Source organism: Mycobacterium sp. NPDC006124 (assembly GCF_040614235.1).
Lineage (GTDB): Bacteria > Actinomycetota > Actinomycetes > Mycobacteriales > Mycobacteriaceae > Mycobacterium.
On sequence record NZ_JBEXUA010000003.1, the window covers coordinates 341,180 to 565,949 of the forward strand.

At 67.6% G+C, this 224,770-nt stretch carries 208 protein-coding genes, 1 tRNA gene and 7 pseudogenes (1 of these 216 only partly in view); 123 read left to right on the forward strand and 93 right to left on the reverse strand.

Translation table 11 applies throughout. The annotated features are described in order from the left end of the window. Positions 1-436 carry the 3' portion of an FAD-dependent oxidoreductase gene (locus ABZ195_RS08555; protein WP_355216664.1) on the forward strand. 704 nt of this gene lie to the left of the window's left edge, so the window shows 436 of its 1,140 coding nt (coding positions 705-1,140); its start codon lies off the left edge, out of view; it ends in the stop codon at positions 434-436. A gap of 2 nt (positions 437-438) precedes the next feature. Here the strand turns inward: ABZ195_RS08555 and ABZ195_RS08560 are convergent, their stop codons facing one another. From ABZ195_RS08560 to sdhC, 9 genes and pseudogenes are all read right to left on the reverse strand, one after another. Next, a complete protein-coding gene (locus ABZ195_RS08560; RefSeq protein WP_355216666.1) occupies positions 439-1,299 on the reverse strand; it encodes a universal stress protein in 861 nt (286 codons plus the stop codon). 26 nt (positions 1,300-1,325) lie between these two features. Continuing rightward, positions 1,326-2,837, reverse strand: a complete 1,512-nt coding sequence (locus ABZ195_RS08565) for an APC family permease (RefSeq protein ID WP_355216667.1) — start codon at positions 2,835-2,837, stop codon at positions 1,326-1,328. Positions 2,838-2,898: 61 nt separating this feature from the next. Further along, positions 2,899-4,605: an APC family permease gene (locus ABZ195_RS08570; RefSeq protein ID WP_355216669.1), complete on the reverse strand. Its 1,707-nt coding sequence runs from the start codon at positions 4,603-4,605 to the stop codon at positions 2,899-2,901. Positions 4,606-4,916: 311 nt separating this feature from the next. Then, a complete protein-coding gene (locus ABZ195_RS08575) occupies positions 4,917-5,111 on the reverse strand; it encodes a hypothetical protein (protein ID WP_355216670.1) in 195 nt (64 codons plus the stop codon). 161 nt (positions 5,112-5,272) lie between these two features. Further along, positions 5,273-5,576, reverse strand: a pseudogene (locus ABZ195_RS08580) (carboxymuconolactone decarboxylase family protein); the annotation flags it as partial. Further along, positions 5,577-6,362, reverse strand: a complete 786-nt coding sequence (locus tag ABZ195_RS08585) for a succinate dehydrogenase iron-sulfur subunit (RefSeq protein ID WP_355216671.1) — start codon at positions 6,360-6,362, stop codon at positions 5,577-5,579. Positions 6,363-6,457: 95 nt separating this feature from the next. Beyond that, a complete protein-coding gene (gene sdhA / locus ABZ195_RS08590; RefSeq protein WP_355216673.1) occupies positions 6,458-8,212 on the reverse strand; it encodes a succinate dehydrogenase flavoprotein subunit in 1,755 nt (584 codons plus the stop codon). Positions 8,213-8,230: 18 nt separating this feature from the next. Further along, positions 8,231-8,713, reverse strand: a complete 483-nt coding sequence (locus tag ABZ195_RS08595; RefSeq protein WP_355216675.1) for a succinate dehydrogenase hydrophobic membrane anchor subunit — start codon at positions 8,711-8,713, stop codon at positions 8,231-8,233. Continuing rightward, positions 8,710-9,135: a succinate dehydrogenase, cytochrome b556 subunit gene (sdhC, locus tag ABZ195_RS08600; protein ID WP_355216677.1), complete on the reverse strand. Its 426-nt coding sequence runs from the start codon at positions 9,133-9,135 to the stop codon at positions 8,710-8,712. Before sdhC ends, ABZ195_RS08595 begins: the two co-directional genes overlap by 4 nt. Before the next feature lie 245 nt (positions 9,136-9,380). Here sdhC and ABZ195_RS08605 point away from each other — a divergent pair, with 245 nt between their 5' ends. The 3 genes from ABZ195_RS08605 to ABZ195_RS08615 are packed head-to-tail and all read left to right on the forward strand — an operon-like array spanning position 9,381 to position 12,180. Continuing rightward, the gene (locus tag ABZ195_RS08605) at positions 9,381-9,785 is read left to right on the forward strand and encodes a cytidine deaminase (RefSeq protein ID WP_355216679.1); all 405 of its coding nucleotides are present in this window, start codon (positions 9,381-9,383) and stop codon (positions 9,783-9,785) included. Beyond that, complete coding sequence (locus ABZ195_RS08610) at positions 9,782-11,095, forward strand: thymidine phosphorylase (protein ID WP_355216681.1); 1,314 nt, start codon at positions 9,782-9,784, stop codon at positions 11,093-11,095. Before ABZ195_RS08605 ends, ABZ195_RS08610 begins: the two co-directional genes overlap by 4 nt. Further along, positions 11,092-12,180: an adenosine deaminase gene (locus tag ABZ195_RS08615; protein ID WP_355216683.1), complete on the forward strand. Its 1,089-nt coding sequence runs from the start codon at positions 11,092-11,094 to the stop codon at positions 12,178-12,180. Before ABZ195_RS08610 ends, ABZ195_RS08615 begins: the two co-directional genes overlap by 4 nt. 53 nt (positions 12,181-12,233) lie before the next feature. Here ABZ195_RS08615 and ABZ195_RS08620 read toward each other — a convergent pair whose 3' ends face one another. After that, positions 12,234-13,055, reverse strand: coding sequence for an alpha/beta hydrolase (locus tag ABZ195_RS08620; RefSeq protein WP_355216685.1), 822 nt, complete (start codon positions 13,053-13,055; stop codon positions 12,234-12,236). A gap of 30 nt (positions 13,056-13,085) precedes the next feature. Continuing rightward, the gene (locus ABZ195_RS08625) at positions 13,086-14,597 is read right to left on the reverse strand and encodes a PucR family transcriptional regulator (protein ID WP_355216687.1); all 1,512 of its coding nucleotides are present in this window, start codon (positions 14,595-14,597) and stop codon (positions 13,086-13,088) included. 140 nt (positions 14,598-14,737) lie between these two features. On the opposite strand from ABZ195_RS08625, the gene ABZ195_RS08630 reads away from it, so the two are divergent. From ABZ195_RS08630 to ABZ195_RS08650, 5 genes are read left to right on the forward strand one after another with little or no spacing between them, the layout of a single operon-like run. Then, positions 14,738-16,216: an amino acid permease gene (locus ABZ195_RS08630; RefSeq protein ID WP_355216689.1), complete on the forward strand. Its 1,479-nt coding sequence runs from the start codon at positions 14,738-14,740 to the stop codon at positions 16,214-16,216. Then, entirely contained in the window at positions 16,216-16,899 is a 684-nt protein-coding gene (locus tag ABZ195_RS08635; protein ID WP_355216691.1) for an SDR family oxidoreductase, read from the forward strand. The genes ABZ195_RS08630 and ABZ195_RS08635 overlap by 1 nt, the downstream gene beginning before the upstream one ends. After that, positions 16,899-17,663 (forward strand): SDR family oxidoreductase, encoded by a 765-nt coding sequence (locus ABZ195_RS08640; RefSeq protein WP_355216692.1) that lies wholly within the window; start codon positions 16,899-16,901, stop codon positions 17,661-17,663. The genes ABZ195_RS08635 and ABZ195_RS08640 overlap by 1 nt, the downstream gene beginning before the upstream one ends. Continuing rightward, complete coding sequence (gene speB / locus ABZ195_RS08645) at positions 17,660-18,610, forward strand: agmatinase (RefSeq protein ID WP_355216694.1); 951 nt, start codon at positions 17,660-17,662, stop codon at positions 18,608-18,610. The genes ABZ195_RS08640 and speB overlap by 4 nt, the downstream gene beginning before the upstream one ends. Next, complete coding sequence (locus tag ABZ195_RS08650) at positions 18,607-19,476, forward strand: polysaccharide deacetylase (RefSeq protein WP_355216696.1); 870 nt, start codon at positions 18,607-18,609, stop codon at positions 19,474-19,476. Before speB ends, ABZ195_RS08650 begins: the two co-directional genes overlap by 4 nt. Positions 19,477-19,483: 7 nt before the next feature. On the opposite strand, the gene ABZ195_RS08655 is transcribed toward ABZ195_RS08650, so the two are convergent. Both ABZ195_RS08655 and ABZ195_RS08660 read right to left on the reverse strand, forming a co-directional pair. Further along, entirely contained in the window at positions 19,484-20,752 is a 1,269-nt protein-coding gene (locus ABZ195_RS08655; RefSeq protein WP_355216698.1) for a primosomal protein, read from the reverse strand. A gap of 39 nt (positions 20,753-20,791) precedes the next feature. Further along, on the reverse strand, positions 20,792-21,298 hold the full coding sequence (locus ABZ195_RS08660; RefSeq protein ID WP_355216700.1) for an SRPBCC family protein: 507 nt from the start codon (positions 21,296-21,298) through the stop codon (positions 20,792-20,794). Positions 21,299-21,363: 65 nt separating this feature from the next. On the opposite strand from ABZ195_RS08660, the gene ABZ195_RS08665 reads away from it, so the two are divergent. After that, positions 21,364-22,374, forward strand: coding sequence for a zinc-binding dehydrogenase (locus ABZ195_RS08665; protein ID WP_355217041.1), 1,011 nt, complete (start codon positions 21,364-21,366; stop codon positions 22,372-22,374). 10 nt (positions 22,375-22,384) lie between these two features. Here ABZ195_RS08665 and ABZ195_RS08670 read toward each other — a convergent pair whose 3' ends face one another. After that, positions 22,385-22,768, reverse strand: coding sequence for a helix-turn-helix domain-containing protein (locus tag ABZ195_RS08670; protein ID WP_355216702.1), 384 nt, complete (start codon positions 22,766-22,768; stop codon positions 22,385-22,387). A 207-nt stretch (positions 22,769-22,975) separates the two neighbouring features. Between ABZ195_RS08670 and ABZ195_RS08675 the strand changes: the two genes are divergently transcribed. After that, the gene (locus ABZ195_RS08675) at positions 22,976-23,974 is read left to right on the forward strand and encodes a zinc-binding alcohol dehydrogenase family protein (RefSeq protein ID WP_355216704.1); all 999 of its coding nucleotides are present in this window, start codon (positions 22,976-22,978) and stop codon (positions 23,972-23,974) included. Between the two features lie 9 nt (positions 23,975-23,983). Here ABZ195_RS08675 and ABZ195_RS08680 read toward each other — a convergent pair whose 3' ends face one another. Together ABZ195_RS08680 and ABZ195_RS08685 are read right to left on the reverse strand one after the other, a co-directional pair. Beyond that, positions 23,984-25,084, reverse strand: a complete 1,101-nt coding sequence (locus tag ABZ195_RS08680) for an NlpC/P60 family protein (protein WP_355216706.1) — start codon at positions 25,082-25,084, stop codon at positions 23,984-23,986. Between the two features lie 3 nt (positions 25,085-25,087). Further along, a complete protein-coding gene (locus ABZ195_RS08685; protein WP_355216708.1) occupies positions 25,088-25,384 on the reverse strand; it encodes a type VII secretion target in 297 nt (98 codons plus the stop codon). A 50-nt stretch (positions 25,385-25,434) separates the two neighbouring features. Between ABZ195_RS08685 and upp the strand changes: the two genes are divergently transcribed. Next, positions 25,435-26,058: a uracil phosphoribosyltransferase gene (upp, locus tag ABZ195_RS08690; RefSeq protein ID WP_355216710.1), complete on the forward strand. Its 624-nt coding sequence runs from the start codon at positions 25,435-25,437 to the stop codon at positions 26,056-26,058. Here upp and ABZ195_RS08695 read toward each other — a convergent pair. Further along, positions 26,040-27,539: pseudogene (locus tag ABZ195_RS08695) on the reverse strand (phospho-sugar mutase); the annotation flags it as partial. The gene upp and the pseudogene ABZ195_RS08695 sit on opposite strands and share 19 nt — an antisense overlap. Positions 27,540-27,594: 55 nt before the next feature. Continuing rightward, positions 27,595-28,056, reverse strand: a complete 462-nt coding sequence (locus tag ABZ195_RS08700; RefSeq protein ID WP_355216712.1) for a MarR family transcriptional regulator — start codon at positions 28,054-28,056, stop codon at positions 27,595-27,597. 76 nt (positions 28,057-28,132) lie between these two features. Here ABZ195_RS08700 and ABZ195_RS08705 point away from each other — a divergent pair, with 76 nt between their 5' ends. Beyond that, complete coding sequence (locus ABZ195_RS08705) at positions 28,133-29,230, forward strand: AbrB family transcriptional regulator (RefSeq protein ID WP_355216714.1); 1,098 nt, start codon at positions 28,133-28,135, stop codon at positions 29,228-29,230. Here the strand turns inward: ABZ195_RS08705 and ABZ195_RS08710 are convergent. Continuing rightward, positions 29,176-29,952 carry a purine-nucleoside phosphorylase gene (locus ABZ195_RS08710; protein ID WP_355217042.1) on the reverse strand — a complete coding sequence of 259 codons (777 nt, stop codon included), beginning with the start codon at positions 29,950-29,952 and terminating at the stop codon, positions 29,176-29,178. The two genes, ABZ195_RS08705 and ABZ195_RS08710, sit on opposite strands and share 55 nt — an antisense overlap. Positions 29,953-30,137: 185 nt before the next feature. Between ABZ195_RS08710 and ABZ195_RS08715 the strand changes: the two genes are divergently transcribed. Beyond that, the gene (locus ABZ195_RS08715; RefSeq protein WP_355216716.1) at positions 30,138-31,322 is read left to right on the forward strand and encodes a M20 family metallopeptidase; all 1,185 of its coding nucleotides are present in this window, start codon (positions 30,138-30,140) and stop codon (positions 31,320-31,322) included. Then, positions 31,319-32,488, forward strand: coding sequence for an amidohydrolase (locus ABZ195_RS08720; RefSeq protein ID WP_355216718.1), 1,170 nt, complete (start codon positions 31,319-31,321; stop codon positions 32,486-32,488). The genes ABZ195_RS08715 and ABZ195_RS08720 overlap by 4 nt, the downstream gene beginning before the upstream one ends. 25 nt (positions 32,489-32,513) lie before the next feature. Here the strand turns inward: ABZ195_RS08720 and ABZ195_RS08725 are convergent, their stop codons facing one another. Then, the gene (locus ABZ195_RS08725; RefSeq protein WP_355216720.1) at positions 32,514-32,987 is read right to left on the reverse strand and encodes a gamma-glutamylcyclotransferase; all 474 of its coding nucleotides are present in this window, start codon (positions 32,985-32,987) and stop codon (positions 32,514-32,516) included. Positions 32,988-33,091: 104 nt separating this feature from the next. On the opposite strand from ABZ195_RS08725, the gene ABZ195_RS08730 reads away from it, so the two are divergent. From ABZ195_RS08730 to ABZ195_RS08750, 5 genes are all read left to right on the forward strand, one after another. Next, entirely contained in the window at positions 33,092-34,507 is a 1,416-nt protein-coding gene (locus tag ABZ195_RS08730) for an NAD(P)H-quinone dehydrogenase (RefSeq protein ID WP_355216722.1), read from the forward strand. A gap of 81 nt (positions 34,508-34,588) precedes the next feature. Next, positions 34,589-36,340 carry a glycerol-3-phosphate dehydrogenase/oxidase gene (locus ABZ195_RS08735; protein ID WP_355217044.1) on the forward strand — a complete coding sequence of 584 codons (1,752 nt, stop codon included), beginning with the start codon at positions 34,589-34,591 and terminating at the stop codon, positions 36,338-36,340. Continuing rightward, on the forward strand, positions 36,337-37,212 hold the full coding sequence (locus ABZ195_RS08740) for a pseudouridine synthase (RefSeq protein WP_355216723.1): 876 nt from the start codon (positions 36,337-36,339) through the stop codon (positions 37,210-37,212). Before ABZ195_RS08735 ends, ABZ195_RS08740 begins: the two co-directional genes overlap by 4 nt. 5 nt (positions 37,213-37,217) lie before the next feature. Next, positions 37,218-37,988, forward strand: a complete 771-nt coding sequence (locus ABZ195_RS08745; RefSeq protein WP_355216725.1) for an SDR family oxidoreductase — start codon at positions 37,218-37,220, stop codon at positions 37,986-37,988. Positions 37,989-38,101: 113 nt separating this feature from the next. Beyond that, a complete protein-coding gene (locus ABZ195_RS08750; RefSeq protein WP_355216727.1) occupies positions 38,102-39,454 on the forward strand; it encodes an HNH endonuclease signature motif containing protein in 1,353 nt (450 codons plus the stop codon). On the opposite strand, the gene pip is transcribed toward ABZ195_RS08750, so the two are convergent. The 3 genes from pip to ABZ195_RS08765 are packed head-to-tail and all read right to left on the reverse strand — an operon-like array spanning position 39,438 to position 41,887. Continuing rightward, positions 39,438-40,394, reverse strand: coding sequence for a prolyl aminopeptidase (gene pip, locus ABZ195_RS08755; protein ID WP_355216729.1), 957 nt, complete (start codon positions 40,392-40,394; stop codon positions 39,438-39,440). The two genes, ABZ195_RS08750 and pip, sit on opposite strands and share 17 nt — an antisense overlap. Next, a complete protein-coding gene (locus ABZ195_RS08760) occupies positions 40,394-41,176 on the reverse strand; it encodes an enoyl-CoA hydratase-related protein (protein ID WP_355216730.1) in 783 nt (260 codons plus the stop codon). The genes pip and ABZ195_RS08760 overlap by 1 nt, the downstream gene beginning before the upstream one ends. 24 nt (positions 41,177-41,200) lie before the next feature. Further along, positions 41,201-41,887: a TetR family transcriptional regulator gene (locus ABZ195_RS08765; RefSeq protein WP_355216731.1), complete on the reverse strand. Its 687-nt coding sequence runs from the start codon at positions 41,885-41,887 to the stop codon at positions 41,201-41,203. Between the two features lie 70 nt (positions 41,888-41,957). On the opposite strand from ABZ195_RS08765, the gene ABZ195_RS08770 reads away from it, so the two are divergent. Together ABZ195_RS08770 and ABZ195_RS08775 are read left to right on the forward strand one after the other, a co-directional pair. Further along, entirely contained in the window at positions 41,958-43,031 is a 1,074-nt protein-coding gene (locus ABZ195_RS08770) for a ferredoxin reductase (RefSeq protein WP_355216733.1), read from the forward strand. A 36-nt stretch (positions 43,032-43,067) separates the two neighbouring features. Continuing rightward, the gene (locus ABZ195_RS08775; protein ID WP_355217046.1) at positions 43,068-44,213 is read left to right on the forward strand and encodes an acyl-CoA desaturase; all 1,146 of its coding nucleotides are present in this window, start codon (positions 43,068-43,070) and stop codon (positions 44,211-44,213) included. An 82-nt stretch (positions 44,214-44,295) separates the two neighbouring features. On the opposite strand, the gene nei2 is transcribed toward ABZ195_RS08775, so the two are convergent. Next, complete coding sequence (gene nei2 / locus ABZ195_RS08780) at positions 44,296-45,066, reverse strand: endonuclease VIII Nei2 (RefSeq protein ID WP_355216734.1); 771 nt, start codon at positions 45,064-45,066, stop codon at positions 44,296-44,298. A 194-nt stretch (positions 45,067-45,260) separates the two neighbouring features. Between nei2 and ABZ195_RS08785 the strand changes: the two genes are divergently transcribed. Genes ABZ195_RS08785 through ABZ195_RS08820 form a run of 8 tightly spaced genes read left to right on the forward strand, consistent with a single transcriptional unit; the run spans position 45,261 to position 52,677 of the window. Then, a complete protein-coding gene (locus ABZ195_RS08785; RefSeq protein WP_142553523.1) occupies positions 45,261-45,782 on the forward strand; it encodes an MSMEG_0572/Sll0783 family nitrogen starvation response protein in 522 nt (173 codons plus the stop codon). A gap of 10 nt (positions 45,783-45,792) precedes the next feature. Next, a complete protein-coding gene (locus tag ABZ195_RS08790; RefSeq protein ID WP_355216737.1) occupies positions 45,793-46,680 on the forward strand; it encodes a carbon-nitrogen hydrolase family protein in 888 nt (295 codons plus the stop codon). Continuing rightward, positions 46,673-46,972, forward strand: coding sequence for an MSMEG_0570 family nitrogen starvation response protein (locus ABZ195_RS08795; protein WP_355216739.1), 300 nt, complete (start codon positions 46,673-46,675; stop codon positions 46,970-46,972). The genes ABZ195_RS08790 and ABZ195_RS08795 overlap by 8 nt, the downstream gene beginning before the upstream one ends. Then, entirely contained in the window at positions 46,969-48,258 is a 1,290-nt protein-coding gene (locus ABZ195_RS08800) for an MSMEG_0569 family flavin-dependent oxidoreductase (protein WP_355216741.1), read from the forward strand. The genes ABZ195_RS08795 and ABZ195_RS08800 overlap by 4 nt, the downstream gene beginning before the upstream one ends. Positions 48,259-48,272: 14 nt before the next feature. Then, positions 48,273-49,328: an MSMEG_0568 family radical SAM protein gene (locus ABZ195_RS08805; RefSeq protein WP_355216743.1), complete on the forward strand. Its 1,056-nt coding sequence runs from the start codon at positions 48,273-48,275 to the stop codon at positions 49,326-49,328. A gap of 5 nt (positions 49,329-49,333) precedes the next feature. Continuing rightward, on the forward strand, positions 49,334-50,737 hold the full coding sequence (locus tag ABZ195_RS08810) for an MSMEG_0567/sll0787 family protein (protein ID WP_355217047.1): 1,404 nt from the start codon (positions 49,334-49,336) through the stop codon (positions 50,735-50,737). A gap of 10 nt (positions 50,738-50,747) precedes the next feature. After that, positions 50,748-51,578, forward strand: a complete 831-nt coding sequence (locus ABZ195_RS08815) for a carbon-nitrogen hydrolase family protein (RefSeq protein ID WP_355216745.1) — start codon at positions 50,748-50,750, stop codon at positions 51,576-51,578. Positions 51,579-51,582: 4 nt separating this feature from the next. Further along, the gene (locus ABZ195_RS08820) at positions 51,583-52,677 is read left to right on the forward strand and encodes an MSMEG_0565 family glycosyltransferase (RefSeq protein WP_355216747.1); all 1,095 of its coding nucleotides are present in this window, start codon (positions 51,583-51,585) and stop codon (positions 52,675-52,677) included. A gap of 32 nt (positions 52,678-52,709) precedes the next feature. Here the strand turns inward: ABZ195_RS08820 and ABZ195_RS08825 are convergent, their stop codons facing one another. Then, a complete protein-coding gene (locus ABZ195_RS08825) occupies positions 52,710-53,432 on the reverse strand; it encodes a TetR/AcrR family transcriptional regulator (protein ID WP_355216749.1) in 723 nt (240 codons plus the stop codon). An 80-nt stretch (positions 53,433-53,512) separates the two neighbouring features. Here ABZ195_RS08825 and ABZ195_RS08830 point away from each other — a divergent pair, with 80 nt between their 5' ends. Then, positions 53,513-54,958, forward strand: coding sequence for an FAD-dependent monooxygenase (locus ABZ195_RS08830; RefSeq protein WP_355216751.1), 1,446 nt, complete (start codon positions 53,513-53,515; stop codon positions 54,956-54,958). Next, complete coding sequence (locus ABZ195_RS08835) at positions 54,955-56,394, forward strand: MFS transporter (RefSeq protein WP_355216753.1); 1,440 nt, start codon at positions 54,955-54,957, stop codon at positions 56,392-56,394. Before ABZ195_RS08830 ends, ABZ195_RS08835 begins: the two co-directional genes overlap by 4 nt. Here ABZ195_RS08835 and hadC read toward each other — a convergent pair. The 3 genes from hadC to ABZ195_RS08850 form a co-directional block, all read right to left on the reverse strand. Beyond that, positions 56,381-56,851 carry a (3R)-hydroxyacyl-ACP dehydratase subunit HadC gene (gene hadC / locus ABZ195_RS08840; protein ID WP_355216755.1) on the reverse strand — a complete coding sequence of 157 codons (471 nt, stop codon included), beginning with the start codon at positions 56,849-56,851 and terminating at the stop codon, positions 56,381-56,383. The genes ABZ195_RS08835 and hadC overlap by 14 nt on opposite strands. Before the next feature lie 184 nt (positions 56,852-57,035). Continuing rightward, entirely contained in the window at positions 57,036-61,577 is a 4,542-nt protein-coding gene (locus ABZ195_RS08845; protein ID WP_355216757.1) for an ATP-dependent helicase, read from the reverse strand. A 45-nt stretch (positions 61,578-61,622) separates the two neighbouring features. After that, positions 61,623-62,783, reverse strand: a complete 1,161-nt coding sequence (locus ABZ195_RS08850; protein ID WP_355216759.1) for an SRPBCC family protein — start codon at positions 62,781-62,783, stop codon at positions 61,623-61,625. A 68-nt stretch (positions 62,784-62,851) separates the two neighbouring features. Here ABZ195_RS08850 and ABZ195_RS08855 point away from each other — a divergent pair, with 68 nt between their 5' ends. Continuing rightward, entirely contained in the window at positions 62,852-63,454 is a 603-nt protein-coding gene (locus tag ABZ195_RS08855) for a TetR/AcrR family transcriptional regulator (protein WP_355216760.1), read from the forward strand. Between the two features lie 30 nt (positions 63,455-63,484). Here ABZ195_RS08855 and ABZ195_RS08860 read toward each other — a convergent pair whose 3' ends face one another. From ABZ195_RS08860 to ABZ195_RS08870, 3 genes are all read right to left on the reverse strand, one after another. After that, positions 63,485-64,081, reverse strand: a complete 597-nt coding sequence (locus ABZ195_RS08860; RefSeq protein WP_355216761.1) for a TetR/AcrR family transcriptional regulator — start codon at positions 64,079-64,081, stop codon at positions 63,485-63,487. Positions 64,082-64,311: 230 nt separating this feature from the next. Beyond that, a complete protein-coding gene (locus tag ABZ195_RS08865) occupies positions 64,312-65,289 on the reverse strand; it encodes a D-glycerate dehydrogenase (protein ID WP_355216762.1) in 978 nt (325 codons plus the stop codon). Between the two features lie 89 nt (positions 65,290-65,378). Continuing rightward, a complete protein-coding gene (locus ABZ195_RS08870) occupies positions 65,379-66,263 on the reverse strand; it encodes a LysR substrate-binding domain-containing protein (protein ID WP_355216764.1) in 885 nt (294 codons plus the stop codon). Between the two features lie 75 nt (positions 66,264-66,338). Here ABZ195_RS08870 and ABZ195_RS08875 point away from each other — a divergent pair, with 75 nt between their 5' ends. Next, positions 66,339-67,034, forward strand: a complete 696-nt coding sequence (locus ABZ195_RS08875; protein WP_355216766.1) for a 3-oxoacid CoA-transferase subunit A — start codon at positions 66,339-66,341, stop codon at positions 67,032-67,034. Beyond that, positions 67,031-67,711 (forward strand): 3-oxoacid CoA-transferase subunit B, encoded by a 681-nt coding sequence (locus tag ABZ195_RS08880; RefSeq protein WP_355216768.1) that lies wholly within the window; start codon positions 67,031-67,033, stop codon positions 67,709-67,711. Before ABZ195_RS08875 ends, ABZ195_RS08880 begins: the two co-directional genes overlap by 4 nt. A 13-nt stretch (positions 67,712-67,724) precedes the next feature. On the opposite strand, the gene ABZ195_RS08885 is transcribed toward ABZ195_RS08880, so the two are convergent. The 4 genes from ABZ195_RS08885 to ABZ195_RS08900 are packed head-to-tail and all read right to left on the reverse strand — an operon-like array spanning position 67,725 to position 73,295. Then, on the reverse strand, positions 67,725-68,531 hold the full coding sequence (locus ABZ195_RS08885) for an SDR family oxidoreductase (RefSeq protein ID WP_355216770.1): 807 nt from the start codon (positions 68,529-68,531) through the stop codon (positions 67,725-67,727). Between the two features lie 8 nt (positions 68,532-68,539). Continuing rightward, entirely contained in the window at positions 68,540-70,486 is a 1,947-nt protein-coding gene (gene htpG / locus ABZ195_RS08890) for a molecular chaperone HtpG (protein ID WP_355216772.1), read from the reverse strand. Positions 70,487-70,515: 29 nt separating this feature from the next. Then, a complete protein-coding gene (locus tag ABZ195_RS08895) occupies positions 70,516-72,072 on the reverse strand; it encodes an aldehyde dehydrogenase family protein (protein WP_355216774.1) in 1,557 nt (518 codons plus the stop codon). Then, positions 72,069-73,295 (reverse strand): VOC family protein, encoded by a 1,227-nt coding sequence (locus ABZ195_RS08900; protein WP_355216776.1) that lies wholly within the window; start codon positions 73,293-73,295, stop codon positions 72,069-72,071. Before ABZ195_RS08900 ends, ABZ195_RS08895 begins: the two co-directional genes overlap by 4 nt. Positions 73,296-73,325: 30 nt before the next feature. Here ABZ195_RS08900 and ABZ195_RS08905 point away from each other — a divergent pair, with 30 nt between their 5' ends. Together ABZ195_RS08905 and lat are read left to right on the forward strand one after the other, a co-directional pair. Beyond that, positions 73,326-73,784, forward strand: a complete 459-nt coding sequence (locus tag ABZ195_RS08905) for an Lrp/AsnC family transcriptional regulator (RefSeq protein ID WP_355216777.1) — start codon at positions 73,326-73,328, stop codon at positions 73,782-73,784. A 52-nt stretch (positions 73,785-73,836) separates the two neighbouring features. Continuing rightward, positions 73,837-75,189 carry an L-lysine 6-transaminase gene (gene lat, locus ABZ195_RS08910; RefSeq protein ID WP_355216779.1) on the forward strand — a complete coding sequence of 451 codons (1,353 nt, stop codon included), beginning with the start codon at positions 73,837-73,839 and terminating at the stop codon, positions 75,187-75,189. 7 nt (positions 75,190-75,196) lie between these two features. On the opposite strand, the gene ABZ195_RS08915 is transcribed toward lat, so the two are convergent. The 4 genes from ABZ195_RS08915 to ABZ195_RS08930 form a co-directional block, all read right to left on the reverse strand. After that, complete coding sequence (locus ABZ195_RS08915) at positions 75,197-75,760, reverse strand: restriction endonuclease (RefSeq protein WP_355216780.1); 564 nt, start codon at positions 75,758-75,760, stop codon at positions 75,197-75,199. Between the two features lie 60 nt (positions 75,761-75,820). After that, complete coding sequence (locus ABZ195_RS08920) at positions 75,821-78,424, reverse strand: molybdopterin cofactor-binding domain-containing protein (RefSeq protein WP_355216782.1); 2,604 nt, start codon at positions 78,422-78,424, stop codon at positions 75,821-75,823. Next, the gene (locus tag ABZ195_RS08925) at positions 78,421-79,254 is read right to left on the reverse strand and encodes an FAD binding domain-containing protein (RefSeq protein WP_355216784.1); all 834 of its coding nucleotides are present in this window, start codon (positions 79,252-79,254) and stop codon (positions 78,421-78,423) included. Before ABZ195_RS08925 ends, ABZ195_RS08920 begins: the two co-directional genes overlap by 4 nt. Before the next feature lie 139 nt (positions 79,255-79,393). Then, entirely contained in the window at positions 79,394-79,624 is a 231-nt protein-coding gene (locus tag ABZ195_RS08930) for a CsbD family protein (protein WP_355216786.1), read from the reverse strand. A gap of 412 nt (positions 79,625-80,036) precedes the next feature. On the opposite strand from ABZ195_RS08930, the gene ABZ195_RS08935 reads away from it, so the two are divergent. Together ABZ195_RS08935 and ABZ195_RS08940 are read left to right on the forward strand one after the other, a co-directional pair. Next, complete coding sequence (locus ABZ195_RS08935) at positions 80,037-80,471, forward strand: ATP-binding protein (RefSeq protein ID WP_355216787.1); 435 nt, start codon at positions 80,037-80,039, stop codon at positions 80,469-80,471. Next, positions 80,468-81,256 carry an RNA polymerase sigma factor SigF gene (locus ABZ195_RS08940; protein WP_355216789.1) on the forward strand — a complete coding sequence of 263 codons (789 nt, stop codon included), beginning with the start codon at positions 80,468-80,470 and terminating at the stop codon, positions 81,254-81,256. Before ABZ195_RS08935 ends, ABZ195_RS08940 begins: the two co-directional genes overlap by 4 nt. Positions 81,257-81,259: 3 nt before the next feature. Here the strand turns inward: ABZ195_RS08940 and pucL are convergent, their stop codons facing one another. Genes pucL through ABZ195_RS08960 form a run of 4 tightly spaced genes read right to left on the reverse strand, consistent with a single transcriptional unit; the run spans position 81,260 to position 84,938 of the window. Beyond that, entirely contained in the window at positions 81,260-82,159 is a 900-nt protein-coding gene (pucL, locus tag ABZ195_RS08945; protein ID WP_355216791.1) for a factor-independent urate hydroxylase, read from the reverse strand. 3 nt (positions 82,160-82,162) lie between these two features. Then, on the reverse strand, positions 82,163-82,483 hold the full coding sequence (uraH, locus tag ABZ195_RS08950) for a hydroxyisourate hydrolase (protein WP_355216793.1): 321 nt from the start codon (positions 82,481-82,483) through the stop codon (positions 82,163-82,165). 4 nt (positions 82,484-82,487) lie between these two features. Continuing rightward, complete coding sequence (uraD, locus tag ABZ195_RS08955; protein ID WP_355216795.1) at positions 82,488-83,024, reverse strand: 2-oxo-4-hydroxy-4-carboxy-5-ureidoimidazoline decarboxylase; 537 nt, start codon at positions 83,022-83,024, stop codon at positions 82,488-82,490. Beyond that, positions 83,025-84,938 (reverse strand): solute carrier family 23 protein, encoded by a 1,914-nt coding sequence (locus ABZ195_RS08960; protein WP_355216797.1) that lies wholly within the window; start codon positions 84,936-84,938, stop codon positions 83,025-83,027. A 33-nt stretch (positions 84,939-84,971) separates the two neighbouring features. On the opposite strand from ABZ195_RS08960, the gene ABZ195_RS08965 reads away from it, so the two are divergent. Continuing rightward, the gene (locus ABZ195_RS08965) at positions 84,972-85,514 is read left to right on the forward strand and encodes a nucleotidyltransferase family protein (RefSeq protein WP_355216799.1); all 543 of its coding nucleotides are present in this window, start codon (positions 84,972-84,974) and stop codon (positions 85,512-85,514) included. 125 nt (positions 85,515-85,639) lie between these two features. Next, positions 85,640-85,987, forward strand: a complete 348-nt coding sequence (locus ABZ195_RS08970) for an Lsr2 family protein (RefSeq protein ID WP_355216801.1) — start codon at positions 85,640-85,642, stop codon at positions 85,985-85,987. On the opposite strand, the gene ABZ195_RS08975 is transcribed toward ABZ195_RS08970, so the two are convergent. From ABZ195_RS08975 to ABZ195_RS09015, 9 genes and pseudogenes are all read right to left on the reverse strand, one after another. Next, positions 85,984-87,000 carry a malate dehydrogenase gene (locus ABZ195_RS08975; RefSeq protein WP_355216803.1) on the reverse strand — a complete coding sequence of 339 codons (1,017 nt, stop codon included), beginning with the start codon at positions 86,998-87,000 and terminating at the stop codon, positions 85,984-85,986. The genes ABZ195_RS08970 and ABZ195_RS08975 overlap by 4 nt on opposite strands. Further along, the gene (locus ABZ195_RS08980; RefSeq protein WP_355216805.1) at positions 86,997-87,329 is read right to left on the reverse strand and encodes a hypothetical protein; all 333 of its coding nucleotides are present in this window, start codon (positions 87,327-87,329) and stop codon (positions 86,997-86,999) included. The genes ABZ195_RS08975 and ABZ195_RS08980 overlap by 4 nt, the downstream gene beginning before the upstream one ends. 78 nt (positions 87,330-87,407) lie before the next feature. After that, positions 87,408-89,210 carry an acetyl/propionyl/methylcrotonyl-CoA carboxylase subunit alpha gene (locus ABZ195_RS08985; RefSeq protein ID WP_355216807.1) on the reverse strand — a complete coding sequence of 601 codons (1,803 nt, stop codon included), beginning with the start codon at positions 89,208-89,210 and terminating at the stop codon, positions 87,408-87,410. A gap of 147 nt (positions 89,211-89,357) precedes the next feature. Beyond that, positions 89,358-89,777 carry a SufE family protein gene (locus ABZ195_RS08990; RefSeq protein WP_355216809.1) on the reverse strand — a complete coding sequence of 140 codons (420 nt, stop codon included), beginning with the start codon at positions 89,775-89,777 and terminating at the stop codon, positions 89,358-89,360. Beyond that, positions 89,774-90,670, reverse strand: coding sequence for a sulfurtransferase (locus ABZ195_RS08995; protein WP_355216811.1), 897 nt, complete (start codon positions 90,668-90,670; stop codon positions 89,774-89,776). The genes ABZ195_RS08990 and ABZ195_RS08995 overlap by 4 nt, the downstream gene beginning before the upstream one ends. Before the next feature lie 31 nt (positions 90,671-90,701). After that, a pseudogene (locus tag ABZ195_RS09000) lies at positions 90,702-90,941 on the reverse strand (GDP-L-fucose synthase); the annotation flags it as partial. A gap of 4 nt (positions 90,942-90,945) precedes the next feature. Continuing rightward, on the reverse strand, positions 90,946-91,590 hold the full coding sequence (locus ABZ195_RS09005; protein ID WP_355216812.1) for a nucleoside triphosphate pyrophosphatase: 645 nt from the start codon (positions 91,588-91,590) through the stop codon (positions 90,946-90,948). A gap of 7 nt (positions 91,591-91,597) precedes the next feature. Then, positions 91,598-91,879, reverse strand: coding sequence for an acyl-CoA carboxylase subunit epsilon (locus ABZ195_RS09010; protein WP_355216814.1), 282 nt, complete (start codon positions 91,877-91,879; stop codon positions 91,598-91,600). A gap of 32 nt (positions 91,880-91,911) precedes the next feature. Beyond that, positions 91,912-93,537, reverse strand: a complete 1,626-nt coding sequence (locus ABZ195_RS09015) for an acyl-CoA carboxylase subunit beta (protein ID WP_355216816.1) — start codon at positions 93,535-93,537, stop codon at positions 91,912-91,914. Between the two features lie 434 nt (positions 93,538-93,971). Between ABZ195_RS09015 and ABZ195_RS09020 the strand changes: the two genes are divergently transcribed. The 5 genes from ABZ195_RS09020 to ABZ195_RS09040 all read left to right on the forward strand — a co-directional run bounded on the left by ABZ195_RS09020 (position 93,972) and on the right by ABZ195_RS09040 (position 99,262). Further along, positions 93,972-95,150, forward strand: a complete 1,179-nt coding sequence (locus tag ABZ195_RS09020) for a glycosyltransferase (protein WP_355216818.1) — start codon at positions 93,972-93,974, stop codon at positions 95,148-95,150. Between the two features lie 27 nt (positions 95,151-95,177). Beyond that, entirely contained in the window at positions 95,178-95,846 is a 669-nt protein-coding gene (locus ABZ195_RS09025; protein ID WP_355216819.1) for an acyltransferase, read from the forward strand. After that, on the forward strand, positions 95,846-96,973 hold the full coding sequence (locus ABZ195_RS09030; RefSeq protein ID WP_355216821.1) for a glycosyltransferase: 1,128 nt from the start codon (positions 95,846-95,848) through the stop codon (positions 96,971-96,973). Before ABZ195_RS09025 ends, ABZ195_RS09030 begins: the two co-directional genes overlap by 1 nt. Then, positions 96,966-98,117, forward strand: coding sequence for a hypothetical protein (locus ABZ195_RS09035; RefSeq protein WP_355216823.1), 1,152 nt, complete (start codon positions 96,966-96,968; stop codon positions 98,115-98,117). Before ABZ195_RS09030 ends, ABZ195_RS09035 begins: the two co-directional genes overlap by 8 nt. A gap of 266 nt (positions 98,118-98,383) precedes the next feature. Further along, on the forward strand, positions 98,384-99,262 hold the full coding sequence (locus ABZ195_RS09040; RefSeq protein WP_355216824.1) for a glycosyltransferase family 4 protein: 879 nt from the start codon (positions 98,384-98,386) through the stop codon (positions 99,260-99,262). Between the two features lie 22 nt (positions 99,263-99,284). Here ABZ195_RS09040 and ABZ195_RS09045 read toward each other — a convergent pair whose 3' ends face one another. Next, the gene (locus ABZ195_RS09045; protein WP_355216826.1) at positions 99,285-100,718 is read right to left on the reverse strand and encodes an O-antigen ligase domain-containing protein; all 1,434 of its coding nucleotides are present in this window, start codon (positions 100,716-100,718) and stop codon (positions 99,285-99,287) included. 145 nt (positions 100,719-100,863) lie between these two features. On the opposite strand from ABZ195_RS09045, the gene ABZ195_RS09050 reads away from it, so the two are divergent. The 12 genes from ABZ195_RS09050 to ABZ195_RS09105 all read left to right on the forward strand — a co-directional run bounded on the left by ABZ195_RS09050 (position 100,864) and on the right by ABZ195_RS09105 (position 116,357). Next, the gene (locus tag ABZ195_RS09050; RefSeq protein ID WP_355216828.1) at positions 100,864-102,432 is read left to right on the forward strand and encodes an AAA family ATPase; all 1,569 of its coding nucleotides are present in this window, start codon (positions 100,864-100,866) and stop codon (positions 102,430-102,432) included. Between the two features lie 35 nt (positions 102,433-102,467). Then, positions 102,468-103,679, forward strand: a complete 1,212-nt coding sequence (locus ABZ195_RS09055) for an alpha/beta fold hydrolase (RefSeq protein ID WP_355216830.1) — start codon at positions 102,468-102,470, stop codon at positions 103,677-103,679. 41 nt (positions 103,680-103,720) lie between these two features. Further along, on the forward strand, positions 103,721-104,365 hold the full coding sequence (locus tag ABZ195_RS09060; protein ID WP_355216832.1) for a hypothetical protein: 645 nt from the start codon (positions 103,721-103,723) through the stop codon (positions 104,363-104,365). Positions 104,366-104,763: 398 nt separating this feature from the next. Beyond that, complete coding sequence (locus ABZ195_RS09065) at positions 104,764-105,621, forward strand: lipase family protein (RefSeq protein ID WP_355216833.1); 858 nt, start codon at positions 104,764-104,766, stop codon at positions 105,619-105,621. 145 nt (positions 105,622-105,766) lie between these two features. After that, positions 105,767-106,891 carry a lipase family protein gene (locus tag ABZ195_RS09070; protein ID WP_355216835.1) on the forward strand — a complete coding sequence of 375 codons (1,125 nt, stop codon included), beginning with the start codon at positions 105,767-105,769 and terminating at the stop codon, positions 106,889-106,891. Positions 106,892-107,379: 488 nt separating this feature from the next. Beyond that, the gene (locus ABZ195_RS09075; RefSeq protein WP_355216837.1) at positions 107,380-108,144 is read left to right on the forward strand and encodes a lipase family protein; all 765 of its coding nucleotides are present in this window, start codon (positions 107,380-107,382) and stop codon (positions 108,142-108,144) included. 22 nt (positions 108,145-108,166) lie between these two features. Further along, positions 108,167-109,021 (forward strand): sialate O-acetylesterase, encoded by an 855-nt coding sequence (locus ABZ195_RS09080; protein WP_355216839.1) that lies wholly within the window; start codon positions 108,167-108,169, stop codon positions 109,019-109,021. A 99-nt stretch (positions 109,022-109,120) separates the two neighbouring features. Then, the gene (locus ABZ195_RS09085) at positions 109,121-109,618 is read left to right on the forward strand and encodes a YdcF family protein (RefSeq protein ID WP_355217049.1); all 498 of its coding nucleotides are present in this window, start codon (positions 109,121-109,123) and stop codon (positions 109,616-109,618) included. A gap of 105 nt (positions 109,619-109,723) precedes the next feature. Beyond that, positions 109,724-110,566 (forward strand): biotin--[acetyl-CoA-carboxylase] ligase, encoded by an 843-nt coding sequence (locus ABZ195_RS09090; protein ID WP_355217051.1) that lies wholly within the window; start codon positions 109,724-109,726, stop codon positions 110,564-110,566. An 808-nt stretch (positions 110,567-111,374) separates the two neighbouring features. Continuing rightward, a complete protein-coding gene (locus ABZ195_RS09095) occupies positions 111,375-113,387 on the forward strand; it encodes a cellulase family glycosylhydrolase (protein WP_355216841.1) in 2,013 nt (670 codons plus the stop codon). Between the two features lie 780 nt (positions 113,388-114,167). Continuing rightward, positions 114,168-115,541, forward strand: coding sequence for a sugar transferase (locus ABZ195_RS09100; RefSeq protein ID WP_355217053.1), 1,374 nt, complete (start codon positions 114,168-114,170; stop codon positions 115,539-115,541). A 297-nt stretch (positions 115,542-115,838) separates the two neighbouring features. Continuing rightward, on the forward strand, positions 115,839-116,357 hold the full coding sequence (locus ABZ195_RS09105) for a PH domain-containing protein (protein ID WP_355216843.1): 519 nt from the start codon (positions 115,839-115,841) through the stop codon (positions 116,355-116,357). Here ABZ195_RS09105 and ABZ195_RS09110 read toward each other — a convergent pair. Further along, positions 116,312-116,977, reverse strand: coding sequence for a GtrA family protein (locus tag ABZ195_RS09110; protein ID WP_355216844.1), 666 nt, complete (start codon positions 116,975-116,977; stop codon positions 116,312-116,314). The two genes, ABZ195_RS09105 and ABZ195_RS09110, sit on opposite strands and share 46 nt — an antisense overlap. Before the next feature lie 95 nt (positions 116,978-117,072). Between ABZ195_RS09110 and ABZ195_RS09115 the strand changes: the two genes are divergently transcribed. The 4 genes from ABZ195_RS09115 (at position 117,073) to ABZ195_RS09130 (ending at position 120,850) form a co-directional block, all read left to right on the forward strand. Further along, complete coding sequence (locus ABZ195_RS09115; RefSeq protein ID WP_355216846.1) at positions 117,073-118,284, forward strand: 5-(carboxyamino)imidazole ribonucleotide synthase; 1,212 nt, start codon at positions 117,073-117,075, stop codon at positions 118,282-118,284. Then, positions 118,274-118,786, forward strand: coding sequence for a 5-(carboxyamino)imidazole ribonucleotide mutase (purE, locus tag ABZ195_RS09120; RefSeq protein WP_355216848.1), 513 nt, complete (start codon positions 118,274-118,276; stop codon positions 118,784-118,786). Before ABZ195_RS09115 ends, purE begins: the two co-directional genes overlap by 11 nt. 11 nt (positions 118,787-118,797) lie before the next feature. Further along, positions 118,798-119,622, forward strand: coding sequence for a class I SAM-dependent methyltransferase (locus ABZ195_RS09125; RefSeq protein WP_355216849.1), 825 nt, complete (start codon positions 118,798-118,800; stop codon positions 119,620-119,622). 64 nt (positions 119,623-119,686) lie between these two features. Further along, positions 119,687-120,850: an acyl-CoA dehydrogenase gene (locus ABZ195_RS09130; protein WP_263996738.1), complete on the forward strand. Its 1,164-nt coding sequence runs from the start codon at positions 119,687-119,689 to the stop codon at positions 120,848-120,850. Positions 120,851-120,892: 42 nt separating this feature from the next. Here the strand turns inward: ABZ195_RS09130 and ABZ195_RS09135 are convergent, their stop codons facing one another. Then, positions 120,893-121,615 (reverse strand): TIGR03089 family protein, encoded by a 723-nt coding sequence (locus ABZ195_RS09135; RefSeq protein WP_355216851.1) that lies wholly within the window; start codon positions 121,613-121,615, stop codon positions 120,893-120,895. Then, a complete protein-coding gene (locus ABZ195_RS09140) occupies positions 121,603-123,084 on the reverse strand; it encodes an LCP family protein (RefSeq protein WP_355216853.1) in 1,482 nt (493 codons plus the stop codon). Before ABZ195_RS09140 ends, ABZ195_RS09135 begins: the two co-directional genes overlap by 13 nt. Before the next feature lie 68 nt (positions 123,085-123,152). Here ABZ195_RS09140 and rfbD point away from each other — a divergent pair, with 68 nt between their 5' ends. From rfbD to ABZ195_RS09160, 4 genes are all read left to right on the forward strand, one after another. Then, positions 123,153-124,010, forward strand: a complete 858-nt coding sequence (rfbD, locus tag ABZ195_RS09145) for a dTDP-4-dehydrorhamnose reductase (protein ID WP_355216855.1) — start codon at positions 123,153-123,155, stop codon at positions 124,008-124,010. 186 nt (positions 124,011-124,196) lie between these two features. Continuing rightward, on the forward strand, positions 124,197-125,237 hold the full coding sequence (locus ABZ195_RS09150) for a cellulase family glycosylhydrolase (protein WP_355216857.1): 1,041 nt from the start codon (positions 124,197-124,199) through the stop codon (positions 125,235-125,237). Between the two features lie 42 nt (positions 125,238-125,279). Continuing rightward, a complete protein-coding gene (locus ABZ195_RS09155) occupies positions 125,280-126,200 on the forward strand; it encodes a glycosyltransferase family 2 protein (RefSeq protein ID WP_355216858.1) in 921 nt (306 codons plus the stop codon). Positions 126,201-126,216: 16 nt separating this feature from the next. Continuing rightward, positions 126,217-127,305, forward strand: coding sequence for an NDP-sugar synthase (locus ABZ195_RS09160; protein WP_355216860.1), 1,089 nt, complete (start codon positions 126,217-126,219; stop codon positions 127,303-127,305). Here the strand turns inward: ABZ195_RS09160 and ABZ195_RS09165 are convergent. Genes ABZ195_RS09165 through cofD form a run of 3 tightly spaced genes read right to left on the reverse strand, consistent with a single transcriptional unit; the run spans position 127,287 to position 130,194 of the window. Further along, positions 127,287-127,829 (reverse strand): NUDIX domain-containing protein, encoded by a 543-nt coding sequence (locus ABZ195_RS09165; RefSeq protein WP_355216862.1) that lies wholly within the window; start codon positions 127,827-127,829, stop codon positions 127,287-127,289. The two genes, ABZ195_RS09160 and ABZ195_RS09165, sit on opposite strands and share 19 nt — an antisense overlap. Then, positions 127,826-129,184 carry a coenzyme F420-0:L-glutamate ligase gene (locus ABZ195_RS09170; protein ID WP_355216863.1) on the reverse strand — a complete coding sequence of 453 codons (1,359 nt, stop codon included), beginning with the start codon at positions 129,182-129,184 and terminating at the stop codon, positions 127,826-127,828. The genes ABZ195_RS09165 and ABZ195_RS09170 overlap by 4 nt, the downstream gene beginning before the upstream one ends. Beyond that, a complete protein-coding gene (gene cofD / locus ABZ195_RS09175; protein ID WP_355216865.1) occupies positions 129,181-130,194 on the reverse strand; it encodes a 2-phospho-L-lactate transferase in 1,014 nt (337 codons plus the stop codon). Before cofD ends, ABZ195_RS09170 begins: the two co-directional genes overlap by 4 nt. A 427-nt stretch (positions 130,195-130,621) precedes the next feature. Between cofD and ABZ195_RS09180 the strand changes: the two genes are divergently transcribed. Then, positions 130,622-130,891, forward strand: a complete 270-nt coding sequence (locus ABZ195_RS09180) for a WhiB family transcriptional regulator (protein WP_263997035.1) — start codon at positions 130,622-130,624, stop codon at positions 130,889-130,891. Positions 130,892-130,913: 22 nt separating this feature from the next. Here ABZ195_RS09180 and ABZ195_RS09185 read toward each other — a convergent pair whose 3' ends face one another. After that, positions 130,914-131,336, reverse strand: coding sequence for a metallopeptidase family protein (locus ABZ195_RS09185; RefSeq protein ID WP_355217056.1), 423 nt, complete (start codon positions 131,334-131,336; stop codon positions 130,914-130,916). 132 nt (positions 131,337-131,468) lie between these two features. Here ABZ195_RS09185 and ABZ195_RS09190 point away from each other — a divergent pair, with 132 nt between their 5' ends. The 5 genes from ABZ195_RS09190 to ABZ195_RS09210 all read left to right on the forward strand — a co-directional run bounded on the left by ABZ195_RS09190 (position 131,469) and on the right by ABZ195_RS09210 (position 136,633). Continuing rightward, positions 131,469-131,882 (forward strand): DUF3499 domain-containing protein, encoded by a 414-nt coding sequence (locus ABZ195_RS09190; protein ID WP_355216867.1) that lies wholly within the window; start codon positions 131,469-131,471, stop codon positions 131,880-131,882. A gap of 131 nt (positions 131,883-132,013) precedes the next feature. Beyond that, on the forward strand, positions 132,014-133,411 hold the full coding sequence (locus tag ABZ195_RS09195; protein ID WP_355216869.1) for a phosphomannomutase/phosphoglucomutase: 1,398 nt from the start codon (positions 132,014-132,016) through the stop codon (positions 133,409-133,411). Further along, positions 133,408-134,481: a TobH protein gene (locus ABZ195_RS09200; RefSeq protein ID WP_355216871.1), complete on the forward strand. Its 1,074-nt coding sequence runs from the start codon at positions 133,408-133,410 to the stop codon at positions 134,479-134,481. Before ABZ195_RS09195 ends, ABZ195_RS09200 begins: the two co-directional genes overlap by 4 nt. A 3-nt stretch (positions 134,482-134,484) precedes the next feature. Then, a complete protein-coding gene (gene manA / locus ABZ195_RS09205) occupies positions 134,485-135,711 on the forward strand; it encodes a mannose-6-phosphate isomerase, class I (protein ID WP_355216873.1) in 1,227 nt (408 codons plus the stop codon). Between the two features lies 1 nt (position 135,712). Further along, complete coding sequence (locus ABZ195_RS09210; RefSeq protein WP_355216875.1) at positions 135,713-136,633, forward strand: cation diffusion facilitator family transporter; 921 nt, start codon at positions 135,713-135,715, stop codon at positions 136,631-136,633. Here ABZ195_RS09210 and ABZ195_RS09215 read toward each other — a convergent pair. Then, positions 136,590-138,002: an oxidoreductase gene (locus ABZ195_RS09215; protein WP_355216877.1), complete on the reverse strand. Its 1,413-nt coding sequence runs from the start codon at positions 138,000-138,002 to the stop codon at positions 136,590-136,592. The two genes, ABZ195_RS09210 and ABZ195_RS09215, sit on opposite strands and share 44 nt — an antisense overlap. Before the next feature lie 235 nt (positions 138,003-138,237). Between ABZ195_RS09215 and ABZ195_RS09220 the strand changes: the two genes are divergently transcribed. From ABZ195_RS09220 to ABZ195_RS09240, 5 genes are read left to right on the forward strand one after another with little or no spacing between them, the layout of a single operon-like run. Then, on the forward strand, positions 138,238-139,464 hold the full coding sequence (locus ABZ195_RS09220; RefSeq protein WP_355216878.1) for an alkane 1-monooxygenase: 1,227 nt from the start codon (positions 138,238-138,240) through the stop codon (positions 139,462-139,464). Beyond that, positions 139,461-139,637 carry a rubredoxin gene (locus ABZ195_RS09225; RefSeq protein ID WP_355216880.1) on the forward strand — a complete coding sequence of 59 codons (177 nt, stop codon included), beginning with the start codon at positions 139,461-139,463 and terminating at the stop codon, positions 139,635-139,637. Before ABZ195_RS09220 ends, ABZ195_RS09225 begins: the two co-directional genes overlap by 4 nt. Positions 139,638-139,641: 4 nt before the next feature. Continuing rightward, on the forward strand, positions 139,642-139,821 hold the full coding sequence (locus ABZ195_RS09230; RefSeq protein ID WP_056556065.1) for a rubredoxin: 180 nt from the start codon (positions 139,642-139,644) through the stop codon (positions 139,819-139,821). Between the two features lie 29 nt (positions 139,822-139,850). Further along, entirely contained in the window at positions 139,851-140,492 is a 642-nt protein-coding gene (locus ABZ195_RS09235) for a TetR family transcriptional regulator (protein ID WP_355216882.1), read from the forward strand. A gap of 27 nt (positions 140,493-140,519) precedes the next feature. Beyond that, a complete protein-coding gene (locus ABZ195_RS09240; RefSeq protein ID WP_355216884.1) occupies positions 140,520-141,635 on the forward strand; it encodes an acyl-CoA dehydrogenase family protein in 1,116 nt (371 codons plus the stop codon). A gap of 17 nt (positions 141,636-141,652) precedes the next feature. Here ABZ195_RS09240 and ABZ195_RS09245 read toward each other — a convergent pair whose 3' ends face one another. Then, entirely contained in the window at positions 141,653-142,594 is a 942-nt protein-coding gene (locus tag ABZ195_RS09245; protein WP_355216886.1) for a sigma-70 family RNA polymerase sigma factor, read from the reverse strand. A 265-nt stretch (positions 142,595-142,859) separates the two neighbouring features. On the opposite strand from ABZ195_RS09245, the gene ahcY reads away from it, so the two are divergent. The 12 genes from ahcY to secA all read left to right on the forward strand — a co-directional run bounded on the left by ahcY (position 142,860) and on the right by secA (position 157,495). Beyond that, on the forward strand, positions 142,860-144,326 hold the full coding sequence (gene ahcY / locus ABZ195_RS09250; protein WP_355216887.1) for an adenosylhomocysteinase: 1,467 nt from the start codon (positions 142,860-142,862) through the stop codon (positions 144,324-144,326). 90 nt (positions 144,327-144,416) lie between these two features. Further along, positions 144,417-145,046, forward strand: coding sequence for a dTMP kinase (locus ABZ195_RS09255; protein ID WP_355216889.1), 630 nt, complete (start codon positions 144,417-144,419; stop codon positions 145,044-145,046). 56 nt (positions 145,047-145,102) lie between these two features. Further along, a complete protein-coding gene (gene mtrA, locus ABZ195_RS09260; protein WP_149480903.1) occupies positions 145,103-145,789 on the forward strand; it encodes a two-component system response regulator MtrA in 687 nt (228 codons plus the stop codon). Beyond that, positions 145,786-147,435: an MtrAB system histidine kinase MtrB gene (gene mtrB, locus ABZ195_RS09265; protein ID WP_355216890.1), complete on the forward strand. Its 1,650-nt coding sequence runs from the start codon at positions 145,786-145,788 to the stop codon at positions 147,433-147,435. The genes mtrA and mtrB overlap by 4 nt, the downstream gene beginning before the upstream one ends. Next, complete coding sequence (gene lpqB / locus ABZ195_RS09270; protein ID WP_355216892.1) at positions 147,432-149,201, forward strand: MtrAB system accessory lipoprotein LpqB; 1,770 nt, start codon at positions 147,432-147,434, stop codon at positions 149,199-149,201. Before mtrB ends, lpqB begins: the two co-directional genes overlap by 4 nt. 119 nt (positions 149,202-149,320) lie before the next feature. Beyond that, complete coding sequence (locus tag ABZ195_RS09275) at positions 149,321-149,623, forward strand: WXG100 family type VII secretion target (RefSeq protein WP_355216894.1); 303 nt, start codon at positions 149,321-149,323, stop codon at positions 149,621-149,623. Further along, positions 149,620-149,907, forward strand: a complete 288-nt coding sequence (locus tag ABZ195_RS09280; RefSeq protein WP_355216896.1) for a WXG100 family type VII secretion target — start codon at positions 149,620-149,622, stop codon at positions 149,905-149,907. Before ABZ195_RS09275 ends, ABZ195_RS09280 begins: the two co-directional genes overlap by 4 nt. A 3-nt stretch (positions 149,908-149,910) precedes the next feature. After that, the gene (locus tag ABZ195_RS09285; protein WP_355216897.1) at positions 149,911-152,415 is read left to right on the forward strand and encodes a hypothetical protein; all 2,505 of its coding nucleotides are present in this window, start codon (positions 149,911-149,913) and stop codon (positions 152,413-152,415) included. Next, positions 152,412-152,810, forward strand: a complete 399-nt coding sequence (locus tag ABZ195_RS09290) for a hypothetical protein (protein WP_355216899.1) — start codon at positions 152,412-152,414, stop codon at positions 152,808-152,810. Before ABZ195_RS09285 ends, ABZ195_RS09290 begins: the two co-directional genes overlap by 4 nt. A 96-nt stretch (positions 152,811-152,906) precedes the next feature. Then, positions 152,907-153,530: a ComF family protein gene (locus tag ABZ195_RS09295; RefSeq protein ID WP_355217058.1), complete on the forward strand. Its 624-nt coding sequence runs from the start codon at positions 152,907-152,909 to the stop codon at positions 153,528-153,530. Between the two features lie 330 nt (positions 153,531-153,860). Continuing rightward, a complete protein-coding gene (raiA, locus tag ABZ195_RS09300; protein ID WP_355217060.1) occupies positions 153,861-154,493 on the forward strand; it encodes a ribosome-associated translation inhibitor RaiA in 633 nt (210 codons plus the stop codon). A 137-nt stretch (positions 154,494-154,630) separates the two neighbouring features. Continuing rightward, entirely contained in the window at positions 154,631-157,495 is a 2,865-nt protein-coding gene (gene secA, locus ABZ195_RS09305; RefSeq protein WP_355216901.1) for a preprotein translocase subunit SecA, read from the forward strand. A gap of 1 nt (position 157,496) precedes the next feature. Here the strand turns inward: secA and ABZ195_RS09310 are convergent, their stop codons facing one another. Continuing rightward, positions 157,497-157,994, reverse strand: coding sequence for an Rv3235 family protein (locus ABZ195_RS09310; RefSeq protein WP_355216903.1), 498 nt, complete (start codon positions 157,992-157,994; stop codon positions 157,497-157,499). 167 nt (positions 157,995-158,161) lie between these two features. Here ABZ195_RS09310 and ABZ195_RS09315 point away from each other — a divergent pair, with 167 nt between their 5' ends. The 4 genes from ABZ195_RS09315 (at position 158,162) to ABZ195_RS09330 (ending at position 162,656) form a co-directional block, all read left to right on the forward strand. Continuing rightward, positions 158,162-159,571, forward strand: a complete 1,410-nt coding sequence (locus ABZ195_RS09315; protein ID WP_355216905.1) for a wax ester/triacylglycerol synthase family O-acyltransferase — start codon at positions 158,162-158,164, stop codon at positions 159,569-159,571. A gap of 18 nt (positions 159,572-159,589) precedes the next feature. Beyond that, positions 159,590-160,096, forward strand: coding sequence for a hypothetical protein (locus ABZ195_RS09320; protein ID WP_355217062.1), 507 nt, complete (start codon positions 159,590-159,592; stop codon positions 160,094-160,096). Positions 160,097-160,188: 92 nt separating this feature from the next. Next, positions 160,189-161,325, forward strand: coding sequence for a ferredoxin reductase (locus tag ABZ195_RS09325; RefSeq protein WP_355216906.1), 1,137 nt, complete (start codon positions 160,189-160,191; stop codon positions 161,323-161,325). A 68-nt stretch (positions 161,326-161,393) separates the two neighbouring features. Beyond that, positions 161,394-162,656, forward strand: coding sequence for a fatty acid desaturase (locus ABZ195_RS09330; RefSeq protein ID WP_355216908.1), 1,263 nt, complete (start codon positions 161,394-161,396; stop codon positions 162,654-162,656). 70 nt (positions 162,657-162,726) lie between these two features. Here the strand turns inward: ABZ195_RS09330 and ABZ195_RS09335 are convergent, their stop codons facing one another. The 4 genes from ABZ195_RS09335 to aroA form a co-directional block, all read right to left on the reverse strand. Further along, a complete protein-coding gene (locus ABZ195_RS09335; RefSeq protein WP_355216909.1) occupies positions 162,727-163,575 on the reverse strand; it encodes an aldo/keto reductase in 849 nt (282 codons plus the stop codon). A gap of 85 nt (positions 163,576-163,660) precedes the next feature. Further along, a complete protein-coding gene (locus ABZ195_RS09340; protein WP_355216910.1) occupies positions 163,661-164,509 on the reverse strand; it encodes an aldo/keto reductase in 849 nt (282 codons plus the stop codon). Positions 164,510-164,524: 15 nt separating this feature from the next. Beyond that, a complete protein-coding gene (rsgA, locus tag ABZ195_RS09345) occupies positions 164,525-165,505 on the reverse strand; it encodes a ribosome small subunit-dependent GTPase A (protein ID WP_355216912.1) in 981 nt (326 codons plus the stop codon). Then, on the reverse strand, positions 165,502-166,815 hold the full coding sequence (gene aroA / locus ABZ195_RS09350; RefSeq protein ID WP_355216914.1) for a 3-phosphoshikimate 1-carboxyvinyltransferase: 1,314 nt from the start codon (positions 166,813-166,815) through the stop codon (positions 165,502-165,504). The genes rsgA and aroA overlap by 4 nt, the downstream gene beginning before the upstream one ends. 36 nt (positions 166,816-166,851) lie before the next feature. On the opposite strand from aroA, the gene ABZ195_RS09355 reads away from it, so the two are divergent. Both ABZ195_RS09355 and ABZ195_RS09360 read left to right on the forward strand, forming a co-directional pair. After that, positions 166,852-167,610 carry an SOS response-associated peptidase gene (locus tag ABZ195_RS09355; RefSeq protein WP_355216916.1) on the forward strand — a complete coding sequence of 253 codons (759 nt, stop codon included), beginning with the start codon at positions 166,852-166,854 and terminating at the stop codon, positions 167,608-167,610. Further along, on the forward strand, positions 167,607-169,115 hold the full coding sequence (locus tag ABZ195_RS09360; RefSeq protein WP_355216918.1) for a methyltransferase: 1,509 nt from the start codon (positions 167,607-167,609) through the stop codon (positions 169,113-169,115). The genes ABZ195_RS09355 and ABZ195_RS09360 overlap by 4 nt, the downstream gene beginning before the upstream one ends. An 18-nt stretch (positions 169,116-169,133) precedes the next feature. Here ABZ195_RS09360 and ABZ195_RS09365 read toward each other — a convergent pair whose 3' ends face one another. Together ABZ195_RS09365 and ABZ195_RS09370 are read right to left on the reverse strand one after the other, a co-directional pair. Further along, complete coding sequence (locus ABZ195_RS09365) at positions 169,134-169,982, reverse strand: NAD(P)-dependent oxidoreductase (RefSeq protein ID WP_355216920.1); 849 nt, start codon at positions 169,980-169,982, stop codon at positions 169,134-169,136. A gap of 18 nt (positions 169,983-170,000) precedes the next feature. Beyond that, positions 170,001-170,495: a YbaK/EbsC family protein gene (locus tag ABZ195_RS09370; protein ID WP_355216922.1), complete on the reverse strand. Its 495-nt coding sequence runs from the start codon at positions 170,493-170,495 to the stop codon at positions 170,001-170,003. Between the two features lie 227 nt (positions 170,496-170,722). Between ABZ195_RS09370 and ABZ195_RS09375 the strand changes: the two genes are divergently transcribed. From ABZ195_RS09375 to ABZ195_RS09390, 4 genes are all read left to right on the forward strand, one after another. Further along, positions 170,723-171,370 carry a sigma-70 family RNA polymerase sigma factor gene (locus ABZ195_RS09375; protein ID WP_355217063.1) on the forward strand — a complete coding sequence of 216 codons (648 nt, stop codon included), beginning with the start codon at positions 170,723-170,725 and terminating at the stop codon, positions 171,368-171,370. Further along, positions 171,367-171,678 (forward strand): mycothiol system anti-sigma-R factor, encoded by a 312-nt coding sequence (gene rsrA / locus ABZ195_RS09380; RefSeq protein WP_355216924.1) that lies wholly within the window; start codon positions 171,367-171,369, stop codon positions 171,676-171,678. Before ABZ195_RS09375 ends, rsrA begins: the two co-directional genes overlap by 4 nt. 224 nt (positions 171,679-171,902) lie before the next feature. Beyond that, on the forward strand, positions 171,903-172,118 hold the full coding sequence (locus ABZ195_RS09385; RefSeq protein WP_355217065.1) for a biotin/lipoyl-binding carrier protein: 216 nt from the start codon (positions 171,903-171,905) through the stop codon (positions 172,116-172,118). A gap of 26 nt (positions 172,119-172,144) precedes the next feature. Next, on the forward strand, positions 172,145-173,644 hold the full coding sequence (locus ABZ195_RS09390; protein ID WP_355216926.1) for a sensor histidine kinase: 1,500 nt from the start codon (positions 172,145-172,147) through the stop codon (positions 173,642-173,644). 100 nt (positions 173,645-173,744) lie between these two features. Here the strand turns inward: ABZ195_RS09390 and whiB1 are convergent, their stop codons facing one another. Continuing rightward, on the reverse strand, positions 173,745-173,999 hold the full coding sequence (whiB1, locus tag ABZ195_RS09395; protein WP_079923542.1) for a transcriptional regulator WhiB1: 255 nt from the start codon (positions 173,997-173,999) through the stop codon (positions 173,745-173,747). Positions 174,000-174,256: 257 nt separating this feature from the next. Next, positions 174,257-175,216, reverse strand: a complete 960-nt coding sequence (locus ABZ195_RS09400) for a diacylglycerol kinase family protein (RefSeq protein WP_355216928.1) — start codon at positions 175,214-175,216, stop codon at positions 174,257-174,259. Between the two features lie 51 nt (positions 175,217-175,267). Between ABZ195_RS09400 and ABZ195_RS09405 the strand changes: the two genes are divergently transcribed. After that, positions 175,268-175,663 (forward strand): hypothetical protein, encoded by a 396-nt coding sequence (locus ABZ195_RS09405; RefSeq protein WP_355216930.1) that lies wholly within the window; start codon positions 175,268-175,270, stop codon positions 175,661-175,663. Here ABZ195_RS09405 and ABZ195_RS09410 read toward each other — a convergent pair. Genes ABZ195_RS09410 through ABZ195_RS09420 form a run of 3 tightly spaced genes read right to left on the reverse strand, consistent with a single transcriptional unit; the run spans position 175,642 to position 177,847 of the window. Further along, positions 175,642-176,157 carry a GNAT family N-acetyltransferase gene (locus ABZ195_RS09410; protein ID WP_355216932.1) on the reverse strand — a complete coding sequence of 172 codons (516 nt, stop codon included), beginning with the start codon at positions 176,155-176,157 and terminating at the stop codon, positions 175,642-175,644. The genes ABZ195_RS09405 and ABZ195_RS09410 overlap by 22 nt on opposite strands. Then, positions 176,154-177,185 carry an isochorismate synthase gene (locus ABZ195_RS09415; RefSeq protein ID WP_355217067.1) on the reverse strand — a complete coding sequence of 344 codons (1,032 nt, stop codon included), beginning with the start codon at positions 177,183-177,185 and terminating at the stop codon, positions 176,154-176,156. Before ABZ195_RS09415 ends, ABZ195_RS09410 begins: the two co-directional genes overlap by 4 nt. 56 nt (positions 177,186-177,241) lie before the next feature. Beyond that, the gene (locus tag ABZ195_RS09420; protein ID WP_355216934.1) at positions 177,242-177,847 is read right to left on the reverse strand and encodes an acid phosphatase; all 606 of its coding nucleotides are present in this window, start codon (positions 177,845-177,847) and stop codon (positions 177,242-177,244) included. A gap of 204 nt (positions 177,848-178,051) precedes the next feature. Here ABZ195_RS09420 and ABZ195_RS09425 point away from each other — a divergent pair, with 204 nt between their 5' ends. Then, on the forward strand, positions 178,052-178,846 hold the full coding sequence (locus ABZ195_RS09425; protein WP_355216936.1) for a ParA family protein: 795 nt from the start codon (positions 178,052-178,054) through the stop codon (positions 178,844-178,846). Here ABZ195_RS09425 and ABZ195_RS09430 read toward each other — a convergent pair whose 3' ends face one another. Then, positions 178,847-180,082, reverse strand: a complete 1,236-nt coding sequence (locus ABZ195_RS09430) for a PQQ-binding-like beta-propeller repeat protein (protein WP_355216938.1) — start codon at positions 180,080-180,082, stop codon at positions 178,847-178,849. Positions 180,083-180,113: 31 nt separating this feature from the next. Continuing rightward, complete coding sequence (locus tag ABZ195_RS09435) at positions 180,114-181,709, reverse strand: DEAD/DEAH box helicase (RefSeq protein WP_355216940.1); 1,596 nt, start codon at positions 181,707-181,709, stop codon at positions 180,114-180,116. A 236-nt stretch (positions 181,710-181,945) separates the two neighbouring features. Here ABZ195_RS09435 and ABZ195_RS09440 point away from each other — a divergent pair, with 236 nt between their 5' ends. Next, a complete protein-coding gene (locus ABZ195_RS09440) occupies positions 181,946-182,638 on the forward strand; it encodes a ferritin-like fold-containing protein (RefSeq protein ID WP_355216942.1) in 693 nt (230 codons plus the stop codon). Between the two features lie 2 nt (positions 182,639-182,640). Here the strand turns inward: ABZ195_RS09440 and ABZ195_RS09445 are convergent, their stop codons facing one another. Next, positions 182,641-183,603 (reverse strand): hypothetical protein, encoded by a 963-nt coding sequence (locus tag ABZ195_RS09445; protein ID WP_355216944.1) that lies wholly within the window; start codon positions 183,601-183,603, stop codon positions 182,641-182,643. Positions 183,604-183,844: 241 nt separating this feature from the next. On the opposite strand from ABZ195_RS09445, the gene ABZ195_RS09450 reads away from it, so the two are divergent. Beyond that, positions 183,845-184,105, forward strand: a complete 261-nt coding sequence (locus ABZ195_RS09450) for a DUF3107 domain-containing protein (RefSeq protein WP_355216945.1) — start codon at positions 183,845-183,847, stop codon at positions 184,103-184,105. On the opposite strand, the gene ABZ195_RS09455 is transcribed toward ABZ195_RS09450, so the two are convergent. Beyond that, on the reverse strand, positions 184,102-184,779 hold the full coding sequence (locus ABZ195_RS09455; RefSeq protein ID WP_355216946.1) for a TetR/AcrR family transcriptional regulator: 678 nt from the start codon (positions 184,777-184,779) through the stop codon (positions 184,102-184,104). The genes ABZ195_RS09450 and ABZ195_RS09455 overlap by 4 nt on opposite strands. A gap of 275 nt (positions 184,780-185,054) precedes the next feature. Between ABZ195_RS09455 and ABZ195_RS09460 the strand changes: the two genes are divergently transcribed. The 3 genes from ABZ195_RS09460 to ABZ195_RS09470 are packed head-to-tail and all read left to right on the forward strand — an operon-like array spanning position 185,055 to position 188,125. After that, entirely contained in the window at positions 185,055-186,041 is a 987-nt protein-coding gene (locus ABZ195_RS09460; RefSeq protein ID WP_355217069.1) for a DUF3152 domain-containing protein, read from the forward strand. A 5-nt stretch (positions 186,042-186,046) separates the two neighbouring features. Next, positions 186,047-187,234: an adenylyltransferase/sulfurtransferase MoeZ gene (gene moeZ, locus ABZ195_RS09465; protein WP_355217070.1), complete on the forward strand. Its 1,188-nt coding sequence runs from the start codon at positions 186,047-186,049 to the stop codon at positions 187,232-187,234. 36 nt (positions 187,235-187,270) lie between these two features. After that, positions 187,271-188,125 (forward strand): TIGR02569 family protein, encoded by an 855-nt coding sequence (locus ABZ195_RS09470; RefSeq protein ID WP_355216948.1) that lies wholly within the window; start codon positions 187,271-187,273, stop codon positions 188,123-188,125. A gap of 7 nt (positions 188,126-188,132) precedes the next feature. On the opposite strand, the gene ABZ195_RS09475 is transcribed toward ABZ195_RS09470, so the two are convergent. Further along, positions 188,133-188,429: an MGMT family protein gene (locus ABZ195_RS09475; RefSeq protein ID WP_355217072.1), complete on the reverse strand. Its 297-nt coding sequence runs from the start codon at positions 188,427-188,429 to the stop codon at positions 188,133-188,135. Positions 188,430-188,432: 3 nt separating this feature from the next. Then, complete coding sequence (locus ABZ195_RS09480) at positions 188,433-189,212, reverse strand: alpha/beta hydrolase (protein WP_355216950.1); 780 nt, start codon at positions 189,210-189,212, stop codon at positions 188,433-188,435. A 63-nt stretch (positions 189,213-189,275) separates the two neighbouring features. On the opposite strand from ABZ195_RS09480, the gene ABZ195_RS09485 reads away from it, so the two are divergent. Next, the gene (locus ABZ195_RS09485; protein WP_355216952.1) at positions 189,276-192,404 is read left to right on the forward strand and encodes an ATP-dependent DNA helicase; all 3,129 of its coding nucleotides are present in this window, start codon (positions 189,276-189,278) and stop codon (positions 192,402-192,404) included. Further along, complete coding sequence (locus ABZ195_RS09490; RefSeq protein ID WP_355216954.1) at positions 192,401-195,676, forward strand: ATP-dependent DNA helicase; 3,276 nt, start codon at positions 192,401-192,403, stop codon at positions 195,674-195,676. Before ABZ195_RS09485 ends, ABZ195_RS09490 begins: the two co-directional genes overlap by 4 nt. Here the strand turns inward: ABZ195_RS09490 and ABZ195_RS09495 are convergent. Continuing rightward, on the reverse strand, positions 195,648-196,049 hold the full coding sequence (locus tag ABZ195_RS09495; RefSeq protein WP_355216956.1) for a hypothetical protein: 402 nt from the start codon (positions 196,047-196,049) through the stop codon (positions 195,648-195,650). The genes ABZ195_RS09490 and ABZ195_RS09495 overlap by 29 nt on opposite strands. 45 nt (positions 196,050-196,094) lie before the next feature. Between ABZ195_RS09495 and ABZ195_RS09500 the strand changes: the two genes are divergently transcribed. Both ABZ195_RS09500 and nudC read left to right on the forward strand, forming a co-directional pair. After that, positions 196,095-197,174, forward strand: a complete 1,080-nt coding sequence (locus tag ABZ195_RS09500; RefSeq protein ID WP_355216958.1) for a potassium channel family protein — start codon at positions 196,095-196,097, stop codon at positions 197,172-197,174. Positions 197,175-197,275: 101 nt separating this feature from the next. Further along, positions 197,276-198,223: an NAD(+) diphosphatase gene (nudC, locus tag ABZ195_RS09505; protein WP_355217074.1), complete on the forward strand. Its 948-nt coding sequence runs from the start codon at positions 197,276-197,278 to the stop codon at positions 198,221-198,223. Between the two features lie 43 nt (positions 198,224-198,266). Here the strand turns inward: nudC and ABZ195_RS09510 are convergent, their stop codons facing one another. Continuing rightward, a complete protein-coding gene (locus ABZ195_RS09510) occupies positions 198,267-198,518 on the reverse strand; it encodes a mycoredoxin (protein WP_355216960.1) in 252 nt (83 codons plus the stop codon). Between the two features lie 106 nt (positions 198,519-198,624). Between ABZ195_RS09510 and ABZ195_RS09515 the strand changes: the two genes are divergently transcribed. From ABZ195_RS09515 to ABZ195_RS09525, 3 genes are all read left to right on the forward strand, one after another. Continuing rightward, entirely contained in the window at positions 198,625-200,757 is a 2,133-nt protein-coding gene (locus ABZ195_RS09515; protein ID WP_355216962.1) for an ATP-dependent DNA helicase UvrD2, read from the forward strand. A 101-nt stretch (positions 200,758-200,858) separates the two neighbouring features. Further along, a complete protein-coding gene (locus tag ABZ195_RS09520) occupies positions 200,859-201,047 on the forward strand; it encodes a hypothetical protein (protein WP_355216964.1) in 189 nt (62 codons plus the stop codon). Between the two features lie 145 nt (positions 201,048-201,192). Beyond that, complete coding sequence (locus tag ABZ195_RS09525) at positions 201,193-201,483, forward strand: WhiB family transcriptional regulator (protein WP_355216966.1); 291 nt, start codon at positions 201,193-201,195, stop codon at positions 201,481-201,483. Between the two features lie 37 nt (positions 201,484-201,520). On the opposite strand, the gene ABZ195_RS09530 is transcribed toward ABZ195_RS09525, so the two are convergent. Both ABZ195_RS09530 and ABZ195_RS09535 read right to left on the reverse strand, forming a co-directional pair. Continuing rightward, positions 201,521-202,864: an AarF/UbiB family protein gene (locus tag ABZ195_RS09530; RefSeq protein WP_355216968.1), complete on the reverse strand. Its 1,344-nt coding sequence runs from the start codon at positions 202,862-202,864 to the stop codon at positions 201,521-201,523. Between the two features lie 39 nt (positions 202,865-202,903). Beyond that, positions 202,904-204,103 (reverse strand): GTP-binding protein, encoded by a 1,200-nt coding sequence (locus ABZ195_RS09535; protein WP_355216970.1) that lies wholly within the window; start codon positions 204,101-204,103, stop codon positions 202,904-202,906. A 95-nt stretch (positions 204,104-204,198) separates the two neighbouring features. Here ABZ195_RS09535 and rpmB point away from each other — a divergent pair, with 95 nt between their 5' ends. Genes rpmB through ABZ195_RS09550 form a run of 3 tightly spaced genes read left to right on the forward strand, consistent with a single transcriptional unit; the run spans position 204,199 to position 205,167 of the window. Further along, on the forward strand, positions 204,199-204,438 hold the full coding sequence (gene rpmB, locus ABZ195_RS09540) for a 50S ribosomal protein L28 (RefSeq protein ID WP_355216971.1): 240 nt from the start codon (positions 204,199-204,201) through the stop codon (positions 204,436-204,438). Then, positions 204,435-204,779 (forward strand): hypothetical protein, encoded by a 345-nt coding sequence (locus ABZ195_RS09545; protein ID WP_355216972.1) that lies wholly within the window; start codon positions 204,435-204,437, stop codon positions 204,777-204,779. The genes rpmB and ABZ195_RS09545 overlap by 4 nt, the downstream gene beginning before the upstream one ends. Beyond that, positions 204,760-205,167, forward strand: a complete 408-nt coding sequence (locus ABZ195_RS09550) for a hypothetical protein (protein ID WP_355216973.1) — start codon at positions 204,760-204,762, stop codon at positions 205,165-205,167. Before ABZ195_RS09545 ends, ABZ195_RS09550 begins: the two co-directional genes overlap by 20 nt. On the opposite strand, the gene ABZ195_RS09555 is transcribed toward ABZ195_RS09550, so the two are convergent. Continuing rightward, entirely contained in the window at positions 205,146-205,997 is an 852-nt protein-coding gene (locus ABZ195_RS09555) for a cyclodehydratase (protein ID WP_355216975.1), read from the reverse strand. The genes ABZ195_RS09550 and ABZ195_RS09555 overlap by 22 nt on opposite strands. 35 nt (positions 205,998-206,032) lie before the next feature. Continuing rightward, entirely contained in the window at positions 206,033-207,403 is a 1,371-nt protein-coding gene (locus tag ABZ195_RS09560; protein ID WP_355216977.1) for a zinc-dependent metalloprotease, read from the reverse strand. 103 nt (positions 207,404-207,506) lie between these two features. Between ABZ195_RS09560 and ABZ195_RS09565 the strand changes: the two genes are divergently transcribed. The 5 genes from ABZ195_RS09565 to ABZ195_RS09585 all read left to right on the forward strand — a co-directional run bounded on the left by ABZ195_RS09565 (position 207,507) and on the right by ABZ195_RS09585 (position 216,696). Beyond that, a complete protein-coding gene (locus ABZ195_RS09565; RefSeq protein WP_355217076.1) occupies positions 207,507-208,529 on the forward strand; it encodes a PDZ domain-containing protein in 1,023 nt (340 codons plus the stop codon). 109 nt (positions 208,530-208,638) lie between these two features. Further along, positions 208,639-211,644, forward strand: coding sequence for a UPF0182 family protein (locus tag ABZ195_RS09570; RefSeq protein ID WP_355216979.1), 3,006 nt, complete (start codon positions 208,639-208,641; stop codon positions 211,642-211,644). Positions 211,645-211,662: 18 nt separating this feature from the next. Next, on the forward strand, positions 211,663-215,115 hold the full coding sequence (locus tag ABZ195_RS09575) for a BTAD domain-containing putative transcriptional regulator (protein WP_355216981.1): 3,453 nt from the start codon (positions 211,663-211,665) through the stop codon (positions 215,113-215,115). Between the two features lie 97 nt (positions 215,116-215,212). Continuing rightward, the gene (locus tag ABZ195_RS09580; protein ID WP_355216983.1) at positions 215,213-216,571 is read left to right on the forward strand and encodes an FAD-binding oxidoreductase; all 1,359 of its coding nucleotides are present in this window, start codon (positions 215,213-215,215) and stop codon (positions 216,569-216,571) included. A gap of 51 nt (positions 216,572-216,622) precedes the next feature. Beyond that, a tRNA-Met gene (locus tag ABZ195_RS09585) sits at positions 216,623-216,696 on the forward strand. Positions 216,697-217,603: 907 nt separating this feature from the next. Here ABZ195_RS09585 and ABZ195_RS09590 read toward each other — a convergent pair. After that, positions 217,604-217,864: pseudogene (locus ABZ195_RS09590) on the reverse strand (transposase); the annotation flags it as partial. A 132-nt stretch (positions 217,865-217,996) separates the two neighbouring features. Then, on the reverse strand, positions 217,997-218,671 hold the full coding sequence (locus tag ABZ195_RS09595; protein WP_355216985.1) for a TetR/AcrR family transcriptional regulator: 675 nt from the start codon (positions 218,669-218,671) through the stop codon (positions 217,997-217,999). A gap of 171 nt (positions 218,672-218,842) precedes the next feature. On the opposite strand from ABZ195_RS09595, the gene ABZ195_RS09600 reads away from it, so the two are divergent. Both ABZ195_RS09600 and ABZ195_RS09605 read left to right on the forward strand, forming a co-directional pair. Next, complete coding sequence (locus ABZ195_RS09600) at positions 218,843-219,172, forward strand: transposase (protein ID WP_355216987.1); 330 nt, start codon at positions 218,843-218,845, stop codon at positions 219,170-219,172. Positions 219,173-219,174: 2 nt separating this feature from the next. Next, positions 219,175-220,566: a helix-turn-helix domain-containing protein gene (locus ABZ195_RS09605; RefSeq protein WP_355216989.1), complete on the forward strand. Its 1,392-nt coding sequence runs from the start codon at positions 219,175-219,177 to the stop codon at positions 220,564-220,566. A 25-nt stretch (positions 220,567-220,591) separates the two neighbouring features. Here ABZ195_RS09605 and ABZ195_RS09610 read toward each other — a convergent pair whose 3' ends face one another. From ABZ195_RS09610 to ABZ195_RS09630, 5 genes and pseudogenes are all read right to left on the reverse strand, one after another. Next, a complete protein-coding gene (locus ABZ195_RS09610) occupies positions 220,592-221,359 on the reverse strand; it encodes an ATP-binding protein (protein ID WP_355216991.1) in 768 nt (255 codons plus the stop codon). 79 nt (positions 221,360-221,438) lie between these two features. Continuing rightward, positions 221,439-221,826: pseudogene (locus ABZ195_RS09615) on the reverse strand (IS21 family transposase); the annotation flags it as partial. Between the two features lie 53 nt (positions 221,827-221,879). Further along, a pseudogene (gene istB / locus ABZ195_RS09620) lies at positions 221,880-222,677 on the reverse strand (IS21-like element helper ATPase IstB). Next, on the reverse strand, positions 222,674-223,219 hold the full coding sequence (locus ABZ195_RS09625) for a hypothetical protein (protein WP_355216993.1): 546 nt from the start codon (positions 223,217-223,219) through the stop codon (positions 222,674-222,676). The pseudogene istB and the gene ABZ195_RS09625 overlap by 4 nt, the downstream one beginning before the upstream one ends. A gap of 84 nt (positions 223,220-223,303) precedes the next feature. Next, a pseudogene (locus ABZ195_RS09630) lies at positions 223,304-224,532 on the reverse strand (IS256 family transposase). Between the last annotated feature and the right edge of the window lie 238 nt (positions 224,533-224,770).

Consider the following 224,770-nt stretch of genomic DNA (forward strand, 5'->3'; position numbering starts at 1 on the left):
GCCGACGGCCTCTCGGCCCGGTGTCTACGGCATGCCGACGCCGGGCCGCGGCTACAAGATCGGTCTCGACACTCCGCTTCGGGACTATCGACGATCCGACGAGAACCGGACGCCAGACCCCGGTCGTACCAATGCCATTCGTGACTACGTACGAGACGGGCTGTCGTCGGTCCCGACGGTGGTGCTCGACGAGCAGGTGTGCGTCTGGACCGACTCACCCGACGGCAGCTTCGTGGTCGACAGGCTGCCCGGTGGGGTGGTGTTCGCGTGCGGCGACTCCGGCGAGGGTTTCAAGTACTCGGCGTTGATGGGCGAGATCCTCGCCGACCTGGCGGAGGGCCGCACCCCCGACGACGACGTGGCGGCGTTGTCGATGGCGCGTTTCGCGGACGGAACACCGCAGCGGTCTGGTCCCCACGTGCTGGGCAGGCACTAGACCTAATCCTCGCGCGGAACCACCACCACCGGCACGTCCACGCCCGCCAAGATCCGCGCCGCCGTCGACCCGAGGAACAACCTCTTGGGGGCGGCGAACCGGCTCGACCCGATGACCAAGACGTCGGAGTCGTCCCAGTTGAGCTTCTTGAGTGCCGACTCGAGCGTCGCGCCGTCGGCAACCAGGGATTCGATCTCGGGTGCGTCGGGCAATGCGCGCGCGGCGAGGACGAGATTCGACTCGGCGGCCGTGACTTGGGCTTGCCGAACGTCTTTCGGGCTGTCCAGGTGGGCCATGTTCTCGCCGGACACCAGCGACAGCATGCGGATCGACACCCCGGCCGCGCTGGCGAGCGTGATGGCGAACGGCAGGGGGTTGTCGTCGCCGGCCTTCGTCGGGACCGCCGCGGTGATCGACGTGACGGCCGGCGGTGGGTCCTCGTGGTAGCCGCGCGGGGCGAGCGCGACCGGGATGGGGGAGCAGTGCAGCAGGGCGCCGGCCACGGAACCGATCACGTGCCCACCGAAGATGCCGTCCCGCGCGCCGCCGATCACGATGAGGTCGGAGTGCTTCTCCTCGGCGAAGGCGATCAATGTCTCCGAGTAGGACTCGCCCACCAGCACGTGCGCGGCAGCGGTCACGCCGACCTTGGCGAGGGCCGACACGGCCGAACCGATCCACTCCTCGCCCTTGCGCACGAGTAATTGCTGGTACTCGGCTCGGCCGGGGTGGCCGTCGGGGTACTCCTCGCGCACCACGAGCACGACGTCGACCGTCGCGTCGAACGTGTTGGCCAGTGCACCGGCCAACGCGATGCCGTCGTCGCCGGTCGGCGTTGCCAGGTAGCCCACGGTCAAGTGCATTGACGTTCACGGCCTTTCGAAGTACGTCAGAAGGTGTCGGGGACCTTGACCTCGGTGGAGGCGTTGAGCGTCTCCCCGCGGAAGAAGCGCTTGGTGCCAAACGCGAAGCACGCCAGCATCAGCGGAATGCCGAGCACCAGCATGCCGACGCCGAGCACGAAGACCCCGCCCAGTGGCCCGAAGGCGGTGTAGCCGTAGTCCGGGGCCATCATCTCGATTGCGCTGTAGACGAATGCCCACGTCATCGACAGAGCGCCCAGCAAGGGGAAGATGCCGCGAAAGAACAGGTTTCGCGCCGACGAGAAGAGCGTGCGGCGGAAGTACCACACACAGCTGTAGGCGGTGACGCCGTAGTAGAACGCGACGGCCAGGCCCAGTGAGGCCACCGAGTCGGCGAGGGCGTTCTCCGAGAGGAACGTCAGCACCAGGTAGAAGAACAGTGCCGCGCAACCCATCACGATGGTGCCGAACGCCGGGGTCATGTACTTGGGGTGCACGCTGGCGAAGCGCTTCGGGATGGCTTCGTAGACCGCCATCGACAGCGTTCCCCGCGCCGTCGGCAGGATCGTGGTCTGGGTGGAGGACAGCGCCGACACGGCGACGGTGAGCAGCAGCAGTGACGCGACGACGCTGCCGGCCACCGGCTCGCCGAGCACGGTCAGGACGTCGTCGGTGTTGTTGGGGTTGTTGAGTCCGATTCCGACGTCACTGAACCCGGCGAAGGACTGGATCGCGTAGGCCACCAGGACGTAGGTGCACACCAGGATCAGCGTCGTGATGACGGCCGCGATGCCCGGCGTCTTACCGGGGTCCTTGGTCTCCTCGCCGACCGCGAGGCAGGCGTCCCAGCCCCAGTAGATGAAGATGCACAGGATGATCGCGGCCGCGATCGACGACAGGTCCAGACCGCCAGGCCAGAGCCAGGACAGCTGCGGTGTGATCGCCTGGGCCCCGGCGTTTCCGGCGAACACCCGGACCAACGCAAAGATGCTGACGATGATCAGCACTCCGAACTGCACGGCGATGAGGACGTTCTGCATGCGCTCCGACACGGCGACGCCGCGGGCGCTGACCAACGTCATCGCGACGATGAAGAACGAGCCGAGAAGCACCTTGGACCACAGGTTGTCGGCGAGCTCGTCGAGCCCGAGGAACCGGTACAGGTAGATCGCGGCCACCTCGGCGACGTTGGCCAGCACGATGATCGCCGACACGGCCAGGCCCCAGCCGCCGATCCAACCGATCCACGGGCCGAAGGCCTTGGTGCCCCAGGTGAACGTCGTGCCGCAGTCGGGGGTGTCCTGGGACAGTTCCTTGTAACCGAACGCGACCAACAGCATCGGGATGAACGCCAGCACGAACATCGCGGGCGCCTTCTCCCCGACGGCGAGCACGACGTATCCCAGCGTCGCGGCCAGGCTGTAGGCCGGCGCCACCGCGGCCAGTCCGATGACGACGTTTCCGACCAGACCGAGCGCCCCGGACTGCAGGCCCTTGCTCCCCGTGACCGGACCTGCCGTGGGTTCCGCGATAGCCATGTGAGGCAATATACGGTTCTGCGAACCGCCTGGCTGACTACTGCGAAATTCCTGTGAGCGATCAGTTCGTGCTGGTGAACTCCTCGCCCGTGGACGGGTCGACGGCACGCTCGCCCCGGGGCAGGTTCGACAAGTCGGGTGAGATGACCGTCGGCATGTCGCCGGAGTCGGGCAGGCCGAAGCGCGCCACCGACCCGACGGCGGGCTCGAGCAGCAGATCCGCACGGCGGGGCAGGGTTTGCCCCTTGAAGAAGCTCGGCGACAGCGCCCACCACACGAACATCATCACGACCCCGAGCACGAGCGCGCCGATGCCGACCACGGCCACTGCGCCGAAGCCCAGGATCGTCACGTTGTTCCCGTCGTCGTCGACGAGGTAGTCGGCCTTGGAGTAGGAGATCAAGCCGTAGGCGAAGACGACCGTCAGCATGATGGCCCCCAGGAGGGGGACCACGCCGCGCATCATGAAGTCACGCGCCGAGGTGGTCAACGTCTTGCGGTAGTACCAGACGCACGCGTAGCCGGTCATCCCGTAGTAGAACGCGATCATCAGGCCGACCGATCCGATGAGGGCCAGCAGCAGGCTGCTGCTGATGAGGGTGAAGAGCACGTAGAAGAATATCGACACCGCACCCATCACGATCGTGGAGACCGTCGGGGTCAGGTACTTGCGGTGAATCTTGGCGAACGACGTCGGCAGGGCCTTGTAGACGCCCATCGAGAGCGTGGTCCTGGCGGTCGGCAGGATCGTCGTCTGGGTCGAGGCCGAGGCCGAGGTCAGGATCGTCGCCGACAGGGCGAGCAGTCCGATGTGGCCGATGACGCTGTCGCCGAACAGGGCGGGGCCGATGGCGGCGAACACGTCGGCCGAGTTGTCCGGATTGCCTAGTCCCGCATCGGTTTCCCCGACCCCGGCGAAGGCGACCGCGGCCACGGTCACGATGGCGTAGGTGGCCAGCAGCAGGAACGTCGAGAGCACCGCGGCCCTGCCCGGGGTGGTGCCGGGGTCGTCGGACTCCTCGTTGCAGGCCACGGCGGTGTCCCAGCCCCAGTAGATGAAGATCGCGATCAGGATGGCGGGGGCGATGACGGTGCCGAAGTCCAGGCCGCCGGGCCAGAACCACGACAGCGACGGGTGGATCGACTCGGGCAGCGCGTGGCTCGTGTAGACCTTCACCAGGGCGTAGATGGAGATGACGACCAGGATGATGACTTCGAAGCCCAGCAGGAAGTACTGCAGGCGCGCCGACACCTCGATACCGCGATAGCAGATGTAGGTCATGACGGCGATCCAGATGACGCCGGCCACGGTCGACCACAGGGTGCTGTTGGCGAGGTCGGCTGCGGCCGACCAGCCGAGGTCTCCGACGAAGGTGAACGAGTAGGCCCCGGCGATCTGCGCCAGGTTGGCCATCACGATGACGTCGGCGGCGATGATGCCCCAGCCACCCATCCAGCCGATGAGCGGACCGAAGGCCCGCGACGCCCAGGTAAACGTCGTCCCGCAGTCGGGTTCGGCCTTGTTGAGTTCCTGGTAGGCCACCGCGATCAGGTAGATCGGCACGAAGGCCAGCAGGACGATCGACGCCGCCTTGACCCCTGCGCCGCTGGCGACGATCAGACCCAGGACGGCCGCGAGACTGTAGGCGGGGGCCGTCGACGCCATGCCGACCACGACGCTGGAGAGGAGCCCGAGCGAGCCCCCCTTGAGACCCTTGCTGTCGACCGTCCCGGCGGTCCCCGAACTACCCGTGTCGACCGCGGTCATCTCGCATCTCCCTCGTTCTAGCCATGACGAACTGTTGGAGAATACGGTTTCAGTCGTCAAACCGCTCGATGACGACGAAATTAGTACTCACAGGTACCTCACAGACACGGATTCGTGTGTGCGCCGGCAACGCGCAACGGTTTGCTGGTCGTCGTCGCGGTTCGCGGTCACTCTGCTGACCTGGTGAGCATCGCCGCGCGGAGCGAGGAGTTCGAGGCCTTGCGGACGGCCACCCCGCCACCTCATCGCGTGTGCTGTGGGATCCGACGATTCACGTCGATCGCGATCTCACAGCACACGCGATGAGTGAGTCAGAGGGCCAGTACGCCGAGGACGGCGCCGAGTGCCCCGCCCGCGACGAGCAGGATCGGCAGGCACGCCAGCACCTTCATCCACGTGGGCGCCTCGGGACCCGTCGTATGGGTGACGTCGCCGAATTCGAGCTTCGGATACGTCTCCCAAATCCTCATCGGCTTGATGCGTCCCGGGATGAGCTGCCCGTCCATTCGTTCACGTCGGCGGTCACGGGTCCGGGCAGCCCGGGAATCGCCAGCGGTGCGGTCTGCATGCGATGGTTGTATCACGCCGCCCGTGGGGCTGGATCACCGCAATCACGTTGCGCGACGTGGGCTTTGAGCATGGTGCCGGTGGCGATTCGGCCCATGACTCCGGCGTCGCCCAACCGCCGGCGCAGATCGGCGAACTGTTCGTCGGTGACGAGATGCGGGTCGGTGAACAGCAGTGAGGTGGCGTCGAGCCCGTCCATCCGGATCGGCTATCGCGCCGAAGTCGACGCACCAGGAGCAGCCGACCGCGAGGGCGGTCCGGTAGACCGCGACCTGGACGTTGGCGGGCAGGGTGGTCGAGCCGCGCTCCAGCAGTGTCTCGTGCACGGCCTTGGCGACGAGCAGTCTCGTGTGGTGGGCGCCGACGGCGAACGGCACGGGCACTCCAGCGAAGCGGCGCTTGGACTAGCGGGCGAACATCAACGCGCGCTTGACCTCTTGGATCGCCTTGGTGACCTGGATGCCGCGGGGGCACGACTCGGTGCAGTTGAAGGTGGTCCGGCAGCGCCACACCCCGTCGACCTCGTTGAGGATGTCTAGCCGTTCGGCGGCCGCCTCGTCGCGGCTGTCGAAGATGAACCGGTGGGCGTTGACGATGGCGGCGGGCCCGAAGTAGGAGCCCTCGTTCCAGAACACCGGGCAACTCGTCGTGCAGCAGGCACACAGGATGCACTTGGTGGTGTCGTCGTAGCGGGCGCGGTCGGTCTGGCTCTGAATCCGTTCGCGCGTGGGCTCGTTGCCGCTGGTGATGAGAAACGGCTTGACCGCACGGAACGCGTCGAAGAACGGCTCCATGTCGACGACGAGGTCCTTCTCCACGGGCAGTCCGCGAATGGGCTCGATCGTGATGGTCAGCTGCTTGCCGGGCTTCTTCGGCAGCATGTCGCGCATCAGCACCTTGCATGCCAGGCGGTTGACGCCGTTGATGCGCATGGCGTCGGAGCCGCACACCCCGTGCGCGCACGACCGGCGGAAGGTCAGCGTGCCGTCGAGGTACCACTTCGCGTAGTGCAGCAGGTTGAGCAAACGGTCGGTCGGCAGGCACGGAACGCGGAAGCTCTGAAAGCCTGCGCCGTCGGGATCGTCGGGGTTGAACCGGGCGATCTTCAGGGTGACCATGACGGCACCCTCGGGGACCGGCGGCGTCTCGGAGTCGCCGGTGTCGGGCTTGTCGAGAGTCGGTGCGCTCATCAGTGTCCTCGCTTCTTCGCGCAAGCGCTCATCAGTGTCCTCGCTTCTTCGCGCAAGCGCTCATCAGCGTCCTCGCTTCTTCGCGCAAGCGCTCATCAGTACTTCCGTTCCATCGGCTCGTAGCGCGTCTGCACGACCGGCTTGTAGTCCAACCGGATCTCGCTCAGCAGGTCGGTGCCCTGCTTGTAGGCCATGGTGTGACGCATGTAGTTGGTGTCGTCGCGGTTCGGGTAGTCCTCGCGGGCGTGGCCGCCGCGGGACTCCTTGCGATTCAGCGCGCCCACCACGGTGACCTCGGCCAGCTCCAGCAGGAAGCCGAGTTCGATGGCTTCGAGCAGGTCGCTGTTGTAGCGCTTGCCCTTGTCCTGCACGGTGATTCGGGCGTACCGCTCCTTGAAGCCGTGGATGTCGGTCAGCGCCTGCTTGAGGGTCTCCTCGGTGCGGAACACCGCGGCGTTGTTGTCCATCGACTGCTGCAGGGCGCCGCGGATGTCGGCGACGCGCTCGTTGCCGTGCTCGGAGAGGATGTCTCCGACCCATTCGGTGACCATGTTCGCCGGGGTCTCCGGCATGTCGACGAAGTCGTGGCCCAGCGCGTAGCTGGCCGCGGCGATGCCGGCCCGGCGACCGAAGACGTTGATGTCCAGCAGCGAGTTGGTGCCCAGGCGGTTCGAGCCGTGCACCGAGACGCACGCGCACTCGCCGGCGGCGTAGAGGCCGGGCACGATCGAGTCGTTGTCGCGCAGCACCTGTCCGTTGACCGTGGTCGGAATGCCGCCCATCACGTAGTGGCACGTCGGGTAGACCGGCACCAGTTCGGTGACGGGGTCGACGCCCAGGTAGGTCCGGGCGAACTCGGTGATGTCGGGGAGCTTCGCCTCCAGGACGTCGGCGCCCAGGTGGCGGACGTCGATGTAGACGTAGTCCTTGTTGGGGCCGGCGCCGCGGCCCTCGAGCACCTCGAGCACCATCGACCGCGCCACGATGTCGCGGGGGGCGAGGTCGACGATGGTCGGGGCGTAGCGCTCCATGAAGCGTTCGCCGTCGGCGTTGAGCAGCCGGCCGCCCTCGCCGCGCACCGCCTCGGAGATCAGGATTCCGAGCCCGGCCAGTCCGGTCGGGTGGAACTGGTGAAACTCCATGTCCTCCAAGGGGAGTCCCTTGCGGAAGACGATGCCGAGCCCGTCACCGGTCAGGGTGTGGGCGTTGGAGGTGGTCTTGTACATCCGGCCCGAGCCACCGGTGGCGAACACGATCGCCTTGGCGTGGAAGACGTGGATGTCGCCGCTGGACAGTTCGTAGGCCACGATGCCGGTGGCCACGGGTCCGCCGGGGGTGTCGGACATGATGAGGTCCAGCGCGTAGAACTCGTTGAAGAATTCGACGTCGTGCTTGACGCAGTTTTGGTACAGCGTCTGAAGGATCATGTGGCCGGTGCGGTCGGCGGCGTAACAGGCGCGGCGGACCGGGGCCTTGCCGTGGTCACGGGTATGCCCGCCGAACCGGCGCTGGTCGATGCGGCCCTCGGGCGTGCGGTTGAACGGCATGCCCATCTTCTCGAGGTCGTAGACCGCGTCGATGGCCTCCTTGCACATGATCTCCACGGCGTCCTGGTCGGCGAGGTAGTCGCCGCCCTTGACGGTGTCGAAGGTGTGCCACTCCCAGTTGTCTTCCTCGACGTTGGCCAGCGCGGCGCACATGCCGCCCTGGGCCGCGCCGGTATGGCTGCGGGTCGGGTACAGCTTGGTCAGCACGGCGGTCCGCACGCGCGGTCCCGCCTCGACCGCTGCGCGCATCCCCGCGCCGCCCGCACCCACGATGACGACGTCGTATCGGTGTTCGATCAGCATTGCGTGAACCCCTCTAACTCAGGAAATGTTTGCGTCGAAGGTCAACAGCACGTAAGTGCCGAGCACGATCGTGAAGAGCATCGACAGGCCGAGCAGGGTGTTCAGCCAGAACTTGGTCGTGTCCTTGCGGGCGTAGTCGTTGATGATCGTCCGCATGCCGTTGCCGCCGTGCAGCTGCGCCAGCCACAGCAACAACAGGTCCCAGGTCTGCCAGAACGGTGAGGCCCAGCGCTGTGCGACGTAGTTGAAGTCGATCCGGTAGACGCCGCCGTCCCAGAGCAGGCCGATGAAGAGGTGGCCAAGGGCCAGCACCACGAGGACGACGCCGGAGAAGCGCATGAAGAGCCAGGCGTACTTCTCGAAGTTCGGCATCGCGCTGCGGCCCCGTGGCGAGCGGGGGTTGTCCAGGCCGGCGGGCCGGTCGTAGCTGCGCTGCATGACCGGCGCCGGGCCGCCGCGCTCGCTGACGTGGTCGTACGGGTTCTCGCGTGAGGGGCTCATAGGAAACGCTCCGCCATGTGCATGCCCATCACTCCGAGGGCGACGATGAAGACGCTGATCCACACGCCGAGGACTATCCAGAGCATCAGGCGCTGGTACTTCGGGCCGTTCTGCCAGAAGTCGATGAGGATGATCCGGATGCCGTTGAGTGCGTGGAAGAGCACCGCGACGACCAGACCCATCTCCATGAGGCCGATGATCGGCGTCTTGTAGGTGTCGATGATCGCGTTGTAGGCCTCGGGGCTGACGCGCACGAGCGCCGTGTCGAGCACGTGGACGAAGAGGAAGAAGAAGATCGTCGCGCCCGTCACGCGGTGCAGCACCCACGACCACATGCCGGGGTCCCCGCGATAGAGGGTGCGGCGTTTCGTCGGCGACGACCGCGGGGCGGGTGTCGCGGAATCCGCTGTTGTCTGCGTCACGTTCGAGTACTCACTTCCGCGCCTCCAACACCTTCGGTGGACGGTCGGGGAGACGGCGGGTCGATGCTGCCAATTCGTGCCCCATACCTGCTTGTGACTCTAATGCCAGTAAGTGCATGTAAAGAACCGGCGTGAGACCGTTGATTGCCCTGATACCACGGAAATTAGGGTGACCTAATCGGATTCGCGACGACGGGACTGGAGCTTCTAGATGCGTTCAGAAATGCGGCATTGGCCTGGGTGCGATGCCTGATTTCGATTGGAAGACGTTGCGCGACAAGGCAATCGACGTCTCAAGGGAGGCGTATGCACCCTATTCCGGCTTCCCGGTCGGGGCCGCGGCGGTGACGACCGATGGCCGACTCTTGGCCGGATGCAATGTGGAAAATGTCTCATATGGGTTAGGACTTTGCGCCGAGTGTTCGGTGGTCTGCGCGCTGCACTCCACCGGCGGCGGACGGTTGGCCGCTCTCGTCTGCGTCGACGCCGACGGCAATCTGCTCATGCCCTGTGGCCGGTGCCGACAACTCCTGCTCGAACATGGCGGACCCGACATGCTCGTCGACCACCCCTCGGGCCCCCGGCCGCTGCGCGATCTGCTGCCCGATGCCTTCGGTCCCGACGACCTCGCGAGGGTCGGATCACGATGACGGGGTTCGACTTCGACGCCCCGACCGTGATCCGCACCAAACGAGACGGCGGCGTGCTCTCCGACGCGGCGATCGACTGGGTGATCGCGAACTACACCAGCGGGGTGGTGCACGACGAGCAGATGTCCGCACTGCTCATGGCGATCTTCCTGCGCGGGATGAGCGCGGGTGAGATCGCCCGCTGGACCGCGGCGATGATCGATTCCGGCGAGCGTTTCGACTTCGGCGACCTCCGGCACGACGGCAAGCCGCTGAGGTTGGTCGACAAGCACTCCACCGGAGGGGTCGGCGACAAGATCACCATCCCGTTGGTGCCGGTCGTCATGGCCTGCGGGGCGGCGGTGCCGCAGGCGGCGGGGCGGGGGCTCGGCCACACCGGCGGCACCCTGGACAAGCTGGAGGCGATCGCGGGCTTCACCGCCGAACTGTCCAAAGACCGGATCCGCCAACAGCTTCAGGACCTCGGTGCGGCGATCTTCGCGGCGGGGGACCTGGCGCCCGCCGACCGCAAGATCTACGCCCTGCGCGACGTGACGGCGACCACCGAGTCGTTGCCGCTGATCGCCAGTTCGGTGATGAGCAAGAAGCTCGCCGAGGGCGCTGACGCGCTCGTGTTGGACACCAAGGTCGGCCGGGGTGCCTTCCTCACCTCCGAGGACGAGGCCCGGCAGCTGGCCGCGACGATGGTCGAACTCGGCCGGGCCAGCGGAGTCGACACCCGCGCACTGCTGACCGACATGGACCGGCCGCTGGGCCTGACGGTCGGCAACGCCGTCGAGGTCGCCGAATCCCTCGACGTGCTGGCCGGCGGCGGCCCCTCCGACGTCGTCGAGCTCACCGTGACCCTGGCCCGCGAGATGCTCGACGCGGCTGGCGTCGACGGCGTCGACCCTGCGCAGACCCTGCGCGACGGCACGGCCATGGACTGCTTCCGCGCGCTCGTCGAGGCCCAGGGCGGCGATCTCTCGCAGCCGCTGCCGGTCGGCGCGCACGCGGAGACGGTGACCGCACCCCGGGGTGGCACGATGGGCGACATCGACGCGATGGCGGTGGGTCTGGCGGTGTGGCGGCTCGGTGCGGGCCGTTCGACACCTGGTGGTCGGGTTCAGTTCGGCGCGGGCGTGCGGATGCACCGCAGGCCCGGTGATCCCGTCTCCGCCGGCGAGACGCTCTTCACTCTCTACACCGACACCCCGGAGCGCTTCGCCGGCGCGCTGGCCGAACTCGACGGCGGCTGGACCGTCGCAGACGAGGCTCCCGAGGTGCGCCCCCTGATCATCGACCGCATCACCCGAGGAGGGAATTCATGACGACGCCGTTGACGCTCGAGAACATCCAGCGCGCCCCCAAGGCCCTGCTGCACGACCACCTCGACGGTGGCCTGCGGCCGGCGACGGTGGTGGAACTGGCCGACGAGTTCGGGTACGACGGGTTGCCCACCACCGACGTCGGCGAGCTCGCCACCTTCTTCCGAACCGCCGCCCACAGTGGCTCGTTGGTCCGGTACCTGGAGCCGTTCGCCCACACGGTCGGGGTGATGCAGACCCCGGAGGCGTTGCACCGCGTGGCCTTCGAGTGCGTCGAGGACCTCGCGGCCGACTCGGTGGTCTACGCCGAGGTGCGCTTCGCCCCCGAACTGCACATCGACGGCGGGCTCTCGCTCGACGCGGTCGTCGACGCGGTGCTGGCCGGTTTCGCCGACGGGGAGAAGGCGGCGGCTGCGGCCGGCAAGACGATCACGGTGCGCTGCCTGGTGACCGCGATGAGGCACGCGGCCCGCTCGCGAGAGATCGCCGAGCTCGCCATCCGGTTCCGCGACCAGGGCGTCGTCGGGTTCGACATCGCCGGCGCCGAAGCGGGGTACCCGCCCACGCGGCACCTGGATGCCTTCGAGTACATGCGGAACAACAACGCCCGCTTCACCATTCACGCTGGCGAGGCCTTCGGGCTGCCCTCCATCCAGGAGGCGATCGCGTTCTGCGGCGCCGACCGGCTGGGCCACGGCGTGCGCATCGTCGACGACATCACCGTCCACGACGACAGCGACGCCACCCTGGGCAGGCTGGCGTCGCTTTTGCGGGACAAGCGGATTCCCCTCGAGCTGTGCCCGTCGTCGAACGTGCAGACCGGAGCCGTCGCGAGCATCGCCGAGCACCCGTTCGCCCTGCTGGCCAGGCTGCGCTTCAGGGTGACGGTCAACACCGACAACCGGTTGATGAGCGACACCACGATGAGCCAGGAGATGCTGCGCCTCGTCGAGGCGTTCGGCTACGGCTGGAGCGACCTCGAGCGGTTCACCATCAACGCGATGAAGTCGTCGTTCATCCCGTTCCGGGAACGGCTGACGCTCATCGACGACGTCATCAAACCGCGGTACGCCGTCCTGATCGGCTAGAGCGATTCGTGGAGTTTCACCGGCGCCGACCGCCGGTGAAACTCCACGAATCGTTACAGGACCTCGCGCAGCCGGGCGGCGAATTCGGCGGGTGCGCCCATGAATCCGCCGTGGTCGCCGGGGAACTCGGTGGTGTCCACGCCCAACGACCGCGCCACGGCCACCGAGGTCCGATGGGTCAGCAGATGGCCGGATTCGGCGCCGAGGCCGATGACGATGCGGGTCGACGAGGCCTTCAACGTGTCGGCGTCCGGGAGGTACTGCGTGGTCGGCACCAGGTCGTGAACGAAGAAGCGGGCGCCCTCGGCCAGCGCCTTCTCCGGATTCACCGGTTCGCCCTGCGGCTCGGGCGGGCCGTCCTGGCCCACGTCGAAGCCGGCGTTGACCATGAACTTCAACCACGCGGCGTGCAGACCCTCGGTGCGGAAGGTCGCCACGATGTCGGCGGTGGCCGCCCGCTGCGCCTCGGCGTCGGGCAGCAGTTCCAGCAGGGGTGGTTCGTGTGCCACCAGGGTGCGCACGCGGCCGGGGTGCCGGGTGACCAACGCCAGCCCGGTCACCGCGCCGCCGCTGGAGCCGAACACGTCGGCCGACTGTTCACCCATGTCGTCGAGGATCGCCGCCACGTCGTCGGCGCGCAGATCGGGATTCGACGGTCCGTCGGGATCGTCGACGGGACTGCCCGCGAAGCCGCGGGGGTCGTAGGTGACGACGGTGTGATCGCTCGCCAGGGCATCGGCCAGCGGGGCGAACTCCGAGGCGGCCATGGGGGAGCCGATGACGAGAAGCAGGGGACCACGCCCTCGCACCTCGTAGTGCAGGTGGGCGCCGGGGACGCCGAGCGAGCGGGAGACGAAGCCGTCAGTGAGGGTCATGCCGATGCTGACCCGACGCCGACGGAGAACTCATCGGTCCCGATGCGGCAGGGCGAGTAGATCCTTGGCCCGCAGGGCCAACCAGAACTCGGCGATGGTCGCGGTGTCGGTGATTCGTCGGCCCGTGATGTCCTCCACACGCTGGATCCGGTAAACCACCGTCTGGCGGTGCAGCCCCGTCGCGGTAGCCGTCTTGACCCACGACCGGTCGCACCGCAAGTAGGCATCCAGCGTCGCCACCATCTCGCTCGAATGCGCGGCGTCGTAGGCGACGAGCGCGCCGAGCACGCGCTCGACCACGACCTGGGCCTCCTCGGTGTCGCGCAGCACCGACAGCATCGTCGCGTCGCCGTAGTGCGCGGTCGCGTCGGCAGAACCCTCGGCGGCGCGCATCGCCCAGGCGGCCTCCCGGGCGGCGGCAGGTCCTCGGCGCGGATGGCCCAGGACGTCGCTGACGCCGATCGACGCCGCTTCGCCCACGCGGTGCCGCAGCGCGCCCAGCGGCCCGTCGCCTGCGGGCACCAGCGCGTAGAGAACGGCGCCGCGGCGCAGGAGGAGATGGGGTACCTGGCGCCGGGCGAGGCTCACGTGCAGATGCCGCTCCGCGGCGGGTGAGCCACCCGAGACGGCCGCCAGGACCGAGCCCGCGGGCTGCAGACCCCGGTCGGCGAGCAGGCGCGCGGACTCCGCTCCGGTGAACCGCCCGTCGCACAACGACGCCAGCACCTCGGCGCCGACGCGACGGTCGTGCTCGCGTCGCACGTTCTGCTGGGCGAGCAGCACGGCCATCGCCGAGGCCAGGTGCTGCAGCTGGACCACGTCGGGCGGTGACGCGCGGAAGCCGTAGGCCACCAACACCGTCGGCTCCTCGTCGGGCACCTCGACGGCGAGCGCACGTTCGTCGTCGGTGAGGACGTGAAGCACCCCGGGCACGGCACCGCGTCGCGAGGTGATCTCCTCGGTGAGGGCCAGTCGAAGCCCCTCGGGCACGGGATCCGAGGAGTCGAGGGCGATCTCACCGGTGGCGGCGTCGAGCACGGCCAGGCGGCACGCGACCTCACGCCCGAGCTGGCGCAGCGCGTTCTCGGCACCGGCGCGGCCGACCGACTGGCGGATCACCTGGTACACCCGTTCGGTGACGGCGATCCTTCTGCTGTCGTCGCTCTCCGCGCCACCGGCGACGGCCCGTCCGATGGCCGCGAAGCCGACCGAGTACGGCACCAGCAGAACGGGGAAGCCCAGTTCGTCGGCGAGGGTTACGGCCGCCGGGCTCAGTGCGGGGCTGGTGGCATCCAGCCCGATGACGACGCCGCACATGCCGTTCTCGGCCAGGCCGCGGATCAACGCCGCTTGTCCCTCCTGCGAGTCGGGCAGCGTGCGGCCGTTCTTCATGAGTAATTCGCCGCCGGCCAACCACGACCAGGGTTCGTCGAGATCGGAGGTCTGTGCCCAGAACACCGGCCGGTCCAAGCCGCGGGCGCCGGCCCGGACCGTCAGGCGCAGGTGTGGGGTGTCGACGAGGTCGGTCAGCAGGTAAGCCACGAGCTGTTCCCTCCCACGTTGCCAAACGTTGACGTGAACTTAGACGATCGTCGAAAGATCGGCAGCGATCTCAGACGATCGGCTGGTTCACATTCGGCGCGATCAGGTGCAGGGTCGCTGCAACCCCTGGAGGAGAAGCGATGTCAGATCCGACACCCCAGTCCACGGCCCGACCCGCCGCCGAGTCGCCCGCGACGTTGAGCCGCGGCTTCAGCTTCCGCTCGGCGTTGGCGCTGGCCTTCGCCGACGTGTCACCCATCGCGGCGGTGTACGCGATCTTCACCCTCGGACTCTTCGCGGCCGGCCCGAAGTTCTTCTGGGCGTTCCCGATCGTGCTGATCGGCCAACTCCTCGTCGCCGGGGTGTTCGGCGAACTGGCCTCGCGCTGGCCGTACGCCGGCAGTGTCTATCAGTGGTCGCGGCACGTGCGCGGCACGACGTGGGGGTGGGTCGCGGCGTGGGCCTACATGTGGGGGCTGACCATCGCGCTCGGCACGCTGTCGTATGCCGCCAGCGGATTCCTGCTGCAGATCTTCGGCGTCACCGAGCCGTCGCGGTGGGCGACCGCGACGGTGGCCGTCGTCATCATCCTGCTCGGTACCGGGGTGAACATCGTGGGTCGCCAGGTGCTGAAGGTGATGGTGGTCGCCAGCATCACGTGCGAGGTCATCGGCTCGGTCGGATTGGGCATCGTGCTGCTCGTGTTCTACCGCGAGAACCCGTTCTCGGCGCTGTTCTCCAGCGCGGGCATCCCGGACGCCGCGACGTGGACGTCCGGACCGATGCTGCTCGCGATCGCCTTCGTCGGGTGGTCCTTCCTCGGCTTCGAAGCCGCCGGATCGGTGGCCGAGGAGGTCGACGATCCCGAGCGCAACGTCCCCAAGGCCATCATCTTCGGTCTGCTCCTGGTCGGGCTGGTGGTCATGTTCTCCAGCGCCGCACTCATTCTCGCCATTCCGAACCTCGACGAGGTGGTGGCCTCCCAGGCTGGCGACGTGGTCGCCGAGACGCTGACCAACCACCTGGGCGCCGGTGTCACCAAGCCCCTGCTCGCCATGTTCGTCATCGGCTTCATCTCGAGTTTCCTGGCGGTGCAGGCCGCCGTGTCGCGCTGCATCTGGGGTGCCGCCCGCGACCGGAGCCTGCCGGGGTCCAAGGTGCTCGGCAAGCTGGCGGGCCCGGAACGCTTGCCGGTCAACGCGATTGCGCTGACCGCGATCGTGGCCATCGTGTTCATCCTGTTGGCGGGTTCGCAGTTCTACAACATCCTGGTCAACTTCAACATCATTGGCTTCTACATCGCCTTCGGGGTGCCGGTGGTCGGGGCGGCCATCGCCCGGCTGACCGGGAAGTGGCGCCCAGGGCCCTTCAACCTCGGCAGGTGGGGCGCTCCGGTGACCTACCTGGCGTCGCTGTGGATCATCTTCGAGACCGTCAACGTGGCGTGGCCGCGCACTCAGCCCGGCCAGCCGTGGTTCATCAACTGGGCCAGCGTGCTGACCACCGCGGTACTGGCCGTCGTCGGCGCCGCGATCTACCTCACCGTCCGACGCGACATCGCCGCGCCGATCGGCGAGCGGCTTGGCCGCGACGCCGAACCGGTGGTGACGGAGAACTGATGTCGCGCACCGCGATCGTCACCGGTTCGGCCTCGGGCATCGGCGCCGCCGTCACCGACCTGCTCCGTGCCACGGGGTGGGACGTTGCGGGGGTCGACCGTTCGTCGAGCGCCGACCACGTCGCCGACGTGGCCGATCCCGCCGAGGTACGAGCCGTCGTCGAACGAATCGTTCAGGACGTCGGCGAGGTCGACGCCCTGGTGACGGCGGCCGGGCACTACGAGATCACCCCGATGTCGGAGATCTCCGCCGAGGCGTTGCACCGGATGCTCCGCGTCCACCTCGGCGGCCTACGCAACACCGCGCGGGCGGTTTTGCCGTCGATGGCACGACGCGGTAGCGGTGCGATCGTCGCGGTCACCTCCGAACTCGCCATCGGAGGCGGTGACGGCGACGCGCACTACGCAGCGGCCAAAGGCGCCGTCATCGGATTGGTGCGCAGTCTGGCCGCCGAATTCGCCGGCCGCGGCGTCCGAGTCAACGCGGTGGCGCCCGGCCCGACCGACACTCCGCTCTTGTCGGCCGACTCGCCCTGGCGGGCGCCCGACTACCTCGCGACCCTGCCCAACCGACGCTTGACCACGCCCGGGGAGGTCGCGCGCATCGTCGGGTTCCTGGTGAGCGACGACGCCGCCTACTGCACCGGCGAGGTCGTCTCGCCCAACGGCGGGGCGGTGATCTGATGGCCGACGAGCCCCTGGAAGGACGGCTGGCCCTGGTTACCGGTGCCGCCCAAGGCATTGGCGCGGCCGTCGCCCACAGGCTTGCCGCCGACGGAGCACGCGTCGCCGTCAACGACCTCGCGCCGACCCCGGCGCTGACCGAGGTGGTCGAGGCCACCGGCGGCTTCCCTGCGGTCGGCGACATCAGCGGGCCCGGTGTCACCACGTTGGTCGACGGCATCGAGGAGGATCACGGCCCGGTCGAGATCCTGGTCTGCAACGCGGCCTACATGTCGATGGCCCCGTTCTTGGACGACGACGAGGACGACTGGTGGCGGGTGATCGAGGTCAACCTCGCGGGCACCTTCCGGCTGATCCAGGCCATCCTGCCGGGGATGAGACGCGCCGGCGGCGGCAACGTCGTCGTGATCGCCTCCGAGTGGGGAGTCGTCGGATGGCCGGAGGCCAGTGCGTACTCGGCGTCCAAGGCGGGACTCATCGCACTGGTCAAGACGCTCGGACGGGAACTGGCCCGCGAGAACATCACCGTCAACGCCATCGCCCCGGGGGTCGTCGACACCCCGCAACTGCTCGTCGACGCCGAATCGGCCGGGACGTCACTCGACGAGATGCACCGCCGTTACGGGGCTGCCATCCCGATGGGGCGCATCGGGCGTGCCGAGGAGATCGCCGGCACGGTGTCGCTGCTGGCCCGCCGCGACGTCGGCGCGATGGTCGGCCAAACGCTACAGATCAACGGAGGGTCGACACGGTGCCGAGTATGAGCGAGGACGTCACGGGTCAGTTGGACGGCCAGGTCGTCCCGCGGTACGCCGGGCTGACTACCTTCGCGCGACTGCCGCGCCGAGAGGACGTGCCCCGGTGCGACGTGGCGGTGCTCGGCGTACCGTTCGACTCCGGTGTGACCTATCGGCCCGGCGCGCGCTTCGGTCCCTCTCACATCCGGCAGGCGTCACGCCTGCTCAAGCCGTACAACCCGCAACTCGACGTGTCGCCCTTCGCGGGGCAGCAGGTGGTCGACGCGGGCGACGTCGCGGCCAACCCGTTCGACATCGCCGCCGCGGTTCGCGAGATCGAATCCGCCGCAAGCGAACTCGTGGACGGCGGGGCCAAGTTGATCACCCTGGGCGGTGACCACACCATCGCCTACCCGCTGCTTCGGGCCCACCATCGCCGGTACGGCCCGGTGGCGCTGCTGCACTTCGACGCCCACCTCGACACCTGGGACACCTACTTCGACGCGCCGATGACCCACGGGACGCCGTTCCGCCGTGCCGCGGAGGAGGGCCTCTTCGTGCCGGGACACAGTGCGCACGTAGGCATCCGGGGGTCGCTCTACAGCCCGAACGACCTCGTCGAGGACGAGGGCTTCGGCTTCACCGTGGTGCACTGCGCGGAATTCGAGCGTCGGTCCACCGACGACGTCGTCGAGCAATTGCGCGCCGCAATCGGCGATCGACCGCTCTACGTCTCGATCGACGTCGACGTACTCGACCCCGCCCACGCACCGGCGACGGGTACGCCCGAGGCCGGGGGCATGACCAGTCGGGAACTGCTCGCCGTCATCCGCGGTCTCGACGGAGCCAACCTCGTCGGCGCTGACATCGTGGAGGTCTCGCCGGCCTACGACCACGCCGAGATCACCGGTGTCGCCGCAGCCAACCTGGCCTACGAACTGATCTCGCTGCTCGCGAAGAATCAGCAGTCGTGAGCGTGCCCGCCGCCCCCGTCTCCTGGCCCGGTGCCGCCCGGTCCGCGGCGTCGTTCAGCTTCGACGTCGACGCGGAATCGGCGATGCTGGCCGTCGACCACGGCCACGCCAACCGGATGTCGGCCATCAGTCACCAGGCCTACGGACCGCTCGTCGGCGTCCCACGCATCTTGGCGATCCTGGCTCGCCACGGCATCACCTCCACCTTCTTCGTGCCCGGCTACACCGCACTGCGCTACCCCGACGTCGTCCGAGCCATCGTCGACGGCGGACACGAGATCGCGCACCACGGTTACCTGCACGAAGCGATGGCGGGACTGTCCGTCGACGAGGAGGCCGCGATCCTCGACCGCGGCCTCGAGGTGCTCGAGAGGGTGGCGGGAGTCCGGCCGGTCGGCTATCGGGCGCCCATGTGGGAACTCAACTGGCATTCGCCGAAGCTGTTGTCCGACAGGGGCTTCCTCTATGACAGCTCGCTGATGGACGCTGACCACCCCTACGAGCTGGCGGTCGACGGTGGCTCACTGGTGGAGATTCCGATCCAGTGGGCGCTCGACGACTGGGAGCAATACTGCTTCATCCCAGACTTCTCGGGAACCGGGCTCATCGAGAGCCCGGCCAAGGTCGAGGAGATGTGGCGCCTCGAGTTCGACGCCCAACGTCCCGACGGCGGGTGCTTCGTGCTGACCAACCACCCGTTCCTGACGGGGAGGCCGTCGCGGGCGGCGGCGCTGGAGAACCTGATCTCCTACGTCTGCTCGCAGGACGACGTCTGGGTGACCCACCTCGGCGCCATCGCCGAGCACGTCCGCGGGCTCGGGTTGACGCCGCGCTCAATTGGACGGCCCGATCCGGCTGACTTCTAGGTCGCGCTCACTCCTCGCGAAGCCGCGACTCCACGAAGTTCTCGATCTTCTCCCACTGCGCGACGGCCGAGGCGTAGGGCGCAGGCGGCTTGGCGACCTCGTCGGGATTCAACACGTGCCCGACGAAGCGCCCGAAGGGCTGGTCGGTGTCGAGGGCGTCCTCGACGGTGCTGTCCTCCGAGTAGTCGCCGACGTCGCGGATCAACTCCACCGCGAGTTCGAGTTGCTCGGCGTCCACGGCATCCGGGCCGTCGGCGATGTCGTCCGACAGCGTCCGCAGCACGTAGACGTTGTCGTCGGTGACCCGGATCTGCAGCGAGCCGTCGGTGGCGGCGGTCTTGATGTCGTCGAACGTCGCGAGGTCGGACAGGTCGCTCTCGTGTTCGTCGGCGAGGTAGCGCGCCAAGGCCCGCTCCGAGCCGAAGACGCTGATGCGGCCGTTGCGGCCCAGGAAGATCGGCTGATCGTCGAGATAGCAGCGCAGGGTGTAGAACGTGCCACCGCGGGTGAGCAGACGGACGGGGTCGATGCCGACGTGCGCCCAGAAGTCCTCGTCGCTGCCGAGGACCTGTTGGGTGGCCTGCGCGGCGAGCGCGGTCTCCTCGTCATCGACGTCGGCGTCGTCGGTGTCCTCGACGGCATCGTCGAGCGCATCCTCCTCGACCTCCTCCACGGGAGCTGGCTCGGCGAGTTCGGCGGCGGCCTTCTCCGAGGCCGCGGCGTCGACCTCGGGGATGGTGACGATCTCGTCGATCGCGTCGATGACGCCGTCCCATCCGCGGGCGATCACGCCCTCGATCTCGGTCCACCGCTTGCGGCCGCCGCGACCCTCGAACGCCTCGAGACCGCCGCCCAGGGACCCCAGGACGGGGTTGCCGTTGAAGAACTTGGACACGACCGGCAGGTCGCAGACCGAACCGATTGCCTGCACCACGGCGAGCGCGCCGAGCAGCGTCGCGACGGACTCCTCGCTCGGCTTCTCCGCAGCCACCTCCGGGACGCCGATCAGATCGTGCTGCCGCTCCTCGCCTGGATCCAGCCGGTGGGCGGAGGACTCCGTCAACGCGGCGTACGCGGGGTGATCGGTCAGGTCGTTGTCGGTGTTGGTCCTGATGAAGGCCGCCAGGTCAGCCACGCTTTCGAAGCCGTAGAGATCGTCGTCCCTACCGAGGAACGCCTGCCACTCGTCGTCGGCGTCCCGCCACGACGGGGCCCACAGCGTGTACAGATCACCCTTGGTCAGGCCGAGCCTCACGGGCACGATGTCAGCAGCCATGCGGCACAGCGTAGGCGACGCCCCCTGGGAGAGTCTCCGTCACCCGGTGCGGGCGAAGTGACGCTCCCCGTCGGCGGCCATCCGGCCGAACGCGAGCTCGAGCACCGGGGCCAATGCCTTGAACGGCAACGCGAACGCACCCTTCGGTTCGATCGCCACGGTCCAGGTGAACGTCGTCGTGGCGCCGTCGGCTCCGTGCGGCTCGACGACGTAATCCTCGGCGAAGGTCCTGAACACCGGGAGATTGGCCTCGACCGCGGTGAACGAGTAGCCGTGCCCCTCGTCCCACCGGAAGAAGCGTTCGCGGACGCGGGCCAACCCGGGCGCGAGGACCACCTCACGCGTGGTGCCGACGCCGAACGGGCGGGGGCTGGTCCACGTGAGCTTGCTGACCAACGAACTCCAGGCGGACAGCGACTCGTCGGAGGCCAGCGAGTCCCACACCGTCGCGGGCGGCGCGGCGAGTGTCTTGACGTATCGGAACACATGCGGCGCCGAGGTGAAGGTGCGTGCGTCGGCGGATTCGACCGGATACCAGCGTGCCATGACCACAGCATGCACGGCACGATGGCTTCGTGCGCGCAATGGTCTTCGAGGAGTTCGGCGGTTCGGTGGACGTCCGGTCGGTGCCCGACCCGACTCCGTCGCCGGGCGGCGTGGTCGTGGAGGTGCACGCCACGGGGCTGTGTCGCAGCGACTGGCACGCCTGGGCAGGTCACGACGACGGGGTGGCGCTCCCGCACGTGCCCGGACACGAACTCGTCGGTGTAATCGTCGAGGTCGGCGCCGACGTGCGGCGGTGGACGGCGGGCGACCGCGTCACGACGCCGTTCGTCTGCGGTTGCGGCTCGTGCGAGTGGTGTCGCAGCGGGCAGGCCCAGGTGTGTCCCGATCAGACCCAACCCGGTTTCACCCACTGGGGGTCCTTCGCCGAACGCGTGGCCCTGCACGGGGCCGACACCAACCTGGTGGCGGTCGGCGACCGGGTGGGCGACGCGGCAGCGGCAGCGCTGGGCTGCCGGTTCGCGACCGCCTACCGGGCGCTGCACGCCCGCGCCGGTCTGCGCCGCGGCGAGTGGGTGACCGTCGTCGGGGCGGGCGGCGTCGGTCTGAGCGCGGTGCAGATCGCCGTGGCGGCGGGCGCCAGGGCCATCGCCGTCGATCGCACACCAGCGGCGCTGGAGTTGGCGCGCAGCCTCGGCGCCACCCACACGGTGCTCGCCGACGGCACGTCCGACGTCTCCGCGCACGTGCACGACCTCACCGAGGGTGGCAGCCACGTCGCCGTCGACGCGGTCGGGTCCCCGGACACCTGCGCCGACGCCATTCACAGCCTGCGACGCCGCGGCCGGCACGTCCAGGTCGGTTTGCTGCCCGGCGTCGACGGCCACCCCGCGGTCCCGATGGATCGCGTAATCGGTTGGGAGTTGGACGTTCTGGGCAGTCACGGGATGGCGAGCGTGGACTATCCCGACATGCTCCGGCTAGTGCAGGCGGGCACGCTGCGACCGCAGGACCTCGTCGAGCGCGTGGTCGGCCTGAGCGAGGGCGCCCGGCTGCTGCCAGGTCTGGACACCGCATCTCCGGTCGGGGTGACCCTCATCGACCCGCGCTTGCCCTGAGGCCGCGCGGTCACACCGCCCAGTCGCCGTTGAGGGACTCGATGCGGTCGACGTTGTCCTCCGCCCAGGAACGAAGCGCGGCAAGCGGTTCGGCGACACCGTGCCCCAACTCGGTGAGTTCGTACTCCACTCGGGGCGGCACCTCGGCGTAGATGGTCCGGGTCACCAACGACGCGGCCTCGAGCCGGCGCAGGGTTTGGGTGAGCATCTTCGCCCCAATCCCCGGCAGGGCGGCTTGCACCGCGGTGAACCGCAGCGGGCCCTGCTCGTCGAGCAGGCCGATGATCAAGGCCGACCACTTGTTGGCCAGCAGGTCGAGCAGCGTGCGACACGGGCAGGTCGCCGAATAGACGTCGTGATGATCGTGGCGACCGCTCGGGCATGGCCGTGCCATCTGGTCCTCCTGAGGCCCGCTGTGCGTTGTCTCGGATGGTAACGGCTCCACGCCCGCACGGCGCGCACACACAGACCCGGTGCCCTCGACCAGCGTTGCTTCCCCTGGGGGAAGTAGGCGTCCTTGCGTGACAGTGGCGTCTCGGCGATAGCCTCAAATTCGTTACTCTTCAGCTAGTTTCGCACCACGACGGAGGACGGTACGACGATGGCCACGATGACCGCGATTGGCTCCTACGCCAGCTTGCCGACCGACTCACCCGAGTCGCTGCAGGACGTGGAGGTGCCGGTGCCCGAAGTCGGACCCCGGGATCTCCTGGTCCGGGTGGAGGCCGTCTCGGTCAATCCGGTGGACGTCAAGCAGCGGTCGAGCCTGAGCCCGTCGTCCGGGCCCACGATCCTCGGGTTCGATGCCGCGGGTGTGGTGCAGACCGTCGGGTCGGAGGTCACGTCGTTCGTCGAGGGTGACGAGGTCTGGTACGCCGGCGACATCACCCGGCAGGGCAGCAACGCCGAATTCCAGGCCGTCGACGAACGCATCGTCTCGCGCAAGCCGGCGTCACTGGGATTCGCCGACGCCGCGGCGCTTCCGCTCACCACCATCACGGCGTGGGAGACGCTGTTCGAGCGGTTTCGGATGGACGCGGACACCACCGGGGACCTGTTGGTGCTGGGTGCCGCCGGCGGGGTGGGGTCGGTGCTGATCCAGTTGGCGAAGACGCGCACCGGCGTACGGGTGATCGGCACGGCCAGCCGGGAGGACTCCCGACGGTGGGCCCAGAGCATGGGGGCCGACGCCGTCGTCGACCACCACCACCTTCGCGAGCAGGTGCTCGACATTGCTCCCGACGGCGTCGACTTCGTCTTCTCACCCCACTCGGCGGGCAACGTCGAGACCTACGCAGAGATCACGCGGCCGTTCGGTCAGGTCACCGCGATCGACGAACCCGAGGGGCTCGAGCTGGTGGTCCTCAAGGCCAAGAGCATCGCGTGGCACTGGGAGTTGATGTTCACCCGGGCGATGTTCGGCTACGACATGGAGTTTCAGGGTGCTCTGCTCGCCGAGGCGGCGGCGATGGTCGACGCCGGCGAGCTCAGGACGACGGTGACCACCGCGATCGAGGGCTTCGACGCCGCGGGGCTTCGGGAGGCGCACCGGTTGGTGGAGTCGGGTCGGATGGTCGGCAAGGTCGTCGTCCACCGCTGACCGCGGCACTCACGCCGTGGGTCGCCAGAAGCCCTGAAAACCCTGGCCCGCGTTGGTCGTCCGGATCGTCGAGAGCTGAACGGGGTCACCCGCCTCGACCATCAGTCCGTTGCCGACCACCATCGCGACGTGGCCGTCCCACACCGCCAGATCACCCGGGCGCAGTGTGTCCTGGGTGACGGCGGAACCGACGTCCTGCTCCTGGGCCAGCCGCGGAAGGTCCAGCCCGGCTTCGTGATACGCCCACTGAGTCAAACCGCTGCAGTCCAAGCCGACCCCGGGGGTGGTGCCGCCCCAGTCGTAGGGCACCCCGAGCTGAGTCAGGGCGTGCCGCACCGCGCTGGCGGCGGTCTCGTTGGGTGCGGTGGCCGTGCTGCCGTCGGGAAGCCGAACGCCCACACCGCTGCCGAACATGCCGGGATCGGCGAGCGGCCGCGCGTCGCGGAGTTTCTCCGGATCCGAGATGCCCACCTGGCGGCCACCGGATCGCGGCGCACCCGACCCGGCGCCGGCCGCCGACCCCATGCCCATACCCGACCCGGCTCCGAGACCGCCGAGGCTCGGCACGGCCCCCATCGGGACCGTCGGAAGCCTCGGCGTCGACGACGTCGTCGACGAGAGAGCGGGATCCGGCGCCTCGACCGTCGCCCGCTGCCCGTCGAGTTCGGCGCGCAGATCCTCGATCACCCCTTCGGCGTCAGCCCGAGCCCGGCCTGCCTCGGCGAGGAGTTCGTCGGCGACCCCGGGCTCGTCGAGCCGGGCCTCCAACTGCTCGGCACGGGCCTCGAACTCCGAGATGATCCCCTGTAACCGTGTCCGTGCGCGTGAGACGGCGTCGTTGGCGTTCGCGCACGCCGCTCCGAGCCGGTCGGCCCGCGTCACCATGGCGTCGACGGCGGCGACGGTCGAGTCGGCGAAGGACGCCGCCGCGGCGCCGGCGTCGCCCTCCCAGCGGGTCGCCTGCCACGACCGGGAGGTTGCGGCCGACACGTCGGCCAGCGCGCTGCCGACTTCGGCCAGCGCCGCCGCAGTGTCCGGCGTGCCAGTGCCGAGCGCCGCCTGTAGCTCGCGCAGCGGTGCGGTCAGACCGTCCACCAGGGCGCCCGCCACCGCTCACGCTCCGAGTCGCGAGATGGACTGTCCGGCATGGTGATCGGTGGCGAGGTACGCGTCGGCCGCGGCGCCGGCGACGTGCGTGGCCGCGGTCAGCCGCTCGGCGAGCTGCGAGGCCAGGCGAGCCTCCCGAAGCAGCGCGTCGTTGAGTGCGTCGAGGAAGTCGGCCCCGACCGTGCCGAATGCGTCGGAGGCCACCCGGGTGGCGTGCAGGTCGGCCGCCACCGCGGTCAGCTCGTCGGCTCGAGCGCGGTGGGCGGTGCTGAGCCCGTGAATGTCGGAGATGTCGGCGATCACGGGAGGTATGACGTCGGCCAGAGCGGCCGGGTTCCATTAGGGTTCGCCGAATGGACGTCCGCGTTGTCGATCACCCCCTCGCCGCTGCCCGGTTGACCACGCTGCGCGACGAGCGCACCGACAACGCCGGTTTCCGCTCCGCGCTGTGCGACCTCGCCTTGATGCTGGTCTACGAGGCGACCCGCGACGCCGCCTCGACGCCCGTGCCGATCCGCACGCCGATGGCCGACACCGTCGGCTCACGCCTCGCGTCGCCGCCGCTGCTGGTGCCGGTCCTGCGCGCCGGACTCGGGATGGTCGAGAAGGCGCATCAGCTGATTCCGGAGGCCAAGGTCGGGTTCGTCGGCATGGCCCGCGACGAGGAGACCGCCCTGCCCACGCCCTACCTGGAGTCGCTGCCCGACGATCTCAGCACGACGCCGGTGCTGGTCCTCGACCCGATGCTCGCCACCGGAGGGTCGATGGCGCACACCCTTCGTCTGCTGCGTGACCGCAACGCCGTCGACGTCACCGCAGTCTGCGTGGTGTGCGCGCCGGAGGGCATCGCGGCGCTGGAGAAGGTGTCGCCGAACCTCAAGCTCTACACCGCGGCCGTCGACGACGGCCTCAACGAGGTGTCCTACATCATGCCGGGGCTCGGCGACGCGGGCGACCGTCAGTTCGGGCCGCGCTGAAGCAGCGCGACCACGTCGTCGCGCAGGACGTCGAGACGGCTCGTGGCCTCCGTGCGCGCGGCGGCGACGTCGTCGCGAGGTGGTAGTCGAATCTCCATGTACGCCTTGACCTTCGGCTCGGTACCCGACGGACGGACCGCGACGCGTACCGACTCGCCGGTGTAGATCAGCGCGTCCGTGCGCTCGCGTCCGCTGCGGTCGAGCAGGTCGGTGACGTCCACCCCTTCACCCGCCAGATGGGTGGGGGGATGCGCGCGGACGTGGTCGACGAGGGCGGCCTCGGCGGGCACCGACACCGCCGCGGTGACGTGCACGCCGTGGAGGCGGGCCAATGCGTCCAACGCGTCGGGCACCGTGCGGCCCTCGTCGCGCAGGACCGCAACCAGGTCGCACGCGAGCACGGCCGCGCTGATGCCGTCCTTGTCGCGGACGGCGCCGGGGTCCACGCAGTGACCGATCGCCTCCTCGTAGGCGTAGACCAGCGTGCAGCCCGGGACGTCCTCGTCGGCACGTGCGAGCCACTTGAACCCGGTGAGGGTCTCGGCGTGGCGGGCGCCGTGGTGCGCGGCGATCGCAGCCAGCATGCGCGAGGAGACCACGGTGCTGCCGACCATGCTGGCGGCGGCGACCTCGCCCGGATCGGTCTGCGACAGGATGTAATCGCCCAGGAGCCAACCCGTTTCGTCACCCGAGAGCATCCGCCAGCCGGTCGGCGTCGGGATGCCGACGGCGCATCTGTCGGCATCGGGGTCCAGGGCGATCGCCACGTCGGCGTCGACCTCGGCGGCAAGGGCCAGCAGCAGATCGGTCGCGCCCGGTTCCTCGGGGTTGGGAAACCGCACGGTCGGGAAGTCGGGATCGGGGGAGTACTGCTCGGCGACGACGTGGACGTCGTCGAACCCGGCGTCCCGCAGCGTCGCGAGGGCGGGTTCGCCGCCGACGCCGTGCATCGGCGTCAACGCGATCCGGATGCTGCCGCTGCCTCGGCGTACGCTCGCCGCCCGGCGCACGTAGTCCGCGATCAGGTCGGTGCTCGCCGGGGTGACCTCGGTGCGCGCGACGTCGGACGGGGCATCGGCCATCGCCGCCTCGATCTCGCGGTCGGTCGGCGGGACGATCTGCAGCCCGCCGTCGAGGAAGACCTTGTACCCGTTGTCCGACGGTGGATTGTGCGACGCCGTGATCTGCACGCCTGCCACGGCCGAGAAGCGCCGTACGCCGAATGCGACCACCGGCGTCGGCGCGGGGTCGGGCAGCAACACCACGGAGAACCCAGCGGCGGCAAGCACTTCCGCGGTCGCCAGGGCGAAGTGGTCGGACTCGTGACGGGCGTCGCGACCCACCACGACCGTCGAGCCGCCGAGGCCACGGCCGTCGAGGACGGTCGCCAGCGCCCACGTCGCCGCCGTCACCGTCGCCACGTTCATCGCGCCCGGCCCCGGCCCCATCGGCCCGCGCAGGCCGGCCGTGCCGAACACGAGACGCGCAGGGCCGGGGGGCTGCGCGGTGGGTGGAGCCATGGCGCTCATTGTGCCGCTACCGCGTCTCGCCGCCGTCGGCGAGCTTGCGCAGCACCGGTGCCACCAGCATCAGCAGGTTGAACTCCAACTCGGTCAGCGTCTCGCGCATCGCCGAGTTGAGCCACTCGTCACGCTCGGCCCGATCGTGTTCGAGCAGGTGCATGCCGTCGGGGGTCACCTCGATCAGCTGACGGCGCCGATCGTCGTCGTCGGTGCGACGGGCCACCAGGCCGCTGGCCTCCAGATGGTTGATGCCGTCGGTCAGCGACTGCACGCGGACGTGCATGCGCACGGCGAGTTCGGCCGGGGTGGTGACGCCCGCCCGGCTGACCTCTCCGAGTATCTGCTGCTGGCTCAGGGTCAGGCCGTTGTCGCTGCGGTGCCGGCGTAGCTGGCGGGTCAGCGCCATGATCGATTCCCGCAGCTCAGTCGCGTTGGCGATCGCGTCGTTCCGGTCGGACAGGGTCGTGGCGCTCATTACCAAGTCATACCTTGGTATCAGCTGCACTTCTACCAGTTTGAGATCATGAAAAGACAAGCGCATACTTGTGTTCATGTGGAAGTGGGTGCTGCTGGTAGCGGTCACGGTCGCGGTCACGGTGCCGCTGGACCTGATCGGCGTTCCCTCGGCGGCGCTGTTCGCCGCGCTGATCGTCGGCATCGTGCTGGCGCTGGTCTCCCTCGCCCCGAAGGGTGTTCCCCGCAGGGCGGGCATCGCCGCCCAGGGGGTGCTCGGCGTCTACATCGGCACGATGGTCCACCGCGACGCGCTCACCGCCCTGGGTTCGGACTGGCCCGTCGTCCTCGGCGTCGCCGTGTGCACGCTGGTGCTCAGCATCGGCGCGGGTGCCCTCCTGGGCTTGCATCGCGACATGAGTCCGCTCACCGGATCCCTGGCCCTGGTGGCCGGCGGCGCCTCAGGTCTGGTCGCGATCGCCCGCGAACTCGGTGGTGACGACCGGGTCGTCGCCGTGGTGCAGTACCTGCGCGTGGCGTTGATCACCTCGTCCATGCCGATCGTCGTCACCGTCGTCTACCACGCGGAGAAGACCGGGCACGCCGCCGCACCGACCCAAGGCAGCTCTGCGCCTTGGTATACGAGCATCGCCATGTTGATTGTCATCGTGCTCGTCGGCGCCACCGCGGGCCGGCTTGCCCGGATGCCCGGATCGGGACTGCTCGGCCCGATGGCCGTCACCATCGCCCTGGAGCTGACCGGCACCTCGTTCGGATTGTCGGTTCCGATGGCCCTGGTGCAACTCGGCTACGCGGTGATCGGATGGCAAGCGGGTGTGGCGTTCACGCGTGAGTCCATGCGTGCGATCGGTCGCGCCCTTCCGGCGGCGCTGGGACTCATCGTGGTGCTCAACGTGGCGTGTGCCGGCCTCGGCGTCCTGCTTGCGCACGCCACGGGCATCAGCATGCTGGAGGGGTACCTGTCGACCAGCCCGGGCGGCATCTACGCCGTGCTGGCCACGGCGGTGGAGACCGGCTCCAACGTCACGTTCATCGTGGCTGCACAGGTCATGCGAGTGCTGTTGATGCTGTTCGCCGCACCGCTGATAGCCCGCGGGCTGGCCAAGCTGACGCGACGCCCTCAGACCAGCGCCAGCACCTCGGCGAGCAGGGAACCCATCCGCGTCGCGGACTGACGCCCCGCCTCGAGCACCTCGGCGTGACTCAACGGCGCACCGGTCATGCCGGCCGCCAGATTCGTCACCAGCGAGACGCCGAGCACCTCGGCACCGCAAGCGCGCGCCGCGATCGTCTCGTGCACCGTCGACATGCCCACCAGGTCGGCGCCCAGCGTACGAAGCATCCGAATCTCGGCCGGCGTCTCGTAGTGCGGGCCGGGCAGTCCGGCGTAGACCCCCTCGGCCAGCGACGAATCCGTCTCGCGGGCGAGGGCCCGCAGGCGCGGCGAGTACGCGTCGACCAGGTCGACGAACTGCGCACCCACCAGGGGGGAGCGCGCCGTCAGGTTGAGGTGATCGCTGATGAGTACCGGCTGCCCCACCGCGTAGTCCTCGCGCAGGCCGCCCGCGGCGTTGGTCAGTACCACGCTGCGCGCACCCGCCGCGCAGGCCGTCCGCACCGGATGCACGACGTGGCGTAGGTCGTGACCCTCGTAGGCGTGAATCCGGCCGAGCAGCACCAGGACTCGCGTGTCTCCGACCGTCACGACCTGCGCCTGGCCGCCGTGGCCCGCAGCCGATGGTGGAGTGAAGCCGGGCAACTCGGCCATCGGCACGACGGCCGACGGTTCGCCGAGCTCCGCGGCGGCCGGCGCCCAACCCGAACCGAGCACGACCGCGACGTCGACCGAGTCGACGCCGAGCCGACTCAAGAGTGCGGCCGCGGCCTCGTCGGCCATGGACTGCGGGTCGATCGATGCGGGGCTCACGGCGGGAAAGCGTACCGGCGACCCACGAGATTGCACTCAGTCCGAGGAAGTGCGAGTGGCGGCCCGCGTGAGCGCAATCTCGGGATGCGGGAGCTCCGATTAGCGCCTGCTTAGCGCCTGCGCGGAGCGAAGGGGGTCGGTGAGATACTGCTCCGATGCCCACCGCCACAGCGTCGACGATCGTCGAGGACGTCGTCCGACGACGTCGTGGCGACCTCGTCGAGCTGTCCCACTCGATCCATGCCGAGCCGGAACTGGCATTCGACGAGCACCGCAGCTGCGCCAAGACCCAGGCGCTGGCCGCCGAGCGGGGCTTCGAGGTCACCGCGGCGGTCGGGGGACTCGACACCGCGTTTCGCGCGGTCTTCGGCTCCGGCTCGCTGGTGGTCGGCATCTGCGCCGAGTACGACGCGCTCCCGGGCATCGGCCACGCCTGCGGGCACAACATCATCGCGGCCTCCGCGGTGGGCACCGCGTTGGCCCTGGCCGAGGTGGCCGACCAGCTGGACCTGACGGTGGTCCTGCTCGGCACCCCCGCGGAGGAGGCCGGCGGTGGCAAGGCGCTGATGCTCGAGGCCGGCGTGTTCGACGACGTCGCGGCGACGGTGATGCTGCACGCCGGGCCGATCGACATCGCCCGCGCCCGGTCCCTGGCCCTGTCCCAGGTGGCGGTGGAGTACGTCGGCCGCGAAGCCCACGCCGCCGTCGCCCCCTATCTCGGACTGAACGCCGCCGACGCCATCACGGTGTCCCAGGTGGCGATCGGACTGCTGCGCCAGCAGTTCGCGCCGGGCCAGATGGCGCACGGCATCGTCACCGACGGCGGCCAAGCCACCAACGTGATCCCCGCCCGCACCGAGATGCAGTACACGATGCGCGCCAACGACTCCGGGTCGTTGCGCGAGCTGGAGGCCAGGATGGCCGACTGCTTCCTGGCCGGGGCGGTGGCCACGGGCTGCAGCCACGAGGTCCAGGCGACCGAGCCGTCGTACCTGGAACTGACACCGGACAGGTGGCTCGCCGACGTGTTCCGCGCCGAGATGGTGCGGCTCGGTCGGACACCCGTCGCCGCGGAGATCGAGGCGGCACTGCCGCTGGGCAGCACCGACATGGGCAACGTCACGCAGGTCATGCCCGGCATCCATCCGATCGTCGGCATCGACGCCGACGGCGCATCCATCCATCAGCAGGCGTTCGCGGCGGCCGCCGCCGGACCGAGCGCCGACGAGGCCGTCATCGAGGGAGCCGTCATGCTGGCCCGCACCGTCGTGGAGCTCGCCGAAACACCTGCCCAGCGCGACAGGGTGACCGAGCTCAAGGTGAGGCGCGATCGCCCGTGAGCATCCAGGATTCGACCAACGCCTGGCTCGATGCCAACTACGACGAGCTCGTCGCCTGGCGCCGACACGTTCACCAGCACCCCGAGCTGGGACGCCAGGAGTTCGACACCACCCAGTTCGTCGCATCGCGGCTGGCCGACGCCGGCCTCAACCCCAAGGTGCTGCCGGGTGGCACCGGCCTGACGTGTGACTTCGGGCCCGAGCACGAGCCGAGGATTGCGCTGCGCGCCGACATGGACGCGCTCCCGATGGCCGAACGGACGGGGTTGCCGTTCGCGTCCTCGACGCCGGGCGTCGCGCACGCCTGCGGTCACGACGGTCACACGGCCGTCCTGCTCGGGGCGGGGCTGGCACTGGCATCGGTGCCCGAACTGCCCGTCGGAGTGCGCCTGGTCTTCCAGCCCGCCGAGGAGCTGATGCCCGGCGGTGCCATCGACGCGATCGCCGCCGGCGCCCTGAACGGGGTGTCGCGAATCTTCGCGCTGCACTGCGACCCCCGGCTGGAGGTCGGCAAGGTCGCGATCCGACCGGGACCGATCACCTCGGCGGCCGACCAGGTCGAGATCACGTTGCACTCACCGGGCGGGCACACCTCGCGCCCGCACCTGACCGGCGATCTGGTGTACGCACTGGGCACCCTGATCACCGGCGTGCCCGGCGTCCTGTCGCGTCGGGTGGACCCACGCAACAGCACCGTCATGGTGTGGGGCGCGGTCAACGCGGGCGTCGCGGCCAACGCCATCCCGCAGACCGGGAGCATCGCCGGCACCATTCGGACCGCGAGCCGCGAGGCGTGGGTGGCGATGGAGGAACTGGTCCGCGAGATCGTGTCGTCGCTCCTGGCTCCGCTGCAGGTGCAGTACAGCGTGCACTACCGCCGCGGCGTGCCGCCGGTGGTCAACGAGTCGGTCTCCACCCGCATCTTCACCCATGCCATCGAGGCCATCGGCCCCGACGTCCTCACCGACACCCGGCAGTCCGGCGGTGGAGAGGACTTCTCCTGGTACCTCGAGGACGTTCCCGGCGCGATGGCGCGCCTGGGCGTCTGGCCGGGAACCGGTCCGCAGCTCGACCTGCACCAGCCGACCTTCGACCTCGACGAGAGGGCGCTGGGCGTGGGTGTTCGGGTGTTCACCAACATCATCGAGCAGAGCGCCGGGTTGTAGGCACCGCGCGCCGTACGGCGCCGGGTCAGGTACCAGGCCCGATGTTGCGCGCCGGCCGGGTGCGGAGGTCGTGCACGTATTCCGCTGGGGCGCCGGCGATCTCGGCGGCCTCGGCCATCACACCGAGGTAGCGCGCCGAGGGGATCCCACCTTCCCAGGCATCGACGACGTACAACCACGCCAGCACCGGATCGGTGCTGGTGTCGGAGGACTCGCGATGTACCCGGCACCGGATCTTCTTGTGGAAGCCGAGTTCGGAGCCCTCCCAGCGGTCGAGGTTCTCCTCGTCCTCCTTGGTCATGTCGTAGAGGACGACGAACACCTTCGACAGGGGATCCTCGACGAGGGTTGCGAGCGCACCCTCCCAGCTGAGGTCCTCGCCGCCAAAGGTCAGTCGCCACCCATGCAGCCACCCCGTGCCCGCCATCGGCGAGTGGGGTGCGCGCTGCAACATCTGCTCCGGATGCATGTTCGATCCGTAGGCGGCGTAGATCGGCACGGCGGTAAGCCTAAGGGGTGCCGGCTGGATCAGACAGCTCAGCGTCGCCGAGCGCGCGCCTCACTTGCTCGGAGGACGCGGCGGTCAGGGACTAGGTTGTGTCCGTGGCTACCCGAATCGTGATCATCGGCGGCGGTCCCGCCGGGTATGAGGCTGCACTCGTCGCCGCGGGACGCGGGCCAGACGTCGCGCAGGTGACCATCGTCGACTCCGACGGCATCGGTGGCGCGTGCGTGTTGTGGGACTGCGTGCCCTCGAAGACGTTCATCGCCTCGACCGGCGTGCGCACCGAGCTCCGGCGTGCCGACGGACTCGGCTTCGACATCAAGATCGAGGACGCCAAGATCTCGCTGCCGCAGATCCACAACCGGGTGAAGACGTTGGCCCGCTCACAGTCCGCCGACATCGGCTCCAACCTGCTCCGTGAAGGCGTGACGATCGTGCACGGCCGCGGCGAACTCGTCGACGACCTTCCCGGCATGGCACACCACCGGGTGAAGGTCACCACCCCCGACGGAAAGATCGGCGTGCTCAAGGCCGACGTCGTGTTGATCGCCACCGGCGCCCGGCCCCGGGTGCTGCCCAACGCCGCGCCCGACGGCGAACGCATCCTGAACTGGCGCCAGCTCTACGATCTCTCCGAGCTGCCCGAACACCTGGTCATCGTCGGATCGGGCGTCACCGGCGCCGAATTCTGCAGTGCCTATACCGAGTTGGGCGTCAAGGTCACCGTGGTGGCCAGCCGCGACCAGATCCTGCCGCACGAGGACTCCGACGCCGCCGCGGTGCTCGAGGAGGCGTTCAACGAACGCGGCGTGAAGCTGGTCAAGAACGCCCGCGCGGACTCGGTCACGCGCACCGCGACGGGCGTCGTGGTGGCGATGGCCGACGGCCGCAAGGTCGAGGGCAGCCACGCTCTGATGACGGTCGGCTCGGTGCCCAACACCGAGGGCCTCGGCCTCGAGAGGGTCGGAATCGAGCTCAGCCGGGGCAATTACCTTTCGGTGGACCGGGTCTCGCGGACGTCGGCGGCCGGAATCTACGCCGCCGGTGACTGCACCGGGCTCCTGCCGCTGGCCTCGGTGGCCGCGATGCAGGGCCGCATCGCGATGTATCACGCACTCGGCGAAGGAGTCTCGCCGATCCGGTTGCGCACCGTCGCCGCCGCGGTGTTCACCAGGCCGGAGATCGCCGCGGTCGGCGTGCCGCAGACCGCCATCGACAACGGGACGGTTCCGGCCCGCACCCTGATGTTGCCGCTGACCACCAACGCCAGGGCGAAGATGTCGCTGCTGCGCCGCGGCTTCGTGAAGATCTTCTGCCGGCCGGCGACCGGCGTCGTCATAGGCGGCGTCGTGGTCGCGCCCATCGCCTCGGAGCTGATCCTGCCGATCGCCCTGGCGGTGCAGAACCGGATCTCGGTGACCGACCTCGCCCAGACGCTGTCGGTGTATCCGTCGCTGTCCGGCTCGACCGTCGAGGCGGCACGTCGCCTGATGGCTCACGACGATCTGGACTGAAGCCACGTAGGCTCGCAGGCGTACGCCTACCGACGAGTAACGAGAAGGTGCATGGCCGTGAGCGACGCTCGTGAGCGAACCATCGGCGCAGTCGACCCCATCCCCGGCCCGGGCAACGGCCAGACCCTCCTCGGCCCCGAATGGCGAGCTCAGGCCTGGGATCGTCTCGGCAGCGAGCAGTTCGACGTCGTCGTCATCGGGGGTGGCGTCGTGGGCGCCGGGGCGGCCCTGGACGCCGCCACCCGCGGGCTCAAGGTGGCGCTGGTCGAGGCGCGTGACTTCGCCTCCGGCACGTCGAGCCGCTCCTCGAAGATGTTCCACGGCGGCCTTCGCTACCTCGAACAACTGGAGTTCGGTCTGGTCAGGGAGGCGTTGCACGAACGTGAGTTGTCGCTGACCACGCTGGCCCCGCACCTCGTCAAGCCGCTGCCGTTCCTGTTCCCCCTCACCAAGCGGCTCTGGGAGCGGCCCTACGTCGCGGCGGGCATCTTCCTCTACGACCAACTCGGCGGCGCGAAGTCGGTGCCCGCACAGAAGCATCTGCTCAAGGCGGGTGCGCTGCGTCTCGCGCCCGGGCTCAAGCGCAGTTCCCTGATCGGCGGGATCCGCTACTACGACACCGTGGTCGACGACGCCCGCCACACCATGATGGTGGCCCGCACGGCCGCGCACTACGGTGCGGTGGTCCGGACGTCGACGCAGGTGGTGTCGCTTCTCCGTGAGGGTGACCGGGTGACCGGGGTACGCGTGCGCGACTCCGAGGACGGGGCGTCGACGGAGGTCCGCGGGCACGTCGTCGTCAACGCCACCGGCGTCTGGACCGACGAGATCCAGGCCCTGTCCAAGCAGCGCGGCCGCTTTCGGGTGCGTGCCTCGAAGGGCGTGCACGTCGTGGTTCCCCGCGACCGCATCGTCAGCGAGGTCGCGATCATCCTGCGGACCGAGAAGTCGGTCCTGTTCGTCATCCCGTGGGGGGCGCACTGGATCATCGGCACCACCGACACCGATTGGAATCTCGACCTCGCGCACCCCGCCGCGACCAAGGCCGACATCGACTACATCCTCACGACGGTCAACACCGTGCTGGCGACCCCGCTGAACCACGACGACATCGACGGCGTCTACGCCGGGTTGCGTCCGTTGTTGGCGGGTGAGAGCGAGGAGACCTCCAAGCTGTCCCGGGAGCACGCCGTGGCCACGCCGTCGCCGGGCCTCGTCGCGATCGCCGGTGGCAAGTACACGACCTACCGGGTGATGGGTGAGGACGCGATCGACGCCGCAGCCGAATTCGTCCCCACGCGGGTGGCGCCGTCCATCACCGAGAAGGTGCCGCTGATGGGTGCCGACGGCTACTTCGCCCTCATCAACCAAACCGAACACGTCGGCGCGCACTACGACCTCCACCCGTACCGGGTGCGGCATCTGCTGGATCGCTACGGGTCGCTGATCGGCGAGGTGCTGGCGATGGCCGAGGGCCGGCCGGAGCTGTTGACGCCCATCACCGAGGCGCCCGTCTACCTCAAGGTCGAGGCGTATTACGCCGCCGCGGCCGAGGGTGCCCTGCACCTCGAGGACATCCTGGCGCGCCGGATGCGGATCTCCATCGAGTATCCGCACCGTGGGGTCGACTGCGCCCGCGAGGTCGCCGAAGTCGTTGCCCCCGTGCTGGGTTGGAGCGCCGAGGACGTCGACCGCGAGGTGAACACCTACACCGCCCGCGTCGAGGCCGAGGTCGTGTCGCAGACTCAGCCGGACGACGAGTCGGCCGACGCCCTGCGCGCCGCCGCCCCCGAGGCGCGGGCCGAGATCCTCGAGCCGGTGCCCTTGACGTGAGGCGTCCCGCGCCTCTTCCGGTCCGGGACGGTCTCGGGCCGGTGCGGGTGCGGTTGCGCGGCGGTGCCGTGCTCGTCGAACTCGCCAATCGGTTCGGCGAGGCCGCGGCGGCGAAAGTGCTTGCCGGAGAAGTGGTCTGCGCCGATGGAACCGTCGTCGGCGCGGCGACGGTCCTGCCGCCGAATGCGGACGTCTACCTGTACCGCGACCTGCCCGACGAGGTCGCCGTCCCGTTCGAGGTGCCGGTGCTGTACCGCGACGACAACGTGCTCGTCGTGGACAAGCCGCACTTCCTGGCGACGATGCCACGCGGCGGTCACGTCGCAGAGACCGCGTTGGTCCGGCTGCGCCGCTCGCTGGACCTGCCGGACCTCGCACCGGCGCACCGGCTGGACAGGCTGACCGCCGGGGTGCTGCTCTTCACGGTGCGACGGGAGGTTCGCGGGGCCTATCAGACGATGTTCGCCCGCGGCGAGGTGAGCAAGACCTATTTGGCGCGTGCGCCGATCGATCCGGCGCTGACGTTGCCGAGGGTGGTCCGCAGCCGAATCATCAAGGAGCGCAGTCGGTTGCAGGCCTTCGAGCAGCACGGCGAACCGAACGCCGAGACGGTGGTCGAGCACCTTGGCGACGGGCTCTACCGGCTTACTCCGCGCACCGGGCGGACGCATCAGCTACGGGTGCACATGGCCTCGCTCAGGGTGCCGATCCTCGGTGACTCCCTGTATCCCGAGGTGGTCGACGTGGCGGCGCACGATTTCACGCGGCCGTTGCAGCTGCTGGCTCAGCGGCTGGAGTTCGACGATCCGGTCACGAAGGTGGGCCGTTCGTTCGAGAGTGCCCGGACGCTTCGGGGCGACGTGGTCTACTGACCGTCGTGGATCGCACAGCATTCGACACACTATTCGACATGACCGGCCGCACGGTCGTCGTGACGGGCGGCACCAGGGGCATCGGCCTCGCGCTGGCGGAGGGCTTCGTGCTCGCCGGTGCGAACGTCGTGGTGGCCAGCCGCAAGGCCGATGCGTGCGAGGAGACCGCTGCCCATCTCCGTCGCCTGGGCGGTCACGCCATCGGCATCCCCGTCCACGCCGGGGACATCGACGGTTTCGACGTTCTGGTGGAGGGCACGCTCTCGGAGTTCGGCGGTCTCGACGTGCTCGTGAACAACGCCGCCAACGCATTGGCCCAGCCGCTCGGGGAGATGACGCCCGAGGCGTGGGCCAAGTCCAACGACGTCAATGTCCGCGGCCCGGTCTTCCTGACGCAGAAGGCGTTGCCGCACTTGAAGAAGAGCGATCATGCGGCGGTGCTACACATCGTGTCGGTCGGCGCGTTCGGGTTCGCCGCCGACCTGTCGATGTACGCGGCGGGCAAGGCGGCACTGATGTCGTATACGCGCTCGATGGCGGCGGCCTTCGTCGCAGATGGCATCAGGGTCAACGCGATCGCGCCGGGGCCCGTCGACACCGACATGATGCGCAACAATCCCCAAGAGGCGATCGACGCCATGACCCGTGGAACATTGATGAAGCGGTTGGGCACACCCGACGAGTTGGTGGGTGCCGCGCTGTTGTTGTGCTCGGACGCAGGCAGTTTCATCACCGGAACGATGATCATCGTCGATGGCGGCGGCACCCCGCGCTAGGTAGGCTTACCCGCCTCTGAGCGAACCGTCTTCGGGTAAATCCCTTGTGTCACAGTGGTTTCAGATGTCACAGGGTAGCCTTTCTTGTCGGTGGGTCGTACTAGTGTTCGAGTATGAGTTCGGCTCGGGTCACCGCAGTAGTCGCGGGAATCCGCGCTGCGCTCGGCGATCTCCTCGAGCTGGATTGCGACCAGTTCACTCACCGCGAATTGGTGGAACTGCTCGGTGAACTCGAGAGCGTGACGTGGCAGCTGCCTGCGGTCGGGCATCGGGTGATCGCCCGGCTGCAACGCGAAGCCTCGCCGGCGGAACTGGGCGCGAAGTCGTTGGGCTCGGTGCTCACCCAACGGTTGCGGATCTCCGGCAAGGAAGCCCGCCGCCGGTTACGCGAGGCCGAGGACCTCGGACCCCGCACCACTTTCACCGGAGCACCCCTGGAACCGACGTTGGCACCTACCGCCGACGCCCAAGCCCGCGGAGCGGTGGGACCCGAACACATCACCGTCATCACGGGGTTCCTGGACCGGCTGCCCGGCTGGGTGGACCCCGAGGTGCGAGACCTCTCGGAGAAGACGTTGGTGACGATCGGATCGTCCACCGGCCCCGAGGAGTTGCGCCGCGCTGCGGACAAGCTCGCCGTCGCCATCGACCAGGACGGCCCCGAGCCCGACGACTCCGACCGCGCCCGGAAACGATTCCTGCGATTGGGGCCGCAGCAGGCCGACGGGATGAGCCGGCTCACCGGGCTCCTGGGCCCCGAAGCCCGGGCGGTCGTCGAGCCGATCCTCGCCAAACTGGCCGCACCCGGAATGTGCAACCCGGCCGATCACGAACCTCGCACCTCCGGCACCCCGTCGGCAGAGCAGATCGACGGCGATGACCGCAGCGTCGGGCAGCGCAACCACGACGCGCTCGTCGCCATCGGACGCTCTGTTCTGTCATCGGGGGAACTCGGTCAGCACAACGGCTTACCCGTCACCGTCATCGTGTCCACCACCCTGCAAGACCTCGAAGCCGGAGCCGGGTCCGGGGTCACCGGCGGCGGGTCACTGCTGCCGATGGCGGACCTGATCCGGATGGCCGCCCACGCCCACCACTACCTGGCGGTGTTCGACGAGCACACCAATCAAGCCCTCTACCTCGGCCGCACCAAACGCCTCGCCTCAGCAGCCCAACGAATCGTGCTGCACGCCCGCGATCGCGGGTGCACCAAGCCCGGCTGCACCGTCCCCGGGTACGGCACCCAGGTGCACCACATGACCGGCTGGGCCCACAACGGGCAGACCGACATCGACGACGTCACCTTCACCTGCGGCGGGGACAACCGGCTCGCCGAAACCGGCTGGACCGTCGCACTCGTCGACGGGGTGGTGCAGTGGATCCCACCCCCGCAACTCGACGTCGGCCAAGCCCGAATCAACTACCTCCACCACCCCGAACGACTGCTGGTCACACCTGACGGCTGACGTCGTCGAGGAAGTCGACGAGATGTTCGGCCATCACGCCACCGGAGCTGTGTCCCACCCCCGGCACCAAGTGCAGGCGGGCGGCTGGCCACCTCTGCGCAAGCTGCCACGGAGTCTCGGAGGGGCAGCTCAGGTCGAGGCGACCGTGGATCAACACCGCCGGCAGGTGGGCGATGCGCCCGACGTCGCGCAGCAGTTCCCCGGCGGGAAGCCAGGCGGCGTGCCGCCAATAATGGGTGACCAAGCGCGCAAAGCACATTCGGTACACGGGGTCGCCATAGCGCGCCGGCGGCGGTCGGGTTCCGTCGACGTCGACGTGGCTGGCCTCCCAATCGCACCAGTCCCGGGCAGCCTTCTCGCGCACCCGCGCATCCGGGTCGGCCAGCAATCGGGCGTAACCGTCGGCGAGGTTGCCGTCGCGGTCCGCCTCGGGCAGCTGGTCACGGAAGCGAGACCATGCCTCGGGGAACAGTCGGCCGACGTCGCGGGTGATCCAATCGACGTCGGCTGGACCGGTGGTGGTGACGGCGGTCAGCGCGAGGGCGGTGACGCGGTCGGGATGCCGCTCGGCGTAGGCCAGCGACAGGGTCGTGCCCCAGGACCAGCCCGCGAGCAACCAACGTTCCACCCCAAGGTGCTCTCTGAGCTGCTCCATGTCTGCAATTAGGTGATGAGTCGTGTTGGTGGCCAGGTCCACTGCGGCGTCGGCGGCATGGGGCGTGCTGCGGCCGCATCCACGTTGGTCGAAGGCGATGATGCGGTATCGCTCGGGGTCGAAGGATCGCCGCATTCCCGGTACGCACCCCGACCCGGGACCGCCGTGCACGAGGACGGCAGGTGCGCCGCCGGGGTTCCCGGATGCCTCCCAATGGATCTGGTGGCCGTCGCCCACGTCGAGTAGGCCGGAGGCATACGGTTCGATCTCAGGGTAGGCGGCCATCACTGCTTCTTGCGGGTGGCGAACGCGGCCGTCGCCTCCTCGAGTTCACCCGTCGTGGTCGACAGCACCTGGCTGCGGTTCTCCAGGTGCAACGCCGCCTGCAGGCTGGGTGCCTCCAGATTGGCCCACAGCACCTGCTTGGTCGACTCGAGACCGAACGTGCCGTAACCGCAGAGTGTTTCGGCGACGGTCATGGCCTCGTCCAGAACCGGGCCCGTGGCGATGCGTGAGACCAGGCCGATGCGCAGGGCTTCGTCGGACTCGACCGTGCGCGCGGTGAGGATCAGGTCGAAGGCCTGTCCCGCTCCCACGATGCGGGGCAGCGTGTAGCTCACGCCGATGTCGCACCCGCCGAGCCCCAGTTTGATGAACTGGGTGCAGAATCGCGCCGAAGTGGACGCGATGCGGATGTCGGACGCCATGGCCAATGCGAACCCACCGCCGTAGGCGGGGCCGTTGACCGCGGCGATCACGGGCTGTCGCAGCGTGCTCAGCTTGACGGTCAGTTCGGCGATGCGCTCCTGCCACCGCATGCTCGAGCGCGGGAACGGCAGTCGCTTGGCGGCGTCGGGGAAGGGATCGGTCAGGTCCAGGCCCGAGCAGAATCCACGCCCCGCCCCCGTCAGGACGACGACGCGGCAGGAATCGTCGCGGTCGAGGTCGTCGAGGACGTGGTGTAGCTCCTCGACGAGGTCATGGTTGAGCGCATTGAGCTTGTCGGGCCGGTTGAGCGTCAGGACGACGACGTCGGGGCGTGGGCGGCTCGACTCGAGATGCGACATGGCGACTCAGCCTATGGGCGGGTCTCAGTCCTTACTGTGCCATCCGCTGATTCCCACGATGATCAACCGGAGTTGCTTGACGGCCGTGTGACGAATCTCGTCCAACGCCGCGGCGTCCGCGGCGTCCTCGATGGCCTCGGCGATCGAGATCATCGCGTTGACGAACAGGCTGGCGAGCATGTTCAGATCCTCGGAGCTCCACGAGTTGAGACCGGGGAAGCGGGTGAGGTCGATGGCCAGCTCGGAGGTGATCAGGCGGATCTCGGTGCGGATCGCGTAGCGCAGCACGGTCACCCCGCTGTTGCGTTCGCGTCCGATGAAGCGCCAGTGCTCGCGGCGCTCGTTGACCCCGGCGATGAGGATGTCCACCGTCGACTCGATGACCCGACTCGGATCGAGCTTGCCCGCTCTCGCGCCGCGCAACATGTCGCGCAGGGCGCGGAACGACTCGTCGATCAAGACGAGGCCGAGAGAATCCATCGAATCGAAGTGTCGATAGAAGGCGGCGGGCACGATGCCGGCCTCGCGGGTCACTTCGCGCAGGCTCAACGCGCTGAAGCTGCGTTCCTCGAGAAGTCGCAGGGCGCCGGCCACGATCGCCCGCCGGGTCTCCTCCTTGCGCTCCTCGCGAGACCGCGGGTCGCGGGAGGAACGCGAGGATCCCGACCGTCCCGAACGGGATGATCGTGAACTGGGCGTACGTTCGTTCACCGTTGTGAAACCTACCACAACCTGGTCAAAAGGCATTGACTGTTCGGGTTCGTGGACGCACGGTATACACATGTTCACTCAAACCAAGACGCTGAGCCTGCGGGACAGAGTGCTGCGGTCGCCTCTGCTGGACTTGCTGACTGGACCGCACGGCGTCGATCGCTACGCGGAGCTCGTCGAGCCGACGTGGACGGTGGGCGAGAGCCGAGCCAAGGTGGTCGCGGTTCGCCGTCAGACGCCACGCAGCGTCACCCTCGTCCTGGAACCGAACTCGGCCTTCGCGGCCGGGCCGGCCCTTCGGGCCGGGCAGCACGTCAACCTCACCGTCGAGGTCGACGGGCGTCGGCAGACGCGCTGCTACTCGCCGGCCAACGCCGAGGGCGATCGCTTGGTCGAACTCACCATCGGCGTGCACGACGACGGCGTGGTGTCGACGCACCTCTTCCGCAACGCCCGGCCCGGCATGGTCGTCGGCCTCGACGTCGTCGGCGGCGACTTCACCCTGCCCGCGACGCCTCCGCGCAACGTGCTGTTCGTCTCCGGCGGCAGTGGCATCACCCCGGTGCTGTCCATGGCGCGGACCCTGGCACGCCAGGAGGGGGACCGCGACGTCACCTTCGTCCATTACGCGCGCACTCCGGAGGAGGCGTGCTACCGGGCCGAACTCGCGACCTTGTCCGGCGTCCGCGTTCGCCACGGCTTCTCGCGTACCTCCGAGGGAGGTGACCTGACGGGATACTTCGGACCGGAGCATCTCGTCGACGTGCCCACTCCCGACGCGGTGTACGTGTGCGGGCCGCCCGCCCTCGTCGACGCCGTCCGTGCGCAGTTCCCGCAGGCCCGCTTCGAGAGCTTCGTCCCCCCGGTGTTCGAGGTCCCGGCCGACGGATCCGGCGGCATCGTTGCATTCGCCGAGAGCGGCGTCGAGGTCACCGACGACGGTCGCTCGCTGCTCGAGCAGGCCGAGGCCGCCGGCCTCTCGCCGCAGAGTGGATGCCGAATGGGCATCTGCCACACCTGTACGCGTCGCAAGACCAGCGGCGCGGTCAAGAACCGCATCACCGGTGCCGTCTCGGCAGCCGACGAGGAAGACGTTCAGATCTGCGTCTCCGTGCCCGTCGGTGACGTCGAACTCGCCCTGTAGACCCAACCAACCGAGAAGGAGTTCGCCATGACCGCCATGCTCGAGAAGCCCACCGCCGACATCGAAGACGACGTCGCCGAGGTCCTGCCCAAGCCCATCCGACAGGCGATCACCAAGATCGTCGGCGGCAAGCCCGTCACGATGACCCCCGAGATGGCCGACGCCTTCGGCGCCGAACTCGACGCCCTGCGAGAGCGCGTCGTCGCCGATCTCGGCGAGCGCGACGCCACCTACATCCGCCGAGTAATCAAGGCGCAGCGCGCACTCGAGGTCGGCGGCCGAGCCATGCTGTTCGCCGGCATCCTCCCACCGGCGTGGATCGCGGGCACCGCGATGCTGGCCGCGTCGAAGATCCTCGACAACATGGAGATTGGCCACAACGTCATGCACGGCCAGTACGACTGGATGGGCGACCCCGCCCTCACCAGCCGCAACTTCGAGTGGGACACGGCCTGCCCCGGCGACCAGTGGCGGCACTCCCACAACTACATGCACCACACCTACACCAACATCGTGGACATGGACCGCGACATCGGCTACGGCATCCTGCGCATGAGCGAAGACCAGCGGTGGACGCCCTACTACTACGGCAACCCCGTCTACGCGTTCCTGCTGATGATCCTGTTCCAGTACGGCGTCGCACTGCACGAGCTGGAGACCGAGCGCATCCGTGCCGGCGAGATCAGCATCGCCGACAAGCGCGAGACGCTGAAGGGCATCTGGAGCAAGGTCAAGCGGCAGACCCTGAAGGACTACGTGGCCTTCCCGCTGCTCGCCGGTCCGTTCGCCCCGTGGGTGTTCACCGGCAACCTGACGGCCAACCTGATCCGCAACATTTGGTCCTACGCGATCATCTTCTGCGGCCACTTCCCGGATGGCACACAGGAATTCACCAAGGAGGAGACCGCGAACGAGACTCGCGGCATGTGGTACTTCCGCCAGATCCTCGGCTCGGCCAACCTGACGGGCGGCAAGCTGTTCCACGTGATGAGCGGCAACCTGTCCTTCCAGATCGAGCACCACCTGTTCCCGGACATCCCGGCCTTCCGGCATGCCGAGATCGCGCCCGAGGTGCAGGAGATCTGTGAGCGCTACGGCATTCCCTACAACAAGGGGCCGCTGCCGCAACAGTTCGCCACGGTCGTGCGCAAGATCTGCAAGCTGGCGCTGCCCTGGAACTGATTCCATCCCGACGCTCGCGCCGAGACTACGGTTGCCGCACGATTCCACCGAGAATCGCGCACCAACGTAGTCTCGGCGCGTTCTACGTTTGGCACACCGGGCACCAGAACGAGATCCGCTCGGTGCCGGTGACCTGTGCCCGGTCGGATTCGATCGTCGTCCCGCAGCGGCGGCAGGGCCGTCCGACGCGGCCGTACACCCACAGATCGGCACCGGAGCGGGTGTTTCCGGTGGTAGTGCGGTTGACGCGGGACCGGTTCAGCCACAACATGTCCCGAGCCCGCTGCACGATCCGCAACGGATCCTTGACCGCGCTGACCGGCGAACTGGGCAGGCGCCCCGACACGAAGCACAGTTCATTGGCGTAGACGTTGCCGACGCCGGCCATCACCCGTTGGTCCAGCAGTGTCTCGGCCAGCGGGCGATCCGGATCCGCCGTCAGGTTGGCCGCGGCGACCCTGGGCTCCCAATCGTCGCCGAGCAGATCCGGACCCAGATGGGCCACGGCCTCCATGTCCATCTCGCGCTGCAGGATCTCCAGGACGCCGAGGTCGACGCCGGCCGCCCGAGAGTCCGCGGTCTCCAGCAGGATCCGCACCTTGTGCTGTGGCACGCGGCGGATCTGACCGTCGACGAGCCACGCGCCGTCCATCTTCAGGTGCGAGTGGATGCTCGCGTCCCCGACTCGGATGAACAGGTGCTTGCCGCGGCTGAGCACTTCGTCGACCACCTCGCCGGTCAGATCCACGGTGGCGAACTTCGGCACACGCACGTCGCACCGTGTCAGCGCCTTGCCCACCAATGCGGTCCGCAACTTGTCCGCAGCACGGAAGACGGTGTCACCTTCGGGCATGGGGTGAACCTACCCGCATCCTCGATTGTTACGCGCGCGTGTCGACGGTGAGGTGCCGATAACCGAAACGTATTCCTGCGATGACCATTCGGAAACGTGCGGCTTCTCTAATTGGGCCAAGCCTTGATCACCTGGCCCGCCGGCAGCGCCGCCGAGTTCGAAGAAACCTCACTACGAAGATCCTGGAGTCCGCCATGTCGTTCGACGATTCGATCGCCGAGAAGATCAAGACCTCCCTCGCGGAGATCCCGCACCCGTCGTTGCCCAAGGGGTCCAACATCTACGGCGGCACCAAGATCTTCCCCGACTACCAGGCCGAGGAAGGTGAAAGCTACTTCACGCTGGTGCACGGGATCGCCCACGAATCGTCGGTCAGCTTCGTCGCGGTGCTGCAGGCCACCAGGGCGCTGCGCAAGGGCTTCGAGTCCGCCCTCTACTTCTATGGGCCGGGCTCGATCAACTGCCTGGCCACCCGCGGCTTCCCGAAGACCGGCGACTCGGGCTTCCCCGGCGAGCAGAACATCAACGACTCCCTGGCCACCTTCATCGCCGAGGGCGGCACGGTGTTCTGCTGCCGATTCGGTCTCGCGCTGCACGGCGGTCGCGAAGAAGACCTGATCGAGGGTGTCATCCCGGCCCATCCGCTCGACGTGCAGGACGCGCTCATCTACTACGCGCGCAAGGGCGCAATCGTCAATTCCACCTACATGGTCTAGGCGACTCCACATGACGAAACTCGCAGCGGTGGCGGCGAACTTCACTCGCGACCTCGAACAGAATTACGCGTTGATCGACGCCCTGGCCCGGCAGGCCCGGGACGCGGACGTCGACTTCATGGTGTTGCCGGAGGCTGCCATCGGCGGGTACCTCTCGTCGCTGGGCAACCACGGCGACACGGTGAAGACGACGACCCGGTCACTGCCGCCGGCAATTCGCATCGACGGGCCCGAGATCGCCAGGGTGCAGCAGATCGTCGGTGATTTGGTGGTCGCCATCGGTTTCTGCGAACTGGACGCTGACGGCGAAACCCGTTACAACGCAGCGGCAGTCCTCGACGGCACCCGGGTGTACGGCACCTACCGCAAGGTTCACCAACCCCTCGGTGAGGGCATGTCCTATTCGGCGGGCTCGGACTACGACGTCTTCGACACGCCCGTCGGTCGAGTCGGGCTGCAGATCTGCTACGACAAGGCCTTTCCGGAGGCCGCTCGCATCATGGCGCTCAAGGGTGCGCAGATCATCGCGAGCCTCTCGGCGTGGCCGGCGGCTCGGACGGCGACTGCGGAGAACCTTCAGGACGACCGTTGGACGTACCGGTTCAACCTGTTCGACGCGGCTCGGGCGCTGGACAACCAGGTGTTCTGGATCGCGTCCAATCAAAGCGGCACCTTCGGCTCGCTGCGGTACGTCGGCAACGCCAAGGTCGTGGACCCCGGTGGAAACGTACTCGCCACAACGCTTCTGGGGAGTGGCATGGCGGTCGCCGAGGTCGACGTCGACGGTACGTTCCGCGCCATGCGTGCGGGCATGTTCCATCTGCGCGACCGCCGGCCCGACGTCTACGGCCCGGTGACCGAGGATGCCGGCCAGTGGCAGGAACTCGCCCATGCCTGAGATGACCTTCGACGTGCAGTGGCCCGACGGCCGGGTGCAGCGCTGCTACTCGCCCAGCCTGGTGATGCACGACTACCTGACCTCCGGGTCTGACTACACCGTGGCGGAGTTCGTCGACCGATCCGCGACGGCGTTGCAGGAGGCCAGTGAACGCGTGAGCGTCAAGTTCGGCTTCGCGTGCACCTCGGCCGCTGCCACCACGGAGCAAATCAGCGCCACGGCAACCGAATTCCCCGGTGACGCCACGATTCGCATCGTCGCCATGCGCCCGGGGCTGGAGAAGACGTCATGAGCCCCGACCACGTCTCCGTCGCCGTCATCGGTGGCGGACAGGCTGGCCTCTCGGTGAGTTGGTACCTGCTTCGGGGCGGCGTCGACCACGTCGTGCTGGAGGCCAAGACCCCGGTGCACGCCTGGTCGGACACCCGCTGGGACAACTTCACCCTGGTGACGCCGAACTGGCATTGCAAGCTGCCCGGCTACGCCTACGACGGGGCCGACCCGGACGGCTTCATGACCCGCGACGAGGTCGTGCGGTGGCTTGACGGATGGTTGCAGACCTTCGAGCCGCCGCTGCGCACGCACACCCGCGTGACGACGTTGCGTCGCCGTGCCGCAGGAGGATTCGAGCTGACGCTGGCCACCGAGGCGGGCCAGGAGACGTTGACGTGTGACCACGCGGTGGTGGCCACCGGCGGCTATCCCATCCCCGTGCTTCCCGCGTTCGCGGCGTCGCTGGACGCGTCGATCACCCAGATTCACTCGGAGCAGTACCGCAACGCCGATCAGCTGCCCGAGGGCGCGGTGCTGGTCGTCGGCACCGGCCAGTCCGGTGCCCAGATCGCCGAGGACCTGCATCTCGAGGGCAGGCAGGTGCACCTCGCGGTCGGCAGCGCACCGCGGGTGGCCCGGTTCTACCGCGGCCGCGATTGCATGACCTGGCTGGCGGACATGGGGCTCTACGACAAGCCCGCGCCCGAGTATCCCGGCGGCAAGGCGGCCATCGAGAAGACGAACCACTACGTCACCGGTCGCGACGGAGGGCGCGACATCGACCTGCGTCGGTTCGCCGCCGAGGGCATGCGGTTGTACGGCACCCTCGGTGACGGCAGGGACACTCAGCTGACCTTCGAGCCGACGCTGCGAAGCGCGCTCGACAGGGCCGACGGGACCTACAACTCGATCTGCGCCGACATCGACGCCTACGTCGAGCGGGAGGAGATCACGGCGCCGCCGGCCACCCGCTACACGCCGGTCTGGGAACCCGAGGCCGAGGTCACCGAACTCGACCTGGCCGCCGCGGGCGTCACCAGCATCGTCTGGGCGATCGGCTACCGGCCGGACTACCGGTGGATCGAGGCCAGCGCCTTCGACGGCGGTGGACGGCCGATGCAGAACCGTGGTGTCACCGAAGTGGAGGGTCTGTCCTTCATCGGGTTGCCGTGGATGCACACATGGGGTTCCGGTCGGTTCCTCGGCGTCGACCGCGACGCCAAGCACATTGCGACGACGATCATCGACGATCTCCGACGTCAGTCCGCGACTAGCGCTCATCGCCGCCTCGCCGTGGCCCGCTGAGAACGAGGGAAGTCATGTCCGTCTCCACCCGCGTCGACCTGACCCTGCTTGGGATTCGGGGTCGCCCACCCGTCAGCCGCACCGCCGGTGCCGGCCCCAGCGCCGACGGCCACCTGATGATCGACGGTCACGCCGCCGCACTCCCGCTGAATGCCAACAGCCCCTTCGTCTTCGATGGCAGCCGTGTGTTGCTCGACGGGGAGGACTCGGGCCTGGAGGTGGGTGTGATCGATCGTCCCGCCTTCTACGATCTTCGGACGGCCGAGGGCATCTCGTACGAGGCGATCGCACGACTGCACGGCCGAGACGTACTGGCCACCACGGTCGTACAGACGTGCGTGCGCTACGGCGTCGACGACCGATGCCGGTTCTGCTCCATCGAGGAGTCCCTGCGCACGGGTGCCACGACGGCGGTGAAGCGGCCGCACGAGCTTGCCGAGGTCGCCGAGGCCGCGTTGCGCATGGACGGCGTCCGCCAGATGGTGATGACGACGGGTACGTCAGCAGGTGCCGACCGCGGGGCTCGGCATCTGGCCCGGTGCGTGCGGGCGGTGAAGGCCGTTGTACCGGGCCTACCCATCCAGGTGCAGTGCGAGCCGCCGGCGGACGTGGCGGTGCTGACCGAGTTGCGCGAGGCCGGCGCGGACGCGATCGGCATCCACGTCGAGTCGCTGGACGACGAGGTGCGCCGCCGATGGATGCCGGGCAAGGCGACGGTGCCGCTGGCTCAGTACCGCGACGCGTGGCGCGAGGCCGTCCGCATCTTCGGCCGCAACCAGGTGTCGACGTATCTCATCGTCGGTTTGGGGGAGGACCCCGACGAATTGGTCGCCGGGGCAGCAGAACTCGTCGAGATGGGCGTCTACCCCTTCGTGGTGCCGTTCCGGCCGCACCCCGGCACGCTGGCCACCGACGTCGACGGTGCCGTGGCGCCCGACGCGGCCACGGTGGAGAAGGTGTCGAGGGAGGTCGCCAACGTGCTTCGACTGGCGGGGATGGCCGGGGCCGACCAGAAGGCCGGCTGCGCCGCGTGCGGGGCGTGCGGCGTGTTGCAGAGCGTCGGCGGGTGAGGGCGGTGGAGACGCTGTCGATTCTCGCCGGTACCCGCACCCACGCCGTCTCGGCGGCGGGCTTCCTCATCCGCCGGGCGGACGACGGTGCCGACCTGGCGGCGTACCGCAGGCTGCGTCACGACGCCTTCGTCGTCGACCAACACCTCTTCGCCGGGAGCGACGCCGATGACGTCGACGACGACCCGCGCGCGGTGGTCCTGGTGGCGGTCGCCCCGGATGCAACCGTGGTGGGCGGGGTGCGGTTGGCCCCGCGGTGCGAGCCGGATCTGGGCTGGTGGACCGGGAGCCGGCTCGTCACCAGCTCGGCGGCTCGGTCCTCGGGAGTCGGCCCGGCCCTGGTCCGCGCGGCGTGCGCGCACGCCGAGTCGGCGGGCGTGTTGCGCTTCGACGCCACCGTGCAGCGGCGGTACGCGGCGATGTTCGGCGCGCTCGGCTGGGAGGACCACGGCGACTGTGTGGTGGCGGGTCGACCGCACGCGCTGATGCGGTGGCCACTGCACCGGATGCAGCGTCTCGCCGACGCCACCAAGTCGTTTCTCGGCGACGCCCTGGCTCCGTTGCGCGCGGTGCCAGGCGGTCTGGGTCCCGACGGTTTCGTCGGCGACGACGGCGTGCCGCTGCCCGGCAGTGATCTGGTGGCGGCGTGTGATGCAATCATCCCGTCCATGGTGGAACGCGATCCGGAGTGGGCGGGGTGGTGCTCGGTGCTGGTCAACGTCAACGACCTGACCGCGATGGGCGCTGCGCCGACCGGGTTGCTCGACGCGGTTGGGGCGCCCACCCGGTCGCTGTTGACCCGCATCGTGCGCGGCGTCGCGAAGGCCTCGCAGGCGTGGCGGGTGCCCGTGCTCGGCGGTCACACCCAGCTCGGGGTCCCGGCCTCGTTGGCGGTGACGGCCTTCGGTCGGACGTCGAGTCCGATTCGCGCCGGCGGCGGTTCCGCTGGTGACACCGTGCGCCTCACCGCGGATCTCGCGGGCGGCTGGCGTTCGGGTCAGCATGGAAGGCAATGGGATTCGAGTAGCACCCGCAGTGCCGACGATCTCGCCGAGTTGGCCACGCTGGTCGCGCGGATGGCGCCGCGGGCGGCCAAGGACGTCAGCATGGCTGGCGTCGTCGGCACGATGGGAATGCTGGCCGAGGCCAGCGGGACGGGCGCCGAACTGGACGTGACTCGGATACCCCGGCCCGCGGACGCCGACATGGGTGCGTGGCTGACGTGCTTTCCCGGGTACGCCATGCTCACCGCGAACCAGACCGGATCGTCGGCGCCACGAGTGCCGTCCGGCGTGGTCACCGCCGCCTGTGGTGAGCTGACGGCTCGCCGCGGCGTTCGGCTGAGGTGGCCCGACGGCGTCATCACGACCGCGGTGGGTGCGGACGTCACGGGGCTGGGAAGGGCCTGACGTCGTGCTCGTGACGATCGGTGCGGTCGCGGCGCACTTCGGCCGCGATCTGGATCGTGGCGTCAGCAAGGTCGTCGGCATCGTCGACGCCGCCGCGCGAGACGGTGTGGAACTACTGGTGTTCCCCGATGCCTGCCTCGGCGGGTACATCGGTGATCTGAATGCACCCGATCTGAACGACCAGCCCCCCGCGTTGGACCCCGACGGGCCGGAGATCGCGGCGGTGATCGCTGCGGCGGGTCCGATGACAGTCTGCGTCGGCTACGCCGAGCAGGCGCTCGGTGGACGCTACAACGCGGCGATCTGCGTCTCGGGTGACGGCGTGCTCGGACACCACCGCAAGGTGCACCAGCCCGCGGGCGAGTCGCTTGCCTACCTCGCGGGCAACTCGTTCGCGGCGTTCGACACCCCGGTCGGGCGGCTCGGGATGCTCATCGACTACGACAAGACGTTTCCCGAATCCGCGCGAGCATTGGCGCTCGACGGCGCCCACGTCATCGCCGCGCTGTCGGCCTGGCCGGCCAGTGTCACCGACCGGGCGTCTCGGCTGCCCGCCGACCGGCAGGCACGGTTGTTCGACCTCTACGACTGTGCCCGGGCGGCGGAGAACCAGGTCGTCGTCGTCTCGTCGAATCAGACGGGCGTCATGGGCGCGCTTCGCTTCCTCGGCCAGGCGAAGGTCGTCGGTCCCGGTGGCGACGTGTTGGCCAACACCGGTTCCAAGGGCGGGTTGGCCAAGGTCACCGTCGATGTCGAGGCCGAGATCACCCGCGCTCGAAAGGTGTTGAACCACATCGCCGAACGTCGGGTGGATGCCTACGGCGTCGGCGCCGGAAGCTGATCCGATGCGCGTGGCACTGCTGACCTATTCCACCAAGCCCCGTGGCGGCGTGGTGCACACGCTGCACCTGGCCGAAGCGTTGGCCGCGGCGGGCGCGGACGTCACGGTGTGGTCGTTGGCCCGTCACGGCGATAGCGGCTTCTTCCGTGCCGTGGACCCGCGGGTCCGAATGCGGCTGGTCGACTTCCCGGACGGAGGCGAGGAGTCGGTCACGGCACGCATCGTCCGGTCGATCGCGTTGCTGCGAGAGGCGTTCACCCCCGAGGACTTCGACATCGTGCATGCGCAGGACTGCATCAGTGCCAACGCGGTGGGGCACTGCATTCGGACGATCCACCACCTCGACGAGTTCACGACGCCCGTGCTGGTGCAGTGCCACGAGAAGGCCGTCGTCGACCCGTACGCCCGCATCTGTGTCTCAGCGGCGGTTGCCGCGGAGGTGCGGGCCGGATGGGGGCTGTCGCCGACGGTGATTCCGAACGGTGTTGCAGCGCAACGGTTCGACGATGCGGCCGCCGACGATCCGGTCGCCGAGACGCAACGCGCGCAATGGCGGCGACGGCTCGGGCGCTACGTCCTGGCGGTCGGCGGCATCGAACCGCGCAAGGGCACCGTCGACTTGGTGCAGGCGTATGACCTTCTTCGGCGCCGCGTTCCCGACGTCGGGCTGGTCATTGCCGGCGGTGAGACGCTGTTCGACTACCGCGAGTACCGGGCCGAGTTCGACCGACGGTGCGCGAACCTCGGCGTCGAACCGCTCATCCTCGGGGCGGTCACCGACGACGACCTGCCGAGCTTGGTCGCCGCGTCGTCGGTGTTCGCCTTTCCGTCGACCAAGGAGGGCTTCGGGCTGGCGGCGATGGAGGCGCTCGCGGCCGGGCGGCCCGTCGTCGTCCGGGATTTGCCGGTGCTGCGCGAGGTCTTCGGTGACACCGTCCGCTACGGCTCGACGCCGACCGAGCTGGCTGACCTGATGGCAGATGCCATCGAGCATCCGCTGGATCCGGCACCGGGACGCGCGTTGGCGGCGTCGCTGACCTGGCAGACCGCCGCGGCCCGGCACTTGGAGTTCTATGCAGCCCACCCGATGCCCCGCTAGCGGTCACCACCGGCGGGCGGCGACTCAGGGGGTCAGCAGTCTTCGAGCCCGTCGATCATCAAGGTGAGCGTGAAGTCGAATCTGTCGTGACCTTCGCCGGAGGTGAGTTCGGCGGCGTATCGAGAGGTGTGGGGGAAGGTCGCGGCCGGCAGGGTGGCGAACCGGCGACGCAGTTCGTCGCGATCGAGAACCCACGCGGTGTCGTCGTCGCTGGCGCGCTGGCGCGCGATGGACGCCTCCAGGCAATACGAGGCCACATACAGGAAGAGGGCGTCGATGGCCCAGGCGGCGGCTTGGGGCGCGATGCCGCCGGCAAGCAGAATGGCCAGCATTCCCTCGTTGACGCGCACGATCTCGAGGTCGGTGGGCGCCATGGCCAGCGCGGCGCGGGAGATGCCCGGGTATCGGAGGTACTGGTCGCGCATCTGCGTACACACACTGCGAATCTGATCCCGCCAGGTCGCGGGGTCGGGATCGGGTAGGTCGAGCTTGGCGCACAATCGCCCCATGAGCAGCTCGTCGAGGTCGGCCTTGTTGACCACGTGGGCGTAAAGCGACGCGGGTCCGGTGTCGAGTGCGTCTGCCAGTCGGCGCATCGTCAGGGCTTCGAAGCCCTCTGCCGCAACGACTTTCAGGGCGGTGTCGACGACGTGCCCGGGGGTCAGCGGAGTCTTACGGCGCCGCGGTCGGGCAACGTCGGATGCCTCAATACGGGGCGGCTGATGGCGCGCCGCGCGTCGCTCCTTGGGGTTCACCCCTGGAGCCTAACTTGACACGAACACTGTTCGCTAATAGAACAGTGTTCGTGAATGGCAAATCGCAGAATGAGTCCGCCGTGACCGTCGTAGGCGCCGGTCCCGTCGGCCTGATGCTCGCCGCCGAATTGGCACTCGCCGGTGCGGACGTCCACGTCCTCGAACGGCGAACCGAGCCAGATCGGGAGGCGAAGGCACAGTCGGTCAACGTTGCGACCGCCGAGGCGCTGGACCGCCGCGGATTGCTGCCCGACGCCCAGGAATCCGCTCCGCGCGTCACCGGCCACTTCGCCGGGATGGTCCTCGACCCCGACCTCGTCGACTGGTCCGATCCCGACTTCGTGGCGCACACCGCCGCCGACCGATGCCGCATGCTCGCGCAACCCCGACTCGAGGCGCTCCTCGCCGACCACGTCGCACGTCTCGGCGTACCGGTGCATCGCGGCGTCGAGGTCACCGGGCTCGACGACGTCGGCGACGGCGTGCGCGTGCGCACTTCGGCGGGTCCGATGCGCACCGGATGGCTGGTGGGCTGCGACGGCGGGCACAGCGCCGTGCGACGACTCGCCGGGATCGAATTCCCCGGCAACGAAACGGAATTCATCGGTTACCAGGCAGTCGTCGACCTCGACGACCGCGCGAAGCTCGCGAACGGCTGGGTGTGGTCGGCGCACGGGGTGTACCGCTGCGGGCCGCAGCCGGGCCGGGTGGTCACCCTCGAGTTCGGTCCCGTCGGTGCGCGATTCGCGCGTGCCGACCGCACGACTCCGGTCACCCTCGAAGAGGTGCAGGCCAGCCTGCGCCGGACCTCGGGTACCGACGTCACGGTGACCGGACTGCGTGCGACGCCGACCCGCTGGACCGACAACACCCGTCAAGCCGCGGACTACCGGTCGGGACGGGTGCTGCTGGCCGGTGACGCCGCCCACGTGCATCCACCGTTCGGCGGGCAGGGCCTCAATCTGGGCATCGGGGACGCGATGAACCTCGGGTGGAAGCTGGGCGCCGTGGCGGCGGGGCGCGCGCCCGAGTCGCTCCTCGACACCTACGACACCGAGCGTCGGCCGGTCGGCGCCGGGGTGATGGACTGGACGCGGGCCCAGACGGGCCTGATGCGGGGTGACGCCTCGTCGGCCGCTCTGCGCGGGGTCCTCGCCGACCTGCTGGGCACCCCGGCGGGTACGACCTACGCGGTCAAGAGGATCGCGGGGGTCACCCAGCGTGTCGACCTCGCCGGCGGCCACCCCCTGGCCGGCGCAATGGTGCCAGATCTGTGGTTGCGCGACGGATCGCGTGTGGTCGACCACGGTCACGGGGGCGGCTTCCTGTTGCTCGACCGGGTGCGTGACGGCACGTTCGCGCGACTGGCCGCGCCGTGGGCCACCGAGGTCACGATCGTCGCGGACGGCGACGGCACCCCCACCGGAGTCCTGGTCCGGCCCGACGGCGTGATCGCCTGGGCGTCCGACACGGATGACGCTGCGGGACTGGACGACGCGCTGCGGCGATGGGCGGGCGGGCGATGACCGCCACGACCACGCTGCCGCTGCGGCGCGCGGTGCCGGTGCTCGTCGTGGTGTTGATCGCCGACCTGATGGACCTTCTGGACACCACGATCGCCAACCTCGCGGGCCCGTCGATCCGCGCGGATCTCGGTGGCGACGAGACGACCCTGCAGTGGGTGCTCGCCGCGTACACCACCACCCTGGCGATCGGGCTGGTGACGTCGGGCCGCCTCGGGGACATCCTCGGCCGGCGACGGCTGTTCCTGGCCGGGATGACCGGCTTCACCGTCGCCTCGCTTGCCTGCGGGCTCGCGCCAGGTGTGGGGTCACTGATCGCCGCCCGTGCAGTGCAGGGCCTCGCCGGGGCGGTGATGATTCCGCAGGGCTTCGCGCTCGTGAAGGTCGTGTTCCCGCCGGATCGGTTACGCGCGGCGTTGATTCCCTTCGGGCCGATCATGGGCCTCGGCACCGTCGCCGGGCCGATCCTGGCCGGCTGGTTGCTACACCTGGACCTGTTCGGCAGCCAGTGGCGGGCCATCTTCCTGGTCAACGTGCCGATCGGCATCCTGACCGTGGTCCTCGGATGGTTCCTCTTGCCCAGGAACGCCGGTGAGGACCCAGACCTGCGCGTCGACCTCGGCGGGGTGGCATTGCTCACCCTGGCCTCGCTCCTGCTAATCGTGCCCCTGGTCGAGGGCCGCGAGTTCGGTTGGCCCGCATGGTCATTCGGCATGATGGCGGTAGCGCTCGTGGCGGCGGCACTGTTCGCGTCGTGGGAACGACGCAGCGCCCATCCGGTGCTGCCGCCGTCGCTCTTCGCTCGGCGCAGCTTCGTGGTCGGACTGGTGATCACCGGCGCCTTCTTCGCCTCCTTCACCGGCTTTCAGCTCGCGGTGAACCTGCTGTTCCAACTGGGCCTGGGCTGGAGCCCGTTGAACACCGGATTCGCCCTCATCCCATGGGCGTTGGGCACCGCGGTGGCCATCGGCCTCAGCGGCGCCGTCCTCGCAGACAGGTTCGGCCGCAGCTCGATGCAGGCGGGCCTGGGGGTCGCGGCGGCGGGCCTGCTGGGCCTGTGGTGGATCCTCGGCCATGCCGATGGGCCATTGACGGCGTGGACGGTCGCGCCCGCTCTGTTCGTCATCGGGTTCGGCTCGGGCCTGGTGTTCGTCCCGAGCTTCGACTACATCCTCGGCGACGCGACCGTCGAGGAGGCGGGGGCGGGCTCCGGAATGCTCAACGCGGTGCAGCAGTTCGCCAACGCCATCGGCTTCGCGGCCCTCGGCACCGTGTTCTTCGCCCGCGCGGACGAAGGCGGCGTGGACGCGATCTCGTCGGCGACCCAACTCGTCATCCTGGTCGCCGCGGCGCTGTACGTGGTCACTGCACTGTTGGTGGGGTTGCTGCCCAAGCACATTGGGGTGTCCGAGCCGTCCGCGGACGCTACATCCCGGTGATCTTGACGCTGTGCTCGGCCTGCTGGCCCATCAGCGTCGTGAATGCCTCGAGCACGACCTCGCCGTCGTCGTTCGTGCAGACGTTCCTGGTCACCACGATGTCGGCGCCGAACCGCTCGTCGACGGAGGCGATCTCCAACCGCGCGCGCAGTCGGTCACCGGCGTAGATCGGGCGGTGGTAGACGAATCGCTGGTCGACTTGGACGATGTTCATCGTCTCGATGCCGACGTCGACGTTGCGGAAGAAGTCCTGCTGGACCAGCAGGGCGTACACCGCGGTGAACGTCAGCGGAGCCATCAGCGCGCGGTGGCCGAGTTCGGCGGCGGCGGCCTCGTCGAAGTTGACGCCGTCGGTGGACTGGACGGCCTTCGCGTACTCGCGGATCTTCTCCCGGCCGACGACGAAGTAATCGGGGTAGTGGTGCACCATGCCGCGTATGTCGGTCTTCAGAGCCACGATGCACCTCCGGGGAGGTGCCTCGAGGCGAAGTGGCGGCGACGGGTTTCAGGGTCAACGAACTTCACGACATTCCATTCAAGCAAATCTCGTAGCCGAGCTCATCTTCAGACACTCGCAGGGCTGTTCACCTGCGGTGACGCGGGCGGGCGAGTGGTCGGGTCGACGGATTGACCGACGGTTCTCAGCGCAGTCGCAGTCCTCGGGGAGTTCGGGAGAAGCCGCTGGCGGTCAAGGCTTCCTGCACGGCGACGTGCTCCGGGCCCGCCCCCGGCTCCAGGATGGGTACGCCGTTGATCCGTTCGACGAGAAGAGACCGCAGCCGGCCGGCGCCGACCAGCTCGACCAGTGCCGTCGCCGCGGCGGCGTGGGCCTCGGGATCCGGGGTGAAGGCCAACAGGGAGCGACCACCGCGCTCGAGGAACCAGGTCAACTCCCCGTCGACGACGACCACCAGTGCGCCGGCCTTGCGGCCCGGGCGGTGTCCGACGTCGGCGTCTGCTGGCCAGGGCAGAGCTGCGCCGTACGGGTTCGCCGGATCGGCGGCCGCGAGTACGACGGCGTGGTACTCCCGATGCTGACGGTCCACGTCGTCGAGGTAGGTGCGCAGTCGGTCGACCGTCGATGCGACGGCGAACTGGGCGCCGCCGAGTGACTCGACGAAGTAGCCGCGTTGGCAGCGACCCACGTCCTCCAAGGCGGTGAGCACCTTGTACAACATGGCAAACCCGCCGGGGACGCCCTCGGAGGCGCCCTTGGTGAGCACCCCGTACCGGTTGAGGAGCAGTTCGGCGGTGAAGTGCGCCCGGATGGTCGAATCGGGTTCCGGCTCGGGGAGAACCGACCAGCGCCCCGCCACGGTCGCGTCGGTGGTGCGCGTCTGGGCGTGCGCGACGCTGTAGCGGCTCAACCGGGGCGGTCGCTGTCGTTGTCGGTGGGCGCCGCCGCGCTTTCCGGTGCCCGACAGCAGGGCGCGCACCGGGGCGAAGGTGTCACCGGTGATGCGGCCCGCCCAAATCAGTTCCCACAGGGCATCCTTGACCGCCGAGGTGGGATCTCCTGCCGAGGCGCCGGTCGTGAGTTGCCGAAAGAAGTAGGCGCCCCCGTGTTCCAGGGTGTCGAGGATTTCGCGGTGAACCTCGGTGAGGTCGAACTCCGAGGGCGCTGCAAGCGTCAGCGGCGCCGTGTCGGTGCTGTGGAAGGCGATCCAGCCGTCGCCGCTGCCGATCGCGCCGGCGCCGGACCACGTCACCTCCCCGGCGGCGAGCAATTCGTCGAGCATCGCGGGCTGATAGTTGCGCACCCGTTGGCCGAACACCAACGGCTCGATCGCCGAGGCGGGGATGGGCACGCCCGACAGCTGCTCGATCACCGACGCCAAACCGTCGACGCCCATGCTCTTCTCGACGCCGACCTGCTGCCAGGCCGGCAGGAACCGGGCGTATGCGGCGGTGCTGACCGGCTCGACCTGGGCGCGCAGCGCGGCCAGCGACCGTCGCCGAAGGATCTTGAGAACGTCGGCGTCACACCACTGTTCGGTGTCGGCGGGGGCGGCGGTGGTGAACTCCCCACGCACCAGCCGCCGGTCGGCCGACATCCGGCCCAGCACATCGGCCGTCACCCGTACGCCCAGCCCGAAGCGCTGAGCGGCGTCCGTGGTGGTGAACGGTCCGCGGGTACGGGCGTAGCGGCCGAGGAGCTCGCCGAGGGGATCGGCGACGGTTTCGGTGAAACTCGCCGGAATGCCCACGGGGACGGCGATTCCGATCCCGTCGCGCAACAACCCGATGTCCTCCACGGCGACCCACCACGTCTGACCGGCGAACGAGACCGTCAATGCGCGCCGGGCGGCCCGCAGTCCCTCCAGCCACCCGCCGACGTCGTCGACGGTGGAGCGGTCCGCCACCTCGGCCTCGGTGAGGGGGCCGAGCAGTCGTAGGAGATCGGCCACGCCCTCGGCGTCGCGCACCCGTCGGTCCTCGGCGAGGCGTTGCAGCTGCGCGACGGTCGACTCGATGACCTTCTGGTCGAGTAGCTCGCGGAGTTCGACGCGACCGAGCAGTTCGGCGAGCAGCGTGCTGTCCAGGGACAGGGCTGCCGCCCGCCGCTCCGCCAGCGGACTGTCGCCCTCGTACATGAAGGCCCCGACGTAACCGAACAGCAGTGACGCGGCGAACGGCGACGGCGTGACGGTCTCGACCTCGAGGATGCGAATGCTCCGCTGGGCGACGCGACTCATCAACTCGCGCAACGTCGGAACGTCGTACACGTCTTGCAGGCATTCCCGGACCGTCTCGAGGACGATCGGAAAGTCCGGGTACTTGCGGGCGATGTCGAGCAGCTGTGCGGCGCGCTGGCGCTGATGCCACAGCGGTGACCGCTTGCCGGGGTGGCGCCGCGGCAGCAACAGGGCGCGGGCGGCGCATTCCCGGAACCGCGACGCAAAGAGGGCCGAGCCGCCCACCTCGTCGGTCACGATCGGGTCGATCTCGTCGGCGTCGAAGACGAAGAGTTCGGCACCGGGTGGGGTGTCGTCGGTGTCGGGGAGGCGCACGACGATACCGTCGTCGGACGCCGTCGGCTTCTCGTCGATGCCGTAGCGCTCCCGCAACCGCCATGCCACCGCCAGCGCGAGCGGCCCGTGCACCCGTAAGCCATAGGGGGAGTGCAGGATCACCCGCCAGTCGCCGAGTTCGTCGCGGAAGCGTTCGACGACGAACGTGGTGTCGGTGGGAACGGTGCCCGTGGCCTCCTTCTGGTCGAAGATCAGCTGCCAGAGGTTGTTGGTGGCGAAGTCGTTGAAACCCATCGTGGCGCAGCGTGCGTCGAACTTCTCGCGGTTCATGCTCGCCAGGTCGCCGGTGAACGCGCCGATGGCGGCCCCCAACTCGGCGGGTCGGCCCACCCCGTCGCCGCGCCAGAACGGTAGCCGGGCTGGCTGCCCAGGCGCGGGCAGCACCAGCACGCGGTCGTGGGTGATCTCGGTGATACGCCAGCTGGTGGCTCCGAGGGAGATGACGTCGCCGGGTCGCGACTCGTAGACCATCTCCTCGTCGAGTTCGCCCACCCGTGACGGCTTGTCGGTGTCGGCCGAGGACGCCAGGTACACGGTGAACATCCCGCGGTCCGGGATGGCGCCGCCGGAGGTCACGGCCAGCCGCTGGGCACCCGGTCGTGCGGTCAGGGTGCCGGCGTCGCGGTCGTAGACCAACCGGGGCCGCAGCTCGGCGAACTCCGTGGAGGGGTACTTGCCGCTCAGCAGGTCCAGCGTCGCCTCGAACGCGCTGCGCGGCAGCGTGGCGAACGGAGCGCTGCGCCGCACGGCGTCGAACCATCGGTCGGCGTCGAGTGGCTCGAGCGCCGACGCCGCGACGGTGTGTTGGGCCAGGATGTCCAGCGGGTTGGTCGGCACCCGCATGGTCTCGATCTGACCGGCGAGCATGCGCTGGACCGTCACCGCGCAGTCGATGAGGTCGGTGCGGTGCTTCGGGAACAGCACGCCCTCGGAGATCTCGCCGACCTGGTGGCCCGCGCGGCCGATGCGTTGCAGCCCGCTGGCCACCGAGGGTGGAGACTCCACTTGGATGACGAGGTCGACGGCCCCCATGTCGATGCCGAGTTCGAGGCTGGAGGTGGCCACCACGGCCTTGAGCCGACCGGTCTTGAGATCGTCCTCGACGATCGCCCGCTGCTCCTTGCTGATGGATCCGTGGTGGGCCTTGGCCAGCAGCGGCTCGGCACCAAGGGCCACGCCGCTGCCCATCACCTGCGCCGGTGCGCCACCGCCGACCTTCGGGTTGCGGGTCTCGACCACCTCGCCGCCCTGCCGTTCGGCGTGAATCTCGTTGAGCCGCGCCGTGAGTCGCTCGGCGAGCCGCCGGGAGTTGGCGAACACGATCGAGGACCGATGCGACTCGATGAGGTCGACGATGCGTTCCTCGACGTCGGGCCAGATGCTGTTGTTCTCCAGGTTGGCCATGTCGGGCACCGGCACCTGGACCGACAGGTCGAAGGTCTTGGCGGCCATCGGCGCGACGATGGTCGTGGGGGCGTGGCCGGACAGGAAGCGCGCCACCTCCTCGGGTGGCCGAACCGTCGCCGAGAGCCCGATTCGCTGGGCCGGCTTCTCCGTCAACTGGTCCAGACGCTCCAGCGACAGGGCCAGGTGGGCGCCGCGCTTGGTGGCCGCGACGGCGTGCACCTCGTCGACGATGACCGTCTCGACCTCGGTGAGTGTCTCCCGTGCGGCCGAGGTCAGCATCAGGAAGAGGGATTCGGGCGTAGTGATGAGGATGTCGGGTGGCCTGGCGATCATCTCGCGGCGGCGGTTGGGCGGGGTGTCGCCGGAGCGAACTCCCACGGTGATGCTCGGGGCGACTTCGCCCCGGCGTTCGGCGACGCGAGCGATGCCGGTCAGCGGGGTGCTGAGGTTGCGCTCGACGTCGACGGCGAGTGCCTTGAGCGGCGAGATGTAGAGCACCCGGGTGCCTGCCTTGGCGTCCCGTGGTTCGCCGGAGGCCAACCGGTCGACGGCCCAGAGGAACGCCGCGAGTGTCTTGCCCGACCCCGTGGGGGCGATGACCAGCGTGTTGTCACCGTTGGCGATGGCATCCCACGCCTCGGTTTGGGCAGCCGTCGGTGCCGCGAAGGTGCCGGTGAACCACTCCCGCGTCAGGTCGCTGAAGCGGGCCAGCGGTGCTGCCGGTGCAGCGGACGTGCGGGCCATCTAGCCATAGTGCCCGCACCCACCGACAACACACGTCCGGTGTCGCTACCCGAGGGCCACACCGAGCTCTTGGGCGAACACCTTGATCATGTGTTGGACGGCGATTTCGTTGCGTCCGATGATCATGTGGTCGTGCTGGCCGTGCCGCACGCCCTCGCCGCATTGGGGCAGCATGGCGAAGTCCTCGTCGCGCACGGCAGCGTGCACGGCTTCGTAGATGGCGTCGTAACCGGCGCGCATCTCGTCGTTGGTAGCCGGAATGCGGCCCATCCAGCTGTGCCGGACGGTGCACCGCGTCGGCTGCCCCTCGGGAAGCATGTCGATGATCTCCACGCCCACCGGGCTGTTGGCGAGGATCAGGTTGGGGTAGATCCAGTAGATCACCCCCATGTTGGCCGACGGTTCGCGTGACGCGGCGGGGTCCTCGGTCAGATTCTTGATCCAGGTGAACGGAAACCCGATGCGGTGGTGCCTGCCGAACTCGTCGTAGACGGCGGTGTTGGGCAGGGTGTTCTGGCCGATCACGCTCTGGCCGTGAACGAAGGGGAAGTGATAGCCCTCGGCGAAGGCCTCCAACGCACCCTTCCACGACACGTCGGAGGAGAACTCGCGTTCCGTGTGATAGCCGTAGGTGCCGTAATCCCATTGCGCCAGCTCGTGTCCGACGGGTCCGAGGTGCGCGTCGACGTCGATGGTCGAGTCCGCGCTCAACACCGCCCAGACGAAGCCATGGCGTTCCTGGGAGGGCAACTCGACGAGCCCGTAGTCGGCGGTGTTCATCGAGTCGAAGCCTGCCTTGCCGGGCACCATGAACAGCTCGCCCGTGTTGCGGTAGGTCCAGGCGTGATATGGACACACGAAACGTGAGGCGTTACCGGATCCGCACGCTGGCATCGCCCCGCGGTGTCGGCAGTAGTTGAGGAAGACGTGACTGGTGCCGGCGCGGTCGCGGGTGACCAGCAGTGAGTCGCCGAGTACCGACCGCACCACGAAGTCGTTCTTGGCTGCGATCTGGGCCGACGGCACGATCGCCAACGGCACGCGGCGCAGGATCTGAGACTCCTCGATCTCGGTGATCTTGGGGTCGCGGTAGTAGTGCAGCGGGACCTTCAGTTCGCGGTCGGCGAGGTCGGTGGTCCCGGCCACGGCATGCCGCAGAGCGCGGTCGGTCAGGGTTTCGTCGATGCTGCTGGCGGTGACGGACATGACCAGACCATACAATCAGCGACGGTTGTATTGTCAAGAGTGACTACAAATCGTGCGACGATCCTGTGATGCGAAGGCATGGCTGGGCCGGAGACATCCCCGTCGACGACGCCGACGCCATACGCCGCATCATCGACGTGGCCCGGCGCAGTATCGACGAGAGGGGCGCGGTGAGCGTGTCCGAAGTTGCTCAGAGCCTGGGCGTCACGCGTCAGACCGTGTATCGCTACTTTCCCACTCACGAAGGGCTTCTGGCGGCCACGGCCCTGTCCGCCGTGGACGACTTCCTGGATCGCCTCGCCGCACGGCTGGGGTGGATCACCGATCCCACGGACGCGGTGGTCGAGGGCATCGCCTACACGCTCGAAGAACTGCCCAACGACCGATATCTGAGCTTGGTGATGCAACCCGGCAAGGCCAGTGCGTTCACTGCCGGCGTGACGTCCGACCTGGCGATCGGATTCGGCCGATCCATCCTGGAACGCTTCCACGTCGACTGGGCCGCAGCGGGATTCGCCGGACCGATGCTCGACGAGCTGGTGGAACTGATGTTGCGCACCCTGCAGTCGTTCATCGTCGACCCCGGTGGCGACACGCGCCGGGGTGACGGCCTGCGAGAGTTCCTGCGACGGTGGATCGCACCCGCCGTGCGCGAGTACGCAGCGAGGTAGGCCGCCGGAGGCCGCCCGCGATGTGCCGAACTAGCGCTGCGGCACGCCCTCGAGGATGAGGCCGACGGCGGTCTGGACGCGGTCCGCTGCTCGCTGAAACGTCATCGTGCCGGCCGCGGCCTGAATCAGGGCTCCGGAGAACACCAACTCGAGCGTGGCGATGACCTCGGGCCACGAGCCCGGGCCGACCGCGGAGGCGATGAGCCGGTGGATCTCCTGGCCGATCTGTTCGCGGGCCCGATCGGCGGTCGGTCCACCCTCGAGGAAGACCGCCGCGCACGCCGAGGCGATCGCCGGCACCTCGGCGACGACGAGCATCATGTGGCTGAGTTGTTCGGCGACGCGGCTGAGTGAACCGTGGCTGGCGGTGGTGCTCATCTCGCACGCGCGGATCCGCCTCAGGCACGTCTCGACGATCAGCTCGTCCGTCGAGGGGAACAGGAGATCCGCAGTGGCGGGAGGCACGCCGGCCTTGGCCGCCACCTCGCTGACCGCGACGTCGTCCACGGGGGAGTCGCGGAGCAGGTCGACCGTCGCGTCGATCAACTTCTTCGACGCCTCGGCGTTCGACCGTTGGCGCCGCCGTACCTCCAGCTCGTCGATATCGGACGAGCCTTCGCTGGACATGTGTCCAGACTAGCCACGGCCAGCTGGCCTCGGCAAGCTGGATCGGAAGCCTGCTTCCAGCAACTGTTTCGTCGATCGGTCATTGCCGACCGGCGGGTCGCGTCGGATCCGGGCGACGTCGCAGCGTCGGCTGTACTGGACAGATGTCCAGGCAGCGGACCGGGGGAATGCGCCTGACGCGACCCCGCGGGCAGCACCACCCCGGGCGACGTCGCCGACGCTGACGGCCGTCAGCGCACCGGAGTCAGAGGCGCATTCCCCGACAGCACCGCCGCGACGTTGTCGATCGCAAGGATGCCCATGGTGTCGCGGGTTGCCTCGCCGGCGCTGGCCGTGTGGGGAGTCAGGACGAGGCCGGGGGTGTCCAACAGCGCCGGGTCGACCCGTGGTTCGCCTTCGAAGACGTCCAGTGCGGCGCCGCGAATCTCGCCTCCGTGCAAGGCGGCCATCAACGCAGTCTCGTCGACTACGCCGCCGCGAGCGGTGTTGACCAGGTAGGCAGTGGGTTTCATGGCCTCGAGTGCCGACGCGTCGATCAGGTGCCGGGTCTCGGGAGTCAGCGGCGTGTGAACGCTCACCACGTCGCTCTCGGATAACAATGTCTCGCGGTCGACGAACGTCACGCCGTCCTCGACCGTGCCAGGGGTGCGGCGGCGCGAGGACGCGATGACCGTCATGTCGAACGCCTGCGCGCGCCGAGCCACGGCCTGGCCGATGCGTCCGTAGCCGAGGATTCCGAGGGTGGCCCCGGCGCTGATGTCCAGGCCCACCAGCATGCGTGGACCCCAGACCCACGGCTCTTGGCTGCGAATCAACCGGTCGCCCTCCGAGATTCGTCGTGTGACGTCGAGGATCAGGGCGAAGGCGTGGTCCGCGGTGGCCCGGTCGAGGACGCCGGGGGTGTTGGTCACGGTGACCCCGGCGGCATCGGTTGCCGACAGGTCGACGTTGTCGAACCCGACCGCGACGTTGGCGATGACCTTCAACTGGGGACCTGCGGCGGCGAGCAGGCCGGCGTCCACCCGCTCTGTCAGGGTGATGACTGCGGCGCTCGCCCCGGCGAACCCCGCCTCCAGCTCCGAACGCGTGGGCGGTGCCTCCGAGCCGACGCGCAGCGGGACGCCGAGCGAGTGCAGGTGGCGCATTGCGCGGTCGGTGAGGAGCCTGGACACGTAGACGATCTCGGATGCTGCCGACGGGACGGTCACGTGATCATTATCCCGGCGTCGACCCGTCGACCAGTCTGGCCGACGCGGTGTAAGCGTGTGTACGAGGCGCCGCGGCCCACGTTCTTCCGCTACAACGCCAGGCTGCGGAGTACGACCAGTGCGCGTTCGACGGCGGGCGGCGCCGCGTCCCCAAGGTGGGCGGCGACGAGGTCCACGCCCAGCGTCGCCGGCTCGAGTGGCCGATAGGTGACCCCGGCGACGTCCAAGTCGGCGGTCGGAGCCGGCACGACCGCGACCCCGAGGCCCGCGGCCACCAGCGTGACGAGCGTCGATGTCTCCGAGACCTCCTGCCGGATCCGGGGAGCGAAACCGGCGTCGGCGCAGATCGACGTCAGCACGCGACCCATCACCGAGCGATCCTGTCCGGCGTGGGCGATGACGTCCTCGTCGCGCAGGTCGTCGACCACGAGTGTGCTTCGCGCGGCGAGCCGGTGTGCCGAGGGCAACGCGGCCATCAAGCGGTCGCGACGGACGAGCTCGGTGTGTACCTCGGGGTCGTCGACGGGTGGGCGCAGCAGGGCGATGTCGACGTCGCGGTTGCGCAGCGCGTCGAGCTGGGCGGGGGCGAGCATCTCCCCGCGAATGCTGATCTCCACGCCGGGCAGCTGGTCACGCAGGGCCCGGACTAGGCGGGGCAGCACCGAATACGTCGCCGAACCGACGCACCCGATCGACAGATGGCCCTCCAAGCCCTGCGCGATGCGGCGTGCCTGGTGGCCCGCGTCGTCGACGGCGTCGAGGACGGCGATCGTCCGACGCAGATACGCCTCACCCGCAGCGGTCAGTTCGACCCGACGCGTGCTTCGGGTGAGAAGGCTGACGCCCAGCTCGCGTTCCAGTTGGCGGATCTGCTGCGATAGCGGGGGCTGGGCGATGTGCAGCCGTTCCGCGGCGCGTCCGAAGTGCAGCTCCTCGGCGACGGCCCGGAAGTAGCGGAGGTGACGCAGCTCCATATTGAAACGTCCTGCCTATCAATGATCAGGATATGGGTATTTCAGAATACCTATGGCCACACCTATGGTCGAAGCATGAGTCGAACGACGATCCACTCCGACCCCGCCGACGCCGTTGCCGGCATCGCCGACGGAGCCACGATCCTGGTGGGCGGGTTCGGCATGGCGGGGATGCCGACCGTTCTGGTGGATGCCGTGATCGAGCAGGGGGCCACCGGCCTGACCATCGTGAGCAACAACGCCGGCAACGGTGACACCGGATTGGCGGCCCTGCTGTCCGCCGGTCGGGTTGCCAAGGTGATCTGTTCGTTTCCGCGGCAGGCGGATTCCTACGTCTTCGACGAGTTGTACCGCGCCGGCAAGGTCGACCTCGAAGTGGTGCCGCAGGGCAACCTCGCCGAGCGCATGCGCGCCGCCGGCGCGGGTATCGGGGCCTTCTTCTGCCCGACCGCGGTGGGCACCCCACTGGCCGAGCGCAAGGAGACCCGCACCATCGACGGCCGGGACTACGTGCTGGAATACCCGATCCGCGGCGACGTCGCCCTGATCGGTGCCTGGAAGGCCGACACCGTTGGAAACCTGCTGTACCGCAAGACCGCTCGCAACTTCGGGCCCGTGATGGCAACCGCCGCGGCGGTGACGATCGTCCAGGTCGCCAGCGTCGTCGACGCCGGCCAGATCGATCCGGAGACCGTCGTGACCCCCGGCATCTACGTCGACCGGGTCTTGAATCTGTCCGCCATGTCGGACGCCACGCAGGAGGCATCGTGACCACCGCAGTCGACGCGACCGTCGAACACCTCGACCGCGGACCGCTGGACCGCGACGAACTGGCGGCCAGGGTGGCGGGCGGCATCCCACCCGGCTCCTACGTCAACCTGGGAATCGGTCAACCGACCACGGTGGCCGATCACCTCGACCCCGACGCCGGCATCGTGCTGCACACCGAGAACGGCATGCTGGGCATGGGCGGGCGGGCCTTCGGCGACGACATCGACGGCGACCTGACCAATGCCGGCAAGATCCCCGTCACCGAAACCGCCGGCGCCTCCTACTTCCACCACGCGGACTCGTTCGCGATGATGCGCGGGGGCCACCTCGACGTCTGCGTGCTCGGGGCGTTCCAGGTCAGCAGACACGGCGACCTCGCGAACTGGCACACCGGAGCACCGGACGCCATTCCGGCCGTCGGAGGTGCCATGGATCTGGCGATCGGCGCGAAGCGCGTCTACGTCATGATGAACCTGTTCGCCAAGGACGGCACGGCCAAACTCGTCCCGCAGTGCACCTACCCGTTGACCGGACTCCGGTGCGTCAGCCGGGTCTACACCGAGGTTGCCATCTTCGACATCGACTCCGCCGCAGGTGAAGTGGTCGTGGTGGAGACCTTCGGCATCGACGTCGCAACCCTGTCCACCCGGGTCGAGATCGAGCTGACCACCAGATGACCGCGAGCGAGGCTCAGCCCAGCGTGCCCTGGTAGCGCCGCATGCCCGCAAGCCAGCGCTCGTAGTCCTCACCCTTGCGCCGATACATGCCCAACACGTCCGCGTGGGGCAACACCAGGAAGCGACCGTCGCGGACCGCGTCCACCGTCATCGCCGCCACCCGATCGGCGCCGATGACGTCGCCTGCGGTGGCGACGGCGGCGCCGGCCATCCGGGCCAGCGGATCGGGGGACTGCAGGATGCCGCTCAACAGGGGAGTGTCCACCCCCATCGGGCACACGCACGACACCCCGATTCCCTTGTCGCCATAGGTGATCGACAGCCACTCGGCGAAGCCGACCGCCGCATGCTTGGTGACCGAATACCCCGCCGCGCCCAACTGCGTCAGCAGGCCCGCCGCCGAGGCGACGCCGACGAAGTGGCCCTCGCCGCGTTCGAGCCAGCCGGGCACCAGGGCCTTCGCCGCCCGCACGTGCGCACGCACGTTTACGTCGACGACGGTGTCCCACGCGGCTTCGTCGTCTCCCAGCCCGGGCGGACCCATGATCCCGGCGTTGGCGACGAACACGTCGACGGGTCCAAATGCGTCCTGGGCACGGTCGATCAGGGCACCGACACCGTCGACGGACGCCGCGTCACCGACCACCGCGACCGCCGACCCGCCCGCTGCCTCGACCAGGGCGACCGTCTCGTGAGCGCCGTCGCGGGCCAGGTCACCGACCACCACGGCGGCGCCCGCCGCGGCGAAGGCGACGGCAAGCTCGCGCCCGATTCCCGAACCGGCACCCGTGACGACGGCGACCTTCTCCTCGATCTGCACGACGGTGGCTATACCGTCCGCGCCAGTCGGTCGGCCAGCAGTGCCGCGAACCGGGCCGGATCATTCAGCACGCCACCCTCGGCCAGAAGTGCCGTGCCGTAGAGCAATTCAGCGGTCTCGGCCAAGCCGTCGGACTCGGCGGAGGCAGCATGCGCATCCCGCAGACCGGTGACCAGGGGGTGCTCTGGATTGAGTTCGAGGATCCGCTTGCCGACCGGCACTTCCTGCCCCGAGGCGCGGTACATCCGCGCCAACTGGGGGGTGATGCCAAACGCGTCGGTGATCAAGCAGGCCGGTGACGAGGTCAGACGCGTCGAGAGCCGCACCTCCTTGACGTGATCGGTCAGCGTCTCCTGCAACCAGGTCAACAGGTCTGCGAAGTCGGCGTTCTGGGTGTCGTCGGTCCCGTCGTCGGAGGCCCCGAGGTCCACCTCGCCCTTGGCCACCGACTGCAGTGCCTTGCCGTCGAACTCCGGCACCGACCCCACCCACACCTCGTCGACGGGATCGGTCAGCAGCAGCACCTCGTAGCCCTTGGCCTTGAACGCCTCCAGGTGCGGCGACCGCTCGAGCAGTTGCCGGGATTCACCGGTGGCGTAGTAGATCTGGTCCTGGCCGTCCTTCATCCGCGCGACGTAGTCGGCCAGCGTCGTCGCCCCGCCGACATTCCCCGTCGCTTCGCTCGCCCCACCGTCGCTGAAGGTCGACGCGAATGACGACAGCCGCAGGAGGGCATCGCGGTTGTCGGCGTCGGAGATCAAGCCCTCCTTGACCACTCGACCGAACTGCGTCCAGAAGGTCTGGTAGTCCTCGGGACGGTTGGCCTGCATCTCCTTGATCGTCGAGAGCACCTTGCGGGTGAGGCTGCGGCGGATCACCTTGATCTGGCGGTCCTGCTGCAGGATCTCCCGAGACACGTTGAGCGACATGTCCTGAGCGTCGACGACGCCCTTGAGGAAGCGCAGGTACTCAGGCACCAGCTCCTCGCAGTCGCCCATGATGAACACCCGCTTGACGTACAGCTGGACGCCGGTCTGACCGTCGCGGTTGAACACGTCGAAGGGCGCCATCGACGGAATGAACAGCAGCGCCTGGTATTCGAAGGTGCCCTCTGCCTTCATCGCAATGACCTCGAGGGGCTCGTCCCAGGCGTGGGCGACGTGCTTGTAGAACTGGGCGTATTCCTCGTCGGAGACCTCGCTCTTGGGCTTGGCCCACAGCGCGGTGCGCGAGTTGATCGTCTCGGTCTCGACGACGCGGGACGGCTCGCCACCCTCTTCGGCCGGCGGGACGGTCTTCTCGACCTCCATCCGGATGGGCCACGAGATGAAGTCGGAGTACTTCTTGACGAGTTCGCGGATCTTCCACGGCGAGGTGTAGTCGTGCAGTTCGTCGTCGGCGTCGGCGGGTTTGAGGTGCAGCGTCACCGAAGTGCCCTGGGGCGCGTCGTCGACGTCGGCGATGGTGTAGGTGCCGTCACCGCTGGATTGCCAACGGGTGGCCGTGGTCTCGCCCGCCTTGCGGGTCAGCAGCTCGACGGCGTCGGCCACCATGAACGTGGAGTAGAACCCGATGCCGAACTGACCGATCAGCTGTTCGGCATCGGTGGCCTTGTTGGCCTCGCCGAGCTTCTTGCGAAGCTCGCCGGTTCCGGACTTGGCCAGGGTGCCGATCAGGTCGACGACCTCGTCGCGGGTCATCCCGATGCCGTTGTCGCGGACGGTCAGCGTGCGCGCGTTCGCGTTCACGTCTAGTTCGACGTGCAGATCCGAGACGTCGACGTCGAGGTCCTTGTCGCGGAACGCCTCGAGCCGGAGCTTGTCCAGCGCATCGGATGCGTTGGAGATCAGCTCCCGCAGGAACGAGTCCTTGTTGGAGTAGATGGAGTGCACCATCAACTGCAGCAGTTGACGGGCCTCAGCCTGGAATTCCCTCTGTTCGACGTGCTCGCTCACGTCGCGATGATAATCCCCGGCGATTTCGGCTAGCCGAAGTGCACGCCCTGGGCCAGCGGCAGCTTGGAGCTGTAGTTGACGGTGTTGGTGGCCCGCCGCATGTAGGCCTTCCAGGAGTCAGACCCAGATTCGCGGCCGCCGCCGGTCTGCTTCTCACCGCCGAACGCACCGCCGATCTCGGCGCCGGAGGTGCCGATGTTGACGTTGGCGATGCCGCAGTCCGAACCGTCGGCGGCCATGAAGCGCTCGGCCTCTCGCATGTCGGTGGTGAAGATGGCCGACGAAAGACCCTGTGGGACGGCGTTGTTGAGCTCGATGGCCTCGTCGAGGGTGTCATAGGTCAGCACGTAGAGGATCGGCGCAAAGGTCTCGTCGTGCACGACGGCGGTCTGCGACGGCATCCGCACGACGGCGGGTTCGACATAGAAGGAGCCCTCGCCCAGGTCACGCCGGCCACCACCGGTGACCACGCCGCCGTCGGCCTTGGCCTTCTCCAGGGCGCCGACCATGTCTCGGTAGGAGCGTTCGTGGATCAGCGGTCCGACGAGGGTGCCGTCGGAGGAGGGGTCGCCGATCGGCAGGCTGCGGTACGCCGCGGTGATCCGCTCGACCAGGGCGTCGACGACCGAGTGGTGGGCGATCACGCGGCGCAGCGTCGTGCACCGCTGTCCCGCGGTGCCCGCCGCGGAGAACACGATGCCGCGAACGGCCAGGTCGAGATCCGCCGACGGGGTGACGACGGCCGCGTTGTTGCCGCCGAGTTCCAGCAGCGACTTGCCGAAGCGCTGGGCGACCCGCGGGCCGACCTGCTGACCCATCCGCACCGAACCGGTCGCGCTGACCAACGCGACCCGGGGATCGTCGACCAGCTGTTCGCCGATCTCCCTGCCGCCCTGGATCAGTCGGGCCACGTCCGCCGGCGCGCCCACATCAGCGGCGGCCCGCTCGATCAGCGCCTGGCAGGCGATGGCCGTCAACGGAGTCAGCTCCGACGGCTTCCACACCACGGTGTCACCGCACACCAGGGCCACTGCGGTGTTCCATGCCCAGACCGCGACCGGGAAGTTGAAGGCGGTGATGACGCCGACGACGCCGAGCGGGTGCCACGTCTCCATCAAGCGGTGGCCCGGCCGTTCCGAGGCGATGGTGCGCCCGTACAGCTGCCGGGACAGGCCTACGGCGAACTGGCAGATGTCGATCATCTCCTGCACCTCGCCGAGGGCCTCTGAGGTGATCTTGCCCGCCTCGATTGTCACCAGGGCGCCGACGTCGGCCTTGTGCTCGACGAGGAGCTCGCCGAGACGGGCGACCAGGGCGCCGCGCACGGGGGCGGGGGTCGTCCGCCACGTCGCGAAGGCGGCCGCGGCGTCGCCGATGGCGGCGTCGGTCTCCTCGGAGGTGGTCTCGGTGACGGTGAACAGGACGTCGCCCGTGACCGGGGTGCTGGCCTGCAGGCCGGTGCCGCCGGGCTCGCCGAGCTCGACGGCCGAGCCCACCGCCTTCAGCGCAGCCCGGGCTCGGTCGCGGAGCTCGTCGGCGGTGGGGAGTGCGTTCGTCTGCGGGTTGAGCGTCGGGTTGAGCGTCACTGTGCTGCTGCTTTCTCGTAGAGGTCGTACGGGTCGTGAACGTGCTGGCCGAGAGCGTCGGCCAACCAGGCTGCGTCGTAGCGGACGGCGTCGGTGGCGTCTGCCGGCGGCCGGCCCGGGGTGGGCTCGGCGTCGAGGTTGGATCGGAAGATGCCCGCCGCCGAGACGGGCAGGAAGTCCTCGTAGACAACGGGTTTGGAGGGGTCTCCGCCCTGGTAGTAGGCCAGGCCCTGGGCGGCCAGTCCGGCATGAGTCGAGGGGAAGTAGTCGGCCCAGGTCGACGCGGGGTCGGCCTGGCTCATCGCCGCGTCGTATCGCTCGCGACCGGTGCGGGTCAGCGCTACGCCGCGGGCCTCGACCTCGCCGAAGCGCACCCGCAGGGTGCCCTCGGTCACGATGCCCTCGGCGTCGCGGAACCGGCGGGGTTCTGCGAGCGCACGAAACGACGTCTGGCGCAACAGCACCTCGGGCCCGTCGGTGCGCGGTGGACCCTGAATGGCGCGCGTCATCGCCACGCCCCTGACGACCATGCGGCGGTAGAGCTCGTCGATGTCGAGCACGCGGGGCGTCAGATGGTTGACGTGGGTGGTCCGCACGCCGGCGATGTCGGCGGCCACGGCAGAAACCCGGGACAGTTCGTCGTACCACCCGGCGTCGATGGGCTCGCGGGACAGGGCGAACGCCGACACCGCTCGTGCCACGAAGTCGTCGGCCACCCCGGGTCCGCAGCCACCGTCGGCGGCGATCGTGCGCGCCGTGGCGATCAGCGCCGGGTCGAACAGCTCACGCGCGCCGAGGAATCGGTCGACGCGGGCGCGCAGCTCCGGGTCGAAGAACCGGGTGTCGGCGGTGGCCAGCATCGAGGTGAACACGCGAAAGGGGTTGTGCGCCAACTCGTCGGCCTCGATCGGCCGGAAGGCGGTGGAGACGACGGGAACCGGGTGGGAAGCCCCCCGGAGGTCGTAGAAGCCGACCGGATGCATCCCGAAGGCGGCGAACAGCGATGCGACGTCGGCGAGCTCTCGCGGGCTGCCGACGCGGATCGCACCGTGGCGTTCTGCGGTGACGCGCTCGAGCGAACCGAGGCCGTCGTCGCGCCGGTGGTCGCGGTTGACCGCGGTGCTGACCTCGACCAACGTCGTGTAGGCAGGCACCTCGGCGCCGTACATGTCCGAGAGCGCCGCCGCGAAACGGCTCCTCAGGTCCGCGGTCATGACGCTCATCCTTGGGGCACCCTGGGATAGTCTCCGGCCATGGATGCGTCCGACGAGCTCGACGACATCGACCGGACGTTGGTTCGCGAGCTGGTGGCCGACGGCCGGGCCACGCTGGCGCACCTGGCGACGAGCGCGGGCCTGTCGGTGTCGGCCGTGCAGTCCCGCGTGCGGCGGTTGGAGACGCGCGGTGTCGTGACGGGATACCACGCCCGGATCGACCCCGAAGCCGTCGGAAACATGCTGTCGGCGTTCGTGTCCATCACCCCAATCGACCCCTCTCAACCCGATGACGCGCCCGCGCGGCTCGAACACATCGAGGCCGTCGAGTCGTGTCACTCGGTGGCCGGGGACGAAAGCTACGTCCTCCTGGTGCGTGTCCGGTCGGCGCGGGCGCTCGAAGACTTGCTGCAACAGATCCGCACGGCAGCCAACGTCCGCACCCGAAGCACCATCATCTTACAGACTTTTTACGAGGGTCGCGACGTACTGCCGTAGAAAATCCTGCTAGATGTCGAGCAGGCCGTAAAAGTTCCGTTAGGATGCCGGTATGACCGCCGTCCTGCCTTCCCGTGTCTCTGCCCGCGTCGCCACGCCCGGCCACTCCGTGGCACCCGACGACGTCCGCGAGGTGCTCAGTCGCAGCATCCTCGCCGACGGCCTCGACTTCGTGCTCGACGTCGACCGATCGACCGGTTCGCACCTCGTCGACTCCCGTACCGGCGAGAGCTTCCTGGACATGTTCACCTTCTTCGCCTCCTCGGCGCTCGGCATGAACCATCCGTCGATCGCCGACGACCAGGCCTTCCGCGCCGAGCTTGCCGCGGCGGCGGTCAACAAGCCGAGCAACTCCGACGTGTACAGCGTTCCGATGGCGCGGTTCGTCGAGACGTTCGCCCGCGTTCTCGGCGATCCGGCGCTGCCGCATCTGTTCTTCGTCGACGGCGGCGCGCTCGCCGTCGAGAACGCGCTGAAGGTCGCCTTCGACTGGAAGAGTCGGCTCAACGAGGGCAAGGGCGTCGACCCGGCGCTGGGGACCAAGGTGCTTCACCTGCAGGGCGCGTTCCACGGCCGCAGTGGATACACGTTGTCGCTGACCAACACCGACCCCAACAAGGTGGCCAGGTTCCCCAAGTTCGACTGGCCTCGCATCGACGCGCCGTACCTGCGTCCCGGCGCCGACGTCATCGAGCTCGAGGCCGAATCCCTGCGGCAGGCCCGCGCGGCCTTCGAAGCCAACCCGCACGACGTCGCGTGCTTCATCGCCGAACCCATCCAGGGTGAGGGCGGCGACCGTCACATCCGCCCCGAGTTCTTCGCCGCGATGCGTGACCTGTGCGACGAGTTCGACGCCCTGTTGATCTTCGACGAGGTGCAGACGGGTTGCGGGATGACTGGAACCGCCTGGGCCTACCAGCAATTGGGCGTCATGCCCGACGTCGTCGCCTTCGGCAAGAAGACGCAGGTGTGCGGCGTGATGGCCGGTGGGCGGGTCGACGACGTCGCCGACAACGTGTTCGCCGTCAGCTCGCGGATCAACTCCACCTGGGGCGGCAACCTCACCGACATGGTCAGGTCTCGTCGCATTCTGGAGACCATCGAGAACGAGCACCTGATGGCACGCGCCGCCGAGCTCGGACGTCACCTGCTGGACCGGCTGCGGGACCTCGCCGCCGAGTTCCCCGGCCTCGTCGTCGACCCCCGCGGTCGCGGGCTGATGTGCGCGTTCAGCATGCCCACCGCGGCGCAACGGGACACGCTCATCGCCAGGCTGTGGGACCGGCGGGTGATCATGCTGGCGAGCGGTCCCGACAGTGTGCGCTTCCGTCCCGCCCTGACCGTCACGAAGGACGACCTCGACGCCGCGGTCGACGCCGTTCGGTCGGTGCTGGCCGAGCTTTGACCGATGTCTACCGGGCCGGATCGGGCGTCACCAGACGGCCGATCGTCGACCCGAGGCGTGTGAGCTGGTCCCCGCCGACGAGCACGCAGCCGTGCCGTTCGGCGAGCCGCCGGGCGGCGGGGGTGAAGTCGTGATTGGTGACGACCATGGTGTGCGCACAGTCGTGCATCGCGGCACCGGCCACGACTTCCTGCACGGCACCCGAACCGACTGGACGTGACTGTCGCTTGCATTGGATCGCAAGGCGATTGGGTCGCCGCCCTACGACCAGGTCCACGCCAAAGTCTCCGCTCGCCGCGGTCATGATGACCGAGGCGCCACTGGACCTCGCGATGCGCGCCACGTGGTCCTCGAACTCGGTACCGGTCATCGACTGCTTGGCGACGGCAGGATCCTCTCGGGCGGCCGGGGTGCGCGCACCTCGAAGCACGCCCACCAGGAAGGCCGGCAGGGCGGGCGTCAGGATGGCGACGGCCCCGCTCCACCGAAGATCGAACCCGGCCACGTACGCGGCGATCCCCGCTACGAGCGCGACGACGCCGTAGATCTTCCACGCGTAGGCCTTCGACACGGTGCGATGGTAGGCCGCCCACCCGACACCTCGAGGGGCGGCGCGTGCGCGAACTCCCGGTCAGGTGGTGAGTGCGCGCCACACTCTCGCGGGCGTCATCGGCAGCCGGTGCAGACGGGCGCCGCAGGCTCGGGCGATCGCGTTCGCGAGTGCCGGCGCGACCGGATTGTAGGGCGACTCGCTCATCGACTTCGCTCCGAACGGCCCGAGCGCGTCGTAGGTGTCGGCAAAGTACACCTCCGTCACGGGGAGGTCGGCGAGCTGCGGGATGTGATAGTTGCGAAGCACATTCGTCGTGACGGCACCGTCGGGTCCAGTGCGCATCTCCTCATAGAGAGCGCTGCCGATGCCCTGCGCGACACCGCCCTCGATCTGACCACGGCACTGCTCGGGATTCATCACCACGCCCGCGTCGGCGGCGTGCGCGGACTGCAGGATTCGCACCTCACCGGTGCTGACGTCGACTGCGACGCGGAACCCCTGCACGTTGAATGCCACCGAACGCGGCGTGCCGTCGTGTCGACCGTGTCCGGTGAGGGGCCGGACCTGCGGGCTGGCGGCGAGCGCGGCCCGCAGGTCTCGGCAGGCCCCCTGGACCGCGAGCCCGGCCACCACGGTGCCCGCCGAGCCGAACGCGCCGGTGTCGTATCGGGTTGTGTCGGTGTCGGATTGGCGGACGTGGATGCGACCGACGTCGACGCCCAGTTCGGAGGCCACGATCTGGCAGTGCACGGTGGAGGTGCCATTGCCGAATTCGGCGGTGCCGACCGAGAGGGTGACGTCGCCGTCGACCTCGAGGGTGACGGACGCGTCGGCGAAGTGACCGCGCGGCGGGATGGTGGCAATCATCGCCAGGGCCATGCCCTCGCCGATCTGCCACTGATCACCCTCGGGCGCGGGTGCCGCCCGGCCCGCGGCCAGCGCATCCTGCACGAGGTCGAGGCATTGGTCGAGTCCGTAGCTGCCGTAGGTCAGGTCCTCGTCGGCGACATGGGCGTCGGTGAACGGGTCACCGGGGACGACGACGTTGCGACGCCGAAGGTCGAACGGGTCCATGCCGAGACGCTCGGCGAGCTGATCCAGCGCCGACTCGACGGCGAAGATGACCTGACCGAGCCCATATCCACGGAACGCGCCGGAGGGAATGTTGTTGGTGTACACCGCCTGCGCGTCGATGCGCTTGTTCGGGCAGCGATACACCGAGACCGACTCGCTGCACCCGTGGAACATCACGCCCGGGCTGTGGTTTCCGTAGGCGCCGGCGTCGACCAGGACGTCGACCGACAGGGCGGTCAGCACCCCGTCCGGTCGCGCTGCGACGGTGGCGTCCACGCGGAAGGGATGGCGGCAGGGGGCCGAGGTGAACTCGTCGCTGCGGCTGAACTCGTAGCGCACGGGTCTGTTCAGTCTCAGCACCGCCAAGGTGACCAGGTCCTCGGCCAGCATTTCCTGCTTGCCGCCGAAACCTCCTCCGAGTCGGCGGGTGAACACGTGCACGTCGCCGTGATTCAGCCCGAAGACGTGACACAACTCGTCGCGGACGAGGAACGGCACCTGGGAGCTCGTGCGGATCACCAAGCGTCCGTCGTCGTCTCGCCATCCCGTGCAGCCGTGGGTCTCGAGGTGGGCGTGCTGGACGCGCTGAGTGTGCCAGCGTCCCCGGACGACTGCCCCTCCAGACCGTTCGGCGTCCGCCACCCCGGCCCCGACGTCACCGACGCCCCCGTGCACTTCGGCGACGAGGTTGCGCGTCGCGTCGGCGATGCGCGCGTCGGCGGGCTTGTCGGCGTGCAGAAGCGGGGCTCCGTCGGCTGCGGCCTCCTCGGGGTCGAACACCGCGGGCAGTTGCTCGTACTCGACGTGGATGGCGCGACAGGCACTCTCGGCGACGGCGAGGGTGTCGGCGACGACGGCGGCGACCCGCTGGCCGACGAACCGAACGGTGTCGTCGAGCACGACGGTGTCGTCGGGGTCGTCCCGGCGGTCCTCGTGGCGGGCGGTGGAGAACGTGACGGCCGGACTGTCGCGATGGGTCAGCACCAGGTGCACGCCGGGAATCCGTTGCGCCTCAGTCGTGTCGAGAGAGGTGATCCTGGCGTGTGCCACGGGGCTACGCAGCACCGCGAGGTGGAGCAACCCCGCGACGTCGTGGTCCATCGTGTACTGCTCGGTCCCCGTGACCACTCGCAGTCCTGCCGGTGCGGCGACGGAATCCCCGGTGCCACCAGCTTTCTTGGTGTTCACCGTGCCCACCAAGGCATCGGTGATCGCGCGGTATCCCGTGCACCGGCACAGGTTGCCCTTGAGGCTCTGCGGCAGATCGGCCAATTGGTCCTTGGTCAGCGCCGAGGCCGTGGTGATCATCCCGGCCGTGCAGAATCCGCATTGGAACCCGGCGGCATCGACGAACTGGCGCTGCAGAGAATGTGGTCGATCCGTGGTGCCGAGACCCGCGACCGTCGTCACCGTGCGACCAGCGGCCCGAAACGCGGGATAGATGCAGGAATGGACCGGCGCCCCGTCGACGAGTACCGAGCATGCCCCGCAGTCGCCTCCGTCGCACCCCTTCTTGACCTCGAAGTGGCCGTGCTCGCGAAGATAGGTGCGCAGACATTGTCCCGGCGTCGGATCACCCTGCAGCACTTCACCGTTGACGGTGGTCATGGGTGGCTCCCGCCCAGTTCCGCGCAGATCTGCTCGGCGAGCACCAGCGAGACACCGCGGCGCCAATCCGGGTCGCCGTGTGGGTCGTCGGTCCATGCGTCGTCGGGGATGCCCGCGTGGGCTCGTCGCACGGCGTCGACGTCGACCGACGGCAGCGTGACGACGAAGGGCCGCACCGTTGCCGCGGTGATCGACAGGGTGAACGCGCCGTCGTCGTCGACTCGGCCGATGACGACGATGCCCGACCGACCCAGTGGCGAGGGCGCCAGCTTGCGGAAGGCCGTTCGCCCTCTCAGCGCCGCGGCCGGCAGATGGACCGAACGCACGACCTCGCCGACGGACAGCACGTTGGCAGAATCCCCGGTCACGAACTGGGCGACCGGTAGTCGGTAGTCTTCACCGTCGGCGCGCCACACCAGCACCTCGCCGTCGAGGGCCGAACACAGCGAGATCATCGACCCCGCCGGAAACGACAGGCAGAGGTTGCCACCGACGGTCGCCTCGCCCCACACCTTGAACGAGGCCAGCAAGGCAGTGCAGCAGTGGTGCAGCAGCGGGGCCGCCGACCAGTGCGGGTGGGTCTGCACGAGCTCGGCCGACAAGGTCGACACTCGGGCCACGGTGCAGGTAGCGGCGAGTTCGATGCCGTCGCCGGTCACCAGGACGGGCTCCCAGCCCAACGCGGAGAGGTCGACGAGCCGTCGAGTGCTCAGCTGCGGCTCGGAGAACAGCCAGGTGCCCCCGGCCAAGACGGCGTCCGACGGCCCGATCGGCCACAGCTCGTCGCGACGCCGGGGCATGCTGATCGCGTCGACGGTGCTCAGGTCCACTCTTCGACGGTAGTCATGCCGCGCGGTGGCCGCACGTCCTGAACGCGGCGGGGTCGTCCACATACGGCGACGGGCCCGACCGGGAAGTCCGGTCGGGCCCGTTGCGGTCGAGACAGAGCTACTCCGCGGCTACTTCGCGTTACTCCGCAGCCTTCTGGCGCGCCTCGGCGGCCTCGGCGGCGGCGCGCGCAGCCTCGGCCTCGCCCTCCTTCTTCGCCACGTTCCGCTCGGCTTCGGCCTTGTCCTGCTGCGCCTCGCCTTCGCGGGAGAGGTCGTCGTTGCCGGTCACGGTGCCGACCGCTTCCTTGGCCTTGCCCTTGACGTCCTCGACGACGCCCTTGATGCCTGCTTCGGGTCCACTGTCGCTCATGGTTGCCTTTCGTTCGTGGGTGCCACGGCGGTGACGACGGTCACGCCGCTGGTGCAGGACGCACGATCGACGTGCGTCCCGCATGGTGACCTCTGCCCGGCGCGCCGGAGAGCTAAACGAAAGTGGCGTCGATTGCGCCGCCCCGACGCCAATTGCGTTGTTTTCCGCACCATTTGAGACTTCGCCGTCGGTGGGTCCGGAGTCGCCGGTGGTTTAGCCGCAGGCCCGCTGGGCACTCCCATCCGGAATGAGTCGTATCAATCGAGCGGGAAGCGGGTCGTCATCGTGACCACGAGTCCGGTGGCCCCTCGCACCCGTGGCTTCCGTCGGTTCGCATTCGACGATGGGAGTGCTGGTGGTTAGCCAAGAGCCAGCTCGGGGTAATCTCGCGGGGAGATCACATGGAGGGCGCGTGTCAGACGGTGAATACGGTCACGACAGTGGGCATCGAAGCCCGCGATCAGTCGAGGTCCGAGTCGCGGCGAAGCTAGAGAACCTGGCGGTGTTGCGGACCGTGGTCGGTGCCGTGGGCACCTATGAGGACTTGGACTTCGACAGCGTGGCGGACCTCCGCCTGGCGGTGGACGAGGCGTGCACCCGACTCATCCGTTCGGCGACACCGGATGCCACCCTAGTGCTCGTGGTGCATCCGCTCGACGAGCAACTGGTGGTCGACGTGTCGACCGCATGCTCGTCGCCCGACATCGTCGTGCCCGGCAGCTTCAGCTGGCATGTGTTGAGCTCCCTGACCGATGAGGTCACCACCTTCCACGACGGTCATGGTCCCGAGGATTCGCACATCTTCGGCATCTCCATGACGACGAGACGAGCGAGCTCGCTGAGGTGACGACGTCGTCCTCCCGGGGTTCGGCGTCACGCTCGAATTCTGAATATGCGGACGTGGTCGACATGTTCCGCACCCTGCAGGGGCTCGAAGAGGGCTCGGCGAAGTTCCTCCGCCAACGCGACTCGATCGTGGAGAGGTGCCTGCCGCTCGCCGACCACATCGCTCGGCGCTTCGACGGTCGCGGTGAGCCGCGCGACGACCTGGTCCAGGTGGCGCGTGTCGGGTTGGTGAACGCGGTCATCCGCTTCGACGTGGACGCAGGTTCGGACTTCGTGTCCTTCGCGGTGCCCACCATCATGGGTGAGGTCCGCCGCCACTTTCGCGACAACAGCTGGTCGGTCAAGGTGCCACGGCGGCTCAAGGAACTGCACCTTCGCCTTGGTGCCGCGACCGCCGAGTTGTCCCAAAAGCTCGGGCGTGCCCCCACTCCGTCGGAGCTAGCGGCCGAACTGGAGATGGATCGCGACGAGATCGTCGAGGGCCTCGTGGCTGGCAGCTCCTACAACACGCTGTCGATCGACGGTGCCGGCGGCGGCACCGAGGAGGCACCCGCGATCGCCGACACTCTCGGCGACGTCGACCTCAACCTCGACCAGATCGAGAACCGGGAGTCGTTGCGGCCCTTGCTCGCCAGCCTCCCGGAACGGGAGCGTCAAGTGCTGTTGCTGCGTTTCTTCGAGTCGATGACACAGACGCAGATCGCCGAGCGGGTCGGGATATCGCAGATGCACGTGTCACGTCTACTCGCCAAATCGCTTGCGCGCCTGCGGGATCAGCTCGAGTAGTGGCTAGGTCAGCCACCCGCGGTAAGCGTCCCACGCCGCGCCGGCGGGGGGTGCGTCGTCCCGGGTGACCGTGGCCTGGATGAGTCCGTAGGGTCGGTCGTCGGCGTTGAAGACCTCGTTGTCATTGGTCAGGCCGAATAGCGACAGGTCGTAGACGAAGTGGTGCTTGTTGGGCGCCGACAGCCTTATCTCGGCGATGAACGGGTAGGTCTCGAGCACTGCCTTGCCCATCTCGAACAGCGTCTGCTGCAACGCGCGTGACTGCACCACCGCGAACTGCTTCACCAGCGCAGCCTTGACGCCGGCGAACGTGGGCTCCCACTCGACGTCGGTGGTGGTGAACCTCCACTGGGCGACCAGCGACGTCGCCATCACGCGGTCGTGCGTCGGCTCCAGCACGGTGTACGGATCGGTCAGGAACCCGGCGAACTCAGAACCCGTCGACTTCAGGATCACCATGTCCTTGAGTCCGCCGACGACGGTCTCGCCATGCGCGTCGACGGTGACCGCGGCGGTACGGACCTCCTGGCCCTTGCGGACCCAGGTGTGGTCGTGCTCCGCTCCGTCGACGACCGCGCGCTCCCAGGCGTATTCCTCGAGTTCCACCCGAGCGCCGTCCACCGGGCCGACGTCGTGCACGAAGTGCCGGGCCAGGGCCAGCCCGTAGTCCTCGACCGACAGCAGCCCCTTCTCCTTGGCGTAGGCGTACGCGGTCTGCTTCTGGGTGTCGGTGGGCAGCACCGACGACTGATCGCCGACCAGGTGGGCGGCGCTGAAATCGCCACGCAGACAGGTGGTTACGTTCACGTCGTGAATCTGGTGACGGGGCGTGTCGCGGTAGATCCTGACCACTCGGGTCTCGGCCTTGCCGTACTGGTTGCCGCCCAGGATGATCTCGGACATCGCTCAGCTCCCTCGGTAGGTGGAATATGCGAACGGCGAGAGCAACACCGGCACGTGGTATTTGGCACCGGCGTCGGTGAGGTCGAACGCGACGATCACCTCGGGGTAGAACGTCGGGACGCCGAGTGCCGCGAAGTAGGCCCCGGTGTCGAAGTGCAGTCGGTACACCCCGGCCGGGAGGTCGACGTCGAATCGGGCTATGCGGCCGTCGTCGTCGGTGACCGCGCGGGTCAACTCCTCACCGGCGCGGTCGGAGAGCGTGACGGCGACCCCGGCCGCGGGTCTGCCGGCCGTCGCGTCGAGGACGTGGGTGGACAGGCTCATGTGGTCATCTTGCCCCGGATTCGGGCGGCGGCTCGCTCAACAGCCGCTCCAACCGCAAGCGGTTGATCTTCGCCAACTCACTGCGCATCACCCGACGTTCGGTGTCGGGGTCGTTGTGAAGGCGGTCGGTGAGGATGGCGAGTAGCTCCTCGGCCGAGCGTCCGCTGGCGCACACCAGGTACACGTAGCCGAACTTGTCGTCGTACTCGGCGTTCTTGACGGCCAACTCGGCCTTCACGGCGTCCGCGGCGGTCGTGACGGCGGCTTGTTCGCGGGCCGAGGACGCGTTGTCGACCTTGGCGCCGATCCGCGGATGACCGTCGAGCGCGGCGTCGATCTCCGGGTCGGGGAGCTCGGCCAGCACCCGGTCGGCGCGGTCGAGTAGGGCGTCGGCGTCGCGAAACGGGCCGCCCGCCAGCACTCGTCGCGCCCAGATGGGAGACGAGCACACGCCGAACAGCACGTTCATCTGCTGGCGTGTGCTGAGCCGATTGAAGCCGTCCAGACCCAGGCGTTCTCGGGGCAACCCCTTGCCAGGCATCTACTGCAATTCGTTGAGCCGGCCGAATCGCGCTGCGGCAATCGGATTGGCGTCGGCCACGAGGTCGTCGAAGCGGTAGTTCGCAATCTTGGCGATCTCGATGAGCGCGAACGCGCGCTCGGCGGCGGGTGAATTGTCGATCCGCGACCAGCCGTTCTTGAGGACCCGGTCGAAGCGTTCCGTCTCACGCGCACAGATGATCAGCGGAAAGCCAAAGTGCTCGCGGTACGCGCCGGCCAGTTCCACGACGTCGTCGTGGTCGGTGTCGTCCAGATTGGACAAGGCCACGTGGTCGACGGCCAGTGCGCGACCCGTCTCGTCCTCGGCGCCGAGGTCGTGGAAGGCGTTGAGCAGTTCGTCCTGTTGTGCGGACGTGCCCGTCAGGACGGCATCCTGGAAGGCCTCCCGAAGGGCGTGGGTGTCGGTGTAGGGGCGCTGCTCGAAGGCGCGGTCCACCGCCCACGGCACGTTCTGCACCACGTCGCCGAACACCTCGGTGAAGCGCTCCCTGGTCATCGCGTTGACCTCGTCGAGGGTGATCGACCCGCCGCCGGCCACCCGCGGGCCGCGCGACCCCGTGTGGAAGAAGACGATGTTGAGCACGATCGCGGCCACGGCACCGATGCTGATACCGCTGCCGAAGATCAGGTTCAGGCCGGTGGGCATCGCCTTGGCGAGGTCCGGGTAGGACGTAACCCACAGTGCGAGAGCAAGACTCGTGGTGACGATGATCAAATTGCGGTGATCGGTGAAGTCGACCTTGCCGAGGGTCTGGATGCCCACCACCGCGACGGTGGCGAACAAGGTGAGTGCGGCGCCGCCCAGCACGGGGTTCGGGATCGACGCGACGACCGCCGCCACCTTGGGAAGGAACCCCAGGACGATCATGATGACGCCGGCCGCGGCCACCACCCACCGGCTCTTCACGCCGGTGAGGCGCACCAGGCCGACGTTCTCGGAGAAGGCGGTGTAGGGGAAGGAGTTGAAGACGCCGCCGATCGTGGTCGCCAGGCCGTCGGCCCGGAGTACGTTGCCGATGTCGGAGGCCTTGACGCGCTTGCCCACGATCTCGCCGGTCGCAATCGTGCTGCCCGTCGACTCGACGGCCGTGATGAGAAGCACGATGATCATCGTCAGACACGCGACGAAGTCGAACTTGGGCAGGCCGAACAGGAACGGTGGCGTGAAGCCGACGGCGGACGCCTCGGCGACCTTGGCGAAGTTCATGTCGCCCAGCGCATAGGCCACCACGCAGCCGACGACGAGACCCAGCAGCACCGCGATGGTGGCCATGAAGCCGCGAAACAGGCGCTGGATGCCGACGATGATGGCGATGGTGCCCAGCGCGTACAGGAACCAGCGAATGTTGGTCGGATCAGGCTGGTGCGTGGCGGGATTGGTGACCGCGTCCAGCGCGCCGACGGGCACGAGGCACAACCCGATGATCGTGATGAGGGTGCCGGTGACCACTGGCGGGAAGTACCGCAGCAGCTTGATGAAGACGGGTGCGATCAGGAACGTGAACACACCCGCGACGATCACCGCGCCGTAGACGTACAGCAGGCTGGGAGCGCCGCCGCCGTTGGCCAGTCCGATCGCGATGATCGGGGAGACGCCGGCGAAGGTGACGCCCTGCAGCAGCGGCAACCGCACGCCGACCTTCCAGAACCCGACGGCCTGGATGATCGACGCGATACCGCAGGTGAACAGGTCGGCGGTGATCAGCTTGACGAGTTGATCGGCGGGCAGGTCGATGGCGCCCGCGATGATGATCGGCACCAGCACTGCGCCCGCGTAGAACGCGACGACGTGCTGGAACCCGTAGGTCGCGAGTTTCGGTAGCGGGAGCACCTCGTCGACCGGGTGCACGCGCTTCTTGTCGGTGAGTGGCGGGGCCGACCGTGGGGTGGACACGACTCAAGAATCGACCAGGATGAGAATGTTCGCATGTCGAGAGCTCGCTTCGTCGTCGGCGTCCTGTTGGCCGCCGGGGCCGGAACGCGCTACGGCATGCCCAAAGTGCTTGCTCGACAAGGTGAGTGGCTACGCGCCGCGGTCGCAGCCTTGGCCGACGGCGGATGTGACGACGTGGTGGTCGTGCTGGGTGCCGCGATGGTCGACGTGCCCCCGCCCGCCCGCGCGGTGGTGGCGCCGGACTGGGCGGTCGGGATGAGCGCGTCGATACGCAGCGGCCTGGCGGCGGCGACTGCGGCAGATCTCGTCGTCCTGCACCTGGTCGACACTCCCGACGTCGGCGCCGACGTGGTCAGCCGCGTGCTGGCCGCGACAGTGGACTCCGACTCGGGCCTGGCGCGTGCGACGTTCGGCGGGCGTCCGGGTCACCCCGTGGTGATCGCTCATAGGCACCGGGCGGCGCTGTCGGCGGCGCTGGACGGTGACGAGGGTGCGCGGACCTTCATCCGGAGCACGCCGGGCGTGGTCCTCGTCGAGTGCGGCGATCTCGCGACGGGGGCCGACGTCGACGAGTAGTGAGGAGACGGAAGGTGGTATACACCTCACTACGCAGGGATGGGGAGTTTCTGCCGACGGCGGCCGACATCGGCCGCCGGGGGATTGGCGCCTACGGGCGTGAGGGGCAAGGGGGGCAATCGACCATGGGAAAGAAGACGAACGACGACTTCGTCGACGCCTTGGACGGCACGGCGGCAGCCGAAACCGTCCAGTTCGGCCTCGACGGTCAGCTGTACTCGATCGACCTGTCTCCGGAGCACGCCGAGGAGCTTCGTCGCGTCCTGGGCGAGTGGGCGGCATGTGGGCGCCGGGTGAGGGCGGCGCAGCGACGGCACCTGGCTCGCGTCGACCCGTGGCGCAAGCAGGTCACCGGTCAGGAGCGCGTCCAGATCCGAGAGTGGTGTCAGGACAACGGCTATCGCGTCGGCAGCCGGGGGCCGCTGCCGTTCGAAGCGGTGGACGCCTTCCGGACCGCGACCTCGGCACGCTAGAGCAGGCCGAGCGCGGCGACCGCCGCGCGTTCGGATTTCAGCTCGGCGACCGACGCGTCGATGCGCTGCCGGGAGAACTCGTTGATCTCGAGGCCCTCGACCACCTGCCACGAGCCGTCGACCGCGCGCACGGGAAGTGACGCCACGATGCCCTCGGGGATGCCGTACACGCCCGGCGAGGCCACGGCGACCGACGTCCAGTCGTCGGCGTCGGTGCCGTCCACCCAGTCGCGCACGTGATCGATGGCGGCGTTGGCAGCCGAGGCCGCCGAGGAGGTGCCGCGGGCTTCGATGATCGCGGTGCCGCGGGTGGCGACGGTGGGGATGAAGTGGTTCGTCAGCCAATCGGTGTCGGCGGCGAACTCGGCACCCGGCCGACCTCCGACGACGGCGTGGAAGACGTCGGGGTACATGGTCGGGGAGTGGTTGCCCCACACCGTCACCCGGGAGACGTCGGTGACGTGGACGCCCGCGTGGGCGGCGAGCGCGGCCAGAGCGCGATTGTGGTCGAGACGGGTCAGCGCGGTGAACCGTTGCGACGGGACGTCCGGTGCGTGGGCGGCGGCGACGAGGGCGTTGGTGTTCGCGGGGTTTCCGACCACCACGACCCGGACGTCGGAGGACGCACCGGCGTTGATGGCTCGCCCGGCGTCGGCGAAGATCGCGGCGTTGGCGGCCAGCAGATCGGCGCGTTCCATGCCCTTGCCACGGGGCTTGGCGCCCACCAGCAGTGCGACGTCGACGCCGTCGAACGCGCGCACCGGGTCGTCGTGGATCTCGACGTCGGCGAGCAGGTCGAAGGCGCTGTCGACGAGTTCCATCACCACCCCCTCGGCCGCCCGGATCGCCGACGGCAACTCCAGCAGTCGCAGCGTCACCGGGACGCCACGGCCGAGCAGTGCGCCGGCGCCGATGCGGAACAGCGCGGCGTAGCCGATCTGACCGGCGGCGCCGGTGACGGTGACGACTTTCGGGCGGGCGGAGCTGGGTGGGCTGGGAACCGACGAGGTCATGTGTTGACCCGGATGTTGAGGATCTCCGAGGCGTACCGGCGCACGGTGTCCTCCGACATGGCAGCGGCGTCCTCGTGCCCCGGCCGCGCCCTGCTCTGCATGAATCCCGTCGTCGGGTTCAGGGTGATCTCGGCGAGCAGTTCACCGGTCGACGGTTCGCACACGGCCCATGTGTAGAGGGTGTCGTCGGCCCAGCCGTCCTCGGCGTCGTGGACGTGGTCGAGGTCGGTCTCGCCCAGGTCGGCCAGTGCGGGCCGGTCGTCGACGCGGTCGTCGTAGCGCAGTCCGCGCAGGTACCACGTGCCGTTGTTGATCTCGACGGGTTCCATGATGCCAACCTACCGAGTGGCCACTTGCGACACGCCAATGGCGAAGAGGCGTGTGCTAACTGGCCACCCGGCCGGCTTTCAGTCCTTGATCTCGGCGAGCACGGTGCCCTGGGTGACCGCGGCGCCAGCCGCGACGGACAGCCCGGTGACGGTGCCGTCCTTGTGGGCCGTGACCGGGTTCTCCATCTTCATGGCCTCCAGCACCGCGATGAGGTCACCCGCGGCGACCTGCTGGCCCTCTTCGACGGCCACCTTGACCACGGTGCCCTGCATGGGCGCGGTAACCGAGTCGCCAGAGGCGGCGGCACCACCGGACGCGCCACGCTTGCGCGGCTTGGGCTTCTTGCGAATCACGCCGGACGCCGCGGCACCGCCACCGTTGCCGCCGATGGCGAGGTCGCCGGGCAGCGACACCTCGACGCGACGACCGCCGATCTCCACCACGACCTTCTGGCGGGGGAGGGCGTCCTCTTCGTCGAGCGGTGCGCCGGCGGTGAACGGTTCGACCGTGTTGTCCCACTCGGTCTCGATCCAGCGGGTGTGGACGCTGAAGCCGTCGTCGTCACCGATGAAGGCGGGATCGGACACGACGGCGCGGTGGAACGGGATGACCGTCGCCAAGCCCTCGACGGTGAACTCGGCCAGTGCGCGGCGCGAGCGGTCCAGTGCCTCCTGGCGGGTGGCGCCGGTGACGATCAGCTTGGCGAGCATCGAGTCGAACTGGCCCCCGATGACCGACCCGGTCTCGACGCCCGAGTCCAGGCGCACGCCCGGACCGGTGGGCGGCTCGAAGAGGGTGACGGGTCCCGGTGCGGGGAGGAAGCCGCGGCCGGCGTCCTCGCCGTTGATGCGGAACTCGAAGGAGTGGCCCCGGGGGGTGGGGTCTTCGGTGATGTCGAGGGCCTCGCCGTTGGCGATCCGGAACTGCTGGCGCACCAGGTCGATGCCCGAGGTCTCCTCGGTCACCGGGTGTTCGACCTGCAGCCGTGTGTTGACCTCGAGGAACGAGATCAGTCCGTCTTGGCCGACCAGGTACTCGACGGTGCCTGCGCCGTAGTACCCGGCTTCCTTGCAGATGCGCTTGGCGGACTCGTGGATCTCCTTGCGCTGCGCGTCGGTCAAGAAGGGGGCCGGGGCTTCTTCCACCAGCTTCTGGAACCGGCGCTGCAGGGAGCAGTCACGGGTGCCCGCGACGACGACGTTGCCGTGGGTGTCGGCGATGACCTGCGCCTCGACGTGGCGCGGCTTGTCGAGGTAGCGCTCGACGAAGCACTCACCGCGACCGAAGGCGGCCACGGCCTCACGGGTGGCGGAGTCGAACAGCTCGGGGATCTCTTCGATGGTGCGGGCGACCTTCATGCCTCGACCGCCGCCGCCGAAGGCAGCCTTGATGGCGATCGGAACGCCGAATTCCTTTGCGAAGGCCACGATTTCGTCGGCGTCCTTCACCGGCTCCGGGGTGCCGGGGACGAGCGGTGCGTTGGCCTTGGCGGCGATGTGGCGGGCCGTGACCTTGTCACCGAGGTCGCGGATGGACTGCGGGCTGGGCCCGATCCAGATCAGCCCGGCGTCGAGGACTGCCTGCGCGAAGTCGGCGTTCTCCGACAGGAAGCCGTAGCCGGGGTGAATGGCATTCGCGCCGGACTTCTGCGCGGCGTCGAGGAGCTTGCCGAAGTCGAGGTAGGACTCCGCCGAGGTCTGTCCGCCAAGGCCGAAGGCCTCGTCGGCGAGCCGGACGTGCGGTGCGTCGGCGTCGGGCTCGGCGTACACGGCCACGCTGGCCAGCCCGGCGTCCTTGGCCGCCCGGATCACCCGGACGGCGATTTCGCCCCGGTTGGCGACGAGCACCTTGGAGATCTTCGAGCTGGCGTGACTTGGCACTGCGCCTCCTGATGGCATGTTCTCTAAGAAACCTCTTTAAGAATGTATCGGAGGCAGTTTAAGGGGCGCGTTAGGGCCGTCGGCGCGCCGGTCCCTTACCGGTGAGTAGCTATGTTCGCGCCGACGGCGATCACGGTCGCCGTTCGACTACGGCGCGGCGAGGCGGCGTTTGATGCGCGTCAGCATCGCCGACATGCCGCGCAGTCGCAGCGGGCTGATCAACTTGCCGAGACCCAGCTCGGCGTAGAAGTCGTCCGGGACGGCCAGGATCTCGTCGGCGGAGTGCTCGTCGAGGCCCGCGGCCAGGATCGCCGCGAAGCCGCGCGTCGTCGGCGCCTCGGCGGGTGCACTGAAGTACAGCCGTACGCGTGCCCGGTTGGAGGCGTCGACGTGAAGGAACAACGGGGACTGACACTCCGGCACCGGCTCCATGGCCGCCTCTTCGAGATCGGCGGGAATCGGCGGCAGGTCGTTGGCGAACTCCAGCAGCAGTTGCAGCTTGTCCTGGCCCTGCATGTCGGCGAAGTCGGACACCACCTCGGCCAGGGCATCCGGCATGCCACTCATGCCCGGCCGGGCTCCTCGCCCGGTTCAGTTCCGATCGCCACCGGCACCCGCACGGCGTTGCCCCACTCGGTCCACGAGCCGTCGTAGTTGCGCACGCCTTCCTTGCCAAGCAGGTGGGTCAGCACGAACCAGGTGTGACTGGATCGTTCGCCGATGCGGCAATACACGATGGTCTGGTCCTCGGGCTGCAAGAAGCCGTACAGCTCGTCGAGCTCGGCCCGGCTGCGGAACTGTCCGTTGTCCTTGGCCGCCTTGGCCCACGGGATCGACGTCGCAGTCGGAATGTGGCCGCCACGGAGGGCGCCCTCCTCCGGATAGTCCGGCATGTGGGTGCGCTCGCCGGTGTATTCCATGGGTGAGCGGACGTCGATCAGCGGCTGGCGGCCAAGGGTCGTGAGCACGTCGTCCTTGAACGCCCGAATCTCGGCGTCGTTGCGCTCGACGACGGGGTAGCCCGACGCCGTCTTGGTCGGTACGTCGAGCGTGGTGTCGCGGCCGTTGGAGACCCACAGATCGCGGCCGCCGTCGAGCAACCGCACGTCTGGATGGCCGAAGAGGGTGAACACCCACAGCGCGTAGGCGGCCCACCAGTTGCTCTTATCGCCGTAGATGACGACGGTGTCGTCACGGCTGATGCCCTTGCGGTCCATGAGGGCGGCGAATTGGGCACCGTCGATGTAGTCGCGGACGCGTTCGTCGTTGAGGTCGGTATGCCAGTCGATCTTGACGGCGCCGGGGATGTGCCCGGTGTCGTACAACAGGACGTCCTCGTCGGATTCGACGATGGCGAGTCCAGGGCGGCCGATGTTGCCGGCCAGCCAGTCGGCGGTCACCAGCCGTTCCGGATGGGCGTAGGCGGCAAGGGAGGGATGCGGGTCTGCGGGCAGCGACACCCCTAGAGACTACTTGCTCGTCACACCCGGGTCAGACCCTCAGGGCCTGCTGGTTGGACCGGTACCACGACACCGTGTCGGCGATGCCGTCGCGCAGCGAGATGGTCGGCTGCCAGCCGCTCCCGCGCAGCGTGCTGACGTCGAGGAGTTTGTGTGGTGTGCCGTCGGGCTTGGAGGCGTCCCACTCGGTGTCTCCGGTGAAACCGGTTGCGTCGGAGACCATTTTGGCGATCTCGGCAATGGTCTGATCCTCGCCGGTGCCGACGTTGACTGCGTCAGTCTGTGACGGGGTTGGCGAGCCACAGCTGCGTTACCGACACGCCGACCCGTTCCAGAAGGCTTCGGGTGAGCGGCAGCCCGAGCCCGATGACCGCGGACGGATCGCCGTCGACCCCGTCGACGAACCAGCCTCCAAGGCCGTCGAGCGTGAATCCGCCGGCGACCTGGACCGGTTCTCCGGTGCCCGCGTACGCGGCGAGTTCAGCCGCCGACGGCCGACCAAAACGAACGGTGGTGACCGCGTGGGCCGCCGCCCGTCGTTCGATCCGGTTGGCGAGCACGCGGAGCACGCAGTGCCCTGTAATCAGATCGCTCGAGCGGCCAGCCATGGCCTGCCAGCCTCTGATCGCGTCGGCTTCCGTGGCCGGCTTACCCCACAACCGACCGTCGCGAAAGAGCATCGAATCACAGCCGATCACAACGCAATCAGCTCCGACCGCGGTGTCCAGCGTGCGTGCGACGGCTTCGGCCTTGGCGGTCGCCAACGCGGTGGTCACCACGTCCGGTCCGGCGTCGGTGGGCAGGGTCGCCGTCAGCGCGTCTTCGTCGACCCCGGAGACCAAGACGACCGGATCGATGCCCGCCCCACGAAGGATCCTCCGTCGACCAGGCGACGCCGACGCCAGGACGACGCGTGTCACGAGCGTCTCAGCGCCGCATGTGGGCGCGTTCGTACTCCGTCACCCGCTGCCAGCTGATGAGCGAGTAGCGCAGATGATCCACGGGCAGGCCCCACCGGTTGAGCTCCTGAGGGCCGGGCGCCGAGGAACCCCCGCCACTGCCCGCGAACACCGTCACGAGGGCCGCCAGCTCCTCGTCGGAGGGATTGCCCTTGAGGATCTTGATCTCGGGAACCGCTGACGCCACGGGGGCGTCGATCGTCAGATCGTCGGGGTCGGAGACTTCGGTGATGTCGACGTCTTGTGACATGAGTGGTCCGTTCGTCGGAGAAGGAGAGCGGATCAGAGCGGGATGTTGCCGTGCTTCTTGGGTGGCAACTGCACGATCTTGCGTTCCAGGAGGCGCAGCGCTGCGGAGATGTACCCGCGGGTGTGCGACGGCGGGATGACCGCGTCGACGTACCCACGCTCGGCGGCGACGTACGGGTTGACGAGGGTGTCCTCGTAGTCCTGCTGGAGTTCCAGACGGAGGGAATCGACGTCCTTGCCCTCGTTGGCCGCCTCCTTGAGCTGGGACCGGTAGACGAAACCGACGGCGCCCGAGGCGCCCATCACGGCGATCTGCGCGGTCGGCCATGCGACGTTCACGTCGCAGCCCATGTCCTTGGATCCCATGACGCAGTAAGCACCGCCGTAGGCCTTGCGGGTGATTACCGTGATCTTGGCGACGGTGGCCTCGCCGTAGGCGTAGAGGAGCTTGGCGCCGCGCCGGATGATGCCGTTGTATTCCTGCTCAGTGCCCGGTAGGAAGCCGGGGACGTCGACCAGCATGATGATGGGGATGTTGAAGCAGTCGCAGGTGCGGACGAAGCGGGCCGCCTTCTCGGAGGCGTTGATGTCCAAGCAGCCGGCGAACACGGTGGGCTGATTGGCCACGATCCCGACGGTGCGTCCGTCGATGCGCCCGAAGCCGACGACGATGTTGCCCGCGTAACCGGCCTGAACCTCGAGGAACTCGTCGTCGTCGAGGATGCGCGTGATGACCTCGTGCATGTCGTACGGCTGGTTGGGCGAGTCCGGAATCAACGTGTCGAGTTCGAGGTCCTCCTCGCTGAGGTTGTCCTCGATGGCGCCGGGATGCGGCGGCGCGGGGTAGCGCGGCGGCTCGGAGGCGCTGTTGGGCGGCAGATAGCTGAGAAGATCGCGGACGTAGTCGAAGGCGTCCTGCTCGCCGGAAGCCACGTAGTGCGCGGTGCCGGACTTGGCCATGTGGGTGTGGGCGCCGCCCAACTCCTCCATGGTCACTTCCTCACCGGTGACGGTCTTGATGACGTCGGGACCGGTGATGAACATCTGGCTGGTCTGGTCGACCATGACGACGAAGTCGGTGAGCGCGGGGGAGTAGACGTGCCCGCCGGCGGCGGCGCCCATGATCAAAGAGATCTGGGGGATGACGCCCGAGGCCAGGATGTTGTTGCGAAAGATCTTGCTGTACAGGCCAAGTGAGACCACGCCCTCTTGGATGCGCGCCCCGGCGCCGTCGTTGATTCCGATCAGCGGACGGCCGGTCTTGAGCGCCAGTTCCTGGACCTTGACGATCTTCTCGCCGTACACCTCGCCAAGGCTGCCGCCGAAGACGGTGGCGTCCTGGCTGAAGATGCAGACTTCGCGACCGTCGATGGTGCCGTAGCCGGTCACCACCCCGTCGCCGACGGGTCGGTTGGCCTCGAGCCCGAAGTTGGTGCTGCGGTGCTTGGCGAGGGCGTCGAGTTCGACGAAGGTGCCCTCGTCGAGGAGTGCGTAGATGCGCTCGCGAGCGGTGAGCTTGCCCTTGGCGTGGACCTTGTCGACGGCCGCTTCGCCCACCGGGTGCAGTGTCTCCTCGGTACGCCTGCGGAGGTCGGCCAACTTGCCTGCGGAGGTATGGATGTCGATCTCGGGTGCAGAAGGATCCGAAACGCTCGTCATGGGGGTCGATGGTAGCGGCTGAGCCAGGCGATCTCTTAAGCAGCCCTTAGACACGCTGGCGGGGGATTAATCGATCGTGTACTGACCGGCGGTGTGGGGCCTGCTTGCCTGCGCGGGTCGGCCCCCACCAAAGGTTCGAGGGTGCTCTCTGCACGTTGGCTCACGGCTACTCATTTGTAACTGGATGGCTTGTTGATGGCGGTCACGCGAAGACCATCGGACGCAGGGTTCGAGCGGGGGAGAAGATTCGACGGCTGGTGTGAGAGGCTCAATGTGCCGCTTCAAGGCCTGATCACCCACGTCGCAGCGACCGGCGATATGCGGCGCGAGATTGGACCGACACTCGTCGAGTTGCCCTGAGCAATGTTGTTTAATGTCGTTGACGGTTAGCTAGGCGTCAGGAAGGCGCCCGCGAACTTCGGTAGGCTGACCACATGGCGAAGGGCATCGACGGCAAGGAGAAGTCCGTTACGACTCCGCGAGTAGCGATAGCTCACGACTACCTCACTCAGCGCGGCGGTGCTGAGAAGGTCGTTCTCGCAATGAGCCATGCCTTTCCCGAGGCGCCCATCTACACCACGCTCTATGATCCTGCCTCCACTTACCCAGAGTTCGCCGACCTCGACGTACGCGTCTCCCGCCTGAACAAGGTGGGTTTCCTTCGATCACGACATCGCGCGGCACTCCCGTTGCTGCCCTTCGCTTCTAGTTCGATTTACATAGACGCGGACGTAGTGTTGTCTAGCACGAGTGGCTGGGCGCACGGTTTCCGCGCAAGTGGCCACAAACTGGCGTTTTGCCACTCGCCCGCCCGTTGGTTGTACATGCCGGATGTGTACCTTGGGCAAGGCAGCTTGTTAAAACGAGCGGCTTTGAGGGCGGCGTCTCCGCTCCTCAAGGCGTGGGACCGAAGGGCGGCTGCGTCATGCGATCAATACGTAGCGATCTCGAAGGTCGTGCAGCGACGGATTTCGGACGTCTATGGCATCGACGCGCCCATCGTGTATCCGCCTGTCGCCATGTCACGCAGCGACGCAGTCGAGCCAATTTGCGAGGTAAGGCGGTGGGCAGATTCTTTGGGCGACGACGGCTCTTTCTACCTATGCGTCTCGCGCCTGCTTCCGTACAAGAATGTTGATGCGGTAGTCAAAGCGTTTGCAGGTGGAGCGAGGAAATTGGTGGTCGTCGGGCGTGGGCCCGAGGCGGCGCGGATTCGTGACCTGAAAACCGCCAATGTGCTGCTACTGTCCGACCTGTCGAATAACAATCTGGCCTGGCTGTACGACAACTGCCGGGCCGTGATTGCAGCTAGCTACGAGGATTACGGACTCACGCCGATAGAGGCCGGCATCTGGGGCAAACCCACCGTCGCGCTGAGGTGGGGCGGGTTCTTGGACACGGTGGCCGAGGGAGTCACAGGCGTCTTCTTCGACCAGCCAGATCCAAGTTCGATCGAAAGTGCGCTGGATAGGCTTGAAGCTTCATCATTCGTTGCAGACCATATTAGGCGCCACGTCGAGCAATTCAGCGAAGAGCGGTTCATAGACGCCCTAGACGCGCTCGTCGCCGATTCAATGAACGCTTCCGAACGCGATAAGCAACGCTTAGGCTGAAAATGCTACAAAAGGGGAGATGAGTACGTGACCGCATTACCAAAGGCCGCTCCGGGTGAGCTGGCACGCAAATCCGGCCGAGTCAAGCTTCCACCGCCGCCGAGGGAGGGCACGACAACCGAGGACGGCAAAGAAATTGCCTACCGCATGCAGGACATGGGCCTGCTTCGGAAAATCAGAAACCGCCTCGGCTTTCTACTATTCAACATGCTGGTGACTCACATTCCTTCGCACCTCATTCGGCAAACCTTTCTGCGCCTTTGCGGCGCGACAATAGGTCCCGGCGTCTGCATCTGCCGAGGCACCAACATCATCGACCCTGAATTCCTCACCATCGAGGGCGACAGCTCCATTGGCGCCCGATGTCTACTCGATGCCCGTGCCGGACTGACAATCGGGAAGAACGTGGTTATAGCCAGTGACGTACACATTCTGGGCGGAGGACACGACGTCAACCACCCTGATTTTTTGCCGGTGCCAATACCCAGTCTCATTGATGACTATGCCTGGATTGCAAGCCGCGCAATGATTTTGCCCTCGCACATAGGCAGAGGCGCCGTCGTCGCGGCGCAGGCAGTTGTGAATAAGGATGTGGCACCACTCGAGATCGTAGGCGGGGTGCCGGCGAAACATATCGGCGAACGAAACGCCGACGCCTTGCAGTACACCGGTAGATACCGTCCGCTCTTCTACTGATGGGCGCGAACCTCGCGGAATACCGCCTCGTTTATGTCGCGAATGCAAACGGCGTTACTGCTGTAGGCGATTACGCCGAGAACCTCGTCAGAGCAGTTCGACCGCATTTTGGCGAAGTGGTCGAGTGCCGCACCGGCGGCCCGGGCGATGATACGGTGCGCGGCCTTTGGCAACTTAGAAAACAAGTTGTCGCCGCTGTGGCCGAAGGACCTCCGGGGCGGGTGCTCGTGCACGCCGAACTGAGCGCAGGGGCGTTGGCTCCGTTTTGGTCTACAGCGGGTCTGAACGCCATTCCGACCACCGCGACGATTCACGACCCACCCCAGGGAGTTTGGTGGCCTGCGCGTACGGCCTTCTTAGCACGCCATCGCCTTTTGATGCACGGCCTTCATTATCCGCTTCGCCCGTTGTCTCGTGCCATCGAAGGCGCCGTCAGTGGTCGACGAACGCTGTTCGCGCTGACTGAGACTGGGCGCCGCTCAATCCAAGAGATGTACCCTCACACCCAAACGCATCACATAACTCACCTAGTCGCTGAGCGCCCAAGAATCAGACCCGCACAGGAGCGGCCAAAGGCGGTCGGTTTTTTCGGAATGGTCTATCGCGGCAAGGGGTTTGAGCAGATCGCGCGGATTCGCGCGCAACTCCCCAGCGACGTCGTGATTCGCATAGCGGGCCGCGGCACCGAATCGCTCCCTCGCGCCGAGGGCATCGAAATTGTGGGAGGCGTGGATGGACCTGACGAAGATGCGTTCTTCGAATCCATTAGGGCCGTCGTAGTGCCATACGGCAAGCGACATTTTTACGCAGACACCTATCCTGCGTCAGGCGTCGTAGCTCATGCCACGGCATATCGAACACCAGTCGTGTGCACCGCATACGGTTCCCTGGCTGAGCTCGATGAGACGCGCGGTGCCTTGGTGGTCAAGCCAGACGGCGTCGAAACGTTTGGTTTACCTAGTAATTTCGCGTCGGAGCTAAACCTGTTGATCAGTGACTCCGCGCGGCTGACGGCACTGGCCGAGAATTCGGATAGGGAGCGGGAAGCCAACTTGGCTCCTCGAGCGGCGGACGCCTTCGCGGCGGCATGGTCTCGGATGCTTGGTCGAAGCCTCGTCGATGGCTGACACGTCCGCCACCGCCCCGCGGAATCTGATGAAGACCGCCCTAGCGGTGCTCTGGATGTACGGTGGCCGAGGCGTTGGACTGCTGTGGACGCTGGCGCTAATCTCCCGGCTTAACGTGGGTGAGTACGGCAACTACGGGATGGCATTTGCTCTCATGGCGGTCATCGGTCCGCCGCTCGACAACCCGTTCACCGTACGCGCAATGCGCGAGTCGGAGCAACGCTTCGTAGCGGAGCGCAGCGGGCGCTTCCTGGTAGGGGTGGGACTGATCGCGGCGGGCACGGCCCTATTCGCCGTGAACTACATCGCTTGGTTCGGGCTTACAGTGGCAGGGTGCGAAATGGCTTTTAAGGCCTATCAGAGCGAATTCGCCCGTAATGGCCACGCCGATCGCGTATGGCGGCTCGACACCATCCGACAGGTGGCAAGCGTGGCTTTGGCTGCGGCATACCTGTTCGGCGTCGACCACCCGACGCTGGTCACGGCGAGTTTGTTTTACGTATCCCCGTATGTGGTCGTGGTTGTACTGGCGGCCTTCGCGGTTAGAGGACATCGACCAGCCATGCCGGGGCCCCCACGACTCATCGCCGCTCTCATCGGCGAGATGTTCGGCACGGCGCTTTACTTGCAGGGAGATGTACTTCTGCTGGGCTTCCTTACCAACAGCACCGTTGTGGGCTATTACACAATCTGTTGGACCGTTGCAGCCGCCGTCACCGCGGTGGGTCAGTCCTTCGGTATGACCTACCACGAGCAGCTTCGTATAGGCGGTGGCTCACTCTCAAGTGGGCCACCGCTCAGGACCACGCTGCTCATCGGCACCGGGTCGTTCATGCTAGTGCTCGTGATCGGCGTCGGTCTACTGCTGTCGCCAGCCCCCAGCGAACTCGCCGTAGCCATGCTCATCATGGCGGCGTTCTGCGGAATGAGGACAATAATTTCCGTCTTCCAAGTAATTCTTTACGCGCAGCGGCGCGATTTGACGCGCCTCGCGACTGCAGTCGGTCTCGTACCCGTCAAACTCGCTGCGGTCGCGCTGCTTGCTCGATTCGGAGCAATAGGTGCGGCCCTGGCGTCGGTCGCTGCCGACACGTTGCTGCTGGTGGTTTATTCCCTAGTGCTCTATCGACGGCCGAGGTCATGACATCAACACGTAAGCCTCGAGTGACATTCTTGATGTCGAAGGACCCAGTACTCGAGCGTGGCGGCGACGTCGCTCTGAGCCGACTCGCGATCAGGCTTGCGTCCGCAGACTTCGACACGTCCGGGATCTGTCTCTCGGCAGTCGCAGGGCACACCGTATCCAATTTGGCTCCGGGAGGCTTCCCCCTGACCCGAATAGCGAAGCCTGACATAAATCCAGCGGACCTCTTGCAACACTCACTCCGGCTACGACGAAGCATGGTTCACGTGCGCTTCGACACAAAAGCGCTTCGGGCTGCCATCGAACGATGTGATGCCGACATCTTCGTTGCCGAGCACGCGTATATGGCGGAGTCCTTCTTGGAGAGTGCCCACGCTGGGAACCGGCGACTTGTGGTCAATACACATGTTTCGGAGGCCCTGGTCTGGCGCGCCACCCGAGGAGCCCTGGGTCTGATAGAGGCGCCACGACTGCGCAGAGACGAACTGCGGGTGGCCAGGGCAGCGGACGCCGTCGGAGCCCTCGACGCCGACGAGGCTGAGTACTACCGCAGCCGCGGCGTAGCGAACGCACGTTGGCTGGACCTTACGATGCCGCCGGGCGAGCAGGTTGACCTGTCAGCGTCCTCGCCGCGTCTAGTCTTCTTGGGCACTCGTTCATGGCCTCCGAATCAGGAAGCTTTTGAGCGAGCACTCGACTTGTGGCCGAGGATCGCCGAGGGGATAGCCGATGCCGAATTGGTCGTAGTCGGGCCAAAGGCGGGTGGGGCCAAAGATGTTGCCTATCCTCATGGCGTTCGTGATCTCGGTTTCGTCGAGGACCTTGACGGTTTGCTAAGCACCTGCCGAGCGATGATGGCCCCGATCTTGACTGGCGGAGGGGTTCGAGTGAAGCTCCTGGAGGCGGCAAGCGTCGGCCTGCCATTCATCGGATCGAGCCTTGCCGTGGGATCGCTTGGATCGGTCTTCGCCATGCAGACGTTCGATGGTGACGGAGCGTTCATTGCCGAGTGCCGCCGATTACTAAAGGATCGAGCGGCAGCAGTGGCGGCGGGAAACCATCTTTATGAGTCGAATCGCGATCATTGGCTCGCTCACCGGCCTCTGATGGCCCTTGAATCGCTCATCCGGCCGCCAGCGACCTAAATGTACTATCGGGCGCGACAATCTATTGTTGGGCGCGACCGTTGACCGCGGGTGAGCCAACATTGGCGGGGATGCAGGGACCGGGCGACGATGTCGCGATGGCGACCCTCTCTCTGTCCAAATAGATTAAAAACGCAAGAAACACCGAAAACACCATGACCAGTTGTGGAATGTGCACGATCGGGTGGTCCAGTTGCAACCCCACCAGACAATAGCCGATGAATACTCCCCCGAACATGGCCGCGGGTAGAGAGTCGGACCGAAGAGCGCGATAACCAACGACACAACCAATGATGAGCACTGCCACGAAAATGATGCCGACGATCATTCCGCCGCGATATGCGGCAATCAGTGGGGCATTCGCCACAATGTTGAACTTGAACGAATAATCTCCATCCAAAAATTCGCGCCGTGCCCATCCCAGGCCAAATAACCAATGCCCTGACATATAATGCGGCCAAGCCGCTAGCGCTTTCCCGCGATCAGCCGCGCCAAAGTCGTTGCTGCCGAAAGAGGACAGTATTCGAGTACGAATGAACGGTGTGCTCACGGCGATGACGGCGACCAGCACGATGCTACCCAGGATGGTCTGCCGGGTGCGTCGCCCCATGCTGTGAAACAGCAGTACCAGCACGATACCCGCAAGCACGCTAAAAATTGCTGCGCGACTGAGCGTCAAGACGAGGGCTACGGCTAACAACGATGACGCTGCAGCGCGCAGCTTTCCCCTGAGCAGCAGGATGCTGAGCACTAGTGCCACCCCTATGGAAATGCCGGCGCCGTTCGGGTCTACCCAGGTTCCGCCTAGGCGCAGCGTCCTGCTACGTCCTTCATCGCCGATCGCGTACCTCGCTGTTTCGACTCTGTCGTAGTCGAAGATGTGAAAGATGCGCATGAATTTCTGGCCAGGATCCGCCGTCACCATGAGAATGCCGAACAGCGCGTTCAATGTTGCCGCGTAAACGAACACGCGACCAAATCTCGCTAAGTCTGCCTGCGACAAACGGGCCAGTGCGACCACGACGATCGTCGCCATGGTCCATCGAATGAAGACACTCCAGTCAGTCAAGCCATTGGCGGTAACTACGACCGACATCGCGGACGCTACAACTAGCGCCAAGAGTGCGATTTCGAGTGGATGGACGCCTCGCTGGGACGTTGGATGCACAACAGCTGCAACGATTGTGCCAGCCAGGAACGGTAGGAATAGCGGCACATGCACGCCCGGAAAGTAGCCGAAAGGCAAGAGCCCAAGCATCACGGCCCATCCCCAAAAGAGCCACAGCGGATGACGGAAACCGACATAGACTGCCAGTACGAGCGCGAGCAAGCCGACCGCAGCCAAGGTGATCAGTTTGCTACTCGCAAATGTCAAGCCTCCAACTGCGGCCGGAATGCCCACGATCAGCACTGCCGTCAGAACAACTCCGTTGGGCGTCCACTTAGCCAGCGTCACGCTACCAATGGTCTCACGCAAGTCCCCGAATGCAAGTTACCTATCGTCGACCACGCGTGCTAGCGAAGCGTTGGAGGGCTATGGTGATGAGGTCGGCAAACTGGAAGTCGTAACGATCGATGAGCAATGAAGCGAGGCTTTTCCGTTGGAAATAGGGGACTACTTACGCGTTCTTCAGCGGCTTTGGTGGTTGCTGCTGGTTACCGTCGCAGTCGGTGCAGGCATTGGCTACGTGAGTTACTTGGTGAAGACTCCGGAGTACGACTCCAGTGCGCAGCTATTCGTCACGACGCAAAGCGGCTCGTCAGTCGGCGACGCGTACCAGAATAATCTTTTTTCCCAGCAGAGAGCGGTCTCCTACGCTGGGCTGGCGACGAGCGAGCAGGTGGCTGCGAGAGCAGTAGACCAGCTGAGAGCGTCGGTGTCGGCTGCGGATCTCCGGTCCAAGATCACTGCTGCCGCGGTCGAGAACACCGTGCTCCTGAACGTCACCGCGCGGGACCGGGATCCCGCGCTAGCTCAAACCTACGCCAACGCGGTGTCCGTCCAGCTCGTCCAATTGGTCAGCGAACTCGAGACGTCTCGACGTGGCGGCACACCCGCTGCCGGTGCCATCATCGTCGACGACGCAAGCTATCCGACCAAGGCAGTCGGTTTGAGTTTGCTGACTCGTATCGGGCTCGGCGCGGCCGCGGGTCTTTTCGTTGGTTTGCTGCTTCTAGTGTTGGCGGCATTCTCCGACACCAGGCTCCGTCGGCACGCCAACGTCGAGGCCGTTGCAGGGTCACCACTACTTGGCTCGCTGATCGACGACCCGGAGCGATCAAAGGTCGGTGTAATCGACTTGGGCTCCGGTCTGTTGAGCGCCGAACGCCTACGAGAATTGCGAACCAACCTCTTGTTCAGTCGAACCCCCGATGGAGATCGAGTGCGGGTCATCGCTGTAAACAGCCCGGCGCGCGGGGAAGGACGCTCTACCGTCGCTGTTGATCTGGCTGCCGCCTTCGCCGAGTCGGAGTATTCAGTTCTGCTGGTCGACGGCGATTTCATCAACCCCACGCTCGACAGTCTGGTCGGCTTGACCGCTGGGCAGAGGGCGCAAGCCGAGCGGCGCGGGCTGAGCACGGCGCTCGACGACACGAGTCAGTTAAGCGAGGCTGTCATCGAGCGCGCTGGCAATGCGGGTTTCGCACTACTACCGGCCGGGCCGGTGCCAGCATCGCGAAGGCAGCTGTGGGCCAGCGAGTCCGCACCGGACATAATCGAGGAACTCCGGCGCCGCTTCGACTATGTGATCATTGACACGCCAGCGTCCGAACAATGCGCTGACGGGTCGCTAGTTTCTGCTCTTGGCGATGGCGGCATTGTGATCGCACGGGTGGGGCGGACAAAGAATGCCTCCCTGCGAAAAGCCATTGAGGCCTTGGCCTCAGCGCATGCCGTGTTTCTTGGCGCCGTCGCCACGTTCGATCATGTCGGTCGCCGTGAACTCGCGAAACAGCGCAAGAGTGTCGAAAGCCGCGGGCGAAGCTCCAGCGCCAATGACGAGACTGAGGTCGTGTCATCGCAAACAGCCGCGTCGCCTGGCGGAAAGCGTCGCGCGCCGGCAAAGACGGCTGCCGGACGGTCTGACGACGACCCCGCACGTCTTCGCGGTTCCATCGACGAGGCCCGGGGCTCCGGTGGCACGCGGTCTAAGCCCGGAGCTCGGTAGACATGTCCGCGTTGCGCACAATGTGTGTCGTCCTCATGACGCTTCAGATCGTCTCGGCCTGCGCGTCGGGCCATGGCGGGCCCTCACCCGCAGGTGAGAAAGAACCAGTCGTTCACGATATCGCACCACCCTTTCAAGGAGCGGTGGGCAACTTGTCTCCGGACTTCCGCGATGACGGCCCCGGGTCACTGGTGTCAGTCACCCCGATGGCGGGGGCGACCGAGCTTGAAGACATCGATGCCACGTACATGCGAGTGGTTTACCGTTCCACCTACGGAATGGATGACAGTCCAACCGAAGTGTCGGGTGTCGTAGCCATTCCAGCAGGTCAGGCGCCAAAGGGGGGCTGGCCGGTCATATCTTTCGGCCACGGCACAACAGGCGTGCTGAACAAGTGCGCACCAAGTAACTTTGGCACACTCCCCGGTAACAGCGCGATGATGGCCGCAATGATCTCGAACGGCTTCGCCGTCACGTCTACGGACTATCAAGGGCTCGGCGTTCCCGGCTACTATCATCCATTTCTTGATGCCAAGACTTTTGGCAACAACATGATCGACGCGGTCCGCGCCGCGGAACGGGTCGGCGCGGACGTCAGCAATAAGTGGATCGCATTTGGACACTCGCTCGGAGGAATGGCCGCGTGGGCGGCCGCCGACAGGGCTGGTGTCTATGGCAAGGGTTTGAATCTGCTCGGTACGCTGTCGATGGCTCCTGCGGCGGACATGGCAGGCCTTGCGGATAAGGCGCAAGACGGAACACTCACCGAAGAACAGCGAGTCGCAATGGTGTTCGTGTTGCAGAGTCTTTCCTGGTCACATCCCGACCTCGATCTTAATCGTTACCGCTCCGGGTACACGGCCGAGCACTGGGACGAGATCTTGGATTGCCTGCCGGCCAACCTCGACGACATCGGGCAGACCCGATCGGGAATGCTGGCCTCCGATCTCAAGCCGGCGACGCAGGCAGATACCGATCGATTACGCGCACTGTTGGCAGCGTATGCATTGCCGCAGAATCGGCCCACCGGTCCAATGCGGGTGGTGTACGGAACTGAGGACACACTTGTGGATGCAGCCTGGACGGAAGGCGCGCTGAAGAAGGTGTGCGAATTGGGGGCCGACGTCGAGATCGATAAACGCATCGGGCAGGGTCACGGCGATCTCGACAGCGCCTTCGGTCTTCCGTGGATGCGCGACGTCCTCGGTGGACAGACTGTCGTAAGTTCCTGCCTCGGATCGTCGTGATTCCCCCAAGAGGCGTACCACGGCCTCGCGACTACATTCGAATGCTGGTCATCGGATGGCCCATCATCCTGGTGGTCACCGTACTGTCCGCAGGCGCGGCAGAGGTCGGGGAAACGCTGCGAAAGCCCGAATACACCGCGTCGGCCCGGCTTTTTGCAGTCGTGGCGGGTGATGCCGGAGTACCCGCAGCATTCCAGGGTGACCGAGGCGCAGTCAGCCGTATTCCGACTTACGGGAAGCTTGCATTGTCAGACCTCGTGGCGGTTCGAACCATTGATCAGTTGGGACTAGACGAAAGTCCCGCGGAGTTGCGAGAGAGGGTATCGGTGCTATTTGCGCCACAATCGGCGGTGATGACAGTCTCGACAACTGCCGATGACGAGGAAACAGCCATTCGCGAATCGACCGCGGTTGCTCAGAATTTGGTCCAGGTTTCAACGGAGCTGCAATGGGCTGACGGCGGGCCTACGGCGAACTTAGTTCCAGTCGACTACCCGACCATGGCTGTCCTGGCGCGAGCCTCTCGCCTTCGAGCCCTTGCCGTCGGCGCAAGCCTCGGTCTTCTGCTTAGTTGTCTTGCGCTTTGGCTATGTGGTGCCGCGCGGGACACCGTATTGGATAAGCGCCGGCTCGCCGCCACGGTCGGCGAGACGGACGTCGAGGCACGCTCGTTGAAAGGCCGCTGATGGCAAGGCGCATTTGGGTGCGGACCCTACTAGCCGTATTCGCCGTTGTGCTGACGGCTGGCTGCGAGAAGGGTCCCCCCCCGCCGCCGAGGGAGGCGGGTTTTAGCCTAAACGGCGACTTCTCGGGGGCAGGCCCGGGAACGTTGCGCAGCGCTGAAACCCTCTCGACCATTGACAGGCGCATCATCAAGGTGTCGTCCATCGCAGCTCGTGTCACGTACGACTCCACCTCGGGGGTCGATGGTAGCCTCCAACGCGTATCGGGCACGGTTTTCTCTCCGATTGGAGTCCCCCCCTCTGGAGGATGGCCCATCGTCGCGTTCGGCCACGGCACGACTGGCATTCAGACTCCTTGCGCCCCGTCGTTGTCGAATTCCCTTCTTGGGTCAGCGGACGCAGTGGCCACATTGCTCACAAAGGGGTACGTCGTCGCCGTACCGGATTATCAAGGTCTGGGACTTGGCGGTTCGTACCACCCCTACCTTGATGCGACTACGGCTGGCAACAACATGATTGATGCCGTCAGAGTCGCGCGTAAACTTGTTCCGGACACGTCGACTCGGTGGCTGGCGTATGGCGCCTCTCAGGGTGGACAGGCCTCTTGGGCGGCGAATGAACTCGCGGACAGCTATGGCAGTGGTCTGAATTTGATCGGCTCGGTGAGTCTCGCGCCGGCGGCAGACGTCGAGGGGTTGGCGGACGCCGCCGCGGCGGGAAAGTTGACGCTGGAGCAAGCAGTCGTCGTTCCGTGGCTACTTTGGGCGCTGAAGAAGGAACATCCAGAATTGAACTTGGATGATTACCGGCGGGGAATCGTCGAACAGCGGTGGGATGTATTTACGGCTTGCGACGGGCCGCTGGCAGGGGAACGGTCCGAACTGGCGAAGCAGATTACGCCTGACGATTTGCGGCCCGTCTCAACCCAGGCAACCGATCTTCTTCGGCAATACCTTCAAAAGATGAGCGTGCCGAAAACCCGCAGCAGTGCGCCGATGTTAATCGTCTTTGGCCTAGAGGATCGGCTCATTGCGGCTCAGTGGACCGCGGACGCTGTCAAGCGCGCATGTGACATGGGAGCCGTCGCCGAGTCATACGCGGCGCCCGGCAGAGGGCACACTGACATCGACCCGTTGATTGCCCTTGCCTGGCTGGGCGACAGATTCTCCGGTTCCGTCCCCGTCGATATGTGCGGGTCCTTGGATGGTCCCGTGGCCACTCTGAGCGACAAGCCGTGGTACGTCGGTGGGGGCAGCTGAGATGGTCTGCGATGTGGCGTTTGGCCAGAGATTCGGGCTGACGACGAGACGAGTTCTCGTCATGGCGTTAATAATCTCGACAGCTGTCCTCGGATCGGGTTGCGGCCGTGACGAGGGCTCGGCAACCAGGCCCCGGGACAGTGCGATGAAGTTGAGCGGCGACTTCTCCAGTGATGGGCCGGGTTCGCTGATCTCCGCCGTCACACTGCCGGCCGTCGACCGACGCGTTCGTTCGACGGCGTCACTGGCAGCACGGATCACATACCTGTCGACGGCTGCGAACGGGCGCGATCGAACGACTGTCTCTGGAACCGTCGTTGTGCCGCAAGGGAAACCTCCCGAGGGCGGTTGGCGGATTATCGCTTACGGACACTCCACTAGCGGTATCCAGACCGAATGCGCCCCGTCCCTGGACCCCGCACTCTCCGGTGCCGCGACTGAGGTGATGGCGATGGTGAGGGCGAGATACATTGTCGTCGTTCCCGATTTCGAGGGGCTTGGCGTCGGCGGCTTCACGCATCCATATCTCGATCCAACAGTCGAGGGCTTCAACCTCATCGACTCGGTCCGTGCTACGAAGAAGCTTGTGCCGAACACGTCTCAAGTCTGGGCTGCGCTTGGCGTCTCACAAGGTGGGCAGGCGGCATGGGCAGCGAACGAATTGGCCAGGACCTATGGTGATGCAGGCAAGCTGGTCGGCGTCGCCAGTCTGTCACCGCCGGCCGACTTCGAGGGGCTAGCCGATGCGGCCGCCGCAGGCACATTGACGGACGAGCAAAGGCCCGCCTATCAATGGCTAATAGTTTCGTTGGCTCGCCGGTATGCGGACATCAACGTCGATGACTACCGTAGCGGGTATGTCCGGGACAACTGGGATGTTTTGTCGCAATGCTCGGCGAGCGGGGCCGAACGGCGGGCTACGACTCTGCAATCGGTAACAGCCGACGATCTTCGTCCGGCTAGTCCTGCGGCGGTAGACGTACTTCGAGATCATCTCCGCGCAATGTCGCTGCCGCAGAGTGTCACTGTCGCACCAATGTTGGTGACTTACGGTGGCGCCGATCAGTTGGTGCTGCCTGCGTGGACACAGGCGGCCCTCGAACGGGGTTGCGAAATGGGTGATGTCATCGATGTCCGCCTGCGGCCCGGCAAGAGCCACGGCGACGTCGATGTCGGTGCTGCGTTCGGGTGGCTTACTGATCGCTTCAACGATCGCCCCGTCCAGAACACATGTTCGCCATCAACAGAACCCGCGCAAGACGGCCAATGAGGAGGTCCATGCGTACCCGCGGCTCGGCGTGGAAGGCCGTGCTTTGTCTCGCCGGCGTCGTTGTCGTGCTAACGATTGCGATTGTCACTCTCCCGTGGACGATGGCGATTGGATCGCGTGCGCTAGACGCCGTTCTCAGCCGCGGCGGTGGTGATTCCGCGCCGGTCGCTTCCGCGGATCTATCGCGGTCTGGTCCAGGCTCCTTAGTGAGCGCGACCACGATGCCGCGATTTGCGAACAGCTTCAAGCACAGAGGTTTGTTGGCTGCACGGGTGGTCTACCGTTCGACATCTGGCGACACCGGCCAGCCGACGACTGTGTCGGGAGCTGTCTTCGTCCCGGCCGGGGCGGCTCCGGCCGGAGGCTGGCCGGTCATTTCATTCGGTCACGGCACCACAGGAATTCAGGAACCGTGCGCACCCTCGCTTTCCGACTCACTCCTTGGTATCGAGGATTCAGTGGTTAGTCTGACAGGTGCTGGGTACGCTGTGGCGCTCACTGACTACCAGGGCCTGGGGTCAGAAGGTGTGCATCCCTACACAGATGCGAAAACGGCCGGCTTGAACATGATCGACGCCGTGAGGGCCCTGAGGTGGACGTTCGGCGACGTATCAAACAGATGGGCGGCCATTGGGGCTTCGCAAGGTGGAGGCGCAGCGTGGGCCGCGGACGAACAAGCGAGCGCCTATGCGCCGGACATGGAGCTCGTTGGCGCTTTGGCCATTTCGCCCGCCGCAGATGTGAGTCGGTTGGTCGAGAAGGCGCAGGCTGGTACTTTGACACCTGACCAGCGCCCTGCATTTCAAGCGATCATCGAATCCCTGGCTAAGCTGCACCTCGACATCAATCGCGACGATTTCCGCAGCGGGTCGGCGGCTCGAAATTGGGACATTCTTTCGGCTTGTTCCGGTCCAGATGTGCTCAAGCGAAACGCAGCGGCAGAGGCCCTTGGTCCATCTGACCTCAAGCCTCGTTCGTCCAAGGCAGCCCAGCAGATTCAGAACTATCTATCCAAGTGGGCCCTGCCCCAACAACGGCTATCGGCGCCGCTTTTTGTTTGGTACAGCGGCATGGACACGCTGATCGATGCCGAATGGACTCGGGCGTCTATCGAGAAGGCGTGCCAGCTCGGGGGTGACGTGCAGTGGAAGTTCGAGGCAGACAAGGGGCATGGGGAAACGGACGTCGGCGGCCTACTGCCCTGGGTCGTCGACCGATTCGCCGGGAAACCCGCTGGCGATGACTGCGCGTAGGAACCCCGATGGGGACGGTCCGATGTGGCACCAGATGCTCGTCGCGCTCAAGTGTTTCGTAAAGCGGAGAATCGCTCCGCGCGGGATCGTCGTAGAGGCTCCCACCAACGGCTATCTCATCGTGCCCATCTTGGGTCAATCGAATGCGTTCGGGATGGGTGTCGGATTGGATCTCGGAAAGGAAGACTGTCCGCATCCCGATGTGCATCAATGGGCGATGTGCGGCCCCTCCAAGGGATCGGCGGTCTTGGCAGTAGATCCGCTGCTGCACGAAATTCCCGGTAAGGGAGTCGGTTTCGGCGTGACATTTGGCCGATCTTTAGCTGTTGAGACCGGGCGGCGCATCCTTTTAATGCCGTGCGCGCGCGGCGATACTTCATTCACGCCCAAGAACGGTTACACCTGGGATCCGGTCGACATCCGGACGCGCCATAACCTATACCGAGACGCTGTTAGCGCCATTGACGCAGCGCTCGATCGGTTCCCCGGCAGCTGTGTGGCCGCCATTCTGTGGCACCAGGGAGAGACTGACGTGCCGCTGACGCCCGGTCCGGTCTACCGGGAGAAGCTTGATTCCGTCATCCACGATATGCGTGCGCGCTATGGAAAGGACGTGCCCTTCATCATGGGTCAGATGGTGCCAGAAGAAATGGAAAGTGGTCACGCGGCTTATCCAGTAATCGACGCGGTGCATGCAGATTCGCCAAATCGCCACGATAGAGTCTTCTTTGCACTCGGTCCGCATTCAGCAATCAACGGTGGATTTGTCAAGGGGCGATTGGATACCCACTACAACGCTGCCGGCCAGCGTGAACTCGGCCGCCGAATGTGGGCGGGCTACAAGTCACTGTGCACCGATGCCCCCGGGGAGGTGTGAACGTCCGTGAGGAAGCACCCAATCTTGGGTGCGTGTGCAGCCATACTCATGGTTTTAGTCACGCTCCTGGGACTGGTGGGAATAACCGGCTTCGTGTTCATGACCGAAGCGCCGACGGATCGACTGCGGTCTGCCGATGCGATAGTGGTCCTCGGTGGCGAGCACGACGGGCGTGAAGATTTCGGTTTACGACTTGCGCACGACGGGTGGGCGAACACCGTGGTCCTGTCGAATCCATATTTTCCCGACGATCCAATCATGCGGCGCGTGTGTAGCTCGTCAAACCGCACGGTCGAAGTGCTGTGTCCACGACCCACGCCCATGACGACGCGCGGCGAAGCGAGAGCGGTACGTGACTTGGCCGTGAAACGATCGTGGCAGAAGATCATCGTCGTCACATGGAGATTCCACATCCCTCGGGCACGGCTAATCTTTCGGCAGTGTTCTTCAATAGACTCCCGGGATATCGTCATGGAGTCTGTACAGCGAAACTACGACCGCTCCGTTGTGCAGTGGGAAATCGACTACCTATACCAATACGCAGGGTTCGCGAAGGCGCTCATCCAGGGAGACTGCGACGGGGCGACGACCAACTAGCGTACTGACCAGCGGCGCATGCGTTTTCAAGACCCGACGCGCCACGGTTTGGCTCAAAAGCAGGGCTCTGGCCCAGATACGCTCGGCGAGGTGCCTTACCATTTCCTGGTGGCTGACGACGCCGTTCGCGAACCGTACGACGAAGATCGATTAAGGGCGGCTGTTACGGGCGGGCATGGCGGCTGGCGCAAGTTGACCGTAGTCGCGGAAACCCCATCGACGAACGCCGACCTCGTTCGTCGCGCAACCGACGGAGAGGACGTCGCGGGTGTCGTCCTCGTCGCGGAGCATCAGATCGCCGGAGTGGGGCGCCATGGGCGTGCGTGGCTGAGTGCGCCGATGGCGCAGATCCTCGTCTCCGTGGGCGTAGACGCGACGCATGTGCCCGTGGAATCTTGGGGTTGGCTATCATTAGCCTGCGGAACCGCCGTCGTCGATGCCCTGTCGTCCGTAACCGGCATAGTTGCAGGCCTCAAATGGCCGAACGACGTCTTGGCGGGCGGCGGCAAGATTGCCGGAATCCTGTCAACGGTCGCAAAGCCAACCTCGCGAATCGTAGTGGGGATAGGGCTCAACGTGTCGTTGCAGCTCGACGAAATCGCGGATGTGGGGGCCACGTCAGTCCACCTGCTCTCCGACGGAAAGCCTGACCGGCAAGTACTGCTGATCGCGATGCTTGAGAAACTCAGGATGCGCATCGACCATTGGCAGACGGCCCGCGGCGCCGACGAGACGCTTGAATCGGACTATCGCGCACGCAGCTTGACGTTGGGGCAGCGTGTACGTGTCTCACTCCCCGGTGGTCGCGACATTTTCGGGACTGCGTCGACCCTCGACCACCAAGGCCGCCTGGGTATTATGACCGCTCGTGGAACAGTCTTCATAGCCGCAGCCGACATTGTGCATCTGCGACCCACGGGGACCGAATATTTTCCACGGCGCATCTAGATGTGACGCTGGATGTACCTTCTCCCGAGCGGCGCGCTGCACGTAGCCTTCGGATTAAACGGGCACCGTCTGGGAAGGCCTACCAAGTCATTGGTTGTGGCCACAACCGAGCTGGGACGGTACGTCGATTTTGCCCGACTAGCCCTCGACCTGGGGTCGGCATGAGGCGCCGTCGGCACCCACCGGTCTTCGGCCTTGGCTTAGCCAATCCGAATGTGACTTCCGCGGCTAACGAAGATTAGTAGCCACCCACCGCCTAGATTTTGGTGCGTATGCCAGGCTTGCAGCTATGTGATTTTGCGGAGTCAATACTTGCAATGTTGATCGTGGCACCGGTAAATACGTGCTTGGTGATGGTTGAGGCGGACCTCTCCCACCGAGCGGTTAATTAGCTACTCTGTTTACATGCTGTGAGCTGCCATTTCGTGACCTAAGGCCACAAAATCATTCCATATGACTCTTTTGCGAATCGGTGTGCCTGTCGGGAGCGCAAATTTCTAGCCATTTGCTAGAACGGTGTCATAAGCTTTGCCGTGAAGTGGTGTTCGCTTGCAGTGCCAGTCTCTTCAAGATCGTTTCTCAGCAATCTGCGCGGACTAGTCAGCAATGAGCTACTTTGAGCGCGAGACGTGGCCATAACGCTCGAATCATCGACAGCTGATTAGGAGTAGGCGTGAGTAACTGGATGAAATCGCGTGTCCAACGATGCGCTACTCAGGTAGGTATTGCAGTGGTGTCAACTGCAATGGTCTCCGTGACGGCAAGCTATGCCGCTCCGGCAAGGCCTGGACCTAGGACGTACGACGTAATGGAGACAGCGGCTATCGCGGCGTCCTCGAGCACGATTGGCCTGGCGGACTCGCAGCTCTACTTCCTCTCGGCGGCAGACATCAATACCCAATTGGACAAGATGCTCGCACTCGGCGTCACCAACGTACGGATACAGATGCCATGGGCCGGTATCGAGCCAAATCCCAACCAATTCGACTGGGCCCAGACGGATTTGATCGTCAACGCCGCGACTCAGCGAAATATGGGGGTGCTAGGCGTGCTAAATTCGACGCCAGCATGGGCTGCGGCGCCGGGCACGCCGCCGTACGCAGGCGCTCCGGTGTCCAATTCTGACTACGCAGACTTCGCGGCAGCGGTGGCGAGCCGTTATGCAGGCAAGGTCTCCGCTTACGAAGTGTGGAACGAGCCCAACATTCAGACGTTCTGGGCTCCCCAGCCGGATGCCAACGCGTATACGGCGCTGCTAAAGGCTGCATACGGCGCAATCAAAGCGGCCGATCCTAGCGCTACCGTGATCGGCGGCGTTCTCACTTCTACGCTGGATTTCGGTTCACTGGCCACTAATCCAGTTCGGTTCATTCAAGAGATGTACGCGGCAGGAGCGCAGGGGTACTTCGATGCTTTGTCTTTCCACCCGTACCAGTATTCGACTAAATTCTCCGACGGGCTGAATTTACCCGAGTCGCCGTTGAACCAGCTCAATGCGATTCGTGCGCTGATGGCGGCCAACGGGGATGCGGCCAAGCAAGTGTGGGCTACCGAGTACGGGTTGCCTACCAGCGTCGTGACACAGGAACAGCAGGCCGCGTACATCGCCGACATCCTCAGCGCGTGGAAGAGCGCCGCCGGGGGAGGCCCGATCTTCATTTACACGACACGTGACGCCGCTACCGGGAGTGTCAACCCAGAGGACAACTTCGGTTTGTACACGACGGATTGGATCGCAAAACTGGCTGCAAACGTAGTCAAGCAGGCGATACAGGCGACGCTGCCGCCGGTTCAGCCACCGGTCGTTGACCCTGTTGGCGCCGCTATCGCTGCGTTCGTTCGTCAAGCTGCTCAAGCATTGGCAACGTTGACTCAAAACTTCGCGAACGCCTTCATAAGTTCCGTTGCCAATGCTCTTGCAACTGCTGTGGCGAACTTCTTTAGCGCACTGGCACCGCCACAGGCTGCGCCCACGGCGCGGCTGGCTGCCGTACCAGACGATCAAGGCGGAGAGGACCTCCAGCTGAAGTCTGTAAAGTCCGGCAGCGGGAATGGAGCGCTTGGAAGTACAGGCGATGTCGATAAGGCATCGCAACTAACAGGCGCCGCGGGCTCGGGTACCGTCGGCGGGCGCGAGTCGGAGTCAGTCGAGGCCGGAGGAGGATCTAAGGGTGACCCAATGGGTGCAGGCGAGTCCGACGAGGCAGATGCGCAATCGAACCAGCTGCCTGCTGATGACTTCGACGGTCATTCAAATAGTGGCGCACCAGTTCCCGGCACCAATGGCGACTTAGCAAGCGCTGAACCCGCAAATCTCCCTAAAAGCGAGGCGGATAAAACGCCGGCCGCGATTCAAGGGGCCCCCGATTCAACCGATCTAAATAATTCTGTTGGTACGCTGACAAACGTTGGAACCCCTGGTTCAGGTTTGGTCTCGGGTACGCGAGGGGGTGGCTCCGAGGGTGCGGCCCCCGGAACAGGCACCGCGAGTGGAAGCGTTTCATCGGCCGCCACCCCCAAGGCCAGCGGCGCGAAAACCGCAGAGGCAAGCGCACCGTCACCGGGGGGCGCGACGAGTGCTGCGAACTCATCGTCGGGTGCTGACTCGAAGGGCCCCCGGCTGAGGCTGCGAGTAGATGGTGGAGCGGGTGTGGCCCGGCCGCGTCCGGAATTCGGCGGCGGAAGAACACGAACTCCTGAAGGCCGACCGGCCGACCAACAGGATCTCGGGACGCCGAACAGCGCTGCGTCGTCGAATCAGGACGCGTCGACGTCGAGCAGGGCTGACATCGCGGGAACAAGCTCCGTCCCCGCCCAGTGACCGCTGTAAGCGCAGGCTATTGACGTAGTCGGCCGGCCCGGTTATTTCCGGGCCGGCTCCTGCACGGAGAAAGCGCTGTGGACGCCAGTGTCACCCACGGCCGGCGTGGTCCCGAGTGGAGAGGTCCAGCACGCATATGACGAACGTTCGTCGCACTAAGTAAGTTTAAGCCGCTCCAAACGACATGGAGGTGGCGGCCGAGACGTGCATCGACTCCTGCCAGGGCCCGTTCTAAGCGCGTTTGCTGAGGTTCAAACGCGCTTTGCTCGGGCATGCACCAGCCTTGCGGCTCCCTTCAGCGATTCAGCGACACTGCAAACAGCACCGGAGCCTTCGTTGCGCCCCCCGGCGTATCAATCACCGTACGCTCCTGCAATGACACGCAGTGCCATCAAAATCAGAATACACCGATCGGTTCGCTCGTTTCGGGCATCGTTTTCGGCCCCCACTACGCTCCCGTTCGAGATGCCCCGTCGATTCAGCTAGCTTCGAAGCGGCTGGCAACCAGCGTCGCGACCTTCTCTAGCGAGGTATCCGCCCAGGCGGAAGGAAAGCGGCCGTGTTCATCTGGCGAACGACGCAATATGCTGTAACAGTGGTCTTGAACAGCACGCTTCGCGCGCAAAGCGTTGCTACCGGCAAATCGCTTAGGGAGTTTAGAACGTGACAGTTGCAGGTGAGCTGGCAACTTTCGCCCAAACCGTCACTCGAGGTGCCTACCAGAAAGACGGTCCGCGCTGGCAGCGCCGGTACATCAAAGCGTTGGTCTTGTCCGACGTGGTGGTGGTCGGTTTGGCTATGGCCTGCGCACAGACTGTACGGGTTGGTCGCCCTGTGACGGCAGTGGATCCTCTCTCAGTCTATTTCTCGATTCTGTCCTTGTGCGTTGCAGCCATCTGGCTTGCGTTGCTGGCGGCGTACCGGTCTCGGTCGCCTAGGATCGTTGGAGCGGGTGTCGAAGAATACCGAAGAGTGGTCTCCGCTACTCTGGCGACCATCGGGGTCGTCGCTGTCGCTCTGATGATCTTCCGACCGGAATATGCCCGTGGGTACTTGGCGGTGGCATTTCCGCTAGGGTTTTTTGCTCTGGTGCTTGGCCGTCACATTTGTCGACTATTCCTTATGCGGCAACGCCGAAAGGGCCGTTGTGTAGTGACAGTGCTCGCCGTGGGGGATAAGCGGGCGGTTCAGAGCCTTGTCCAGTCGCTGGGCCGCGGTTGGGGATACGGTTACGCAGTAGTCGGAGTGTGCTTGACACGACACACCTCCACGGGTTCGATGCACATTGCAAGGGTTGGCAAATTGCCGGTGCTCGGCGACGAGACCGCAGTGCACGACGCAATCCTGAAGACCGGTGCGGACACTGTCGCGTTGACGACTACTGACCACCTTGGTCCTGATGGAGTCCGTGAACTGTCGTGGGACTTGGACAAACTGGGCGTGGATCTAGTGGTCACACCTGGCGTGGTGGACGTGGCTGGGCCTCGTCTCACGATGCGCCCGGTCGCGGGGCTTCCCCTGATCCACGTCGAGAAGCCACAGTATTCCGGCACGAAGAAGCTACAGAAACTTGCGTTCGACTACTTCGTCGCAGTTACTGCGCTCATATTGATGACGCCCGTAATGGCCATCGCGGCCTTTGCGATCAAGCTGACCTCTGCGGGGCCAGTCTTGTACCGCTCGGAGCGTATCGGAAGAGAAGGATTGCCCTTCCAGATGATTAAATTTCGCACCATGGTCGTCGGTGCCGACGAGCAGGTCGACAGCTTGGCTGCCTCGAACGACAGCATCGGGGGAGTTTTGTTCAAAATGAAAGACGATCCCCGAGTCACGGCCGTCGGCAGAATTCTTCGGAAGTACAGCATCGACGAACTGCCTCAATTCGTCAACGTCTTGAAGCGCGACATGAGTGTGGTAGGGCCACGCCCGCCGCTTCGCCGTGAAGCTGACACCTACAGCGAACAGATCCGCCGGCGGCTTCTGGTCCTACCGGGGATCACGGGTTTATGGCAGGTAAGCGGACGGTCTGATCTGTCGTGGGAGGATTCCGTCCGTCTCGACCTGTCGTACGTCGAAAACTGGTCGATTGCTAACGACGCTCTGATTGCGCTGAAGACAATCCGAAGCGTACTGCAGGGGTCGGGCGCGTACTAGGCGGTAGGATGTGCTGACGTTTTGCTGCTTGTGGCAGAACGGCGCAAGCCTACGTCAATTTCATTTGCTCCCAACAGCTGCCTCCTACCCGACCATGACGCCGACCGCGAAGACCTACGTCGGTGCGACGGCGGACGATGGTCGACGCAGCGCGATCAAATCATCTCGTTCGCAATCGCGACACGAAAGCGGTACCGCGTCGCAACTGGAGAAGCGGAACGCAACTCGTCGTTGACAAACGGCTGCAGTACCGACATCGTGCATCTTCGGCCCGTCTAGCTGGGTAGAGTCCTGGCCGTGGGATATCCCGACAACGTGCTGGCCGGCGACGAACGCGTCGTGCTACACCGTCATCCGCACTGGAAGCGGTTGATCGGGCCGGTGTTCGTGCTGCTGCTGGCGACCGCGGTCGCGGCTTTCGGTCTCGGCGTGGTCAACCACATGGCGTGGGAACAGATGGCGAAGAACATCGTCATGATCGTCATCGCCGTGATCTGGCTCATCCTGGTTGGATGGCTGGTGCTGTGGCCCGTGTTCAGTTGGCGCGCAACGCATTTCGTCATCACCGACCGCCGGGTGATGTTTCGCCACGGCGTCATGACCCGCTCTGGTATCGATATCCCGCTCGCCCGGATCAACAGCGTCGAGTTTCGTCATGGCCTCGTCGACCGAATGCTGCGCACGGGAACGCTGATCATCGAGTCGGCGTCACAGGATCCGCTGCAATTTCACGACATTCCGCGCGTGGAGCAGGTGCACTCACTGCTGTATCACGAAGTCTTCGACACCCTTGGTTCGGAGGAGTCCCCGAGCTGACCGGCTCGGCGCGCGCGACGGCCGCGAAGCGGAGTGACCGTACTGCGGGTGTGAGCCTGCTCGGCTTCGTCCTCCAGCGCCTCGGCGATGCCGCCCGCGGTGATGGCCGCCTCGACGGCCTTGTCCGGGTTGCGACCGAACTCGTCGGGGAACACCCAGCGCCGAAAAGCCCAGAACCGGAACGCCATTTGCAACAAATTGCCGATGACGTACGCGGAGACGAAGTCGGCGACGTTCTCGACGGTCAAACTGACCGTGGGAACGCGCAACTCCAGCACGTAGCTGCTCACCCACAGCGGCGCCATACTCAGCAGCACGCCGACGGCGCTGACCCCGAAGAACAGCAGGGCCTCGTGGTGCCGTTCCCGCCCACCGCGGTCGCGGAAACTCCATTCCCGATTGAGGATGTAGGACGCGATCACCGCCACGACGCCCGAGATGATCTTGGCGGTGACGGGTTTCGGCTCCAGGATCGTCAGCTTGAGCGTGAAGAAGATCGCCGAGTCGATGATGAAGGTGGTTCCGCCCACGATGGCGAACTTGATGAGCTCGTGATGCCGCTCCGCAAAGGGCCGAATCGCTCGCGGTAGGCGCGCAATGGTGGCGTCGGTGAAGGGCACGGTAGGGGAGTCTACGGAAGCTGGACATAGTACGCGTAGCCGTGCAGGTCGCGACGGGTGCGGTTGGTCGTGAGGACCGTGACAACATAGGGGCCGTGAGTGCACCCCCCGTCGTAGCCATGATCGGTGGCGGACAGCTGGCCAGGATGACCCACCAGGCCGCGATTGCCCTGGGTCAGACCTTGCGGGTGTTGGCCGCGTCACCGGAGGATCCCGCGGCACAGGTGAGTCCGGACGTCGTGATCGGCGCCCACACCGACGCTGACGCGCTGGCCCGAGTAGCCGAGGGCGCCGCGGCGCTGACCTTCGACCACGAACACGTCCCGACCGAGCTCCTGTCGGCCCTGGTGGACTCCGGAGTGAACGTTGCGCCGCCCCCGCAGGCGTTGATCCACGCGCAGGACAAGCTGGTGATGCGCCGCCGCCTGGAGGAACTTGGAGCGCCGATCCCGCGTTTCGCCGAGGTCGCCGAACCGTCCGATGTCGACGCCTTCGCAGCGCGGATCGACGGACCCATCGTTGTGAAGACCGCGCGAGGCGGGTACGACGGACGCGGGGTCACGCTGGCCGCCGACCTGGCCGAGGCTCGCGCGGTGACGGAGCGTTACCTGGCCGACGGCACGGCGGTGCTGCTCGAGGAGCGGGTCGACATGCGCCGCGAGCTGTCGGCGCTGGTGGCTCGCTCGCCCTTCGGACAGGGTGCAGCGTGGCCGGTCGTCCAGTCGGTGCAGCGCGACGGCATCTGCGTCGAGGTGATCGCCCCGGCGCCCAACCTGGACGACGACCTACGCGGCGCCGCCGAGCAGCTCGGCTTGCGGCTGGCCGGCGAACTTGGGGTGGTGGGCGTGCTGGCGGTCGAACTCTTCGAGACCGCCGACCGCACGCTGCTGGTGAACGAGTTGGCGATGCGGCCACACAACACCGGCCACTGGACGATGAACGGTGCCGTCACCAGCCAGTTCGAGCAGCACCTTCGGGCGGTTCTCGACTACCCCCTCGGTGCCACCGCCCCGATCGCACCGGTCACCGTGATGGCCAACGTGCTGGGTGCGGCCCACGCGCCTCAGATGGGCATGGATGAGCGCCTCCACCACCTCTTCGCGCGGCTGCCAGAGGCCAAGGTGCACCTGTACGGCAAGTCGGAGCGGCCGGGGCGCAAGATCGGCCACGTCAACGTGCTGGGTGCCGCGGGTGGTTCGGTCGACGACGCGGCCTACGTGGCGGAGGTTCGGGAGCGGGCGGTGCGAGCGGCGCACTGGCTTTCGCATGGCGAGTGGACGGACGGATGGGATGAGCATGGCGCATAGCAACTCGCCACGGGTCGGCGTCATCATGGGCAGCGACAGCGACTGGACGGTGATGGAGGACGCCGTCACCGCCCTGGTCGAGTTCGAGGTGCCCTTCGAGGTCGGCGTGGTGTCGGCGCACCGCACGCCCGGCCGGATGCTCGACTACGCCAAGGGCGCCGCCGGCCGGGGGATCCAGGTCGTCATCGCCGGGGCCGGCGGGGCGGCCCACCTGCCCGGCATGGTGGCCGCGGCGACTCCGCTGCCGGTGATCGGCGTTCCCGTGCCATTGGCCCGCCTCGACGGTCTGGACTCGCTGTTGTCGATCGTGCAGATGCCGGCCGGCGTGCCAGTGGCGACGGTGTCGATCGGCGGTGCCCGAAACGCCGGTCTGCTGGCGGTACGCATCCTCGGCGCGGCTGATCAGCGCTTGCGCGAGGGTATGGAAGCCTACCAGGTGAGCCTGGAGCAGATGGTGTTAACGAAGGATGCAAATCTTCGAGAACACTTGCTCGGCCCGTAGTATTGCTCTCGATGAAGCACTCATTTTCGCGGTATCAGACCGTCGGCTATCGATTCGTGACGGGCTTCCTGGAGGCTGGGAACCTGCCGGTGCTCGCCGCGCTCGATGACATGCAGCGCGAGCGCGAGGTGAAGGGGGCGATCGCCGAGATCGGCGTGCATCACGGTCGTCTCTTCATCGCGTTGCACTTGCTGCAACGCGGAAGTGGAACATCGGTGGCGATCGACCTGTTCGGTGACCAGGAGCTCAACACTGACAATTCTGGAAAAGGTGACTTAGGCAAGTTCGCAGACAACGTGGCGCTTTGGTCAACGATGGATGGCTTGGTTCTGCATCAGGGCGATTCGACGAAGTTGACCTCGGATGTATTGCGGGAGAAAGCCGGTGGCCCCGTCCGCCTCTTCAGCGTGGATGGCGGGCATACCGAGGAAGTTGTCTATAGCGACATGCGGTTGGCCGAGGAAACGTTGGCCGACGGCGGCATTTTGATCGCAGATGACATCTTCAACCAGCAGTGGCCGGGCGTTGCGGTGGGCACAATGAAATATATGGCCGATGGGGCCAAGCTGGCGCCGTTTGCGATCGGCTTCAATAAGGTGTTCTTCAGCCAACCTGAGCATTGTGACGTTTATCGCAAAGAGCTCGAGTCGACCGTCGCGGGGGGTTGGCGGTTTCAGTCGGAGTCGACTGTATTTCACGGACATCCGGTGCTGTACGTCGCGCCTACTCGGCCGGTGGACATCCTCAGGCGCAGTAGGACCGCGCGATCTCTTTACCACCGAAGCTACCGAGGGCTGGTGCGAAGCTTGAAGATTGCCGCCGGCAAGGGCGACTAGGCCCCACTAGCAAGGGGCCGCGTATTCGACGGTAAAGTTACCGACGAGTAGCGAGGAGTGGCACATGTCCGTTGGTAACCCGTCCTTCGACGTCTTCCAGTTGTCCGATGAGCACGTCGAGATGCGCAAGATCTTGCGGGACCTGTGCGACAAGGAGATTGCGCCGTACGCGGCCGACGTCGACGAGAAAGCTCGCTACACCGACGAGGCGCTCAAGGCGCTGAACTCGTCGGGGTTCTCGGCGATCCACATTCCCGAGGAGTACGGCGGCCAGGGCGGCGACTCCGTCGCGGCGTGCATCGTCATCGAGGAAGTCGCCAGGGTATGTGCCTCGTCGTCGCTGATCCCGATCTGCAACAAACTCGGCACCATGGGCATGCTGTTGAAGGGCTCGGAGGAGCTGAAGCAGAAGGTCCTGCCCTCGATCGGCTCGGGTGAGGCCACCGCCTCCTACGCGCTGTCCGAGCGCGAGGCCGGCAGCGACGCCGCGGCGATGCGGACCCGGGCCAAGGCCGACGGGGACGACTGGGTGCTCAACGGGTCGAAGTGTTGGATCTCCAACGGCGGCAAGTCGACCTGGTACACCGTGATGGCGGTGACCGACCCGGACAAGGGTGCCAACGGCATCTCCGCGTTCGTGGTGCACGCCGACGACCCCGGTTTCACCGTCGGCGCCAAGGAACGCAAGATGGGCATCAAGGGTTCGCCGACGACGGACCTGTACTTCGAGGACTGCCGGATTCCTGGCGATCGGATCATCGGTGAACCCGGCACCGGTTTCAAGACCGCGTTGGCGACGCTGGACCACACCCGTCCGACCATCGGTGCGCAGGCCGTCGGCATCGCGCAGGGCGCGTTGGAGGCGTCGATCGCCTACACCAAGGAGCGCAAGCAGTTCGGGAAGTCCATCAGCGACTTCCAGAACACCCAGTTCATGCTGGCCGACATGGCGATGAAGATCGAAGCCGCCCGGCTGATGGTGTACACCGCAGCAGCCCGCGCCGAGCGAGGCGAGCCCAACCTGGGCTTCATCTCCTCGGCCGCCAAGTGCTACGCCTCCGACGTGGCGATGGAGGTCACCACCAACGCGGTCCAGCTGTTCGGCGGGTATGGCTACACCGTCGACTTCCCGGTGGAGCGGTACATGCGCGATGCCAAGATCACCCAGATCTACGAGGGCACCAATCAGATCCAGCGCGTGGTGATGTCGCGCGCCCTGCTGCGCTGAGACGTCCCACTTCGGCATGCGAGGCGCGGCCACTCGGCGGAGCTAGTCCAGCTCCACGGTGACCTTCTCGGCTTCCCGGCGACGAGCCTGCGAGTCGACGTCGGGATGGGCGACCTGAACCAGGGATCCACCGGCGACCAGCACCGCCAGCACGCGGTCGACCACGGCCTCTGCGGTGTCCCAGGGCGCCGACGACAGCGCCCGGTTCGCCGCGCCGAGCCCACGTGCGCTGGCTGAAGCGGTTGCGGCAGAGAGTGTTTCGGCGACCGAACGCCCGTCGAGCGCCGGGCCGGGCTGGCGTTCGGGGACGATCTGGTCACCGTGAGCGCGGACCGAGGTGGCGTAGTCGGTGATGCCGAACGGCAGGTCGTCGACCGGCCGGCCGAAGGCGTCGAGGGAGAACGCGACCACGTCGCCGGACGGCGCGACGGCGGCGTCGGCGTCGTCGATCCGGTCGACGGTACAGCAGGCGACATCGCAATCACCGCCTCCGAGAACCACTTCCGCGCCGATGAACCAGATACCCAACATCACGCCAAGGGTCTGCCAGTGGGCGGGTAGCAGTACCGCCACCCGGCTGCCCGCGCCGACGCCGAGCTCGTCGCGCAACAGGTTGCCGGTCTTGGCCGCCCAGTTGGCCAGGGTCACCGTCGAGAGCTCGATGCGCTCGCCGGTGGCGTCGTCGTAGTAGGTGATGCGGGGTGCGGAGGGGAGGGCCAGGAGCGGATCGAGCACCGCTGAGCCAAGATTGGTCAGCTCACGCACTCCGGTCCGTCGGAGCCCGCGGTGATGATGGGCGGTGCGGGCAAGGGTGCGTCGGTGGACGACGCGGCGGCCTGGTCGACGGTCGAGGCCGTGGCGTCGCCGCTGGCGACCTCGTTGCCGAGCCCCGAACCGGGGCCGGTGTAATCGCCGGCCAACACCACCTTGACCGTGCCAGCAGCCATCGACGGGTCTTCGACGACGGGCAGGTTGCCCAGTTCCTTGGACACCGCCTGGGCACCGAGGTCGTCGACCTTGGCGGCGCGAATCTGGCTACTGGCCACGCGATCGGACTCGTTGTTGCCCACGTTGCCCGCGGCGAACCCCTTGCCGGTGAGCACTTCGGAGACCGAGGCGGCCAGGCCGTTGATGTCGGAGTCGTTCACCACGTCCGCGGTGGTCTTGCTCGGTGAGTAGGCGAGTTCCTCGGTCTTGCCCTCGGCTTGGTCGTGCAGCAGACCGGTGACGAAGTCTTGTACCTGAGCGGGGTCCACGCGCACGACGCTCTGCATGCCGTCGTCACTCCAACCGTCCTCTTGCAGTACGGGAATGGTGGCGAATGCGACATTGCCGCCGGCCAGCTTCTGCATCTGGGTGACGAAGTCCATGATGTCCCATCCCTCGGAGAGCACCACGGAGCGCTGCACGGCGTCCTGCAGCCGGTTGAGGGTGGCCGGACTCGACAGCGTCTTGCTCGAGATGACCTGGTGGGCAAGGGCTGCCATCACGGCCTGCTGACGCGTCACCCGGTCGAGGTCACCTCGGGGCAGGTCGTGGCGTTGGCGGACGAAGCTCAACGCCTGCGGTCCGTCGAGCTTCTGCTGGCCCGCGGGGAAGTCGGCACCTGAAAGTGGTTCGTACACCGCGTCCTTGAGGCACACGTTCACGCCGCCGAGGGCGTCGGTGATCAATGCGAACCCGAGCAGTCCAATCTCGGCGTAGTGGTCGACGGTCACCCCCGTCAGCTTCGCGACGGTCTCGATGAGGGCTTCTCGGCCGGCCTCGGTGGCCTTCGGTTCGGCAACGACGGGATCCTCGCCCTGCTGTTCGACGAGCTGCTTCATCTTCTCGAGCTTGACCTGGCCGAAGACACCGTTGATCTTGGTCTTGCCAAGGTCGCCGGGGGCCTCGACGTAGGAGTCGCGCGGAATCGAGATGGCCGTGGCCGACTGCCCGTTGTTGGGAATGCGGACCAGGATGATCGTGTCGGTGTTGGTCGAGACGTCGTCGCCTGCCCGCAGCGTGGCCAACTCCTCGGCGGAGAGCGGGTTGCCGTGAGCGTCGGTGCGGCTGTCCATGCCGACCAAAAGGATGTCGATGGCCCCGTCCTCGCCGCCGCCACCGAGCGCCGCCGACGACACGTGGTTGATGCCGTTCTCGAACGACCGGATCTTGCCCCAGGCCACGCCGGTGCCGACGACGATCACCGCTGCCGCGACCACGGCAACGATGCGAGAGAGGCGACCTGGCATCAGCCCAGGCTACTGGCGAGTCGCCCGAAGACCGGGTAACGCGGGTCGGCGTGCCAGACTCTGCAGACATGTCTGAGCGTTTGGTGATCACGGGGGCCGGGGGTCTGGTCGGGCAGCGGCTGGCCGCCGAGGCGCGCCGTCGTGGCCGCGAAGTACTGGCCCTGACGTCGGCCGAATGCGACATCACCGACCCCGCGGCGCCGCAACGCCACGTCGCCGCCGGCGACGTGGTGGTCAACTGTGCGGCCTTCACCAGGGTCGACGACGCGGAGGCCGACGAGGCCGGCGCCCAGGCCGTCAACGCTGCCGGTGCCGCGAACGTCGCGCACGCCTGTGCCAGGGCCGGAGCGGAGCTGATCCACGTCTCGACCGACTACGTGTTCAGTGGCGACTTCGGCCCAGCACCGCCGCGTCCCTACGAGATCGACGACCAGACCGGGCCGGTGAGCGTCTACGGCCGCACCAAGCTCGAGGGCGAGTTCGAGGTGTTGTCGGCGATGCCGACCGCGCACGTCGTCCGCACGGCCTGGATCTACGCCGGGGCCGACGGCGGCAGTGACTTCGTCTCCGTCATGCGCAAGAAGGCCGCCGGAGACGGGACCGTCGACGTCGTGGCCGATCAGATCGGGTCGCCGACCTACGTCGGCGACCTGGTCGAGGCCCTGTTGCAGGTGGCCGACGGCTCGATCGAGGAGTCGGTGCTGCACGCCGCCAACCAGGGCGCGGTCAGCCGGTTCGACCAGGCCCAAGCGGTCTTCGAGTTGTTGGGTGCCGATCCAGGTCGGGTCACGCCCGTCGGGTCGGATCAACATCCCCGCCCCGCTCCCCGGCCGCGGTATTCGGCGCTGGGGTCCGAGCAGTCCACCGCCGCGGGGTTGGCGCCGCTGCGGCCGTGGCGCGACGCGCTCGCCGCGGCGCTTGCGTAAATTCGTGGCTGTGTTGCCTTGCGAGCCGCACGGATTCACCCCAATGTTTCTCGAAGGGTGAAAGTGTCTCAGTCGCGGCAGCGACTGAGACACGTCAAACCTGCGTTGACGCCCCCCCGTTGGCGACGGGAGCGACGGTATGGGGGCGAACGGAGCTCCGTGCCTGCGGTACGGTAGTTTAGCCACATGACGAACGGCCACTACAGGCTTTTGACGTGCGTATTGTCCTGCGTCACGCTTTTCGTCGCAGCCCTAGCGGCACCACCGGCTACCGCGGCACCGCGCTCGATTCCAGCCGCGGGGTACGGGTTTGGTGACGGCGCTCAGACTACGTGGCTCGATGGCGACGAGGCGAACCGCGAACTCGATGCTGTTGCAAGGACCAATGCCACCTGGTTTCGCGTGCTCGTGCCTTGGGCGCAAATCGAGCAGTCAAGGGGTCAATACGACTGGGCTCAGACCGACATGATCATCGACGCAGCGCGAACCCGGAATCTGAAAGTGCTGGGCGTAATCTCGTATACCCCCGCTTGGGCCAAGCCGCCCGGGACGTCTCTGTCCACGCCTCCGGACAACGCTGCCGACTTCGCAAATTTCGGCGCTGCGGCCGCCAAGCACTACGGCAGCCGGGTTAGCACCTGGCAGTTGTGGAACGAGCCCAATCTTCCAATGTTCTTCGGCGACATGGTCAATAGCGCTTCTCGTTATTCCGAGATGGTCAAGGCTGCCTACCCCGCAATCAAGGCCGCTCTGCCCTCAAGTTCGGTGATCTTGGCCGGACTAAGTCGGCTTCCCGGAGATGATTCGCCGCCGTCTTACCTCAACAAGATGTACGCGGCAGGAATCAAGGGCAACTTCGATGCCGCAGCAGCACATCCCTATGTGTTTCCCACCGGACTCGCCGCTGACCCTGAGAATGGCTGGTCGGACGTTCAAAAAATGCGCGACATCATGATTAGTCGCGGCGACGGGTCCAAGAAGATTTGGTTGACTGAGTTCGGCGCTCCGACGTGCGACTGCTCCGACGGCGTCAGTCAAGGGGAGCAGGGTAAGCAAATTCTCGATGTGCTGGCTGCGGCAGCCGCAACTAATTACAGCGGCCCTGCGTTCATCTATAGCATTCGCGACACGGACACGACCAATCGCGGCGACCGCGAGACGAACTTTGGCGCGCTATTGACTTCGGATTGGCAACCCAAGATGGCCGCCAGCCTGCTTGCGCGCTGACATCGTCGGCACGGGGCACCCCCCGAGCCGGGTCCTAAGCTCATGACTACCCTCGACGCCGTGACGCCGGGTCTGATCGTGGTGACGGTGACCTATTCCCCAGGGCCGCACCTCGACCGGTTCCTGGCGTCGTTGGGGCATGCCACCGAGCGCCGGGTCACGGTGGTGATGGCCGACAACGGATCGACCGACGGGTCACCGGAGGCCGCGATCGCGCAGTACCCCAACGCCCGGCTGCTGCACACCGGGGCCAATCTTGGTTACGGGTCGGCGGTCAACCGGGCGGTGCGTGACTACATCACCGACCCCGCGAACCCCGTCGACGCCGGTGCCGGTGATCCGGAATTCTTCGTCGTCGCCAATCCGGACGTGGTCTGGGGCCCCGGGAGCATCGACGTCCTTCTCGAGGCCGCTCGACGGTGGCCGCGGGCGGGCTCGCTGGGCCCCCTCATCCGCGATCCCGACGGCTCGGTCTACCCGTCGGCTCGGCACCAGCCGAGTTTGGTCCGAGGCGGCATGCACGCCGTGGTCGGTCCGGTCTGGAAGTCGAATCCGTGGACGGCCGCCTACCGCCAGGAGCGATTGGAGCCCAGCGAACGTCCCGTCGGCTGGTTGTCGGGCTCGTGTCTGCTGCTGCGCCGGGAGGCATTCGACGCGATCGCCGGCTTCGACGAGCGCTACTTCATGTACATGGAGGACGTTGACCTCGGAGATCGCCTCGCCGCGGCGGGTTGGCAGAACGTCTACGTGCCCTCGGCGGAGGTGCTTCACGACAAGGGACACTCGACTGGCCGCGACCCCGCCCGCAACTTGGCCGCCCACCACGAAAGCACCTACACTTTCCTGGCCGACCGGCATTCCCGCCGGTGGCAGGCTCCGCTTCGGTGGGTCATCCGGGCTGCCCTGGCCGCTCGGGCCGGACTGGTGGTCGGCAACTCTCGGCGCAAGACCAGACGACGATGAACAGGTGGGGCTGGCAATGGGAAATTCGGTCAATCCGGCAGAGGTCGACGCGGTCGTGCTCGTCGGAGGGCAGGGCACCCGCCTTCGCCCGCTGACGTTGTCGGCCCCCAAGCCGATGCTGCCCACGGCGGGGCTGCCCTTCCTGACCCACTTGTTGTCGCGCATCGCGGCGGCGGGCATTCAGCACGTCGTGTTGGGCACGTCGTACAAGGCCCAGGTGTTCGAAGCCGAGTTCGGCGACGGGTCCAAGCTCGGGTTGCAGATCGACTACGTGGTCGAGGACGAGCCGCGGGGCACCGGCGGTGGCATCGCCAACGTGGCCTCGAAGCTGCGTTACGACACGGCCCTGGTGTTCAACGGCGACGTGCTCTCCGGCGCTGACATCAACGCCCTGCTCAACAGCCACCACGACCGCGACGCCGACCTGACGCTGCACCTGGTGCGGGTAGGTGATCCGCGTGCCTTCGGTTGCGTGCCAACAGATTCCGACGGCGTCGTCACGGCGTTCCTGGAGAAGACCCAGGATCCGCCGACCGACCAGATCAATGCGGGCTGCTACGTGTTCAAGCGGTCGGTGATCGACCTCATCCCGACCGGTCGGGAGGTGTCGGTCGAGCGCGAGGTGTTCCCGACGCTGCTGTCCGACGGACTGAAGGTGTGCGGATACGTCGACGCCACCTACTGGCGCGACATGGGGACGCCCGACGACTTCGTACGTGGTTCGGCCGACCTGGTCCGTGGCATCGCGCCCTCACCCGCGCTGAATGGTCACCGCGGTGAGGAACTAGTGCACGACGGCGCCTCCGTGGCGCCGGGCGCGCTCCTGATTGGCGGAACGGTGATCGGCCGGGGCGCCGAGATCGGCCCCGGCGCACGACTGGACGGCGCGGTCGTCTTCGACGGAGCGAAGATCGAAGCAGGGTCGGTCGTCGAGCGTTCCATCATCGGCTTCGGGGCCCGGATTGGTCCGAGGGCGTTGATCCGCGACGGCGTGATCGGCGACGGTGCCGACATCGGAGCGCGATGCGAACTGCTGCGTGGAGCGCGAGTGTGGCCGGGGGTGCGGATTCCCGACGGTGGCATCCGTTACTCGACGGACGTCTGAGCGGCGCGCGCCAACTGCCGCAGACCGAAGTCGGCGCCATCGGGAAGGGCGTCCAGCGGCCACCAGCGCAGGTCGAGTGACTCCTCGCTGATGGCGGCGTGGGCGCCCGGTGCCGCCCGGGCCACGAACTGCAGGTCCAGGTGTCGCGTCGGGGTGCCTAGCGAACACGTCAGGGCGTGCACGTGCAGGGCGACGGGCAGCTCCGAGACCGTCAATTCGGCGATGCCGGATTCTTCGCGCGCCTCGCGAGCGGCCGCGGCGGCGACGTCTTGATCGGACTCCTCGCAGTGCCCGCCGAGCTGAACCCAGCGACCGATGCGGGGGTGCAGGGTCAGCAGCGTGCGCGTGCCGGTGTGGTCGAGCACCAGGGTCGAGGCCGTGACGTGACCAGGTGCGCAGTCCCGGCGACACGCGTCGTCTCTGGCGAGGACGAAGGCCAAGACTGCGTGGCGCAGAGAGTCCTGAGCGGGATCGCTTGGCTGCCATCGGTTCAGTACGTCGACGACGGATGCGTGCACGCTCATCGGATCATCAGGAGGCCCTCGGTCGGCACGGGCTCGCGCGGCGTCAGTGGCTCGACGGGATACCCGATGGCGATGGCGCCCAACGGATGCCAGTCTTCGGCGAGGTCGAGCACCTCGCGCGCGAGGTCGGCGGCGAAGATCGTCGAGCCGATCCAACAGCTTCCGACCTCCCGGACCGACAGAGCGACGAGCAGGGCCTGAACGGCCGCCCCGGCGGCGATGGTGAACATGGTCGTCTCGGCGGCAGTCCTGGTGGCGTCCGGGTAGGTGTGCGCTCCGTCGGGCACCATGAAGGGAATCATGAGCTCCGGTGCGTCGTAGAGGATCTGGCCGCGCGCGACGCGTCGGTCGACGGCGTCCGCGGGTCGGCCGTCGGCCAAGAGGTCGGCGCGCCACCGATCCCTCATCGCGTCCAGCAGCCGCAGTCGCACCTGGCGGTCGCGCACCCACACGAATCGCACCGGCCGGGTGTGGTGCGGTGCCGGAGCGGTAAGCGCTTCGGCGACAGCCGCTTCCACCACCGCGGGGTCGACCGGGCGGGCGTCGAAGGTACGGACGGATCGACGTAGCAGCTGGGCTTGCCTGCGGCCCATGTCCACGGCCTCCGCGGTGCCGAGCCAGAACAGATCCTCCTCGCCGGCGCGGACGAGGGAGCGTCCTGCGGAGCCGTCGTCGCGCAGCGTCAACCCCCGCACGACGGCCACGGGAATGCCGGTCAGCTTGCCCTTCACCAGATCTGCCGCCGCGGCGATTTCGTCCGCGACGGCGACCTCGGTCACCACCAGCTCATTGCCGAAGTCGTCGTGCGCGCCACCGTAGCCGTGCAGTACGGCCAGCCCCGCAGCGCCGATGGCGGCGTCGGTCTGCCCGTTGCGCCAGGCGCGTCCCATCGTGTCGGTGACGACGACGCCGACGGTGACGCCGAGGAGTTCGGCGAGCCGGTCACGCAGAAGCGCGGCACTGCCGTCGGGATCGACCGGCAGCAGGGCAAGTTCGGCGGAGTCGACGTTGGAGCCGTCGACGCCCGCCGCGGCCTGGATGAGGCCGATCGCGTTCTCGGTGATCAAGGTCTTGCCCTTGCGGGCGAGCACCCGGACGGCCTCGGAGTCGACGAGCCTGCGCCGCAGCGCGTCTCGCTCCTCGGGGTCGCCGGGTGCTGCGACGATGCGTCCCTCACTCTTGGAGAGCACCTTGCTGGTCACGACGACGACGTCCTCGTTGCGTAGCCACGGCGCGGCCGCGGCGATCGCGGCGGCCACGTCGTCTCCCGGCCGGAACTCCGGGAGCCCCGCGACGGGAAGGATTTCCACGGCAGCGGCGGCTCCATGCTCGGTGGTCCGGTCTGAGCCCGTCACGAGCTCGTCTCCAGACCGGCGAGTTCGACGCCGTGGCGCACCATCTCGGCGGTCGCCCGTGGATCGGTCATCAGCAGTGGCACCGAGCGGACGGCGACGCCGTCGACCGTCGCGGTGTCGCCCTCGTCGACGAGCCACCCGTCGAGCAGGCCCGTGCCCGATCGCGATCCGAAGTGCGCACCCACGGCCTGCGAGGACGTCTCGACCCCGATGACAGTGAGGCATTCGTCGGCCATGCCCCGCAGGGCTCGCCCCGCGACGATGGGGGAGTAGCCGATCACCGGCGCGGAGGTGGACCGAAGTGCGCCACGGATACCCGGGACGGCGAGGATCGCGCCGACGCTGACGACGGGATTGGACGGGGCGAGGAAGACGACGTCGGCCTCGGCGATGGCGTCGAGCACTCCCGGTGCCGCCGTTGCCTTGTCGGCGCCGATGAAGGCGAAGTCATGGGTGGGGATCTGGGCTCGGTAGCGCACCCACCACTCCTGAAAGTGGATGGCGCGTCGGGCGTCGCCGTCGGCTCCCGTTTCGGGATCGGTGACGACGACGTGGGTTTCGCTACGGTCGTCGGTGACCGGCAGGAGCCGCGCGCCGGGTTGCCACCGCGCACACAGCGCCTCGGTCACCTCGGACAGCGGGTAGCCGGCGCGGAGCATCTGGGTGCGCACCAGGTGGGTGGCGAGGTCGCGGTCGCCGAGACCGAACCAATCGGGTTGCACTCCGTAGGCGGCGAGTTCCTCCTTGGCATGCCAAGTTTCGTTGGCGTGGCCCCAACCCCGCTCGGGGTCTATACCTCCACCTAACGTGTACATGCAGGTGTCGAGGTCCGGGCAAATCCGCACGCCGTGCATCCATGCGTCGTCGCCCACGTTGACGATTGCAGTGAGTCGATGATCACCCGAGGGTCCCGTTGCGGCGCCCGCGAATTGGCCAAGGCCCAGGTATTGCTGAACGCCAAGGAGGAAGCGGGCGCCCCCGACACCGCCCACCAGAACAGTCACCTTCACATCGATCGACACTAGGCGCTCGAACTCGAACGTGGTTCATCACGGGCCCGACTTGGTCACTTTTGCGACACGCCAGGCGCCCGACGCGCCGACGTTAGATAACGGGATGGTATGAAATCGCGCCCCTGCGCTTGACCCTTGCAGCTAACGCGTGTCTAATCACATCAGTGTCATTTCCCGGTTGCTTCCGGTTCCAGTGTCGCAGACCGAGATTCGATCACTTGTTCGAATTACTGGGGCCACTAGGGTGCGTGGTGGGGATTGAAGCAGGGCAATTCAAAGACAGGTGAGGAGGCGGAAGATGTCTTATGAGCACGTTGATTTCGATCGTGTCGTCCGGTTCGACAATCGGATGCTCGGCTCAGTAGGCAACGAACCGCATACCAATACCGGGCCGTCGCAGGGTGGGGTGATCGGCCGTCCACAGTTGAGCGTGGTCCCCGACCCGGCGGGAGCATTCGGCGATCCGGAACTCGACGACGAGCAATGGCAGGAACGCGCACTGTGCGCGCAGACCGACCCCGAGGCATTCTTCCCCGAGAAGGGTGGCTCGACCCGCGAGGCCAAGCGGATCTGCCTCGGATGCGAGGTGAAGGACCGGTGCCTCGACTATGCGCTGGCCCACGATGAACGCTTCGGAATCTGGGGCGGGCTCTCGGAACGCGAGCGGCGTCGCCTCAAGCGCGGCATCATCTGATTCAGCGCCGACCCGGCGTGGGTCAGTCGTCGTCGACCGTCGGGTCGATGACGGAGGGCTCCACGCCGAGGTAGGTGGCCACCTGTGCCACCAGCACGTCATGTAGTAGGTCCGACAGGTCGACGGTGTCCTTCGCCCGTCGCTCGATCGGCTTGCGGAACAGCACGATTCGCGCGCGCGTGCTGTTGCCCCGCACGTCCACCCCGGCAGGTATCAACCTCGCGAGGGCAATCGGGCCGTCGGCGATGACCTCGGGCGGCCACTGAATGTTGTCGGGATCCTTCGGTGCGATTCGCGGAATCTCGTCGACGGCCACGTCCAGAGCCGCCAGCCGCTCCTGCCACTGGCGCTCGATCGGTTCGTAGGCCTCCAGCACGGCCATGTCGAAGCGCTCGGCCCGACTACGCCATCCCGGCACGGTGGGCGGAAGCAGCGGGCCGCGCATCTCCCGACGTCCGCGATGCCCACGTGAGGGCTGCCGGTCCACCATGCGGCGATCGTAACGGTTGGAGATCGACGCGTGGCGTGCTGCGCGTGTCGCCTACCCGAGAGGTTCCCGCGCGATAGCCTCGTGTCCGTGAACGTTCCCCGTCGCTGCTGCAGGCCCGGGTGCCCGCACTACGCCGTGGCGACGCTGACCTTCGTCTACAAGGACTCGACCGCCGTCGTCGGACCGCTGGCCACCGCATCCGAGCCCCACTCCTGGGATCTGTGCGTGATCCATGCCGGACGCATCACCGCGCCGCGCGGGTGGGAACTCGTCAGGCACGCGGGTCCGCTGCCGTCCCATACCGACGACGACGACCTCGTGGCACTTGCCGACGCGGTGCGAGAGGGTAGGGACGCTGCCGTGGCGAACGCCCCGGTCGGGTTCTCCGATCCGGGTGTCGGCGTCCGCGGCGCAGCGCTGATGGCCCCGCCGGTACAGCGCGTCGAACAGAATGGCCGTAAACGCGGCCACCTGCGCGTGTTGCCGGACCCACTGGACTGAATCGAGCCGTCCGCAGTGCCCGTCGCCGAACGTTTTGCCGGAGCACGCGCGACCGACCGGCATGACCCTCCGACACGACGGTTGCCGAGCCGATAGGCTTGGCCCAAAGAGTCCCCTGCGCGAGGAGATCAATGTCGAGGCCTGCTGCGGCTGTCAACCGCGTCATCAAGGCGTATGACGTCCGAGGGCTGGTTGGCGAAGAAATCGACGAGGCATTCGTCGCCGAGGTCGGCGGTGCGTTCGCCAGGCTGATGCGCGACGAGGGGGCCGACCGGGTCGCCATTGGCTACGACATGCGCGACAGCTCGCCAGCGCTGGCCGGCGCCTTCGCCGAGGGCGTCGTCGCCCAGGGGCTCGACGTCACCAGGATCGGACTGGCGTCCACCGACCAGCTCTACTTCGCCTCCGGCCTGCTCGACTGCCCCGGCGCGATGTTCACCGCGAGCCACAACCCCGCGGCTTACAACGGCATCAAACTGTGCCGGGCGGGCGCCAAGCCCGTCGGCAAGGACAGCGGGCTGACCACGATCAGCGACGAAGTGATCCACGGCGTGCCGCACCACGACGGCCCGGCAGGCACGGTCGAGGATCGCGACGTGCTCGTCGACTACGGACACTTCCTGCGGTCGCTGGTCGACATCTCTGCGCTGCGACCACTGCGGGTCGCCGTCGACGCCGGCAACGGCATGGGTGGTCACACGACTCCTGCCGTCCTGGGGCCGCTGGCGTCGATCACGTTGGTGCCGTTGTTCTTCGAGCTCGACGGCACGTTCCCCAACCACGAGGCCAACCCCCTCGACCCGGCCAACCTCGTCGACCTGCAACGCCACGTCGTCGACTCCGGCGCCGACATCGGGCTGGCCTTCGACGGGGACGCCGACCGGTGCTTCGTCGTCGACGAACGCGGTCGGCCGGTGTCGCCGTCGGCGGTGACCGCTCTGGTCGCCGGCCGGGAGTTGGGCCGCGAAATCGGCGCCACCGTCATCCACAACCTCATCACCTCGCGGGCGGTGCCCGAATTGATCGTCGAACGGGGTGGCACCGCGCTGCGCTCCCGCGTCGGCCACTCCTACATCAAGGCGCTGATGGCCGAATCGGGAGCGATCTTCGGTGGCGAGCACTCCGCGCACTACTACTTCCGCGACTTCTGGGGCGCCGACTCCGGCATGCTTGCGGCGCTGCACGTCCTCGCCGCCCTCGGCGAGCAGGACCGTCCCCTGTCGGAGATGATGGCCGACTATCAGCGGTACGAGGCCTCCGGAGAGATCAACTTCACCGTGGCCGACGCGCCCGCGTGCGTCGACGCGGTGTTGACCGCATTCGGCTGTCGCACACGATCGATCGACCACCTCGACGGCGTGACCGTCGACCTCGGCGAGGGCACCTGGTTCAACCTGCGCACCTCCAACACCGAACCGTTGCTGCGACTCAACGTGGAGGCAAGGACCGCCGAGGACGTCGCCGCCCTCGTCGACGAGATCGGCGCGCAGATCACCGCACGAACCGCTGAAGGTGGGTCCGCGAGGTGAGCGCGCCGCACGCGACCGTCGACCTCGACGACGTCGAGGGACTTCTCGCCGCCGACCGTGAGGGTCTGCTGCGGGCGGCGTCGATGGCGGGTGCGCACATGCGGGCGACCGCCGCCGCGTTGGACGAGGGCGCCCTGGCCTCCCTGGCCGGTGGTCATCCGCCGCGGACCGTCATCTGGGTGGCCACCCGCGGTGCTGCCGAGGCGGCGGGAGACATGCTCGCCGCAGCTCTCGGCGGCTCGACCAGAGCCCCGATCGTCGTCGCCTCGGAAGTGCCGCCGTGGATCGGTGCCCTCGACGTGATGATCGTCGCCGGTGACGACGCCGCCGATCCGGTGCTGGTGAATTCCGCCGCGAGCGGAATCCGCCGTGGCGCAAGGGTAGTCGTGGCCGCCCCGGACGAAGGTCCGCTTCGCGAGGTCGCGGCCGGCAGGGCCGTCGTGCTGGCACCCCGGCTGCAACTCTCCGACGAATTCGGGCTCGTGCGCTATCTCGCCGTCGGATTGGCCGTGCTGCACGTCGTCCTGCCGGGTATGAGTGCGGACCTCTCCGAGCTGGCCGACGCGCTGGACGCGGAAACGTTGCGCAACAGTGCAAGTCGTGACGTCTTCACCAACCCGGCCAAATCGCTCGCCGACCGGATGTCCGACCGTGACGTCGTCCTTGCTGGCGGCACCTCGGCCACCGTGGCGCTCGCGCGGCACGCCGGCTCGACGTTGCTTCGCGTCGCCCAGCAACCGGCGGCCGCGGTGGGCCTGGCCGACGCCATGGCGGCCCTTCGCCGAGGATTGACCAATGGCGCCAGCACCTATGAGTCGTCGATCTTCCACGACGACGACATCGACGGCCCGCTCGGCCGCCGGGTCCGAGCCATCGTGTTCGCGACCGACGAGGAGCGGCCTGCGATGGTGGCCTCGCTGAGTGGTTACGACGACGTCGACGTCCTGAGCGCCGACGACGTGCCCGACGGCGCACTGCCGCGGCCCACGGGTCGGCGCGAGCAGCAACTCGCCGTGCTCGCCGTGCGTTTCGAGATGGCCGCGGTGTATCTGCGATTGGCCCGGGGTTAGCCGGTGGACCTTCTTCGTGGCGCGCTGCGCACCTACGCATGGGGATCACACACTGCCATCGCCGAATTCACCGGGCGGCACAGTCCGACACCGCATCCCGAGGCCGAACTGTGGCTCGGAGCTCATCCCGGTGACCCGGCGTGGTTGGCTGGCGACGGCGGCGAGCGGTCGCTGCTCGACACCATCGCCGACGATCCGGACGGTCAGCTAGGCGCGGCCACGCGTCAGCGCTTCGGTGACGCGTTGCCGTTCCTGGCGAAGGTGCTCGCGGCGGAGGAACCGCTGTCGCTACAAGCACATCCGAGCGCAGAACAAGCCGCGGAGGGCTTCAGCCGTGAGGATCGGCTGCACATCCCGGTCTCGGCGCCGACTCGCAACTACCGCGACCGGAGCCACAAGCCCGAACTTCTGGTCGCGCTGGGTCCCTTCGAGGCGCTGGCGGGGTTCCGCCCGGTCGCCCAAAGTGTGGAGCTCCTGCGTGCGTTGACGGTCGCGGACCTCGACCCCTTCGTCAACCTGCTCTCCGGCCAGGCGGACGCCAACGGGCTGCGGGCCTTGTTCACTACGTGGATCACCGCGCCGCAGGCCGACCTCGACGTGCTGGTACCGCAGGTACTGGACGGCGCAGTCGCTTACTTGCGCTCCGGGGCAACGCGATTCGCCAGGGAGGCCAAGACCGCCCTGCAGCTTGGCGAGCTGTACCCCGGAGACGCCGGAGTGCTTGCCGCGTTGCTGCTCAACCGGATCAGCCTCGAACCGGGGGAGGCCATCTTCCTGCCCGCCGGCAACCTGCACGCCTACCTGCACGGTTTGGGCTTCGAGGTGATGGCCAACTCCGACAACGTGCTGCGCGGTGGCCTGACCCCCAAGCACGTCGACGTGCCCGAATTGCTGCGCGTGCTGGACTTCACGCCCACCGACGAGTCGGCGCTGCGGCCCCGGTCGACGCGCGACGGCATCGAAATCGTCTACGACACGCCCGCGCCGGAGTTCGCCGTGTCATTGTTGCGGCTCGACGGTGAGGATCTCGGTCACGAGATCGACGCCCCGTCCCGGCATGACGGCCCCCAGGTGTTGTTCTGCACCGAGGGGTCGGTCCAGGTTCACGCGAAATCCAGCGTGCTGACCCTCGAGCGGGGTGCCGCCGCGTGGGTGGCCGCCGACGACGGTCCCATCCGATTGGTGACCGAGCAACCGGCGGCGCTGTTCCGCGCGACCGTCGGCATCTGAGGTGTCGGCGTCGGGAAGCAAGCGCGCAATCGTCGCGGCCCTGTTGGCGAACGCGGGCATCGCGGCAGCCAAATTCGTCGGCTTCCTCATCACGGGCAGCTCGTCGATGCTCGCCGAGGCCGTGCACTCGGTGGCCGACACCTCCAACCAAGGACTGCTGCTGCTCGGTCAACGTGAGGCCGGCAAGAAGGCCGACGCGTTGCACCAGTTCGGCTACGGTCGCAGCCGCTACTTCTATTCGTTCGTCGTGGCGCTGGTGCTGTTCTCTCTCGGGTCCGCCTTCGCCATGTACGAGGGCTACGAGAAGATCGTCGACCCCCACGAATTGACGTCTCCGGTCGTGGCCGTCGCGATCCTGGGCGTGGCAATTTGCCTGGAGGGGTACAGCTTTCGCACCGCGATGACGGAATCGCGCCCGATCAAGGGTGACGGCACCTGGTGGCACTTCATCCGCAGCTCGCGCAACCCCGAGCTGCCGGTGGTGCTGCTGGAGGACACCGGCGCGCTGATCGGCCTCGCCTTCGCTCTGGCCGGCGTCGGCCTGACGATCCTCACCGGAAATCCGGTCTGGGACGGGGTGGGCACGTTGTGCATCGGTGCCCTCCTGGGTGTGATCGCCGTCGTCCTGATGATCGAAATGCACAGCGCGCTGATCGGGGAGGGTGCGACGCCGCGGGAGGACGGCCTGATTCGGACGGCGCTGGAGCAGACCGCTCACGTGGACCGGGTGATCCACCTGAGGACTCAGTACATGGGCCCCGACGACATGCTGGTCGGGGCGAAGATAGCGCTCGAGCCCCATACGGACCTGGTGACGGTGGCCAACACCATCGACTCCGCCGAGGCGGCGATTCGAGCCGCGGTGCCCGCGGCCACGGTCATCTACTTGGAACCGGATCTCGATCGCGCCGCGAGCGCCTAGACCGCTTCGTCTGCACGAACGTCCTTGCCTTCCCGAATTTCTCGACGGCCAGCATCCCCATGTTGTGGCGTACGGTCCGGCCGAGGGTCTTGGCGTCGGGCACCATGTAGAGACTGTCGAGCAAGCTGAACCGGCGCAGGAACCACTCGGCCAGGTCCGGGTCGGTCTCGGCCGCACCCAAGAACTGCTCGAAGAGGTTTCCGACGGTCAGATACCACCACGGCGCGTCCTCGGCTGTGGCGTTGTGCAGCGCCACGTCGCCGATCGCGTTCATCGTCCACACCGGCCACGTCGTCTTCTTCGTGGCTCGTGACAGGGCCCCCGCGAGGTCGGGATCCCCGGACTTCAGCACGGTCTGGAGATTGCCCGCCTGGATCGACGTCATCGTCATTCCTTGGCCGTAGGTCGGGTTGAAGCTAACCACCGCGTCACCGAACGGGATGACCCCGGCGGGGAACCGCTCCATCAGGTCGTAACGGCGCCATCGGCTGGCGGGATACTTGTGAAATGCCATGTCGCCCACGGGTTCACCGGACCGCAAGGCGGCGCTGAGGTGCGGCGGCAGTAGAGCGTCGGCCGCATCGCAGATCTCGGTGAAGTTCTGCGGTGGCGGCACCTTCCCGGTGCCGTACGTGGTGGCGCTCCACAGCCCGTCCTCGTAGAGCAGCATGCCCAAGCCGACCGGCTGCTCGTGAGTCGCTCCGGCGACGACCACCTTCTCCTTCAGCGCATCGGCTGGGATGCGTACCCGCTGCGTGGCGTAGTCGATGCCGACGTCGACGGTGTCCTCGGTCGGACGGCCGAAGCCCCATTGCTCGAGCCAGACCGGCAGCCGGGTGCCACGGCCGGTGGCGTCGACCACCAGGTCGGCGGGCACGGCAGTCGACTCGTCACCCACGTCGAGCAGCACGCCGGTGACCCGTTCGCGTTCGACGTCGTAGAGCAATTCGCCGACCCGGCCGTGAACCAGTTCGACGTTGGGGATGGCCACCGCGCGTCGGCGAATTTGCCACTCCAGGTGCGGCCGGCTCGGCACGTAGGCCGTGAATTCTCGTTTGAGGGTCGTGTTGGTGCCCAGGACGTGGCCCGCGGCGCCGAAGTGGATGCAGTCGGGTCGGTTCTCGAGTTTGGGAACCCCCGCCGCCACCATGTCGTCGAGGAGTCCGGGGAACAGTCGTTCGAACTCCGCCGCGCCCCGGGCCATCAGCAGGTGGACGTGCTTGCCCTGCGGCACCGCCGTGCGGTCGGCGGGCCCGTCGGGAAGGTCGTCGCGCTCGTAGAGCGTCACCCGGTCGTAGAAATCGGACAACACCCTGGCCGCGCACAGCCCGGCGAGGCTGCTGCCGATGACTATCGCGTGTTCGCCCATGGTGTGGACGGTAGTGGCTACGTTGCCCGGAACACGACCAAAAGGAGGGAGAAAGTCTGACGGATCGGTGTACGCGACCCACGGGCACCGCACGTCCGTTCTTTGCTCGCCGCGACGCGGTGAAGGCGACGAGCGAGCAGAGTCTTTACAAAACACCTGTCTGTGTCTAGACATCGGACAAATGCGTGGCTATAGTCAAGTCCAATGGTGATGGCACTCACATGGAGGTGGCGCGATGACGACCCACGTGGACTCCGCGGACGGCACGACGCCCGTCGGCCGATGGCGCGACAAGAAGCGGTATCTGTGGCTGATGGGGCTGATCGTGCCCACGGCGGTGCTGGTGATGCTGCCGGTGGTGTGGGGGTTGAACCAGTTCGGGTGGCACGCAGCCGCCCAGGTGCCCTTCTGGATCGGCCCGATCCTGGTCTACATCGTGCTGCCACTGCTGGATTGGCGCTTCGGCCCGGACGGAGAGAACCCGCCCGACGCCGTCATGGAACGGCTGGAGAACGACAAGTACTACCGCTACTGCACCTACAGCTTCATCCCCTTCCAGTACCTCACCGTCATCCTGGGCGCCTACCTCTTCACGGCGTCGGACCTCGGCTGGCTCGGTTTCGACGGAGCTCTCGGCTGGCCGGCGAAGATCGGTCTGGCCCTGTCGGTCGGGATGATGGGTGGCGTCGGCATCAACACTGCCCACGAGCTCGGCCACAAGAAGGAGACCCTGGAACGGTGGCTGAGCAAGATCACCCTGGCTCAGACCTGCTACGGCCATTTCTTCATCGAGCACAACCGCGGACATCACGTTCGCGTCGCCACCCCCGAGGATCCGGCGTCGGCCCGGTTCGGCGAGACGTTCTGGGAATTCTTGCCGCGTAGCGTGTGGGGCAGCCTCAGGTCCTCCTGGGAACTCGAAGCCCAACGGATGCGCAGGCTCCACCGCAGCCCCTGGCATCCGTCCAACGACGTGCTCAACGCCTGGGCTATGTCGGTGGTGCTCTACGGCGCGTTGATCGCCTACTTCGGCCTTGGACTCGTTCCCTACGTGGTGATCTCGGCGGTGTTCGGCTTCGCGTTGTTGGAGACGGTGAACTACCTCGAGCACTACGGTCTGCTGAGGGAGAAGACGCCGAGTGGGCGCTACGAGCGCTGCGCGCCTCAACACAGTTGGAACTCAGACCATTTGGTGACCAACCTGTTCCTGTACCACCTCCAGCGGCACAGCGACCACCACGCCAACCCCACTCGGCGGTATCAAACGCTGCGCAGCATGGACGGCGCGCCGAACCTGCCGAGCGGTTACGCGTCGATGATCGGCCTGACCTACTTTCCGCCGCTGTGGCGCAAGGTCATGGACCATCGCGTGCTCGCCCACTACGACGGCGACCTCAGCCGGGTCAACATCCATCCGCGGGTGCGCGAGAGGGTGCTGGCCACCTACGGGGAGCCCCGGTGAGCGTATACCGTTGCCCTGGATGTGATTTCGTCTACGACGAAGCCAAGGGGGCACCCCGGGAGGGCTTTCCGGCCGGCACACCCTGGGACCAGGTCCCCGACGACTGGACCTGCCCGGATTGTGCGGTCCGAGAGAAGATCGACTTCGAGCCTCAACCAACGAAAGGGGAGTGACGACGTGAACTACAAGTTGTTCGTGTGCGTGCAATGCGGTTTCGAGTACGACGAGGAGAAGGGCTGGCCGGAGGACGGCATCGCGCCGGGCACCCGCTGGGACGACATCCCGGAGGACTGGAGCTGCCCCGACTGCGGCGCGGCGAAGTCTGACTTCGAGATGGTCGAGGTCGCGCGGGGTTGACCGTCGTCGCACCCGATAGTCTCGCCCCTATGAACAGTCCGAGCGACCGGCGTACGGCGGCGCGCGTGCCGTACGCCGAGGCGTCGCGAGTGCTGCTCCGCGGGTCGATCCTCGACGGCATGCGCGACATGCTGCTGGTGCGGGACTGGTCCTCGATCACGCTGTCGGACGTCGCCAAGGCGGCCGGCATCAGCCGGCAGACCATCTACAACGAGTTCGGCTCGCGGCAGGGCCTCGCCGAGGGCTATGCGTTGCGGCTGGCCGACCGTCTGGTGGACGCCGTCGACGACGCCATCGCGGGAAACGTCGGCAACGTCTACGCTGCCTTCCTGGAGGGGTTCCGTGCCTTCTTCGCCGAATCGGCGTCGGACCCGCTCGTGATCTCGCTGCTGACCGGAGCGGCCAAGCCCGATCTCCTGCAGATCATCACCACCGACAGCGCGCCCATCATCACGAGGTGTTCGCAGCGACTCACGTCGACGTTCATGGACAGCTGGGTCCGGGCCAGCGAAGAGGATGCCGGTGTGCTGGCCAGGGCCATCGTCCGACTCGCGATGAGCTATGTGTCGATGCCCCCGGAGGCGGACCATGACGTGGCCCGTGATCTGGCCCGCTTGATGACACCGTTCGCCGAGCGGTACGGCGTGATAGATCCCGGCGGATCGAACTAATCGGCCGGCTGCTGCATCTGGATGGGCATGACACCTGCAACCCTGCCCGTCCTCGACCCGACCACCCTCACCGAATCGCTGAGACCGGCGATCACCGCCGCCGCTGCCCGCGCCGAGCAGCAGGGCGAAATTCCCGCCGACCTTCGGGACGCACTGCTCGAAGCGGGCGCGTTTCGCCTGCTGACACCGGTCGAGCTGGGCGGCTGGGAGACCCCGCTGCCAACGGCACTGCAGACCTACGAACGATTCGGCTATCTCGACGCCTCCGTCGGTTTGGTGGTGTGGAACGCGAACTTCGGCTTCATCGGCGCATTGTTGCCGCCGGCCGGGGTGGAGCAGATCTGGGGTGCCGGCCGTGAACCGGTGCTCGCGAACTCCGGTCGGCCTGGTCAGGCGGAGCCCGTCGACGGCGGATTCCGGCTGACCGGCGAATGGAAGATCGTCAGCGGTGTCAACGGCGCCGACTGGGTCATCCTGGTCGGCGTGTCGACTGACGTCCGGTTGATGGCGGTCCGCCGCGAGCAGGTGACCGTGCGAAACGCCTGGGACGTCACCGGGATGCGGGCCACCGGCAGTCACGACGTCACGGCCGAGGCGGTGTTCGTCCCGACGGAGTTGACCGCTGCCCTCGACGTCCCGCCGCGGATCGACCGCCCGCTGTACCGCGGTTTCATCCCAGCCCTGGTGTTTCCCGGATGCACCGCGGTGTCCCTGGGTGTTGCCCGCCGGGCCGTCGACGAGACCGTTGCCCTGGTCACCGGCAAGGCGGCCATGACCGGAGGTACCGTCGCCGACTCGGCACACACCCAGCAGGTGATCGCCCGCTCGGAGGCGGCCGTCACCGCCGCGTACCTGCTGCTCATCCACGCCGCCGACGAACTGCACGCCGCCGGCGACGCGGTCACCCTGCGACAGCGGGCCGCACTGCGCGCGGCGATGTCGCATGCGGCCGAGGTCAGCCGTCAGGCCTTGGTCGACCTCTTCCAGGTCGCGGGGTCGGCTGCCCTCTACCGGGGGAACCCGATCGAGCGCCTCTTCCGCGACGGGATGGCCGCGCTGCAGCACGCCAACCAGTCGGCTCAGTTCCTGACCGCGGCCGGTCGGGTACGGCTGGGGATGGATCCCGGCGTCCCGTTGTTCTGAAACCGTTGTGGCTCAGTTCAACTCGCAGCCGACCTGGGGATCGGGTGGAACAGACGCACGTGGTTCGTCCGCCCCTCGCGAAGGAATTGCACCCAGGCCACCGCCGGCGGACAGTGGAACGGGTCGTCGGGCGGGCTGATCAAATCGGTCTCCCAGATCACCACGTCGCGGCTGGCGACGACGTTGGTCAGACGCTGGCGCACCCCGTCACCCAGGTCGTGGTCCATTGCCCGCACGAGGTAGTCGAACCCCTTCGTGTGGATGCCGTGCGGCCAGGTCGTCTCCACGGCCGGGTCCCAGTGCGCCGCCAGCGCAGCGGCGAAGAAGCCGTCCTGGGCGGCGCCCAGAATCGTCTGCGCCTCGGCGCGCCGGGACCGACCTAGGGCCGCTGCGTCCTCGTGGGCTTGCTCGGCGGTGGTGAGCAGCGCCGCGTGCAGCTTGCCGCGGGCCTGGCTCAGCCGGCTGCGCACGGTTCCCACGGGTATGCCGCACACCTGCGCCAGCTGCTCGTAGCTGGTGACGGCGGTGAAGTACCTCAGGATCGTGACCAGCCGCAGCGGCGGAGAGAGCTCCTCGACGGCGGACCACACCCAATCCCCATGTGCGAGCCGCTCGATGAGGGCGGCGGGATCGTGCTCGACGTCGGGCCGCAGTACCGAGCCGACGTCCGGCACCGGCACCGGGGTGACCGCGCGGAGCTGCATCCGGCAACCGTTGCGGACGATCGAGCGCAGCCACGGCCCCACCGCCGTGGGATCGCGAAGGTCGCCAAGGCGCCGCAACGCAATCAGCGAGGCATCCTGCACCACGTCGTCGGCCTCGGGCCGGAAGCCCAGGATGTTGAGCGCCACCGCACGCATCGACGGCTCGTACCGCGCCAGCAACAGCCCCAACGCGGCCGTGTCGCCGTGCTGCGCGGCCAGCACCAGGTCTTCGTCGGTCGGCGTCTCGGACTGCATCTCTCGTGGTCCCTTCCGTCGCGGGGGGAAACTCCGCGACGGAAGGGTTTTCTTCCCGTGGGCCGGTCCGGGCTCACCCACCGGCCTACGGCGGACCGCGAGACGTTAGACTCGTCGAGACATCTCCTGGCTGTCAGAGCGCCTTGGCCGTTGCATCGCACGAGCGCCTGTCCCGCGAGTCCGCAGGCCGGGGTGTCCGCCAACGCACCCTGGGTGCGTCCAGGCATTGACTCCATGACGTGACGCACCATCAAAGGGGCTCTACATGACCGCACCAGAACTGACCGCCGACGTCCGCAACGGCATCGATTACAAGGTCGCCGACCTGTCGCTGGCCGAATTCGGCCGCAAGGAGATCCGGCTGGCCGAGCACGAGATGCCCGGCCTGATGGCACTGCGCCGCGAGTACGCCGACGTGGCACCGCTCAAGGGCGCCCGGGTATCCGGCTCGCTGCACATGACCGTCCAGACCGCAGTGCTGATCGAGACCCTCGTCTCGCTCGGCGCCGAAGTGCGGTGGGCGAGCTGCAACATCTTCTCCACGCAGGACCACGCCGCTGCCGCCGTCGTCGTCGGACCGCACGGCACCGTCGAGGAGCCCAAGGGCGTTCCCGTCTTCGCGTGGAAGGGCGAGAGCCTCGAGGACTACTGGTGGGCTGCCGAGCAGATGCTGACGTGGCCGGGCGAGCCCGCCAACATGATCCTCGACGACGGTGGCGACGCCACCATGCTGGTGCTTCGGGGCGCGCAGTTCGAGAAGGCCGGCGTCGTGCCGCCCGAGGACGACGAGCACTCCGACGAGTACAAGGTCTTCCTGAACCTGCTGCGCCGTTCCCTGGAGGCCGACTCGACCAAGTGGACCAAGGTCGCCGAGTCCGTCCAGGGCGTCACCGAGGAGACCACCACCGGCGTGCTGCGCCTGTACCAGTTCGCCGCAGCCGGTGAGCTGGCGTTCCCCGCCATCAACGTCAACGATTCGGTCACCAAGAGCAAGTTCGACAACAAGTACGGCACCCGCCACTCGCTGATCGACGGCATCAACCGCGGTACCGACGTCCTCATCGGCGGCAAGGCCGCGCTGGTGTGTGGCTACGGCGACGTCGGCAAGGGCTGCGCCGAGGCGCTCAAGGCGCAGGGCGCACGCGTCGCGGTCACCGAGATCGACCCGATCAACGCCCTGCAGGCACTGATGGACGGCTTCGAGGTCAAGACCGTCGAAGAGGCCATCGGCTGGGCCGACATCGTCATCACCGCGACCGGCAACCAGGGCATCATCACCCTGGACCACATGCGCAAGATGAAGCACCAGGCGATCCTGGGCAACATCGGCCACTTCGACGACGAGATCGAGATGGCGCGCCTGGAGCGCGACAAGGACATTCGTCGCATCAACATCAAGCCGCAGGTCGACGAGTTCGTCTTCCCCGACGGTCACTCGATCATCGTGCTGTCCGAGGGACGACTGCTGAACCTGGGCAACGCGACCGGGCACCCGTCGTTCGTGATGAGCAACAGCTTCTCCAACCAGGTCATCGCGCAGATCGAGCTGTGGACCAAGAACGACGAGTACGACAACGAGGTCTACCGCCTCGCCAAGCATCTCGACGAGAAGGTCGCCAAGATCCACGTCGAGGCACTGGGCGGCTCGCTGACCAAGCTCACCAAGGAGCAGGCCGAGTACATCGGCGTCGACGTCGACGGTCCGTACAAGCCGGAGCACTACCGCTACTAGCAGTTCCCGTCGAGTGGCCAGTCACCTCGCGCCTGCCCCCGTGTGGCGTGCGGTGACTGGCCATTGGCGTGTGGGGATAGATTGACGGCCGTGCTCATCGCGATCGAGGGAGTCGACGGCGCCGGCAAGCGCACGCTGACCGACGGCCTGCAGACGTCGTTCGAGTCGACCGGGAAGTCCGTCGCACGACTGGCTTTTCCGCGCTACCACGAATCCGTGCACGCCGACCTCGCCGCCGAGGCGTTGCACGGACGCCACGGCGACCTCGCGTCGTCGGTGTACGCGATGGCGACGCTGTTCGCGCTCGACCGTGCCGACGCCACGTCGCAAATCGACCGGCTCTGCACCGAGCACGACGTCGTCATCCTGGATCGATACGTGGCGTCCAACGCCGCCTACAGCGCGGCGCGACTGCACGAGGGCGTAGACGGGTCCGTCGTGGCGTGGGTCGGCAAACTGGAGTTCGGCCGGTTCGCCCTGCCGCGCCCAGACTGGCAGGTGCTGCTCGCGGTGCCGACCGAGGTGGCCGCCGAACGTGCGTTGCGGCGCGAGGCGGCCGAGGCCGACCGGGCGCGCGACGCCTATGAGCGCGACGACGGTCTACAGCGTCGTACCGGGGCGGCCTACGCCGCGTTGGCCGCGGGGAATTGGCAGGGCCCCTGGGCCGTCGCGGGACCCGACGTGGTGCCGCACGAACTCGCGCGGGCTCTGACGTCCTGATCTGCGGGCAAAACGCCCGGTGTGGTAACCCAGGTTTATCGCGTTTCGGTGACACCATGGGCACCATGAGGCAAAGGATTCTGGTCGTCGACGACGATCCGTCGCTCGCCGAGATGCTCACGATCGTCCTGAGGGGCGAGGGCTTCGACACCGCGGTGATCGGTGACGGCAGCCAAGCGCTGACGGCGGTTCGCGAACTGCGACCGGACCTGGTGCTGCTGGATCTCATGTTGCCCGGCATGAACGGCATCGACGTCTGCCGCGTTCTGCGCGCCGACTCCGGTGTCCCCATCGTCATGCTGACGGCGAAGACCGACACCGTCGACGTGGTGCTCGGTCTGGAATCCGGGGCCGACGACTACGTCATGAAGCCGTTCAAGCAGAAGGAACTCGTCGCCCGCGTGCGGGCCCGACTGCGCCGCAACGACGACGGTCCGGCCGAGATGCTGTCGATCGCCGACGTCGAGATCGACGTGCCGGCCCACAAGGTGACCCGCGGCGGAGAGCAGATCTCGCTGACCCCGCTGGAGTTCGACCTCCTGGTGGCGCTGGCACGTAAACCGCGGCAGGTGTTTACTCGGGATGTGCTGCTCGAACAGGTCTGGGGTTACCGGCATCCCGCCGACACCCGTCTGGTGAACGTGCACGTCCAGCGGTTGCGCGCCAAGGTCGAGACTGATCCGGAGAACCCGCAGGTGGTGCTCACCGTCCGAGGAGTGGGGTACAAGGCCGGACCCCCGTGATCTGGGGCTCCCGCCGACGCATTCGGAGCCGCTCGGCCCCGATGTTGCGGGGCCTGGGCACCTTGGGGCGAGCGCTCGGCTATGCCTGGCGACGCTCACTGCAACTGCGGGTGGTGACGCTGACCATCGGGTTGTCGCTGGCGGTCATCATGGTGCTCGGATTCGTCCTGACGAGCCAGATCACCGATCGCATCCTAGAGATCAAGGTGCGGGCGGCGACCGAGGAGATCGAACGCGCCAGCACCACCGTCAGCGGGATCGTCGGCGGCGAGGAGACCCGTTCGCTCGACAGCAGTCTGCAATTGGCCCGCAACACCCTGGTCGACCGCAAGGTCGACTCCGGGGCGGGATTGGCCGGTGCCTTCGACGCGGTGCTGGTGGTGCCGGGTGACGGGCCGCGGGCGGCGACGGCGGCGGGGCCGGTGCAGCAGATCCCCTCGGCCCTGCGCGACTTCGTGAAGGCCGGTCAGGTCAGCTACCAGTACGCCGTGGTGAACACCGACGGCTTCTCCGGCCCGGCGCTGATCGTCGGCAGTCCGACGTCGTCACCGGTCACCAATCTCGAGCTGTACCTGATCTTTCCGCTGAACAACGAGGAAAGCACGATCGCCTTGGTACGCGGCACGATGGCCACCGGGGGCATCGTGCTGCTGGGACTGCTCGCCGCCATCGCGCTGCTGGTGGCTCGCCAGATCGTGCTGCCGGTGCGGTCGGCCTCGCGCATCGCCGAGCGGTTCGCCGAGGGCCACCTGACCGAGCGGATGCCGGTGCGCGGCGAGGACGACATGGCCCGGCTGGCGGTGTCCTTCAACGACATGGCCGAGAGTCTGTCGCGGCAGATCACCCAGCTGGAGGAGTTCGGAAACCTGCAGCGCCGCTTCACCTCCGACGTCAGTCACGAGCTGCGCACCCCGTTGACCACCGTGCGGATGGCCGCCGACCTGATCTACGACCACAGCGACGACCTCGAACCCGCGCTGCGGCGCGCGACGGAGTTGATGGTCAGCGAGTTGGACCGCTTCGAGACGCTGCTGAGCGATCTCCTCGAGATCTCCCGGCACGACGCGGGTGTCGCCGAATTGTCGGTGGAGTCCGAGGATCTGCGGCTGACCGTCGGCAGCGCCCTGGAGAACGTCGGGCACCTGGCCAAGGACGCGTCGGTCGACCTGGTGGTGGACATGCCGTCGGAGGCCGTCATCGCCGAGGTCGACGCGCGGCGGGTGGAACGCATCCTGCGCAACCTGATCGCCAACGCCATCGACCACGCCGAGCGAAAGCCGGTGCGGATTCGGATGGCTGCCGACGAGGACACCGTCGCGGTCACGGTGCGCGACTACGGCGTCGGGTTGCGCCCCGGTGAGGAGAAGTTGGTGTTCAGCCGGTTCTGGCGGTCGGACCCCTCGCGGGTGCGCCGCTCCGGGGGCACCGGCCTGGGGTTGGCCATCTCCATCGAGGACGCGCGGCTGCACCAGGGTCGGCTCGAGGCGTGGGGGGAGCCGGGCAAGGGCGCCTGCTTCCGGTTGACGCTGCCGTTGGTGCGCGGCCACAAGGTGACGGCAAGTCCGTTGCCTCTCAAGCCCATTGGGCCGGACAAGCCCTCGGCGACCCCGGTGCGCGACCGCGAACCCGCCGGGGAGCGCGCGTGAGACGCGCGCTGGTCGCCGTCACCTTGCTGCTGGCCCTCGTGCTGACCTTGACCGGGTGTGCCGGCGTGCCCAGTTCCTCGGCGCCCCAGGCGCTCGGCACCATGGACCGCCCGGCCCCGCCGAGCCTGCCGACCCCGACCCCCGGCATGGATCCCGACGTCTTGTTGCGCGAATTCCTCAAGGCGACCGCCGATCCCGCCAACCGGCATCTAGCGGCACGTCAGTTCCTCACCGAGTCGGCGTCGAGTTCCTGGGACGACGCCGGCAGCGCCCTGCTGATCGACCGGGTCGTGTTCGTCGAAACCCGCCAGCCGGAACGTGTCTCGGTGACCATGAAGGCCGACATCCTCGGCTCGCTGTCCGACATGGGGGTGTTCGAGACCGGCGACGGTGCGTTGCCGGATCCGGGGCCGATCGAGCTCGTCAAGACCCCGGGTGGCTGGCGGATCGACAAGCTGCCCAACGGAGTCTTCCTGGACTGGCAGCAGTTCCTGGCGACCTACAAGCGCAGCACCCTCTACTTCGTCGATCCGACCGGCAAGACCGTCGTGCCCGATCCGCGCTACGTCGCGGTGTCCGATCCCGACCAGCTGCCCACCGAGCTGGTGACCAAATTGCTGTCCGGTCCGCGGCCCGAGATGGCCAACACGGTTCGGAACCTGCTCGGCCCGCCGTTGCGGCTGCGCGGTCCGGTGACCCGCGCCGACAGCGGCAAGACGGGCGTCGGACGTGGGTACGGCGGCGCGCGCGTCGACCTGGAGAACCTGTCGACCACCGACCCCCATTCGCGGCAACTGCTTGCCGCGCAGATCATCTGGACGTTGAACCGGGCCGGTGTCAACGGCCCGTATGTCATCAACGCCGACGGCGCGGCGCTCGACGACCGGTTCGCCGCGGGGTGGAACTCCTCCGACGTGGCCGCCACCGACCCTGGCGCGGATCCGGGCGCGGCGGCGGGATTGCACGCCCTCGTCAACGGGTCGCTGGTCTCGTTCGACGGGCAGAAGGCGCCGCGCGTGGCGGGGTCCTTCGGAAGTCTGCCGGGCCAGACGGCGGCGACCCTGTCGCGTAGCGGACAAGAGGTGGCCTCGGTGGTGACGCTGCGGCCGGGTGCGCCGGACATGGCGTCGTCACTGTGGATCGGGCAGCTTGGCGGGGACTCCTCACAGGCGATCGACGGCCGCACGCTGACGCGTCCGAGTTGGTCACTGGACGACGCGATCTGGGTGGTGGTCGACGGCAACAACGTCGTCCGGGTCATCCAGGAGGCGGCCTCCGGTCAGCCCGCGCGCATCCCCGTCGATGCGACGGCCGTCTTCTCCAAGTACCCCGGCCCGGTGTCAGAACTGCAGCTCTCCCGCGACGGCACGCGGGCGGCCATGGTCGTCGAGGGCCAGGTGATCCTGGCCGGTGTGGAACAGACCCAAGGTGGGCTCTACGCGCTGACCTATCCACGACGGCTGGGCTTCGGTCTGGGGGACACGGCGGTGTCGCTGTCGTGGCGCACCGGTGACGACATCGTCGTCAGTCGCACCGATCCCCAGCACCCCGTGTCCTACGTCAACCTCGACGGCGTGAACTCCGACGGGCCGAGCCAGAACCTGCTGGCGCCGGTGTCGACCGTGGCGGCCAACCCCTCGACGCTATACGTCGCGGATCAGCGCGGGGTGTTGCAGCTGTCGGGCTCGGCCGCCGAGAACGACCTGATGTGGGCCGAGGTGCGGCCGCTCATGATTGCCGGGGCGATCCCCGTGCTCCCGGGCTGAAGGTCACCGCACGACTTCCTGTGAGTGTGCTGTCAAAAGTGTTCTGATTCAGTGCATTTGACCCCCTGCACGTCGCGTTACCCTGGTTTTGGTCGGTGACTCAACGGGGGTGATCTTCGATGTCGGATCTACGCGTGACCTCGTCGGTGCTCGCGTCCGTGGCCGGTGAGTTGGAGTCGGTGGCCGACGGTGTGCGTTCCGGCCTCGGCTCGCTCGACGGGGAAGTGTCGGGACTACTCGGCCCCGGTTGGTCGGGCGAGGCGGCCTCGGCCTATGACGCCGTGTGGCGGGAATGGCACGCGGGTGCCCAGCAGGTGGTGGAGGGTCTGACGACCATGTCGGGGCTGCTGCAGGAGGCCGCCCAGCGCTACGACGCCACGGATGCGGCGGGCGCGTCTCGCGTGGCGGGAAGCGGCCTGTGAGCGCGTTTCAGGTCGACCCCGCCGCGCTCCTGACCGTGGTCGACCGGATGACCGAGTTCGACCAGCACCTCGAGGCGCAACTGGCGCACGCGGCGGCGTCGGTGGCGCACCTGGGCACGGCGTGGCAGGGCGACGCCGGTCAGGCCGAGCGCTCGGCGCAGCAGCGGTGGGACGAGGGTGCGCGCGAGATGAGGGAGGCGCTCGCCCGGCTTCGTCAGATCGCCGAGGGGGCGCACGAAAACTATTCCGGGGCCGCGCAGACCAACGTGCGCAACTGGGGCTGACCGGTGACGGCTCCCATCTCGGTGGACCCGTCTGCCCTCGCGGCGATCGGGTCCACGGTCGGCGGCGACGGTGACGCGACGGCCGCCGCGGTGGGCGCGCTGGACGCCGGATTGTCTGGTGCCGGTGCGATGTTCGGGCACGACGCGGCCGGTCTGCTCTTCGCCCAGGGGTACACCGCTGCGGGCAAGGCGATCCTCGACGCCGCCGCGTCGGTGGTCAACGCGGGCCGTCGGGTGGGGTTCGGCATCCAGACCTCGGCGGCGAACTACGGCCACGCCAACGCGTCGTCCACCGTGGGCGGCGGGAGTTCGCCGGTACCTGCCCCCGCCGCGCCGGCCGCGTTCACCGCACCCGGCATGCCCCCGCCGTTGGGCGCTGGCATCGGCGCCCCGCTGGGATGGTCTCTGGTGGAGTCCTTCGTCGGCGACGTCTGGCCCGACGGCAACCCTGGTGAGCTGCGGACTGCGGCCGGTGCGTGGAAGTCGTTCGGCACCAAGCTGAGTGGGTTGGCAGGGCAGTTCGAGGGCGCCGGCCCCGGCTTGAGTTCTCAGCAGATTCCCGAGGCCGGTCAGATCACCGACGCGCTGGGCAAGATCAGCGGCGGCCTCACCGAGATCGCCGCCGAGGCGCAGAAGCTGGCCGCCTCGGTCGACGGGTTCGCCGGCACGGTGGAGGCCACGCAGGACGCCGTCCGAAATCTGCTGCATCAGCTCAGCCCGTCGGGGGTGCTGGAGACCATCAGCGGCATCTTCAGCGGCCACGATCCGCTCGACGAGATCCGCAAGATCGCTCACGAGATCAAGACCGTCCTCAACAACATGAAGCGCGAGGCGGACGCCTCCATGCAGCTCTTCAATCAGGGCATCAACGCCTTGGACTCCGCAACGGACTCGCTCGAGAAATGGGCGACCAAGGAATTCACCAGCGTGCTGGGCAAGGACGTCGGCGGCGCGCTGGCCTTCGAGTTCACCGCGATGGTCGACGGGTCCGAGGGCGCGCTCAAGTTCGTCGCCGAAACCGCGCAAGGCATCAGTCAGCTCGATCCGACCAGGTTCCTCTACGACCCTTCTGGGGCGGCGAAGACGTGGGAGGGACTGGGCGAGGCGGCGCAGGTGTTGGTCAATCCGACCTCACTGGTGCAGAAGGTCGTGAGCGATCCGCAGGGCAGCCTCGACACGGTGAAGGGCATCGTCGACTGGAAGGACGTCGAAGCCGGACATCCCCTGCGCGCGGTGGGTTACGACGTCGCCCAGGTGGGGTCATTCGTCATCCCCGGAGTGGGCGAGGCCGACGCGGCGGCCGACGGCGCAGGCATCGCCGGGCGGACCGCCTCTGTCGAAGAGCGAGCAGCCGCCGGCGCGGTGCGCGAGGGCGTCACCGGGGCGGCGTCGGAGAGCGTCGCCAGCCAGGCGGGTCGCGTCGCGAAGGATCTCGACGGCATCGGGGTGCCCGAAAGCTCGGCGCCCGTGGCGGCGCCTGGGGAGGGGGCACCGGCCGGTCGGCCGCCGGTCGACACTCTCGCGCCGTCGGCTGACGCGCCGGGCCGTGCGCCGGTCGACACCCCGGCGCCGCATGCGAATTCGCCGGAACCGTCTGCGACGGAGCCGGTTTCGCCGGCATCCGCCGAACCGCCGCCGCCGCACGATTCCCCTGTCGCGCCACATGGCGACGCCGGCCCGCCGGCCTCGCATGGCGCCGAGCCGGCGCACATCGCCGAGAGCAACCCGTCCCGTCCGCCGAATGGGTCGCTCGACTCGGCTCCTTCGGCCGGCGAGCCGTCGGTGGCGGCAAGCCGCGGCGGTGAGCTGCCGTCGTCCGCGGGGGCCGACGACAAGGTGCCGGCCAGCGTTGGAGCGCACGCCAGCGATGCCGGCGAAGGCGGTGGTGGCGGCGGTCACGGCTCGGGTGGGTCCGGGCACGGGGCGGACGGTGGCAGTCATGGCAGTCATGGCAGCCATGGCTCCTCAACCGTCGATCACGAGGGAAGCCATGGGCCGAACGGGAACCCAGAACCGCCGATGGCCGATGGCGACGCCGTGCGAACAGCACACGATCTCAACGATGCCTTCTCGAACGAGCTTCCGACGGAGGATCTCGCCCGGCAAGTCGCCGACGGGGCGACGCACCACGTTGGTGATTCGGATCGAGTCGTACTCGGCAAGTACGACGGGCAAGATGGCGGATACATCGGTGAAGCCAAGAACCACGGGGGAATCTACTACGACACCGGACCGGACGTTTGGGACGCAATCGGGCACGGACTGTCCCCGGAGCAGTCAAAAGTCTTGGGATGGAAGGTCAACGAGCAGTTCTTGCGGATGCAGATGGAGCATCAGGTTTCGCGGATTGAGTATGTTCTGCCCGACGGTTTCGACAGTGTCGATCAGGTGGCCAGGGTACGAAGGGAAACCTTCTCGGCCCTGGAAATCAATTTCCTGAACGAGAACGCCGCAAGATTCGGATATGTACGAGAAGGCAACTCATGGGTGCTGAAGAATCACGGATGACGATGGACTGGCTCGAGGTCGATGCGCACATGGGACCCGTGTTCTCGAAATACGGATTGGCGCCAGACGGTGTGAGCGGTGAACTCGAATACGGTGCCCTACCCGCATGGGCAGTCTTCTATCGTGGCGAAGACTGCAGGCTGCAAGTGTGTTGGTCTGCGAGAGAGGGGGGTGTCGACTTCATGCTCGCGCCGCCTGGTGCGCCACACGAGTTCGGTCTCGTCAACGAGTCCAAGATGTGGAAATTCATGCTGTTGTTGAGTGACTTCGACGACGGGTTGGCAACCCCGGCGATCGGTGCGCCGACGGAGATCTGGTGGCAGTGGCGAACAGCTTTGTTCGAAGCTCATTTCCCGACTGCCCATGCCGCTTTGCTTCGAGGGCCGCGAGAGTGAACATATTCGCGCCGAACGGCCGGAAGATGACACAGAAGTTCACACTCGGCGCGCGCAAGCAGCCCTGTCGTACCCACCCGACACACTCACCACATGCTGCTCGACCTCGTCCTCCCGCTGGAGTGTGGGGGATGCGCGGCGCCGGGGACGCGATGGTGCCCGACGTGCGCCCAATCCTTCGTAGTCCACACCGACGAGCCGATCGTGGTCAGCCCGCGCCTCGACCCCGGCGTGCCCGTCTTCTCGCTCGGGCGGTACGCCGGCTCGCGCCGCGCCGCGATCATCGCGATGAAGGAGCACGGCCGCACCGATCTGATCCGTCCGCTGGCCGCCGCCGTCGGTGACGGGGTGTCGCGGCTGCTGGCCTGGGGCGTGGTCGAGGCTCCGCTGACGCTCGTCCCGGCCCCCACCCGGCGCTCTGCGGCCCGGCGCCGGGGCGGCGACCCCGTCACGGCCCTCGCCCGCACCGCGGCGGTCCCCGGCACCGTCGTCGTCGCGGCACTGCGGATGCGTGCCTTCACCCGGGATTCGGTCGGGCTGTCGCCCGGCCAACGGCAGCGAAACATCGCCGGTCGGGTGCGCGTCCGCCCCGGCCTGAGTGGTGAGGTGCTCGTGCTCGACGACGTCGTGACGACGGGCGCCACGGCATGTGAATCGGTCCGGGTCCTGCAAACCGTCGGCGTGCGGGTCGCCGGAGTTCTCGCCGTCGCCCACGCCTGACCCACGCGCCCACGATTACCGACAGGTCATCCCAAGGTGAAGATCGCAAAACACGTCTGTCGAATATGTGGCACAGGCAGGTGAACACGGACTACCGTCGGGGCCAACCACCCGTGAACGACTCACGGCGGCGTCTAGAAGCAATGGCGCCACATCGCCCCAAAAGCGAGGAGGTGAGTACTCGACACCTTGCGCCGCGGGCGGACTTCGTTCGGGTACTCCCTCGGCGCGCTCCCGTTGTATGCCGGCACGCTCTCGAGCGTGCGAAGCCGAAGAGGAAGCGAGTTGCCAAGTATGTCAATACAATCCGTGGACACCAACCAGTCAACGATGGTGGGCGTCGAGGAGGAGTCGCATGACGGCCCCCGCGCCGAGGTCGTCGTCAAGGGCCGCAACGTCGAGATTCCCGACCACTTCCGCTTGTACGTCGCCGAGAAGCTGGCGCGCCTCGAGCGCTTCGACCGCACCATCTACCTGTTCGACGTCGAACTCGACCACGAACGCAACCGTCGCCAGCGCAAGAACTGCCAACACGTCGAGATCACGGCCAGGGGCCGGGGCCCCGTTGCGCGCGGTGAAGCCTGCGCCGACAGCTTCTACGCGGCGCTGGAATCGGCGGTAAGCAAACTCGAGAACCGCCTCCGGCGCAGCAAGGACCGCCGCAAGATCCACTACGGGGACAAGACGCCCGTGTCGCTCGCCGAGGCGACCGCCCTCAACCACCTCCTGCAGCCGGTGTCCGCGCCCGCCGAAGAGGAGATCCCCGCCCCCGAGGATCACGAACCCGGCCGGATCGTGCGCACCAAGGAGCACACCGCGACCCCGATGACCGTCGACGACGCGCTATACGAGATGGAGCTCGTCGGCCACGACTTCTTCCTGTTCCACGACGAGGAAAGCGACAAGCCGACCGTGGTCTATCGCCGTCACGCCTACGACTACGGACTCATCCGCCTGTCGTAACCCGGGGCGGCGGGCAGCCGGCGCGATCGCCTGGTGCGGCGCGTTCGGCTGGCCGGCTGACGCAGTCACCTACGATGGACCTCGTTTGAAGCGATTCGAGGCCCATCGAGGCCCCATCAGGTTTAGGGGAAATTAGCGTGCTGTCGAAGTTGCTCCGTCTCGGTGAAGGCCGCATGGTCAAGCGCCTCAAGAGGGTGGCTGACTATGTCAACTCCCTGTCCGACGACGTGGAGAAGCTCTCCGACGACGAACTGCGCGCCAAGACAGACGAGTTCAAGAAGCGCGTCTCCGGTGGTGAAACGCTCGACGACATCATGCCGGAGGCGTTCGCCGTGGCCCGGGAGGCCGCGTGGCGCGTGCTGAACCAGCGGCCGTTCGACGTCCAGATCATGGGCGGCGCGGCCCTGCACTTCGGCAACGTCGCGGAGATGAAGACCGGTGAGGGCAAGACCCTGACCTGCGTCTTGCCCGCGTATCTGAACGCCCTCTCCGGCAACGGCGTGCACGTGGTGACGGTCAACGACTACTTGGCCAAGCGCGACAGCGAGTGGATGGGCCGCGTCCACCGCTTCCTCGGCCTCGAGGTAGGCGTGATCCTCGGGCAGATGACGCCCGACGAGCGTCGCGTGGCCTACGCCGCCGACATCACCTACGGCACCAACAACGAGTTCGGCTTCGACTACCTGCGCGACAACATGGCGCACACCGTCCAGGACATGGTCCAACGTGGCCACAACTTCGCCGTCGTCGACGAGGTCGACTCGATCCTCATCGACGAGGCCCGCACGCCGCTCATCATCTCCGGCCCCGCCGACGGCGCGTCGAACTGGTACGTCGAGTTCGCCCGCTTGGCGCCGCTGATGGAGAAGGACGTCCACTACGAGGTCGACATCCGCAAGCGGACCGTCGGCGTGCACGAGATCGGCGTCGAGTTCGTCGAGGATCAGCTCGGCATCGAGAACCTCTACGAAGCGGCCAACTCGCCGTTGGTGAGCTATCTGAACAACTGCCTCAAGGCCAAGGAGCTGTTCTCGCGCGACAAGGACTACATCGTCCGCGACGGCGAGGTCATCATCGTCGACGAGTTCACCGGCCGCGTGCTGGTCGGTCGCCGCTACAACGAGGGCATGCACCAGGCCATCGAGGCCAAGGAGCACGTCGAGATCAAGGCCGAGAATCAGACGCTGGCCACGATCACGCTGCAGAACTACTTCCGCCTCTACGACAAGCTCTCCGGCATGACCGGTACCGCCCAGACCGAAGCCGCCGAACTGCACGAGATCTACGGTCTGGGCGTGGTGCCCATCCCGACCAACCGGGAGATGATCCGCACCGACCAGTCCGACCTGATCTACAAGACCGAAGAGGCCAAGTACATCGCGGTCGTCGACGACGTGTCCGAGCGCTTCGAGAAGGGTCAGCCGGTCCTCATCGGCACGACCAGCGTCGAGCGGTCCGAGTACCTGTCCAAGCAGTTCACCAAGCGCCGCATCCCGCACAACGTGCTGAACGCGAAGTTCCACGAGCAGGAGGCGAACATCATCGCCGAGGCCGGGCGGCGCAACGCCATCACCGTCGCGACCAACATGGCCGGCCGCGGTACCGACATCGTCCTCGGCGGCAACGTGGACTTCCTCGCCGACAAGCGACTTCGCGAACGCGGCCTCGACCCGGTCGAGACGCCCGAGGACTACGAAGCCGCCTGGGACGACGTGCTGGCTCAGGTGAAGGCCGAAGCCGAGGCGGAGGCCAAGGAGGTCCGCGACGTCGGCGGTCTGTACGTGCTGGGCACCGAGCGGCACGAGTCTCGCCGCATCGACAATCAGCTGCGCGGCCGGTCCGGCCGCCAGGGCGACCCCGGTGAGTCGCGGTTCTACCTTTCGCTGGGCGACGAACTGATGCGACGCTTCAACGGTGCGACGCTCGAGTCGCTGCTCACCCGTCTCAACCTGCCCGAGGACGTTCCCATCGAGGCGAAGATGGTCTCGCGGGCCATCAAGAGTGCCCAGACGCAGGTGGAGCAGCAGAACTTCGAGGTCCGCAAGAACGTCCTCAAGTACGACGAGGTGATGAATCAGCAGCGCAAGGTCGTCTACGCCGAGCGCCGACTGATCCTCGAGGGCGAGAGCGTTCAGGATCAGGCCAAGAAGATGGTCACCGACGTCGTGACCGCGTACGTCAACGGCGCGACGTCCGAGGGCTACGCGGAGGACTGGGATCTCGGTGCCCTGTGGGACGCGCTCAAGCTGCTGTACCCGGTGGGCATCGACTACCACGACCTCGTCGACTCGGATGCGATCGGCGAACCCGGCGAGCTGACGAGCGACGAGCTGCGGGAGGCACTCCTCGAGGACGCCCGGCGGGCCTACGCGGCGCGGGAGGCCGAATTGACGGCCATCGGCGGCGAGGGTGCCATGCGTCAGTTGGAGCGCAGCGTGTTGCTCACCACGATCGACCGCAAGTGGCGCGAGCACCTCTACGAGATGGACTATCTCAAAGAGGGCATCGGCCTGCGCGCCATGGCCCAGCGTGACCCGCTCGTCGAGTACCAGCGCGAGGGCTACGACATGTTCATGGGCATGCTCGACGGCCTGAAGGAGGAGTCGGTCGGCCTGCTCTTCAACGCACAGGTGCAGGCCGCGCAGCCGCCTGCAGCGCAGGTGGGTGCCACCGCGGCGCCGCCGAACCTGGCGCAGTTCGCCGCCGATGCCGCCGCCGCCGCGAAGGCGCGTCAGGTCGACACGGTGACCGACGCCGACACCGACGACGTCACCCCCGAGCCGGCCCAGCCGGCGCCAGCTGCGTTGCGCGTCAAGGGAATCGACGAAGAACGTGCACGACCGATGACGTATTCGGGTCCGGCCGAGGACGGTTCGGCCGAGGTGCAACGCGAGGGTGGCGGTGGCAGGCATGCGGCTCCCACCGGTGGCTCGCGCCGCGAGCGGCGTGAAGCTGCGCGGCGGCAGACGCGGGGCGGCCCGCCGAAGGCCCGCCGCGGCTGAGTCAGCCGACCTGCAGCGCGACCATCACCCACCGCCCCTTGACCAGTTCGACGCGGCCGGCGATGGCGCGTACCCGGCGTCCTCGCGAGTAGGTGGCGAAGACCTCCGCAGCGGCATCGTCACCGTCGAGCGCGTGCACCGACCGCAGCCGCACCCGTCGAAGAACGGCAGCGCCGTCGCGGGAACCGGCGGCGGTGAACGCCGCCACCGCGTCGAATAGCGCGGGTGCGAGCAGCGGCCGCAACTGGGCGACGGGGCGTCGCCGGTCCGACACCTCCAGCACCCGGCGGATGGCGGTCTCGGCGAAGGCGGCGGCCACCCGCGGTGCGGGCAATTCCCCGGGCGCGGGGGAGTTGGGCACCGATCGCAGGGGTTTCGCGGCGGGTCGGTGCAGGGCCGCCGACGACGGCGGCGCGCACATCAGGATCGGTGGGGGCTCGTAGTCCACGACCGGTGAGGTGAACGAGGTACGACGAGCGGGTACGGGCGATGCGGTCACGGCGGCTCTCCAGCGGTCGAGGGGAAAGGACGACATCTGCTGGAGAGGCGCAGACGATTCATGATCCCACGGCCCGGAGACACCGGTGCGCACCCATGATGCGGCGCACCAGGTGGGCCGGATACCGTGGCGGGGATCGAGCACGGAGTGACGAGGAGGTGGCGGCCATGGTGACGAGGCTGTCGGCCGCCGACGCGTCGTTCTATCACCTCGAGAACACGTCGACACCGATGTACGTGGGGTCGCTGTCGATTCTGCGCAAGCCTCGCAACGGGCTGAGCTACGACACCTTGCTGGAGACGGTCGAACGGCGTCTGCCTCAGATTCCGCGATACCGGCAGAAGGTCCGTGAAGTGGCTCGCGGATTGGCCCGCCCGGTGTGGATCGACGATCGCGACTTCGACATCACCTATCACATCCGGCGGTCGGCGCTGCCTTCCCCGGGCAGCGACGCCCAGCTGCACGACCTCGTCGCGCGGCTCGGCTCCCGGCCGCTGGACAAGTCCCGGCCGCTGTGGGAGATGTACCTCGTCGAGGGGCTCACCAAGAACCGCATCGCCATCTACACCAAGTCACATCAGGCTCTGGTCAACGGGATGACGGCGTTGGAGATCGGCCACGTGATCGCCGACCGCACGCAGAAGGCGCCGGAATTCGGCGAGGACATCTGGATCCCGGCACGCGAACCGAGCGACGCCCGATTGGCCCTCGGCGCCGTCGGCGAGTTCATCGCCCGGCCCGGAACCCAGCTGGAGTCGGTGCGGTCCGCGGTGGTGGAGACGGTCACCAGCACAGGGGCGCTGGCCGAGGCCACCCGCAGGTTCGCCGTGGTCGCCCGGACGCTGGCGCGCGGCACCGCGCCGAGCAGTCCGCTCAACACGACGGTGTCGCGGAACCGTCGATTCACGGTCGCCGGGCATCAACTCGACGACTACCGCAAGCTGCGGGCGCGCTATGACTGCGACGTCAACGACGTCGTCCTCGCGGTCGTCGCCGGTGCGCTGCGCAACTGGTTGCTCTCGCGCGGCGAGCCGGTCACCACGACGTCGACCATCCGGGCGATGGTGCCCATGTCGGTGTACCCGGAGGCGGAGTTCGACACCGCGGGCCCGGGCCAGGCGATAAGGGAGGTCTCGCCGTTCCTGGTCGACCTGCCAACCGGCGAGGGCAACGCGGTGGTCAGGTTGTCCCAGATCGCACATGCCACCGAATCGCACTCGGCGGCGGCGAGTCTGGTCGACGCCCGCACCATCGTCACGTTGTCGGGCTTCGCCCCACCGACGCTGCACGCCATGGGAACTCGGGTTGCCACCAGTTTCTCGGCGCGCCAATTCAACCTGCTGATCACCAACGTGCCGGGTGCCCAAAAGCAGATGTACCTCGCGGGCACCAAGCTGTTGGAGACCTACTCGGTGCCCCCGCTGCTGAACAAGCAGGTCCTCGCCATCGGGGTGACGTCCTACAACGGCATGCTCTACTTCGGCATCAACGCCGACCGTGACGCGATGAGCGACGTCGACATGCTGCCCACCCTGCTGCGGGAGTCTCTCGACGAACTGCTGGAGGCAGCTCAGTAACCGGGCCGCTAGTCTGCCCTGGTGCGTGTCTACATACCGGCGACCCTGGCCATGCTCCAGCGGCTCGTCGCCGATCAGTCCATGCACGCGCTGAGTGGGACCGCCTTCGCCGTCACCCCGACGCTTCGCGAGTCCTACGCGGAGGGCGACGACGACGAACTCGCCGAGGTGGCGTTGCGCGAGGCGGCGCTCGCGTCGCTGCGGCTGCTGGCCGCCGAGGAGACCGGTACCGACGGGTTGCCGCTGCGGCGTGCGGTTCTGGTCGCAGACGTCGAGGGTGCGACGATCCGGCCGGACCTCGACGACGCGGTCGTCCGACTGGCAGGGCCGATCGGCGTCGGTGACGTGGTCGCGGTCTACGTCGACAACGCCGCGGCCGAGCCCGCGGTGAAGTCCGCAATGGCGGTGGTCGACCTGGCGGACTTCGGCGACGAGGACGCGGAGTTGACCGTCGGCGACGCTCAGGACCACGACCTCGCGTGGTACGCCACCCAGGAGCTGCCGTTTCTGCTCGAGCTGCTCTGAGGCCTGGCTGCCACGCCGGAGGTTACGGTACCGTAGGTTGCTGGCCACGGGCCGGTTCGCGGACCTTCGGGCATAGCTGAGCAGGAGCCGTCATGGCCAAGAACGAGATCAAGATCGCCGCCAACGTGGCCGACACCATTCGCCCAACTCTCAAGGGCGCCAACAAGCATCCGGGTTTGCAGGCCTTGCGTTCAGTCGTCGGGCGCATCACCACGCCGCTGCTGCCCGACGACTACCTCAAGCTGGCGAACCCGCTCTGGTCGGCACGCGAACTGCGCGGCCGCGTGGTCGACGTCCGGCGCGAGACCGTCGACTCCGCGACGCTGGTGATCAAGCCGGGCTGGGGATTTCACTTCGACTATCAGCCCGGCCAGTACGTCGGCATCGGCGTGCTGATGGACGGCCGGTGGCGGTGGCGGTCCTACTCCCTGACGTCGACGCCGGTCACCCGTGACCGCTTGATCACCATCACGGTCAAGGCGATGCCCGAGGGGTTCTTGTCCACCCACCTGGTCGAGGGTGTGACGCCGGGGACGATCGTGCGACTGGCCGCACCGCAGGGCAACTTCGTCATGCCGGATCCGGCGCCGGCGTCGGTGTTGTTCCTGACGGCTGGATCGGGCATCACGCCGGTGATGTCGATGCTGCGGACCCTCGCGCGTCGTGACCAGATCGGCGACGTCGTCCACGTGCATTCCGCACCGACCGAGTCCGACGTGATGTTCTCCGGCGAACTGGCCCGCCTGCACGACGCGCACGACGGGTATCGGCTGACCGTGCGGCCGACGCGCACCCAGGGCCGGCTCGACCTGTCCCGACTCTCGGAGGTCGTGCCGGACTGGCGCGAGCGGCAGACGTGGGCCTGCGGTCCCGAGGGCATGCTCGACGACGCGCATCGACTGTGGGCCTCCGAACGGGTCCCCGACCGATTGCACCTGGAGCGGTTCGCCGCCACGCGCGCCGCGACCCGGGGGACGGGCGGCACGGTCACCTTCGAGCGCAGCGGCAAGACCGTCGACGTCGACGCGGCCACCTCGTTGATGGACGCCGGGGAGGACGCGGGCATCCGGATGCCGTTCGGGTGCCGGATGGGCATCTGCCAGTCGTGCGTCGTCGGACTCGTCGACGGTCACGTCAGGGACCTGCGGACGGGTGTCGAGCACGAACCGGGCAGTCGCGTACAGACGTGTGTTTCCGCAGCGTCTGGCGATTGCGTCCTGGACGTGTGACCTTTACTGGCTAGTAACCTACGGGATCGTAGGTTACGGTATCGTAAGCCAGGAAAAGGAGGTTCGACGTGGCAATCACAGACGTACCGGCATTCACGCATCTGACCGAAGCCGACATCGAGAATCTCGGCAACGAGCTGGACGCGATTCGCCAGGACATCGAAGACTCTCGCGGCGAGCGCGACTCCCGCTACATTCGCCGCACCATCGCCGCTCAGCGCGCCCTCGAGGTCGCCGGTCGGCTGATGCTGACGGCCGGTTCGCGGCGCTCGGCGTGGTGGGCGGGCACCGTGACCCTCGGCGTGGCCAAGATCGTCGAGAACATGGAGATCGGCCACAACGTCATGCACGGCCAGTGGGATTGGATGAACGATCCCGAGATTCACTCCTCGACGTGGGAGTGGGACATGAGCGGGGCGTCCAAGCACTGGCGCTTCACCCACAACTTCATGCACCACAAGTACACCAACATCCTCGGGATGGACGACGACGTCGGCTACGGCGTCATCCGGGTCACCCGCGACGCCAAGTGGACGCCGTTCAACCTCTACGGCAACCTGCTCTTCAACACGTTGCTGGCCATCGGGTTCGAGTGGGGCGTGGGACTGCAGCACCTCGAGCTGGGCAAGATCTTCAAGAACCGCGACGACCGCAAGGCCACGTGGGAGCGCATCGGCGAATTCGGCGTCAAGGCCGGCCAACAGATCGTCAAGGACTACGTCGCCTACCCGGCGCTGACGTCCGTCTCGCCGGGCGCCACCTTCAGGTCGACGCTCACGGCCAACGCGGTGGCCAACGTCATCCGCAACGTGTGGGCCAACGCGGTGATCTTCTGCGGGCACTTCCCCGACGGTGCTGAGAAGTTCACCAAGACCGACATGGTGGGCGAGAGCCGGGGCCAGTGGTACCTGCGACAGATGCTGGGTAGCGCCAACTTCGAAGCCGGCCCGGCGCTGCGCTTCATGAGCGGCAACCTGTGCCACCAGATCGAGCACCACCTGTTCCCGGATCTGCCGAGCAATCGGTACGCCGAGATCGCCGTCCGCGTCAGACAGATCTGCGACAAGTACGACCTGCCGTACACGACGGGCAACTTCGCGGTGCAGTACGGAAAGACGTGGCGCACGATCGCCAAGTTGTCGTTGCCGGACAAGTACCTGCGCGACACCGCCGACGACGCTCCGGAGACCCGCAGCGAGCGGATGTTCGCCGAACTCGAATCTGACTTCGCCGCAACGGATCCGGCCACCGGGAAGCGTCGGGGCCTCAAGACCGCCATCGCGACGGTGCGGTCGTGGCGGCGTGAGTCACGCGCCGCCGAGGCGGCGTAGCACCACCACGACGACGAAACGGCGGGGAGATCGAGCTGCAATCTCCCCGCCGTCGTCGTATCGCGGTCGATCAGTCGGGCACGTAGTCGAACGTGTCCGGGTTGGGTCCCGTACGACCCTCCTCGCCCTTGTCGAGCGCGGTCAACTCGTCGACGTCGTGCTCGCTGAGCTCGAAGTCGAACAGCGCGAAGTTCTCTTCGATCCTCTTGGGCGTCACCGACTTCGGGAAGACGATGTCACCGCGCTGAATGTGCCAGCGCAGCACCACCTGGGCTGGAGACTTGCCCGCGGCCTCGGCGATCTTCGTCACCACCGGGTCGTCGAGCACCTGACCCTGGGCGATGGGGGACCAGGCCTCCACGGCGATCCCGTGTTCGATGCAGTACTTGCGCACCTCGTCGTTGACGAAGTACGGGTGCACCTCGATCTGGTTCACGGCGGGCACGGTGTCGGTCTCGTTGGCCAGTCGCTCGAGATGGGCGATCTGGAAGTTGGACACCCCGATGCTTCGGGCCCGGCCGTCACGCCGGAATTCCTCGAGCGTCTGCCACGTCGAGATGAAGTCGGCGTTGTACAACGTCGGTAGCGGCCAGTGGATCAGGAACAGGTCCACGTAGTCGAAGCCGAGCTTGCTCAGGGTGTCGTCGAACGCCTTGCGAGCCGCGTCGGGTTCGTGGAAGCCGTTGTTGAGCTTGCTGGTGATGAACACGTCCGAGCGGTCGAGTCCTGAATCACGCACGCCCTGACCGACACCGGCTTCGTTCTGGTACATCTCGGCGGTGTCGATATGCCGGTAGCCGATGTCGAGTGCGGTCTTCACCGCGCCTGCGGTCTCGTCGGGATCGATCTGGTAGACGCCGAAACCGAGCTGCGGAATATGCGCACCGGTGCTGAGTTCGATCGTTGGTACGTTCGTCATGTATTGAGCCTCCTTTGGCGATTTGCCCCTGGGTGCGTGCCCGTTTCGGCTCTCGCGCAAACCGCTGTCGACCGGGGCGGGTAGGTCATCGCGTGATGACGTCGAAGGTGTCGGGGTTGGATCCGACCCGTCCTTCGGGGCCGCGATCCAGCCCGTCCAGCGTCGCCACCTGGTCGGCGCTCAATTCGAAGTCGAACACCGCGAAGTTCTGCTCGATGCGCTGTGGCGACACCGACTTCGGGATGACGACGTCGCCGCGCTGGAGATGCCAGCGCAGCACCACCTGGGCCGCAGACCTTCCCGTCGCGGCGGCCACCTGATGGACCACCGGGTCGTCGAGGAGTGTGCCCCGCGCCAGCGGCGACCAGGCTTCGAAGGCGATGCCGTGCCGCGCGCAATGGTCGCGGACCGCCGCGTTGGTGAAGTAGGGGTGCGCCTCGACCTGGTTGACGGCGGGCACCGTGTCGGTCTCTGCGGCGAGACGCTCCAGATGCGGGACGTGGAAGTTCGACACCCCGATGCTGCGGGCGCGGCCCTCGACCGCGAACTCCTCGAGCGTCTGCCAGGTGGAGACGAAGTCGCCACCGTAGCGGGTCGGCAGGGGCCAGTGAATCAGGTAGAGGTCGACGTAGTCGGAGCCGATCGCGGTCAGGGTGTCCTCGAATGCCCTTCGCGCAGCGTCGGGTTCGTGAAATCCGTTGTCGAGCTTGCTGGTGACGAACACGTCGCGACGGTCCACTCCCGCGTCGCGGATGCCCTGGCCCACGCCCTGCTCGTTGTGGTACATCGCCGCGGTGTCGAGATGGCGGTAGCCGACCTCGAGCGCGCTCCGCACCGCAGCGGCAGTCTCCTGGGGTGCGACCTTGTACACGCCGAACCCGAGCTGGGGGATCCGTCCGCCGTCGTTCAGCGTGATCTCGGGTACCGGTGTCATGTCCGTCGCCTCCGGTTAGTCGGCCGCCATCGCCGCGAGCAGCCGCCGGGTCGCGGCGACGCGGTCGGCGGCGTGTCCGGTCAGTTCGTCGAGTGCGCAGTCCGGGTCCGACGGCGGCCCCAGGTGTCCACAACCCCGGGGACACTTCTCGATGGCCTCGGCGAGATCGGAGAAGGCCAGCATCACGTCGGCCGGGGCGATGTGGGCCAGCCCGAAGGACCGGATGCCCGGAGTGTCGACGACCCACCCGGCGTCGTGCAACGGCAGTGCCACCGACTGGGTCGAGGTGTGCCTGCCCTTGCCCACGCCCGAGACCACCCCGACCGCGCGCCGGGCCTCGGGGACCAGTCGGTTGACCATCGTGGACTTGCCGACCCCGGAATGGCCGACCAGGACCGTCAACTTGCCGACGAGCAGATCGTCGACCACTGCGAGGTCGTCGTCGCGGCCTGCGGTGACGACGGTCAGGTCCAGGCCCGCGAACTGCGCCGCGAAGGGTTCCGGCGGGGCCAAGTCGGTCTTGGTGAGGCAGAGGATGGGCTCGAGCCCGCCGACGTAGGCGGCGATCAGCGACCGCTCCACAAAGCCGGTGCGCGGCGGCGGGTCTGCGAGTGCGACCACCATCAGCAACTGGTCGGCGTTGGCGACCAGCACTCGTTCGGTGGGGTCGGTGTCGTCGGCCGTGCGCCGCAACACGGTTCGCCGCTCACCTCGTCGCACGATCCGGGCCAGGGTGTCGGCTTGCCCGGACAGGTCGCCGACGACGTCGACCTCGTCGCCCACCACTATCGGCGTGCGGCCGAGTTCCCTGGCTCGCATCGCGGTCACCACGCGGTTGGGATCCCCGCCCAGAGCGCAACCCCACCTGCCACGGTCGACGGTGACGACCATGGCCGCCCGAGCGTCGAGGTGCTCGGGCCGGGTCTTGGTCCGCGGCCGCGAGCCCCGCCCGGGGCGGATGCGGACGTCGGATTCGTCGTAGTCGTTCTCGTTCAAGGGCTTCGAAGAACCTGCCCGGTCAGCATGTCGGCCCACATCCCCGGAAAGTCGGGCAACGTCTTGGCGGTGGTGGCGATGTCCTCAACCTCGACGCCCGGCACCCGCAGGCCGACGACGGCGCCCGCGGTCGCCATCCGATGATCGGCGTAGGAGTGCCACGCCCCGCCGTGCAACGGCACCGCGGTGATGGTCAGACCGTCCTCGGTCTCCTCGCACCGGCCGCCGAGGCCGTTGATCTCGGCGGTCAACGCCGCCAGCCGGTCGGTCTCGTGGCCACGAAGATGGGCGATGCCGGTGAGGTGGGACACCGACCCGGTCTCGGCCAGGGCGGCGAGGGCAGCGAACGCCGGCGCCAGTTCGCCGACGTCGTTCAGGTCGACGTCGAAGCCCGGGTATCCGTCGAGCGAACCCGTCACCTCGAGGTGCGAATCCCCCTGCCGCACCGACGTTCCCGTCTCGGCGAGCAGCGCGAGGATTCGTGCCGAGGGTTGCACGCTGACCTGTGGCCACCCGACGATGCGCACCGTGCCGGCGGTGACGGCGGCGGCCGCCAGGAAGGGCACGGCGTTCGACAGGTCGGGCTCGACCTCCCAGTGCCGGGCGGTGACGGGTCCCGGTGCGACCACCCAGCGGTTGGGCGTGGAGTCGTCCACCGAGACCCCCGCCTCGCGCAGCATCGTCACCGTCATCGCCACGTGCGGTGCCGACGGCACCGACTCGCCGGTGTGCACGACGGTCAGTCCGTCGCGGAACGTCGCACCCGAGAGCAGCAGGCCGGAGACGAACTGAGACGACGCCGAGGCGTCGATGTGCACGGTGCCCCCGGCCACGGCGCCGTCGCCACGAACCTGGAACGGCATGGCGTCGCCGTCGAGGTGCACGCCCAGGCCGCGCAGGCCGTCGAGCAGGGGAGCGATCGGACGCTGGCGAGCCTGCTCGTCGCCGTCGAAGGTGACGACCTCGCTGCCGAGCGCCGCGACCGGCGGCACGAAGCGCAGGACGGTGCCTGCGAGTCCGCAGTCGATTCTGGCGTCGGCGGCCGGGGAGATCGACCCGCTCACCGTCAGGTCGGTTCCCGAACCGTCCAGGGACAGTCCGAGGGTCCGCAGTGCGCCGATCATCAGGTCGGTGTCGCGGCTGCGCAGTGCGCCGCCGATCGTCGAGGTTCCCTGGGGGCTCGCCAGTGCGGCGAGGATCAATGCGCGGTTGGTCTGCGACTTGGAGCCCGGCACCTCGACGGTGGCGTGGACGGGCGTCGTCACCGACGGTGCCCGCCACCCGCCTCCCTTCTCGGTCATGCGGTCCATCCTGCCTTGTCGCCCTTTTCTGCCACCATGGGACGTATGTGTGGGCGATTCGCGGTGACGACCGATCCGGCGCTCCTGGCCGAGAAGATCAAGGCCATCGACGAGACCATTGCGGCCGCGGAGGCCAAGGAGTCGTCGCAGCCGAACTTCAACGTCGCGCCGACGACGACGATCACCTCGGTGGTCAAGCGGCACGACGAGCCGGACGACGAGTCGACCCGACGCCTGCGGTCGATGCGGTGGGGTCTGCTTCCGCCGTGGGTGAAGGCCAAGGCCGACGGCACCCCCGAGACCAAGGGACCGTTGCTGATCAACGCCCGCGCCGAGACCGTCACCACCTCGGCGGCGTTTCGCGCCTCGGCCAAGACCAAGCGGTGCCTGGTGCCGATGGACGGCTGGTACGAATGGCGCCCCGGCCCGGAGGGCGCCGACGCAAAGAAGGGCGCGAAGACCCCGTTCTTCATGCACGGATCCGACGGCGAGCCGTTGTTCATGGGCGGCCTGTGGTCGACCTGGCGGCCCGCCAAGGACTCGCCGCCTCTGCTGACGTGCACCATCATCACCACCGAATCCGCCGGCCCGCTGGCCGAGATCCACGACCGCATGCCGTTGAGCATCAGCGAACGCGATTGGGATCGGTGGCTGGATCCGGACGCGCCGATGGACGAGGGTCTGCTGCGCGGCCACGGGGACCTCGACCGCATCGCGGTTCGAGAGGTGTCCCGGCTGGTCAACAGCGTGCGCAACAACGGACCCGAGTTGATCGAACCCGCCGAGCCCGGCACGCCGTCGTGAACCATCCGCTGCACGCGACCGGCGTCGTCGACGCGCTGGCCGCCGACTTACGCAGCGCCGCCTACACCACGGACGGCGTCGCCGCTCTGCTGGGCGCCGACGCCAATGCTGCCTTCAGTCGCGGGCTCTGGTGGTCGGCGATGCGCATCACCGACCGTGCCGCTCCCGATGACGAACGCCTGGCGGTGCTGGTGCGGCTCTTCTTGCTGGGTGCCCCGGAGACGCCGGAGCGCATCGCGCTGGCTCTGCCCACGGCCGGCGTCGACGCGCTGCTCGCCAACGGTGTCGTGGAACGAACCGACGACGGGTCGCTGCGGGCGGCGCTGGACATTCGGCCGCACGGTGACGGGGTCCACGACTTCCTGGTGGTCTCCGATCAGGACGCCGAGATGCATCCCGGACCCGTGAGTCACGACCACGTCCTCGGCATCGGCGCGGCGTCGGTGACGCTGGCCCACGCCGTGGTGCGCTCTCGGTGCGAGCGCGCCCTCGACATCGGGACCGGCAGTGGCATCCAGGCCTTGCACCTGGCGGCGCACTGCGAGCAGATCGTGGCCACCGACACCAACGACCGGGCGTTGGCACTGGCCGCCGCGACCGCGCGGCTCAACGGCATGCGATGGGACCTGCGCAGCGGGAGCCTGTTCGAGCCCGTCGCGGGGGAGCGCTTCGACCTCATCGTCTCCAACCCGCCGTTCGTCGTGGGCACCGGCGCACTGGACTATCTCTATCGCGACTCCGGGATGGTGGGAGATGCGTTGTCGCGCAAGCTGATCGAAGAGGTCGGTGATCACCTGGCGCCCGGCGGCACGGCGCAGATCATGGCCAACTGGATGGTGCGCGACGGGCAGGACTGGCGCGACCGGGTCCGGGGCTGGCTGGCAGGCACGGGCCTGCATGCGTGGGTGGTGCAGCGCGAGTTCGCCAATCCGATCAGCTACGTGTCGCTGTGGACGTCGGATGCCGGTGAACGGCCCGAGGACGCCGCCCGTCGCGGCGGGTCATGGCTGGACTGGTTCGCCGACGAGGGCGTCGTCGGCGTCGGCATGGGCATGATCACGGTGCGGGCACCTCGCCGCGGTGAGCGTCGCCCACCCGAGCAGGTGCTCGAGGAGATCACCGGTGCCGACGAGGGACTGGCCGGGCCCGAGGTCGAGGCGTTCTTCGCCCGTCGGCAGTACCTGTACGACACCGATGACGCCGCGCTGCTGGCGACGAAGCTGTCCACCGCTGCGGTGCTGCTGGAGGAGCAATCGTTACCGGGCGCCGAGGGCTGGCAGGTGGTCGGCGCCGCCGTACGTCGTCCGGGCGGACCCGGCGCGGTGCTCGGCGTCGACGAGGTGTCGCGCGCATTGCTCGCCGGATGTCGGGGGGAGGTTCCGTTGGGCATGCTCGTCGAGCTGTTGGCCGCACACCACGGGGTGCAGGCCGACGCGCTCGCCGAGGCTGCCATGCCGGTAGTACGCGAGGCGATCGGGCGCGGGATCCTCCACCGGGTGACGTGATCCCGCCCGTCGCGGTCGCTACGCGCCGGTGTAACCCGGCGGGTTGGGGGTCTCGACCCACAGGTCGACGCCCAATTCCGAGCCGGGCACGCAGTCGTAGACCGACAGATCGGTGACGCCGGACTCGACCAGGACGTCCTCGCAGAGCACGGAGTTGCCGGTGTACTCGAGGGCTGGCTTGTTGAAGATGACGTAGGCCGCATCGGCGTACACGTCGGGCTTGCGCGCCCGGCTCATCGCCTCCTCGCCGCCGAGGAGGTTTTGGACCGCCGCGGTGGCCACCAGGGTTCGCGGCCACAACGTGTTGGACGCAATGCCGTCGGCACGCATCTCCTCGGCGATGCCGAGCGCGCACAGCGTCATGCCGTACTTGGCCATCATGTAGGCCGTCGGCTTGAGCCACTTCGACTCCAGCAGGATCGGCGGTGACAGCGTCAGGATGTGCGGGTTGTCCCGGCCCACCATGTGTGGGATGCAGGCCTGCGACACGGCGTAGGTTCCCCGGACGTTGATGCCGTTCATCAGGTCGAAGCGCTTCAGCGGCACTTCCGTGATGGACCCAAGGTTGATGGCCGAGGCGTTGTTCACGCAGAGGTCGATGCCGCCGAACTGCGAAACGGCTTGCGCCACGGCAGATTCCACCGACTCGCCGTCGCGGACGTCACCCAGGATGGGCAGCGCGTGACCGCCGGCGTCCTCGATCTCCTTTGCGGCGGTGTAGATCGTGCCTTCGAGTTTGGGGTGGGGTTCGGCGGTCTTGGCGACCAGCGCGACGTTGGCGCCGTCGGCGGCGGCCCGCTTGGCGATCGCGAGGCCGATGCCACGGCTGGCGCCGGAGATGAACATGGTCTTTCCCGAGAGCGACATGGCTTCACCATAGAACCGTCACGAGGCGAGCACGTCGACGGTCACCGCGTCGGTGAGCCGCACCAGGTCGGCGGGCGCCAGCGCGACCTGCAGCCCGCGTCGTCCCGCGCTGCACAGCACGCGGTCCCACGCCCAGACCGAGTCGTCCACGACGGTCGGCAGCGTCCGGCGCTGGCCCAGCGGAGAGATGCCGCCGATGACGTAGCCCGAAGACCGCTCGGCGGCCGCCCGGTCAGCCATCTCGGCCCTCGGGGCACCAAGAGCGGCGGCGGCGGCCTTCAGCGACAGCTTGTAGGGCACGGGCAGCACCGCGACGGCCAGACCCGACGGCAGCGCGATCACGAGCGTCTTGAACACCTGCTCGGAGGACACCTCGACGCCGGCAGCCGCCAGCGCGGCGACGGCCTCCTCGCCGAAGGCGTCGTTACGCGGATCGTGGTGGTAGGTCAGGACCTCGTGGTCGACGTTCGCCGCGACGAGGGCGGCGATCGCCAGAGTCGCTGCGCGGGCCACGGCCTCACCGTAGTGGGCCTCACCGTAGTGGCAATTCCGGGGGAACATTCGCGGCCGTCCCCGCTGTTGTTCTGCTGTGATGGGCGCCGCAGGGCGACTCCGTCGGTACGAGCCACTAGGATCGGAAGGAAGGAGACACCTCGGTGCCAACGCTTTGCCTGGAACGACCGGTCTACGAGCTGGTTTCGTTCGACGGTGCCGCGAGAGAAGGGACGGTGTCCATCCAGATGACCGATCTCGACGGAGCAGCGCCCGCGGCGGCCGAAGAGCCGTTGATCGAGACGGATGCCGAGCTCACGGCACGTTTCGAGCGCGACGCGATACCCCTGCTGGACCAGTTGTACGGCGGTGCCTTGCGCATGACTCGCAATCCCGCGGACGCCGAGGATCTCCTGCAGGAGACCATGGTCAAGGCCTACGCCGGCTTCCGGTCGTTCCGCGCCGGGACCAACCTCAAGGCGTGGCTGTACCGCATCCTGACCAACACCTACATCAACAGCTACCGCAAGAAGCAGCGGCAGCCGGCGGAGTACCCGACCGACGAGATCACCGATTGGCAGCTCGCGGCCAACGCGCAGCACACGTCGACGGGTTTGCGCTCGGCCGAGGTCGAGGCGATGGAAGCCCTGCCGGACACCGAGATCAAGGCGGCGCTGCAGGCCCTGCCCGAGGAGTTCCGGATGGCGGTGTACTACGCCGACGTCGAGGGCTTCCCGTACAAGGAGATCGCCCAGATCATGGACACGCCGATCGGGACGGTGATGTCCCGACTGCATCGTGGACGCAAGCAGCTTCGTGAACTGCTGGCCGACGTCGCGAAGGATCGCGGCTTCATCAGGGGCCAGATCGACGAGCCCGAGGAGGTGTCTTCGTGAACGACGACTATTCACGACCCGAGGAGCACACGTTCCGCCCGCCGGTGGGTCCGGTCGACCCCGACCACCCCAAGTGCGCATCTGTCATCGCCGAGGTGTGGACGCTACTCGACGGTGAATGCACCACCGAGACGCGAGACAAGCTGCGCCATCACCTCGAGGAATGCCCGACCTGCCTGAAGCAGTACGGCATCGAAGAGCGCGTGAAGCGCCTCATCGCCACCAGGTGCAGTGGCGACAAGGCGCCGGATTCACTGCGGGCGCGGCTGCGCGTCGAGATCAGCCGCACCACCATCATTCGCAGCTAGAGGGCAGTTACTTCACTGCCTTCGAACCGCAGTTGGGGCGCTGGCCGTGATTGGCCTTGGTGTGCTTGCGGTCCCGCTTCTTACGGCCACGCTTGGCCATGGTCGTCCTCCAAAGTGTCAATTGCTTACCCGTAAGTGTCTCACGCTCGCGCCACTGCATTCCAATCCCGGGCGTGTGGTTCGATAGACACCGCAGGGGCGGCTCTAGAGACGAGTGGGTGAAGATGGCCGAGGACGTTCGCGCTGAGATCGTGGCCAGTGTGCTCGAGGTCGTGGTCAGCGAAGGCGACGACATCAACGAGGGCGATACCGTCGTCCTCCTGGAATCCATGAAGATGGAGATCCCGGTGCTCGCCGAGGCGTCTGGAAAGGTGACCGCCGTCAACGTCTCGGTCGGTGACGTCATCCAGGCCGGCGACCTCATCGCCGTCATCAGCTAGGTCGTCGACGCCGAGAGACAACGCCCGTGTCGACCCTCGGTGACCTCCTCGCCGAGCACACCATGTTGCCCGGCAACGCCGTGGACCATCTGCACGCCGTCGTGGGCGAGTGGCAGATGCTGGCAGACCTGTCCTTCGCGGACTACCTGATGTGGGTCCGTCACGACGACGGGTCGTTGGTGTGCGTCGCGCAGGTCCGCCCGAACACCGCGCCCACGGCCCTGCTGGCCGATGCGGTCGGCACCGTCAACACCGCCGACGACATGCCGGTCGTGGTCGCCGCCTTCGCCTCCGGGTCGATCGGACGTGACACTGAGCCCGTACGACTCGGGTCGCCCGAAGGTCGTTGGCTCAACGTCGAGGCCGTCCCCGTCCGTTACGGTGACCACGTCGTCGCCGTGCTCACCCATCAGACGGCGCTGGCCGACCAACGCAAGGTCAGCCCCTTGGAGCGGGCCTATCTGGACTGTGCCGCCGACATCTTGCACATGCTCTCCGAAGGCACCTTCCCCAATGTCGGCGACCTCGCGATGTCGCGGTCGAGCCCTCGGGTGGGTGACGGTTTCATCCGGCTAGACGAGGTCGGTCTGGTCAGGTTCGCCAGTCCCAACGCCATCTCGGCGTACCACCGCATGGGCCTCAACGCCGAGCTCGAGGGCCACAACCTGGTCACCATCACCCGGCCGTTGATCTCCGACCCGTTCGAGGCCCAGGAGCTGGCCAACCACGTTCGTGACTCGCTCTCCGGTGGATCCAGCATGCGCATGGAGGTCGACGCCGGGGGAGCGGCGGTCCTGCTTCGCACGATTCCGATGGTGGTCGACGGCAAGGCCGCGGGTGCGGCCGTGCTGATTCGCGACGTGACGGAAGTCAAGCGTCGCGACCGTGCGCTGCTCTCCAAGGACGCGACCATCCGCGAGATCCACCATCGGGTGAAGAACAACCTGCAGACCGTCGCCGCACTGCTGCGGCTGCAGGCCAGGCGCACCAACAACGCCGAGGGACGCGACGCGCTCATCGAGTCGGTGCGACGGGTGTCGTCGATTGCCCTGGTGCACGACGCGCTGTCGATGTCGGTCGACGAGGAGGTCAACCTCGACGAGGTGGTCGACCGCATCGTGCCGATCATGAACGACGTCGCGTCGGTCGGCCGACCCGTGCGCATCAACCGCGTCGGCGATCTGGGCGTCCTCGACGCCGACCGGGCCACGGCTCTGGTCATGGTCATCACCGAGCTCGTCCAGAACGCGATAGAGCACGCCTACGACTCGACCTCGGACAACGGCAGCGTGACGATCCGGGCGGAACGCTCCGCCCGCTGGCTCGACGTCGTGGTCCACGACGATGGTCGCGGTCTGCCGGAGGGGTTCAGCTTGGAGAAGTCCGACAGCTTGGGCCTACAGATCGTGCGGACGTTGGTGGCCGCCGAACTCGACGGGTCGCTGGGCATGCACGCGGTGGAGACCGGCGGAACCGACGTCGTCCTACGGGTGCCCGTCGGTCGCCGGGGCCGGTCGGCGCAGTAACGCGGTCGTCACATCTTGGAAATCATGCGGGCCATTGCAGTTGGCGCAAAAATTTACGGCCCCGGCGAATGCCGGGGCCGTAAAGGTGAAGAAATGCGAGCTATACGCCCGTACGAGCCTTGGTCCGTGCATTGCGACGCTTGAGCGCGCGACGCTCGTCCTCGCTCATGCCGCCCCAGACGCCCGCGTCCTGACCGGACTCCAATGCCCAGCTCAGGCACTCCGTCGTCACCGGGCAGCGGTTGCAGACGATCTTCGCGTCAGCGATCTGAGCGAGCGCCGGGCCGCTGTTTCCCACGGGGAAGAACAGTTCCGGATCCTCGTCACGACAGACCGCCTTGTGCCGCCAATCCATAGCTACTACTCCTATTCCTGTGCGCAGCAAGGCGCACGAGCTTTTCTTCGGCTGTTAACGCGTGCACATCAAATGTTTCTGCACTGTTGCAAACGATGCTTCCACAGGCTCAACAGATGTCAATAGAGGCGCGTTCACACGTGGGCAATCTCACTGGCATCGTTAGAGGGGACCGGGTGGCCGGACCCCCCTGACGTTTGTACTACACTTGCCGTACTTGCGCCCTAATTCGCGCGAGTCCACAGCGCTTTAGCAGGTCAAGCCTTTTTCGGTGGCGGCGCCACCACGCCGAGGGCATCCCGTACCGACGTGAACGTCATCCTTTCGCGCTGGCCGACGTAATCTCCGTCGATTTGGCAGGCGACCGGCGTGTCGGCCGTCACGCGTACCCACGGCACGTCGTCGTCCCGCACCAGATGCTTGGCGTCGAGCCGCGGGTTCTTCGACAGCATCTGCCGCACCAGCCCCAGATTGGCCCAGATGTTCATGCTCGTGGTGGCGAAGACGCCGAGGTTGGATTCGAAGCTGGTGTCGGGATTGGTCCACACCGGCCGGGTGTTGGCGTAGGTCCACGGGCTCGAGTTCGACACGAAGGCGAAGTGCACGCCGCTCACCGGTGCGCGTCCCGCGAGCTCCAGCGTCATCGACGGTTCGCGACGGGCGCTGGCCAGCACCTCTCGGGTGGCCACCGTGATGTAGCGCGACGCGGTGACCTTGCGTCCCTTCTCCCGCTGAGCCTCCACGGCGGCCACGACGTCGCCGTCGACGCCCATGCCCGCGGTGAAGACCCCCCAGCGGTCGCCGCAGTCCATCAGCCCGATGCGACGCCACTTGACCCCGCGCCGGTAGGCGCCGAGGAGGTCGACGAGCTGATTGGTCGCCTCGACCGGATCGGGGCTGATGCCCAGCGCGCGGGCGAACACGTTCGCCGAGCCGCCGGGGACCACCGAGATCGCCGGGCCGCGCTTGGGCGGGGTCTGACCGCAGTCGCCGAGGATGCCGTTGACCACTTCGTTGACGGTTCCGTCGCCACCGTGGACGATCACCACGTCGGTACCGTCTCGCGCTGCGTCCCTTGCGATTTCGATCGCATGGCCGCGGTGGTCGGTGTGGGCGACGGTCAGCTTGACGCGGCTCTCGAGGGCGTGCGCCAGAAGATCACGCCCCGCCGGCGTGGTCGACGTGGCGTTGGGGTTGACGATCAGCACGGCACGCACGGGGCTCAACCCTATCGGCATGCCACCACGGCGCGCTCTACGCTCGTCGATGTGATCGTGCCCTCGCCCTCAACCATCCGTCAGGCGGCCGCCATCGTGGCACTGGAGGGCGTCGCACTCGTGGTCGTGGCGGTGGTGTTCGTCGTCCGGGCCCTCGAGGGCGCCCGCGAGGTGTCGATCAGCGGCTACGGCACGGCTGCCTGGTACGTCGTCATGGGCGCCGCGGTGATCACCGCGGCGTGGGCACTGTGGACCGGCCGGCGCTGGGGGCGGGGGATCGCGGTGTTCGCGCAGCTCCTGCTGCTGCCGGTGGCGTGGTACATCGCGGTCGGCTCGCAGCAGTGGTCCTACGGCATTCCCGTCGCCGTCGTCGCGATCGCCGCGTTGGTGCTGCTGTTCAGCCCCTCGGCGGTGCAGTGGCTGGCTCAGAGCTCCGACGACGTCTGAGGCGTTGCCGCGGTGGGTGTCGCGGCCAGTGCCGACAACTCCTCACCGGTCACCCGATAGGTGATCCACTCGGTCTGCGGGTGGCCTCCGACGGCGTCGTAGAGGGCAATCGCGTTGGAGTTCCAGTCGAGCACGGCCCACGTCAGCCGGGAGTAGCCCTTGTCGACGCATTCCCGGGCCAACGTCGACAGCAGCGTCCGCGCCAGGCCGTGTCGACGGAACGCGGGGCGTACGAAGAGGTCCTCCAAATAGATGCCGGCCACGCCGTCCCAGGTGGAGAAGTTGTAGAACCACAGCGCCGTGGCGGCGGGCTGACCGTCGACCTCGGCGACGTGCGCCTGCACCGTGGCCGGATCGCCGAACAGCGCTTCGTGCATCTGGGCCTCGGTCACCGTGCACTCCTCGGCGGCATGCTCGAACTCGGCCAGCTCGCGCACCATGGCGACCAGTTCGGCCTCGTCACCGGGTCGCGCCCGACGGATGTTCACGGTCATGTGCTGACTCCCAACGCGCTCAGGATGGTGCGGAACTTCGTATTCGTCTCGGCCACTTCGTCATCCGGGTTCGATTCGGCGACGATCCCGCCGCCGGACCTGGCCTGAGCCGTGCGGCGGTCGGCCGAGAGCTCCGCGCAGCGAATCGACACCACCCAGGTGCCGTCGCCGTGGTCGTCGCACCATCCGACGGCGCCGGCGTAGAACCCGCGATCGCCCTCGACGTCGGAGATCAGGCGGACGGCATCCGCGGTGGGCACTCCGCCGACCGCCGCGGTGGGGTGTAGCGCCATCGCGAGATCCAATGCGGTGAATGACTCTTCGCGTAGGCGTCCGGTGATCGGGGTGTTCAGATGCCACACGGCCGCGGTGCGGCTCAGTTCCGGGGTGGGGGCGATGTCGAGGTCGGTGCACAGCGGCTGCAACGCCGCCCGCATCTGTTCGACCACCAGTCGATGCTCGTGCAGGTCCTTCGCGGAGTCGGCGAGGGCAGCACCGTTGGCCCGGTCGATCACGGGATCGGTCGATCGGGGAGCCGACCCCGCGAACGGCTGACAGGTCACCACCTCGCCGCGGCGGGCCACCAGCAACTCGGGGCTCGCACCGAGCAGCGCGGTGCCGACGTGGCGCCCGCCCGCTGCGCTCAAGTCGACGAAGTAGGCCGTGGCCGAGCCGTCTTCGGCGAGTCGGCGCACCACCATGCCGACGTCGAGCGGGCTGTCGGCGAGCAGATGCACGGCGCGGGCCAGCACCACCTTGCTCAGCGGCGAGGCCGGGTTGCGCAGCTGTTCCAGCGCCGTGACGATGCGCGCCCGATGTTCGGCGGGGTCGGGCACCGTCTCGGTGATGCGGACGGCGGGCATGGTGCGCGTGGGCCACTCGGGCAGCGCGCCGGTGCGACGGACGTGGCCCGGCCTGAAGAGCGCTGCCGGCTGGCTGACGTCGAAGGGAAACGCGCCCAAGATCATTGGGGTCTCGTGCGCGGCCAGTGCGGCCCGCGCGTCGGCGAGGGCGGGGTAGGCGACCATCACGCCGTCGGCGACGAGCACCTCCCCGCGCGCCGCCAGGACGAAGGTCGGCTCCGTCACGCGGGCAGGCAGGGGTTGGGATGCCCGGTCAGACCGAGCGCACCGATCTGCCGGACACCGTGCTCGAAGCCGCACACCGCGATCGACGCCGCCGCCATCGACACTCTGATGCCCTCGGCGATCGGCAGCTCGATCCAACGGATCATCACCGAGCGTGAGAAGTGTCCGTGCCCCACCAGCACCACGTCACGCGACTCCATGTGCGACAGCGCGAGGGCGACGGCGCGGTCGGCGCGTTCGGTGACCGCCTCGGTGCTCTCCCCGCCGGGGCAGCCGTACTTCCATACCGTCCAGTCCGGGGTGGTCTCGCGAATCTGGGCGGTGGTCAGGCCCTCGTAGTCGCCGTAGTCCCACTCGGCCAGCAACGGAGTCACCTCGTCGACGGTCAACCCGGCCAACTCGGCGGTGACCAGCGCGCGGTGGCGAGGGCTGGAGATCACCATCGGGTCGCGCAGTCGCAGGTCGGCCAGCGCATCCCGGGCCAGTGTGGCTTGCTCACGGCCCTCGTCGGTCAGCTCGAGGTCGGTGCGCCCGGTGTGCCTGCCGCTCTTGGACCATTCCGTCTCGCCGTGCCGCAAGAGCAGGAGGCGATGCGCGCGCACGCCACTTCCCGGGTCGCTACGCTCCTGCCCTTCGGATCCACTTCCCGGGTCGCTACGCTCCTGCCCTTCGGATCCACTTCCCGGGTCGCTACGCTCCTGCCCTTCGGAAACGCTCACACCCGCGATTGTGCCGCACGCGCCTTCCCGGGTTGCGCGTGCCAGGATGAACGGCACACCTAGGGCGAGCGAATCGACGGGAACCACATGACGCGAGTACTGGCAGTCGCCAACCAAAAGGGCGGGGTTGCCAAGACGACCACGGTGGCGTCGCTGGGCGCGGCGATGGCCGAGCAGGGGCGACGCGTGCTGCTCGTCGACCTGGATCCGCAGGGATCGCTGACGTTCTCCCTGGGCCATGACCCGGACAAACTGGCGGTGTCCATCCACGAGGTGCTGCTCGGCGACGTGGAGCCCGACACCGCGCTGCTCGAGACGCCAGAGGGCATGACGCTGATGCCGGCGAACATCGACCTCGCGGGTGCCGAGGCGATGCTGTTGATGCGGGCTGGCCGGGAGTACGCGCTGAAGCGGGCGCTGGCCAAGATCGGCGACCGATTCGACGTCGTCATCGTCGACTGCCCACCGTCGCTTGGCGTGCTGACCCTCAACGGACTGACCGCCGCCGACGAGGTGATCGTGCCGCTGCAGTGCGAGACGCTCGCGCACCGTGGCGTCGGCCAGTTCCTGCGCACCGTCGACGACGTGCAGCAGATCACCAACGCCGACCTGGTTCTGCTGGGGGCGCTGCCCACGCTGTACGACTCACGGACCACGCACAGCCGCGACGTGATCCTCGACGTCGTCGACCGCTACCAGCTGCCGGTGTTGGCCCCGCCGATTCCCAGAACGGTGCGCTTCGCCGAGGCGAGCGCGTCAGGAGCCTCGGTGCTGGCGGGCCGAAAGAACAAGGGCGCCTTGGCTTATCGCGAGCTCGCGGCCGCCCTTCTCAAGCACTGGAAGTCGGGCAAGGCGTTGCCGACTTTCACTCCGGAGATCTAGTCAGGCCAGTGCGACGAGGGTGTCACCCCGTTGTTCGAGCACGGCCGTGCCCGCGACGTCGGGAACGACGGGGGACTGACTTGGCGGGCGCGGCACGGCGATGTGCGACTCGCCGGCGCCGGTCTCGGGGTTGAACACGTCATAACCCGAGGTGACGGGAACGAGCATCCGCCCAGCCATCAGGGTCGCCGGGCCGACCGGCGCCTGGGCGTTCACCGGAGTCACGGTGTACTTGTATCGCAACCCGTTGGCCTCGAAGACCATCACCGAATTTCCGGTCCACCAGGTGATGAGGTCACCGGCCCGTGACGCCACCGACTGCGGCGACGCCGGACCGGGCAGGGCGGTGCTGGCGATCGTGGTGCCCGTGTCGTCGATGACGTTGACGGTGGGCGTCGGCTTGGACAGGTAGACCGCCGTGGTGGTGTCGGACACGGCGATGACCCGCGCGTCGGAGTCGGCGGGCACGCCCGGCAGCTGCACGATCTTCGTAGTCGGCTCGTCCTCCTGATCGGCGGGCACCAGCAGCGTCAGCCGCAGGTCGGCCTGGCCGGGGCACTTCTGCAGCACCGACACCGCGTTGGAGCTGGCGGCGGCCGACACCATCGCGCACAGCGGTTGAGCCGGGACGCCGGGCTTGATCCTGGCGTCGAGGTAGCCGTAGCCGATCATCCGCACCATGTCGGATCGCCACAGCTCGAGTCGGGTGTCGCCGACCGACAACACGGTCGACCCGTCCGAGGACAGTGTCACGTCCGGATCGGCGTACGCGGTGCGGGAGTAGTGGCGGCGTCCGGTCTGCCCGTCGATGGTGGTCACCTGGCCGCAACCCCGGTCGTCGGGGTATACCGCGACGGCGTCGTTGTAGACGTAGGTGACACCGCACAGCGGCACGCCACGGGCATAACTCCACAGCACGCGTCCGGTGGCGGGGTCTCGGCCGTCGACCTCTCGCCCGTCCCCGGTGACGACGGCGCCACCGGCGACGACGGGCCGACGGGTCTTCGGGCTCGCGGCGCTCCACACCTCCCGCAGCGCGGTCGGGACGTCGCGGGCGGCCTTCAGCGCAGGCACCGGCTCGGCAGCGGGCTTGCTGATGGTGGCCCTGGCATCACTGCTCCACCAGATGAGTCCCGCGGCGACGGCGAGGACCACCACGATCGCAGCCGCGGCCAGGAGATCGCCCCTGGTACGGCGTTCCGGCGGGCAGGAGCGCCGCGACCGCGGGATCTTCACGGCTTGAACCATCGGGAGGTGGGCGCTCCGGTCAGCTGGTGGTCGGCGCGGACGTGCTGGGGCGACGACGCCTGCGCCGGCGCTTGGCCGGGCCGGTGGAGTCGCCCGCGGGGGTGGTCTCGTCGTCGCCCGCGGTCGAGGGCGCCTGCCGGGCCTCGGTGCCCTGCTCGCAGTCGGTGGCCGACTTCACCGCACCGCGGGTGCGCTGCCGGGTCCGGTCCCGATTGCGCGCCGGGCGATCGCTGCTGACGCGCTTCTCACCGTCGCCGGACTCGCGCTTGGGCCGGTCCCTCGACTCGGTGGAGCGCGTCGCCTTGCCAATCGAGCCGGTGGCGTCGGTCGGAATGCCCAGTTCTTCGTAGAGGTGCGCCGAACTCGAGTACGTCTCGACGGGATCGGGGGTGTCGAGGCCGAGAGCCTTGTCGATCATCGTCCAGCGGGGCAGCTCGTCCCAGTCGACCAGCGTCACCGCGATGCCGGTCTTGCCCGCGCGGCCGGTACGGCCGATACGGTGGACGTAGGCCTGCTCGTCCTCCGGAATCTGATAGTTGATGACGTGGGTGATGTCGTCGATGTCGATGCCGCGGGCCGCGACGTCGGTGGCGACCAGCACGTCGACGTCACCGTTGCGGAAACCCTTGAGCGCCTTCTCTCGCGCGGCCTGGCCGAGGTCGCCGTGCACCGCGCCCACCTTGAAGCCGCGCTCGGCGAGCTCGTCGGCGACCTTCTGCGCGGTGCGCTTGGTGCGGGTGAAGATCATGGTCGCGCCGCGACCCTCGGCCTGCAGGATGCGGGCGACCATCTCGACCTTGTCCAGGGCGTGCGCGCGGAAGGCGTGCTGCTTGGTGTTCTCGTGGGTGGCCGCCGAATGGGGTGCCTCGGCGCGGATGTGCGTCGGCTGGTTCATGAACGTGCGGGCCAGGGTGATGATCGGATCGGGCATCGTCGCCGAGAACAGCATCGCCTGCCGGTCGTCCGGAGTCTGCTTGAGGATCCGCTCGATGTCGGGCAGGAAGCCGAGGTCGAGCATCTCGTCGGCCTCGTCGAGCACCAGCACCGACAGCCCGCCGAGCTGCAGGTGTCCCTGCTGGGCGAGGTCGAGCAGGCGGCCGGGCGTGCCGACGACGACGTCGACGCCCTTTTGCAGTGCCTCGATCTGCGACTCGTAGGGACGGCCGCCGTAGATGGAGGTGACGACCATCTTCCGGTCGCCGACCGTGAGGTACTTCGCGGCGTTGGCGAGGTCTTCGTAGACCTGGATGCACAGCTCGCGGGTGGGCACCACGATGAGTGCGCGGGGGATGCCGGTCAGTGGCCGCGTCTCGTCGGTGACGATGCGGTGCAGCAGTGGCACGCCGAAGGCGAAGGTCTTGCCCATGCCGGTGCGGGCCTGACCGATCAGGTCGTCGCCGGACAGAGCCAGCGGCAGGGTCAGTTCCTGGATCGCGAAGGTGTGCTCGATGCCGCCCTCGGCCAGGGCCCGGACGATTTCCTCGCGCACGCCGAGCTCGGCGAAGGTGGTGGTCTTGGGGGCTGCCTCGGGGGCGTCGACGACCACGACGATGTCGGGGGTCGCGACGTCGGACTCGGACTCGGGGCCGTTGGGGGTGGTGGTGAATGAAGTCATGCGTTTGCCGACGTAACCTTTCGTTTGTCAATCTCGCGGCGTCCACACGCGCACACGGGTTCGACGAAGGAACGTTGGGGGCCTCGGCTTCCGGGGAAGCGGACCGACACGTGCACGCACATTTCTTGGTAGCGGCGGGTATGAGACGTGCCGCTTCCGATGACCATGATAGCTGGCCGGTCATTCGGTGCCGTCGCGGCGCCGATCGGCGTGCCGGGCCCGTCTAGAGTCGAGCCATGACTCCGACGCAGCCCGGGGCTTCGCCCGAGCAGACGGTGGCCCCGACGGTGGCAAGGCACGCAGGCGTCGACCAGCTGTTCGCGCTCCTGGCCTACGGCGAGGTGGCCGCCTTCTACCGCCTCACCGACGAGGCACGGATGGCCCCCAATCTGGCGGGTCGGATCAACATGGCCAGCATGGCGGCCGCCGAGATGAACCACTACGAGCTGCTGCGCGAGGCGCTGGCCAAGCGGGGCGTCGACATCGTGCCCGCGATGACCAAGTACGCCTCGGCTCTGGAGAACTACCACCGGTTGACCACGCCGAGTACCTGGCTCGAAGCCCTGGTGAAGACCTACATCGGCGACGCGCTGGCCGCCGACTTCTACCTCGAGATCGCCGACGCGCTCCCGGAGGACGCGGCCGACGTCGTGCGCGCGGTGCTCTCCGAGACCGGACACTCGCAATTCGTCGTGGCCGAGGTCAAGGCCGCGGTCACGGCCAGCGACAAGCAGCGCCACCGGCTGGCGCTGTGGTCGCGGCGGCTACTCGGTGAGGCCATCACCCAGGCGCAGTACGTGCTTGCCGAGCACGACGAGCTGGTCGACTTCGTCGTCTCCAGCGGTGAGGGTCTGGGCCGGCTGACCGAGTTCTTCGGCCGGCTGCAGGAGACCCACAACGCGAGGGTGCGCGAGCTCGGTCTCGGTTAGGCCTACTTGGTGCAGGTGGCGATCATCGAGTTGGTGTTCTGGGCCACCAGGACCGTGCCGTTGGCGTCGGTGACCGAGCAGTTCAGCTGACCGGTTAGGCTGGTCGCGGTGACCGACGTCAGCTCGACGCCCGGGTCCAGCGTCACCGAACGCACCCAGGGCAGCGCGACGTTGAACTGCGTCTGCAACGCGCCCTGGCCGTCGGTGTAGACCACGGTGACCAGGTCGAGAAGCGGCCGGGTGCCTGTCACCTGGTACGTGACCGTCCGCGGGGAGGCGACCGGGATCGGGGCGGCCGGCAGGGGTGCCGGGGCGGCGGTGGCGGTGGGGGTCGGCGGGACGGTGGTGACCGTCTCCGGGGACAGCGCGGCGACCGGCGGGGGAGGTGCGACGGAACTGCGGACCGGCGGCGCCGTTGCCGGGGTCGTGACGGCGTCCTGAGCTGCCGTCGTCGGCGTGGACGCGACGATCGTCTTGGACACCGAGCCGCTGTCGCCGCCGCCGAGGATCACCACGGTGCAGATGATGGCGACGAGCAGGATTGCCCCGGCGACGCCGGCGACCCAGATCCACCGTCGGTCGATGGCCTCTTCGTACTCGTAGACGTCGTCGTCGAGGTAGTCGTCGCCGTGGTCTTCCGGGTGGTGCCCGTAGTCGGAGTCGCGGTCGTAGGTGTCGTAGTCCTGTACCGCGCTGGCCGCGGACCGGCCGCCGTATTCGTAGCGGGATCCGGGCCGGTACTCGTATCCCGACGACGAGTAAGACGACGACGAGCCGTAAGAGCCGCGCGTGTCGTAGTCGGGGTCGTACTCCCGGCGCCGATAGGTCGCGCCACCGTCTACGACGCCGCTCTCGACGTCGGTGTACCCGCCGGATCGTGCGCTACGAATACCGGTGGCTCCGGCGTTGCGCGCCGTCGTCGAGGTCCTCGAAGTCTTCGAATACGTTCCGTAAGGCCTGTCCATACCGCTTTCCCGGGAGTCGTCTACGTGTGTTGAGGCGATGCTAACGAGGCTGAAGTGACGCACGAGGTTGACGCGCCTGGGGCCAGATCACGGTCCGGACTCGGTTGGCTCACGGCCCGTGACGTGCGAACCGAGCCGGTCAGCGCTGCGCTGTCCGCGAAGTCGCACCACCGTCGGCGCGCGTGACGCGGGCCGTCCACTAGCCTGCTCAAGGGAAAGACCAACGAAGGGAAGGGTTCACGTGGAGGTCAAGATCGGCGTCACCGACAGTCCGCGCGAGCTGGTGCTCCAAAGCGCGCAGACCCCGGGCGACGTGGAGGAATTGGTGATTGCGGCCCTCGGCAAGGACTCGGGCGTGCTCGCGTTGTCCGACGAGAAGGGCCGCCGCTACCTGATCCAGAACAGCCGGATCGCCTACGTCGAGATCGGCGCCGCCGACTCGCGCCGAGTCGGTTTCGGCATCGGAGCGACGGCCGCGGCCGTCGCCGACAAGCTCAGCTAGAAGCGGGTCAGCGGCACGTGTGACAGTCCGCCCCAGGCGAACTGCACCGTGCCGTCGACCGCGGCCTCCTTGGAGATCGGCCGGTCGGAGTTGAGCCAGTAGCGCGCGCAGTCGACGCTCGTCGACACCAAGCCGACGGCGATCATCCTGGCCCGGTGTGCCTCGAGCCCGGAATCACTGCTGATCAGTTCGAACACCGCATCGGTGCACGCCTCGGTCGCCACCTTGACCTGAGCCGACACCTGCGGCTCGGTCACGTAGTCGTTCTCGAAGATCAGCCGGTATCCCTGGCCGTCGTGCTCGATGAAGTCGAAGAAGGCCCCCACGGCGGCGCGCAGCCGCTGGCGGTTGTCGGTCGTGGTGCGCAACGCCTGCTGAACACCGGTCACCAGGTTGTCGACGTGGCGTTCCAGGACCGCCAGGTAGAGCTCGAGCTTCGACGAGAAGTGTTGATACAGAACCGGTTTGCTGACACCGGCTCGGTCGGCGATCTCGTCCATTCCGGCGGCGTGGTAGCCGCGGTCGACGAAGACCTCGCTCGCGGCGACCAAGAGTTGCCCGCGCCGCTCGTCGCGGGGCAGGCGGTTTCCGCGCCGGTTCCCGCCGGTGGTGTTCCCGGTCGACGGACCGCCACCGCTCGACTGAGCACCCTTCCGTTCGGCGATGTCGCTCATGACTCCTCTATCCAGATGTGGAACTGCGGCCCGGTGTTGGCCGCCCCGGTGGGAGCCGTTGATCGGGCTGGTCATCGAACCGACACTACTACCGGTGCTCGCAGCCGTGCGTCATGTGATGGCATGTGCCGGTGGCGCGCCACGGCCGCTCTCCGGCGCGCCTGTGCCATTCTGGTGCGGTGACCTACGACCCGGGGCGTCGCCGGGCCGGCGGCAATCAAGCCCGGGGCGAGAGAGGCGACGGGAGCTATGACGGCGGCGGTCGTCAACCCGTCCTGCGCAGCGAGTTCCGTGAACCCCTGCGCGCGCAGCGCGACCCCCTGGCCGACGCCCGCGGCCGCGTGCGGTCCAATCGCGACGAACATCAGCGTTGGCGCAAGCAGTCGTGGCTGGGCCGGTTCGTCTCGACCTACGGCTGGCGGGCCTACGCCCTGCCGATCCTGGCCGTGATCACGGTGCTGGTCGTCTACCAGGCCGTCACCGGCACCACGGCCCCGACGCCGGTCAACGCGGAGGGACCCGTTCAGGGCCCGCCGACCATCGGCGCCACCGGCACCGGGATCATCGGCGCCCCACCCAAGGGCATGACGCAGTTCGACGCGAACCTTCCGACCGGGATCCTTCCGGAGGGAGGCCCCTTCACCGAGGCCGGCGCGAAGACCTGGCACGTCGTGCCCGGGACCACGCCCAAGGTCGGCGAGGGCACGACGAAGTCGTTCACCTACACCGTCGAGGTGGAGGACGGCGTCGACACCACGTCCATCGGTGGCGACGAGGCCTTCGCCCGGATGGTCAGCGAAACGCTGAACAACCCGAAGAGTTGGACGCACAACCCGCAGATCGCCTTTACCCGCATCGACGACCCCGCGCAAACCCCGGACTTCCGCGTGTCGCTGACCTCGCCAATGACCGTGCGCGAGGGATGCGGCTACGACATCCCGCTGGAGGCCTCCTGTTACAACCCGGCCTACCTCGGTGACCAGTCACGGGTGTTCGTCAACGAGGCCCGCTGGGTGCGCGGCGCGGTTCCGTTCCAGGGAGACATCGGCTCCTATCGCCAGTACCTGGTCAACCACGAAGTCGGGCACGCCATCGGCTATCAGAAGCACGAACCCTGCGCCGAGAACGGGGCCCTGGCCCCGATCATGATGCAGCAGACGTTCTCCACCAGCAACGACGACGACGCCCGCTTCGATCCACTGTCGGTGCAGGCCGACGGCAAGACGTGTCGCTTCAACCCGTGGCCCTATCCGATCGCCTGACCCCGATGCCGTCGCCGTTGCCACCACTGGTCGAGCCCGCCGCCGACCTGACGCGTGACGAGGTTGCGCGCTATAGCCGTCACGTGATCATTCCCGACCTCGGCGTCGACGGCCAGAAGCGGCTCAAGAACGCTCGCGTCCTGGTGATCGGGGCCGGCGGACTCGGCTCCCCGACGCTGCTGTACCTGGCCGCCGCGGGTGTCGGCACCCTGGGCATCGTGGACTTCGACGTCGTCGACGAGTCCAATCTGCAACGCCAGATCATCCACGGCCAGGCCGACGTCGGCCGGCCCAAGGCGCAGAGCGCCCGCGACTCCGTCGTCGCCATCAACCCGCTGGTGGCGGTGCGACTCCACGAGGTCCGGCTCGCGCCCGACAACGCCGTCGACCTGTTCGCGCAATACGACCTGATCGTGGACGGCACCGACAACTTCGCGACCCGTTACCTGGTCAACGACGCCGCGGCACTGGCGGGAAAGCCCTACGTCTGGGGCTCCATCTACCGCTTCGAAGGCCAGGTCTCGGTGTTCTGGGAGGACGCCCCCGACGGGCGGGGCCTCAACTACCGCGACCTGTATCCCGAGCCGCCACCGCCCGGCATGGTGCCGTCGTGCGCCGAGGGTGGCGTCCTGGGCATCCTGTGCGGTTCGATCGCCTCGGTGATGGGCACGGAGGCGATCAAACTGCTCGTCGGCATCGGCGAACCGCTGCTGGGCCGGGTGCTGATGTACGACGCGCTGCAGATGGCCTACCGCACCGTCGCCGTTCGCAAGGATCCCGCGGCGCCGCCGATCACCGGGCTCGTCGACTACGACGAGTTCTGCGGCGTGGTGTCCGACGCCGCGGCCGACGCGGCCGACGCGGCCGCCGACGCCACCGTCACGCCCCGCGAGCTGCGCGACATGCTGGATTCCGGCCGTCGCATCGCGTTGATCGACGTGCGGGAACCCGTGGAGTGGGCCATCAACCACATCGAGGGTGCCGAACTGATCCCGAAGTCGGTGATCGACGCGGGCGACGGCCTTGCGAAGCTGCCGCAGGACCGCACGCCCGTGCTGTACTGCAAGACCGGGGTGCGCTCGGCCGAGGCGCTGGTCACCCTCAGGGGCGCGGGTTTCGCCGACGCGATGCACCTGCAGGGCGGAATCGTGGCGTGGGCGCGGCAACTCGAACCCGACATGGTCATGTACTGACGGCTCGATGGCCAGCCCACGCCTTAGGCTGAGTCTGTGAGTGCCGACATGCCGCCCGATCACGTCCTGGCGGCGTTTGGTCTCTCGGGTGTCCGGCCCGTTCCCCTCGGTTCCAGTTGGGAGGGTGGCTGGCGCTGCGGCGAAGTGGTGCTGTCGATGGTGGCCGAGCACGCGCGTGCGGGGTGGTCGGCGAAGGTCCGGGAGACGCTCTTCGTCGACGGGGTGCGTCTGGCCCGCCCGGTGCGCTCGACCGACGGCCGCTACGTCGTGGCCGGGTGGCGAGCCGACACCTTCGTCACCGGGACGCCGGAGCCACGCCACGACGAGGTCGTCTCCGCTGCCGTGCGGCTGCACGAGGCCACGGCCAAGCTGGAACGTCCGCGATTCCTGACCCAGCCGCCGTCGGCGCCCTGGTCCGACGTCGACGTGTTCATCGCCGCCGACCGCGCCGCCTGGGAGGACCGCCCGCTGCACGGGCTGCCGCCGGGTGCGCGCGTCGCGCCGGGCGGGGCCGACGGGCAACGTTCGATCGATCTCATCGCTCAGCTGGCCGCGTTGCGCCGGCCGACGCGTAGCCCCAGTCAGCTCGTGCACGGGGACCTCTACGGCACCGTGCTCTTCGCCGGCACCGCGGCGCCGGGCATCACCGACATCACGCCCTACTGGCGGCCGGCGTCCTGGGCGGCCGGGGTCGTCGTGGTCGACGCCCTGGCGTGGGGTGAGGCCGACGACGGACTCGTCGAGCGTTGGGCGCCCCTGCCCGAGTGGCCGCAGATGTTGTTGCGTGCGTTGATGTTCCGGGTTGCCGTCCATGCGCTGCATCCGCGGTCGACGGCCGCGGCGTTCCCCGGCCTGGCCCGGACGGCAGCGCTGGTGCGCCTGATCCTCTAGCCGGCGCTCAGAACGCGTGCCGCACCTCGCGCAGCGCGATGCGACCGTCATCGGAGAGCACGCCCTCGGATCGCAGCAGCTCCAGCTGACGCGTCTGCAGATGGGGTGCGGGCCGGCCCGATGCCCTGATCACCCGGTGCCACGGCAGGTCCGACGAGTCGGTCCTCATGATCCACGCGACGATCCGCGGGCTGGGAAGCCCTGCGGCGTCGGCGATGTCGCCGTAGGTCGACACCCTTCCCGCCGGTATGGCGGCGACCAAGGAGCGGACGGTCTCGACCTGGTCGTCGGTGATGGGCGCGATCGCTCAGCCCACCAGTTCACGGATCAGCCGGGCCGTCTCGGCGGGCCTGGCGAGCGGCACCATGTGGTCGCAGTCGACGTCGCGCAGGGTGAAGTCGGATCCCAGCGCCTCGCGCAGCGTCGCGACGAGTTCCTCGGTGACATAGGGGGGTTCGGTTCGCTCGGCCCGCACGACCGTCGTCGGCGTGCCCGGCCTCGGCACGGCGATCGGCCGCGCCAGCTCGCTCCAGTAGGACATGACCGCCGGAAGGCCGATCCGCCAACCGACCCGGCCGTTCGGCAAGTCGACCAGGTGCTCGTCGAGTTCGCGCTCCAACTCGGCGGCGTCGACTTCGCGCCAGGACCCCGAGACCTTGTCGGCGCGCGCGGCGTCCCGATCGGCGAAGTCCGGGGATCGAAGCATGGCGTCGGCGATCTCGCGCATCCACTCCCCGTCGAGCCCGACCGCCGGATCGAGCAGGATCAGACCGGCGACCAGCTCGGGTGAGGTCGCCGCGAGCCTCAGCGCGACGGCGCCGCCAAAGGAGTGGGCGACCACCCAGACCGGGGCGTCGGCCTCCCTCCGCAGCAAGTTCGCCAGCGCCGCGACGTTGGCGTCGATGGTCCACGGTGCGGCCCACGACGACCAGCCGTGGCCCAGCAGGTCCGGAGCCAGGATCGAATACTCCCCGAGTCGTACGGCGAGGGACTCCCAGCGCTGGCCGTGTCCCGTCAGCCCGTGCAGCGCCAGGATCCGGGGCGGTGTGCGCGGGCCGAAGCGGCGCACGCTCAAGACGTCGGTCACGGTGTCGATGCTGCCAGCCGCGCGTCGGATGTTCTTGTCGTACCCCCGTGGTGACATGTCCTCATGCCCGCTCCGCGCATCGCACCGACTCCCACCGTGCTGACCGATCCCGGTCTGCGCGGCACCGTGCGTCTGATCGGTGGGCCGGGAACCGGGAAGACCTCGCTGCTGGTCGACGCCGCCGCCTCCCGGATCGCGGCGGGGCTCGCTCCGGAATCGGTTCTGCTGCTCACGGGTTCGGCGCGGCTGAGCGCTACGGCCCGGGCGCTGGTCACGTCCGCGCTGCTGGCGAACGGCCCGTCGGCGGTGCGCGAACCGATGGTGCGCACCGTGCACTCCTACGCCTTCGCGGTGTTACGGCTCGCGGCCCAGCGCAACGGGGACCCGCCACCGCGGCTGGTCACCAGCGCCGAGCAGGACGGCATCGTCCGCGAACTCCTCGCCGGTGACCTCGAGGACGGTCCGGACGCCGCGGTGACGTGGCCGCGCCACCTGCTCCCTGCCCTCGGCACCGTCGGCTTCGCCAACGAACTGCGGGATCTGCTGGCGCGATGCATCGAGCGGGGCGTGGAACCGACTGCGCTGCAACGCCTCGGGCGGCGGGCCGGCCGCCCGGAGTGGGTTGCGGCGGGTCAGTTCGCGCAGGTCTACCAGCAGGTGATGTCGTTGCGATCCGCGGTAGGCATGGCGGCGCCGCAGGCCACGGTGCCGGCGCTGGGTGCGGCCGAGCTGGTCGGTGCCGCGCTCGAGGCCTTCGCCGCCGACGCCGAACTGCTGGCGTCCGAGCGTGGCCGCATCCGGCTGCTGCTGGTCGACGACGCCCAGAACCTCGACCCGCAGGCCGCCCTGCTGGTGCGGGTGCTGGCGGCGGGAGCCGAACTGGCCGTCATCGCAGGCGATCCCAACGAGTCGGTTTTCGGCTACCGCGGCGCCGACCCGGCTCTGCTGGGTGCGGGTGATGATCCGAGGATCGTGCTCGGTGAGTCGCACCGGTGTGCCGCCGCCGTGGCGCGTGCGGTGACGGGTATCGCGAGTCGGCTGCCCGGCGCCGACGACGCCCGGCGCGTGACGTCGGCGGGCGATCGGGAGGGATCGGTGGCGGTGCGGGTCGCCGCATCGGAGCGTGCGGAGGCCGCGATGATCGCCGACGGGCTGCGACGGGCGCACCTGGTGGACGGCGTGCCGTGGTCGCAGATGGCTGTCGTGGTCAGGTCGATGCCGCGGGTGGGTGCCGGCCTGGCGCGTGCCCTGACGGTGGCGGGCGTCCCCGTCGCCCAGCACGCCTCGACGGGCCCACTCGCCGAGATGCCCGCCGCGGCAGCGTTGCTCACGGTGCTCGACGTGGTCTCCGACGGTCTGGACGGCGAACGTGCGCTGGCCCTGCTGACCGGCCCGATCGGCCGGGTGGACCCGGTGTCACTGCGGCAACTTCGGCGCACGTTGCGTCGGGTGGACGGGGGTGACGCGTCGCGCGACTTCGCCGATCTGCTCGTCGACGCACTCGATCCGCGACGGCCCGTCGCGGACGACGTCCCCGACCAGTTGGCCAGGGCCTTGAAGCTGGTGCGCAAGGTGCTGGCCGCCGCCCGCCGCAGCCACGCCGACGGACTCGACCCACGGTTCACGCTGTGGCAGGCGTGGCATCAGACCGGCCTGCAGCGGCGGTGGCTCGCTGCCGCCGAGCGGGCTGGTACCGCCGGGATGCAGGCGGGCCGCGATCTCGACGGGGTGACGGCACTGTTCGACGTCGCCGAGCAGTACGTCACACACACGACCGGCGCCACGCTGACCGGCTTCGTCGACCACGTGCGCTCGATGGTGCTGCCCGCCGGAGGTGGCGACCCGGCCGGTGGCGGTGAGGCGGTCTCCGTGCTGTCGGCGCACGCGTCGCTGGGCCGCGAGTGGGAGTTCGTGGTCGTCGCGGGCTTGCAGGAAGGCTTGTGGCCCAACGTCGTCCCGCGTGGAGGAGTACTGGGCACACAGCAGCTCGTCGACGCCCTCGACGGGATCGCCGACGGTACGTCTGCCCGGGCACCGCTGCTGGCCGAGGAGCGCAGACTCCTGGTCGCCGCGCTCGGCCGGGCGCGTTCGCACGTCCTGGTCACGGCCGTGGATGGAGATCAGGGGGACGATGCCGTGATGCCGTCCCCGTTCGTCGCCGAACTCGCCGCGCTCGCGACGGTTTCAGCCGACGCCGACCCCGAACCGGTCCGAGCCCCCCGGGTCCTCTCACCCGCGGCGGTGGTCGGCAGGTTGCGGGCCGTCGTGTGCGCACCGGACGGCACCGTCGCCGACGACGTACGTGCCTGTGCAGCAACGCAGTTGGCGAGGCTGGCGCACGCGGGTGTACCCGGTGCGAACCCGGCGCACTGGCACGCCGCCACGACGACGTCGACCGACGCACCGCTGTGGGATGGTGACGAGCACGTCGTCACGCTGTCCCCGTCGACGCTGCAGACGCTGTCGGACTGCCCGCTGAGGTGGCTGCTCGAGCGGCACGGCGGCGACGACGGCCGCGACGTCCGGTCGGCGCTGGGCACGCTGGTGCACGCGCTGGTGTCCGACGGGGAGAAGACGGAGGGCCAGATGCTGGCCGAGCTCGAATCGGTCTGGGAGGAACTGCCCTTCGACGCGGCGTGGTTCGCGGCCAACGAACTGGAACGCCACCGCGCGATGGTGACCGCGTTCCTCCAGTGGCGGGCCCAGACCCGGCACGAGCTCACCGAGGTCGGCACCGAGGTGGAGGTCGAGGGCGTGGTGACAGTCGGCGACGGCGACCAGCCGGGCGTGCGGGTCCGAGGACGGGTCGACAGGCTGGAGCGTGACGCCGAGGGCCGACTGGTCGTCGTGGACGTCAAGACCGGCAAGAGCCCGGTCAGCAAGGACGACGCACAGCAGCACGCCCAGCTCGCCATGTATCAGTTGGCGATCGCCGAAGGCGTTCTGCCGCAGGGTGACCAGGCCGGTGGTGGCCGGCTGGTGTACCTCGGCAAGATCGGGGCTGCGGGTGCCGCCGAGCGCGAGCAGAACCCGATGACCGCCGACGGCCGCGCGCAGTGGCGCGATCGCGTCCAGCACGCCGCGGGTGCGACGAAGGGCCCGGAGTTCGTCGCCCGGGTCAACGACGGCTGCGTGCACTGCCCGGTGCGTGCCACGTGTCCGGCCCAGGCGGCGCTGGGTGGTCGACCGTGAGCGACCGCTACAGCCCGGCCGAATTGGCCGACGCCCTGGGCATCTTCGCGCCCACCGAGGAGCAGGCCGCGGTCATCGCGGCACCGCCAGGCCCGCTGGTGGTGATCGCGGGCGCAGGAGCGGGCAAGACCGAGACGATGGCCGCCCGCGTCGTGTGGCTGGTCGCCAACGGGTACGCCCGCCCCGGTGAGGTCCTCGGGCTGACGTTCACCCGCAAGGCCGCCGGTCAGCTGTTGCGGCGGGTCCGCACCCGACTGGCCCGCCTGGCCGGAGCGGGTCTGGTGCCCGGCGAACGCGCCGAGGTCGACGAGCATCCCTCGATCGGGACCTATCACGCCTTCGCGGGGACGTTGCTACGCGAGCACGGACTGCTGCTGCCCGTGGAGCCGTCGACCCGCTTGATCGGGGCAACGGAGCTGTGGCAGTTGGCCTTTCGCGTCGTGTGTGAGCACCCCGAGTTGGACACCGAGAAGTCCCCGGCCACCGTCACCGGGATGGTGCTGCGGTTGGCCGGTCAGCTGGCCGAACACCTCGTCGACACCGATCAGCTGCGTGACACCCATCTCGAGCTGGAGAGGTTGGTGCACACCCTGCCGGCCGGGCCCAGGCAGCGCGACACCGGACCCAACCAGTCGCTTCTGAAGCTCCTGACCGTGCAGTCCGAGCGCACCGAGCTGGTGCCCATGATCGACGCACTGCACGCCCGGATGCGCGCGGAGAACGTGATGGACTTCGGCATGCAGATGGCCGCGGCCGCCCAGCTCGCCGCCACGTTCCCCCGAGTCGGCGAGCAACTTCGCCAGCGCTACCGCGTGGTGCTCCTCGACGAATACCAGGACACCGGTCACGCGCAGCGGGTGGCGCTGTCGGCGCTGTTCGGCGGCGGCGTCGACGACGAGCTCGCGCTGACAGCGGTCGGCGATCCAATCCAGTCGATCTACGGCTGGCGCGGCGCGTCGGCGACCAACCTCCCTCGGTTCACCACCGACTTCTGCCTCTCCGACGGCACGGCGGCGCCGACCCTGGAGCTGCGCACCAGCTGGCGCAACCCGCCCAGCGCGCTGCATCTGGCCAACGCGGTCTCGACGGAGGCACGGCGCCGATCGGTGGCCGTCCGCGAGTTGCTTCCACGCCCGGGTGCCCAGGCCGGCACTGTTCGCTGCGCGCTGCTGAACGACGTCGGTGTCGAAAGGGACTGGCTGGCAGACCAATTGGCCGAGGTCTACCACGGCGCCGTCGACGCCGGCGCCGATGTTCCCACGATGGCGGTGCTGGTGCGCCGCAATGCCGACGCCGCTCCCGTCGCCGATGCGCTGACCTCGCGCGGTGTGCCGGTCGAGGTGGTCGGACTGTCGGGTCTGCTGTCGGTGCCGGAGGTGGCCGACGTGGTCGCGATGCTGCGGCTGACCGCCGATCCCACCGCGGGTTCGGCGGCGATTCGCGTGCTGACCGGGCCGCGTTGGCGGCTGGGCGCCGCCGACGTCACGGCGCTGTGGCGTCGGGCTGTCGAACTCGACTCCGCGGCCAAGGGCGCCGTCGACCGGTCCTCGACGACGCACATCGTCGCCTCCGCGCGCCCCGACGCCGACAGCGCCTGCCTGGCCGACGCCATCTGCGATCCGGGTCGCCCGGACCGCTATTCGCCCGTCGGCTACGGCCGCATCGTCGCGCTGTGCCGGGAGCTGACCGCGTTGCGGGCACAGCTTCACCACCCGCTGCCCGACCTGATCGCCGAGATCCGCTGGATACTCGGCGTCGATGCCGAAGTGCGCGCGGCGCAGAGCGTCTCGGCGGGCTGGTGCGGCACCGAACACCTCGACGCGTTCTCCGACGTCGTCGCCGAGTTCGCAGCGCGTCCCTCGGCCTCGGTGGCCGGCTTGCTCGGCTTCCTCGACACGGCCATGGAGGTGGAGAACGGACTGGCACCGGCGGAGATCACCGTGTCCAAGGACCGCGTCCAGATCCTGACCGTGCACGCTGCGAAGGGGCTGGAATGGCAGGTCGTCGCGGTCCCGCACCTCAGTGCTCGCGTCTTCCCGTCCTCCGGATCGGCCCGGACCTGGCTCAGCGACGCCGGCGACTTGCCCCCGCTGCTGCGCGGTGACCGCGCGTCGGTGTCCGAACACGGCGTGCCGGTGCTCGACACCTCCGACGTCAACGATCGAAAGGCGCTGTCGGACAAGATCAACGCCCATCGCAAGACCCTCGACCAGCGTCGCGTCGATGAGGAGCGACGGTTGCTGTACGTGGCCCTCACCCGCGCCGAGGACACCCTGCTGCTGTCCGGCCATCACTGGGGCGCCACGGAGTCGACGCCACGCGGTCCGTCGGACTTCCTGCTCGAGATCAAGGACGTGATCGACCGGTCGGTGGCCGCGGGGGACCCCTGTGGTGTCGTCGAGCACTGGGCGGACGCGCCCGCCGCCGGGGAGTCGAATCCCCTGCGGGACACCGTGACGGAACGGTCATGGCCCGTCGACCCGGCCGGTCCCGACCGCGGCGTCGTCGACCGCGGTGTCCAACTCGTCGCCGAGGCGATGGCCGCACCAGCGGAGGCCGCCGGTGACGCCGCAGATCCCGACGGGTGGGTCGCCGACGTCGACGCGCTGATCTCCGAGCGTGAATTGGCGTCGGTGCGGCCACCTGCGGTGTTGCCCGCGCAGTTGTCGGTGAGCGCGTTGGTGGACGTCGGCCGCGATCCCGAGGGTGCGCTGGGTCGGTTGCAGCGTCGCGTGCCGGTCCGCCCGGATCCGCACGCGTTGCTCGGCACGGCGTTCCACGACTGGGTGCAGCGGTTCTTCCACGCCGAGCGATTGTTCGACCTCGAAGACCTGCCGGGGGCGGTCGACGGGGAACTGGGCCTGGTGGAGGCGGAGCGGCTCGCCGAACTGCAGGAGGCCTTCGTCTCGTCGCCGTGGGCCGCCAGGACGCCGGTCGACGTCGAGGTGCCGTTCGACATGGTGATCGGCGGCACGGTCGTGCGGGGGCGAATCGACGCGGTGTTCGCCGACGACGACGGCGGGGTGACCGTGGTGGACTGGAAGACCGGTGATTCACCCGCGACCGAAGAGGCGTTGCAGCAGAACGCCGTTCAGCTGGCCGTCTACCGGCTGGCGTGGGCGGCGACGGCCGGTGTGACACCGGAGCGGGTGCGCACGGCGTTCCACTACGTGCGAAGCGGACGCACGGTCACGCCCGACGTGCTGCCCGATGCCGACGAGTTGGCGGGGCTGCTCGACGGCGTCAGCGGGGCGCGTTGCGGTACACCTTGAGGGCCGAGGTGATCATCGGGATCTGCAGCGGCAGCCGCGCTATGGTGCCGATGCGGGCGGGCCAGCCCTTGTTCCACAACACCCGCACGGAGTTCAGGTTCGCCGGGAACACCCCGACGTAGAGCGCGACCGCGGCGAGTGCGCCGACGCGACGCGTGCGCGGGGCGATGAGCATGGCGCCGGTGGCCGCCTCGGCGACGCCGGAGGCCAACGTGTAGAACCGTGCGCTGCCGGGCAATTCCGCCGGCACGATGGTGTCGAAGGGCTTGGGTGCGACGAAGTGCAGCACCCCCATCCCGATTAGCATGGCCCCCATTCGTTGGGCCGTGACCTGGCTTGGTGCGTTCTCGGATGCTGCGGCGAGGGAGCTCATGGTTACATTGTGCTGTGCGGCGAGTTGGGCGGATGACGGGCCCTCGTGGCCAAGGGTAGGTTGCGGCGCCGGATGGAGGCGCTCGATCAGACGTTGACCACCCAGCCCGACCACGCTCTGGTCGGGACGCTGCGGATCCCCGAGCAGCCGGTGAGCCCGGCCCGCAAGATCGCGATGCGGGTGGTCTACGCGCTGGGGGCGCTGTTCGCCGCGGTGCTCATCGTCTACCTGGACCGAGACGGCTACCGCGACGTGCAGGACAACGAGCTGTCGTTCCTGGATTGCCTGTACTACGCCACGGTCTCACTGTCGACGACCGGCTACGGCGACATCACGCCGTTCACGCCGTCGGCCCGGTTGATCAACGTTCTGGTGATCACGCCGCTGCGCGTGGCCTTCCTGATCGTGCTGATCGGTACGACCGTGGAAACCCTGACGGAGGCCTCGCGTCAGACCCTCAAGATTCAGCAATGGAGGAGAAGAGTGCGCGACCACATCGTCGTCATCGGGTACGGCACGAAGGGCAAGACCGCCGTGTCGGCCATGATCGGCGACGGAGCCAAGAGCGGTGAGATCGTGATCGTGGACACCGATCGCGCGGCGCTGGACCGCGCCGACCGCGCCGGGTTGGTGACGGTGCACGGCGACGCCAACCGCGCCGACGTGCTGCGGCTCGCCGGTGCGCAGCACGCCAAGGCGATCGTCGTCGCCACCAACAGCGACCCGACCGCCGTTCTGGTCACCCTGACCGCGCGGGAACTCGCCCCGACGGCGAAGATCATCGCCTCCATCCGAGAGTCGGAGAACCAGCATCTGCTGCTGCAGTCGGGCGCCAACTCGGTGGTGGTGTCCTCGGAGACCGCCGGCCGGCTGCTCGGCATGGCGGCCAACACCCCGACCGTCGTGGAGCTCATCGAGGATCTGCTCACGCCCGACGCCGGCTTCGCGATCGCCGAGCGAGACGTGACGACCAAGGAGGTGGGCGGCTCCGCGCGACACCTGCCCGACATCGTGCTCGGGGTGGTCCGCGAGGGCAGCCTGGTGCGCGTGGATGCCCCCGAGGCCGATGCGATGGAGCTCGGCGACCGGCTGCTCTACATCCGCAACGCGGACGTCGACCGGTGACCGGCGGGCAGGAGCGTAGCGACCGGGGGATTGGTACCGGCGGGCAGGAGCGTAGCGACCGGGGGATTGGTACCGGCGGGCAGGAGCGTAGCGACCGGGGGATTGGTACCGGCGGGCAGGAGCGCAGCGGGTTCTCGTTGCGCAACGTCCCGTTGCTGTCGCGGGTCGGCCTCGACCGCGCCGACGAACTGCGCGCCGACGCCGAGGCCGCGTCGGCCGGGTGGGGCGAGGCGCTGCTGCTGAAGGTGGACCGTCGCAACCAGGTGCTGATCTCCAGTGGCAGCGTGGTTCTGGGCAGCGCCGCGAAGCATTCGCCGACGCCCGACGAGCACGCGGTGTTTCTCGGCCGGATGCCCGACGGCAGGCACGTCTGGGCGGTGCGCGGGGCGTTGGACGGACCGGAGGACCCTCATGCCGAATCGGAGGTGCTGGACCTGCGCCGTGCCGGTGCCATCTTCGACGACGCGAGCTCGCAGCTGGTCGCCACCGCCACGGCACTGCTCAACTGGCACGACAGCGCCCGCTTCAGCGCCGCCGACGGGTCGCCGACCAAGAGTCACAAGGCGGGCTGGGCGAGGGTGGACCCGGTCACCGGCCGCGAGGAATTCCCCCGCATGGACCCGGCCGTCATCTGCTTGATCCACGACGGTCACGACCGTGCGGTGCTGGCGCGTCAGACGGTGTGGCCCGAGCGGCTCTTCTCGTTGATCGCGGGCTTCGTCGAGGCGGGCGAGTCGTTCGAGTCCTGCGTGGTGCGCGAGGTGGCCGAGGAGATCGGTCTGAGCGTGACGGACGTGACCTACCTGGGAAGTCAGCCGTGGCCGTTCCCGCGGTCGTTGATGGTCGGGTTCCACGCGATCGGCGATCCGGAGCAGGAGTTCGTCTTCAGCGACGGCGAGATCGCCGAGGCGGGCTGGTTCACCCGCTCGGAAGTCCAAGCGGCACTGGCCGACGGCGACTGGAGCAGCGAGTCGTCGTCACGGCTGCTGTTGCCGGGGTCGATCTCGATTGCCCGGGAGATCATCGAATCGTGGGCGTTCAGCCCGTAATCGGAGCCGTTCACCCCCTAGCAGGAGCCGTTCGCAGGCTGACTCAGCCGGCGAGCTTGGCCTGAACCTGCTTGAGGCTGGGGTTGGTCAACGTCGAGCCGTCGGCGAACTTCACCGTGGGGACGACGTGATTGCCGTTGTTGACCGAGCCGACGAATTCGGCGGCGCTGGGTTCGGCTTCGATGTCGACTTCGGTGTAGCCGATGCCCGCCGACTTCAGGGCGGTCTTGAGTCGTGCGCAGTAGCCGCACCACGTCGTCGAGTACATGGTCAGCTGCGAGTCTTTACCTGTCATAGCGTCTTCAACGTTACGGAAGCACCGTTCGATCCACCAACCTGGGCGGTGCCACACGGGGGCGTCGGAGCGGCGCGTGTCACCCGTGCCTGACAGGATGGAGGTCATGCCGTCCCAGGCTTCCGAGGCCGCCTCCACCCTTCTCGATCGTCTGATCGAGGACCTCGACGACGAACAGCGCGAGGCGGTCCAGGCACCCCGCGGTCCGGTCTGCGTGCTGGCCGGTGCGGGCACGGGCAAGACGCGCACGATCACCCGTCGCATCGCCTATCTCGTCGCAGCCGGTCACGTGGCGCCCGGTCAGGTGCTCGCGGTGACGTTCACCTCGAGAGCCGCCGGCGAGATGCGCGGCCGGTTGCGGTCCCTCGACGAGAAGGGCGCCGACGGCGTCGGCACCGGGGCTGTTCAGGCGATGACGTTTCATGCCGCGGCCCGGCGCCAGCTGCAGTACTTCTGGCCGAGGGTGGTCGGTGACACCGGGTGGCAATTGCTCGACAGCAAGTTCGGCGTGGTCGCCCAGGCGGCGAACCGGGCGTCGATTCAGGCCAGCACCGACGACGTCCGCGATCTGGCGGGTGAGATCGAGTGGGCCAAGTCGTCGTTGATCAGCCCGGAGGCCTATCCGGCGGCGGTGGCGAAGGTCAGCCGGGACATCCCGCTGGACGCCGCCAAGGTCGCCAAGGTCTACGCCGGGTACGAGGCCATGAAGGCGCGCAATGACGATGTCCTGCTCCTCGACTTCGACGACCTGCTGCTGCACACCGCCGCCGCCATCGAGAACGACGCGGCCGTGGCGCAGGAGTTCCGCGACCGGTATCGCTGCTTCGTCGTCGACGAGTACCAGGACGTCACGCCGTTGCAGCAGCGGGTGCTCAACGCCTGGCTCGGCGACCGGGACGATCTCACGGTCGTCGGTGACGCCAATCAGACCATCTACTCGTTCACCGGCGCGACGCCCGGTTACCTGCTCGACTTCTCCCGTCGCTTTCCCGAGGCCGCGGTGGTGCGCCTCGAGCGCGACTACCGGTCCACCCCTCAGGTGGTGTCGCTGGCCAACCGGGTCATCTCGATGGCACGCGGTCGCATGGCTGGCAGCAAGTTGCACCTGATCGGCCAGCGTGATCCGGGGCCGACGCCGACGTTCGGCGAGCACCCCGACGAGGTCGCCGAGGCCACCGCAGTCGCCAAGGACATCAAGAAACTCATCCGCGAGGGCACCGCCCCCGCCGAGATCGCGGTGCTGTACCGCATCAACGCGCAGTCGGAGGTCTACGAAGAGGCCCTGACCGCGGCCGGGGTGGCGTTCCAGGTGCGCGGCGGGGAGGGCTTCTTCAGCCGCCAAGAGATCCGGCAGGCGCTCGCGGCGCTGCAGCGGGCGGCCGAACGCGTCGACGCGGTGGGCGCGGACCTGCCGCCGGTGATCCGCGAACTGCTGGAGCCCTTGGGCTTGACCGCCGAGGAACCGCAGGGCGTACGGGCCCGCGAGCGGTGGGAGGCGTTGACCGCGCTGGTCGAACTCGTCGAGGAGGAGGTGGCGCTGCGGCCGTCGCTGGACACCCGGTCGCTGCTGGCCGAGTTGCGGCAGCGTGCCGACGCTCGGCACCCGCCGGTGGTGCAGGGCGTGACGTTGGCGTCTCTGCACGCGGCCAAGGGCTTGGAGTGGGACGCGGTGTTCCTGGTCGGGTTGGCCGACGGCACGCTGCCCATCTCCCATGCCCTGGCCCGCGGGGCCGACAGCGAGCAGGTCGAGGAGGAGCGACGCCTGCTCTACGTCGGAATCACCAGAGCGCGTGTGCATTTGGCGTTGAGTTGGGCGCTGGCGCGAACTCCCGGCGGAAGGCAGGGTCGGCGTCCGTCGCGGTTCCTCAACGGCGTCGGCCCGCAGGCCTCGTCGGACGACGGTCCGAGCAAGCCGCGGCGTCAGCGGGGCGCCGCCCCACGCTGCCGCGTGTGCAACGGCGCGTTGAGCTCATCGGCGTCGATCATGTTGCGCCGGTGCGAGACCTGTCCGTCCGATCTCGACGAGGACCTGCTCGCCCAGCTCAAGGAGTGGCGGCTCGAGACGTCCAAGGAGATGAAGGTGCCCGCCTACGTCGTGTTCACCGACAACACGCTCGTCGCGATCGCCGAGACGCTGCCCGTCGACGAGGCTGCGCTGGTCGCCATTCCCGGCATCGGCGCCCGCAAGCTCGAGCAGTTCGGTCCCGACGTCCTCGCGTTGGTCAAGGGCCGCCGATGACGGAGCGAACATGCAGGTCAGAAAATCGCTTGTCCATTTCCGACACGAGCGTTTAGTCTCATAACCGTCTAATCCGGTCGATTCGAGGGGAGGGGAGCAACGTGAACTACACCAAGTACTTCTCCGGCGTAGCCGTCGCCAACGCCGTCGTCACGTCGTCGCCCCTCGCCGTCGCCGGGCTCGCCACGCCGGCAGGGCATCCGATGGTCGCGATGCGTGGCGCCATTCCGGCGTCCAAGCGACGCGCCGCCGCCGCGACTGTCGCGTCCGTGAATCGGGGCACCACCTAGGTACCCACGAAAGCCACATGGCCACGGACCCGACATTCACCGGATCCGTGGCCAGATTGCTTTCGGGGACGACCCGAGCTTCTGGTCTCAGATCCATCAGACGTCACTGACGATCGATTTGAACCAGGAAGAAGGTGATTCGGACATGTCCCCGCAGACATGCCGCGAGAGATCGTTCCCGGCAGTACCGTGCCACGCGAACGACCCGGACCTGTGGTTCGCCGAGAACCCGATGGAGCTGGAGAGGGCCAAGGTGCTGTGCGCCGACTGCCCGATCCGCCGTCAGTGCCTCGCCGAAGCGCTGGAACGTCAAGAGCCGTGGGGCGTTTGGGGCGGTGAGATCATCGACCGCGGCGCGGTGGTGGCTCGCAAGCGGCCGAGAGGCCGCCCGCGCAAGGACGAGAAGGATCCCGTTGCCAACCCGGCGGCCGCGTAGCCGGCGCGAGGCGTTCTGACTCCACGTATTGCTGGGGTCAGGACGTCTCGTCGGCGAAGCCCGGAATGAGTTGCAGGGCAAGCTCCTTGGTGGGAACGTGCGCGTCGAGCTGGCACGAGATGGCCACGACCGAGGCGATGACCCGCATGGGGATGGCGAGGTTGGCCGGCAGGTCCATCGCCCTGGCGGTCCGGATGGCATCGGCCGAGATGTCCATGTTCGCCGCGGCCATCTTCTGTAACCACTTACGGGTGTAGTGGAATTCGTCGACCTGCACGGGTTCGACGTACTGGCGCAGCATTTCGTCGATTTCGCGGGGTGAGACCTGCTCGCCCTTTTGGCCCTTCTGGATGAAGCCGATCTTCTCCATCGTGGGCAGCAGCTTCTCGTAGTCCTTGGCCAGCGCGTAGCGCACCATGAGTCCGAGTTCGACCGGCATGCCGCCGGGCATCGGTGCGACGGCGCCGAAGTCCAGGATCCCCATCTTGTCCCCGGGCAGCAGCATGAAATTGCCGGGGTGGGCGTCGCCGTGCATCATCTCGATGCGCGTCGGGGCGTCGTAGGTCAGCTCGAACAGCCGTGTGCCCATGACGTCGCGCTGGTCGGGCGTGCCGCTGCGGATGATCTGGGCCATCGGGATGCCCTCGATCCATTCCGCGACGACCACCTTGGGGGCGCTGGCGACCACGGCGGGCACGACGAAGTGCGGGTGGTCGCGGTATCCCTTGGCGAAGGCGCGCTGGTTCGAGGCCTCCAGCCGGTAGTCGAGTTCCATCTCGGTACGCTCGATGAGCTCGTCCACCACGCCTTGGACGTCGGCGCCGGGGGACAGTTGGCGAAAGACCGACACCATCCGTCGCATGGTCTTCAGGTCGGCGCGCAGCGCTTCGTCGGCGCCCGGGTACTGAATCTTGACGGCCACGTCGCGACCGTCGGCCCAGACCGCCTTGTGGACCTGGCCGATACTCGCCGACGCGATGGGGGAGTCGTCGAACGAGGCGAAACGGTCCCGCCACTTGGTGCCGAGTTGAGCGTCGAGCACGCGATGCACCTTGGCTGCCGGCAGTGGTGGCGCGTCCTTCTGCAGCTTGGTCAGCGCCTCGCGGTAGGGCTCGCCGAATTGCTCGGGTACCGCCGCCTCCATGACCGAGAGGGCCTGGCCGACCTTCATGGCGCCGCCCTTGAGTTCGCCGAGGACGGTGAAGAGCTGGTTGGCGGCCTTCTCCATCAGCTCGGCGTTGACCTCGTCCTTGGACGAGCCGGTCAGCCGCTTGCCGATGCCCAGCGCCGCCCGGCCGGCGATGCCGACCGGCAAGCTGGCGAGCTTGGCGTTGCGAGCTGCTCGTCCGCGCTTGATGTCTGCCACTCCACCATCATCCACGACGAAGCTGGGGTCGGACCATCGAGCGCGGCTACGTATTCATGACTCCGTGGCCCGCCGGTTGCCCGGGGCGTCGTCGGTCGTGGCGTCGGTGCCGTCCCGGCACGGATCCTGGTGCCGTTCACCGAACGGGTCGGGGTAGCCGCTCCAATCGCCGGGAGCGGCCATCTCGGCGTCGGTCAGCAGCGCTGCCTGAAGCGCCGCGCGAATGGCGTCGGCGTCGGCGCCGCACACAAGGACCGTCATCGACGTATGCCGGTCGCCATGGTCTTCGGACCAGATGAGGCCGGCCAGTGCGCGGCGCTGTGGGTCGACGTAGGCCAGTTCGGACGGGGTCATCGCGACGAGCCAGTCGCCGGCGGAGTCGACGCGCAGGCCGCCGCCGGCGGACTCCAGCCACATCACCTGCCGTGGCCGGGTCGCCACCCAGAGCCGGCCTCGGGCGCGGATCACACCGTCGAGCAGCAGGTCGACCGCGGCGTGGAGTCGCTGCGGATGGAACGGCCGCCGGGCGGAGAACTCGACCAGCGCCACGGCGCCGTCGCAGGCCAACGGCGGTTGCCCGGCGAGTAGTGGGCCGTGCGGTCCGTCGCTGCGACCGCGGCGGGCGTCGGGTTCGAGGTGCGCCAGCGCCATCTCGAGACGGTCGGTGCCGACGGTGATGCGGGCGCGCGGGGCCAGGCGCCTCAACACGGCCAACGTGGTGGCCTCGGGGTGGGTCGGGACGAGGACGTCGGCGAATTCGGCTTGCCCGACGACGACTTGCGCGACGGTCCGTCCGTCGTCGAGCTCGTCGGCACCGAGGGCGTCGGTGAGCCACGCGACGGCATCGACGCACGTGATGACCGCCTCGACGACGACGTCGCGGGCGGCCGGTCCGTCGACGTAGCCGGGGCCGACCCTGACCGCGACGTGGTCGATCGCCCAGCAGATCGGCTCGGGTTCCAGCCACGGCGCCAGGTGCACCACGATGCGGTCGACGTCGTCTCGCCGGTGCAGTCTGCGAAGCAGCACCAGGAGGTCGTTGCGGACGGTGCAGGCGATGCATCCGTGCGCGAGTTCGAGGCCCGCCTCGTGCGTGACGGGGATGCCGTCGACGAGCATCGTCAGGTGGCGCTGCACCACGTGACCGTCGAATCGATGCGCGACGACCAGGGTTCTCGGCCGTTTCATCAGCGTGGTGGTCACGGCCGCGGTGTCACCCTGGCCGGCCGTCAGCAGTACCGGGGTCCTCGACATGGGCCTCCTAGATGAAAATGATTGTCATTAGAGCGCCTCGAACACTACAGTCGCGTGCGACGCTTGTCGAGAATGATTATCAATAAGGAGGCATCGTGTCCGGGCATTGTGAGGTCACCGGTCGAGCACCACGTTTCGGCAACACGGTGTCCCATTCGGGACGTCGCACTCGCCGCCGCTGGTCGCCCAACGTGCAACGCAAGACCTACTACCTGCCCTCGGAAGGGCGACGCATCACGCTGAGGGTGAGCGCGAAGGGCATCAAGGTGATCGACCGGGACGGTATCGAAGCCGTGGTCGCCCGGCTGCGCGCCGCCGAGCGGGGCGCGCGATGAATCCCTTCACCGTCGTGGTGTGTGCGGTGTGCCCGTCCGACGGGAGTTCGGCCACCCTCGAGGCCTTGAGGGCCACGGTTCGCCGCTGCCCGCACGGCATGCTGGTGACCACGGACTGCCTGGTGGGACGGTCTCGGTGCACCGGGCCGGGCGCCGACGCGATCACCGTCGTCGTACAACCCTGTGGGGTCGACCGAAGGCCCGAGGGGCCGGTCCGTCGGCTCGGACCCGTTGGACCTCGGGATGTCCGGGCGGTGTGCCGGTGGCTCGAGGCGGGTGACTGGGATGCGCCGCTGAGCACGTGGTGGGACGCGAGAAGTCATGTCGGCAGCCCCAACTAAGTCGTTCGGCTCCGACCGACTCGACGAGATGATCTGCGGGACGGTCGAACTCAGCGTCCCCCAACGTCGTGGTGTCATCCTCGTCGGAGCCGGCGGACCTGCCGACGTGGGACGGATTCGAGTGTCGAAGGAACGACGGACGATCACGGTGACCCGCGTCGACGGTCTGCCCATGCAGGTCGACGTCGTCGACGACGACGCGTCGAGCACCCGCGTGTTCGACACGCCGATCTTCGCGCTCAGGCTGCTGCGATCGAACGGTCGGTGGTTGGTGGTCGGCAACTCGATTGCGGCCAAACGCGTTTGCGACGTCAAGAGGTTCGCCGACGTCGTCGGTACGTTCGCCGTCGCGAAGCAGGGCAGGGCTCAGCAGGCGCAGCGCGGATGACGTTGCCACCGTCGGCTCGTCGTCGATCCGCTGCGCACGTCGAACTCCAGGGTCGTGTCCAGGGTGGGCGGCGGAACCCCGGCGCGGCTCGCGTCACCTGACTCGCTGACGGCCGTGACGACGCGGTCCACCTGACTCAAGGCCAGCGCCGCGGTGCCCAGGATCGTGGCGCGATCGGCGTTGCCGACGGCGTCCCGAAGTTGGGCGGCCACCGCCGGCCAGGCTGCGTCGCGATCGGTGCGGTAGAGGTCGGCGCAGCCCAGGCAACTGGTCACCCCGGGAATCACCAGAGGGCCGACCAGTCCCGTGCCGTCACGCACGTACACCGGCAGGTGCGGTATCCGGTCCCGATGGAGCTCACGCAGCAGATGCGGATCGGCGACCAGGACGTCGGCGAGCACCACCAGATCCGTCGACGCCGGGATGCCCCCGGAGTGCTTGAGCCTGCTCTGGCTGACGCGCGCACCGGAACACCGCAGCGCGCCGGCCAGCAGGTCCGAGAGTGGACCGCGACCGTGGATGCGGATTCCGGCCGAGCGCCTGCGGGGGGACGTCGGCGAGCTAGGGGTCGCCAGTCCCCGTTCGACCAGAGAGGTGACCAGATCGGTCATCTCGGCGACGTCGGCGATCCCCCGGTCGGCTGCCAGCGCGCACAATTCCCGAGCGGTCGCCCCTCGCTGCATCGCGCGCAAGAGGTCGGCCAGGGCGGCGGCGGACAAGCCGTCGGGCGGCTCGACGAGCATGGCGCGCCGCGGATCCCAGCCCACCTGAACGGCGCCGTCGGGTCTGACGAGCACCGGCATCGCCGGATTGAGCGTGTGGCTCGACATGCGCCGACTCTGCCACGGGACCGCTCAGCGGCAAATCATTTATCCACAGGCCCGGCGTCGGGGCCGTCGGCGTCGAAGTCCTTCTCCAGGTCGGCGATCGCCTGGTCGATTCCGCTGGTGTCGCCGCCGACCACCCGGTCGATGAAACCGGCCGGTTCGTCGAGGTCCTCGGAGCCCGGCAACAGGTCGGGGTGCTGCCACACCGCGTCGCGCGCGTCCGAGCCGACCGCTTGGGTGAGCCGCTCCCACAGCACCGCGGCCTCGCGCAGCTTGCGCGGCCGCAGTTCCAGACCCACCAGCGTGGCGAACGTCTGCTCGGCAGGCCCTCCGGTGGCGCGTCGCCGCCGCAGCGTCTCGCTCAGCGCCACGGTGCCGGGGATGCGGTCACCCAGCGCGTCCGTCACGACGGTCTGCACCCATCCTTCGATCAGGGCGAGCAGTGTCTCGAGACGCTCCAGCGCCGCGATCTGCTCCGGCGTCGACTTCGGCTCGAAGATGCCCTGGTTCAACAGCTGCTCCATGGCCGTCGGGTCCGACAGCGACGCGGGGTTGAAGCCCTGGGCGAAGTCCTCGATGCCGCTCATGTCGACCTTCATGCCGCGGGCGAAGGCTTCGACGGCGTTGAGGAGTTGCGCCGCCAACCACGGCACGTGACTGAACAATCGATGGTGCGCCGCCTCCCGGGCGGCGAGGAACAGCATGATCTCGCTTCGCGGTTGCTCGAGTCCATCGGCCAGCGACTCGATGGCCTCCGGCATCAGCGCGGCCACCCCCTTGGGGCCCAGGGGCAACCCAATGTCGGTGGAGGTCAACACTTCTCGTGACAGCGTGCCGAGAGCCTGGCCGAGCTGCGAACCGAACGCCATGCCGCCCATCTGCGTCATCATCGCCATTAGCGGGCCGGCCATCGCCCTGGCCTCCTCGGGTAGGGCCTGCGCCCACACCGTCGACATCTGCTCGGCGACCGGGTCGCACAACCGTTTCCAGGTCGCCATCGTGTGGTCGACCCAGTCGCTGGGCGTCCACGCCACCGAACTGGTGGTGCCCGCGGGCAGGGGCGTCACGCCGTCGAGCCAGGTGTCGGCCAGCCGGACCGCGTCGGCCACGGCCGCGCTGGTCTGCTCGGGCACCGGTTTGACGAAACCGATGGAGCTCGACGCGAGTTGGCGCGCCAGGTCGTAGTTGACGGGCCCGGACTGGGCGCCGGCCGCCATTGAGTTGCCCGCACCGCTGAACATCTCACCGAGCTTGGAGAAGATCTGCCCGAGGTTGTTCATGTCGAAGTCGCCCCCGCCGAATCCGAAGGGATCCGGCGACCCCGGGTTCGGCTTCTTCTCGTGGTCGTCTCGGTCCGGGTCGTCTCCCTTGCCGCCGGAGGCGGAGAAGCCGAAAGGCTGGTCAGGCATGGCGTCCACGGTACTCACCGGATGCCTCCGGCGGGGGGCCGCGGTCACGCCGAGAGTGAACGGGTCCAGACGGCCCCCTACTGTGGGCACCGTGATGGGTGGTTTGAACCGGCGCATGATGACGCTGGTGGTGGCGTTGGTGCCGATCGTCGCCTTCGGTCTGTTGCTCTCGGCGGTGCAGGTGCCGTTCGTGGGACTCGGACCCGGTCCGACGTTCAACACCCTGGGCGAGGTCGAGGGCAAGCAAGTCGTCGACATCGAGGGCACCAAGGTGCAGCCCACCTCCGGCAACCTGAACATGACGACGGTCAGCCAGAGCGACGGCCTCACCCTCGGCCAGGCGTTGCGGCTGTGGATGTCGGGCACCGAGCAGTTGGTCCCGCGGGATCTGGTGTACCCGCCGGACAAGAGCAAGGACGACATCGACAAGGAGAACACCAGCGACTTCAAGCGGTCCGAGGACAGCGCGGAGTACGCCGCCCTGGGCTATCTGAAGTACCCGCGGGCCGTCACCGTCCAGACTGTGTCGGACCCGGGCCCGTCGGTCGGCAAGCTGCAGGACGGCGACGCCATCGACATGGTGAACGACAAGCCGGTGGCCAACCTCGAGGAGTTCACCGCAGTACTCAAGGCCACCAAGCCCGGCGACCAGCTGGTGGTCGACTACCGCCGCAAGGGTGGTGACATCGGCACCGCGACGATCACGCTGGGCAAGAACGGGGACCGCGACTACGGGTTCCTCGGCGTCGGGGTGGTCGACGCGCCGTGGGCGCCGTTCACCATCGACTTCAACCTCGCCAACATCGGCGGCCCCTCGGCCGGGCTGATGTTCAGCCTCGCCGTCGTGGACAAGCTGACCACCGGTGACCTCAACGACGGCAAGTTCGTCGCCGGCACCGGCACCATCAGCGTCGACGGCAAGGTGGGCCCGATCGGCGGCATCACCCACAAGATCTACGCGGCGAAGGAAGCCGGGGCGACGGTGTTCCTGGTGCCGGCCGAGAACTGCGACGAGGCCAACACGGCCGACGAAGACGGCCTCAAGCTGATCAAGGTGGACGACCTGAGCGGCGCCATCGACGCATTGAAGACCTATTCGGCTGGTGGCGAAGCGCCGCATTGCTGAGAGGGCGCCTCGGAGGGCATGAGCGCAGCGACCCGGGAACGTCCCCGGTGCGAATGCGTAGAGTTATGGCACGCCGAACCGCGGCGTGATGACCGACTGGAGTTGACGAGTGGGGATGCGGCCTGCGGCGCGAATGCCGAAGCTGACTCGACGTAGCCGGATTCTGATCGGGTTCGCCCTTGCGGTGGTGTTACTGCTGCTGATCGGCCCGCGCTTCATCGACACCTACGTCGACTGGCTCTGGTTCGGCGAGCTCGGATACCGGTCGGTGTTCACCACCACCCTGGTGACCCGGCTGATCGTCTTCCTGGTGACGGCGCTGCTCATCGGCGGCGTGGTGTTCGCCGGAATGGCGCTGGCCTACCGCAACCGTCCGGTCTTCGTGCCCACCGTGGGGCCCAACGACCCCGTCGCCCGCTACCGCACCTCGGTCATGGCGCGGCTGCGCCTCTTCGGCATCGGTTTGCCGTTGTTCATCGGCCTGCTCGCCGGACTGGTCGGACAGACCTACTGGGTTCAGGTGCAGTTGTTCCTGCACGGCGGCGACTTCGGCGTCACCGACCCGCAGTTCGGCATGGACCTCGGGTTCTATGCCTTCGACCTGCCGTTCTACCGGCTGGTGCTGAACTTCCTGTTCGTCGCGACGTTCCTCGCCCTGGTGGCGAATCTGCTGGGGCACTACCTGTTCGGCGGTATCCGCCTGGCCGGGCGCACCGGTGCGCTGAGCCGCTCCGCCCGCATCCAACTCGTCACCCTGGTGGGCACGCTGGTGCTGCTGAAGGCCTTCGCCTACTGGCTGGACCGCTACGAGCTGCTGAGCCACACCCGTGGCGGCAAGCCGTTCACCGGTGCCGGCTACACCGACATCAACGCGGTGCTGCCCGCCAAGCTGATCCTGCTCGCGATCGCCGTGATCTGTGCGATCGCGGTGTTCTCCGCCGTCGTCTTGCGCGATCTGCGCATTCCGGCCATCGGCGTGGTGCTGTTGCTGCTGAGCTCGCTGATCGTCGGGGCGGGCTGGCCGCTGATCGTCGAGCAGTTCAGCGTCAAACCCAATGCCGCGCAAAAGGAAAGCGAATACATCAGTCGCAGCATCACCGCGACCCGGCAGGCCTACGGGCTCACCGACCAGAACGTCACCTACCGCGACTACAGCGGTGACGCGGCGACTACCGCCCAACAGGTGGCGTCGGACCGGGCGACGACGTCGAACATCCGCCTCCTCGACCCGACCATCGTCAGCCCGGCGTTCACACAGTTCCAGCAGGGCAAGAACTTCTACTCCTTCCCGGATCAGCTCTCCATCGACCGGTACGACTCCAATGGCAACCTGCGGGACTACGTCGTCGCGGCCCGCGAACTGAACCCCGACCGGTTGATCGAGAACCAGCGCGACTGGATCAACCGGCACACCGTCTACACCCACGGCAACGGCTTCATCGCCTCGCCGGCCAACACCGTCCGCGGCGTTGCCAACGATCCCAACCAGAATGGTGGCTACCCCGAGTTCCTGGCCAGCGTCGTCGGTGCCAACGGCAGCGTCGTCTCGCCGGGACCGGCCCCGCTGGATCAGCCGCGCATCTACTACGGTCCCGTCATCGCCGACACGGCCGAGGACTATGCGATCGTCGGCCGAAACGGCACCGACCGCGAGTACGACTACGAGACCAACACCGACACGAAGAACTACACCTACGCCGGCAGCGGCGGTGTGCCGGTGGGCAACTGGTTTGCGCGCAGCGTGTTCGCCGCGAAGTACGCCGAGCGGAACTTCTTGTTCTCCAACGTGATCGGCGAGAACAGCAAGATCCTCTTCAACCGGGATCCGGCGCAGCGCGTCGAGGCCGTCGCCCCGTGGCTGACCACCGACACCAGCGTGTATCCCGCCATCGTCAACAAGCGGATGGTGTGGATCGTCGACGGCTACACCACCCTCGACAACTACCCGTACTCGGAGTTGACGTCGCTGTCCTCGGCGACCGCCGACTCCAACGAGGTCGCACTCAACCGGCTGGCCCTCGACAAGCAGGTGTCCTACATCCGCAACTCGGTCAAGGCCACCGTCGACGCGTACGACGGCACCGTCACGCTGTATGCCCAGGACGAGTCCGATCCGGTGCTCAAGGCATGGGAGTCGGTGTTCCCCGGCACGGTCAAGCCGAAGTCGGACATCTCGCCGGAGTTGCAGCAGCACCTGCGCTACCCCGAGGACCTGTTCAAGGTCCAGCGGGCACTGCTGGCGAAGTACCACGTCAACGATCCCGTGACGTTCTTCTCCACGTCGGACTTCTGGGACGTGCCGCTCGACCCGAACCCGACGGCCAGCAGTTTTCAGCCGCCGTACTACATCGTGGCCAAGGACATCGCGTCCAACGACAGTTCGGCGTCGTTCCAGTTGACGAGCGCGATGAACAGGTTCCGCCGTGACTTCCTGGCGGCCTACATCAGCGCGAGTTCGGATCCGTCGACGTACGGCAAGATCACGGTGTTGACCATTCCCGGTCAGGTCAACGGGCCGAAGCTGGCGTTCAACGCGATCAGCACCGACACCGCGGTCAGCCAGGACCTCGGCGTCATCGGGCGCGACAACCAGAACCGCATCCGCTGGGGCAACCTGCTGACGTTGCCCGTGGCCCAGGGCGGTCTGCTCTACGTCGCACCGGTCTACGCCTCGCCGGGGGCCAGTGACGCGGCGTCGTCGTACCCGCGCTTGATCCGCGTGGCGATGATGTACAACGACAAGGTCGGTTACGGCCCCACGGTCAGCGACGCACTCGACGAGTTGTTCGGTGCGGGTGCCGGGGCGACGGCGACGGGTCCCGCCCCGACGCTGCTGCCCAATGGCCAGGCGCCGGCCGCGGCCAACCCGCAACCGGGTCAGCCGCCGGCGCAGCCACCGGCGAACCAGCAGGGTCAGGCTCCCGAGGTGCCGGTTCCGGTGGCCGTCCCCGGTGGACCGACTCAGCTGTCGGCGGCGAAGTCCGCGGCGCTGCAAGGGGTTCAGACCGCTCTGGACGCCATGCAGTCGGCTCAGCAGAGCGGCAACTTCGCCCAGTACGGCCAGGCTCTCCAGAACCTGGACGACGCCATGGCCAAGTACCGCGAGGCGAAGTAGCCCTCTAGGTCTCCTCCGGTGCGGTATCACTTGCTCGGACCACTGGAGGTCGTCCGCGCGGACTCCGGGGTCCGGGTCGACGTCGGCCCGCTCAAGCAGCGCGCCGTGCTGGCCATGCTGTTGCTGGCCCGGGGTCGCGTCGTCTCGGTCGACCGTCTGACCGATGCCCTGTGGGGTGACGACGTACCGGCCAGCGCGACGGCCAGTCTGCAGGCGTACGTGTCCAACCTGCGTCGCGCGCTTCGCGGCGGCGCGGGCGCGACGGACGCGGCCCGGATGGCGGGGGCCTCGCCGATCGTCCGGCAGGCACCCGGTTACTACCTCTCCGTCGCCCCGGATGCCGTGGACCTGACGGTCTTCACCTCGGCGGTCGGCCGCGCGGCGGCGGCGGTCGAGTCGCACGACTGGGCCGCCGCTCTCGAGCACGCCGATAGCGCGACGTCGGTGTGGCGCGGGCCGTTCCTGGAGGACCTGCGGGACCTACCGTGGGTCGCGGCGGAGGCCTCCTCGGCCGAGGAGATGCGGCGGGATTGCCTCGACTACCGCATCACCGCGCTGCTGGCCTTGGGTCGGGTGCCCCTTGCGGTGTCGGCGGCCGCCGAGCTGAGTGCGGTCGACCCGCTGTCGGACCGCGCGTGCTGGTTGCACGTCGTGTCGCTATACCGAGCCGGCCGTACCTCGGATGCGTTGGAGGCCTTCGCCCGTCATGCCCGCCGCCTCGACGTCGAGCTAGGGCTGCAGCCCGGCCCGGAGCTGCGCGACCTGCAGACCGCAGTCTTGCGGCAGGCGCCGGAACTTGCGGCCTGGCCGCGCCAGCCCGGGTGGACCGGCGCCGTCGAGGTGGTCACGCCCGCGGTCACCGGTACGGTGATGGCTGAGCCCGCCGAGCCGTCGACGCACGGAGTGCTGGTGGGGCGGGAACGCGAATTGGCAACGGCCACCGAGCTTCTCGCCGACGTCTCGCGCGGTGCCACCCGGTGGCTGGTGCTGTCCGGACCGCCTGGAATCGGCAAGACGCGGCTGGCCGAAGAGGTGACGGCGCACGTCGCCGAGGGTGGTGGTCGCGTCGTGTGGATCACCTGTCCCGACGAGTCGGCCACACCTCCGTGGTGGCCCATGCGCCAGTTGGTGCGCTCGCTCGGAGCCGACGCCGACGAGGTGCTCCGCGTGCCGGAGCATGCGGACCCGGACACGGCTAGATTCCATGTCTACGAACGCATTCAGAGCGTGCTGGAGTCGGCGTCCGACGTGCGGGCCGTCGTCGTCGACGACGTGCAATGGGCGGATTCGGCGTCGACGAGTTGTCTTGCCTATGTGGCGAGTTCACTGCGCGCCCACCCCGTCGCCGTCGTGCTCACCGTCCGTGACGGTGACCACTCGCCGGAATTGCGGCGGCTGCTGGGCACCGTCGCCCGCGGCGCGCAGAACCGCCACGTCGAGGTGCCCGCGCTGGCGTCGCAGGACGTGGCGGCGCTGGCCAACCAGGTCGCCGCCGAGGCCGTCGGCGACGCCGAGGCGGCCACGCTCGCCGAGCGGACCGGCGGCAACCCGTTCTTCGTCTGCGAGTACGCCCGCCTCCCGCGAGAGGAGCGCCTTGGCAACGAGATTCCCGTCGCGGTGAAGTCGGTGCTGGACAGGCGCTTCGCCGGCTTGGACCCGGCCGTGCTGGACACGCTGCGCACCGCGGCGGTAGTGGGGGACGACGTCGACGTCACGGTACTGGCGAAGGCCACGCGGCTCGACGTCGACGCCCTGGCCGATCACCTCGACGAGGCGGCCGACGAACGCATCGTGGTGCCGTCCCACAGTGGCGACGGCTACGCCTTCGCCCACGGGTTGCTGCGCGACCGACTGGTCGCGAGCATGCCCGACCTTCGGCGGCGACGTCAGCACGCCAGGATCGCCGAGGTGTTGGCCGACGGGGTGGGCGCCGACGCGCTGACCCGGCGCGCGCTGCACCTCGTCGCGGCTCAGCCCTTGGTGGAGCCCGACGTCGTCGTCGAGGCGTGCCGCCGGGCGGCCGAGGAGGCGACCGAGCGGTGGAGCTCCGACATCGCCGCGACGTGGTGGCAGGCCGCACTGGACGCCTTCGACCGGCTGCCCGTCACGGCGCGTGACGAGGGCGAGCGCGACGCACTGGTGGTGGCGATGCTCGAGGCCCACTCCCGTGCCGGCAGAGGACGATTGGTGCTGACCACGGTGCAGCGGTATCTGTCGGAAGCGCTTCGGGCGGAGCGCACGACGACGGCGGGTCTGGTGGCCAGCGCGCTGCTGCGCGCCAGCGGCGCGTGGCCATGGCTCGCGCCCGGGGAGGATCCGGGCGAGTTGCTCACCGTGCTGGAGGATGCGGTGGAGGTCGCCGACCGAGACGCCGGTGCCGGCGCGCGCGTCCTGGCCGCGCTGGCGGTGGGGCACTGCTACGACCCCGATCCCGGGGTACCGGCGGCGCACTTGGACCGGGCCGAGCGGTTGGCCCGCTCGACCGGTGACCCCGACATCCTGGCCGACGTGCTGACGGGCCGCTTGATCACCTACTCCGGGGTGGCGACGGCCAGCGAACGGATCCTCGGCTGGACTGAGGAGCTGAATGCTCTGCGGCACAGTCGATCCCGGGAGGATCGCGTCATCTCCAATTCGGTGTGCACGATGGCGGAGATGAATCTCGGCGACGTCGCCGCCGCGGCGCGCCGACTGGCGGTCGGCATCGAGGGCAGCGAGTCGCTCGTCTTGCCGGTCATGCGGGCCCAGTTGCGATGGATGGAGGCGGTGCTGGCCGTCTGGCGCGGCGACTTCGCCGAAGCCGAGCGGCACCACGGCATCGCGGCCCACGTCCACGAGCAGACCGAATTATACGGCGCCGGAAGTGGTTTGATGGCCACGGTGTCGCTGCTGCGGGAGACGGGCGGCGAAATCGACCCGCGGTGGCTGGCGATGGCGGCCAGTCCGGAGACCGGCGGGCAGAACATGGCCGATCTGGTGAGAACCGTGGTGCTGAGCATCGCCGACGGGCCGGAGGTCCCCGCAGCGGCGGAGGCGTTGCTCTCGGCGTGGCTCGCAGATCGGGCGCGGCCGCACGTGTGGACCACGCTGGGCCACCTGGTGCTCCTCGCCCACCTCGCCGCCGACGGCGGGCTGGTGCGCTACGCCGGAGTGCTACTGGAGGAGCTGGGTCCCTTCGATGACCGGATCGCGGTGATCGGCCAGATCGGGGTGGTGGGGCCGGTGGCCCTGGCCATGGCTCGGCTGCACCTGCTCGCCGGTGATCGCGAACGGGCCCACACCGAGCTGGCGCGGGCGCGCGCCGTCGCCGAACGGACGGGTGCGACACCGACGCTGGTGAGATGCGCGCTGCTGGCGGCGGAGTTGAGTGACTCCGAGCAGGAGCGGCACGAGCTGGCGGCCGCGGTAGCCGCCGACGCCCGCAGCCTCGGAATGCGCGGCGTCGAAGCCGCCGCACTAGCGCTGGCCTGAGCGCGGTTGGCCGGTTCTTGGAGTCGGCCGTCCAAGAATCGTCCAAGCGCTACGGGTGATCCTTCCGGCGAACGTCACGACCGCCGAAAGGATCCCGATGAATTCCCTCACCATGACCGAGAACGACGGCATGGAGCAGTTGCGCAGCTACGTCGGCGCGCCCGTCGCGCTGCCCGGAGAGCGCGTCTACGATCGCGCGACGCCCTGGAACGTGGCCGTGCCGGTGCGTCCCGGGGCGGTGGTCCTGGCGGCCACGGCGAGCCACGTCGCCGAGGTGATGCGGTTCGCCGGTGACCGGGGCCTGAGGGTGGCGGTGCAGGCGACCGGCCACGGTGCCGTCCCGATTGGTGCCGACACGGTGCTGGTGCTCACCGCGGGACTGTCGGGGTGCGTCGTGGATCCGATCGCGCGGACCGCCCGCGTGGGTGCCGGGGTTCGGTGGCAGACCGTCCTGGACGCGGCCACACCGCATGGTCTGGCGCCGCTGTGCGGATCGGCGCCCGGGGTGGGTGTGGTCGGCTTCCTGACCGGCGGAGGCGTCGGTCCGCTGGTGCGCACCGTCGGACTGTCCGCCGACTACGTGCGTGCGGTGGAATTGGTGACCGGCGCAGGTGAGATCCTGCGGGTCACGCCCGAGGAGCACGCCGACCTGTTCTGGGGCGTGCGGGGCGGCAAGTCGATGTTGGGCGTCGTCACCGCCGTCGAGATCGATCTGCTGCCCATCGGCGAATTCTTCGGTGGCGCACTGTTCTTCGACGGCGAGCACGCCACGGAGGTGCTGGGGGAGTGGCGGCGGTGGACGGCCGACCTTCCCGAGACGGTCAACACGTCGGTGTGCATCCAGCAGCTGCCGCCGCTGCCAGGTGTACCCGAGCCGCTAGCCGGCCGGATGACCGTCGCAGTGCGCTACACCGCCGTGGGTGACGTCGCGGAGGCGCAGCGGCTGCTACTGCCGATGCGCGAGGCCGCCCCGGTGCTGATCGACGCCGTCGGGGTGCTGCCCTATGCGGCGATCGGCGCGGTGCACGCCGACCCGGTGGATCCGATGCCCGTCCACGAAGGCCACGCCCTGCTGCGCGAGCTGACCGCCGAGACGGTCGAGGCGATCCTCGCCGCGTGTGGGCCGGGTTCCCGGTCGCCGCAGACGCTGGTCGAACTGAGGCTCCTCGGTGGTGCGTTGGCGCGCGAGCCCCGCCACCGCAGTGCCTTCTGCCAGCGCAATGCCGCGTATGCGCTCTCGGTCATCGGGGTGCTCGCCTCGCCGGACGGCGCCGCGGTCGCATCGCACGCCGCGGACCTGGTGGCCGCGGTGGCACCGTGGTCAACGGGAGGGCAGATGCCGAACTTCGCGGCGTCGGACGATCCGGGCCGTCCCGGACGCTGCTACGACGAGGACGCGTTGGCCTGGTTGACCGCCCTGGCCCGACGCCACGATCCGGCGTCGGTAATGCGCTGACCATACGATTTGGAGGTATGGGGGCTGCTCGGTAACCTTGTGTTCACCCGTCGCGGGGTGGAGCAGCTCGGTAGCTCGCTGGGCTCATAACCCAGAGGTCGCAGGTTCGAATCCTGTCCCCGCTACTATGCAAAACGGCTCCCGGAGATTTCTCCGGGAGCCGTTTTCATGCCGTATGGGAACACTTTTGGGAACATTCGCAAAGGCTAACGAACTTTTGGGCGTCAGTGAGGTCCTCGCAGAGGCCGCGTGATTCGCAAAGTTGGACGCGAGTCTGTGGGTTCGAGAACTTGTCGGTGACTGCTTGTAAATTGATGACAAGCGTGTAACTCGATCGAACGTGCCGTTCGGAGTACTGCACGACGTCTTGACGCACAGGCGGAGGGTGCTCATGGGTTACACGGCGCAGATCCTCGATGACGTCCGCAAGCAACTGGCACCCGAAGACCTTGTGCTCAAAGAGGCCCGTGATCGCCGTGAGGCTGTGAAGACCGCCGCCCGTTCCTTTCGCGGCGTGCTGCGCACGTACAACTCGGGGTCGCTCGCGCACGCCACTGCCAATTGCCCGATCCATCACCGTGATAAGGGACTGGACGCCGATTGCGGGATTGTCCTAGACCGCAGGAGTCACTTCACGCTTGGTCCAGACTCGACCTCTCACGATGGACCCGCTGGAATCGTTGCGCGGGTGCTGGAACACGTAACGCCTCAGATCGCTGATGAGTATCCGCGAGTGCAACTGTCGGTGACGAAGCGAGCGATATTCGTCGAGATGAATCAACCGTTCAGTAGCGGTGAGGATCCAACCGTAGACCTGATCGTCGGTCTCGAGCGCCAGGCCAACGGCCTCTGGATTCCCAACACCGAGGAGCATCGCTGGGATCCGTCGCATCCCGAAAAGCACACGCAGTTGCTGACTGGTGAGCCCAAGTCGTTACGGGTACTTCGCGTCCGCGCTAATCCGTTTAGCGAAGGCCGAAAACAAGCGATCGACGCCGCCGCCCGTCGTCGGCACCTCCGACGACGTCCGCGCGCGTTCTCCTTGCGCAGCCGTTGCAGCTCTGCGCGTTCGTCGTCGTCGAGCACCTCGGGATTATCGGTCGCCGAGCGGGCTTTGGCCGGCGCGACCCACCGGCCAAGCAGTTGTTCTCCGACACCGATCTCCGCGGCGACGCGCGCGATCGGCCGACCGGTATCGACGACCAGGCGCACCGCCTGCTCGCGGTACTCCGGGGTACTCGCGGTACTCCGGGGTATAGGTCGTGCGCTTGCGTTTCCCCGACACGGGAACATCCTCCCCGCAGGATCAGCAGCCCCGCGATCAAATGTCCACCATCAGGGGTCAACCCCACAACGTCTTCGCAAGGGCTATGCCGATGGAGGACTCAGTAGCGCTCAGGCAGTGATCCCTCGACCAACTGCACACTAGGTCTCGCTCATCCCGACCACTCGCGCAGGCGGAGCGCCGGCGTTTTGCTGCAGCACATAGCTGCCGAGACTGCCGAGAAACCCGGCGCAGTGTTCGACTAGCTCGTCAGTGGGGACGAACTTCAGCTCGCCCTCGAGCCGTTGACGCAGAATTTCGAACAGACCTCCGACACCCAGGGTGGAAGCCAAGTGAGCGACGCCCACTGCAGAATTGGCGATGTCGAGATGCAGTCGGGCCTCGCGCAACACAAGGTCAGCGAATCCGGCCATCATTTCACTTCGCAACTCTCGGAGTAGTGGTTCGGCCGCAGATTCGACGAACAGTATTCGGCCCAGCCGAACGTCGTCGTCGATCATGCTGACCAGGGCACGAATCGGGCCGTATGCCAGTTCTGCGGGCTCGCCTCCGGCATTGGGAATGGCGCGGACTATGACATCGTGAAATATCGTGTAAACCTGCTCGTACACCGCCCGCAGGAGATCGCCACGCTCGGCGAAGTGCTGATAGAAGTAGCGCGACGTGACGCCAGACTTCGCGCACACGGCAGTGACGGTGGTGGCCGCGACGCCGCGGGTGCCGACCAACTCGACACCCGCATCGACTAGCCGTGCCCGCCGGGATCGGTGACGTTCATCGGCAGACATCCCGCTGTAGACCCGCTTCGTACGCACGATTCCTACCTTGCCATCTGAATCTGACTAGCAATATGGTCACATCATAGAATGGTCCAAACGACAGAAGAATCAAAGAGCAACTGGCGAGCCCCCGATACCGGGTCCACTTGTGGGGTTGACCCCTGATGGTGGACATTTGATCGCGGGACTGCTGATCCTGCGGGGAGGATGTTCCCGTGTCGGGGAAACGCAAGCGCACGACCTATACCCCGGAGTACCGCGAGTACCCCGGAGTACCGCGAGCAGGCGGTGCGCCTGGTCGTCGATACCGGTCGGCCGATCGCGCGCGTCGCCGCGGAGATCGGTGTCGGAGAACAACTGCTTGGCCGGTGGGTCGCGCCGGCCAAAGCCCGCTCGGCGACCGATAATCCCGAGGTGCTCGACGACGACGAACGCGCAGAGCTGCAACGGCTGCGCAAGGAGAACGCGGAATTACGTGTGGATAGGGCGTTTGTGAAAAGAGCAGCGGCCTTCTTCGCCTCCGAACAGAACCGGTAGCCATGTACCGGGTCGTCGAGGCGGAGAAGGTCAACTTCACGGTATTGCGCATGCCCGGACTGCTGGAGGTGTCGCGTTCGGGGTTCTACAACTGGCGTGCCGGCGGCCCGGCTGGCTCGTCGCCGACGCAAGCCTGCCGCGACCTCATCGATACCAAGGTCAGGCTATTCCACGATGCCTCCGATCAGATGTATGGGGCACCGCGGATCCAGGCCGATCTGCGCGAAGAGGGCTTCGCGGCGTCTCGCAAGACGGTGGCGGCCTCGGTGCGGCGCCAGCAGCTGGCCGGGATCCTTGGTTTCTCGGGGTCGTTGCAACGTCTCGATGAGGAAGAGGTCATGGCGTTGTCTGATGAATTGGCGAATCATCCAGGTGTAGAACGGTATTCGGCGGGTCAGCGGGAGTCATTCTTTCGGTTGCTGGACCGTGGAGGCACGATTCGGGCAGCGGCGGCGGGTGTCGGGGTCAGCCCGGACACCGGTTACCGGTGGCGACGCGAGGCTGGGGTGGCCAGCCAACGCCAGACCCCTCGGGTCTACAGCGAGAAGGAGAAGGCCGAGTTCTTCCGGCTGCTCAGCATCGGGGGCAACGTCTCGGCGGTGGCCCGAGAACTCGGCTTCGTGCGGGTGACCTGCTACAAGTGGGCTCATCAGGCGGGGATCTTCACCGGCCGCGACGTCAGCGATCAGCGTACGGAGTTCTTGCGGCTTCGCGGCGAAGGGGCGAGCAGACGCGACGCCGCCGTGGAGGTCGGTGTCGATAAACGCACGGCCCAGGACTGGGACAAGGGCATTCGCCAGTTTTATGGTGGGCGTGTCTATCCCGATGGACGGGTCGTGAAGTATCGCCCGGCGGAGATACTGGCCAATGTGAAGACTCCGCGAAACAATCACGGTGACAACGGTACTGACGGCACATTGGAGAGGCTGCAATGCTCGATTAGCCCGCGATACTTGAGTCTTATTGACTGTGAACAGATCCACGACTTGACGACCCGTGGCATCTCGATCCGTGAGATCGGGGATCGGTTGGGTCGGTCGCCGTCGACGATCAGCCGCGAGCTACGGCGCAATGCCACCGAAGCATTGGGGTTCCTGCCGTATTCCGCGCATCGGATGGCCGCGGTGCGGCGCGAGCGGCCCAAGGAGCGCAAACTGGATCGGGCCGGCCGGCTACGGCAGTACGTCGGTCACGGGCTTCACCGCCGCTGGTCACCCGAACAGATCAGCCGAAGGCTGGTCAAGGACTTCCCCGGCGATCTGGAGATGCGGGTGTTCACCGAGGCGATCTATCAGGCGATCTACCTGCACGGTAGGAGTGCGCCGGTGTCGCTTGCCAGGGTGATGGGGCCACCTGGTTGCCAGGGGGGTGGGACCACCGTGGCGCGTTATTGAGGATGCTCGTCGGGGTTGGTCCGGGTCAAGTTGACGCGGGTCGGGTGCGTTGCCGGTAGGACGGTCCTTCGATGACGAGGGTGTGGGCGGTGGCGGTGAGTCGGTCGATCGCTGATTGGGTGAGCAGGGTGTTGGCGGTCATGGTCAGCCATTCGGCGGGTTCCCGGTTGGAGGTCACGATGGTGGTCTTGGCGCGGTGGCGTTCGACGATGATTTCGTAGAAGTCGCTGCTTTCGGTGGCGCCGAGGGGTCGCAGCGCGAAGTCGTCGATGATGAGGACGTCGATGGCGGTCAGGCGGCGGATCTCGGCATCGACGGTGTTGTCGAGACGGGCGGCTCGCAGCCGGGTGAACAGTTTGTCCGATCGCGCGAACAGAACGCCATGGCGGCGACGAATTGCCATGTGCCCCAATGCTTTTGCGAGGTGCGTCTTGCCTACTCCGACGGGCCCGAGGATGATCGCAGACTGTCCAGCGTCGAGGAATCGTAGCGAGGTCAGGTCCCCGAGCAGGGTGCGGTCATAGCGAAGGTCGTCTTGGGCGGTCCAGGTGTCGAAATGCATCGTCGGGTCGAGCCCGGCCTTGGCTGACCGCAATGCCGCCGAGCGGGATTCACGCCTGGATACCTCGTCGGCGAGGAGCGTTTCGAGGAATCCGATGTGGCTGAGCTTGTGCTGGCGGGCGAGCACGGCCCGTTCGGGCAGGGTGTCGGCCAGGGCGCCGAGCTTGAGTGCTTTGAGCAGTCGGGTCAGGTCGGCACCGACCGGTTCGGCGGCGCCACGATGGGTGTTCATGTTCAGTTCTCCTGGGCTGTGGGTGCGTCGGTGACGACGGTCAATGATGCTGTAGTGGTGTGGAATTCGGCTGCGCTGCGGGTTGTTCTTCGGCGGTGAACACCTCCAAGGGGCGTGCGCAGGTGCTGCCGTGGATCCGGGTGCCGGCAGTACGCTCACACCACGCGGTCGTGGCCTGCTGCGCCTGATCCAGGCTGGCGAATGTTTCACCGTCCCAGAAGTTTCGGCGCACGTACTGCACCGCCCGTTGCACCCGCGGCTTGTCCTTAAGGGACCGCACCCGGGCCGGGTCGGTGAGGAACCCGACGTGGCCGGCGTAATCCAGCCACCCCTGGGTGAAGCGGGGGGTTGACCGCATCGGCAGCGGTTATCACCGGCTTCAGATTGTCCGGGATCAGGACCCTGAACACCCCGCCAAAGAAGTTCCACGCTGCCTGGCATCCGGTGATCACCGCGACCAGGGTGCGTTTCGTCAAGTGATTTGGCCCCACCGTCGTCATGAATTTTGGCCCCATCTGGTCTAGGTGGCGCGCTTGGCTCGGGTGGTCGTTTTGCTGGTGCGTAGTCGGTAGGACTTGGTGCCGGTCTCGATGATGTGGGCGTTGAAGGTGACGCGGTCGACGATGGCGGCGACCAGGCGTGGGTCGGGGAATACGGTGCCCCATTCGCTGAAGGGCAGGTTGGTGGCGATCGCGACGGAGGCGCGTTCTTCGCGTTCGATGATGATCTGGAAGAGCAATTCGGCTCCGCGAGGGTCGATTTGGACGTATCCGAGCTCGTCGAGGCAGAGCAGGTCCGGGCGCCCGTAGCGGGCCACGACACGTCAGAGGACCCGTTCGTCGGCGGCTTCGACGAGCTCGTTGAACAGTTGGGCGGTGGTGACGTGGCGGACCCGGCGGCCTAGTTCGCAGGCCGCCAATCCCAGCCCGATGAGGAGGTGGGACTTGCCGGTCCCGGAGTCACCAAGGAGGACGACTGGTTCGCCGGCGTCCATGTAGTGCCCGGCGGCCAACTGTCCGAGGGTGGCGGGTGCGATGCTGGGTACTGCGTCGATGTTGAACTCCGCCAGCCGTTTCAGTCTCGGGAACTTGGCATCGTTGATGCGCCGGGTGCGGCGCCGTTCGGTGCGGTCGTCGACTTCGGCGGCCAGGACTTCGGCGAGGTAGCGCAGGTGGGTGTGGCGTTCTCGGTCGGCGATCTCGGCCAGGCGGACCGCTTCGGCGCGGACGGTGGGCAGGTGCAACTCGCGGGCCGCGGCGCCGATGGAGGCTTGCGCAGCGGCATCGACGGTCGTCGTCTTGCTGGCTGTGGCGGTCATGAGTCGCTTCCGGTGAGCAGGTCGTCGTAATCGGCCAGCGACGGTGGTGGCCGGTCGTAGCGGGCCAGTCCGTCGATCGTGGCCACGGGTACGAGTGTGCTGGTGTGGCGGCGGGCGTCGATGAGCACCGTCTCGGGATCCAACCATCCCGAGGTGACCGCCCGATCCATCGCTGCGATCAGCGAGCCGGCGGGCATGCTGCGGTGCGCCAGCAGGATGGCGATCAGGGCACGGGTTCCCTTGGCGTCGCCTCGCGCGGATCGGGCTGCATCCCAATACCTTTGATGAGATGCGGTGAACACCCCGCGGGCCTTGGCCTGTGCCAGTGCGGTCGCCCCGGGCAGCGCCCCGGGTTTGGCCCTGAGGACCTCCAGGTAGCGATCCAGGCACAGCACCTCGACGTAGCGTCCGACAGCTCGTTCGTGGGAGGCGACCAGTCGGGGTCCGTCGTAGACCTCGACGGTCCGGGCGGCCAACCGCACCGGTAGGCGTCGCCCGGCGTAGCGGGCCGGGAAGGAGTAGAAGCATTGCCGCACAGACACTCTGGCCCGGTTGTCGACACGGGCTTGCAGTAGCCTGTCACGAATTTTGTGTAAGTCCGAGAAGGGGCTACTAGGAGTTTTTCTCTAGCACAAGGGAAGGCGGCCAGGGAAGAGCCTCGACGTGGTATTCAGCGCGACCTTCCAGCCCTGTGTGCCGGTGCCCGATTCGCCTCCTCTCTGGCTGGAGATGTTCCGCAAGCCGAGGTAGAGCAACTGCATCGCGGCGTCCTTGTCGGGGAAGTGACCGCGGTTCTTGGTGATCTTGCGCAGCTGAAAATTCATCGATTCGATGGCGTTGGTGGTGTACACGATCTTGCGCAGCTCGACCGGGTAGTCCAGGAACGGGATGAACTCACTCCAGACCAGGCGCCAGGTGTCGATCGCTCCGGGGTACTGCTCACCGAACTTGCGGTCGAATTCGGTGAGCGCGAGCTCGGCACCCTCAACGGTCGGCGCGGTATAGATTTCGCGCATCGCCGCGGCGACCTTCTTGCGGTCGCCGTAGGACACGAACCGCATCGCGTTGCGGATCACGTGCACCACACAGGTCTGCACCACCGTCTCGGGAAAGACCGAACGGATCGCATCCGGCAGGCCGGTCAAGCCATCGCAGCAGGCAATCAAGGTGTCATGCACACCGCGGTTTCGCAGGTCGATGACGACCTTCTGCCAGAACTTCGCTCCCTCGGTGTCCTGGATCCAGCAGCCCAACGCGTGTTTGCGGCCATCGACGTCCACGCCGATGGCCAAATAGGCCACCTTGGTGGTCACCACCCCGTTATCCTTGATCCGCAGGCGTAGGCCGTCGATGTAGAGGATCGGGTACACCTCGTCGAGCGGGCCGGATTGCCACGCCTTGATCTCATCGACGACGACTTCGGTGATGTTGGAGATCAACTCCCGCGACACCTTCGCCCCGTACACCTCCTCCAGGTGCGCCTCGATGTCTCGGGTCGTCATTCCACGCGAATACAACCACAGCACAACGGAATTGATGTTCGACAGTCGTCGGGTCATCTTCCGACCGGTTCGAAGGACCCGTTGCGGTCACGCGGCGCGTCGATGGTGACGGGTCCGTTGACGGTGTTCACCGTCTTGGTCGTCGAGCCGTTGCGGGAATTGCCCGACCCGTGACCGGCCGGGTCGCCAGTCTCATACCCCAGATGATGGGTCAGCTCGGCGGCCAGCGAGCGTTCCAGCACCGCCTTGGTCCGTTCATTGAGCAAACCGTCCGCCCCATCGATCGGGGTACCGGATTTGACCGCGTCGGTGATCAGCGAATCCAACGTCTCGGCTGAGAACGTCTCCGCCAATCGGCGCGCGGCCGACTTCTCCGCACTCGCCGAAGCTATGGCCTTGGTCACAAAACACTCCTTCTATCCGCCCGAACGGCGGTCCGATGATGGACCACCCCGGACTTACACAGATGGAATGACACGCCCGCTTGCAGTAGCCGTGAACCGCCCCGGGTTCGATGCACTCCTGGTTACTGGTGTGCAGCCTCTGACTGGGCTGGTTTCCTAGCGTAGTAGATGGCCTCGTATTCGATCG

Bases quoted from the DNA above. Each gene is read 5' to 3' on its own strand.
- ABZ195_RS09425 (WP_355216936.1), top strand. From the start codon at position 178,052: ATGACGCGAGTACTGGCAGTCGCCAACCAAAAGGGCGGGGTTGCCAAG.
- ABZ195_RS08605 (WP_355216679.1), top strand. From the start codon at position 9,381: ATGCCTGATTTCGATTGGAAGACGTTGCGCGACAAGGCAATCGACGTC.
- ABZ195_RS08850 (WP_355216759.1), bottom strand. From the start codon at position 62,783: ATGTCCGTCACCGCCAGCAGCATCGACGAAACCCTGACCGACCGCGCT.
- ABZ195_RS09275 (WP_355216894.1), top strand. From the start codon at position 149,321: ATGTCGGATCTACGCGTGACCTCGTCGGTGCTCGCGTCCGTGGCCGGT.
- ABZ195_RS09535 (WP_355216970.1), bottom strand. From the start codon at position 204,103: ATGTCGAGGACCCCGGTACTGCTGACGGCCGGCCAGGGTGACACCGCG.
- rfbD (WP_355216855.1), top strand. From the start codon at position 123,153: ATGTCTGAGCGTTTGGTGATCACGGGGGCCGGGGGTCTGGTCGGGCAG.
- ABZ195_RS09555 (WP_355216975.1), bottom strand. From the start codon at position 205,997: ATGTCGAGCCACACGCTCAATCCGGCGATGCCGGTGCTCGTCAGACCC.
- uraH (WP_355216793.1), bottom strand. From the start codon at position 82,483: ATGAGCCTGTCCACCCACGTCCTCGACGCGACGGCCGGCAGACCCGCG.
- ABZ195_RS09610 (WP_355216991.1), bottom strand. From the start codon at position 221,359: ATGAACACCCATCGTGGCGCCGCCGAACCGGTCGGTGCCGACCTGACC.
- ABZ195_RS08705 (WP_355216714.1), top strand. From the start codon at position 28,133: ATGTGGAAGTGGGTGCTGCTGGTAGCGGTCACGGTCGCGGTCACGGTG.
- ABZ195_RS09410 (WP_355216932.1), bottom strand. From the start codon at position 176,157: ATGACCGTGAACATCCGTCGGGCGCGACCCGGTGACGAGGCCGAACTG.
- raiA (WP_355217060.1), top strand. From the start codon at position 153,861: ATGGTGGGCGTCGAGGAGGAGTCGCATGACGGCCCCCGCGCCGAGGTC.
- ABZ195_RS09185 (WP_355217056.1), bottom strand. From the start codon at position 131,336: ATGCGCGGCCCGCTGCTTCCGCCCACCGTGCCGGGATGGCGTAGTCGG.
- ABZ195_RS08585 (WP_355216671.1), bottom strand. From the start codon at position 6,362: ATGAGCGCACCGACTCTCGACAAGCCCGACACCGGCGACTCCGAGACG.
- ABZ195_RS09290 (WP_355216899.1), top strand. From the start codon at position 152,412: ATGACGATGGACTGGCTCGAGGTCGATGCGCACATGGGACCCGTGTTC.
- ABZ195_RS09435 (WP_355216940.1), bottom strand. From the start codon at position 181,709: ATGACTTCATTCACCACCACCCCCAACGGCCCCGAGTCCGAGTCCGAC.
- ABZ195_RS09525 (WP_355216966.1), top strand. From the start codon at position 201,193: ATGTCCCCGCAGACATGCCGCGAGAGATCGTTCCCGGCAGTACCGTGC.
- ABZ195_RS09155 (WP_355216858.1), top strand. From the start codon at position 125,280: ATGACTACCCTCGACGCCGTGACGCCGGGTCTGATCGTGGTGACGGTG.
- lat (WP_355216779.1), top strand. From the start codon at position 73,837: ATGACCGCCGTCCTGCCTTCCCGTGTCTCTGCCCGCGTCGCCACGCCC.
- ABZ195_RS08990 (WP_355216809.1), bottom strand. From the start codon at position 89,777: ATGAGTGGCATGCCGGATGCCCTGGCCGAGGTGGTGTCCGACTTCGCC.
- ABZ195_RS08620 (WP_355216685.1), bottom strand. From the start codon at position 13,055: ATGACCCTCACTGACGGCTTCGTCTCCCGCTCGCTCGGCGTCCCCGGC.
- ahcY (WP_355216887.1), top strand. From the start codon at position 142,860: ATGACCGCACCAGAACTGACCGCCGACGTCCGCAACGGCATCGATTAC.
- ABZ195_RS08965 (WP_355216799.1), top strand. From the start codon at position 84,972: ATGTCGAGAGCTCGCTTCGTCGTCGGCGTCCTGTTGGCCGCCGGGGCC.
- ABZ195_RS09095 (WP_355216841.1), top strand. From the start codon at position 111,375: ATGGAGACAGCGGCTATCGCGGCGTCCTCGAGCACGATTGGCCTGGCG.
- ABZ195_RS09080 (WP_355216839.1), top strand. From the start codon at position 108,167: ATGTGGCACCAGATGCTCGTCGCGCTCAAGTGTTTCGTAAAGCGGAGA.
- ABZ195_RS09215 (WP_355216877.1), bottom strand. From the start codon at position 138,002: ATGGGCGAACACGCGATAGTCATCGGCAGCAGCCTCGCCGGGCTGTGC.
- ABZ195_RS09070 (WP_355216835.1), top strand. From the start codon at position 105,767: ATGAAGTTGAGCGGCGACTTCTCCAGTGATGGGCCGGGTTCGCTGATC.
- ABZ195_RS08660 (WP_355216700.1), bottom strand. From the start codon at position 21,298: ATGGCACGCTGGTATCCGGTCGAATCCGCCGACGCACGCACCTTCACC.
- ABZ195_RS08845 (WP_355216757.1), bottom strand. From the start codon at position 61,577: ATGGCCCGCACGTCCGCTGCACCGGCAGCACCGCTGGCCCGCTTCAGC.
- ABZ195_RS09030 (WP_355216821.1), top strand. From the start codon at position 95,846: ATGGGCGCGAACCTCGCGGAATACCGCCTCGTTTATGTCGCGAATGCA.
- ABZ195_RS08640 (WP_355216692.1), top strand. From the start codon at position 16,899: ATGGCCGACGAGCCCCTGGAAGGACGGCTGGCCCTGGTTACCGGTGCC.
- ABZ195_RS08805 (WP_355216743.1), top strand. From the start codon at position 48,273: ATGTCCGTCTCCACCCGCGTCGACCTGACCCTGCTTGGGATTCGGGGT.
- ABZ195_RS08835 (WP_355216753.1), top strand. From the start codon at position 54,955: ATGACCGCCACGACCACGCTGCCGCTGCGGCGCGCGGTGCCGGTGCTC.
- ABZ195_RS08670 (WP_355216702.1), bottom strand. From the start codon at position 22,768: ATGGCACGGCCATGCCCGAGCGGTCGCCACGATCATCACGACGTCTAT.
- ABZ195_RS08870 (WP_355216764.1), bottom strand. From the start codon at position 66,263: ATGGAGCTGCGTCACCTCCGCTACTTCCGGGCCGTCGCCGAGGAGCTG.
- ABZ195_RS09355 (WP_355216916.1), top strand. From the start codon at position 166,852: ATGTGTGGGCGATTCGCGGTGACGACCGATCCGGCGCTCCTGGCCGAG.
- ABZ195_RS09055 (WP_355216830.1), top strand. From the start codon at position 102,468: ATGACGCTTCAGATCGTCTCGGCCTGCGCGTCGGGCCATGGCGGGCCC.
- ABZ195_RS08675 (WP_355216704.1), top strand. From the start codon at position 22,976: ATGGCCACGATGACCGCGATTGGCTCCTACGCCAGCTTGCCGACCGAC.
- ABZ195_RS09015 (WP_355216816.1), bottom strand. From the start codon at position 93,537: ATGACGAGCGTTTCGGATCCTTCTGCACCCGAGATCGACATCCATACC.
- ABZ195_RS09365 (WP_355216920.1), bottom strand. From the start codon at position 169,982: ATGTCGCTCTCGGGAAAGACCATGTTCATCTCCGGCGCCAGCCGTGGC.
- ABZ195_RS09550 (WP_355216973.1), top strand. From the start codon at position 204,760: ATGTCGGCAGCCCCAACTAAGTCGTTCGGCTCCGACCGACTCGACGAG.
- ABZ195_RS08900 (WP_355216776.1), bottom strand. From the start codon at position 73,295: ATGAGCGTCATGACCGCGGACCTGAGGAGCCGTTTCGCGGCGGCGCTC.
- ABZ195_RS08770 (WP_355216733.1), top strand. From the start codon at position 41,958: ATGTTCACTCAAACCAAGACGCTGAGCCTGCGGGACAGAGTGCTGCGG.
- ABZ195_RS09235 (WP_355216882.1), top strand. From the start codon at position 139,851: ATGAACAGTCCGAGCGACCGGCGTACGGCGGCGCGCGTGCCGTACGCC.
- purE (WP_355216848.1), top strand. From the start codon at position 118,274: ATGGCGCATAGCAACTCGCCACGGGTCGGCGTCATCATGGGCAGCGAC.
- ABZ195_RS09605 (WP_355216989.1), top strand. From the start codon at position 219,175: ATGTACCGGGTCGTCGAGGCGGAGAAGGTCAACTTCACGGTATTGCGC.
- ABZ195_RS08975 (WP_355216803.1), bottom strand. From the start codon at position 87,000: ATGACCTCGTCGGTTCCCAGCCCACCCAGCTCCGCCCGCCCGAAAGTC.
- sdhA (WP_355216673.1), bottom strand. From the start codon at position 8,212: ATGCTGATCGAACACCGATACGACGTCGTCATCGTGGGTGCGGGCGGC.
- ABZ195_RS08820 (WP_355216747.1), top strand. From the start codon at position 51,583: ATGCGCGTGGCACTGCTGACCTATTCCACCAAGCCCCGTGGCGGCGTG.
- ABZ195_RS09195 (WP_355216869.1), top strand. From the start codon at position 132,014: ATGTCGAGGCCTGCTGCGGCTGTCAACCGCGTCATCAAGGCGTATGAC.
- ABZ195_RS08560 (WP_355216666.1), bottom strand. From the start codon at position 1,299: ATGCACTTGACCGTGGGCTACCTGGCAACGCCGACCGGCGACGACGGC.
- ABZ195_RS09455 (WP_355216946.1), bottom strand. From the start codon at position 184,779: ATGAGCGACATCGCCGAACGGAAGGGTGCTCAGTCGAGCGGTGGCGGT.
- ABZ195_RS09160 (WP_355216860.1), top strand. From the start codon at position 126,217: ATGGGAAATTCGGTCAATCCGGCAGAGGTCGACGCGGTCGTGCTCGTC.
- ABZ195_RS08715 (WP_355216716.1), top strand. From the start codon at position 30,138: ATGCCCACCGCCACAGCGTCGACGATCGTCGAGGACGTCGTCCGACGA.
- ABZ195_RS09545 (WP_355216972.1), top strand. From the start codon at position 204,435: ATGAATCCCTTCACCGTCGTGGTGTGTGCGGTGTGCCCGTCCGACGGG.
- ABZ195_RS09415 (WP_355217067.1), bottom strand. From the start codon at position 177,185: ATGGTCGCCTACCCCGCCCTCGCCGACGCGCGGGCCGCACTGGCCGCG.
- ABZ195_RS08980 (WP_355216805.1), bottom strand. From the start codon at position 87,329: ATGGAACCCGTCGAGATCAACAACGGCACGTGGTACCTGCGCGGACTG.
- upp (WP_355216710.1), top strand. From the start codon at position 25,435: ATGGACGTCCGCGTTGTCGATCACCCCCTCGCCGCTGCCCGGTTGACC.
- ABZ195_RS08860 (WP_355216761.1), bottom strand. From the start codon at position 64,081: ATGTCCAGCGAAGGCTCGTCCGATATCGACGAGCTGGAGGTACGGCGG.
- nei2 (WP_355216734.1), bottom strand. From the start codon at position 45,066: ATGCCCGAAGGTGACACCGTCTTCCGTGCTGCGGACAAGTTGCGGACC.
- ABZ195_RS09560 (WP_355216977.1), bottom strand. From the start codon at position 207,403: ATGCCTGACCAGCCTTTCGGCTTCTCCGCCTCCGGCGGCAAGGGAGAC.
- ABZ195_RS09130 (WP_263996738.1), top strand. From the start codon at position 119,687: ATGTCCGTTGGTAACCCGTCCTTCGACGTCTTCCAGTTGTCCGATGAG.
- ABZ195_RS09515 (WP_355216962.1), top strand. From the start codon at position 198,625: ATGCCGTCCCAGGCTTCCGAGGCCGCCTCCACCCTTCTCGATCGTCTG.
- ABZ195_RS08785 (WP_142553523.1), top strand. From the start codon at position 45,261: ATGTCGTTCGACGATTCGATCGCCGAGAAGATCAAGACCTCCCTCGCG.
- ABZ195_RS08635 (WP_355216691.1), top strand. From the start codon at position 16,216: ATGTCGCGCACCGCGATCGTCACCGGTTCGGCCTCGGGCATCGGCGCC.
- ABZ195_RS08905 (WP_355216777.1), top strand. From the start codon at position 73,326: ATGGATGCGTCCGACGAGCTCGACGACATCGACCGGACGTTGGTTCGC.
- ABZ195_RS09335 (WP_355216909.1), bottom strand. From the start codon at position 163,575: ATGACGAACGTACCAACGATCGAACTCAGCACCGGTGCGCATATTCCG.
- pip (WP_355216729.1), bottom strand. From the start codon at position 40,394: ATGGCCGCCTACCCTGAGATCGAACCGTATGCCTCCGGCCTACTCGAC.
- ABZ195_RS09085 (WP_355217049.1), top strand. From the start codon at position 109,121: ATGACCGAAGCGCCGACGGATCGACTGCGGTCTGCCGATGCGATAGTG.
- mtrA (WP_149480903.1), top strand. From the start codon at position 145,103: ATGGGCACCATGAGGCAAAGGATTCTGGTCGTCGACGACGATCCGTCG.
- ABZ195_RS09385 (WP_355217065.1), top strand. From the start codon at position 171,903: ATGGCCGAGGACGTTCGCGCTGAGATCGTGGCCAGTGTGCTCGAGGTC.
- ABZ195_RS09340 (WP_355216910.1), bottom strand. From the start codon at position 164,509: ATGACACCGGTACCCGAGATCACGCTGAACGACGGCGGACGGATCCCC.
- ABZ195_RS08920 (WP_355216782.1), bottom strand. From the start codon at position 78,424: ATGACCACCGTCAACGGTGAAGTGCTGCAGGGTGATCCGACGCCGGGA.
- ABZ195_RS08930 (WP_355216786.1), bottom strand. From the start codon at position 79,624: ATGAGCGACAGTGGACCCGAAGCAGGCATCAAGGGCGTCGTCGAGGAC.
- ABZ195_RS08790 (WP_355216737.1), top strand. From the start codon at position 45,793: ATGACGAAACTCGCAGCGGTGGCGGCGAACTTCACTCGCGACCTCGAA.
- ABZ195_RS08970 (WP_355216801.1), top strand. From the start codon at position 85,640: ATGGGAAAGAAGACGAACGACGACTTCGTCGACGCCTTGGACGGCACG.
- whiB1 (WP_079923542.1), bottom strand. From the start codon at position 173,999: ATGGATTGGCGGCACAAGGCGGTCTGTCGTGACGAGGATCCGGAACTG.
- ABZ195_RS08750 (WP_355216727.1), top strand. From the start codon at position 38,102: ATGAGTTCGGCTCGGGTCACCGCAGTAGTCGCGGGAATCCGCGCTGCG.
- ABZ195_RS09165 (WP_355216862.1), bottom strand. From the start codon at position 127,829: ATGAGCGTGCACGCATCCGTCGTCGACGTACTGAACCGATGGCAGCCA.
- ABZ195_RS09220 (WP_355216878.1), top strand. From the start codon at position 138,238: ATGACGACCCACGTGGACTCCGCGGACGGCACGACGCCCGTCGGCCGA.
- ABZ195_RS09495 (WP_355216956.1), bottom strand. From the start codon at position 196,049: ATGAGCTCCCTCGCCGCAGCATCCGAGAACGCACCAAGCCAGGTCACG.
- ABZ195_RS09510 (WP_355216960.1), bottom strand. From the start codon at position 198,518: ATGACAGGTAAAGACTCGCAGCTGACCATGTACTCGACGACGTGGTGC.
- ABZ195_RS08615 (WP_355216683.1), top strand. From the start codon at position 11,092: ATGACGACGCCGTTGACGCTCGAGAACATCCAGCGCGCCCCCAAGGCC.
- ABZ195_RS09150 (WP_355216857.1), top strand. From the start codon at position 124,197: ATGACGAACGGCCACTACAGGCTTTTGACGTGCGTATTGTCCTGCGTC.
- ABZ195_RS09580 (WP_355216983.1), top strand. From the start codon at position 215,213: ATGAATTCCCTCACCATGACCGAGAACGACGGCATGGAGCAGTTGCGC.
- ABZ195_RS08775 (WP_355217046.1), top strand. From the start codon at position 43,068: ATGCTCGAGAAGCCCACCGCCGACATCGAAGACGACGTCGCCGAGGTC.
- ABZ195_RS09325 (WP_355216906.1), top strand. From the start codon at position 160,189: ATGGCCAAGAACGAGATCAAGATCGCCGCCAACGTGGCCGACACCATT.
- ABZ195_RS09245 (WP_355216886.1), bottom strand. From the start codon at position 142,594: ATGCAGTCCGAGACGCCGACCGACGAAGACCTGGTGCTGGCCGCGCAG.
- ABZ195_RS09140 (WP_355216853.1), bottom strand. From the start codon at position 123,084: ATGCCAGGTCGCCTCTCTCGCATCGTTGCCGTGGTCGCGGCAGCGGTG.
- ABZ195_RS09125 (WP_355216849.1), top strand. From the start codon at position 118,798: ATGAAGCACTCATTTTCGCGGTATCAGACCGTCGGCTATCGATTCGTG.
- ABZ195_RS09035 (WP_355216823.1), top strand. From the start codon at position 96,966: ATGGCTGACACGTCCGCCACCGCCCCGCGGAATCTGATGAAGACCGCC.
- ABZ195_RS09060 (WP_355216832.1), top strand. From the start codon at position 103,721: ATGCTGGTCATCGGATGGCCCATCATCCTGGTGGTCACCGTACTGTCC.
- ABZ195_RS08760 (WP_355216730.1), bottom strand. From the start codon at position 41,176: ATGTCGCATCTCGAGTCGAGCCGCCCACGCCCCGACGTCGTCGTCCTG.
- ABZ195_RS08565 (WP_355216667.1), bottom strand. From the start codon at position 2,837: ATGGCTATCGCGGAACCCACGGCAGGTCCGGTCACGGGGAGCAAGGGC.
- ABZ195_RS08855 (WP_355216760.1), top strand. From the start codon at position 62,852: ATGCGAAGGCATGGCTGGGCCGGAGACATCCCCGTCGACGACGCCGAC.
- ABZ195_RS09440 (WP_355216942.1), top strand. From the start codon at position 181,946: ATGACTCCGACGCAGCCCGGGGCTTCGCCCGAGCAGACGGTGGCCCCG.
- ABZ195_RS08800 (WP_355216741.1), top strand. From the start codon at position 46,969: ATGAGCCCCGACCACGTCTCCGTCGCCGTCATCGGTGGCGGACAGGCT.
- ABZ195_RS08875 (WP_355216766.1), top strand. From the start codon at position 66,339: ATGAGTCGAACGACGATCCACTCCGACCCCGCCGACGCCGTTGCCGGC.
- ABZ195_RS09020 (WP_355216818.1), top strand. From the start codon at position 93,972: ATGGCGAAGGGCATCGACGGCAAGGAGAAGTCCGTTACGACTCCGCGA.
- ABZ195_RS08570 (WP_355216669.1), bottom strand. From the start codon at position 4,605: ATGACCGCGGTCGACACGGGTAGTTCGGGGACCGCCGGGACGGTCGAC.
- ABZ195_RS08630 (WP_355216689.1), top strand. From the start codon at position 14,738: ATGTCAGATCCGACACCCCAGTCCACGGCCCGACCCGCCGCCGAGTCG.
- ABZ195_RS08700 (WP_355216712.1), bottom strand. From the start codon at position 28,056: ATGAGCGCCACGACCCTGTCCGACCGGAACGACGCGATCGCCAACGCG.
- ABZ195_RS09485 (WP_355216952.1), top strand. From the start codon at position 189,276: ATGCCCGCTCCGCGCATCGCACCGACTCCCACCGTGCTGACCGATCCC.
- ABZ195_RS08610 (WP_355216681.1), top strand. From the start codon at position 9,782: ATGACGGGGTTCGACTTCGACGCCCCGACCGTGATCCGCACCAAACGA.
- ABZ195_RS09600 (WP_355216987.1), top strand. From the start codon at position 218,843: ATGTTCCCGTGTCGGGGAAACGCAAGCGCACGACCTATACCCCGGAGT.
- pucL (WP_355216791.1), bottom strand. From the start codon at position 82,159: ATGTCCGAGATCATCCTGGGCGGCAACCAGTACGGCAAGGCCGAGACC.
- ABZ195_RS08655 (WP_355216698.1), bottom strand. From the start codon at position 20,752: ATGGCTGCTGACATCGTGCCCGTGAGGCTCGGCCTGACCAAGGGTGAT.
- ABZ195_RS09010 (WP_355216814.1), bottom strand. From the start codon at position 91,879: ATGTCACAAGACGTCGACATCACCGAAGTCTCCGACCCCGACGATCTG.
- speB (WP_355216694.1), top strand. From the start codon at position 17,660: ATGAGCGAGGACGTCACGGGTCAGTTGGACGGCCAGGTCGTCCCGCGG.
- ABZ195_RS08710 (WP_355217042.1), bottom strand. From the start codon at position 29,952: ATGGCCGACGAGGCCGCGGCCGCACTCTTGAGTCGGCTCGGCGTCGAC.
- aroA (WP_355216914.1), bottom strand. From the start codon at position 166,815: ATGGACCGCATGACCGAGAAGGGAGGCGGGTGGCGGGCACCGTCGGTG.
- ABZ195_RS09375 (WP_355217063.1), top strand. From the start codon at position 170,723: ATGACCGATCTCGACGGAGCAGCGCCCGCGGCGGCCGAAGAGCCGTTG.
- ABZ195_RS08595 (WP_355216675.1), bottom strand. From the start codon at position 8,713: ATGAGCCCCTCACGCGAGAACCCGTACGACCACGTCAGCGAGCGCGGC.
- ABZ195_RS08575 (WP_355216670.1), bottom strand. From the start codon at position 5,111: ATGGACGGGCAGCTCATCCCGGGACGCATCAAGCCGATGAGGATTTGG.
- uraD (WP_355216795.1), bottom strand. From the start codon at position 83,024: ATGCCTGGCAAGGGGTTGCCCCGAGAACGCCTGGGTCTGGACGGCTTC.
- ABZ195_RS08795 (WP_355216739.1), top strand. From the start codon at position 46,673: ATGCCTGAGATGACCTTCGACGTGCAGTGGCCCGACGGCCGGGTGCAG.
- ABZ195_RS09315 (WP_355216905.1), top strand. From the start codon at position 158,162: ATGGTGACGAGGCTGTCGGCCGCCGACGCGTCGTTCTATCACCTCGAG.
- ABZ195_RS09445 (WP_355216944.1), bottom strand. From the start codon at position 183,603: ATGGACAGGCCTTACGGAACGTATTCGAAGACTTCGAGGACCTCGACG.
- moeZ (WP_355217070.1), top strand. From the start codon at position 186,047: ATGCCGTCGCCGTTGCCACCACTGGTCGAGCCCGCCGCCGACCTGACG.
- ABZ195_RS09240 (WP_355216884.1), top strand. From the start codon at position 140,520: ATGACACCTGCAACCCTGCCCGTCCTCGACCCGACCACCCTCACCGAA.